Origin of the sequence: Micromonospora sp. NBC_01655, assembly GCF_026339755.1 — a bacterium.
In the GTDB taxonomy this organism is placed as follows: domain Bacteria; phylum Actinomycetota; class Actinomycetes; order Mycobacteriales; family Micromonosporaceae; genus Micromonospora.
This window is the reverse complement of record NZ_JAPEQF010000001.1, coordinates 6,816,733-7,042,246: the sequence shown is the minus strand read 5'-3', so window position 1 is coordinate 7,042,246 and position 225,514 is coordinate 6,816,733. Positions and strand designations below refer to the sequence as shown.

At 73.4% G+C, this 225,514-nt stretch carries 220 protein-coding genes, 1 tRNA gene, 6 pseudogenes and 1 riboswitch (2 of these 228 running past the window's edge); of the genes and pseudogenes, 143 read left to right on the top strand and 84 right to left on the bottom strand.

Features of this window, described 5'->3' with window-relative positions; all coding sequences use genetic code 11:
- From OOK41_RS31150 to thpR, 5 genes are all read left to right on the top strand, one after another.
- Nucleotides 1-444, top strand: partial view of an NCS2 family permease gene (locus tag OOK41_RS31150; protein ID WP_266267645.1) — the 3' portion only. It extends 1,035 nt beyond the left edge of the window; only the last 444 of its 1,479 coding nucleotides appear in the window; its start codon lies off the left edge, out of view; its stop codon occupies nt 442-444.
- 127 nt (nt 445-571) lie between these two features.
- Complete coding sequence (locus OOK41_RS31145) at nt 572-1,021, top strand: MarR family winged helix-turn-helix transcriptional regulator (RefSeq protein ID WP_207892733.1); 450 nt, start codon at nt 572-574, stop codon at nt 1,019-1,021.
- 72 nt (nt 1,022-1,093) lie between these two features.
- Nucleotides 1,094-2,374, top strand: coding sequence for an MFS transporter (locus OOK41_RS31140; protein WP_266267644.1), 1,281 nt, complete (start codon nt 1,094-1,096; stop codon nt 2,372-2,374).
- A gap of 124 nt (nt 2,375-2,498) precedes the next feature.
- Nucleotides 2,499-3,008: a hypothetical protein gene (locus OOK41_RS31135; protein ID WP_266267643.1), complete on the top strand. Its 510-nt coding sequence runs from the start codon at nt 2,499-2,501 to the stop codon at nt 3,006-3,008.
- Nucleotides 3,009-3,021: 13 nt separating this feature from the next.
- Entirely contained in the window at nt 3,022-3,600 is a 579-nt protein-coding gene (thpR, locus tag OOK41_RS31130) for an RNA 2',3'-cyclic phosphodiesterase (RefSeq protein WP_266267642.1), read from the top strand.
- Nucleotides 3,601-3,667: 67 nt separating this feature from the next.
- Here thpR and OOK41_RS31125 read toward each other — a convergent pair whose 3' ends face one another.
- From OOK41_RS31125 to OOK41_RS31110, 4 genes are all read right to left on the bottom strand, one after another.
- Nucleotides 3,668-4,654, bottom strand: a complete 987-nt coding sequence (locus OOK41_RS31125; RefSeq protein ID WP_266267641.1) for an aldo/keto reductase — start codon at nt 4,652-4,654, stop codon at nt 3,668-3,670.
- Between the two features lie 85 nt (nt 4,655-4,739).
- The gene (gene sepH, locus OOK41_RS31120; RefSeq protein ID WP_117668577.1) at nt 4,740-5,828 is read right to left on the bottom strand and encodes a septation protein SepH; all 1,089 of its coding nucleotides are present in this window, start codon (nt 5,826-5,828) and stop codon (nt 4,740-4,742) included.
- Nucleotides 5,829-6,014: 186 nt separating this feature from the next.
- The gene (gene serC / locus OOK41_RS31115) at nt 6,015-7,142 is read right to left on the bottom strand and encodes a phosphoserine transaminase (RefSeq protein ID WP_117668578.1); all 1,128 of its coding nucleotides are present in this window, start codon (nt 7,140-7,142) and stop codon (nt 6,015-6,017) included.
- Between the two features lie 332 nt (nt 7,143-7,474).
- A complete protein-coding gene (locus OOK41_RS31110; protein ID WP_117668579.1) occupies nt 7,475-8,581 on the bottom strand; it encodes a citrate synthase 2 in 1,107 nt (368 codons plus the stop codon).
- A gap of 245 nt (nt 8,582-8,826) precedes the next feature.
- On the opposite strand from OOK41_RS31110, the gene pdxH reads away from it, so the two are divergent.
- From pdxH to OOK41_RS31080, 6 genes are all read left to right on the top strand, one after another.
- Complete coding sequence (gene pdxH / locus OOK41_RS31105; RefSeq protein WP_266268056.1) at nt 8,827-9,513, top strand: pyridoxamine 5'-phosphate oxidase; 687 nt, start codon at nt 8,827-8,829, stop codon at nt 9,511-9,513.
- Entirely contained in the window at nt 9,510-10,805 is a 1,296-nt protein-coding gene (locus OOK41_RS31100; protein ID WP_266267640.1) for an MFS transporter, read from the top strand. The genes pdxH and OOK41_RS31100 overlap by 4 nt, the downstream gene beginning before the upstream one ends.
- 18 nt (nt 10,806-10,823) lie before the next feature.
- The gene (locus OOK41_RS31095; RefSeq protein ID WP_117668582.1) at nt 10,824-11,753 is read left to right on the top strand and encodes an aldose 1-epimerase family protein; all 930 of its coding nucleotides are present in this window, start codon (nt 10,824-10,826) and stop codon (nt 11,751-11,753) included.
- A 23-nt stretch (nt 11,754-11,776) separates the two neighbouring features.
- Nucleotides 11,777-12,379, top strand: a complete 603-nt coding sequence (locus OOK41_RS31090; protein ID WP_266267639.1) for a nitroreductase family protein — start codon at nt 11,777-11,779, stop codon at nt 12,377-12,379.
- A gap of 168 nt (nt 12,380-12,547) precedes the next feature.
- Nucleotides 12,548-12,853: a type II toxin-antitoxin system VapB family antitoxin gene (locus OOK41_RS31085; RefSeq protein ID WP_117668584.1), complete on the top strand. Its 306-nt coding sequence runs from the start codon at nt 12,548-12,550 to the stop codon at nt 12,851-12,853.
- Between the two features lie 45 nt (nt 12,854-12,898).
- Nucleotides 12,899-14,068, top strand: a complete 1,170-nt coding sequence (locus OOK41_RS31080) for an acyl-CoA dehydrogenase family protein (RefSeq protein WP_266267638.1) — start codon at nt 12,899-12,901, stop codon at nt 14,066-14,068.
- 134 nt (nt 14,069-14,202) lie between these two features.
- On the opposite strand, the gene OOK41_RS31075 is transcribed toward OOK41_RS31080, so the two are convergent.
- Together OOK41_RS31075 and OOK41_RS31070 are read right to left on the bottom strand one after the other, a co-directional pair.
- Entirely contained in the window at nt 14,203-14,784 is a 582-nt protein-coding gene (locus OOK41_RS31075) for an RICIN domain-containing protein (protein ID WP_266267637.1), read from the bottom strand.
- Between the two features lie 301 nt (nt 14,785-15,085).
- A complete protein-coding gene (locus OOK41_RS31070) occupies nt 15,086-15,337 on the bottom strand; it encodes a flavin reductase (RefSeq protein ID WP_266267636.1) in 252 nt (83 codons plus the stop codon).
- A gap of 414 nt (nt 15,338-15,751) precedes the next feature.
- Between OOK41_RS31070 and OOK41_RS31065 the strand changes: the two genes are divergently transcribed.
- Nucleotides 15,752-16,498: a helix-turn-helix transcriptional regulator gene (locus tag OOK41_RS31065; protein ID WP_117668588.1), complete on the top strand. Its 747-nt coding sequence runs from the start codon at nt 15,752-15,754 to the stop codon at nt 16,496-16,498.
- A complete protein-coding gene (locus OOK41_RS31060) occupies nt 16,486-16,680 on the top strand; it encodes a DUF397 domain-containing protein (protein ID WP_117668589.1) in 195 nt (64 codons plus the stop codon). The genes OOK41_RS31065 and OOK41_RS31060 overlap by 13 nt, the downstream gene beginning before the upstream one ends.
- A 73-nt stretch (nt 16,681-16,753) precedes the next feature.
- On the opposite strand, the gene OOK41_RS31055 is transcribed toward OOK41_RS31060, so the two are convergent.
- Nucleotides 16,754-17,056, bottom strand: a complete 303-nt coding sequence (locus tag OOK41_RS31055; protein WP_266267635.1) for a thioredoxin family protein — start codon at nt 17,054-17,056, stop codon at nt 16,754-16,756.
- Nucleotides 17,057-17,076: 20 nt separating this feature from the next.
- A pseudogene (locus tag OOK41_RS31050) lies at nt 17,077-17,220 on the bottom strand (IS30 family transposase); the annotation flags it as partial.
- Nucleotides 17,221-17,929: 709 nt separating this feature from the next.
- Here OOK41_RS31050 and OOK41_RS31045 point away from each other — a divergent pair.
- A complete protein-coding gene (locus OOK41_RS31045) occupies nt 17,930-18,616 on the top strand; it encodes a DUF4230 domain-containing protein (RefSeq protein WP_266267634.1) in 687 nt (228 codons plus the stop codon).
- Nucleotides 18,617-18,695: 79 nt separating this feature from the next.
- Here OOK41_RS31045 and OOK41_RS31040 read toward each other — a convergent pair whose 3' ends face one another.
- Nucleotides 18,696-18,902 carry a PspC domain-containing protein gene (locus OOK41_RS31040; RefSeq protein ID WP_117668591.1) on the bottom strand — a complete coding sequence of 69 codons (207 nt, stop codon included), beginning with the start codon at nt 18,900-18,902 and terminating at the stop codon, nt 18,696-18,698.
- Nucleotides 18,903-19,304: 402 nt separating this feature from the next.
- On the opposite strand from OOK41_RS31040, the gene OOK41_RS31035 reads away from it, so the two are divergent.
- The 8 genes from OOK41_RS31035 (at nt 19,305) to OOK41_RS31000 (ending at nt 29,969) form a co-directional block, all read left to right on the top strand.
- Nucleotides 19,305-20,675, top strand: a complete 1,371-nt coding sequence (locus OOK41_RS31035) for an L-serine ammonia-lyase (RefSeq protein WP_266267633.1) — start codon at nt 19,305-19,307, stop codon at nt 20,673-20,675.
- Between the two features lie 17 nt (nt 20,676-20,692).
- Nucleotides 20,693-21,520, top strand: a complete 828-nt coding sequence (locus tag OOK41_RS31030) for an ABC transporter permease (protein ID WP_117668593.1) — start codon at nt 20,693-20,695, stop codon at nt 21,518-21,520.
- A 45-nt stretch (nt 21,521-21,565) separates the two neighbouring features.
- Nucleotides 21,566-22,312, top strand: a complete 747-nt coding sequence (locus OOK41_RS31025; protein WP_117668594.1) for an ABC transporter ATP-binding protein — start codon at nt 21,566-21,568, stop codon at nt 22,310-22,312.
- A gap of 41 nt (nt 22,313-22,353) precedes the next feature.
- Nucleotides 22,354-24,318 (top strand): DUF5941 domain-containing protein, encoded by a 1,965-nt coding sequence (locus OOK41_RS31020; protein WP_266268054.1) that lies wholly within the window; start codon nt 22,354-22,356, stop codon nt 24,316-24,318.
- Between the two features lie 16 nt (nt 24,319-24,334).
- Nucleotides 24,335-26,530 carry a bifunctional glycosyltransferase family 2 protein/CDP-glycerol:glycerophosphate glycerophosphotransferase gene (locus OOK41_RS31015; RefSeq protein WP_266267632.1) on the top strand — a complete coding sequence of 732 codons (2,196 nt, stop codon included), beginning with the start codon at nt 24,335-24,337 and terminating at the stop codon, nt 26,528-26,530.
- 123 nt (nt 26,531-26,653) lie between these two features.
- Nucleotides 26,654-27,961 carry an ABC transporter ATP-binding protein gene (locus OOK41_RS31010; protein ID WP_266267631.1) on the top strand — a complete coding sequence of 436 codons (1,308 nt, stop codon included), beginning with the start codon at nt 26,654-26,656 and terminating at the stop codon, nt 27,959-27,961.
- A gap of 89 nt (nt 27,962-28,050) precedes the next feature.
- The gene (locus OOK41_RS31005; RefSeq protein ID WP_266267630.1) at nt 28,051-29,109 is read left to right on the top strand and encodes a hypothetical protein; all 1,059 of its coding nucleotides are present in this window, start codon (nt 28,051-28,053) and stop codon (nt 29,107-29,109) included.
- A gap of 683 nt (nt 29,110-29,792) precedes the next feature.
- Entirely contained in the window at nt 29,793-29,969 is a 177-nt protein-coding gene (locus OOK41_RS31000; RefSeq protein ID WP_266267629.1) for a hypothetical protein, read from the top strand.
- Between the two features lie 19 nt (nt 29,970-29,988).
- Here the strand turns inward: OOK41_RS31000 and OOK41_RS30995 are convergent, their stop codons facing one another.
- Nucleotides 29,989-30,324, bottom strand: coding sequence for a hypothetical protein (locus OOK41_RS30995; RefSeq protein WP_266267628.1), 336 nt, complete (start codon nt 30,322-30,324; stop codon nt 29,989-29,991).
- A 211-nt stretch (nt 30,325-30,535) separates the two neighbouring features.
- On the opposite strand from OOK41_RS30995, the gene OOK41_RS30990 reads away from it, so the two are divergent.
- From OOK41_RS30990 to OOK41_RS30970, 5 genes are all read left to right on the top strand, one after another.
- Nucleotides 30,536-31,336: a helix-turn-helix transcriptional regulator gene (locus OOK41_RS30990; protein WP_266267627.1), complete on the top strand. Its 801-nt coding sequence runs from the start codon at nt 30,536-30,538 to the stop codon at nt 31,334-31,336.
- Nucleotides 31,327-31,515: a DUF397 domain-containing protein gene (locus OOK41_RS30985; RefSeq protein ID WP_266267626.1), complete on the top strand. Its 189-nt coding sequence runs from the start codon at nt 31,327-31,329 to the stop codon at nt 31,513-31,515. The genes OOK41_RS30990 and OOK41_RS30985 overlap by 10 nt, the downstream gene beginning before the upstream one ends.
- 99 nt (nt 31,516-31,614) lie before the next feature.
- Nucleotides 31,615-32,082, top strand: a complete 468-nt coding sequence (locus OOK41_RS30980; protein ID WP_117668616.1) for a DUF4442 domain-containing protein — start codon at nt 31,615-31,617, stop codon at nt 32,080-32,082.
- Nucleotides 32,083-32,160: 78 nt separating this feature from the next.
- Nucleotides 32,161-32,913 carry a beta-phosphoglucomutase family hydrolase gene (locus OOK41_RS30975; protein WP_117668617.1) on the top strand — a complete coding sequence of 251 codons (753 nt, stop codon included), beginning with the start codon at nt 32,161-32,163 and terminating at the stop codon, nt 32,911-32,913.
- The gene (locus OOK41_RS30970) at nt 32,910-35,282 is read left to right on the top strand and encodes a glycoside hydrolase family 65 protein (RefSeq protein ID WP_266267625.1); all 2,373 of its coding nucleotides are present in this window, start codon (nt 32,910-32,912) and stop codon (nt 35,280-35,282) included. Before OOK41_RS30975 ends, OOK41_RS30970 begins: the two co-directional genes overlap by 4 nt.
- Before the next feature lie 55 nt (nt 35,283-35,337).
- Here the strand turns inward: OOK41_RS30970 and OOK41_RS30965 are convergent, their stop codons facing one another.
- From OOK41_RS30965 to OOK41_RS30955, 3 genes are all read right to left on the bottom strand, one after another.
- Complete coding sequence (locus OOK41_RS30965) at nt 35,338-35,520, bottom strand: hypothetical protein (RefSeq protein WP_117668619.1); 183 nt, start codon at nt 35,518-35,520, stop codon at nt 35,338-35,340.
- A 109-nt stretch (nt 35,521-35,629) separates the two neighbouring features.
- On the bottom strand, nt 35,630-35,977 hold the full coding sequence (gene trxA, locus OOK41_RS30960) for a thioredoxin (RefSeq protein WP_323136250.1): 348 nt from the start codon (nt 35,975-35,977) through the stop codon (nt 35,630-35,632).
- The gene (locus OOK41_RS30955; protein WP_266267624.1) at nt 35,947-36,339 is read right to left on the bottom strand and encodes a MerR family transcriptional regulator; all 393 of its coding nucleotides are present in this window, start codon (nt 36,337-36,339) and stop codon (nt 35,947-35,949) included. Before OOK41_RS30955 ends, trxA (OOK41_RS30960) begins: the two co-directional genes overlap by 31 nt.
- A 127-nt stretch (nt 36,340-36,466) precedes the next feature.
- Here OOK41_RS30955 and OOK41_RS30950 point away from each other — a divergent pair, with 127 nt between their 5' ends.
- The 4 genes from OOK41_RS30950 to OOK41_RS30935 all read left to right on the top strand — a co-directional run bounded on the left by OOK41_RS30950 (nt 36,467) and on the right by OOK41_RS30935 (nt 39,237).
- Nucleotides 36,467-37,147: a dienelactone hydrolase family protein gene (locus OOK41_RS30950; protein ID WP_266267623.1), complete on the top strand. Its 681-nt coding sequence runs from the start codon at nt 36,467-36,469 to the stop codon at nt 37,145-37,147.
- 194 nt (nt 37,148-37,341) lie between these two features.
- The gene (locus OOK41_RS30945) at nt 37,342-37,527 is read left to right on the top strand and encodes an antitoxin (protein WP_266267622.1); all 186 of its coding nucleotides are present in this window, start codon (nt 37,342-37,344) and stop codon (nt 37,525-37,527) included.
- A gap of 242 nt (nt 37,528-37,769) precedes the next feature.
- Entirely contained in the window at nt 37,770-38,972 is a 1,203-nt protein-coding gene (locus tag OOK41_RS30940; RefSeq protein WP_266267621.1) for a cytochrome P450, read from the top strand.
- Between the two features lie 16 nt (nt 38,973-38,988).
- Complete coding sequence (locus OOK41_RS30935; protein ID WP_117668624.1) at nt 38,989-39,237, top strand: ferredoxin; 249 nt, start codon at nt 38,989-38,991, stop codon at nt 39,235-39,237.
- Between the two features lie 124 nt (nt 39,238-39,361).
- Here the strand turns inward: OOK41_RS30935 and OOK41_RS30930 are convergent, their stop codons facing one another.
- The 10 genes from OOK41_RS30930 to eccB form a co-directional block, all read right to left on the bottom strand.
- Nucleotides 39,362-40,030, bottom strand: a complete 669-nt coding sequence (locus tag OOK41_RS30930) for a C39 family peptidase (RefSeq protein WP_117668625.1) — start codon at nt 40,028-40,030, stop codon at nt 39,362-39,364.
- A gap of 286 nt (nt 40,031-40,316) precedes the next feature.
- Complete coding sequence (locus tag OOK41_RS30925; RefSeq protein WP_117668626.1) at nt 40,317-40,652, bottom strand: YkvA family protein; 336 nt, start codon at nt 40,650-40,652, stop codon at nt 40,317-40,319.
- A 116-nt stretch (nt 40,653-40,768) separates the two neighbouring features.
- Nucleotides 40,769-41,710, bottom strand: coding sequence for a hypothetical protein (locus OOK41_RS30920; RefSeq protein ID WP_266267620.1), 942 nt, complete (start codon nt 41,708-41,710; stop codon nt 40,769-40,771).
- A gap of 245 nt (nt 41,711-41,955) precedes the next feature.
- The gene (locus tag OOK41_RS30915) at nt 41,956-42,375 is read right to left on the bottom strand and encodes a hypothetical protein (protein ID WP_266267619.1); all 420 of its coding nucleotides are present in this window, start codon (nt 42,373-42,375) and stop codon (nt 41,956-41,958) included.
- A gap of 179 nt (nt 42,376-42,554) precedes the next feature.
- Complete coding sequence (locus OOK41_RS30910; RefSeq protein ID WP_266267618.1) at nt 42,555-44,909, bottom strand: ABC transporter permease; 2,355 nt, start codon at nt 44,907-44,909, stop codon at nt 42,555-42,557.
- Complete coding sequence (locus OOK41_RS30905; RefSeq protein ID WP_243639594.1) at nt 44,906-45,556, bottom strand: ABC transporter ATP-binding protein; 651 nt, start codon at nt 45,554-45,556, stop codon at nt 44,906-44,908. The genes OOK41_RS30910 and OOK41_RS30905 overlap by 4 nt, the downstream gene beginning before the upstream one ends.
- Nucleotides 45,557-45,630: 74 nt before the next feature.
- Entirely contained in the window at nt 45,631-46,155 is a 525-nt protein-coding gene (locus OOK41_RS30900; RefSeq protein ID WP_117668629.1) for a PadR family transcriptional regulator, read from the bottom strand.
- Between the two features lie 107 nt (nt 46,156-46,262).
- The gene (locus tag OOK41_RS30895; protein ID WP_266267617.1) at nt 46,263-47,474 is read right to left on the bottom strand and encodes a WXG100 family type VII secretion target; all 1,212 of its coding nucleotides are present in this window, start codon (nt 47,472-47,474) and stop codon (nt 46,263-46,265) included.
- Entirely contained in the window at nt 47,467-47,835 is a 369-nt protein-coding gene (locus tag OOK41_RS30890; RefSeq protein WP_117668631.1) for a hypothetical protein, read from the bottom strand. Before OOK41_RS30890 ends, OOK41_RS30895 begins: the two co-directional genes overlap by 8 nt.
- Nucleotides 47,836-47,962: 127 nt before the next feature.
- Nucleotides 47,963-49,513, bottom strand: a complete 1,551-nt coding sequence (eccB, locus tag OOK41_RS30885; RefSeq protein WP_266267616.1) for a type VII secretion protein EccB — start codon at nt 49,511-49,513, stop codon at nt 47,963-47,965.
- A 149-nt stretch (nt 49,514-49,662) separates the two neighbouring features.
- Between eccB and OOK41_RS30880 the strand changes: the two genes are divergently transcribed.
- Nucleotides 49,663-50,859, top strand: a complete 1,197-nt coding sequence (locus OOK41_RS30880) for a type VII secretion protein EccE (RefSeq protein ID WP_266267615.1) — start codon at nt 49,663-49,665, stop codon at nt 50,857-50,859.
- Between the two features lie 133 nt (nt 50,860-50,992).
- Here the strand turns inward: OOK41_RS30880 and eccD are convergent, their stop codons facing one another.
- On the bottom strand, nt 50,993-52,390 hold the full coding sequence (gene eccD, locus OOK41_RS30875; protein WP_117668634.1) for a type VII secretion integral membrane protein EccD: 1,398 nt from the start codon (nt 52,388-52,390) through the stop codon (nt 50,993-50,995).
- 203 nt (nt 52,391-52,593) lie between these two features.
- Here eccD and eccCa point away from each other — a divergent pair, with 203 nt between their 5' ends.
- The 10 genes from eccCa (at nt 52,594) to OOK41_RS30825 (ending at nt 62,696) form a co-directional block, all read left to right on the top strand.
- Nucleotides 52,594-56,556, top strand: a complete 3,963-nt coding sequence (gene eccCa, locus OOK41_RS30870; protein ID WP_266267614.1) for a type VII secretion protein EccCa — start codon at nt 52,594-52,596, stop codon at nt 56,554-56,556.
- Nucleotides 56,557-56,622: 66 nt separating this feature from the next.
- Entirely contained in the window at nt 56,623-57,042 is a 420-nt protein-coding gene (locus tag OOK41_RS30865) for a YbaB/EbfC family nucleoid-associated protein (RefSeq protein WP_266267613.1), read from the top strand.
- Nucleotides 57,043-57,058: 16 nt separating this feature from the next.
- Nucleotides 57,059-57,352, top strand: coding sequence for a hypothetical protein (locus OOK41_RS30860; protein WP_117668637.1), 294 nt, complete (start codon nt 57,059-57,061; stop codon nt 57,350-57,352).
- A 31-nt stretch (nt 57,353-57,383) separates the two neighbouring features.
- Nucleotides 57,384-58,109: an NADH-quinone oxidoreductase subunit H gene (locus OOK41_RS30855; RefSeq protein WP_207892738.1), complete on the top strand. Its 726-nt coding sequence runs from the start codon at nt 57,384-57,386 to the stop codon at nt 58,107-58,109.
- 15 nt (nt 58,110-58,124) lie between these two features.
- The gene (locus OOK41_RS30850; protein ID WP_117668639.1) at nt 58,125-58,394 is read left to right on the top strand and encodes a hypothetical protein; all 270 of its coding nucleotides are present in this window, start codon (nt 58,125-58,127) and stop codon (nt 58,392-58,394) included.
- Nucleotides 58,395-58,617: 223 nt separating this feature from the next.
- Nucleotides 58,618-58,926, top strand: a complete 309-nt coding sequence (locus tag OOK41_RS30845; RefSeq protein ID WP_117668640.1) for a WXG100 family type VII secretion target — start codon at nt 58,618-58,620, stop codon at nt 58,924-58,926.
- 28 nt (nt 58,927-58,954) lie between these two features.
- A complete protein-coding gene (locus tag OOK41_RS30840) occupies nt 58,955-59,236 on the top strand; it encodes a WXG100 family type VII secretion target (protein WP_117668641.1) in 282 nt (93 codons plus the stop codon).
- A gap of 71 nt (nt 59,237-59,307) precedes the next feature.
- Entirely contained in the window at nt 59,308-60,792 is a 1,485-nt protein-coding gene (locus OOK41_RS30835) for a S8 family serine peptidase (RefSeq protein WP_266267612.1), read from the top strand.
- A 37-nt stretch (nt 60,793-60,829) separates the two neighbouring features.
- Entirely contained in the window at nt 60,830-61,372 is a 543-nt protein-coding gene (locus OOK41_RS30830; protein WP_117668643.1) for a hypothetical protein, read from the top strand.
- Nucleotides 61,373-61,388: 16 nt separating this feature from the next.
- A complete protein-coding gene (locus OOK41_RS30825; protein WP_128763583.1) occupies nt 61,389-62,696 on the top strand; it encodes a WXG100 family type VII secretion target in 1,308 nt (435 codons plus the stop codon).
- A 72-nt stretch (nt 62,697-62,768) separates the two neighbouring features.
- Here the strand turns inward: OOK41_RS30825 and mycP are convergent, their stop codons facing one another.
- Together mycP and OOK41_RS30815 are read right to left on the bottom strand one after the other, a co-directional pair.
- Nucleotides 62,769-64,007: a type VII secretion-associated serine protease mycosin gene (gene mycP / locus OOK41_RS30820; RefSeq protein WP_266267611.1), complete on the bottom strand. Its 1,239-nt coding sequence runs from the start codon at nt 64,005-64,007 to the stop codon at nt 62,769-62,771.
- A gap of 53 nt (nt 64,008-64,060) precedes the next feature.
- Entirely contained in the window at nt 64,061-64,390 is a 330-nt protein-coding gene (locus OOK41_RS30815; protein WP_266267610.1) for a helix-turn-helix domain-containing protein, read from the bottom strand.
- Nucleotides 64,391-64,633: 243 nt separating this feature from the next.
- Here OOK41_RS30815 and OOK41_RS30810 point away from each other — a divergent pair, with 243 nt between their 5' ends.
- A complete protein-coding gene (locus OOK41_RS30810) occupies nt 64,634-65,428 on the top strand; it encodes a carbonic anhydrase (RefSeq protein ID WP_266268051.1) in 795 nt (264 codons plus the stop codon).
- A gap of 79 nt (nt 65,429-65,507) precedes the next feature.
- On the opposite strand, the gene OOK41_RS30805 is transcribed toward OOK41_RS30810, so the two are convergent.
- Both OOK41_RS30805 and OOK41_RS30800 read right to left on the bottom strand, forming a co-directional pair.
- On the bottom strand, nt 65,508-66,530 hold the full coding sequence (locus OOK41_RS30805) for a hypothetical protein (RefSeq protein ID WP_117668647.1): 1,023 nt from the start codon (nt 66,528-66,530) through the stop codon (nt 65,508-65,510).
- Nucleotides 66,531-66,533: 3 nt separating this feature from the next.
- Nucleotides 66,534-66,665, bottom strand: a riboswitch (cyclic di-AMP (ydaO/yuaA leader).
- A 166-nt stretch (nt 66,666-66,831) separates the two neighbouring features.
- On the bottom strand, nt 66,832-68,235 hold the full coding sequence (locus tag OOK41_RS30800; protein ID WP_266267609.1) for a YibE/F family protein: 1,404 nt from the start codon (nt 68,233-68,235) through the stop codon (nt 66,832-66,834).
- A gap of 367 nt (nt 68,236-68,602) precedes the next feature.
- Here OOK41_RS30800 and OOK41_RS30795 point away from each other — a divergent pair, with 367 nt between their 5' ends.
- The 3 genes from OOK41_RS30795 to OOK41_RS30785 all read left to right on the top strand — a co-directional run bounded on the left by OOK41_RS30795 (nt 68,603) and on the right by OOK41_RS30785 (nt 72,209).
- On the top strand, nt 68,603-70,660 hold the full coding sequence (locus tag OOK41_RS30795) for a heavy metal translocating P-type ATPase (protein ID WP_266267608.1): 2,058 nt from the start codon (nt 68,603-68,605) through the stop codon (nt 70,658-70,660).
- 113 nt (nt 70,661-70,773) lie between these two features.
- Entirely contained in the window at nt 70,774-71,499 is a 726-nt protein-coding gene (locus tag OOK41_RS30790) for a hypothetical protein (RefSeq protein ID WP_266267607.1), read from the top strand.
- Nucleotides 71,500-71,603: 104 nt separating this feature from the next.
- A complete protein-coding gene (locus OOK41_RS30785) occupies nt 71,604-72,209 on the top strand; it encodes a DUF305 domain-containing protein (protein ID WP_266268049.1) in 606 nt (201 codons plus the stop codon).
- A 141-nt stretch (nt 72,210-72,350) separates the two neighbouring features.
- Here the strand turns inward: OOK41_RS30785 and OOK41_RS30780 are convergent, their stop codons facing one another.
- Nucleotides 72,351-72,653, bottom strand: coding sequence for a metal-sensitive transcriptional regulator (locus OOK41_RS30780; protein ID WP_117668654.1), 303 nt, complete (start codon nt 72,651-72,653; stop codon nt 72,351-72,353).
- A 148-nt stretch (nt 72,654-72,801) separates the two neighbouring features.
- Between OOK41_RS30780 and OOK41_RS30775 the strand changes: the two genes are divergently transcribed.
- The 5 genes from OOK41_RS30775 to OOK41_RS30755 all read left to right on the top strand — a co-directional run bounded on the left by OOK41_RS30775 (nt 72,802) and on the right by OOK41_RS30755 (nt 77,439).
- A complete protein-coding gene (locus tag OOK41_RS30775) occupies nt 72,802-73,011 on the top strand; it encodes a heavy-metal-associated domain-containing protein (protein ID WP_266267606.1) in 210 nt (69 codons plus the stop codon).
- Between the two features lie 29 nt (nt 73,012-73,040).
- On the top strand, nt 73,041-74,048 hold the full coding sequence (locus tag OOK41_RS30770) for a hypothetical protein (protein WP_117668656.1): 1,008 nt from the start codon (nt 73,041-73,043) through the stop codon (nt 74,046-74,048).
- A 13-nt stretch (nt 74,049-74,061) separates the two neighbouring features.
- Entirely contained in the window at nt 74,062-76,332 is a 2,271-nt protein-coding gene (locus tag OOK41_RS30765; protein ID WP_266267605.1) for a cation-translocating P-type ATPase, read from the top strand.
- Nucleotides 76,333-76,569: 237 nt separating this feature from the next.
- Complete coding sequence (locus OOK41_RS30760) at nt 76,570-76,743, top strand: CsbD family protein (RefSeq protein ID WP_117668658.1); 174 nt, start codon at nt 76,570-76,572, stop codon at nt 76,741-76,743.
- A gap of 186 nt (nt 76,744-76,929) precedes the next feature.
- Nucleotides 76,930-77,439, top strand: coding sequence for a hypothetical protein (locus OOK41_RS30755; RefSeq protein ID WP_266267604.1), 510 nt, complete (start codon nt 76,930-76,932; stop codon nt 77,437-77,439).
- 78 nt (nt 77,440-77,517) lie between these two features.
- Here OOK41_RS30755 and OOK41_RS30750 read toward each other — a convergent pair whose 3' ends face one another.
- Nucleotides 77,518-78,780, bottom strand: a complete 1,263-nt coding sequence (locus tag OOK41_RS30750) for a DUF2786 domain-containing protein (protein WP_266267603.1) — start codon at nt 78,778-78,780, stop codon at nt 77,518-77,520.
- Nucleotides 78,781-79,111: 331 nt separating this feature from the next.
- On the bottom strand, nt 79,112-79,558 hold the full coding sequence (locus OOK41_RS30745; RefSeq protein ID WP_117668660.1) for an ATP-binding protein: 447 nt from the start codon (nt 79,556-79,558) through the stop codon (nt 79,112-79,114).
- 239 nt (nt 79,559-79,797) lie between these two features.
- On the opposite strand from OOK41_RS30745, the gene OOK41_RS30740 reads away from it, so the two are divergent.
- Nucleotides 79,798-81,321: a glycosyltransferase family 2 protein gene (locus OOK41_RS30740; RefSeq protein WP_266267602.1), complete on the top strand. Its 1,524-nt coding sequence runs from the start codon at nt 79,798-79,800 to the stop codon at nt 81,319-81,321.
- A 63-nt stretch (nt 81,322-81,384) separates the two neighbouring features.
- On the top strand, nt 81,385-81,720 hold the full coding sequence (locus OOK41_RS30735; protein ID WP_117668662.1) for a YnfA family protein: 336 nt from the start codon (nt 81,385-81,387) through the stop codon (nt 81,718-81,720).
- A 155-nt stretch (nt 81,721-81,875) separates the two neighbouring features.
- Here OOK41_RS30735 and OOK41_RS30730 read toward each other — a convergent pair whose 3' ends face one another.
- The 5 genes from OOK41_RS30730 to OOK41_RS30710 all read right to left on the bottom strand — a co-directional run bounded on the left by OOK41_RS30730 (nt 81,876) and on the right by OOK41_RS30710 (nt 87,924).
- Entirely contained in the window at nt 81,876-83,279 is a 1,404-nt protein-coding gene (locus tag OOK41_RS30730; RefSeq protein WP_266267601.1) for an LLM class flavin-dependent oxidoreductase, read from the bottom strand.
- Nucleotides 83,280-83,362: 83 nt separating this feature from the next.
- On the bottom strand, nt 83,363-84,262 hold the full coding sequence (locus tag OOK41_RS30725) for an ABC transporter permease (protein ID WP_266267600.1): 900 nt from the start codon (nt 84,260-84,262) through the stop codon (nt 83,363-83,365).
- Nucleotides 84,259-85,305: an ABC transporter permease gene (locus OOK41_RS30720; RefSeq protein ID WP_165878113.1), complete on the bottom strand. Its 1,047-nt coding sequence runs from the start codon at nt 85,303-85,305 to the stop codon at nt 84,259-84,261. Before OOK41_RS30720 ends, OOK41_RS30725 begins: the two co-directional genes overlap by 4 nt.
- A gap of 44 nt (nt 85,306-85,349) precedes the next feature.
- Complete coding sequence (locus tag OOK41_RS30715; RefSeq protein WP_266267599.1) at nt 85,350-86,885, bottom strand: ABC transporter ATP-binding protein; 1,536 nt, start codon at nt 86,883-86,885, stop codon at nt 85,350-85,352.
- Complete coding sequence (locus OOK41_RS30710) at nt 86,869-87,924, bottom strand: BMP family ABC transporter substrate-binding protein (protein ID WP_266267598.1); 1,056 nt, start codon at nt 87,922-87,924, stop codon at nt 86,869-86,871. The genes OOK41_RS30715 and OOK41_RS30710 overlap by 17 nt, the downstream gene beginning before the upstream one ends.
- 164 nt (nt 87,925-88,088) lie before the next feature.
- On the opposite strand from OOK41_RS30710, the gene OOK41_RS30705 reads away from it, so the two are divergent.
- From OOK41_RS30705 to OOK41_RS30540, 34 genes are all read left to right on the top strand, one after another.
- The gene (locus OOK41_RS30705) at nt 88,089-88,949 is read left to right on the top strand and encodes a riboflavin kinase (RefSeq protein ID WP_266267597.1); all 861 of its coding nucleotides are present in this window, start codon (nt 88,089-88,091) and stop codon (nt 88,947-88,949) included.
- Between the two features lie 1,156 nt (nt 88,950-90,105).
- Nucleotides 90,106-91,209, top strand: coding sequence for an SUMF1/EgtB/PvdO family nonheme iron enzyme (locus OOK41_RS30700; protein WP_266267596.1), 1,104 nt, complete (start codon nt 90,106-90,108; stop codon nt 91,207-91,209).
- A complete protein-coding gene (locus OOK41_RS30695) occupies nt 91,197-93,056 on the top strand; it encodes a WD40 repeat domain-containing protein (RefSeq protein ID WP_266267595.1) in 1,860 nt (619 codons plus the stop codon). The genes OOK41_RS30700 and OOK41_RS30695 overlap by 13 nt, the downstream gene beginning before the upstream one ends.
- The gene (locus OOK41_RS30690; protein WP_266267594.1) at nt 93,050-93,730 is read left to right on the top strand and encodes a hypothetical protein; all 681 of its coding nucleotides are present in this window, start codon (nt 93,050-93,052) and stop codon (nt 93,728-93,730) included. Before OOK41_RS30695 ends, OOK41_RS30690 begins: the two co-directional genes overlap by 7 nt.
- On the top strand, nt 93,727-94,842 hold the full coding sequence (locus OOK41_RS30685; protein ID WP_266267593.1) for a pyruvate kinase: 1,116 nt from the start codon (nt 93,727-93,729) through the stop codon (nt 94,840-94,842). Before OOK41_RS30690 ends, OOK41_RS30685 begins: the two co-directional genes overlap by 4 nt.
- Nucleotides 94,839-95,567: a uridine kinase gene (gene udk / locus OOK41_RS30680; RefSeq protein ID WP_266267592.1), complete on the top strand. Its 729-nt coding sequence runs from the start codon at nt 94,839-94,841 to the stop codon at nt 95,565-95,567. Before OOK41_RS30685 ends, udk begins: the two co-directional genes overlap by 4 nt.
- Nucleotides 95,564-96,799 carry a serine hydrolase domain-containing protein gene (locus OOK41_RS30675; RefSeq protein ID WP_266267591.1) on the top strand — a complete coding sequence of 412 codons (1,236 nt, stop codon included), beginning with the start codon at nt 95,564-95,566 and terminating at the stop codon, nt 96,797-96,799. The genes udk and OOK41_RS30675 overlap by 4 nt, the downstream gene beginning before the upstream one ends.
- A 20-nt stretch (nt 96,800-96,819) precedes the next feature.
- The gene (locus tag OOK41_RS30670; RefSeq protein WP_165878116.1) at nt 96,820-97,332 is read left to right on the top strand and encodes a VOC family protein; all 513 of its coding nucleotides are present in this window, start codon (nt 96,820-96,822) and stop codon (nt 97,330-97,332) included.
- Complete coding sequence (locus tag OOK41_RS30665) at nt 97,283-98,605, top strand: bifunctional diaminohydroxyphosphoribosylaminopyrimidine deaminase/5-amino-6-(5-phosphoribosylamino)uracil reductase RibD (protein WP_266267590.1); 1,323 nt, start codon at nt 97,283-97,285, stop codon at nt 98,603-98,605. The genes OOK41_RS30670 and OOK41_RS30665 overlap by 50 nt, the downstream gene beginning before the upstream one ends.
- 11 nt (nt 98,606-98,616) lie before the next feature.
- Complete coding sequence (locus OOK41_RS30660; protein ID WP_266267589.1) at nt 98,617-99,276, top strand: hypothetical protein; 660 nt, start codon at nt 98,617-98,619, stop codon at nt 99,274-99,276.
- The gene (locus OOK41_RS30655) at nt 99,273-99,899 is read left to right on the top strand and encodes a bifunctional 2-polyprenyl-6-hydroxyphenol methylase/3-demethylubiquinol 3-O-methyltransferase UbiG (protein WP_266267588.1); all 627 of its coding nucleotides are present in this window, start codon (nt 99,273-99,275) and stop codon (nt 99,897-99,899) included. Before OOK41_RS30660 ends, OOK41_RS30655 begins: the two co-directional genes overlap by 4 nt.
- 247 nt (nt 99,900-100,146) lie before the next feature.
- Entirely contained in the window at nt 100,147-101,028 is an 882-nt protein-coding gene (locus OOK41_RS30650; RefSeq protein ID WP_266267587.1) for an ABC transporter ATP-binding protein, read from the top strand.
- A 120-nt stretch (nt 101,029-101,148) separates the two neighbouring features.
- Nucleotides 101,149-101,979 (top strand): IS5 family transposase, encoded by an 831-nt coding sequence (locus tag OOK41_RS30645; protein WP_266267586.1) that lies wholly within the window; start codon nt 101,149-101,151, stop codon nt 101,977-101,979.
- Nucleotides 101,976-102,383 carry a hypothetical protein gene (locus tag OOK41_RS30640; protein ID WP_323136249.1) on the top strand — a complete coding sequence of 136 codons (408 nt, stop codon included), beginning with the start codon at nt 101,976-101,978 and terminating at the stop codon, nt 102,381-102,383. The genes OOK41_RS30645 and OOK41_RS30640 overlap by 4 nt, the downstream gene beginning before the upstream one ends.
- Before the next feature lie 35 nt (nt 102,384-102,418).
- Nucleotides 102,419-103,156: a hypothetical protein gene (locus tag OOK41_RS30635; RefSeq protein ID WP_266267584.1), complete on the top strand. Its 738-nt coding sequence runs from the start codon at nt 102,419-102,421 to the stop codon at nt 103,154-103,156.
- Nucleotides 103,157-103,158: 2 nt separating this feature from the next.
- On the top strand, nt 103,159-103,899 hold the full coding sequence (locus OOK41_RS30630) for an ABC transporter permease (RefSeq protein ID WP_266267583.1): 741 nt from the start codon (nt 103,159-103,161) through the stop codon (nt 103,897-103,899).
- 64 nt (nt 103,900-103,963) lie between these two features.
- A complete protein-coding gene (locus tag OOK41_RS30625) occupies nt 103,964-104,122 on the top strand; it encodes a hypothetical protein (protein WP_266267582.1) in 159 nt (52 codons plus the stop codon).
- 67 nt (nt 104,123-104,189) lie between these two features.
- A complete protein-coding gene (locus tag OOK41_RS30620; protein ID WP_117668680.1) occupies nt 104,190-105,266 on the top strand; it encodes a nucleotidyltransferase domain-containing protein in 1,077 nt (358 codons plus the stop codon).
- Nucleotides 105,263-106,657: a TldD/PmbA family protein gene (locus OOK41_RS30615; RefSeq protein ID WP_266267581.1), complete on the top strand. Its 1,395-nt coding sequence runs from the start codon at nt 105,263-105,265 to the stop codon at nt 106,655-106,657. Before OOK41_RS30620 ends, OOK41_RS30615 begins: the two co-directional genes overlap by 4 nt.
- Nucleotide 106,658: 1 nt before the next feature.
- On the top strand, nt 106,659-108,029 hold the full coding sequence (locus tag OOK41_RS30610) for a metallopeptidase TldD-related protein (RefSeq protein WP_266267580.1): 1,371 nt from the start codon (nt 106,659-106,661) through the stop codon (nt 108,027-108,029).
- Nucleotides 108,030-108,102: 73 nt separating this feature from the next.
- Nucleotides 108,103-109,167, top strand: a complete 1,065-nt coding sequence (locus tag OOK41_RS30605; RefSeq protein WP_266267579.1) for a cobalamin-independent methionine synthase II family protein — start codon at nt 108,103-108,105, stop codon at nt 109,165-109,167.
- A gap of 64 nt (nt 109,168-109,231) precedes the next feature.
- Nucleotides 109,232-109,930: a pentapeptide repeat-containing protein gene (locus tag OOK41_RS30600; RefSeq protein WP_266267578.1), complete on the top strand. Its 699-nt coding sequence runs from the start codon at nt 109,232-109,234 to the stop codon at nt 109,928-109,930.
- A 179-nt stretch (nt 109,931-110,109) separates the two neighbouring features.
- On the top strand, nt 110,110-111,108 hold the full coding sequence (locus OOK41_RS30595; protein ID WP_266267577.1) for an ABC transporter substrate-binding protein: 999 nt from the start codon (nt 110,110-110,112) through the stop codon (nt 111,106-111,108).
- Nucleotides 111,109-111,168: 60 nt separating this feature from the next.
- Nucleotides 111,169-111,936, top strand: a complete 768-nt coding sequence (locus OOK41_RS30590) for an ABC transporter ATP-binding protein (protein ID WP_117668686.1) — start codon at nt 111,169-111,171, stop codon at nt 111,934-111,936.
- Nucleotides 111,933-112,733: an ABC transporter permease gene (locus OOK41_RS30585; protein ID WP_117668687.1), complete on the top strand. Its 801-nt coding sequence runs from the start codon at nt 111,933-111,935 to the stop codon at nt 112,731-112,733. Before OOK41_RS30590 ends, OOK41_RS30585 begins: the two co-directional genes overlap by 4 nt.
- Nucleotides 112,730-113,797 (top strand): Ldh family oxidoreductase, encoded by a 1,068-nt coding sequence (locus tag OOK41_RS30580; protein ID WP_266267576.1) that lies wholly within the window; start codon nt 112,730-112,732, stop codon nt 113,795-113,797. Before OOK41_RS30585 ends, OOK41_RS30580 begins: the two co-directional genes overlap by 4 nt.
- A 32-nt stretch (nt 113,798-113,829) precedes the next feature.
- On the top strand, nt 113,830-114,564 hold the full coding sequence (locus OOK41_RS30575) for an SDR family NAD(P)-dependent oxidoreductase (protein WP_266267575.1): 735 nt from the start codon (nt 113,830-113,832) through the stop codon (nt 114,562-114,564).
- Nucleotides 114,561-116,165: an FAD-dependent monooxygenase gene (locus OOK41_RS30570; RefSeq protein ID WP_266267574.1), complete on the top strand. Its 1,605-nt coding sequence runs from the start codon at nt 114,561-114,563 to the stop codon at nt 116,163-116,165. The genes OOK41_RS30575 and OOK41_RS30570 overlap by 4 nt, the downstream gene beginning before the upstream one ends.
- 29 nt (nt 116,166-116,194) lie before the next feature.
- Entirely contained in the window at nt 116,195-116,566 is a 372-nt protein-coding gene (locus tag OOK41_RS30565; protein WP_117668690.1) for a hypothetical protein, read from the top strand.
- Entirely contained in the window at nt 116,563-117,099 is a 537-nt protein-coding gene (locus OOK41_RS30560) for a cupin domain-containing protein (RefSeq protein ID WP_266267572.1), read from the top strand. Before OOK41_RS30565 ends, OOK41_RS30560 begins: the two co-directional genes overlap by 4 nt.
- A gap of 27 nt (nt 117,100-117,126) precedes the next feature.
- Nucleotides 117,127-117,537, top strand: coding sequence for a RidA family protein (locus OOK41_RS30555; protein WP_266267571.1), 411 nt, complete (start codon nt 117,127-117,129; stop codon nt 117,535-117,537).
- Nucleotides 117,537-118,418 carry a fumarylacetoacetate hydrolase family protein gene (locus tag OOK41_RS30550; RefSeq protein ID WP_117668691.1) on the top strand — a complete coding sequence of 294 codons (882 nt, stop codon included), beginning with the start codon at nt 117,537-117,539 and terminating at the stop codon, nt 118,416-118,418. Before OOK41_RS30555 ends, OOK41_RS30550 begins: the two co-directional genes overlap by 1 nt.
- Nucleotides 118,419-118,615: 197 nt before the next feature.
- A complete protein-coding gene (locus OOK41_RS30545) occupies nt 118,616-119,386 on the top strand; it encodes a GntR family transcriptional regulator (RefSeq protein ID WP_207892744.1) in 771 nt (256 codons plus the stop codon).
- A 191-nt stretch (nt 119,387-119,577) separates the two neighbouring features.
- The gene (locus tag OOK41_RS30540; protein ID WP_266267570.1) at nt 119,578-120,534 is read left to right on the top strand and encodes an amidohydrolase family protein; all 957 of its coding nucleotides are present in this window, start codon (nt 119,578-119,580) and stop codon (nt 120,532-120,534) included.
- Nucleotides 120,535-120,591: 57 nt separating this feature from the next.
- On the opposite strand, the gene OOK41_RS30535 is transcribed toward OOK41_RS30540, so the two are convergent.
- The 9 genes from OOK41_RS30535 to OOK41_RS30495 all read right to left on the bottom strand — a co-directional run bounded on the left by OOK41_RS30535 (nt 120,592) and on the right by OOK41_RS30495 (nt 134,019).
- On the bottom strand, nt 120,592-121,983 hold the full coding sequence (locus tag OOK41_RS30535) for an N-acetylmuramoyl-L-alanine amidase (protein WP_266267569.1): 1,392 nt from the start codon (nt 121,981-121,983) through the stop codon (nt 120,592-120,594).
- A 273-nt stretch (nt 121,984-122,256) separates the two neighbouring features.
- Nucleotides 122,257-123,510, bottom strand: coding sequence for a S8 family peptidase (locus tag OOK41_RS30530; protein WP_266267568.1), 1,254 nt, complete (start codon nt 123,508-123,510; stop codon nt 122,257-122,259).
- A gap of 321 nt (nt 123,511-123,831) precedes the next feature.
- Nucleotides 123,832-126,777 carry an Ig-like domain-containing protein gene (locus OOK41_RS30525; protein WP_266267567.1) on the bottom strand — a complete coding sequence of 982 codons (2,946 nt, stop codon included), beginning with the start codon at nt 126,775-126,777 and terminating at the stop codon, nt 123,832-123,834.
- Between the two features lie 672 nt (nt 126,778-127,449).
- On the bottom strand, nt 127,450-129,693 hold the full coding sequence (locus OOK41_RS30520; RefSeq protein WP_266267566.1) for a M4 family metallopeptidase: 2,244 nt from the start codon (nt 129,691-129,693) through the stop codon (nt 127,450-127,452).
- Between the two features lie 222 nt (nt 129,694-129,915).
- Nucleotides 129,916-130,476: a hypothetical protein gene (locus OOK41_RS30515; RefSeq protein ID WP_266267565.1), complete on the bottom strand. Its 561-nt coding sequence runs from the start codon at nt 130,474-130,476 to the stop codon at nt 129,916-129,918.
- Nucleotides 130,477-130,514: 38 nt separating this feature from the next.
- Nucleotides 130,515-131,837 carry a hypothetical protein gene (locus tag OOK41_RS30510; RefSeq protein ID WP_266267564.1) on the bottom strand — a complete coding sequence of 441 codons (1,323 nt, stop codon included), beginning with the start codon at nt 131,835-131,837 and terminating at the stop codon, nt 130,515-130,517.
- Complete coding sequence (locus OOK41_RS30505; protein ID WP_117668699.1) at nt 131,834-132,634, bottom strand: ATP-binding cassette domain-containing protein; 801 nt, start codon at nt 132,632-132,634, stop codon at nt 131,834-131,836. The genes OOK41_RS30510 and OOK41_RS30505 overlap by 4 nt, the downstream gene beginning before the upstream one ends.
- Before the next feature lie 36 nt (nt 132,635-132,670).
- Entirely contained in the window at nt 132,671-133,471 is an 801-nt protein-coding gene (locus OOK41_RS30500; RefSeq protein ID WP_266267563.1) for a zf-HC2 domain-containing protein, read from the bottom strand.
- A complete protein-coding gene (locus OOK41_RS30495; RefSeq protein WP_207892747.1) occupies nt 133,468-134,019 on the bottom strand; it encodes an RNA polymerase sigma factor in 552 nt (183 codons plus the stop codon). The genes OOK41_RS30500 and OOK41_RS30495 overlap by 4 nt, the downstream gene beginning before the upstream one ends.
- 207 nt (nt 134,020-134,226) lie before the next feature.
- Here OOK41_RS30495 and OOK41_RS31995 point away from each other — a divergent pair.
- The 8 genes and pseudogenes from OOK41_RS31995 to trpS form a co-directional block, all read left to right on the top strand.
- A pseudogene (locus OOK41_RS31995) lies at nt 134,227-134,363 on the top strand (IS5/IS1182 family transposase); the annotation flags it as partial.
- A 572-nt stretch (nt 134,364-134,935) separates the two neighbouring features.
- On the top strand, nt 134,936-136,804 hold the full coding sequence (locus OOK41_RS30490; RefSeq protein ID WP_117668701.1) for a RiPP maturation radical SAM C-methyltransferase: 1,869 nt from the start codon (nt 134,936-134,938) through the stop codon (nt 136,802-136,804).
- Between the two features lie 8 nt (nt 136,805-136,812).
- Nucleotides 136,813-137,529: a DUF5825 family protein gene (locus OOK41_RS30485; RefSeq protein WP_117668702.1), complete on the top strand. Its 717-nt coding sequence runs from the start codon at nt 136,813-136,815 to the stop codon at nt 137,527-137,529.
- A gap of 39 nt (nt 137,530-137,568) precedes the next feature.
- The gene (locus OOK41_RS30480; protein ID WP_266267562.1) at nt 137,569-138,282 is read left to right on the top strand and encodes a hypothetical protein; all 714 of its coding nucleotides are present in this window, start codon (nt 137,569-137,571) and stop codon (nt 138,280-138,282) included.
- Nucleotides 138,283-138,339: 57 nt separating this feature from the next.
- A complete protein-coding gene (locus OOK41_RS30475) occupies nt 138,340-138,675 on the top strand; it encodes a MoaD/ThiS family protein (protein WP_266267561.1) in 336 nt (111 codons plus the stop codon).
- Between the two features lie 8 nt (nt 138,676-138,683).
- A complete protein-coding gene (locus OOK41_RS30470; RefSeq protein WP_266267560.1) occupies nt 138,684-139,898 on the top strand; it encodes a cytochrome P450 in 1,215 nt (404 codons plus the stop codon).
- 67 nt (nt 139,899-139,965) lie between these two features.
- Complete coding sequence (locus tag OOK41_RS30465) at nt 139,966-140,919, top strand: 2-dehydropantoate 2-reductase (protein WP_266267559.1); 954 nt, start codon at nt 139,966-139,968, stop codon at nt 140,917-140,919.
- 218 nt (nt 140,920-141,137) lie between these two features.
- On the top strand, nt 141,138-142,181 hold the full coding sequence (gene trpS / locus OOK41_RS30460) for a tryptophan--tRNA ligase (RefSeq protein ID WP_323136273.1): 1,044 nt from the start codon (nt 141,138-141,140) through the stop codon (nt 142,179-142,181).
- An 84-nt stretch (nt 142,182-142,265) separates the two neighbouring features.
- On the opposite strand, the pseudogene OOK41_RS32130 reads toward trpS, so the two are convergent.
- The 3 genes and pseudogenes from OOK41_RS32130 to OOK41_RS30445 form a co-directional block, all read right to left on the bottom strand.
- Nucleotides 142,266-142,760: pseudogene (locus OOK41_RS32130) on the bottom strand (2-oxo acid dehydrogenase subunit E2); the annotation flags it as partial.
- 160 nt (nt 142,761-142,920) lie between these two features.
- Entirely contained in the window at nt 142,921-143,583 is a 663-nt protein-coding gene (locus tag OOK41_RS30450) for a response regulator transcription factor (protein WP_266267556.1), read from the bottom strand.
- A complete protein-coding gene (locus OOK41_RS30445) occupies nt 143,580-144,710 on the bottom strand; it encodes a sensor histidine kinase (RefSeq protein ID WP_266267555.1) in 1,131 nt (376 codons plus the stop codon). Before OOK41_RS30445 ends, OOK41_RS30450 begins: the two co-directional genes overlap by 4 nt.
- A 229-nt stretch (nt 144,711-144,939) precedes the next feature.
- On the opposite strand from OOK41_RS30445, the gene OOK41_RS30440 reads away from it, so the two are divergent.
- From OOK41_RS30440 to OOK41_RS30430, 3 genes are all read left to right on the top strand, one after another.
- A complete protein-coding gene (locus OOK41_RS30440; protein ID WP_266267554.1) occupies nt 144,940-145,383 on the top strand; it encodes a DUF6223 family protein in 444 nt (147 codons plus the stop codon).
- A 361-nt stretch (nt 145,384-145,744) separates the two neighbouring features.
- Nucleotides 145,745-146,251: a hypothetical protein gene (locus tag OOK41_RS30435; RefSeq protein ID WP_266267553.1), complete on the top strand. Its 507-nt coding sequence runs from the start codon at nt 145,745-145,747 to the stop codon at nt 146,249-146,251.
- Nucleotides 146,248-149,058, top strand: a complete 2,811-nt coding sequence (locus OOK41_RS30430; protein ID WP_266267552.1) for a M48 family metalloprotease — start codon at nt 146,248-146,250, stop codon at nt 149,056-149,058. Before OOK41_RS30435 ends, OOK41_RS30430 begins: the two co-directional genes overlap by 4 nt.
- Here OOK41_RS30430 and OOK41_RS30425 read toward each other — a convergent pair whose 3' ends face one another.
- Nucleotides 149,059-149,502: a hypothetical protein gene (locus OOK41_RS30425; RefSeq protein ID WP_266267551.1), complete on the bottom strand. Its 444-nt coding sequence runs from the start codon at nt 149,500-149,502 to the stop codon at nt 149,059-149,061.
- Nucleotides 149,503-149,940: 438 nt separating this feature from the next.
- On the opposite strand from OOK41_RS30425, the gene OOK41_RS30420 reads away from it, so the two are divergent.
- Together OOK41_RS30420 and OOK41_RS30415 are read left to right on the top strand one after the other, a co-directional pair.
- Nucleotides 149,941-150,555: a kinase gene (locus OOK41_RS30420; protein ID WP_266267550.1), complete on the top strand. Its 615-nt coding sequence runs from the start codon at nt 149,941-149,943 to the stop codon at nt 150,553-150,555.
- Between the two features lie 52 nt (nt 150,556-150,607).
- Nucleotides 150,608-151,177, top strand: a complete 570-nt coding sequence (locus OOK41_RS30415; protein ID WP_266267549.1) for a nucleotidyltransferase family protein — start codon at nt 150,608-150,610, stop codon at nt 151,175-151,177.
- 190 nt (nt 151,178-151,367) lie between these two features.
- Here OOK41_RS30415 and OOK41_RS30410 read toward each other — a convergent pair whose 3' ends face one another.
- Nucleotides 151,368-152,141 carry a phosphotransferase family protein gene (locus OOK41_RS30410; protein ID WP_266267548.1) on the bottom strand — a complete coding sequence of 258 codons (774 nt, stop codon included), beginning with the start codon at nt 152,139-152,141 and terminating at the stop codon, nt 151,368-151,370.
- A 445-nt stretch (nt 152,142-152,586) separates the two neighbouring features.
- On the opposite strand from OOK41_RS30410, the pseudogene OOK41_RS30405 reads away from it, so the two are divergent.
- Nucleotides 152,587-152,859: pseudogene (locus tag OOK41_RS30405) on the top strand (transposase family protein); the annotation flags it as partial.
- A gap of 354 nt (nt 152,860-153,213) precedes the next feature.
- Here OOK41_RS30405 and OOK41_RS30400 read toward each other — a convergent pair.
- Genes OOK41_RS30400 through OOK41_RS30385 form a run of 4 tightly spaced genes read right to left on the bottom strand, consistent with a single transcriptional unit; the run spans nt 153,214 to nt 161,589 of the window.
- Nucleotides 153,214-154,494 (bottom strand): TIGR02679 domain-containing protein, encoded by a 1,281-nt coding sequence (locus OOK41_RS30400; RefSeq protein WP_117668716.1) that lies wholly within the window; start codon nt 154,492-154,494, stop codon nt 153,214-153,216.
- Nucleotides 154,491-158,621, bottom strand: coding sequence for a TIGR02680 family protein (locus OOK41_RS30395; protein WP_266267547.1), 4,131 nt, complete (start codon nt 158,619-158,621; stop codon nt 154,491-154,493). Before OOK41_RS30395 ends, OOK41_RS30400 begins: the two co-directional genes overlap by 4 nt.
- Before the next feature lie 11 nt (nt 158,622-158,632).
- A complete protein-coding gene (locus tag OOK41_RS30390) occupies nt 158,633-160,024 on the bottom strand; it encodes a TIGR02678 family protein (protein ID WP_266267546.1) in 1,392 nt (463 codons plus the stop codon).
- Nucleotides 160,021-161,589 carry a TIGR02677 family protein gene (locus OOK41_RS30385; protein ID WP_117668719.1) on the bottom strand — a complete coding sequence of 523 codons (1,569 nt, stop codon included), beginning with the start codon at nt 161,587-161,589 and terminating at the stop codon, nt 160,021-160,023. The genes OOK41_RS30390 and OOK41_RS30385 overlap by 4 nt, the downstream gene beginning before the upstream one ends.
- 657 nt (nt 161,590-162,246) lie before the next feature.
- Here OOK41_RS30385 and OOK41_RS30380 point away from each other — a divergent pair.
- From OOK41_RS30380 to OOK41_RS30365, 4 genes are all read left to right on the top strand, one after another.
- Nucleotides 162,247-162,774 carry a DUF6244 family protein gene (locus OOK41_RS30380; RefSeq protein ID WP_266267545.1) on the top strand — a complete coding sequence of 176 codons (528 nt, stop codon included), beginning with the start codon at nt 162,247-162,249 and terminating at the stop codon, nt 162,772-162,774.
- Between the two features lie 185 nt (nt 162,775-162,959).
- Complete coding sequence (locus OOK41_RS30375; protein ID WP_266267544.1) at nt 162,960-163,370, top strand: hypothetical protein; 411 nt, start codon at nt 162,960-162,962, stop codon at nt 163,368-163,370.
- Between the two features lie 14 nt (nt 163,371-163,384).
- Complete coding sequence (locus OOK41_RS30370; RefSeq protein WP_266267543.1) at nt 163,385-163,840, top strand: SitI3 family protein; 456 nt, start codon at nt 163,385-163,387, stop codon at nt 163,838-163,840.
- 413 nt (nt 163,841-164,253) lie between these two features.
- Nucleotides 164,254-164,326 (top strand) — tRNA-Arg (locus OOK41_RS30365).
- A gap of 171 nt (nt 164,327-164,497) precedes the next feature.
- On the opposite strand, the gene OOK41_RS30360 is transcribed toward OOK41_RS30365, so the two are convergent.
- Nucleotides 164,498-164,692 (bottom strand): hypothetical protein, encoded by a 195-nt coding sequence (locus tag OOK41_RS30360; RefSeq protein ID WP_266267542.1) that lies wholly within the window; start codon nt 164,690-164,692, stop codon nt 164,498-164,500.
- A gap of 253 nt (nt 164,693-164,945) precedes the next feature.
- Nucleotides 164,946-165,122: a hypothetical protein gene (locus OOK41_RS30355; protein ID WP_266267541.1), complete on the bottom strand. Its 177-nt coding sequence runs from the start codon at nt 165,120-165,122 to the stop codon at nt 164,946-164,948.
- A 167-nt stretch (nt 165,123-165,289) separates the two neighbouring features.
- On the opposite strand from OOK41_RS30355, the gene OOK41_RS30350 reads away from it, so the two are divergent.
- Together OOK41_RS30350 and OOK41_RS30345 are read left to right on the top strand one after the other, a co-directional pair.
- The gene (locus tag OOK41_RS30350; protein ID WP_117668745.1) at nt 165,290-166,897 is read left to right on the top strand and encodes an amidohydrolase; all 1,608 of its coding nucleotides are present in this window, start codon (nt 165,290-165,292) and stop codon (nt 166,895-166,897) included.
- A 209-nt stretch (nt 166,898-167,106) separates the two neighbouring features.
- Complete coding sequence (locus OOK41_RS30345) at nt 167,107-167,973, top strand: AraC family transcriptional regulator (protein WP_266267540.1); 867 nt, start codon at nt 167,107-167,109, stop codon at nt 167,971-167,973.
- Nucleotides 167,974-168,027: 54 nt separating this feature from the next.
- Here the strand turns inward: OOK41_RS30345 and OOK41_RS30340 are convergent, their stop codons facing one another.
- The gene (locus OOK41_RS30340; protein WP_266267539.1) at nt 168,028-168,876 is read right to left on the bottom strand and encodes an SDR family oxidoreductase; all 849 of its coding nucleotides are present in this window, start codon (nt 168,874-168,876) and stop codon (nt 168,028-168,030) included.
- A gap of 122 nt (nt 168,877-168,998) precedes the next feature.
- Between OOK41_RS30340 and OOK41_RS30335 the strand changes: the two genes are divergently transcribed.
- Both OOK41_RS30335 and OOK41_RS30330 read left to right on the top strand, forming a co-directional pair.
- A complete protein-coding gene (locus OOK41_RS30335) occupies nt 168,999-169,352 on the top strand; it encodes a helix-turn-helix domain-containing protein (protein WP_323136248.1) in 354 nt (117 codons plus the stop codon).
- 200 nt (nt 169,353-169,552) lie between these two features.
- Nucleotides 169,553-171,325 (top strand): adenylyl cyclase, encoded by a 1,773-nt coding sequence (locus tag OOK41_RS30330; RefSeq protein ID WP_266267538.1) that lies wholly within the window; start codon nt 169,553-169,555, stop codon nt 171,323-171,325.
- Between the two features lie 113 nt (nt 171,326-171,438).
- Here OOK41_RS30330 and OOK41_RS30325 read toward each other — a convergent pair whose 3' ends face one another.
- On the bottom strand, nt 171,439-172,035 hold the full coding sequence (locus OOK41_RS30325) for a ClpP family protease (RefSeq protein ID WP_117668773.1): 597 nt from the start codon (nt 172,033-172,035) through the stop codon (nt 171,439-171,441).
- 370 nt (nt 172,036-172,405) lie between these two features.
- Nucleotides 172,406-172,639, bottom strand: a pseudogene (locus OOK41_RS30320) (helix-turn-helix domain-containing protein); the annotation flags it as partial.
- Nucleotides 172,640-172,845: 206 nt separating this feature from the next.
- Here OOK41_RS30320 and OOK41_RS30315 point away from each other — a divergent pair.
- Both OOK41_RS30315 and OOK41_RS30310 read left to right on the top strand, forming a co-directional pair.
- The gene (locus OOK41_RS30315) at nt 172,846-173,862 is read left to right on the top strand and encodes a TrkA family potassium uptake protein (RefSeq protein ID WP_117668750.1); all 1,017 of its coding nucleotides are present in this window, start codon (nt 172,846-172,848) and stop codon (nt 173,860-173,862) included.
- 363 nt (nt 173,863-174,225) lie between these two features.
- The gene (locus OOK41_RS30310; protein WP_266267537.1) at nt 174,226-176,031 is read left to right on the top strand and encodes a trypsin-like serine protease; all 1,806 of its coding nucleotides are present in this window, start codon (nt 174,226-174,228) and stop codon (nt 176,029-176,031) included.
- A 108-nt stretch (nt 176,032-176,139) separates the two neighbouring features.
- Here OOK41_RS30310 and OOK41_RS30305 read toward each other — a convergent pair whose 3' ends face one another.
- The 3 genes from OOK41_RS30305 to OOK41_RS30295 form a co-directional block, all read right to left on the bottom strand.
- A complete protein-coding gene (locus OOK41_RS30305; RefSeq protein WP_117668752.1) occupies nt 176,140-177,174 on the bottom strand; it encodes a 2-oxoacid:ferredoxin oxidoreductase subunit beta in 1,035 nt (344 codons plus the stop codon).
- Entirely contained in the window at nt 177,167-179,011 is a 1,845-nt protein-coding gene (locus OOK41_RS30300; RefSeq protein WP_117668753.1) for a 2-oxoacid:acceptor oxidoreductase subunit alpha, read from the bottom strand. Before OOK41_RS30300 ends, OOK41_RS30305 begins: the two co-directional genes overlap by 8 nt.
- 356 nt (nt 179,012-179,367) lie before the next feature.
- Complete coding sequence (locus OOK41_RS30295; protein ID WP_266267536.1) at nt 179,368-180,777, bottom strand: hypothetical protein; 1,410 nt, start codon at nt 180,775-180,777, stop codon at nt 179,368-179,370.
- Between the two features lie 139 nt (nt 180,778-180,916).
- Between OOK41_RS30295 and ndhC the strand changes: the two genes are divergently transcribed.
- Nucleotides 180,917-181,294, top strand: a complete 378-nt coding sequence (gene ndhC / locus OOK41_RS30290) for an NADH-quinone oxidoreductase subunit A (RefSeq protein ID WP_117668755.1) — start codon at nt 180,917-180,919, stop codon at nt 181,292-181,294.
- Nucleotides 181,295-181,339: 45 nt separating this feature from the next.
- Here the strand turns inward: ndhC and folP are convergent, their stop codons facing one another.
- The gene (folP, locus tag OOK41_RS30285) at nt 181,340-182,209 is read right to left on the bottom strand and encodes a dihydropteroate synthase (protein ID WP_266267535.1); all 870 of its coding nucleotides are present in this window, start codon (nt 182,207-182,209) and stop codon (nt 181,340-181,342) included.
- Nucleotides 182,210-182,376: 167 nt separating this feature from the next.
- On the opposite strand from folP, the gene OOK41_RS30280 reads away from it, so the two are divergent.
- From OOK41_RS30280 to OOK41_RS30265, 4 genes are all read left to right on the top strand, one after another.
- Nucleotides 182,377-182,994 carry a DivIVA domain-containing protein gene (locus OOK41_RS30280; protein WP_266267534.1) on the top strand — a complete coding sequence of 206 codons (618 nt, stop codon included), beginning with the start codon at nt 182,377-182,379 and terminating at the stop codon, nt 182,992-182,994.
- Nucleotides 182,991-183,488 carry an SRPBCC family protein gene (locus OOK41_RS30275; RefSeq protein WP_117668757.1) on the top strand — a complete coding sequence of 166 codons (498 nt, stop codon included), beginning with the start codon at nt 182,991-182,993 and terminating at the stop codon, nt 183,486-183,488. The genes OOK41_RS30280 and OOK41_RS30275 overlap by 4 nt, the downstream gene beginning before the upstream one ends.
- A 117-nt stretch (nt 183,489-183,605) precedes the next feature.
- A complete protein-coding gene (locus OOK41_RS30270; protein ID WP_323136247.1) occupies nt 183,606-184,187 on the top strand; it encodes a DNA-3-methyladenine glycosylase I in 582 nt (193 codons plus the stop codon).
- A 13-nt stretch (nt 184,188-184,200) separates the two neighbouring features.
- Entirely contained in the window at nt 184,201-184,902 is a 702-nt protein-coding gene (locus tag OOK41_RS30265) for a hypothetical protein (RefSeq protein WP_266267533.1), read from the top strand.
- 7 nt (nt 184,903-184,909) lie between these two features.
- On the opposite strand, the gene OOK41_RS30260 is transcribed toward OOK41_RS30265, so the two are convergent.
- The 3 genes from OOK41_RS30260 to OOK41_RS30250 all read right to left on the bottom strand — a co-directional run bounded on the left by OOK41_RS30260 (nt 184,910) and on the right by OOK41_RS30250 (nt 187,441).
- Nucleotides 184,910-185,059 (bottom strand): hypothetical protein, encoded by a 150-nt coding sequence (locus tag OOK41_RS30260; RefSeq protein WP_266267532.1) that lies wholly within the window; start codon nt 185,057-185,059, stop codon nt 184,910-184,912.
- 768 nt (nt 185,060-185,827) lie between these two features.
- Nucleotides 185,828-186,619, bottom strand: coding sequence for an enoyl-CoA hydratase/isomerase family protein (locus OOK41_RS30255; RefSeq protein WP_266267531.1), 792 nt, complete (start codon nt 186,617-186,619; stop codon nt 185,828-185,830).
- A gap of 3 nt (nt 186,620-186,622) precedes the next feature.
- Entirely contained in the window at nt 186,623-187,441 is an 819-nt protein-coding gene (locus OOK41_RS30250) for a PaaX family transcriptional regulator C-terminal domain-containing protein (protein ID WP_117668777.1), read from the bottom strand.
- 190 nt (nt 187,442-187,631) lie between these two features.
- On the opposite strand from OOK41_RS30250, the gene OOK41_RS30245 reads away from it, so the two are divergent.
- Together OOK41_RS30245 and OOK41_RS30240 are read left to right on the top strand one after the other, a co-directional pair.
- Nucleotides 187,632-187,799, top strand: a complete 168-nt coding sequence (locus OOK41_RS30245; protein ID WP_117668778.1) for a DUF3117 domain-containing protein — start codon at nt 187,632-187,634, stop codon at nt 187,797-187,799.
- Between the two features lie 142 nt (nt 187,800-187,941).
- Nucleotides 187,942-189,414, top strand: coding sequence for a M17 family metallopeptidase (locus OOK41_RS30240; protein ID WP_266267530.1), 1,473 nt, complete (start codon nt 187,942-187,944; stop codon nt 189,412-189,414).
- A 42-nt stretch (nt 189,415-189,456) separates the two neighbouring features.
- On the opposite strand, the gene OOK41_RS30235 is transcribed toward OOK41_RS30240, so the two are convergent.
- On the bottom strand, nt 189,457-190,107 hold the full coding sequence (locus tag OOK41_RS30235; protein WP_256371522.1) for an O-methyltransferase: 651 nt from the start codon (nt 190,105-190,107) through the stop codon (nt 189,457-189,459).
- Between the two features lie 258 nt (nt 190,108-190,365).
- On the opposite strand from OOK41_RS30235, the gene OOK41_RS30230 reads away from it, so the two are divergent.
- On the top strand, nt 190,366-191,700 hold the full coding sequence (locus OOK41_RS30230; RefSeq protein ID WP_117668781.1) for a S1C family serine protease: 1,335 nt from the start codon (nt 190,366-190,368) through the stop codon (nt 191,698-191,700).
- A 74-nt stretch (nt 191,701-191,774) separates the two neighbouring features.
- Nucleotides 191,775-192,209, top strand: coding sequence for a preprotein translocase subunit TatB (locus tag OOK41_RS30225; RefSeq protein WP_117668782.1), 435 nt, complete (start codon nt 191,775-191,777; stop codon nt 192,207-192,209).
- An 84-nt stretch (nt 192,210-192,293) separates the two neighbouring features.
- On the opposite strand, the gene OOK41_RS30220 is transcribed toward OOK41_RS30225, so the two are convergent.
- The 3 genes from OOK41_RS30220 to OOK41_RS30210 all read right to left on the bottom strand — a co-directional run bounded on the left by OOK41_RS30220 (nt 192,294) and on the right by OOK41_RS30210 (nt 195,560).
- On the bottom strand, nt 192,294-193,439 hold the full coding sequence (locus OOK41_RS30220; RefSeq protein WP_117668783.1) for an Mrp/NBP35 family ATP-binding protein: 1,146 nt from the start codon (nt 193,437-193,439) through the stop codon (nt 192,294-192,296).
- 167 nt (nt 193,440-193,606) lie between these two features.
- Entirely contained in the window at nt 193,607-194,281 is a 675-nt protein-coding gene (locus tag OOK41_RS30215; RefSeq protein ID WP_117668784.1) for a DUF1003 domain-containing protein, read from the bottom strand.
- Nucleotides 194,274-195,560 (bottom strand): CBS domain-containing protein, encoded by a 1,287-nt coding sequence (locus OOK41_RS30210; protein ID WP_117668785.1) that lies wholly within the window; start codon nt 195,558-195,560, stop codon nt 194,274-194,276. Before OOK41_RS30210 ends, OOK41_RS30215 begins: the two co-directional genes overlap by 8 nt.
- A gap of 33 nt (nt 195,561-195,593) precedes the next feature.
- Between OOK41_RS30210 and OOK41_RS30205 the strand changes: the two genes are divergently transcribed.
- Both OOK41_RS30205 and OOK41_RS30200 read left to right on the top strand, forming a co-directional pair.
- Nucleotides 195,594-196,463 carry a PhzF family phenazine biosynthesis protein gene (locus OOK41_RS30205; RefSeq protein WP_117668786.1) on the top strand — a complete coding sequence of 290 codons (870 nt, stop codon included), beginning with the start codon at nt 195,594-195,596 and terminating at the stop codon, nt 196,461-196,463.
- A gap of 125 nt (nt 196,464-196,588) precedes the next feature.
- Nucleotides 196,589-197,092, top strand: coding sequence for a hypothetical protein (locus OOK41_RS30200; protein ID WP_266268044.1), 504 nt, complete (start codon nt 196,589-196,591; stop codon nt 197,090-197,092).
- 66 nt (nt 197,093-197,158) lie between these two features.
- On the opposite strand, the gene OOK41_RS30195 is transcribed toward OOK41_RS30200, so the two are convergent.
- Nucleotides 197,159-197,857, bottom strand: coding sequence for an HAD family hydrolase (locus tag OOK41_RS30195; protein ID WP_266267529.1), 699 nt, complete (start codon nt 197,855-197,857; stop codon nt 197,159-197,161).
- A 108-nt stretch (nt 197,858-197,965) separates the two neighbouring features.
- Here OOK41_RS30195 and OOK41_RS30190 point away from each other — a divergent pair, with 108 nt between their 5' ends.
- Together OOK41_RS30190 and OOK41_RS30185 are read left to right on the top strand one after the other, a co-directional pair.
- Entirely contained in the window at nt 197,966-198,937 is a 972-nt protein-coding gene (locus tag OOK41_RS30190) for a DMT family transporter (RefSeq protein WP_266267528.1), read from the top strand.
- Between the two features lie 88 nt (nt 198,938-199,025).
- Entirely contained in the window at nt 199,026-201,281 is a 2,256-nt protein-coding gene (locus OOK41_RS30185) for an APC family permease (protein WP_266267527.1), read from the top strand.
- Between the two features lie 71 nt (nt 201,282-201,352).
- Here the strand turns inward: OOK41_RS30185 and OOK41_RS30180 are convergent, their stop codons facing one another.
- On the bottom strand, nt 201,353-202,180 hold the full coding sequence (locus OOK41_RS30180) for an SDR family NAD(P)-dependent oxidoreductase (RefSeq protein ID WP_117668791.1): 828 nt from the start codon (nt 202,178-202,180) through the stop codon (nt 201,353-201,355).
- A gap of 133 nt (nt 202,181-202,313) precedes the next feature.
- Here OOK41_RS30180 and OOK41_RS30175 point away from each other — a divergent pair, with 133 nt between their 5' ends.
- Nucleotides 202,314-203,270: a CoA ester lyase gene (locus tag OOK41_RS30175; RefSeq protein ID WP_266267526.1), complete on the top strand. Its 957-nt coding sequence runs from the start codon at nt 202,314-202,316 to the stop codon at nt 203,268-203,270.
- Nucleotides 203,271-203,324: 54 nt separating this feature from the next.
- On the opposite strand, the gene OOK41_RS30170 is transcribed toward OOK41_RS30175, so the two are convergent.
- Nucleotides 203,325-203,846, bottom strand: coding sequence for a DUF4190 domain-containing protein (locus OOK41_RS30170; protein ID WP_266267525.1), 522 nt, complete (start codon nt 203,844-203,846; stop codon nt 203,325-203,327).
- Nucleotides 203,847-203,963: 117 nt separating this feature from the next.
- Between OOK41_RS30170 and OOK41_RS30165 the strand changes: the two genes are divergently transcribed.
- On the top strand, nt 203,964-204,869 hold the full coding sequence (locus OOK41_RS30165) for an SDR family NAD(P)-dependent oxidoreductase (protein ID WP_266267524.1): 906 nt from the start codon (nt 203,964-203,966) through the stop codon (nt 204,867-204,869).
- 24 nt (nt 204,870-204,893) lie between these two features.
- Here OOK41_RS30165 and OOK41_RS30160 read toward each other — a convergent pair whose 3' ends face one another.
- Nucleotides 204,894-205,331, bottom strand: coding sequence for a DUF4190 domain-containing protein (locus OOK41_RS30160; RefSeq protein ID WP_266267523.1), 438 nt, complete (start codon nt 205,329-205,331; stop codon nt 204,894-204,896).
- A 176-nt stretch (nt 205,332-205,507) separates the two neighbouring features.
- Here OOK41_RS30160 and OOK41_RS30155 point away from each other — a divergent pair, with 176 nt between their 5' ends.
- Nucleotides 205,508-206,704, top strand: coding sequence for an acyl-CoA dehydrogenase family protein (locus OOK41_RS30155; RefSeq protein ID WP_266267522.1), 1,197 nt, complete (start codon nt 205,508-205,510; stop codon nt 206,702-206,704).
- Nucleotides 206,705-206,729: 25 nt separating this feature from the next.
- On the opposite strand, the gene OOK41_RS30150 is transcribed toward OOK41_RS30155, so the two are convergent.
- Complete coding sequence (locus tag OOK41_RS30150; RefSeq protein WP_266267521.1) at nt 206,730-207,137, bottom strand: CoA-binding protein; 408 nt, start codon at nt 207,135-207,137, stop codon at nt 206,730-206,732.
- A 296-nt stretch (nt 207,138-207,433) separates the two neighbouring features.
- On the opposite strand from OOK41_RS30150, the gene OOK41_RS30145 reads away from it, so the two are divergent.
- On the top strand, nt 207,434-207,853 hold the full coding sequence (locus OOK41_RS30145) for a thiol-disulfide oxidoreductase DCC family protein (RefSeq protein ID WP_117668797.1): 420 nt from the start codon (nt 207,434-207,436) through the stop codon (nt 207,851-207,853).
- Here OOK41_RS30145 and OOK41_RS30140 read toward each other — a convergent pair.
- From OOK41_RS30140 to trxA (OOK41_RS30130), 3 genes are all read right to left on the bottom strand, one after another.
- Entirely contained in the window at nt 207,817-208,755 is a 939-nt protein-coding gene (locus tag OOK41_RS30140) for an MFS transporter permease (RefSeq protein ID WP_266267520.1), read from the bottom strand. The two genes, OOK41_RS30145 and OOK41_RS30140, sit on opposite strands and share 37 nt — an antisense overlap.
- Nucleotides 208,752-209,192 (bottom strand): hypothetical protein, encoded by a 441-nt coding sequence (locus tag OOK41_RS30135; RefSeq protein WP_266267519.1) that lies wholly within the window; start codon nt 209,190-209,192, stop codon nt 208,752-208,754. Before OOK41_RS30135 ends, OOK41_RS30140 begins: the two co-directional genes overlap by 4 nt.
- 197 nt (nt 209,193-209,389) lie before the next feature.
- On the bottom strand, nt 209,390-209,752 hold the full coding sequence (gene trxA / locus OOK41_RS30130) for a thioredoxin (RefSeq protein ID WP_266267518.1): 363 nt from the start codon (nt 209,750-209,752) through the stop codon (nt 209,390-209,392).
- Between the two features lie 546 nt (nt 209,753-210,298).
- Here trxA (OOK41_RS30130) and OOK41_RS30125 point away from each other — a divergent pair.
- The 11 genes from OOK41_RS30125 to OOK41_RS30075 all read left to right on the top strand — a co-directional run bounded on the left by OOK41_RS30125 (nt 210,299) and on the right by OOK41_RS30075 (nt 218,988).
- Nucleotides 210,299-210,814 (top strand): MaoC family dehydratase, encoded by a 516-nt coding sequence (locus OOK41_RS30125; protein WP_266267517.1) that lies wholly within the window; start codon nt 210,299-210,301, stop codon nt 210,812-210,814.
- Between the two features lie 73 nt (nt 210,815-210,887).
- Nucleotides 210,888-211,424, top strand: a complete 537-nt coding sequence (locus tag OOK41_RS30120; RefSeq protein ID WP_266267516.1) for a hypothetical protein — start codon at nt 210,888-210,890, stop codon at nt 211,422-211,424.
- Between the two features lie 87 nt (nt 211,425-211,511).
- Entirely contained in the window at nt 211,512-212,135 is a 624-nt protein-coding gene (locus OOK41_RS30115; RefSeq protein ID WP_266267515.1) for an RNA methyltransferase, read from the top strand.
- A gap of 171 nt (nt 212,136-212,306) precedes the next feature.
- Complete coding sequence (locus OOK41_RS30110; protein ID WP_323136246.1) at nt 212,307-213,002, top strand: TFIIB-type zinc ribbon-containing protein; 696 nt, start codon at nt 212,307-212,309, stop codon at nt 213,000-213,002.
- Between the two features lie 116 nt (nt 213,003-213,118).
- Nucleotides 213,119-213,277 (top strand): hypothetical protein, encoded by a 159-nt coding sequence (locus OOK41_RS30105; protein WP_165878125.1) that lies wholly within the window; start codon nt 213,119-213,121, stop codon nt 213,275-213,277.
- 6 nt (nt 213,278-213,283) lie between these two features.
- Complete coding sequence (locus OOK41_RS30100; RefSeq protein ID WP_117668802.1) at nt 213,284-214,156, top strand: PH domain-containing protein; 873 nt, start codon at nt 213,284-213,286, stop codon at nt 214,154-214,156.
- A 103-nt stretch (nt 214,157-214,259) separates the two neighbouring features.
- Complete coding sequence (locus OOK41_RS30095) at nt 214,260-215,129, top strand: SigE family RNA polymerase sigma factor (protein WP_266267514.1); 870 nt, start codon at nt 214,260-214,262, stop codon at nt 215,127-215,129.
- Between the two features lie 50 nt (nt 215,130-215,179).
- Complete coding sequence (locus OOK41_RS30090) at nt 215,180-216,421, top strand: hypothetical protein (protein WP_266267513.1); 1,242 nt, start codon at nt 215,180-215,182, stop codon at nt 216,419-216,421.
- Nucleotides 216,422-216,462: 41 nt separating this feature from the next.
- The gene (locus OOK41_RS30085) at nt 216,463-217,341 is read left to right on the top strand and encodes a PHP domain-containing protein (protein ID WP_117668804.1); all 879 of its coding nucleotides are present in this window, start codon (nt 216,463-216,465) and stop codon (nt 217,339-217,341) included.
- A gap of 32 nt (nt 217,342-217,373) precedes the next feature.
- The gene (locus OOK41_RS30080) at nt 217,374-217,988 is read left to right on the top strand and encodes a MarC family protein (protein WP_117668805.1); all 615 of its coding nucleotides are present in this window, start codon (nt 217,374-217,376) and stop codon (nt 217,986-217,988) included.
- 88 nt (nt 217,989-218,076) lie between these two features.
- Nucleotides 218,077-218,988 carry a PD-(D/E)XK nuclease family protein gene (locus OOK41_RS30075; protein WP_117668806.1) on the top strand — a complete coding sequence of 304 codons (912 nt, stop codon included), beginning with the start codon at nt 218,077-218,079 and terminating at the stop codon, nt 218,986-218,988.
- Between the two features lie 58 nt (nt 218,989-219,046).
- Here OOK41_RS30075 and OOK41_RS30070 read toward each other — a convergent pair whose 3' ends face one another.
- Together OOK41_RS30070 and OOK41_RS30065 are read right to left on the bottom strand one after the other, a co-directional pair.
- On the bottom strand, nt 219,047-219,910 hold the full coding sequence (locus OOK41_RS30070; RefSeq protein WP_266267512.1) for an oxygenase MpaB family protein: 864 nt from the start codon (nt 219,908-219,910) through the stop codon (nt 219,047-219,049).
- A 43-nt stretch (nt 219,911-219,953) separates the two neighbouring features.
- Nucleotides 219,954-220,382, bottom strand: coding sequence for a Fur family transcriptional regulator (locus tag OOK41_RS30065; RefSeq protein ID WP_117668808.1), 429 nt, complete (start codon nt 220,380-220,382; stop codon nt 219,954-219,956).
- A 223-nt stretch (nt 220,383-220,605) separates the two neighbouring features.
- Here OOK41_RS30065 and OOK41_RS30060 point away from each other — a divergent pair, with 223 nt between their 5' ends.
- Complete coding sequence (locus OOK41_RS30060; RefSeq protein ID WP_117668809.1) at nt 220,606-221,088, top strand: DUF2231 domain-containing protein; 483 nt, start codon at nt 220,606-220,608, stop codon at nt 221,086-221,088.
- Between the two features lie 25 nt (nt 221,089-221,113).
- Here OOK41_RS30060 and OOK41_RS30055 read toward each other — a convergent pair whose 3' ends face one another.
- Nucleotides 221,114-221,455: a hypothetical protein gene (locus OOK41_RS30055; RefSeq protein ID WP_266267511.1), complete on the bottom strand. Its 342-nt coding sequence runs from the start codon at nt 221,453-221,455 to the stop codon at nt 221,114-221,116.
- 73 nt (nt 221,456-221,528) lie between these two features.
- On the opposite strand from OOK41_RS30055, the gene OOK41_RS30050 reads away from it, so the two are divergent.
- Complete coding sequence (locus tag OOK41_RS30050; protein WP_165878126.1) at nt 221,529-221,705, top strand: hypothetical protein; 177 nt, start codon at nt 221,529-221,531, stop codon at nt 221,703-221,705.
- A gap of 135 nt (nt 221,706-221,840) precedes the next feature.
- Here OOK41_RS30050 and OOK41_RS30045 read toward each other — a convergent pair whose 3' ends face one another.
- Nucleotides 221,841-222,362 (bottom strand): flagellar biosynthesis protein FlgA, encoded by a 522-nt coding sequence (locus tag OOK41_RS30045; protein ID WP_266267510.1) that lies wholly within the window; start codon nt 222,360-222,362, stop codon nt 221,841-221,843.
- Between the two features lie 149 nt (nt 222,363-222,511).
- Here OOK41_RS30045 and OOK41_RS30040 point away from each other — a divergent pair, with 149 nt between their 5' ends.
- Nucleotides 222,512-222,790 carry a hypothetical protein gene (locus tag OOK41_RS30040; RefSeq protein ID WP_266267509.1) on the top strand — a complete coding sequence of 93 codons (279 nt, stop codon included), beginning with the start codon at nt 222,512-222,514 and terminating at the stop codon, nt 222,788-222,790.
- A 14-nt stretch (nt 222,791-222,804) separates the two neighbouring features.
- Here OOK41_RS30040 and OOK41_RS30035 read toward each other — a convergent pair.
- Both OOK41_RS30035 and OOK41_RS30030 read right to left on the bottom strand, forming a co-directional pair.
- Nucleotides 222,805-222,945, bottom strand: a pseudogene (locus OOK41_RS30035) (FmdB family zinc ribbon protein); the annotation flags it as partial.
- A 39-nt stretch (nt 222,946-222,984) separates the two neighbouring features.
- A complete protein-coding gene (locus OOK41_RS30030) occupies nt 222,985-223,671 on the bottom strand; it encodes a 5-formyltetrahydrofolate cyclo-ligase (RefSeq protein WP_266267508.1) in 687 nt (228 codons plus the stop codon).
- An 84-nt stretch (nt 223,672-223,755) separates the two neighbouring features.
- Between OOK41_RS30030 and OOK41_RS30025 the strand changes: the two genes are divergently transcribed.
- Nucleotides 223,756-225,514, top strand: partial view of a diguanylate cyclase gene (locus OOK41_RS30025; RefSeq protein ID WP_207892754.1) — the 5' portion only. Its footprint extends 527 nt past the window's final position; 1,759 of the gene's 2,286 nt are visible here — the first part of the coding sequence; its start codon is at nt 223,756-223,758; its stop codon lies off the right edge, out of view.

Sequence of the window (225,514 nt, the reverse complement as noted above, 5' to 3'; positions counted from 1 at the left end):
GCGGCGGGTGGCGCGGCGAGCGTCTCCAGCAACACGTCGTACATCGAGAGTGCCGCCGGTGTGGCGGAGGGCGCCCGGACCGGCGTGGCCAACCTGGTCACCGGCGGACTGTTCCTGCTCGCGATGTTCCTCGCGCCGCTGTCCCTGGTGGTGCCGTTCGAGGCGGCGTCCACGGCGCTGGTGGTGGTCGGCTTCCTGATGATGACCGCGGTGCGGACCATCGACTGGACCGACTACGAGATCGCCATCCCGGCGTTCCTCACCATCGCCCTGATGCCGTTCACGTACTCGATCTCCAACGGCATCGGCGCGGGCGTCATCTCCTTCGTCGTGCTCAAGCTGGCGAAGGGTAAGGCCCGGGAGGTCCACCCCCTGCTGTACGGGGTGGCCGCGCTATTCGTGCTGTACTTCCTGCGCGGGCCGATCGAGTCCGCCGTGCTCTGACGACCCGTCGTGGTCGGCCGGGCCGGGGCATCCGAATCGGGCACCCCGGCCCTTCGGACATGAACTCCCTGGTGAGCATGGTCATATCGGATGTCCTTAGCCAGGCTTATTAGCTAGGCTAACTAACGTGACGGAGCGGACGGTGACGGCGAAACGCGTGCCACCGGCGCAGCTGGCCCCCCAGTTGCGTGATGCGATCACCCGGCTCAACCGACGGGTCCGACAGGCCCGCCCGGTGGGCGACCTGACGGTCACCCAGCTCAGCGCGCTCACCAGCCTCCGGCTGGCGGGCGCACTGACGCCCCGGGAACTGGCCGACGTCGAACGGGTGCAACCGCCGACGATGACCAAGATCGTCGGAAAGTTGGAGGAGCGCGGCCTCGTGCGGCGCACTCCCCACCCGACCGACGGTCGACAGGTCATCCTCTCGGCGACCGAGGGGGGACGGGCCGTGCTCGAACAGTTCGAGCGGGCCCGTAACGAGTGGCTGGCCCACCGGCTGGCCGAGCTCACCGAGTCCGACCGGGAGACGCTGCGGCAGGCCGCCGAGATCCTTCAGCAGCTCGCCCGCGCCTGACCTCGTCCCGCGCCACCGCGCCCGCGCCGTCCGCCGTCGATGACGCGTACGACCGAGGGAGGCGCTTTCAGGGTGCAGGCCAAGCTGAGCACGATGTTCCAGTCACTGCAGGTCCGTAACTACCGGCTCTTCGCGTCCGGGCAGCTGATCAAACTGATCGGCGTCTGGATGATGTTCATCGCCCAGGACTGGCTCGTCCTTCAGCTCTCGGACGACTCCGCCACCGCGCTCGGTGTCGTCACCGCACTCCAGTTCGCCCCGGTGCTGCTGCTCACCCTGATCTCCGGGCGGCTCGCCGACCGGTACGACAAGCGCCTGCTGCTGTTCGTCGCGAACGTGTTCTGGACGGTGCTGGCGTTCGGGATGAGCCTGCTGGTGTTCACCGGCCTGGTGGAACTCTGGCACGTCTTCGTCTTCGCCGCCCTGCTCGGCGTCTCGAACGCGGTGGAGACCCCGGTGCGGCAGGCGTTCGTCTCCGAACTCGTCGGCACCCCGCTGCTGCCCAACGCGTTGTCGCTCAACTCCGCCGTGTTCAACTCGGCCCGGATCGTCGGCCCGGCCGTGGCCGGCCTGGCCATCGCCGTCGTGGACGTCGGCCCGGTGTTCCTGTTCACCGCGGTCAGCTCGCTGGCCCCGCTGGCCAACGTGGTCCGGATGCGTCCCGCCGAGCTGTACCGCAAGGACCTGCTGCCGGTCGGCGAGCGGGACTCCGCCCGGGTGGTCGACGGGCTGCGGTACGTCGCCCGCCGCCCCGACCTGCTGCTGCCGATGGCGGTGATGTCGGTGATCGGGATGAGCCTGTTCAACTTCCAGCTCACCCTGGCCGCGCTGGCCAAGACCGTGTTCAAGACCGGGGCCGCCTCGTTCGGCCTGTTCAGCACCGCCCTGGCCGTCGGCGCGCTGGTCGGTGCGCTGGCTGGAACCGGGCGGCGCAGCCGCCCCTCGGTCTGGGTGGTGCTCGGCGCGGCGGTCGGCTGTGCCGTCTTCGGCACCCTGGTCGGGCTCGCCCCGGCGTACTGGCTGGTGGTGACGCTGCTGCTGCCCGCCGGGTTCTTCATGGTGTTCTTCGCGCAGGCCGCCAACCAGCGGGTTCAGCTCGGCACCGACGCCGCGTTCCGGGGCCGGGTCATGGCGCTGTGGGTGTTCGTCTTCCTCGGCACCAACCCGGTCGGCGCCCCGCTGATCGGGTGGGTGGCCGAGACCTTCGGCGCCGGGGCGAGCATCTGGATCGGCGGGCTGATCTCGCTGGCCACCGCGCTGCTGGCGCTCGCCTGGCAGCTACGCCGCTCGGGTGCCCGGCTGCGCCTGCGGATGCTCCCGATGCCCCGCTTCTACGTCGTCTCCCCGGAGTGACGGAAGGTCCCCTTTCGGCCGCCTCGGGCGGGCCGGGGGCCTTCCGGCGGGCGGGAAAAAATCGACTGGCCTGGATGTCAAGATTCCGGTAGCGGTCCGGAGCGCGGGGGCTTAGCGTCGATGCGTGGAGGTAGGCCGCGCAGTGCCCCTTGCCCTGGCGATCGTCGCTGTCGCGAGTCTGCCGGCCGCCTTCGCGCTGCTCTTCTGCGCCGACGAGATCATCGACCGGGTCGTCTGCGGGTACGCCGAGTGGCGTGAACGCCGCCGGGAACGCCGCACCATCGCCCGGCTGGACCGGGCCGTCGAGGCCGACTCGCTCACCCGGGACATCGACCTCACCGAGTTCGACCGGGCCGACCGCCGGTCCCTCCAGGAGATCGCCGCCGGCCTGCGCCGCTTCGCGCAGCACCGGGTCAACCCGGGTGGCCGGGCCGTGGTCTGGCACGCCGCGGTGGTCGACGCGTACGACGAGCACCTGCGGGCGGCCTGCCGGTGCCTGGGGCTCACCGAGCACCTGGGCGAGCTGGAGGGCGTCGATCGGCAGATCGAGCGGGTCCGGGTCGAGGGGATGCTGCACGCCGCCGGGCTGACCCTGCCGGCCGCCCGCGCCCCGCACCGCCAGCGGCACCACTGAACGGCGTACCAGGATGCGGTTGTTCGTCGCGGTCTACCCGCCGGCTGCGGCGGTCGCCGACCTGACCGCGCAGGTGGCCCGGCTGCGGATCGGCCGGATGGCGACGTCCGGCACCGATGTCCGGCTCGCCGACCCCGCCGACGCGCACCTCACCCTCGCCTTCCTCGGTGAGGTGGACGCGGGCCGGCTGACCGACGTGGAGAGCGCGCTCGGCATCGCCGCCGAGACGTTCCGGGGCGGCCGGGCCGGCTCACCGGTGCTACGGCTCGGCGGCGGGGGCAGCTTCGGCCAGGGCCGGTTCACGGTGCTCTGGGTGGACGTGCACGGCGAGGTCGACGCGCTCGGCGTCCTGGCCCGGCTGGTCCGGATCGGGCTGCGCCGGGGCCGGCTGCCGCACGACGAGAAGCCGTTCCGCCCGCACCTGACCATCGCCCGGCCCGGCGACCGGGTCGACGGCGCCGACGTGGCCGCCGACCGGGAGGCCCTGCACGACTACCTGGGGCCGCCGTGGCCGGCCACCGAGCTGGTGCTGGTCCGCAGTCACCAGGGCCCCCGACCGACACACGACCGGCTGGCCGCCTGGCCGATCTAGGTGCCCCGCGCCCTGCCGGCGACGGGGCGGCAGGGCACGCCGCCCCACGTCGCCGGTCAGCGGGTGGTCACCAGGCCCAGGCCTCCGGGCCCGGGCCGCCCCTGCCCACCGGCGGGAACAGCTCGTCGAGCCGGGCCAGCGCCGCCTCGTCGAGCCGCACGTCGAGCGCGCCCAGCGACCGGTCGAGCTGGTCGAGGGTGCGCGGCCCGATGATCGGGGCGGTCACCCCCGGCCGGGAGAGCAGCCAGCCGAGCGCCACGTCCGCCGGGTCGTGGCCCAGGTCGGCGCAGAACTTCTCGTACGCCTCGATCGCCGGCCGGTGCTCCGCCAGGCCCTCGGCGGCCCGGCCGCTGGTGCCCCGGGCGGCCCCGCCCTCGGCCATCTTGCGCAGCACGCCGGACAGCAGCCCGCCGTGCAGCGGCGACCAGGGGATGATGCCGAGGCCGTAATGCTGGGCGGCCGGGATCACCTCCAACTCGACGTGGCGGGTCAGCAGGTTGTAGATCGACTGTTCGGAGACGAGGCCGAGGAAGTGGCGCCGGTCCGCCGCCGCCTGCGCCTGGCCGATGTGCCAACCGGCGAAGTTGGACGATCCGACGTAGACGACCTTGCCCTGGGCGACCAGGGTCTCCATCGCCTGCCAGATCTCCTCCCACGGGGTGGCCCGGGAGACGTGGTGCATCTGGTACAGGTCGATGACGTCGGTCTGGAGCCGGCGCAGCGAGTCCTCGCAGGCCCGCACGATGTGCCGGGCCGACAGGCCCTGCTCGTTGGGCCACTCGCCCATCTTGCCGTAGACCTTGGTGGCCAGGACGACCTTCTCCCGCCGGCCGTCGCCCTGGGCGAGCCAGCGGCCGATGATCTGCTCGGTGATCCCCTCGCCGGTCTGCCAGCCGTACACGTTGGCGGTGTCGAAGAAGTTGATGCCGTGTTCCAGCGCCCGGTCCATGATGGCGAAGCTGTCCGGCTCGCTGGTCTGCGGCCCGAAGTTCATGGTGCCGAGGCAGAGCCGGCTCACCGACAGACCGGTGCGTCCCAGATTCGTGTACTCCATGCCGCCCACCCTGCCACGGTGGCACTTCGAGTGCCTCGCCGTTGGCCGGGCGGGTGCGGGGCACGCCGCCCGGCGAACGGGTGGGTCAGGAGGACTCGCGGGCCGCCGGGCCGCTGCCGAACAGGACGTCGTCCCAGCTCGGCAGCCGCTTGCGTGGCTTGCCGGAGGAGTCGGTCGCCTCGGTCCCGCCGGCCGCCGCGGCGGCCGCGCCCGTGCGGCGCGGCCGGAGCACCGCCAGCGAGGGCACGGCCGGGATCTCCTTCGGGGCGTCGGAGTCGTCGTCGAACGCCGAGCCCTGGCCGCCGCCGAGCAGGGCCGCTGCCCCGCCGCCGACCGGCCGCTGCCGGGGTGCCTCGGGCCCGGCCAGCGCCGCCGGCGTGCGCGGCTCCAGGCTGCGCCCGGACGTCGAGCCGAGCGGGCGGTCCAGCGAGGCGAGCAGGGCGTCCCGCCCCGCGCGGATCGGGTCCCGCCCCGGGCGGCCGTGTTCGCCGGCCGCCGCGGGCAGCCCGTGCCCGCCCCGGCCCGGCTCGGCGCGCGACGGGCCGGGCAGCGCGTGGCCGCCCCGCTCCGGCGCCGGCTCCTGCCCGAGGATCGGGGTGGGGCGCTCGGCGCACAGGTACTGCGCCATGTCGTCGTGCGGGGTGACGTGCTGCCGGGTCTTGTCGAGGTCCCACACCGCCTGGGCGGTGGCCTTGCCGGACGGCCAGGTGGCGATGATCCGCCAGGTGCCGTCGTCGCGGCGGTACGCGTCCCAGGAGATCTTCTCGGTGTCGATACCGTGCTGGGCCAACCGGCCGTTGACCACGTCGGCCAGCGGGGTCGGCTTGTCGGCGCCCTTCAGGCGGCTGCGCCGGGCATGCTGGGCGAGCATCGCCCGCTCCTGGAGCACGGGGCCGGCGTAGCGCAGCACCCGGTCGACCGGGACGCCCGCGATGCGGGCCACGTCCTCGGCGGACTCGCCGGAGCGGATCTTGGCCTGGATGTCGCGCGGGGACAGCGACGGCACCAGGTCGGCGGAGGACGGCACCACGGCGAGCGGTGGCGCACCCGGCTCGGCGTGCAGGGCGCCGGCGATGCGCTCGTCGATGGGCAGGGCGAGCAGGCGCCCGACCTCGTCGGCGAGCACCAGAGCCTGGCCGTCCTCGGAGAGGGCGACGAAGCGTACTGGGCGCATGAGCGTTTGCCTCCGTCCCGCTTCGCTGGCCGCACGCCACGAGTCGGCCACCCGGGCGTCTCGCACCACGGTACGCCCATCCGCCACCAGGTGGGGGATCCGACACCCGCATGTCGTGGATGAGCTGCGAAGATGATCACACTGGGTGGCCGCTGGCGTTCCGGCGACCACCCAGCGTGACGATGCCTAGAGTCGCTCGACGACGTAGTCGATCGAGGCGGTCAGCGCCTCCACGTCGGCCGGCTCGACCGCCGGGTAGAGCGCGATGCGGAGCTGGTTGCGGCCCAGCTTCCGGTACGGCTCGGTGTCGACGATCCCGTTGGCCCGCAGCGCCCTGGCGATCGCCGTCGCGTCCACCCCGTCGGCGAAGTCGACGGTGGCGACCACGTTGGAGCGCAGCGCCGGGTCGGTGACGAACGGGGTCGCCACGGCCGAGCGCTCGGCCCAGCCGTACACGATGCCGGCGCTCTCGGCCGTGCGCTTGGCCGCCCAGGCCAGCCCGCCCTGCTCGTTCATCCAGTCGGTCTGCTCGGCGGCCAGGAAGATGGTGGCCAGGGCCGGGGTGTTGTACGTCTGCTCCAGCCGCGAGTTGTCGATCGCGGTGACCAGGTCGAGGAACGCCGGAATGTACCGGCCCGACGCCTTGATCTCGCCTGCCCGCTCCAGCGCGGCCGGCGACATCAGGGCCAGCCAGAGGCCGCCGTCGGAGGCGAAGCACTTCTGCGGGGCGAAGTAGTAGACGTCGGTCTCGGTGACGTCGACGGCCAGGCCGCCGGCGGCGGAGGTGGCGTCGACCAGCAGCAGCGCACCCTCGTCGGCACCGGCCACCCGGCTGACCGGCACCGCGACGCCGGTCGACGTCTCGTTCTGCGGGAGGCCGTACGCGTCCACCCCGGCCTCGGCGACCAGCGTCGGGGCGCTGCCCGGCTCCGACTTGCGCACGGTCGGCTCGCCGAGGAACGGCGCCTGGCTGACCGACTTGGCGAACTTCGCGCCGAACTCGCCGAAGCTGGCGAACTGGGCCCGGTCCCGGATCAGGCCGAATGCCGCGACCTCCCAGAACGCCGTGGTGCCGCCGTTGCCGAGGACGACCTCGTAGCCCTCCGGCAGGGAGTAGAACTCGGCGATGCCGCGCCGCAGCCGGGCGACCTGGTCCCGGACGGTCTTCTGCCGGTGCGAGGTACCCAGGAAGCCGGTCGCCGCGTCGGCGAGGGCGGAGACGGCCGCCGGACGGACCTTGGACGGCCCGCAGCCGAACCGCCCGTCGGCGGGCTTGATGTCGTCGGGAATCCGGATGGTCGGTGCGTCAGCCACGGTTGTCGAGATCCTTCCGCATGGGCGGGGGCCGGTCTGGTGGGCGGGAGCGGACCGCCGGCCGCGTGCGCGGGCGCACGGGCGGTCGGGATCCGAGCCTGGTCCGGCGGCACTGCCGAGCCCCCATCCTCGCACCCGGGCCGCCCCGGAGACCCCGTGGTCCCGCCGCCTGGGCTGAGGCGTGTGACACATCGGCGCGGTCGACCGGCCGGCCCGCACCCGGACACGCGGAGGGGCCCCGCCGACCGGCGGGGCCCCTTCCGTGGTTGGCGCTGACGGGCTGGACGGGCGTCGCGCAACCAGGTGGTGGCGGGCGTCGGGGGACGCCCGGCTCAGACGCCGTGCGGGATGGCGTCCCAGCCCTCGACCTCCTGCGGCTTGCGGGTGCCCGGGCCGACGTAGGTGGCCGACGGGCGGACCAGCCGCTGGAGCCGCTTCTGCTCCAGGATGTGCGCGCTCCAGCCGCCCATTCGGGCGCAGGTGAACATCGAGGTGAACATGTGCGCCGGCACCTCGGCGAAGTCCAGCACCACGGCCGACCAGAACTCGACGTTGGTGGCGAGCACCCGGTCCGGGCGGCGGGCCTGGAGCTCGGCCAGGGCGGCCTTCTCCAGCGCCTCGGCGATCTCGAAGCGCGGCGCGCCCAGCTCCTTGGCGGTGCGGCGGAGCACCCGGGCGCGCGGGTCCTCGGCCCGGTAGACCCGGTGGCCGAAGCCCATCAGCCGCTCGCCCCGGTCCAGGACGCCCTTGACGTACCCCTCGGCGTCACCGCTGCGCTCGACGGCCTCCAGCATGGAGAGCACCCGGGAGGGGGCGCCGCCGTGCAGCGGGCCGGAGAGGGCGCCGATGCCGGAGGAGATGCAGGCCGCGGCGTCCGCGCCGGTGGAGGCGACGATCCGGGCGGTGAACGTGGAGGCGTTCAGGCCGTGCTCGGCGGCCGAGATGAAGTACGCGTCCACGGCCTTGACGTGCCGCGGGTCGGGCTCGCCGCGCCAGCGCTTCATGAAGCGCTCGACGATCGTCTCGGCCTTGTCGATCTCCTTCTGCGGCACGGCCGGCAGGCCCAGGCCGCGGGCGGACTGGGCGACGAAGGAGAGCGCGGTCACCGAGACCCGGGCCAGATCCTCGCGGGCCTGCTCGTCGGAGATGTCCAGTAGCTGGCTGAGCCCCCAGTACGGGGCGAGCATGGCGACGGCGGACTGCACGTCGACCCGGATGTCGCCGGAGTGCACCGGCACCGGGAACGGCTCGGCCGGCGGCAGCCCCGGCCCGAAGCGCCCGTCGACCAGCAGCGCCCAGACGTTGCCGAAGGAGACCTGGCCGATCAGATCCTCGATGTCCACGCCGCGATAGCGCAGCGAGCCCCCAGCCCTGTCCGGCTCGGCGATCTGGGTCTCGAAGGCTACGACGCCTTCCAGCCCGGGTTTGAAGTCGGCCATGTCGTTCTCTCCTGGATCTGCTCGATGCGCCCGCCCGGGCTCATCCGGCCCGGCCGGTCGAGCGCCTTAGGCGATCCTCAGGGACGTGTTCGTGACATCTTGCCTGCTGAGTAACCGACTGCGCGACCCAGTGCGACTGTGCTGCACGCCTCATCCCCGCCGGTGGACATCCGGTCGGCCTCGGTGAGACTTGGCGGTGCGGGCTGGCCTGGGGTGCGGATGCGGACGGCCCGGCGAGGGGGAGACTGACTGTGACGGGTGACACACCCGGGCCGGCGGGGATGCGTAACGAGTACGCCGCCGACCTGGGCCTTTCCGAGGCGGACCTGGCGGCCGACTGGCACAGCCAGTTCGCCCGCTGGTTCGCCGACGCGGTGGCCGCCCGGCTGCCCGAGCCGAACGCCATGGTGCTCGGCACCGCCGACGCCGCGGGCCGGCCCAGCGGGCGCACCGTCCTGCTCAAGCGGTACGACGCGGCGGGCTTCGTCCTCTTCACCAACCACGGCTCCCGCAAGGGCGTCGAGGCGCTGGCCAACCCGTATGCCAGCCTGGTCTTCCCGTGGTTCGGGATGCAGCGGCAGGTGGTGGTCGCCGGGCAGATCGAGCCGGTGGACCGGGCCGAGACCGAGGCGTACTTCGCCAGCCGGCCGCGCGGCTCCCAGCTCGGCGCCTGGGCCAGCGCCCAGTCCCGGCTGATCCCCAACCGGGCCGCGCTGGACGCCGGCCACCGGGCGGCGGCCGAGCGCTTCGCTGGGGTGGAGCCGATCCCCACTCCGCCGTACTGGGGCGGGCTGCGGGTGCGCCCGACGACGGTCGAGTTCTGGCAGGGCCGGTCCAGCCGGCTGCACGACCGGCTGCGGTTCCGCCGCACCGGACCCGCCCCGGGGACGGCCGGCGACGGGGGCTGGGTGGTGGAGCGGCTGGCCCCGTGACCGCCGTCAAGGAGACCCGGCCGCGCGGGGCGCGCCGCTGGGCGATCGACCTGCGGCCCCTCGGCGTGCCCGCGTACCGGCGGGTGTGGCTCGGCAACGGCGTGGCCATGTTCGGCTTCCAGTTCACCGCGGTCGCGGTTCCGGTGGAGATGTACGCGCTGACCGGCGGCTCGTTCTGGGTCGGCCTGCTCGGCATCGCCGGGTTCCTGCCGCTGCTGGTCTTCGGGCTGTGGGGCGGGGCGGTCGCCGACGTCCTGGACCGCCGCCGGGTGCTGCTCGTCGGCGGGGCGCTGCTCTGGGCGTCGACGCTCGCGCTGCTGGTCCAGGCCCTGCTGCGGGTGGGCAGCCCGGTGCTGCTGCTGGCCCTGGTGGCGGTGCAGTCCACCGCGTTCGCGGTCACCTCGCCGACCCGCAGCGCGATCCTGCCCCGGCTGGTGCCGACGGAGCTGGTGGCGGCGGCCAGCACGCTCAACTTCACCACCCACACCGCCACCTCGGTCTTCGGGCCGCTGGCCGCCGGCCTGATCTTCGCCGCCGGGGGCACCGGCCTCGGCCTGCCGGTGGCGTACGCGGTGGACGCCCTGCTCTTCACCGTCTCGCTGTGGGCCACCTTCCGGCTGCCGGCGCTGCCCCCGGAGCCCGACCCGGACGGCTCCGCCGCGCCGCGCCGGGCGGGGCTGGCCAGCATCGTGGACGGCTTCCGCTACCTGGCCGCGACCCCGGTGCTGCTGCTCTCCTTCGTCATCGACCTGATCGCGATGGTGCTGGCGATGCCCCGGGCGCTCTTCCCCCAGGTGGCCCAGGAACGGTTCGGCGGCGGCGCGGCGGTCGGCTGGCTCTACAGCGCGATCGCCATCGGCTCGATGCTCGGCGGGCTGACCTCCGGCTGGATCGGCCGGCTCCGCCGGCAGGGGCTGGCGCTGGTCCTCGCCGTGGTCGGCTGGGGGGTGGCCATCGCCGCCGCCGGGCTGGCCCGCCAGCTCTGGCTGGTGGTCGGGCTGCTCGCCCTGGCCGGCGCGGCCGACCTGATCAGCGCGGTGCTGCGGCAGACGATGCTGCTGGTGCACGCGCCGGACCGGATGCGCGGCCGGCTCCAGGGCGTGAACACGGTGGTCGTCGCGGGCGGGCCCCGCCTCGGCGACCTGCGCGCGGGGGCGACGGCCGCCGGGTTCGGCACCGGCGTCGCCTGGGTCGGCGGCGGCCTGGCCGCGGCGGCGCTGGCGGTGCTGCTGGTGGCGGTCTTCCCGGCCCTGCTCCGCTACCGGGCCGCCACACCGCGTACGCAGGAGTGAACGACTAAGGTCACCGGCATGCAGAACGCCGCGACCCCCCCGCCGTCAGGCGCACAGTGGACCATTTCCGCCGCCGGCCACGAGGCCGTCATCGTGGAGGTGGGCGGTGGCCTGCGGACCTATCGGCACGACGGGGTCGACTACCTCGACGGGTACGCCCTCGACGAGGTCTGCCCCGGCGGGGCCGGGCAGGTGCTGGCCCCGTGGCCGAACCGGATCCGCGACGGGCAGTACTCCTTCGGGGAGCGGTCCCTGCAGCTCACGCTGACCGAGCCGACCCGGCACAACGCCATCCACGGCCTGGTCAACTGGGTGCGGTGGCACCTGGTCGCGCAGGCCGACGACGCGGTGACGGTCGGCTACGACCTGCCGCCGCAACCCGGCTACCCGTGGGGGCTGCGGTTGCGCACCCGGTACGCCGTGGGCCCGGATGGCCTGCTCGTCGAGCACGAGGTGACCAACGTCGGCGACGGGCCCTGCCCGTTCGGCTTCTCGACGCACCCTTACCTGCGGCTGCCCGGGGTGGCGGTCGACGACATCTCGCTCAGGGTGCCCGGACGGACCCGGGTGCTGCTGGACGGGCGGCTGTTGCCGGTCGGGGCGACGCCGGTCGCCGGCACCGAGTACGACTACACCAGCCCGCGGCGGATCGGCGAGGCGGTGCTCGACGCGACGTTCGGCGAGGTGGTCCGGGACGCCGACGGCGGCTCCTCGGTGACCCTGGCCGCCCCGGACGACGCCGCCACGGTGCGGATCTGGGCGGACCGGGAGTTCGGCTGGTGGCAGGTCTTCACCGGGGACACCCTCAGCGGGGAGCGGCACCGGCGCTCGGTGGCCGTCGAGCCGATGACCTGCCCGCCGGACGCGTTCCGCTCGGGCAAGGACGTGATCACGCTGGAGCCGGGGGACACCTGGCGGGGCGCCTGGGGCATCCGCCCCGGGGCCTGACCGGCCGGGCGCGAGGGAGCGGCATGGAGTTCGCCGAGGTCGTCCGGCGGCGCCGGATGGTGCGCAACTACGACCCGGACCGCCCGGTCCCGCCCGAGGTGGTGGAGCGGCTGCTCGACCACGCGGTCCGGGCCCCGTCGGCCGGGTTCGCCCAGGGCTGGGGGTTCCTGGTGCTGGAGACGCCGGAGGACCGGGACCGGTTCTGGGCGGCGACCACCCCGGACGGCGGCGGGCGGGAACGGTGGCTGGCCGGGATGCGGCGGGCGCCGCTGATCGTCGTGCCGCACGCCAACCGTTCGGCCTATCTGGAGCGGTACGCCGAGCCGGACAAGGGGTGGGCGGACCGGTCGACCGAGCGGTGGCCGGTGCCGTACTGGCACGTCGACGCCGGCTTCGCCGCCCTGCTGATGCTGCTCACCGCGGTGGACGAGGGGTTGGGCGCGTGCTTCTTCGGCATCTCGCCGCAGCGCACCGCCGCGTACCGGCAGGCGTTCGGGGTGCCGGAGGAGTACCAGCCGATCGGGGCGCTCACCGTCGGCTATCGGGCGCCGGACCACCGGTCGCCGTCCCTGCGCCGGGGACGTCGCCCGGTCGACGAGGTGGTCCGCCGGGGCCGCTGGAGCTGACCGGTCCGCCGGGTCCGGCGGCGGCGAATGCGACATGAGGGAGTAAAACGCGGTGTGCATCGGGCGGCTACGCTGGCACGGTCATCGGTGCCGCGTCGCGCGGCGCCACACCGTGATGCGACCCCGTGCGGGTGGGTCGGCCCGGTCAGGGGAGGAGAGCGTGCCGTCGTGATCTTCAGAGCGGTCCGGGACGGGCGTCCCTACCCGGAGCACAATCTGACGCTCAAGCAGTGGGCGGAGATCCCGCCGCGTCCGCTGCGACTGGACCAGTTGATCACCACCAAGCGTGAGCTGGCGCTGGACAAGCTGCTCGCCGAGGACTCGACCTTCTACGGCGACCTGTTCCCGCACGTGGTGCAGTGGAACGGCGGGCTGTACCTGGAGGACGGGCTGCACCGCGCGTTGCGCGCCGCCCTCCAGCAGCGCAACCAGATCCACGCCCGGGTGCTGGTGCTCTCCGGCCAGGCCGACTGACGGGCGTCGGCGACGCGCGCCTGAGGGGTCGTTAGGGTGGCAGCCATGAGCCCCGTCTCGCCGTTCGACCTGCTGGACCTGGACTCCCTCCTCGACGACGAGGAGCGGCAGATCCGGGCCGTCGTGCGCCGGCTCGTCGACGACCGGGTCCGCCCGCAGGTCGCCGACTGGTACGAACAGGGCCACGTGCCGGTCCGGGAACTGGCCCGCGAGTTCGGCAGGCTCGGCCTGCTCGGCATGCACCTGACCGGGTACGGCTGCGCCGGCTCGTCGGCCGTCGCGTACGGGCTGGCCTGCCTGGAACTGGAGGCCGGCGACTCCGGCGTCCGGTCGCTGGTCTCCGTGCAGGGCTCGCTGGCCATGTACGCGATCTGGCGCTACGGCAGCGACGAGCAGAAGCGGCGCTGGCTGCCGGCGATGGCCGCGGGCGAGGCGATCGGGTGTTTCGGGCTGACCGAGCCCGACCACGGCTCCGACCCGGCGTCGATGGCCACCCGGGCCCGCCGCGACGGCGACGACTGGGTGCTGCACGGCGGCAAGATGTGGATCACCAACGCGCCGGTCGCCGACGTCGCGGTGATCTGGGCCCGCGCGGACGAGGGAGTGCGCGGTTTCGCCGTACCGATGGACATGCCCGGGGTGTCGGTGCGCGAGATCCGGCGCAAGATGTCGCTGCGCGCCTCCGTGACCGGCGAGATCGCCCTGGCCGACGTCCGGCTCCCGGCGGACGCCCTGCTGCCCGGGGCCGCCGGGCTCAAGGCCCCGCTGAGCTGCCTCACCGAGGCCCGGCACGGCATCGTCTGGGGCGCGCTCGGCGCGGCCCGCGACTGCCTGGAGACGGCCCTGTCGTACGCGACCACCCGCACCCAGTTCGGCCGGCCGCTGGCCGGGTTCCAGCTCACCCAGGCCAAGCTCGCCGACATGGCGGTCGAGTGGCAGAAGGGTGTCCTGCTGGCGCTGCACCTGGGGCGGCTCGCCGACGCCGGGAGGCTGCGCCCCGAGCAGGTCAGCGTGGGGAAGCTGAACAACGTCCGGGAGGCGCTGGCCATCGCCCGGCAGTGCCGCACCATCCTCGGCGCGAACGGGGTCTCCGGCGAGTACCCGGTCATGCGGCACGCGAACAATCTGGAGAGCGTGCTCACCTACGAGGGCACCTCGGAGATCCACCAGCTCGTCATCGGGCAGCGGCTCACCGGGCTCTCCGCGTTCGCCTGACCGCCGCGCCCGTCGCCCGGCCGGCGCACCTGCGGTGCGCGTACCGCGGCGGACGAGTGACCGGGCCTGTTCCGCGCGGACTGCCCCGACCCACTGTCGCACGGCCGAGGCAGTCGGAGGAATGGTCGGCCGCCCTACGGGAAGGCGAGGTACCAGCGCTCGTTGTGGGGGGGCGTGGTGTTGCAGGGGAATTGCAGCATTTCGGCATTGTTCGACGTGCTGGCACCGGTGATGGTGAGGCAGAGTCCGCTGTGGACGTTGCGGATTTGGTATTCCCGGTTTCCGGTTACGTCCACGAACGTCCATCGGCGTGCCGGGTTCGTGTCACAGTTGTATTGCACGATCTTCAGGTCGACTGCGGTGCCGCCCCCCTCGGGGGTCAGGCACTTTCCGCCGAGCACGTTGATGATCTGGTAGACGCTCGTGCCGGTCACGTCCACGAGCACCCAGCGGCGTGACAGGTCGGCGTCACAGTTGTACTGCACCAGGATGGCGTTGTTGGACGTGACGCCGCCGGCCGGGGTCAGGCACTTCGCGCTGTGCGAGCTGATCAGGAAGTACGGGCCGATCGGGCTGGTCGACTGGCTGGAGACATCGCTTCTCGGGACGGGTACGGCACCGGCGGGCTGAGACGGTCTCGCCATCGCGGGTGGGGCGAGGGCGGCCACCATGATGGCGACCAGTGCGGTGGATATCTTGACGACGGAACGGATCATTCTCTCTCCCTACGGGTGTGTGGCGGAGATGCTGGACGAAGGGAGTGTGACATGCGTCGATATTTGGAGTCGTGGGCTGTCGTGAAGACGACTCCGCGAAGAATGGGAAGCGGTTCTTGACCGCCACCCGGCTACTACGACGCAAGAGCCGAAGGCAAACGCGCAATGTGCCCTCAGCTTCCTCGCCCGACGCCGCTACGACGTCCTTGTGCCATGCCCCGCGACAAGAACCCCTGCCATCCCCACGCCCAACCGCGCCCGTCCCCGCCTGGCGAACCCATAGGGACACCCCCGGGCGGCGTCACCCCCGAGCGCGCGCCCAGGACAGGAACCGGTCGGTAAGGTCGATGGGCGGCGCGCCGGGCGTCAACGCCGCGAGCTGGGTGGCGGCCTCCACCTTCAGGGTGGCCAGGTAGATCAGCAGGGCCGTGCGGTTGCCCCGGTACTCGGTCAGCAGCGACAGCCGCGCCATGCCGCAGGGCCACGGGTGGCCGCAGACCCGGCACAGCCAGATCGGGCGGACCGGCAGGTGCGGGCGGGCGGCGCGGGACATCAGCGCGGGCCCCGGTGCGGAGGAATCATCGGGCCGATCAGTGGCGGGTCGTACGGGACCGGGTCCCGGGGTGGCGGGGCCGGCCTCGGCGCGGGCTTCGGATCGGCCGGCGTGGGCTCCGGCTCCGCCGCCCGGTGCGCCCGGCAGACCTGGCACACGCAGTGCCGGCCGCGCCGGGACCGGTGCCGTTTTCCTGGGTACGACATGACTTCGCCTCTCCGTCGAGATTGGAGAGGGGGCCGCCCGCTCGCCACGCGCAGGGAGGGACCGGGCGGCCCCCTCGACGAACGCGCCCGCCGGGGTCACCCCTCCACCGATCGCTCGTCCCACCATTACCCTGCTGACTGTTGCGGACCGAACACACTGCGTTGCACTATGACCTCCGGACGTTCGGAACGTTAGGGAGAACAAGGGATGAATGGGGCCGTGAAGGCCGCGATGGCGGAGACGGGCCACACGGCCGACAGCCTCGCGGCCGAGATAGGCGTGGACCCGAAGACCGCAGCCAAGTGGGCGAGCCACGGACGGATTCCGCAGACGAGACATCGCGCCAAGGTCGCGCAACTTCTCGGCAAGGACGTATTGGAGCTGTGGCCGGACGTAATGCGACGGAAGGAACCGGCATGGTTCCGCCCGTGGACCGACATCGAACGCGAGGCGGTCGGCCTGCGCTGGTATGAATCTGCCGTTCTTCCAGGGCTTCTCCAGACGGAGGCATACGCCCGGGGCGTCCTCGCGAGTGGTCCACTCGTGGCTGATGTGGACGACCACGTCGAGTCCCGCCTCCGGCGGCAGGCTGTGGTGTTCGACCGGCCGCGTCCCCCGCTGGCGATCTTCGTGATCGACGAGGCGGCGCTTCTACGTGGTCACCCCGACGTGATGGACGCACAACTCGACCACCTCGTGACCATGGCACAGCGGCCCAACGTCATGGTGCACGTGCTACCGCTGCGCGCTGGCCTACACCCGGGCCAAGCTGGGCCGTTCATCATCGCGAGCACCCCGGACGGAGAGGATGTCGGCTACCTCGATGACCAGGCCGCGGGCCGCGTCACGAATGACATTGCTCCACTCTGGGCGGTTTGGGATACCGTCAGATCGGTCTCGTTGCCGCGAGACCAGACCATCGACCTGCTGAGGGCGAGAGCATGGATGACCTGACCGGCGCGCGGTGGCGGAAGTCCACCCGTAGCAGCTCCAACGGCGGCGCGTGTGTGGAGGTCGCCGACAACCTTCCCGGCGTCGTCGGCGTACGGGACTCGAAGGATGTGACTGGCCCGGCTCTCACGTTCGTGCCGGTCGCGTGGCGCGCGTTCGTCGCACACGTCGCCAATCGGGCCTGACCCGTCGCAGGCACGAAGCGCCCGTCCCTGGGTGGATTCCGAGGGTCGTCGCAACACCTGTCTGTTGTGGGATCTACTGAGTGAGGGCTTGGACGAGCTGGTCGAGGGTGGGCGAACCCGCGAGACCTTCTGGTGTGCTGTAGACCCGGCAGCTCAGGGAGCCGACGTCGTCTGCCGTGGGGAAGGGGTCGCGGCCGTTGATGCGGATTGTGGGTGACCCGGGGAACCCCAGTTTCCGAGCCTGCTCGTCCGTCTCGACGGGGCGGAGACCCACTTGCAGGTCGAGGCGGCCCACGACCGTGAGGGCTTCCCTGAGGCGTTCTTGTGCGAGGTGCCAGTTCGGGCAGCCGGCAAAGTAGAACAGCTCGATGTTCACACGCTCATGATGCCTCGGTCTCAGGCGGGGGCTTCGAGAAGGCGAGATGGCCGCTGCGCTGGGGTCTCCCAGCCCAGGGTTTTGCGTGGTCTGCTGTTGAGTTCGGCGGCGACGGCGTCCAGGTCGTCGCGCGTGTATCGGCAGGCTTGCCCCTCTGGGAAGTACGGCCCTCGCCGAGCTGGGCAATTGCGCGGGAAGCAGCCGGCCGGCACAGGCAACAAGGACCGCGACACCCGATGACCCCGCCTGCGCGGGGAGCAGAAGCCCTCCGGCCGGGGCGAGATCCAACCAGGATTACCCCCACCGCAAGCGCGGGGGAGCAGTTCTGCACCCCCGGCCACCGAGCCGCCACCACCGGATCACCCCCGCGTGCGCGGGGAGCAGGGGCCGGCCGGGACGGCGCAGACGCGTGAGCGGGGATCACCCCCGCGTGCGCGGGGAGCAGCCACCGTCCCCACCACGAGAGGAGGAAGCCGTGGGATCACCCCCGCGTGCGCGGGGAGCAGACTTCTTGAGCTGGGGCGTTATAGATCAACTCCCCGGTTTTTCTTCACTTTGCCGCGCAAGATCGTCTCCTGGGTGGCGATGTGCTGAGCGTTTCGCGAGCCGGACACAGCGTAGGCCGGGATCGGGGCCGGCGGGTAGCTGTGTCCGCCGTCGGGACAGGTCCCCAGTCTCCGCCGCCGTGCTCCGGCTGGCCCACCTCGTCGCCGGGGCTGCTGGTGACCTGGTACGACGACCCAGGCCCGGCATGGCGGGGAGAGGTCCGTCCGAAACGCGATACGTGCAGACCGGCGGCTCGCCTCGCGGGTGTCGCACGAGAGCCGTACCGTCATCGGCAGACGATGTGTCCGATCGAGGATGGTGAGCGTGATGTCCCCTGACGGTGAGGTCGACCGGCCCGCCCCGCGGGGCCCCTCCGGGCCCGCCCGGGGGTTGCTCGTGGTGCTCGGCGCCGCGGCGCTGGCCGTGGTGGTGCTGCTCGGCACGCAGGTGGCCGGGGTCTTTCCGGACTTCCGCAACCCCTTCGCCAAGGAACAGACCGACCGCAGTCAGCCCCCGCTGCTGAAGTCGATCCAGGATCTCAGCCGCTACGTCGCGGCCGAGGGCAACTTCCAGGTCGTTGTCGATCTCCAGAACGACCGGAACAACGTCCCGGAGTTCCTGCTCAACGAGCGCACCCTCTTCGTGGGGGCGGGCAGCGTCGAGGCATACGTCGACTTCGGCAAGATCGCCGAGGGTGCGGTCGTCGTGTCGGCCGACGGGAAGTCCGTCGAGGTCAAGCTCCCCGCGCCGCAGCTCGCCCAGACCAACCTGGACATGGAGAAGAGCTACGTCGTCGCGCAGCAGCGGGGGCTGCTCAACCGGCTCAACGACCTGGTCAAGGGCGACCCGAACCGTCAGCAGCAGGTGTACAGGCTGGCCGAGGACCGGATCACCGCCGCCGCCCGGGACAGCGGCCTGACCGCCCGCGCCGAGGAGAACACCCGCAAGATGCTGGAGGGCCTGCTCCGCTCCCTCGGGTACGAGAAGGTGACCGTCACCTACACCGCGCCCTGACGGTCCCCCTCCCCGTCAGCGACGAAGCGCCCGCCCCGGCCGTCCGGGGCGGGCGCTTCCGCGCATGGTGGGTGGCGGGTCAGTAGCGGGCGGCGGCGTAGCGGTCCTCGTTCGGCATGAGCACCCACAGCACCAGGTAGACGATCACCTGGGTGCCGGGCAGCAGCAGCGACAGCAGGAACAGCAGCCGGACCAGGTTGGCGGAGGTGTTGAACCGGTTCGCCAGGCCGACGCAGACCCCGGCGAGCATGCGCCCCTCGCGGGGCCGGACCAGTTTGCGACTCATCGTCGTACTCCCACTCTGCGGCGTGCCTGCCGCCTCTGCAATCCACGGTAGGAACGGACGACCACCCCGCCCTCCGTCCCGAGGGGGATCCCGCGACTTCTGTCCCGTAGGTGCTTACCCGGGCGGCCCCGCCGCGACGCCACCCCGCCCGCCCACGCCGGACCGCGCTAATTCAGAGAAAGAGTGGCCTCGCGGTGGCGCGGACACCACTAATTCCGTGAATTTGGCGCGGCTCTTGGCGCGGCGGTGGGGCGGGGTGCGGGGAATGGAGGGGGGTTGACCTGGGCGGGTAGGCTCGCCGGTCGGGCCGTCCGTATCCGGGCGGTGGTGGTCGCCCGCCCCGACCGGGAAGGCACGACCGGGCCGGGCCCGTGCGGCGGGCACAAGGGCGAGGAAGTGCACATGATCAGCGTTTTCGACCTCTTCAGCGTGGGCATCGGGCCTTCCAGCTCGCACACCGTGGGTCCGATGCGCGCCGCCCGGACGTTCGTCGCCGGGCTCAAGGCCGACGGGCTGCTCTCCGCGACGGCCCGGGTGCGGGCCGAGCTGTTCGGCTCGCTCGGTGCCACCGGCCACGGCCACGGCAGCGACCGGGCGGTGCTGCTCGGGTTGGCGGGGGAGGCCCCGGAGGCGGTCGACACGGACACCGTCGGGCCCCGGGTGGCGCGGATCCGGGCCGAGCGGCGGCTGGGCCTGCTCGGCGTCCAGGAGATCGACTTCGACCCGGACCGGGATCTGGTGCTGCACCGACGCCGGTCGCTGCCGTACCACCCGAACGGGATGACCTTCGTCGCGTACGACGCCGCCGGGGCGGAGCTGCGGGAGCGGACGTACTACTCGGTCGGCGGCGGGTTCGTGGTCGACGAGGCGGCGGCCGGGGCGGACCGGATCGTGCCCGACACCACCCGGGTCCGGTACCCGTTCCTCACCGGGGCGGAGCTGCTGACGGTCAGCGCCGGCAACGGGCTGTCGATCAGCGAGGTGATGCTCGCCAACGAGCGGTCCTGGCGCACCGAGGGCGAGGTGCGGGCGGGGCTGCTGGAGATCTGGCGGGTGATGCGGGAGTGCGTCGAGCGGGGCTGCGAGCGCGACGGCGTGCTGCCGGGCGGGCTGAAGGTGCGGCGGCGCGCGGCGGAGCTGCGGCGCAGCCTGGAGGCGGACACCGGGGCCGCCGACCCGCTGCGGGCGCTGGACTGGGTGACGCTGTTCGCGCTCGCGGTCAACGAGGAGAACGCGGCCGGCGGCCGGGTGGTCACCGCCCCGACCAACGGCGCGGCCGGGATCATCCCGGCGGTGCTGCACTACTACACCCGGTTCGTGCCGGGGGCGTCCGACGAGGGCGTGGTCCGGTTCCTGCTGGCGGCCGGGGCGATCGGCGTGCTGTTCAAGGAGAACGCCTCGATCTCCGGGGCCGAGGTGGGCTGCCAGGGCGAGGTCGGCTCGGCCTGCTCGATGGCCGCGGCCGGGCTCGCCGAGGCTCTCGGCGGCACTCCGGAGCAGGTGGAGAACGCGGCCGAGATCGGCATGGAGCACAATCTCGGCCTCACCTGTGACCCGGTCGGTGGCCTGGTGCAGATCCCGTGCATCGAGCGGAACGCGGTGGCTAGCATCAAGGCGATCACTGCCGCCCGGCTCGCGTTGCGCGGCGACGGGGTGCACCACGTCTCGCTGGACAAGGTGATCAAGACGATGCGCGAGACCGGCGCCGACATGAAGGTCAAGTACAAGGAGACGGCGCGGGGCGGCCTGGCCGTCAACGTGATCGAGTGCTGATCCGGCGAGGAGGCGGGGTGACGTCTGGCGTCGGGGCGCTGTGGGCGCACCGCAACTCGCTGCGCATCCTCGTCCGGCGCGACCTGGCGGTGAAGTACCAGCAGTCGGTGCTGGGCTACTTCTGGTCGCTGATCGAGCCGCTCGGCATGGGGGCGATCTACTGGTTCGTCTTCGGGGTGCTCTACTCCGGCGCCACCAGCCGGCACCTCGGGCAGGCCGCCGCGTCGTACCCGCTGTTCCTGATCACCGGCATCTTCGCCTGGATGTGGACCAGTTCGGCGCTGAGCGAGGCGACCAACGCGCTGACCGGGCAGGCCCGGCTGATCACCACGATGAACGTGCCGCGTCAGGTCTTCCCGATCGGCCGGATCACCGGCCGGTTCGCCGAGTACGCCGCCGGACTGCCGATCCTGGTCGCCATCGCCGCCGGCTACGCGGCGCGCGGCGAGGTGCACCCCGGCTGGTCGGTGCTCGCCCTGCCGCTCGCCGTCGCCGTACAGGCGGTGCTGCTGGTCGGGCTGGCGCTGCTGCTGTCGGCGCTCAACGTGCTGATGCGCGACATCGAGCGGTTCATGCGGCTGGTGATCCGGCTGCTGTTCTACGCCACCCCGATCATCTACCCGCTCAGCCTGGTCCGGGAGTCCACCATGCCCGGCTGGGTGAAGGCGGCGTACGAGCTGAATCCGCTGGTCGGCATCTTCCAGCTACACCACGCGGTCTGGTACCCGGACCAGTTTCCCGACGCCCGGCTGCTGGCCACCACGATCGTGGTGAGCCTGCTGGTGCTGGTGGCCGGCTGGTGGGCGTTCCGCCGGCTCGAACCCGCCGTGCTCAAGGAGCTGTGATGACGGCGATCGAGGAGCGGTGATGACGGCGCTCAGGGAGCGGTGATGACGGAGCCGATCATCGAGGCGGACGGCCTCGGCATCCGGTTCGTCCGCAACCGGCGGCGGCAGCTCCGGCTGCGGGAGTTCTTCATCCGTCCGGGCGGCCGGTCCGCCGACGCCGGCCGGTTCTGGCCGCTGCGGGACGTGTCGTTCTCCGTCGCGGCCGGCGAGACCGTCGGGGTGGTCGGCCGCAACGGCACCGGCAAGAGCACCCTGCTGCGGCTGATCGCCGGGGTGCTGATCCCCGACGAGGGGCGGATCGGGGTCCGTGGCGACGTGGCGCCGCTGCTGGAGCTGTCCGCCGGCTTCTCCAACGACCTGACCGGGCGGGAGAACCTGTACCTCGTCGGCGGCCTGCACGGGCTGTCGTCGGGCTACCTGCGCGAACACTTCGACGAGATCGTCTCCTTCGCCGGTGAGCAGGTGGAACGGGCCATCGACACGGCGGTCCGGCACTACTCCTCGGGGATGAAGGTGCGGCTCGGATTCGCCATCATCTCGCACCTGCCGCACCCGATCCTGCTCATGGACGAGGTGACCGCGGTCGGGGACGCGGAGTTCCGCCAGAAGTGCTATGCGACGATCGACCGATTGCTGGGGGAGGGACGCACACTGGTGCTGGTGTCACACAACGAAAAGGATCTGACCCGGTTCTGCCGTCGGGGGCTGTACCTCGACGCCGGGCGGCTGACCGTCGACGGGACGATCGCCGAGGCGCTGCACGCGTACCACACCGCGGTTGCGCGGTGACGCTCGCGATCGTGCTCGCCGCCGGTTCCCCGGCCGCGGGCCTGCCGACCCGCGCCGGGGCGACGCTCGCCGACCGGCTGGCCGACCAGTGGCGCCGGGCCGGGGCGAGCCAGGTGCGGCACGCCGCCGACCTGGCCGAGCTGGCCGCCCTCGTCGACGCCGCGACCGGGCCGGTGATCGTCAGCGGGGCGGACCTGGTGGCGCACACCGCCGTACTGCGGCACCTGGCCACCAGTCCGGTCGGGCCGACGGTGGCCCTGGTGCTCACCGACCCGCCGGCCCCCGGCCGGGCCGTGGTGCGCGAGGAACGCGGTCAGGTGGTCGACGCCGGCCTGGACGGGCAGCTCGACGGCGGGGCGACCGGGGTGTTCGGCGGGGCGCTGCGGGTGGGGGCGGACGACCTGCCGGCGCTGGCCGCCGCCGCCCGGGCCGTCGTGGCGGGCGGGTCGCCGGCCGGCGCGGTCCCCGGGCCCGGCCCGGCCGGGCCCGCGGTGGACCGGCTGTTCGCCGGCCTCGCCGCGCTCGGCACGCTGACCTTCGCCCACCGGGTACGCCTGCTCGTCGCCCACCGGGTCGCCGACCCGGCCGGGCTGGCCGCCGCCGAGGCGGCCCTCGGCGCGGTCGACGAGGACCGGGCGGAGCTGCGGCTGTCGGTGAAGGAGAAGGACGACTTCTTCACCACGTTCTTCGTCAGCACCTGGTCCCCGTACGTGACGAAGGCGTGCGCCCGGCTGCGGCTGACCCCGACCGGGGTCACCGTGATCTCCGTGCTCTTCGCGGTGGCCGCCGCCGTGCTGTTCGGCGTCGGCGGCCGGCCGGCGCTGGTCACCGGCGCGGTGCTGCTCTACCTGGGCTTCATGCTGGACTGCGTGGACGGGCAGCTCGCCCGCTACACCCGGCACTTCAGCGCCTGGGGCGGCTGGCTGGACACCATGGCCGACCGGGCCAAGGAGTACGTGGTCTACGCCGGCCTCGGCTACGGCGCGACGGCCGCCGGTCACCGGTACGGCTGGGCGCTGGCCATCGCCGCGATCACGTTGCAGACCGTCCGGCACATGACCGACACCTGGTACGGGGTGCTGCACGACGAGGCGGCCCGCCGGCCGAAGACCGTCGGCGCGGGCGGCGGCGGGATCGGCGACAAGCTGAACGCCGCGTCGACCCGGGTGCAGGCCGACACGGGGTCGCTGTCGTACTGGCTGAAGCGGACGGTGGTGTTCCCGATCGGGGAGCGCTGGGCGCTGATCGCGCTGGCCGTCGCGCTGTTCGACCCGCTGGTCGCCCTAGTCGCGGTGCTGGCCTGGGGGGTGCTGGCGTTCGCGTACACGGGTGCCCTGCGTACCCTGCGGGCCCGCTGGATGTGGGTGCCGGTGCTGGACACGGTCGACGCCACCCTGCACCGCGACGACGGCCCGCTCGCGGCCCGGTTCCCGGCGCTGCGCCCGATGGGTCCGCTGACGCTGGCGGTGATCGGCGCCCTCGGCCCGGCGGCGCTGCTGGTGGCGGCCCTGTTCCGGGCGGCTGGGGACACCGACCCGGCCGGCCTGCGTTGGGCGGTGCCGGCGGCCCTGCTGGTGCTGCTGGTCGCCGGCCTGGGGGCCGGGGCGGCGCACAACGGCCCGCTGGACTGGCTGGTCCCGGCCGCGCTGCGGGCCGGCGAGTACCTGTTCGCCGTCGCGGTCGGCGTGGTCGCCGGGGTGCCGGCGTGGCTGGTCTTCGGGTACGTCTTCGTGCTCACCCTGCACCACTACGACCTCACCGCCCGGCTGGAGAAGCGGCAGGCGGCCCCGCCGCTGCACCCGTGGACGCTGGGCTGGGAGGGGCGCTCGGTGCTGCTGGCCGTCGCGGCGATCGCCGGATTCGCGACTGTTGTGATGGCTACACTCGGTGCGTACCTGTTCGTGGTTTTCGTCGGGAGCGTGGTCCTGGCCTGGGTCGTCCTGCCCGCCCGCGCCCGGCGGGCCTCGGGGGTCCCGGCGGGTGGAGGTGTCCGCCAGCCGGGCTGACGTGGGGGGCCGGCCGATGGCGCTGATCAGCTTCGTCGTACCGGCCTACCGGGTGCAGGCGTACCTGGGCGAGTGCCTCGACTCGATCCTCGGCCAGCCGTTCGACGACGTCGAGGTGATCGGCGTCGACGACCACTCGCCGGACGGCTGCGGCGACATCCTGGCCGACTACGCGGCCCGGGACCACCGGGTCCGCGCCGTCCGGCTGGCCGAGAACGTCGGCCTCGGTCCGGCCCGCAACGCCGGGCTGGACCTGGCCGGCGGCGAGTACGTCTGGTTCCTCGACGGCGACGACTGGCTGGCTCCGGACTGCCTGGCCGAGGTGGCCGCCCGGCTCCGGGACACCCGGCCGGACGTGCTGCTCGTCGACCACGTCCGGGTGGGCTGGGACGACCGCGCCACCCGCAGCGCGCTGGCCGACGTCTTCCCCGAGCCGCCCGGACCGGCCACCTTCCGGCTGCGCGAGCGGCCGGAGACGCTGCGGCTGCTGCACACCGCGTGGAACAGGCTGGTCCGCCGGGACTTCCTGGTCGACCTCGGGCTGCGCTTCGAGCCCGGCTGGTACGAGGACGTCCCGTTCAGCTACCCCGTGCTGATGGCCGCCGAGCGGATCGGGGTGCTGGACCTGGTCTGCGTCAACTACCGGCAGCGCCGGGCCGGGGCGATCACCCGGACCCGGGGGGACCGGCACTTCGAGGTGTTCGCCCAGTGGCACCGGGTGTTCCGGCTGATGGACCGGTGGGCGCCGGCCGTCGACGACCTGCGCCCGGCGGTCTTCGAGCGGATGATCTGGCACTACCTGACCGTGCTCGGCAACGGCGAGCGGATCGCTCCCGAACTGCGGCCCGCCTTCTTCGCCCAGATCACCGCCGACCACGCCCGCTTCCGACCGCCCGGGGGCCACCCGGTGCCGGCGGGGGTGGCGGGGCTCAAGCACCGGCTGGCCGCCGCCGGCCGGTGGCGGACGTTCAGCGCCCTGCGGGCCGCCAACCAGGCCCGGGAGGTCGCCGGACGGCAGGTGCGCCGGGCGGGGCCGGTGGCCCGCCGGGCCGCGCGGCTGGGCCGCGACGCGCTGCTGTACGAGTACTACCGGGCCGAGCTGACCCGGCCGCTCGACCCGACGCTGGCCGTCTACGCGGCGTACTGGTACCGCGGGTACGCCTGCAACCCGGCGGCGATCTACGAGACGGCCCGCCGGCTGGCCCCGCAGGTGCGCGGGGTGTGGGTCGTCCGGCGGGACCGGGTCGGCTCCCTCCCGCCCGGGGTGGAGTTCGTGGTGGCCGGCAGCCGCGAGTACCACCGGGCGCTGGCCCGGGCCACCTGGCTGGTCAACAACGTGAACTTTCCCGACTTCGTGCGCAAGCGGCCGGGCTCGGTGCACGTGCAGACCCACCACGGCACCCCGGTCAAGGTGATGGGGCTGGACCAGCAGCGCTATCCGGTCGGCGCGGTCGGGATGGACTTCGCGAACCTGCTGCGCCGGGTGGACCGGTGGGACTACAGCGTCTCCGCGAACAGCTTCTCCACCCAGATGTGGGAGCGGGCGTACCCGGCCGCGTACACCACCCTGGAGGTCGGGTACCCGCGCAACGACCGGCTGGCCACCGCCACCCCTGGCGAGGTGCGCGAGGTGCGCGCCCGGCTCGGCCTCGCCCCCGGCGACCGGGTGGTGCTCTACGCCCCGACCCACCGCGAGCACCTGCCCGGGTACCGCCCACCGTTCGACCCGGACCTGCTGCTCGACGCGCTCGGCCCGGCCGGGCGGCTGCTGATCCGCAGCCACTACTTCCACGACCGGGACCGGCGGCCGTGGCCGGTCGGGCCGGTGCTCGGCCCGGCCGGCGCCCGGGTACGGGACGTCAGCGACCACGACTCGGTCGAGGACCTTTATCTCGCCGCCGACGTGCTGGTCACCGACTACTCGTCGGCGATGTTCGACTACGCCGTGCTGGACCGGCCGATCGTCGTGTACGCGCCGGACTGGGCGGCGTACCGGCTGGCCCGGGGCGTCTACCTGGACCTGCTCGCCGAGCCGCCCGGTGCCGTGACCACCAGTTTCCCCGGGCTGCTCGACCTGTTCCGCTCCGGGGCGGTCGACGCCCCCGCCGCGACGGCGGCCCGGCGGCGGTTCCGGACCCGGTTCTGCGCCCTGGACGACGGCCACGCCGCCGAGCGGGTCGTCCGCCGGGTATTCCTCGGCGAACGGGGCTGAACCTGCCGGTTCCTCGTAATACGGCTGTCACGAGCCGAACATGGCACGTTTACCCGATGCGCGGATCCGATGATCCTGGTCACATTCATTCGGGGTTCGGCCGACGAGCTGGGGGAGGAGACGGTGACAACCGTCGCGCTCAAGGATGTGACCAAGGTATTTCCGGACGGAACAATCGCCGTCGACAAGATCAACCTCGACGTCAACGACGGTGAATTCATGGTCCTGCTCGGCCCGTCCGGCTGCGGGAAGTCCACCGTGCTGCGGATGGTGGCCGGGCTTGAGGACCCCAGCTCCGGAGCGGTCCTGCTCGACGGGGAACTGGCCAACGACCTGCCGCCCCGGGACCGGAAGATCGCCATGGTCTTCCAGGACTTCGCCCTCTACCCGCACATGACGGTGGGGGACAACATCGCCTTCCCGCTGCGGCTGGCCGGGGTCGAGCCGTCGCCGCGCGGCGAGCGGGTCGCCGACGTGGCCAGCGCGCTGGGCATCGGCGACGTGCTGGGCCGCAAGCCCAGCCAGCTCTCCGGCGGGCAGCGCCAGCGGGTGGCGATGGGCCGGGCCATCGTTCGCCGGCCGGGGCTCTTCCTGATGGACGAGCCGCTGTCGAACCTGGACAGCGGGCTGCGGGCGGAGCTGCGGGCGGAGATCTCCGGCCTGACCCGTGAGCTGGGCGTCAGCACCATCTACGTCACCCACGACCAGGCCGAGGCGCTGACCATGGCCGACCGGGTGGCCATCATGCGCAAGGGCGTGCTCCAGGACGTCGGCACCCCCACCCAGGTGTACGGCCGCCCGGCCACCCTCTACGTGGCCGCGTTCCTCGGCAGCCCCCGGATGAACCTGCTGGAGGCGTCGGTCTACGTCCACCTCGACCGGTACGTCGCGCTGAACATCGGCGAGCAGGCGCTCTACCTGCCCTGGACCGACATCCGCAGCCGGGCCGTCGCGCACTACCACGGCGAGCGGATCGTCGTCGGGATGCGGGCCGAGGCGCTCACCCCCGTCGGCCCGGACACCCCGGGCGACGTGCTCCGGGGCCGGATCCGCTACCTGGAGCACCACGGCCACGAGTCGCTGGCCTTCCTCGACATCGGCGCCACCGCCATCGTGGTGGACGAGATGGGCAGCCAGGCCGAGAGCACCGACGGCGGCCAGCGTGGCCGGCGCCGGTTCGGGCAGGTCATGCAGCGGCTCACCGGCCGGGGCGGCGAGGCGGAGCCCGCCCCCGACGAGACCGTCCGGGGCAACCGGACCAGCGTACTCAGCGACCCGGGCCGGCACCACCGCCGCCCGGCCGAGCTGGCGGTGCGGCTCGCGCCCTACCCGGCGGTCTCCGCAGGCCACCCGCTGTCCATCTCGGTGCGGATGGACGCGCTGCACTTCTTCGACGAGCGTGGCGACCGGATCGACGTGGGCTGGCGCTGAACCGGCGGGCGGGGTGGCGGCGGGTCGCCCCGTGCCCTACGGTCAGCGGACCTCGTCCACAGAGCACGGTGTGAGAAAGGGGTCAGCCCGTGTCGGGTGACCGTCCCAGCCCGCTCGTCATCGAGCGCATCCTGCGCGACCGGCAGGGCATCTGGCAGCAGATCGTGACCGACCGGGATCTCACCGGCCTCACCGTGCGGATGCTGGCCAGTTCCGGCATCGCCCTGGCCTGCTACGGCGCGGTGCTCGGCGCGTTCCACAGCGTGCTGATGGCGCTGACCTCGGCGGTCAAGCTGCCGCTGCTGTTCCTGGTCACCCTCGCCATCTGCCTGCCCACGCTCTACCTGTTCAACCTGGTCTTCGGGGCCCGGCTGTCGGTGCGGCAGTCGCTGGCGCTGGTGATGGTGGCGATCACCGTCACCTCGATGCTGGCCGTGGCGTTCGCGCCGATCAGCCTATTCTTCCTGATCACAGCGCCCGACTACGGCTTCTTCAAGCTGCTCAACGTCGCCATCCTGACGCTGAGCGCGGTGGTCGGGCTGCGCTTCCTGACCGGCGGCATGCAGGTGCTCAACGCCCACGGCCTGCTCGCCCCGGCCACGGCCCCCGCCCCGGCTGCCGCGCCGGCCCTCGCGCCGGCCGCCGCGCCCGCCCCGGTTGCGCCCGTTCCGGCTGCCGTGCCGGTCCCGGTCGGCGCCAACGGGGCAGCCGCCGAGGCCGCCGCCCAGCCTGCTCCCGCCGTCGAGCCCGCTCCCGCAGTTCAGCCCGCGCCCGCCGCGCCTGTCCCGGCACCGGCGGCGCCCGTCCTGCTGGCCGCCGCCCCCGCGCCCGGTCACCCCGCGCCCGGTCACCCCGCGCCCGGTCACCCCGTGCCCGGCCACCCCGGGCCGGGGCTGCTCCCCGCCGGATACCCGCCGGCGCAGTACCGCCACTGGCCCGAGCCGGCGCCCCGCCGGCCGGCTGCCGAGCGCCCGGCCAGCATGACCCTGCTGTACGTGTGGATCCTGCTGTTCGGCTTCGTCGGCACCCAGCTCGCCTGGACGCTGCGCCCGTTCTTCGGCAGCCCGGGCGAGGGGTTCGCGCTGTTCCGCAGCATCGAGGGCAACTTCTACGCCGAGATCATCCGCACCATCGGCAACCTCTTCTAGCGCCCCGTCATGCAGCCTTGAAGGGGTAATCCGGGTGCCGGATCTTGGATTCGGTGGCGAATCCGGTGGTCAGTTCGCGGTGCGCCAGGCTGGTTGGCGGTGCGTTAGGCGGCTGGCCTTCCACGTCTTGGTGGCCTGCCACGACATCCCACGTTCGTGCGGGACACAGGCGACCAGCAGGAGAGCGGCCGGCCGGGTCCTCGGTCTCCTTCGACAGCGCCACGGTCGCCCGCCGCAGCGCTTTACTGGATCCTTCTACCCACCGGCCACCACCCCCACAGCCTCATGCCCGGGGAGACAGCCTGCCTGACACGTCCTTGGCACCCACGGCGGTGGCGTGATTCGGGCGGGAGCGCTTCGGTCAGGGAGTCTGGGGGTTCCTGGTGTGGGCGCCGCTGCACAGCAGGTGTGCCTTCCGGGTGCCTATGGAGCTGAGTCGAATACGACATCAGCCACGCCCGCCGCCATCGGCGACCGCAAGCGGCGACCGCAAGCGACGCGACCCGCAGCGCCAGCAACCCGACGGGGCGGTGGGTAACCGCGAACGGTGGTGGCCCGACCGACGGTGATGACGTGAACGACTCAGCTCCATAGGCACCGCCCCCCACGTCATCGACCGCCGCCCACAGTCCCGCCTGGGTCACCGTTCCCCGTCGGTCGGGGACCGTACCCACGACCAGGCAATGGCCTTGCCCCGCGTCACCCTCCAGCCAGGCCACGGCATCGCGTGCGCCCAGGTCAGACACACCTCACCGGTCACCGCCATCGTTGACGGCGGGGGCAGCGGCTGCGGGTTGCCGGGGACCGCCGGCGACGCCCCGATCCCGTTGACTGAGCTGCGCGGCGAGCTGGGCCTGTGACAACCCCGACCCCGTCGACCTACGGCGGGTCGACGGCCGGCCGGCGGTACGGCCCCCAGGCCACGAACCGGGCGAACAGTTCGCCCGGGGCGGGTCCGCCGTCGGGATTGAGTCGGTACAGGTCCCGGACCGCCTCGTAGTACATCCCGCTCAGGTAGATCGACAGGCCGACCGGGTTGTCCGCGTAGTCCGCCTTGAGCAGCAGGCGGGCCGGCGGGCACGGCCAGGGCCGCCCGCAGGCGCGGCAGCACCACATGGGGCGCAGCGGCGTGTGCGGCTTGGCGTGCGCCGGGTGCGCCCGGGGGCGGTCCGCCTCCGGCCCGTCGCCGGGCTGTGGGAGCTGGTGGCTGATCACGCGGGCCTCCTTGGTCGGTGGGAGGGGGCCCGCCCCGCCAGGGGGAGTGGAGGGGCGGGCCCGGGCGGTCGCGCCGCGTTCCCGGGGGTGGAAGCGGCAGCGGCTCCGCTGCGTGACAGTGTGCTGATTGCGGGACTACTGTCGGAAGCCGTACCGCCCCCACCAGCCCAGCCGTCCGACTCGGCCGACGCGCGTGTGCAGAGGTGTGCAGATGAACCGGATGCCCATGTTGGAACTGTTCGCCGGAGAGCTGCGCCGCCTGCGGTCCGGCGCGGGCCTGCCGCAGGAGGCCCTCGGTGAGCGGGTGAACTACTCGGCGTCGCTGGTGGCGGCGGTCGAGCAGTGTCGCCGCCCGCCCCGGGAGGAGTTCACCCAGCGCTGCGACGAGGCGCTGCGGGCCGACGGGCTGCTGGTCCGCATCCGGGAGACGCTGGTGCGGGAGAGCCTGATGCCGTGGTTCCGCGAGTGGGTGACGATCGAGCAGGAGGCGACCGCGCTGCGCAGCTTCGAGCCGCTGGTCGTGCCTGGCCTGCTCCAGACCGAGGCGTACGCCCGCGCGCTCTACGAGGGCGCGGCCCAGTTCGTCGGCGAGGCGCTTGAGGAGCAGGTCGTCGCCAGGCTGGCCCGGCAGGCGGTGCTCGACCGGCCCGCGCCGCCGCAGCTCGTCGCGGTGCTCGACTACACCGTGCTGGAGCGCCCGGTCGGCGGCCCCGACGTGATGCGGGAGCAGTTGCGGCACCTGGTCGAGGTGGGCCGCCGGCCCCGGGTGCACCTGCACCTGGTGCCGCGCGGCATCGGCGCGTACCCGGGGCTCAACGGCGCGTTCGTGCTCGCCACCCCGCCCGACAGCGACGACGTCGGCTACCTCGACAACCAGTTGCAGGGCACCATCGTGGAGCGCACGGTGGACGTACACTCGCTGCGGCAGGTGTGGGAGTCCGTGCGGGCGGAGGCGCTGCCGCACGGGGCCACGCTCACGGCGATCTCGGAGGCGGCAGAGGCATGGACCTGACTGGCGCGGTCTGGCGCAAGAGCACCCGCAGCAGCGGCAATGGCGGCAACTGCGTAGAGGTGGCCGACAACCTCCCGGGGGCGGTCGGGGTGCGGGACAGCAAGGATCGGCGGGGGCCGGTGCTGGTGTTCGCCCCGGCGGACTGGGCGGCGTTCGTGGCCCACGCGAAGCAGCGCTGAGGGCGGCCCGTCCCGCCCGTGCCGTCGCTGGGGATGACCTCGGCGTTCGTTCGGCTGCCGGTCTTGCACCCGCAAGTTACTCGGGAGTAGCGTTCGGGCATGAGCATCGACTCTCGCCAGGTGGCGGCCGGCATGCTGGAGGCCGTGCCCTTCGCCCGTACGCTCGGCGTCGAATTCGTCGAGGTGGCCCCCGAGGCGGAGGGCGGGGTGCGGGCCGTGGTCCGGCTGCCCGACTCGCCGGCCACCCACAACCACGTCGGCGGCCCGCACGCCGGGGCGATGTTCACCCTCGGTGAGACCGCCTCCGGCGCGGCGGTGCTGGCCGCGTTCGGGCAGCTCCTCGACCGGGCCGTCCCGCTGGCGGTGCGGGCGGAGATCGCGTACCGGAAGCTGGCGACGGGGTCGGTGCTGGCCACCGCCCGGCTCGGCCGGCCGGCCTCCGAGGTGATCGCCGAGCTGGACGCCGGCCGTCGGCCGGAGTTCCCCGTCGAGGTCGAGATCAGCACCGAGGACGGCACACCGACCTCGACGATGACCGTGGTCTGGACGTTGCGCCCGAACCGCTGAGCGCGCCGCCGCCCCGGTCCCCGCGCGTCGCGGGGTGAATCCGGTTTGCCGGCTCCGGCCGGTGGATAGATTCGTACCGTGCTGGGCCTGCCTGCTCGTGTGACTGCCTGTCTCTTCGATCTGGACGGTGTGCTGACGCAGACCGCCCGGGTGCACAACGCGGCCTGGACGCAGACGTTCGACGCGTTCCTCCGGCGGCACGCGGCGGCCACCGGTGAGCCGTACCGGCCGTTCGACCCGGGGCCCGACTACAACCGGTACGTCGACGGGAAGCCCCGGGCCGACGGGGTGCGCTCCTTCCTGGCCTCCCGGGGGATCACCCTGCCCGAGGGCTCGCCCGACGACCCGCCGGAGGCGGACACCGTCAACGGGATGGGTAACCGGAAGAATGTCGTCCTGCGGGAGCGGATCCGCACCGACGGGGTCGAGACCTATCCGGGTTCGGTGACGTACCTGAAGGCGGCGGCCGACGCCGGCCTGCGCCGCGCGGTCGTCTCGGCAAGCGCCAACTGCCGGGACGTGGTCGCCGCCGCCGGGCTGGAACCGCTGCTGGAGGCCCGGGTGGACGGGGTGGTCGCCCGCGAGCAGGGGCTGCGCGGCAAGCCGCACCCGGACAGCTTCCTCGCCGGGGCGAAGCTGCTCGGGGTGGAGCCGGCGCAGGCGGCCGTCTTCGAGGACGCGTTGGCCGGCGTCGCCGCCGGCCGGGCCGGCGGGTTCGGCTACGTGATCGGCGTGGACCGGGTGGGGCAGGCCGACGAGTTGCGCGCGCACGGGGCGGACGTCGTGGTGACGGACCTCGCCGACCTGATCGACAGGGGGACACCCGCATGATCCGCGAACGCGCCTATCCGGTGGAGCCCTGGCACATCCGGGAGACCCGCCTCGACCTGGACGTGCTGGCCCAGTCCGAGTCGGTCTTCGCGCTCTCCAACGGGCACATCGGGCTGCGCGGCAACCTGGACGAGGGCGAGCCGCACGGCCTGCCCGGCACCTACCTGAACTCCTTCTACGAGCTGCGCCCGCTGCCGTACGCCGAGGCGGGCTTCGGCTTTCCCGAGTCCGGCCAGACCATCGTCAACGTCACCAACGGCAAGCTGATCCGGCTGCTCGTCGACGACGAGCCGCTCGACGTGCGGTACGGCGAACTGATCTCCCACGAGCGGGTCCTCGACCTGCGGACCGGGACCCTGCACCGGGAGTTGCACTGGCGTTCCCCGGCCGGCCGGGAGGTCAGGGTCCGCAGCACCCGGCTGGTGTCGTTCACCCAGCGGTCGGTCGCCGCGATCCACTACGAGGTGGAGGCGGTCGGCGGGCCGCTGCGGCTGATCCTCCAGTCCGAACTGGTGGCCAACGAGAACCTGCCGGCGCAGAGCCGCGACCCCCGGGTGGCGGCGGTGCTGGAGTCGCCGTTGCAGGCCGAGGAGGAGCTGACCACCCACGACGGCGGCCTGCTGATCCACCGGACCAAGGTCAGCGGGCTGCGGGTGGCCGCCGCCATGGACCACGACGTGCGCGCCCCCGAGCACACCACCGTCGCGACCGAGGGGTACGAGGACTGGGTGCGTACCACCATCGGGTGCGTGCTCAAGCCCGGCGAGACGCTGCGGGTGGTCAAGTACCTGGCGTACGGCTGGTCCAGCCGGCGGTCGCTGCCGGCGCTGCGCGACCAGGTCGGCGCGGCGCTGACCGCCGCCCGCCTGGACGGCTGGGACGGGCTGCGCCGGGAGCAGCGGGAGTACCTCGACGAGTTCTGGGACGCCGCCGACGTCCGGGTGGAGGGTGACCCGGAGGTGCAGCAGGCCGTCCGGTTTGGGCTTTTCCACGTGCTCCAGGCCGGCGCCCGGGCCGAGCGCCGGCCGATCTCCGCGAAGGGCCTGACCGGCCCCGGGTACGACGGGCACGTGTTCTGGGACACCGAGATGTTCGTGCTGCCGGTGCTGACCTACACCCAGCCCAGCGCGGTGCGGAACGCCCTGTACTGGCGGCACTCCACGCTCGGACAGGCACGCGACCGGGCCCGGACGCTGAACCTCGCCGGCGCGGCCTTCCCGTGGCGCACCATCGAGGGCCCGGAGTCGTCGGCGTACTGGCCGGCCGGCACGGCGGCGTTCCACATCGCCGCCGACGTCGCCGAAGCGCTGCGCCGGTACGTGCTGGTCACCGGCGACGAGGGGCTGGAGCGGGAGATCGGCCTGGAGTTGCTGGTCGAGACGGCCCGGCTGTGGCGCTCGCTCGGGCACCACGACCGCGACGGCCGGTTCCACATCGACGGGGTGACCGGCCCGGACGAGTACACCGCCGTGAAGAACGACAACATCTACACCAACCTGATGGCGCAGCGGAACCTGCTCACCGCCGCCGAGTGCGCGATGCGCTTCCGGGACCAGGCCATCGACCTCGGGGTGACCGAGGAGGAGGCGGCGGCCTGGCGGGACGCGGCGAACGCGATGTGCCTCCCGTACGACGCCGGGGTCGACGTGCACGAGCAGGTGGAGGGGTTCACCCGGCTCCAGGAGTGGGACTTCGAGCACACCCCGGCCGAGAAGTACCCGCTGCTGCTGCACTACCCGTACTTCGACCTGTACCGCAAGCAGGTGGTCAAGCAGGCCGACCTGGTGCTCGCCATGCACTGGCGGGGGGACGCGTTCAGCGACGAGGAGAAGCGGCGCAACTTCCTCTACTACGAGCGGCGGACGGTGCGGGACTCGTCCCTGTCGGCGTGCACCCAGGCGGTGATGGCGGCCGAGGTCGGCTACCTGGAGCTGGCACACCGGTACCTGCGCGAGGCCGCGCTGATGGACCTGCACGACCTGAACGAGAACACCCGCGACGGGGTGCACATGGCGTCCCTCGCCGGGGCGTGGATCGCCCTGGTCGCCGGGTTCGGCGGGCTGCGCGACCACGACGGGCTGCTGACGTTCGCGCCCCGGCTGCCGAGCCGGCTGGGCCGGCTGGAGTTCTCGTTGCAGTGGCGGGGCATGCGGCTGCGGGTCGACGTCCGGCCGCACCAGACCACGTACGCGCTGCGGCACAACTGCACCGACGAGGTGGTGGAGCTGCGGCACCACGGCGAGAAGGTGCGGGTCACCTGCGCCGAGCCGGTCACCGTGCCGGTGCCGCCGTTCGACCCGCCCGGCCCCGAGCCGGAGCAGCCGCCCGGCCGGGCGCCCCTGCTGCACCTGCCGGAAGACGTCAGCTAGCCGCCGGCGGCCGGTCCCCGGTCGGGCGGGCGGCGCGCCCACCCGACCGGGAGGCTCAGAACTGTCGCCCGTTGGAGGGCCGGCCGGCCGCGTCGCGCGGGGAGACCGTCCGGGGGTCGTCGGCGGTGCGGGCCTGCGCCGCCTCGTCCGCCCAGTCCCGGCCGCGTTCGGCGTCCCGTTCCCGCCGTTCGTCCCGCTCGGCGGCCTGCTGCTGGGACCTGTTCTGCTGTCGGGCCATGACGATCCTCGCGATCCGTCGGGGCGCGGCTGCGCCGGTGCTGCGGTCACCCCGGGCCTTCCCGGCCGGCCCGGGCGCAAACGACGCCGACGGAGCGACGGGCTGCCGGTCAGGGCTCCAGGTGACGGGCGAAGCTCAGCCGCAGGTGGTTCTTCGGCCGGGCCCCGACGATCGAGCCGACCACCTCGCCGCCGCGGAACATCAGCAGGGTCGGCATCGACATCACCCCGTACGCCCGGGCGGTGGCCGGGTTCTCGTCCGTGTCGACGGTGACCACCCGCAGCCGCTCCCCGAACTCCCCGGCCAACTCGGCGAGGCTCCGCGAGACCGCCAGGCAGGGCGGGCACCACTCGGCCCAGAAGTCGACCACCACCGGCCGGTCGGCGGCCAGCACCGTCTCGGCGAACGTGGCGTCGGTGACGGCGGTCAGCGGGGGACGTCCCGTTTCCTGAAGCATGTTTCCTCCCGGTGCGCGATGGCCTGGGTGAGTTGGTCGTGCAACTGCCGCCGCACCGCGCCCAGCCGGTCGAGGTAGGCGTCCACCTCGGCGAGCTTGCGGCGCAGCACGGCCACCGAGTCCGGGCAGACGTCGCCGGAGGAGTGGCCGGCCCGCAGGCAGGCCACGAACGGCCGGATGTCGTCCAGGCCGAACCCCACGGCCAGCAGGGCCCGGATCTCGTGCACCACCCGCAGCTCCGCCTCGTCGTAGACCCGGTAGCCATTGGCCGAGCGTCGGGGCCGGACCAGCCCCTGCGTCTCGTAGTACCGCAGGGTCCGGGTGCTCGTACCGGCACGTTCCGCCAGTTCGCCGATCCGCATCCGAACCTCCTCCGCCGGCCCGCCCTGCCCGCCACGCTAGACCTTGTCGCCGGTGTCAAGGCAACGGCGAATTCCGGCCGCCGGGGCGGGTAGTCAGGCGGGACGAGGAACAGGAAGGGGTGCCCAGATGGCGGCTCGTGAGGTCGGTACGACGACCAGGGGCGGCGAGGTCACGATCCCGGTGGGGGACGCCGGACTGCCGGCCGACGTGCTGGTGCCGGCCGGGGCGACCGGGGTGGTCCTCTTCGCGCACGGCAGCGGCAGCTCGCGGCACAGCCCCCGGAACACGGCCGTCGCCGGGGTGCTGCGCGAACGGGCGCTCGGCACGGTGCTGGTCGACCTGCTCACCCCGGAGGAGGACCGGGTCGACGCCCGGACGGCCGAACTGCGCTTCGACATCGGGCTGCTCGCCGACCGCCTGGCCGCGATCGTGGACTGGATGGCCGGCGATCCAGCCCTGAGCCGGCTGCCGGTGGGCCTGTTCGGGGCGAGCACCGGGGCCGCCGCCGCACTGGTGGCCGCGGCGGCCCGGCCCGAGCGGGTCCGGGCGGTGGTGTCCCGGGGCGGCCGGCCCGACCTGGCCGGCCCCGCCCTGTCCCGGGTGCAGGCCCCGACACTGCTGCTGGTGGGCGGCCTGGACGCGGAGGTGATCGGGCTGAACGAGGAGGCGGCGGCCGACCTCGGCGAGGTGGCCGAGCTGCGGGTGGTGCCCGGCGCGACCCACCTGTTCGAGGAGCCGGGCACCCTGGAGCGGGTCGCCGACGCGGCGGCGGACTGGTTCGCCGGGCATCTGCGTGCCGGGGCCTGACTCAGACGGTGGTCGGCTTTCGGCGACGTCCCTACCCGTCCGGCGACTCTCCGACACCCCACCGCCGCGCTCGGATCACGGGGGTGTCGCCTCCGGCGGGTCGGTGCCCGTCGGGGGAGCCCCGCCGGCCCGGTGCCGGTTTGCGGCCGGCGGCCCAGGGAAGGCCCTGCCAGGACCGAGTGGAGGAGGAACGCATGCGCGACTTCATGGACAAGGCGAAGGACTTCGCCGACAAGCACGACAAGCAGGTCGACCAGGGCCTCGACAAGGCAGGCGACCAGGCCGACCAGCGCACCGGGGGCAAGTACGACAAGCAGATCGACAAGGGTGTCGACATGGCCCAGCAGCGCACCGGCGAGGGCGACACCTCGCCGCGCTGACCCGACGCCGGTCGCGGCCCGCGCGCCCGCGAACAGGGCGTGCCAGGCCCGGCCGGCGGCGGGGCTGCCCGCCGCCGGCCGGTCCGCCGCGAGCCTCTCCCGGGTACGAAATCCACCCCGGTCACTGGCCGAGGATCGACCTCTCTCGCTACCATCCGCATTCGGGGCATGACTCGCCGTGGAGTCGCGCCCGGCGGTCGGACGGCCCGACGGCGGGGCCGTGGACGAGAGGAATTCATCCGGTGACCGACACATCCGAGGCGACGACCGAGCGCTATCCGTTCAGCGACCCCGACCGGCTCAATCTCGACCCGCGTTACGCCCGGCTGCGCCGCGAGGAGCCGCTGATCCGGGTGCGGCTGCCCTATGGGGAGCCGGCGTGGCTGGCCACCCGGCATACCGACGTGCGTACGGTGCTCGGCGACGCCCGCTTCAGCCGGGCCGCGGCGGTCGGCCGGGACGAGCCGCGCAACACCCCCCGCCAGATCCAGGGCGGCATCCTGTCCATGGACCCGCCCGACCACACCCGGCTACGCCGGCTCGTCGCCCGGGCCTTCACGGCGCGCCGGGTCGAGGAGCTGCGCCCGCGCACCCGGCAGATCGCCGACGAGCTGGTCGACGGCCTGCTCGCCGCCGGTCCGCCGGCCGACCTGGTGGCCCACCTGGCCACCCCGCTGCCGATCCGGGTCATCTGCGACCTGCTCGGCGTGCCGGTCACCGACCAGGACAAGTTCCACACCTGGTCGGAGGCGATCGTCTCGACCACCTCGCTGGGCGTCGAGCAGGCCGAGCGGTACATCGACAACCTGATCGCGTACATGGGCGAGCTGATCGCGCAGCGCCGCCAGGAGCCCACGGACGACCTGATCGGCGCGATGGTCCGGGCCCGCGACGCCGACGACCGGCTCAGCGAGGAGGAGGTGGTCCAGCTCGCCGCGGGGCTGCTCGCCGCCGGCCACGAGACCACCGTCACCCAGATCCCCAACTTCGTGTACGTCCTGCTGCACCACCCCGGCGAGTGGGCCCGGCTGCGGGCCGACCGGAGCCTCGTGCCGCGCGCCGTCGAGGAGCTGATGCGGTTCGTCCCGCTCGGCGCGACCGCCGCCTTCGCCCGCTACCCCAAGGAGGACGTCGAGGTCGGCGGGGTGCTGGTCCGCGCCGGTGAGCCGGTCGTCGTGTCGATCGCGTCGGCCAACCGCGACGAGACCGTCTTCCCGGACGCCGACCGACTCGACCTGGGCCGGGAGGTCAACCCTCACCTGGGCTTCGGGCACGGCGTGCACCACTGTGTCGGGGCCCAACTCGCCCGGATGGAGCTACAGGTGGTGCTGGACACCCTGCTCGACCGGCTTCCGGGACTGCGGCTGGCGGTGCCCGAGTCGGAACTGCCCTGGAAGAGCGGCCTGCTGGTACGCGGCCTGACCGCGATGCCGGTGGCCTGGTGACGGGGCGGGGGAGCAGATGAACGCGGAGGAGGAGACGACCGGTTCCGGGTGGCGGTTGCACGTGGACCCGACCCGGTGTATCGGCTCGGGAATCTGCGCCGGGACGGCACCCGAGCACTTCACGCTGGTCGACGGGCTGTCCCGTCCGTTGGCCGAACGGGTGACGCCCGCCCAGGAGGTGATCGACGCCGCCGACTCCTGCCCGATGGAGGCGATCGTGGTCTCCGACGTGGAGAGCCGTCGGCAGATCGCCCCCGGGCCCTGACCCGACGGGTACGGCGTATCGCCGGCTGCCGGTGTGCGGCGCCGGCGGGCCGCGCCCGTCAGCCCTGGCGTACGCGGAAAGGGCCGGCCCCGGGTGGGGACCGGCCCTCGTGGGTCGTGCCGGATCAGGAGCTGTAGCCGCGGCCCGCGATCCAGTTGGCCAGCTCGGCGACGTCCATCCAGTACTCCTGGACGGCCGGGTCCGCCGGGTCGGCGATCTTCACCGTGTTGCCGTCGTCCCTGTACTCCACCACGGTCAGGTAGTGGCCCGGGTAGCTGTGCTCCCGGCCCTCGGTGTCCACCGCGCCGCCGAGGATGTTGGCCACCACCGGCTCACCCGCGTCCACCGCGGCCTGCACGTCCACCCGCAGCCGCTCGACCTGTTCCTTGGACGCGACGTCCGAGCTGATCTCGGTGGTCTTGTACCTGCCGTTGGTGTACTCGTTCAGCACCCGGGTGATGTCGATGGCCGAGTCGGTGCCGTTCTCGGTCGTGCCGAGCTTGGCGGCCAGCTCGTCCTGGCTGACGGCCTTGCCCTCGGCAGACAGGGCGATCCGGGCCGACGCCGGGCCGCAGTAGTAGAAGTTCGGCTGGGCCTGGTACTCGTAGCCGGCCCGGCGCTCGCCCTTGTCGCCCTTGCCGCTCTTGTTCGTCTTGCTGGTCTTGTCGACGTGGAGCGCGCCGGTGGGCCCGGCCGGGGCCGCGTGCGCCGCCAGCGCGGGGCCGGCGACGGCGCCACCGGTCATCACCAGACCGGCGACGGACAGCATGCTCTTGCGCAGGATCGTGTTCATGTCGAAGCTCCGTTCGGGGGGATTGCCGCCTCCGGGGTCCGGAGGCGCAAGCACCAGGAAGGGGCGCTCGGCTCGTACGAGGGGTTCAACGCCCCGCCCGGCTGCCACGATTCCGGGGCGGGGGCGAGCCCGATCACGTTGATCATGGATTAACTCGGACATACGTCGCAATCGGCGCGGATGGTCGACGCGGTGTGCGGGATGTCGGGGCATCCGGTCGGGCGGAGACCGCCGTGTGCCGTACCTGGAGTTGACATGGCAGACCCGCCACGGGGCGGCGGTCGGGTCAGGGGACCGGGCGACGGGTCTCCTCGTCGTGGGGCTCCGGCTGACCGGGCAGTCGCCGCTCGGCGGCGCGGCGCTGCTGGACGAGCCGGCCCAGGTAGATCAGGGCAGCGGCGAGCACCCCGATGTCGTCCAGGTAGATCGGGTCGGGCAGCACGTCGATCGGGAAGATCGTGTAGACCAGGGCGCCCCAGAAGGCGACCTTGCCCCCCACCCCCAACGTGCCGAGCATCCTGCGGGTGCGTACCACCCGCACGGCGAGCAGCACGGCGCCGACCAGCGTCGCCGCGACGACCAGGGCGGCGATCGCCAGCAGCCACCAGTAGGGCTCGTTCATGCCGCCACGCTAGCCGAGATCACCAAGATCACGCTCGATCGCGGAAGCCGGGGCAACGGCACGGCCGTACGGCCACTGCTTCCCCGGATCCGGCGGAATGTCGCGGGCCCGGTGCGTCAGGCGGGGACGGTGGCGCGGCCCCGGGCGGCGGAACGTCCCCGGGTCACGGCGGCGCGCCCCCGGGCCACGGTCGGCAGGCCTGCGGCCACGGCCGGCAGGTCCCGGGTGACGGTCGGCAGGCCTGCGGCGACGGTCGGCAGGTCCCGGGTGACGGTCGGCACCTCGCGGGTGGTGAGCACCGGCATCTCGCGGGTCTGCTCGGCGGCCGGCGACCGTCCGTCGGTCACCCCGGGCAGCAGCGGCTGCTCCGGCTCGGCGGGCGCGGTGGCGGCGAACGCCTCCTCCCGGAGGGAGCGTGCGGCGACGACGGCCTGCTCGGCGGCCCGCCAGGCGGCCTGCTCCCGTTCCCGGGCCGCCTGCTGCCGGGTGCGCAGATGGTCCCGTACCGCGCGATGCAGCACCAGTTCCTGCTCGACCGGGTGCAGCCGGGGATCCCAACCGTTGCGGTGCGCGAAGACGTCGCTGAGCTGTTCCTCCGACAACTCCCGACGCCAGTACGCGTCCAGCGCGGCCCGGTGCAGGTAACGCTCGCGGTCGGCGTACTCGGCGGGGGTGCGCTCGGTGTGCGGCCGGGGCAGGCCGGCGGCGGCGGCCAGCCGGCGGACGGCGTCCTCCGCGACCTCGCACGCCTGCCAGACGGTCTCCACCTCCTCCTGGGCGGACAGCCACTCGGCCCGCAGCCGCTGGGCGGTGGCCGCCGCGCGCTCCGCCGCGGTCGCCACCTCCCCCGCGTAGCGGTGCCGTTCCCGGTCCTCCGCCGCCTGTTCGAGCCGGCTCGGCATGGCGGCCTCGCGGAAGCGCCCGCCGATCACGGAGCGGAACAGGTCCGGCCGGACGACCAGCGCGGTCACCGCGACGGCGGCGACGCCGAGGAGGGCCAGCCAGATCGCGGCGGCCTGGGGCACGTCGAGCAGGACTGAGGAGGTTGCGGTCTGCATGGGGAGCACCTCGGATGGGACGACGTGGACTGACGGTCATGGCCCGCCGGGCGGGCGGTGGGCCGCACGTGAACCGGTGCCGGACGGGCCCTCGCCGGCCCGTCAGCGCCGCGGGTGACGGTGGGCGTGGTCGTCAGCGGCGCGGGAGGGCGCGGCCGTCGGCGGGCTCGCGGCGAGCCGACGGGGTGCCGGGGCGGCGCGGTGCGGCGCCGCAACGGCCCGGATCGGCGCCTGCTCGGCCCGGGTCAGTGCCGGGGCGGGCCGCGCCGGACGACGGCGCCGCCGGCCGGGTCGACGGCGGGACGGTCGACCCGGCCGGTCGCCGTCGCGGTCGAAACCGGGGCGGTCGCCGAGGGCCGGGCGTTCCCGGGGGCCGGCCGGACGTGCGGGGCGGCCGGCCGGGTGCGCGACTCCGCGGCCGGGCCGGGCCCGGGGCGCAGCTCGGCTACCCGGCTGGTCACCACGGCGGGGCGGGCCAGCTCGGCGGCGGAGGCGGGGGCGGCGGCCGTCAGGGCGGATGCCCCACCGAGGCCGACCGCGAGGACCAGGGCGGTCAGCGCGAGGCGACCCAGGTCCCGGATGCGGCGCAGCGCCGCCTGCCGCGACGGGCGTGCCCCGCGCAGCGTCACCGGCCGGGAGGGGCGGGCGAACGCTACGGACTGCACGACATCAACCTATCCCCGTTCCGGTCCACCCGCAGCCTCGGCGGAGCGCCGTGGGGGTGAGTCGGGCCACCAACCGTCGCTGTGGACAGACGGGCACCGGTGGAATTCGACGGCGGATCCATCGATGGAGACGGTCTTGTCGACAGTGGCCCGCAGACCCCTCGTGCTGTCGGCCCGGCTCACTCGGCCCGCAGGCCGTCGGGGCGGGTCAGCCGCCAGAGCACCGGCAGGCTCGCGCCGGTCACCAGCAGCACCACCCCACCGCCGAGGCCGGCCCCCAGCGCGACCACCGGCCAGCTCACCGTGACCGGCGCGCCGACCATGCGCAGCAGCACCGCCCCGAGGCCCAGCCCGAACCCGACCGCGAGGCCGAGCCCGATCAGCACCGGCACCGCCGCCTGCCAGAGCACCGACCAGCCCAGCGTGCGGCGCGGGGTGCCGACGGCGACCAGCATGGCCAGCAGGCGGCGGCGCTCCCGCAGTTGCTCCAGCACGCCGACCAGCATGCTCGCCCCGAGCAGCAGCAGGGTCACCACGACGCCGACGGCCAGGCCGCGCTTGACGTTGACGAACTGCGTCGACCAGGTGACATCGGTCAGCGTGCTGACCTGGGCGCGCAGGTCCACCTCGGCGGCGGCGTTGCGGACCCGCTCCAGCGCGTCCGGGTCGCCCGGATCGACGCTGATCAGCGCCTCTGCGCTCAGCCCCGTCCACCGGGAGGCGTCGGCCGCGCCGGGGGTGACCAGCAGGCCGCCGCGTGGTCCCCAGCCCGGGTCCGGCGTCGCGGGCACCGTGCGGGTCCGGGCCGGCACCGTCCAGGGGGCCGCGTTCGAGCCCACGGTCATCCGGGTTCCGGGTCCGGGGCCGGCCCTCCCGCCGGCCGGTCCCTCGGCGAGGAAGACGTCCCCGTCCGTGCAGGAGCCGAGCCGGGCGAACTCGGCCAGCGCGGCGCAGTCGCCGATCCGCACGTGGGCGAACGGGAATGTGTCCGTGCCGGGCTTCTCCTCCCCGAACGCCACCGTGGCCAGCGTTCCCGCGCTGCGGGTGACGCCGGGGGCGGCGGCCAGCCGCGCCAGTGCGGCCCCGGGGTCGGGCAGGTCGGCGAACCAGACGTACGCCTGGGCCCGCGAGGTGTCCTGGCCGGTACGCGTCGTGAACCGGTCCTCCACCCCGGCGACCAGCATCTGCAGGCCGATGCTGCCGGCCACCGCCACGGCGACGCCGTTGACCAGGCGGGCGGAGGTGGCGCTGTCCAGTTGCAGCCGGCGCACCGCGAGCTGCCACGGCACCGGGCCACCGCGCAGCCGGCCCACCACCAGGTCGATCAGCCAGGGCAGCAGGGTGACCGTGCCGATCAGCACCAGCACCGCTCCGGCCGCCACCTGGTAGTCGTCGCTGCCGGTGGTGCGCTCGCCGACGCCGGTCAGCGGGTACAGCAGCGCCAGGCCGGCGGCCGGCAGCAGCAGCCGCCACCACAGGCGGCGGCGGACCGTCGTCCCCTGCCGGCTCACCCCGAGCGGTTCGACCACCACCCGGCGCTGGGCGACGAGCGCCACCAGCACCGCGAGCACCGGGACCGCGACCCCCACCGCCGCCACCAGCGGCAGGGACGGGCGCAGGTCCGACGCGGACACGCTGACGTCCTGAAAGGTGAGCAGCGGGGCGAGTTGGCGGCCGGCGGCGAAGAGCGCGCCGCCGACGGCGAGGCCGAGCACCGCGCCGGCCGCCGCCTCCCCGGCGGAGATCCGCCGGATCATCCCGGCGTCGGCGCCGAGCAGGCGCAGGGCGGCCAGCCGGCGGTCCCGGCGGTCGCCGCCGAAGCGGACCGCCGCGCCGACGAAGACCACGATCGGCAGCAGCAGCACCACGAAGACGACCACGACGAGGACCATCAGGACAGGCGAGAACTCCTCGCTGGGCGGCCCGCCGCCGAAGTGGTCGATCCGCTGCGCCCGGTCCGCCGTCAGGGCGTTGCTGCCCAGGTAGAAGGCCATCTCGTGCGGGCCGGTGAGACCCTGCGCCGCGATGGTGCCGGTGACCCGGGCGCCGCCGAGCCGGGGCGCGAACAGCGGGCCGTCGGGCGAGTCGAGCAGCTCCCGCAGGGCCGGGGAGACGACCACCTCACCGGCCGCCGGCAGTCGGGGCACCCCCGGCGGCAGCGGCGCGGCCGGCCCCTCGGCTCGGAGGATCCGGCCGCGCACCGGCCGCTCCCGGAAGACGGTGTCAACGGGTGCCACCAGCAGCGTGTTCGCCGCCGAGGTCAGCTCCGGTCCGTTCCCGACGTCCGCCCGGGCGTCGCCGCGCGCCGCCCTGGCGTCGAGCGCGCCCGGCACCGCCGCGGCGAGCAGCAGCATGGCCACCCCGACCCCGACCCCGAGCGCGGTCAGCACGGCCCGGGTCCACCCGTCCCGGCCGCCCGTGACGGCCATCCGCGCGCCCATCAGCAGGTCCGCCAGCGCCCCGGGCAGCCGGCCGGCCGCGCGGGGCGGCACCTCCGGTCCGGTCACGCCGTCCGGCGTCCGTGGCCCGGTCATGCCGCCGGCTCCAGGTTCCGGGTCCGGCCGTCCCGGACCACCACCTCCCGATCCGAGTACGCGGCCACCCGCGCCTCGTGGGTCACCAGCACCACGGCCGCGCCGGTCTCCCGGGCCGCCCCGGTGAGCAGGCGCATCACCCGCTCCCCGTTGAGCGAGTCGAGCGCGCCGGTCGGCTCGTCGGCGAAGACCACCCGGGGAACGGTCACCAGCGCCCGGGCCACCGCGACCCGCTGGCCCTGCCCGCCCGAGACCTCGCCGGGCCGTTTGCCGGCCACCTCGGCGACCTCCAGCCGGCCGAGCCAGTCGGTGGCCCGCCGCTCGGCCTCACGCCGGGCGACCCGCTCCAGCCGTAGCGGCAGGGCCACGTTCTCCAGGCAGGTCAGCTCGGGCACGAGCTGGCCGAACTGGAACACGAAGCCGAACTGCCCCCGGCGCAGGGCGCTGCGCTCCCGGTCGGACATGGCGGTCAGGTCCGCGCCCCGGTAGGTCACCCGGCCGGAGTCGGGCCGGACGATGCCGGCGAGGCAGTGCAGCAGGGTCGACTTGCCGGAGCCTGACGGCCCCATCACCGCCACCACCTCACCGGCCCGTACGGCAAGCGACGCCCCGACCAGCGCCGGCGTCGGGCCGAAGGCGCGGTGCAGGTCCTCGGCGACCAGCAGCTCCGTTCCGGTCGGGTCCTGCCCGGTCGTCGCCCCGCCGGGGGCGGTTGCCGCGTTCACCGCCGCACCGCCACGGCCAGCTCGTCCAGTCGGGCGGCGGTCAGCTCCAACCAGCGCAGGTCGGCTTCCAGGTGGAACAGGGCGTGGTCGCAGATGAGCTGGTCGGCGAGGTCCCCGCCGGTCTTGCGCCGGGTCAGCTCGCGCATCAGCCGCAGGTGCTCGGCGCGCTGGGTGTCCAGCAGGTCGGCGGCGGAGCGGCCGGTCAGCAGCGCCAGCACCACCTTGGTGTAGAGGGTGCTGTGCAGGTACGGCTCTGGCTTCTCCGGCTGGGACAGCCAGCGTTGCACGTCGGTCACCCCGGCCTCGGTGATGGCGTACCGCTTGCGTTCCGGGCCCTCGCCGGACTCGACCGAGTCGACCTCGACGAGGCCGTTGCGCAGCAGCCGGGACAGGGTGGCGTAGACCTGGCCGAAGTGCAGCGGGCGGGCCTGGCCGAACCGTTCGTCGTAGGCGCGTTTCAGGTCGTAGCCGTGGCGGGGGCTGGCCTCGAGGAGCCCGAGGAAGGTCTGACCGATCGACATGGCGCGACTATACACACCATGTATACGCATGATGGATAGCCAGGTCGGAGAAAGGCGCGGGGCCCTCCGGATGGAGGGCCCCGCGCCGTACGGGTGGAGAGGACGGGTCAGCTCGCCCCGAGCACCGGTGGAACGCCGGTGTCGCCGTCCCGCCAGACCATGTCGTCCTCGGTCAGCCAGGTCAACCGCTCGTCGGACTCGTCCTCGGCGGTCCGTCCGTGCCCGCCGAGCACGCCCGCCCGGCCGCCGGAGGCCCCGTTCGCGCCGACCCGGCCCACGCCCGTGGCGGCGCGGTGCTCGGCCGCCGCCAAGCCGCCGGCCGGCCGCGCCGGCGCCGTCGCCCCGCCGCGGGCCGACCCGGCCAGCGAGCCGGTACCGCCGCCGAGCACACCGCCGGCCGGTGCCCCGGTGGGCGCCCCGAAGACCAGCCCCGCCCCGGTGCCGGCCGACGCGGCGGCGGTCCCGCCGGCCAGGCCGACCGTGCCCGGCGTGCCGCCGGTCGGCAGCGCCCCGCCGAGCCCCGGATCGGCGCCGGCGAGCGACGTCCCGGCGCCCGGGTCGGTGCCCAGGCCGCCGTCGACCGTGCCGGTGCCGCCGAGCGGCGTCGACCCGGTGTGCGGCGCGGGCGCCGGGCTGTCCGGGGCGGACACCGTCTGGTGGCCGGTGGTCGGGGTGCCCTTGCCGGGGCCCGGTGCGGCTGTCGGGGTATTGGCTCCGGGGCCGGCGGACGGCGTCGTCGTGGAGGTGGTCGGGTCGACCGGCAGGTCCCGGTCCGGCTCCGGCGGGGCGACCAGCCGGCCGTACGCGGACAGGTCGTAACCGGCGGCCAGCTCGGCCACCACCTGCACCATCCGCCGGTGGGCCTTCTCCTGCTCGGCCTTGTCCTTCTGGTGTCCCATGATGCCGCCGACGATCGCGCCGGGCAGGCCGAAGGTCGCGCCGCCCTTGAGTGCCCCGGAGACCGCCTGGTCGTGGTCGTCGGTCTCGTCCGGGCTCTCCGCGTCCTTCTTCGCGGTGCGCAGGTCGGTGGCCATCAGCGTCAGCCCCTGGCGGACGTCGGCCATCCCCTCGGAGAGGGTGGTCGAGTAGTCGACGATCAGCGACAGCCGGCGCTGGAACTCCCGCCCGGCGTCCCCCGTCCAGCCGTTGGCCAGCTTGTCGAGGTCGCTCCGCAGGTCGCGGGCGAGGTCGTCGAGGGTGCCCTTCATCGAGTTCCACTTGGTGGCCAGCCCGTCGATCTGGGCCGGGTCGCCGGCCTTCACGGCGTCGTACAGCTCCTGGTGGCTGACGTGCTCGTAGCGCGCGGTGTACTCAGACACGAGGGTCCTCCTGCCTGCCCAGCGCGTCGTCGACCCCGCCGAGGGCGGCGGCGATGTCGGCGGAGTTGGCCGCGTTGCGCGCCTCGGTGGTCTTGTAGTTGGTCAGGATCGTGCCGGTCGCGCTCTGCGCGGCCCGTACCGCGTCGCGGAGCCGCTCGACCTGCTGGGCGTAGCTCAGGTGCAGGTCGGAGTAGCGCCGGGCGTTGCTGGTCGCGTCCGCGAAGGTGCCCAGCTCCGGCGGCCGGCACTGCATCTCGGTGTTGAGTTTCTTGAGCACGGCCTCGGCCTCGGTGAGCCGACCGGCCAACCGCTTGTGGAAGTCCTCTAGGGACAGTACGTCGACTGTCGTGCGCCCGGTCATGGCAGCATCCCCGTAGTCCTCGTCGATAACCGTTGGCGAGGACCAGGTTAGTGGACGGCGGCCAACCTGGGCGACCCCGGCGAGAGCGGTCCGACGCCACCGACATGGCCGGACCCGGCCACCACGGTCACCCGCCGGTGGCCGGCGCCCCGGTCGCCCCGTCCTGCGCCGGCCGGCTCGGCTCGCCGCTCGCCTCCCGGTCCGGTGTGCGGCTCGCGCCCCCGGCGGGCGGGCGACCCGCTGCCTCGGCCGGGGCGCCGCTGCTCGCGGTGCCCGGGGTGAAGTACGCGAGCGCGTCCTCCCGTTCGAGGGTGGGGCCCGTGGGCACCAGTGACAGCAGCGACGCGGGCACCGCCAGCGGGGCCACTCCGCCGTACCCGAGGGCGGTCAGCGCGTCGCCCGACCGGGTGCCCAGCGGATAGCGCACCCCCTGGGCGCTGATCAGGTAGACCGTCGAGCCCGGCGCGCCCGCGCCGCCGTCCCCGGCGCCCGGGGCGGCCTGGACCAGCACGCCCTTCCCGCCCGGCAGCAGGACCTGCTCGGCGGTGCGGACCGCGTCCCGGGCGCCCTGCCGGACCGGCGGCGCGGCGGGGCCGCTCAGCTCGGCCGGCACCCGGTCGAAGACCTCCAACGTGGTGGTGGGCGGCCCGTCCACGGCCCCCTTCCGGTAGCTGGCGCAGAGCACCGTGCGGCCCGCCTGGACCGGGTGCAGCGTCGGCAGCGTCCGCGGCGTCCCCTCCGGCTCCACCCGTTCCCGGGTCAGCAGCCGGCCGGCCTGGTCCGGGGTGATGTCGGTGACCCGCCCGCCGTCGCGCAGCAGCAGCAGGGCGGTGACCTCGCCGATCGAGGCCAGCCCCTCCCGGGTCAGCACGTAGTGCTGCTCGGCGGCCCGGAAGACGTCGCCGACCCGGGCCGCCCCGTCGCCCACGGTCAGCCGGCTGGCGTCCCCCTCGCCCTCGATGTCGGGCTCGCGGAGCACCGGACCCGCCGGCACGGCGTTGAGCAACTGCTCGCCGACGGTGACCGTGGGGGCACCGGCCATCCGCAGCGCCGCGGTCGCCGGGTCCCCGCCCGCGATCCGCAGCCGGGCGTCGCCGGTGAGCAGGTACCGCCCGCCGCCGACGGTGACCAGCACCGCCCGGTCGCCGAGCGGCACGCCGCCGGAGAGCGGCCGGTCGATCACCAGGTGGGTGGTGGAGCGGCGCGGGTCAGCCGGGTCGGGCACGTCGCAGACCGACCAGGGCAGCCCGATCAGCGACTTCCGGTCGGGCAGCGCGTCGGGGGCGCCGACGATCCCGACGGTACGCCCGCGCGGCCGGTCGGCGATCGACGCCTGCGACATGGTCCGCACCGCCGGGTCCGCCTCGTTGAGGATCAGCCGGGCCGAGGCGTAGTTCAGGGTCGGGTGCAGCAGGCCGTCCACGTAGACGTACGTCGCCCCGGTCTCCCGCTCGATCACCAGCGTGTTCGCCTCCAGCGGCGCGGCGTTGCCGGTGAGCTGGCCGTACGCGCCGACGCCGCCGAGCACCACCGCCGCGGCCACCACGCTGCCGACCACCGCGAGGCCGAGTCGCCGCATCGGCAGGTTCGTGGTCTCCGGATCGCCGGACAGCAGCGCGGAGACGATCCGGCGGGTGACGAAGCGGTACGCCTGCACCTGGTCGCGGCGGGTCCGCATGACTTACCTCCGGCGGGATGGGTCCGCGACGATCAGGTCCGAGCTCCGCCGCGGGCTTCCCTACGATAAGGGGCCGTCGGCCGGGGAACGGGACCACCGCCCGCCCCGGACCGGCTCAGGAAGCCGCCCGTCCAGAAGGGACGCCACCGATGCCGCAGGTCCAGGCGCCACCCGGTCGTACGGCCACCGGCTCGGCCGACCCGCCAGCCCTGCCGGCGCCGCCCGACCGCGCGGTCGTCCCGGCCGACCGGCGCAGCCGGGGCCGGCTCGGTCCGGTCGTCGTCGGGCAGTTCGTCGTGGCGGAGCTCGGCGCCATCGCCGTGTCCTCCGCCCTCGGCGGCCCCGGCTGGCTGGTCGGGGTCGTCGCCGCCCTCGCGGTGGCGGCGGTCGCCGCCACCTTCGCCCGTCGCGGCGGCCGTTGGTGGTACGAGGACCTGCTGCTGCGCCGCCGGCTGCGGCGTCGCCGGGACCGGGCCCGGGCCGCGGTGACCGCCGGTGGGCCGGACGAGCCCCGGCTGGCCGCCCTGGCACCGGAGCTGACCGTGACCGAGCTGACCGAGCGGGGCACCCGCCTCGGCATCGGCCAGGACGGCCAGGGCTGGTTCGCCGCCGTGGCGCTGGACCCGCGTCCCGGAGCGCCCGCCGGTTCCGTCGAGGCGGCGGTGGTGGACCGGGCGCTGGCCGTGCTGGCCGAGTTCTCGGCCCCGGTCTCCCTCGCCCAGGTCGTCTCGCACACCCTGGTCTGGTATCCGGCCCCGGGCGCTCCCCCAGCCGCCCACCGCACCGTCTGGGTGGCCGTGCGGCTGTCCGTGCGGGACGCCCGCAACGAGACGGTGACCCGGGGCGGCGGGATGCTGGGCGTGCACCGGACCGTGTCCGCCGCGGTCGGCCGGCTCGGCAAGGCGCTGCACGCCGGCGGCCTGAGCCACCGGGTCCTCGGCCGGGACGAACTGCGCGCCGCGGTCGTCTCGGCGGCCGGCATGGACCTGGCGCCCGCGCCGCAGGCGGAGACCTGGACCGGACTGCGCGGCGGCGGCTGGACCCAGCGCTGCCTGGCCCTGCGCGCCCGCCCCGGGGCTACCTGGGGTGCCCTGGTGGACGCGGTCACCGCGACCTCCGCCCCGTCCCACACGCTCGCCGCCGTGGTCCGGCCCGGCGATCGGCCGACCCCGCCGCTGCTGCGCGTCGCGGCCCCCGCCGACCACGTCGAGGCGCTGGTCAAGGTGGTCCGGGACGTCGCCCGACGGGGCGGGCTCCCGGCCCGGCCGCTGGACGGCGAGCACGGCCCCGGCGTCTACGCCACCGCCCCGGTCGCCCTGCGCGTCATCGACCACCGCGCCGAGTGAGTCCGGTACGGCCGGGTGCTCCGCCGACGGGACCGGGCGGGGCCGGTCGTTGCCCGGCGGTGGTGGGCGGGGCCGGTCGTCGCCCGGCGGTGGCGAGTGGGCCGCGTTCTGCCCGGCGGTGGCGAACGGGCCGTCAGGGGCGGAGGTTGACGATCCAGCCGTACAGGCCGCAGACCCAGACCGCGAGCGGGACCAGCGAGATGATCAGCAGGATCTCGACGATGTCCAGGAGCCGGCCCCAGACCGGCGAGATCCGCTTGCCGGCCACGGTCAGCCCGTAGATCAGGCTGATCACGGCCGCCACGACCAGGCCGCCGAGGACCACGCCGAGCCGGAGCGCCGTGGAGCCGGCGGCGAAGGTGGCCGCCGCCGCCAGGCCGAGCCCGAGGGTGCCGGCGAGGAGCACCGGGACGCGCTGGGCGCGGCCGATGAACGGCCGGGCGCGCAGCAGCGACAGCAGGGCCAACACCAGGCAGAGCAGCGTCGCCGGCAACCGGCCGTCGAGGGCGAGGACGACCTCCCCGCCCAGCACCAGCAGCGCCACCGTCCACAGCAGGCCGGTGAGGAACGCGTCGGCCCGCTCGCTGAGCCGCAGCACCCGGCGGCCGTCCACGGTCTCGGTGTCGGTCTTCAGGTCGTCCGGGCCGGTCGGGATGGACGGGACGGGCAGCCGGGCCAGCCGGTAGGACGCCATCGGCAGGGCCGGCAGGGTGGCGAACGCGACCGTGGCGACCACTGCGGCGGCGGCCGGAGCGCCGACGGAGAACGCCAGGCTCACCACCGCGCCGAGGCCCACCGCCGCGCCGACGGCGGTCGCGCCGAAGAAGAGCGGCAGCCGGTCGCCGACCGCCAGCGCCGCGACCGCGCCGAACACCACCACGGCGGTCGCCGCGAGCAGCACGTGCGGGCTGGCCAGCTCGGCCAGCGTCCGGTCACCGGCCAGCACCAGCAGGCCGCCGGTCGCGGCGTGCCCGATGCCGGCCAGCGCGAGCACCGAACCGGTCCGGCTGTCACCGGCCGCCCGGGACAGCACCGCGGCGCTGACCACCAGGGCGACCGCGACCAGCAGGGCGGCGATCGCGCCGGGAAGCTGCGGCGGGCCGGCGAACAGCGCCGCCAGCGCCCCGGCGGACAGCGCCGCCGCGGCGAAGAGCACCGAGAACGAGCGGGTGGTGCCCACCTGCCAGCTACCCGGGCGCTGGTTGGTCGCGGTGGCCACCGCGTCCACCACGTCGTCGAAGACGATCTCCGGGGCCGCCGCGGCGCGGGGGTTGAAGTAGAGCACCTCGCCGTCGCGGATGCCGAGCTGCCCGGCGGTACGGCCACCGTCGAGCGGCTGTCCGCCGAGCCGGGCGAGGCTCCAGCCGCCGTGCCGGACCCCCTCGTCGGCGAGATCCTCCCCGGCGTACCGGAGCAGGGTCGGCAGCAGGTCGGCCAGCGGCACGTCGGAGGGGAGGGCGAGATCCATCCGGGTCCGGGGCGCCACGATGGTGATCCGGCTCAGACCACCGGTCGCCGTCTTCGTCGCCACTGTGGCCTCCTCGCGCTCGCCTACGCTCCACCCCCACCGGGGCGGCACCGCCCCGTGGGTCCACGACGCCCACGGGAGATTACCTACGATGGCGGCCACGTACGATGCCCACCCGACGGCCTGCGGTCGGTCGTCGTGGCCCCCGGCCCGCACGTCGCGCCGCGCCGGTCGGCGTCCGGGCCGCTTCTGGGGAGGAGACAGCCGTGAGCACCGTGGTGTTCCGCCGGCTTCCGCGCCAACCGGGGCCCGCCCTGCCGCGCGGCGAGGTGCTGCTGGAGTCCCCGCCCGAGCTGCCCGAACAGACCCCCCGGGGGATGGGGCAGCTCCTGATGATCCTGCCGATGGTCTGCGGCGTGGGCGCGATGGCGTTCCTCTACGCCGGCCGGGGCGGCGGCATGATGACGTACGTCGCGGGCGGGCTGTTCGGCGTCTCGATGCTCGGCATGGCGATCGGGTCGCTGAGCAACGGCGGCAACGACAAGGCCGAGCTGAACGCCGAGCGCCGCGACTACATGCGCTACCTCGCCCAGATGCGCAAGCGCACCCGGCGCGCGGCCGAGCAGCAGCGGGCCGCGATGACCTGGCGGCACCCGGAGCCCGACGCGCTCTGGTCGATCGCCACCTCCCGCCGGCTCTGGGAGCGGCGGATCACCGAGGACGACTTCGGCGAGTCCCGGATCGCGGTCGGCCCGCAGCGGCTGGCGGTGGAGATCGTGCCGCCGGAGACCAAGCCGGTCGAGGACCTGGAGCCGATGAGCGCCATCGCGCTGCGCCGGTTCGTCCGGGCCCACTCCACGGTGCCGGACCTGCCCACCGCGCTGTCCCTGCGGGCGTTCTCCCGGGTGGTGCTGCGCGGCGAGCGGGAGCCCGTGCTCGACCTGGCCCGGGCGGCGCTGGGCCAGCTCGTCACCTTCCACGCCCCGGAGGACCTGGTCGTCGCGGTGGTCGCCGCCCCCGACCGGCAACCGGCCTGGGACTGGGTGAAGTGGCTGCCGCACGCCCAGCACCCCGGCCGCGCCGACGCGGCGGGCGCCCGCCGGCTGGTCTTCGCCACCCTGACCGAGGCCGAGGAGTCCCTCGCCGACGAGCTGGCCGGCCGGCCCCGGTTCGCCCCGGAGGCGAAGCCGCTGACCACCGCGCCGCACGTGGTGGTGCTGATCGACGGCGGCGAGATCGCCCCCACCTGCCACCTGACCGGGCCGAGCCTGCTCGGCACCACGGTCGTCGACCTCTCCGGCACCGTCCCCCGGGACGCCGGCCGCTGGCTGCTCTGCCTCGACGTCGGTGACGGGAGCGCGCTGGACCTCGTCCGGGGGACCTCCTCGTCGCGGCTGGGCCGGCCGGACCGGCTCAGCGCGACCGCGGCCGAGGGCCTGGCCCGGCAGATCGCCCCGTACCGGCTCTCCCAGCAGCAGGCCAGCGCCGACGAGCCGCTGGCCCGCAGCACGGAGCTGCCCGACCTGCTCGGCGTCGGCGACGCCGCCGGGGTCGACGTGCAGCAGACCTGGCGTCCGCGCAGCCAACGGGAGCGGCTGCGCATCCCGCTCGGCGTGGGCCCGGACGGCAACGTCGTCGAGCTGGACTTCAAGGAGTCCGCGCACGAGGGCATGGGCCCGCACGGCCTGGTCATCGGCGCGACCGGCTCCGGCAAGAGCGAGCTGCTGCGTACGGTGGTCGCCGCGCTCGCGGTCACCCACTCGTCGGAGGAGCTGAACTTCGTCCTGGTCGACTTCAAGGGCGGCGCGACGTTCGCCTCGCTGGACGCGCTGCCGCACACCAGCGCGGTGATCACCAACCTCTCCGACGAGCTGCCCCTGGTCGACCGGATGCGCGACGCCCTGGCCGGCGAGATGAACCGCCGCCAGGAGGTGCTGCGCGCCGCCGGCAACTACGTCTCCCGGTACGAGTACGAGAAGGCCCGGGCCGCCGGTGAGCCGCTGGACCCGATGCCGAGCCTGCTCATCATCTGCGACGAGTTCAGCGAGCTGCTCGCCGCGAAGCCGGACTTCATCGACCTGTTCGTGATGATCGGCCGGCTGGGCCGGTCGCTCGGCGTGCACCTGCTCCTGGCCAGCCAGCGGCTGGAGGAGGGCAAGCTGCGCGGCCTGGACACCCACCTGTCGTACCGGATCGGTCTGCGCACGTTCTCGGCGGTGGAGAGCCGGATCGTGCTCGGCGTGCCGGACGCGTACGAGCTGCCCAGCGCCCCCGGCCACGGGTACCTGAAGACCGACACCACCACCATGCTGCGGTTCCGGGCGGCGTACGTGTCCGGGGTGTACCGGGCGCCGGGCGACCAGGCGCGCTCGTCGCAGGCGCTGGTGCAGCGCCGGATCGTGCCGTACGGCACCGACTTCGTGCCGGTGCGCGCGCCGGAGCTGCCGGTCGAACCGGTCGCCGAGCCGGAGCAGCCGGCCGACGGCAAGGCCGTGGCGATGCTCGACGTGCTGATCGACCGGCTCGCCGGCCGGGGCCGCCCGGCCCACCAGGTCTGGCTGCCGCCGCTGTCCGAGCCGCCGAGCCTGCTTGACCTGCTCAGCCCGCTCGCCGTCGACAAGACGTACGGCCTGACCACCTCGGGCTGGCAGGGCCGGGGCCGGCTCACCGTCCCGGTCGGCGTGGTCGACCGCCCGTACGAGCAGCGGCGCGACCCGATGCTGGTGGAGCTGGCCGGCGCGGGCGGCAACGTGGTCATCGTCGGGGCCTCGCTCAGCGGCAAGAGCACCATGCTGCGCTCGATGCTCGCCTCGCTGGCACTCACCCACACCCCGCGCGAGGTGCAGCTCTTCTGCCTCGACTTCGGCGGCGGCGCGCTGCGCAGCCTGGAGGGGCTGCCGCACCTCTCCGGCGTGGCCGGCCGGCGGGACACCGAGGCGGTCCGCCGGACGGTCGCCGAGGTGGTCGGCGTGATCGACGAGCGGGAGCAGCGGTTCGCCCAGCACGGCATCGACTCGGTGGCCGCGTACCGCCGGCGCCGGGCGGCCGGCGAGTTCGCCGACGACCCGTTCGGCGACGTCTTCCTCGTGGTGGACGGCTGGAACACGCTGCGCCAGGAGTACGAGGAGCTGGAGCAGACCATCACGAACCTGGCCAACCGGGGGCTGGGTTTCGGCGTACACGTGGTGATCACGGCGGTGCGTTGGGCGGAGATCCGGATGAACATGCGGGACCTGCTCGGCACCAAGCTGGAGCTGCGGCTCGGCGACGCGGCCGAGTCGGAGATCGACCGTCGGGCGGCGCAGAACGTCCCGGAGAAGACCCCGGGGCGCGGCCTGACCCGCGACAAGCTGCACTTCCTGGCCGCGGTGTCCCGGATCGACGGCCGCCGGGACGTCGACGACCTGACCGAGGCGTCGGTCGCGCTGGCCGGACACGTGGCGCGGGCGTGGCCCGGCGCGCCGGCCCCGAAGGTCCGGCTGCTGCCGCGCCGGCTGCCACTGCACGAGCTGGTCCGGGTCGCCGACCGGTCGGCGCCCGGCCTGCCGATCGGCGTCAACGAGTCGGCGCTCGCCCCGGTGTACCTGGACCTGGTGAGCGAGCCGCACCTGACGGTCTTCGGCGACGCCGAGTGCGGCAAGACCAACCTGCTGCGGACGATCGCGAAGGGGATCGTCGAGCGGTACACCCCGGCGCAGGCGCGGCTGGTCATCGCCGACTACCGGCGCGGCCTGCTGGGCGCGGTCGAGGGCGAGCACCTGCTCGACTACGCGCCGTCCAACCAGGCCTTCGGCCAGGGGCTCGCGTCGATCCGCAGCGCCCTGTCGAACCGGCTGCCCGGGCCGGACGTGACCACCGCCCAGCTCCGCGACCGGAGCTGGTGGAAGGGGCCGGACCTCTACATCCTGGTGGACGACTACGACCTGGTCGCCTCCGGCGGCAACAACCCGCTCAGCGCGTTGCAGGAGCTGCTGCCGCAGGCCCGCGACATCGGCCTGCACCTGATCGTCACCCGCCGCGTGGGCGGCGTGGCGCGGGCGCTGTACGAGCCGGTGCTGCAACGTCTCCGCGAGCTGGACTCCCCGGGCCTGCTGATGTCCGGCAACCGGGAGGAGGGGGCGGTCTTCGGCACGCTGCGGCCGAGCCCGCAGCCGCCGGGCCGGGGCACCCTGGTGCGCCGGCGCGACGGTCAGCAGCTCATCCAGACCGCCTGGTCCGAGCCCGCCTAGGGGCGGACGGCGGGCATCCGTTCCGGTAGCGTCGGGCAGACCGTCGCTTGTGAAGAGAGGACCATCGTGAGCACCTCGCGGGGTTACGGCGGCGCCGGTGGCGCTGTGGAGAGCATGTTGCGCCAGGCGCAGGAGCAGCAGCGCCGGCTGGCCGAGTTCCAGCAGCAGCGCGCCGACCTGCGGGTTACCGGGGAGAGCCCGGACGGCCTGGTCCGGGTCACGGTGAACGGCGAGATGAAGGTCGGTGACATCGAGATCAACGCCCGGGCGATGCGGCTGGACAGCTACTCCCTCGCGGAGGCGCTCCAGGCCGCCATCGACGCGGCGTACGCGGCCTTCGGCGAGCGCCAGCAGGAGCTGCTGACCGAGATGCTCGGCGGCTCCGAGCTGGTCCGCCGGGCCCAGGAGGGCACCCTGGCCCCGGAGGACTGGTTCCGCCAGTTCGGGGTGGACCTGACCGACCCGTTCCGCGGCATGCGCCGCTGAGCTGCGAGGAGACACGGTGGCGAACAAGGTCGACGTCGACGCGATCCGCAAGGCGAGCAAGAAGCTCGACGCCCCGGACGGCCCGATCCAGTACCTGCGCAACGTGCAGGCCCTGCTGGAAAGCGTGAAGCTGCCGAGCGGTGCGCTGACCCTCTTCGGTGGCACGACCGTGGCGGCGCACAACGCCTCGGTCGACGGTCACCTCGAAAACGTGAAGACCGGCATCACGCACCTGCACAAGGCGGCCGAGCAGCTTGAGCAGACCGCCAAGAACTGGGAGAAGTCGGACCAGCCGTGGGTGGTCAAGTGACCGGCCGGGCGCCTGACAGGGGGAACAGCTGATGTCGGAGATCCTGATCGCCAACGCGTCCGGAGCGGTGACCGGCACGCACACGGTCGCCGCGGCGACGGCACCGGTGCGCGGGCTCCTCCCCGCGGCCCGGGCCAACTGGGTCTGGCTGGTGGGCGCCGGCATCCTGGGGGTGATGATCGCCTACCTCGAGACGTTCGACAACGACGAGGTCAACAAGTCCATCAAGGAGTGGGGCGACGCCGCGCGCCTGCTCGGTGGGGACCAGTTCGGCGCGGCGCTGGACCAGGTGCCGCCGTCCGACACCGAGTGGGACTTCGACGACCGGGACGCGTTCGAGCTCTTCCTCCGCAAGCTCGGGGCGGAGATCAACTCGCTGGCCGAGGCCTTCAACGCCAACAAGGACACCCTCACCTCCGCCCGGGACGCCTTCAACGACGCCGTGAACGCGCTGGTCGAGGCGCTCATCCCGATCCTGATCGCGGTGATCGCGTCGGTCGCCCTCCAGGCGTTCCCGCCCACCGCGCCCATCGCGGAGGCGATCGGGGTGGCCGGGATGACCGTGAGCGTGGCCATCCTCGCGCTGATCTTCGGGGACATCAGCGCGATGTTCACCGCCGTGATGGCGGGGTTCCAGAGCAACAACCGGTTCGCCTTCGTGTCGGACTCCCGGCCCGGCTGGGGGCCGACCGGCTCGGATCCGGACATCAAGGACATCACGATCGACTGGGTCAAGGACTCCAAGTTCTACGAGTGACCGAGAGGCGGCGACATGGCCAGAGTGGTCTTGGGGCTCTTCGTGTACTCCCTGGTGACCATCCCGGTCTTCCTCGGGCTGGCGCTGGTCGCCCAACTGGCCCAGGTGACCTGGGCCAGGCGGGCCAGCGAGGCGGTGCTCATCACGGGCGTCGCCGCGCTGATCCCGGTGGTGCTGGACCGGGCGCTGGAGAAGCCGGTGCTCTGGGCGGGCGTGGTGCTGCTGGTGGTGCTGCTGGTGGTCGGCGTGGTGATGCACGTGAAGTCGTACAGCCGGCCGTCCTGAGGGCGGGGCGCGGGCGGGTCGGATCCGCCTACGTACGGTCCGCACCGGAACGCGCGGTGGATCCCACTTGCCCAGGAACGACGGTACGAAGGCAGGGCTGCGCCGGCTGGACGGGATCGGTTACCGTCTCATCCAGAGTGTCCGTCGGTGGGGTTGTTGCCTTGCCGCGGGGGAGGGCGCGGCAGAGTTCCGCCGCCACAACGATGACGGAAGGGTGTGAAGCATGGCGTTCGAGGTCGAAGCATCGACTCTGCATACCGCGGCGAATGACGTGCGGTCCACGCGCAGCGAGGTCGACGGCGAGCTGAAGAAGCTGTGGAACGTGGTCGACGACCTGGCGATCGCCTGGAAGGGGCAGGCGTCCGGGGGCTTCCAGCAGCTCATGCAGCGCTGGAACGAGGACTCCGCCAAGCTGCTGACGGCGATGGACAACATCGCCGACCTGCTCGACCAGTCCGGTACGACCCACCAGGTCAACGACGAAGAGCAGCAGCAGATGCTGGACAAGTTCCACGCTGCTCTGAACCCGTGACCGGCAGCCAGGCGCAGAGGAGGAAATCGTGACGATCAAGGTTGACTACGCGGTCCTCGAGAGCAGCAACCAGCAGATGACTGCCATCTCGCGGACCATCGACGAGAAGCTCGACACGCTGCGGTCCATGCTGACCAAGCTCCAGTGGGAGGGCGAGGACCGCACCGCCTACCAGCAGCACCAGGCGCAGTGGGACGCCGCCGTCCGGGACATCAACAAGATCCTGAACGACATCGGTGGCGCGGTCGGCCTCGCCCGGGAGAACTACGTCACCACCGAGATGAGCAACTCCAAGGTGTGGACTAGCTGAGAGAATCGCCGGCACGGCTCCGGTCCGGCTCGACCGGACCGGAGCCGTTCTGTGTGACGGGTAGGAGAGCGATGCGTACGGGGAAGCGCCGCCGACCGCTGCTGCGGTCCGCAGCCACCATGCTGGCGCTGGTGACCGTCGCCGGCGGCGGTCTCCTGCCCGGGCCCGCGCCGGCCCGGGCCGCCGACACGGTACGCGGCCTCCAGTGGTATCTCGACGCGTTGCGGATTCCCGAGGCGCACAAGCTGACCCGGGGCGAGGGCGTCACGGTCGCCGTGGTCGACGGTGGGGTGCACGCCGCCCACCCCGACCTGCGGGGCCAGGTGCTGCGGGGCACCTCGCTGTCGAGCGAGGTGCCCGCCGACGGTCGTACCGACCCGGACCGCGAGAACGGCCACGGCACCGCGATGGCCGGCATCATCGCCGGGCGGGGCGGTGGCGCCATGCGCGAGCTGGGCATCGCCCCGGCGGCGAAGATCCTGCCGGTCGCCCTGGGGCCCGAACGGGACTGGGACCTGCCGGGCGCCATCCGCTGGGCGGCCGACGCCGGCGCGGACGTGATCAACCTGTCCGTCGGCGCCGCCGGCAGCGACCAGCGGACCACCGAGGCGGTGCGGTACGCGCTCGACAAGGGAGCGGTCCTGGTGGCCGCCGCCGGCAACCGGCGGACCGACCGCGCCGTGCCGCTGCCGGCCAACATTCCCGGCGTCCTGGCGGTCGGCGCCACCGGCAGGTCCGGCTCCCTGTGGAGCGGGTCGGTCGCCGGCCCGGAGGTGGGGCTGGCCGCGCCCGGAGAGCGGATCATCGCCCCGGCACCGCCGGCCGTCTCGCCCAACGGCTACGCCGTCTCCGACGGCACCAGCCGGGCGACCGCCGTCGTCTCCGGCGTCGCGGCGCTGGTGCGGTCCCGGTACCCGAAGCTGGACGCCGCCAACGTGGTGAACCGGCTGGTCCGCACCGCGCGCGATCAGGGGGCGCGGGGGCGCGACCCCGAGTACGGCTTCGGCTCGGTCGACGTGCTGGCCGCGCTGACCCGGTCGGTGCCCGGGGTGGCCACGAACCCGCTGCTGTCCGGTGCCTCGCCGACGCCGTCACGGGCCGCCGCCGGGGGCGACGAGGCCGGCGACGATCGTCCGGCGGTCTCCTTCGGCCTGGCCGACAATGCCCCGGTCCAGCTCGCGCTCTGCCTCGCGGCGGTGCTGCTGGCCGGCGGGGTGGCCGTGGTGCTGGTCGTGGTGAACCGACGGGCGGCCCGCCGCCGCGCCGGCCCGGCCCCGGCCGGCGGCCCGCCACCGCCCCCGGGCCCCGGACCGCCGGCCGGTCACGGGCCGTACCCGGGACCCGGGCCGGCACCCGGCGGCCCGCCGGCCGGGTACCGGCCACCACCGGGCCGCGGGCCGCACCCGTACCAGCCGCGTCCGGTCAGCCCGCCACCGGCGCCGCCGCCGTCCGGACAGCAGGGCGGGCATCCGTACGGCCCGGCGGGGCGGCCGGGTCCGCCGCCAGGCGGCGGGCCGGCCGGGGCGGCGCCCCCGGCGGACCCGCAGCCGCGTTGACACCGACACCACAGACACGGGACCAGGGGAGGGCGCCATGGGCGACGAAGACAACGATCCGGACCGGGTGAACGTCGAGTTCGCCGTCCCGATGCCGGTCAACCCGATGTTCCCCAGGGTGGGCGACATCCGGGGGATCAGCTTCGACCGGATCGGCGTGGACCAGGCCGAGACGCCGTCCGGGCTGGTCGCCGGGAAGGGCGAGAAGGGCGTCGAGACGGAGTGGGACGCCGGCAACCTCGACTCGGCCATCACCTGGCTGGAGACGCACGCCAGCTACCTCAACCGGCTGTCCTATGACATGTCCGACATCAAGGAGAAGCTCGGCGGCGACCAGGCCGTCGCCGGCAAGGGTCCGCTCGGCGGCTTCCAGTACGCCCAGCAGCTCGCCCAGCAGCACCACCAGGTGTACGGCAGCACCGAGAGCGGGCTGCGCACCCTCTCGGAGAACCTGTACACGGCGGCCGAGGCGCTGCGCACGGTCAAGCGGAACTACGAGACCGCCGAGGGGGCCAACGCCATGACGGCGCAGGAGATGCAGAAGGCCTTCAACGACGCCGCCCGCGGCGGCGACAGCTAGATCGGGGGTACGGGACGTGGGGGACAAGAGCTGGGAGACGATGGCCCGCGAGGTGCTCGTCGAGGGCCGGCCCGCCGACGTGCAGAGCGCCGCGCTGGGCTGGAAGGAACTGATCAAGAACCTCGATCAGGTCCGGGAGAGCCTGGAGACGAACGTCAAGGATCTCGGCGCGGTCTGGAAGGGCCCGGCGTACAAGTCGTTCAAGACGCACATCGAGGGGCTCGCGAAGAACGCCGAAACCATCGTCGACGACATCGACAAGCCGGGCCGGGGCAAGGTCAGCATCGTGACCACCCTGGAGACCGCCGCCAGCCAACTGGAGCAGGCGCAGAGCAAGATGCCGATCCCGGCGGCCTGCGTCGGTGACGTCATGGCGGCCCGCAACGGCGAGATCACCCTCGGGATCGGACTCTTCGAGACCCGGGTCAAGGCTGACCTGATGGGCAGCTGGCCGGTCGAGCAGCTCGGCAAGCTCGGCGACTGGGTGACCGGCTGGTTCTCCGACCAGGAGGGCGAGGCCCGGCAGGTCTACAACGAGGTGAACGACAACTTCAAGGACCGGGCCATGGAGGCCCCGAGCTCCGTGAACCCGGGGACCCGCGACGACCTCAAGCCGGACATCCCCGACCTGAAGACGGGCGGCGGTGGCGGTGGTGGCGGCGGCGGGGTGCCGAAGGTCGGCGGGATGCCGGACATCGGCGGCGCTAAGTCGCCCGACGTCGGCAACCTGCCGCAGATCGACGGCGGCAAACCCGACCTCGGGTCGACCGCCCACCCGGACCTGTCCACCCCGGGCACGGGGAACCTCCCCGGCAGCGGCTACCCGGGCACCGGCGGACCCGACGACGGCTACGGCACCGGCCTGGCCGGTGCTGGCGCACCGACCACCACGGGCCTCGGCTCGGGCAGCGGGCTGGGTGGTGGCGGCGGAGCGGGCCTGTCCGGCGGCGGCGCGGGCGGGGGCATTCCCGGCGGCGGCGCGCTCGGCAAGGCGGTCAGCCCGGGGCTGCCGCCGATGATGGGCGGCGGGGCGGCCGGCGCGGGCGGCCGGGGCGCGGGCGGTCGGCTCGGTGCCGGCAAGCCCGGCATGGGCGGCATGATGTCCCCCGGCATGGCGGGCGGCGCCGGTGGTCGGGGCGCGGGCGGCAAGGCCGGGGCCGGTCGACCGGGCGGCGCGATGGCCGGCCGGGGCGGCGCGGGCGGGATGGGTCACGGCGGGGCCGGCTACGCCGAGGAGGAGCAGCCGCGCAACACCTGGCTGGAGGAGGACGAGGACGTCTGGGGCGCGGGCGGAGACGGCGGGGCCCCCGGCATCCTCCGCTGATCCCCCGGCCCGTGTCCGACGTCGCTCACGACGGTGCCGTCCCCGCCTCGGCGCGGGCCGGCACCGTCGTGCTCACCGGGACGAGGCCGCGGAGGGTCGGCGTCCCGGGCGCCAGCCGCGCCGCCGGCCCCGGATCAGGATCGGCTTGGCGGCGAGCAGCACGCCGGCCAGCAACGCGCCCACCACGGCCACCCAGACCGCCACGGACCGTTGCCAGCCCAGCGGGTCCCGGGGTGGGGCCGGCGCGGCGAGCGCCCCGGGCGGCGGGTCGGTACGGGTGCCGAGCAGGCTGGTCACCGCCCGGTACGGGTTCACCACCCCGTACCCGACCTCGGCGTTGTGCCCGTCCGGCGGGCTGTCCGCCGTGCGGGTGAGCCGGGCGGCGACCTGTTCCGGGGCGAGGCCCGGGTACGCGGCGCGGACCAGCGCGGCGGCGCCGGAGACGTACGCGGCGGCGAAGCTGGTGCCGCCCTGCGGCTCGGCGAGGTACCCCTGCCCGCGGGGCGCCGGGCCGAGGATGTCCAGCCCCGGCGCGGCGATGTCCACGTAGTCGCCGCTGACCGAGCTGCCCACGTGGCCGCCCTGTTGGTCGACCCCGGCAACGGCGATGACCCCCGGGTACGCCGCCGGGTACGCGGGCAGGTTCTGCTGCTGCTCCTGCCGGTTGCCGGCGGCGGCCACCACGACGACCTCGTTGTCCAGGGCGTACTCGACGGCGGCGGCCAGTTCCGGGCGGGGCAGCGTGACCAGCGACAGGTTGATCACGTCGGCGCCCTCGTCGACGGCCCAGCGGATGGCCTGGGCGATCTGCGCCGGCAGGCCCTCGTCGTTGGTGCGCTTGGCGTCGGGCAGCACTCGTACGGGCAGGATGCGGGCGGCCGGGGCGATGCCGGTGAACGGCGAGCCGGTGCCCTCCCGGCCGGCGATGATTCCGGCGACGATCGTGCCGTGCCCGGCCTCGTCGCACTGGCCCTGGTGGGCGGGCAGGTTGTTGAAGTCCCGCCCGGGGCGCACCTGTCCCCGCAGCAGCGGGTGGGTGGCCGAGACGCCGGAGTCGATGACCGCCACGGTGACCCGCTCGCCGCGGGTGATCCGCCACGCCGCGGCGGGGTCCAACCGGGACAGCGCCCAGGGGGTCTCGGTGGGTGCGGGGAGCCCGCTCGGCCCGCAGGCCGGGGCCGCCGAGGCCGGGGCGGGGGGCGCGACGGCGGTGCCGAGCAGCGCCGCCGCGAGTCCACACAGGAACGCGGACCGCGCCCGCCCGGTACGCCCGATCACTGCCATCCCCCTGGCCGGGTAGCTCCCGCGCATCGGCAGAGAGTACCGTCGCGCCGCGCCGGGCGGGGACACGGGCCGTCGGCGGCTCAGGAGTCGGCGGCCCTCTCGGACCGCTCCCCCGTGAAGAGGGCGAGCAGGTCGCCGACCTGGCGGTCCGACTCGGCCGGGTGGCGGAAGTGCCCGCTCGGGTTGACCGTGTACTCGTTGCGCCGGCCCACCCGGGTACGCCGGAGGTAGCCGCCGGCCTCCAGGTCCGCCACGATCGCCTGGGCGGCCCGTTCCGTCACGCCCACCTCGTCCGCGACGTCGCGCAGCCGGGCGGTCGGGTTCCGGGCGATGGCGAGCAGCACGTGCGCGTGGTTGGTGAGGAACGTCCAGTTCCGGGTGCTCCCGCTCGCGCCAGCCGTCGTCGTCATGTCCGACATGTTATGGCGGGCGCGTCCCACCCACGGCCCTGGGCGGCCCGCGGGCGCGGTCGGGGGGCGCGGGGGCGGCCCACGTGCGCCACTTACGGGCCGCGCCCGTGCGCAAGGACTTCCCGACGTATGAAATGCGTATCACGTAACGCTTGACGTATCTTTAGCTGCGTGTGACGGTGGACGGACTGGTCGGGTGGCCGAAGGGCGAGGTGGTGGGGCATGGATCATGCGAGCAAGTCGATGGCCGGGACGGGTGTGGGGCGGGTCGCCCCGTCGCCGGCCGCTCGCCCGGGCGACCCCGGCCCGCTCGCCCCGGACCGGGCCCTCGCGGAGCTGCACGCGGGCAACCGCCGGTTCGTCACCGGGGTGCCGCGCCACCCGAACCAGGACGCCAGCCACCGGGCGGCCGTCGCCGACGGCCAGCACCCGTTCGCCGTGATCGTCGGCTGCTCCGACTCCCGGCTGGCCGCCGAGATCATCTTCGACCGGGGGCTGGGTGACCTCTTCGTGGTCCGCACCGCCGGGCACACCGTCGGCCCCGAGGTGCTGGGTAGCGTGGAGTACGCGCTGACCGTGCTGGGCACCCCGCTGGTGGTGGTGCTCGGGCACGACTCCTGCGGCGCCGTGCAGGCGGCCCGGGCGGCGGCCAGCACCGGCACCCCGCCCGTCGGCCACCTGCGGGCCGTGGTGGACGCCGTGGTGCCCAGCCTGCACCGGGCCGCCGAGCGCGGGGTCGAGGACATCGACGGGATCGTCGACATCCACATCGCGCAGACCGTCGAGGCGATGCTCGCCGACTCGCCCGTGCTGGCCGCCGAGGTCGCCGCCGGGCGGTGCGCGGTGGTCGGGATGTCGTACCGGCTCAGCGCGGGCGAGGTGCGGACGGTGGCCGCGGTGCCCGCCGGCTCCGTCCCGGCCGTCGCCGCCGCCCCGGACGCCCCGGACGCCCCGGATGCCCTGAGCGCCCCGGCGGCCCCGAACGCCCTGAGCGCCCCGGCCGCCCCGAACGCCCTGAGCGCCCCGGCCGCCGCCTGAGGCGCCCGCAGCGGCGCGACACGACGAGGGCCGCCCCGCGCTGGGATGCGGGACGGCCCTCGATCGCGTGGCGGCGTCGTCAGAGCAGCGACATGTGCACGTGGTCGGTGTGGTTGGAGGGCCCGCTGTAGGACTTCCAGCCGGTCGCCGGGAACCAGATCTGCCGGTTCCAGATGACGTAGTAGATGCCGAGCCGGTCGGCGTTGCGGATGAGGAACGCGGCGAGGTTGTTGCCGTACATCCGGGTGTCGTTGTTGTGCCAGGGAGCGAACCCGCTGTTCTGCAACGACCAGTCGCAGGCGCGGCCCTTGGGGTGCTCCCACGGCCCGCCCGGCCGGTAGCAGCCGACGAACCGGCTGAAGCCGGCCCTCTTGGTCTCCTTGTACGCGTGCAGCGTGCGCGGCGTGATGCAGCCGGAGGTGGTCGGGTCGTTCTCGCTGCACGACTCGGGACGCCAGTCGCCGTCCGAGCTCCGGCCCGGCGCGATCCTCGCGACCGGGGACGTGGCGTTGACCAGGCCACCGGTGAAGCCCTTGCCGCCGACCAGCGCGAGGGACTTCTCGGCGTCGTACTTCTTCTTCGCCATGATCGCAGTCTGTTTCTTCTGCTCGCGGATCTCGGCGTCGAGCGCGAGCTTGGCCTGCACCGCGCGCTCCTTGGCGTCGTTCACCTCGCTCAGCTTCCGCGCGTTGATCATGTTGAGCTGGTCGAGGGCGGTGGCGCGCTTGACGAACGAGTCCGGTGCGCCGCTCTCCAGCAGCACCGCCATCGGGCCGATCCGCCCGGTCCGGTACGACTGGGCGGCCATCTCGCCGACCTGCGGGGCGAGCGCCTCCAGTTCCTGCTCGGCCCGCTTCACCTCCATGGCGAGCTGGAGCTGGCGCTTCGTGGACTTGTCGAGCCTCGTCTTGGCCTGGGCGTACTCCCGGTTGGCCGCCTCGATGACGTCGGTGATCAACTGGGGCTCGTCGTCCTCCTCGTGCCCCGACGGTTTGGGGGTGGAGGGCGCGGCCAGCGCCGGGGCGGCCGGCCCGGCGAGGATCGCCAACGCGGCGAACGCGGCCACCACGGGTGTCAACCAGCGGCGCAGGGGTGCCGTCACAGTGTTCCCTTCCATCGACCGCCGACCGGGTTAGCTGACGGGTTCGGGACGGAACCGGCCCCTACCGCTCGCGCGGATGCACCCCAGGTACCTGGATCCCCGGCTCGCCTCGCGGCGATTGGGCGGCGGCACCGCAGGCGCCGCTGCGCGCCTTCGGCGGTGACCGGCAGCGAGGTTACCCGAGAGGCATCCTCGGGATCTACGTCCGGATGCCGACTAAATGCGTCATTTCGTAATCGCTGTCGGTAGTCAGTGACGCGGTTCTCAGGCGTGCCGCCACTCCCGGTCACGCTGCGAGATGTCACCATGTGCTGTCCGTGCTCCCTTCTCGGCCGGCCCACTGGGCCGGGGGGTCGGTGGGCCGGGCCGGGCCGCCGGGGAACCGGTCGTCGGGCCGCCCGCCGCTGAGCGCCTCCAGCGCGAGGTCCCGCTCCGCAGGACGCCGGTCCACACCGGGGGTACGCGAGGCCGGGACGTCCCCGTCGCCGGCCGGCCGCCCGGGTCCGGCCGCGGCGGCCCGGCCCGCCGCGGTGACCACCGCGGCCAGCCCGGTCGTCAGCGGCACGGCGGCGATCAGGCCCAGCGTGGCGACGGCGCTGCGGACGATCTCCTGCGCCATGAACTCGGTGGTCAGGATCTCGGTCACCGGGCGGGAGTCGGCGGTGAGCAGGAGCAGCAGCGGCAGCGACGCGCCCGCGTACGCCAGCACGATGGTGTTCACCGTGGACGCGATGTGCGCCCGGCCGACCCGGGTGGCCGCCCGGTAGAGCTGCAACCGGGACAGCCCCGGGTTGGCCTGCGCCAGCTCGGTCACCGTGGCCGCCTGGGTGACCGTGACGTCGTCGAGCACCCCGAGCGAGCCGATGATGATGCCGGCCAGCAACAGCCCGTGCAGGTCCACGTCGCCCCGGAACATCGACAGGGTGGTGGCGTCCTCGCTGCCGTACCCGGTCAGGTGCGTGGCGGCGGTGGCCAGGGTGCCGAGGACGCCCGTGAGCACCAGGCTGCCCAGGGTGCCGAGGACCGCGACGGAGGTCTGCGCGCTCACCCCGTGGGTCAGGTACAGCACCACGAACATGATCAGCGCCGAGCCGACGACGGCGATCAGCAGCGGCGACCCGCCGGCGCCGATCCCGGGCAGCACGAACGTCAGCAGGATGGCGAAGCTGGCGGCCAGGCCGGCCAGGGCGGCCAGCCCCCGCCAGCGGCCGAACGCGACGATCGCCAGCGCGAACACCACCGCGAGCCAGACCAGCGGGGTGCCGCGCTGGTGCTCGGCGATGTTGTAGGCGCTGGCCGTCGGGTCGGCGGGGTCGGTCAGCTCGACCAGGACGATCCGGTCGTCGACGGCGACGGTGGGCGCGCCGGGACCGGTCGGGATCGGCGTCTCGACCTGTTGCCCGGCGTCCGGCCCCTGCTCCACCCGGACGGTGGCCGTGCCGCACGGGCCGTCCTGCGCGCCCGGCCCGCCCCCGTCCTGCGGCGTCTCCGGCTGCGGCGGGCACGCCTCGGTCACCACCCGGGTCACCGTGCCGTGGTACCGGGGCACCGCCGCACTGTCGTCGCCCCGCGGGCCGCCGTCGCGGGGCCAGAGGACGACCGCCGCGATCACGGTGATCACGAAGAGCGGCACCACGGTCGCGACGAGGATCCGCCGCACCCCGGGCGGGGTGGGCGGGGCAGGTCGGGTGTGGTCGGCGCCCATCGACGGTCTCCAAACGGTGTCAGCGCGGGGCACGGGCCGGCGGCCCGGGGCGGTTCGGCAGCGGCCCGGCCGCCGGGTCGGGCACCACCCGGCGGGGTACGCGGGGCGGGCGATGCGGAATCCGGACGACCATCGCCCGAAATGGTAGCCATCCTCACCTGGGAACGCAGGTCGCGCGCCGGGCGGCCCGCCGGGAGGTGTCCCGGCGGGCCCGGGACAGTCATGATCGACTCCGTATCCCGCACACCGCGCTCTTCCCGTCGATCGAACCCCCGTTGCGCGGCATCCGGTGTCGATCGTGAGGGTATGGCGGTCGATCGTGGGGGTATGGCGGGCGCGTGGTCCGGCGAAGAGGCATGTTGGGACCATGGCCCACCACGAGCCCGCCGGGCGCGACGAGCACGCCGGCCACGTGGGGCGCGACGAGCACGCGGGGCACGACAGGCATGCCGGGCACGACCCGGAGATGTTCCGCCGCCGGTTCTGGCTCTGCCTGGCGCTGACCCTGCCGATCGTCGCCACCAGCCACATGGTGACGGGCTGGTTCGGCCACCCGGTGGAGTTCCCCGGCCGGGCGCTGGTCGGCCCGGTACTCGGCTCGGTGGTCTTCTGGTGGGGCGGCTGGCCGTTCCTCGTCGGCGCGGTCCGCGAGCTGCGCGACCGGACCCCCGGGATGATGCTGCTCATCGCGATGGCGATCACCGTCGCGTACGTCGCGTCGCTGGCCACCAGCGTCGGCGCGTTCGACCTGGACTTCTGGTGGGAGCTGGCCGCGCTGGTCACCATCATGCTGCTCGGGCACTGGCAGGAGATGAAGGCGATCGGCCAGGCCCGGGGTGCCCTCGCGGCGCTGGCCGCGTTGCTGCCCGACGACGCGGAGCGGATCCGGCCGGGCGGCGGCACCGACCAGGTCCCGGTGGCCGAACTGCGCGTCGGTGACGTGCTGCTGGTCCGGCCGGGCGGCCGGGTACCGGCCGACGGGCGGGTGGTCGACGGCGCCGCCGAGCTGGACGAGTCGATGATCACCGGGGAGTCCCGCCCGGTCGGCCGGTCGGCCGGGGACAAGGTGGTGGCCGGCACCGTGGCCACCGACTCGGCGGTCCGGGTCGAGGTGACGGCGCTGGGCGAGGAGACCACCCTGGCCGGTATCCGGCGAATGGTCGCCGAGGCGCAGGGCTCGGGCGGCCGGGCCCAGGTGCTGGCCGACCGCTCCGCGGCCTGGCTGTTCTACGTCGCCACCGCCACGGCCGTGCTGACGGTGCTGGTCTGGGCGAGCCTGGGCGACCCCGGCGAGGCGGTGGTGCGTACCGTCACCGTGCTGGTCATCGCCTGCCCGCACGCCCTCGGCCTGGCGATCCCGCTGGTCGTCGCGCTCTCCACGGCGGTCGCGGCGCGCTGCGGCATCCTGGTCCGCGACCGGCTCGCGTTGGAGCGGATGCGCACCGTCGACGCGGTGCTGTTCGACAAGACCGGCACCCTGACCCGGGGCCGGCATGCGGTCACCGGCGTGGCGGCGGCCCCCGGTGCCGGCGAGGACGAGGTGCTCCGGCTGGCCGCCGGGGTCGGGGCGGACAGCGAGCACCCACTGGCGCGGGCGATCGTCGCGGCCTCCGCCGGGCGGGGCGGGCCGGCGCACGCCACCGGCTTCCGGTCGCTGCCGGGCCGCGGCGTCCAGGCCACCATCGACGGTACGGAGTACGCCGTGGGCGGCCCGGCCCTGCTCCGCGAGCTGGGCGCGGACCCGCCCGCCGAGCTGGACCGGGCCGTCGGGCAGTGGGCCGCACAGGGTGCCGCCGTGCTGCACCTGGTCCGGCTGCCCGGCACGGTGCTGGGCGCGCTCGCCCTCGCCGACGAGGTACGCCCCGAGGCGCGGGCGGCGGTCGCCGAGCTGCGCGCCCAGGGCGTCCGGACCATCGCGATGATCACCGGGGATGCCCGTACGGTGGCCGAGGCGGTCGCCGCGGAACTCGGCTTCCGGCCCGGCGTGGACGAGGTCTTCGCCGAGGTGCTCCCCGGCGACAAGGACGGGAAGGTCGCCGAGCTCCAGCGCCGGGGGCGGACCGTGGCGATGGTCGGCGACGGGGTGAACGACGCCCCGGCGCTCGCCCGAGCCGACGTGGGCATCGCGATCGGGGCGGGCACCGACGTGGCGATCGAGTCCGCGGGTGTGGTGCTCGCCTCGTCCGATCCGCGCGGGGTCGCCGCGGTGGCCCGGCTCTCCCGGGCGTCGTACCGGAAGATGGTGCAGAACCTCGTCTGGGCCGCCGGCTACAACGTGGTCGCCCTTCCGCTGGCCGCCGGGGCCCTGGCCTGGGCAGGCGTGACCCTGAGTCCGGCGGTCGGGGCGATCCTGATGTCGGCGTCCACCATCGTGGTGGCCCTGAACGCCCAGTTGCTGCGCCGCGTGCGCCTCGCCCCCGAGTGACGGCTGGCCCGAACGCTGCGCCGGGGTACGGCGGGCCCGGGACCGGTGGGCGGCGGTGCCGTCGTGGCGGGTTCGGCGCGGACGGCCCGGCCGGGCCGGCTAGCGTGGACGGGGTGCGGACGGCGAGGGTGCTGACTGCCGGGCGGTGGGCCCGGCTCGTGCTGCTGCTCTGCACCCTGGTCGGGCTGGCCGCGATGCACACCCTCGGCCACGGCGCGCACGGCGGCGGGGGACCCGGTGCCGGGGGACACGGTGGCCACGACCGGTCCGGGCCTCCCGGCGCGCGTCCGGCAGCCTCCGCCTCCGCCACGGTCGCCTCCGGGGTGACCGACGCGATGGGCATGGCCTTCCCCGTCGCCGCCGCCAGGGGCGCGGCCCCATCCGTGACCGACGTCACGGGCGCGGCCCTGTCGGTCGGCCATGTCAGGGGCGCGGCCCCGTCGGTCGGCCATGTCAGGGGCCCGGCCCCGTCGGTCGGCCATGCCAGGGGCCCGGCCCCGTCGGGCGGCGCCGTGACGGGCGGCGCCGCGTTCCTCGTCGGCCTGACGGGGGTGGGTCCGGTGCCGGTGCCGCCCGGTGGCTGCCCGGTGGACGGGTGCCCGACGGCCTGGCTGCTGCCCGCCGACGATCCCGGTGCCGGTTCACCCGGCTGGAGCATCTGCCTGGCGGTGCTCGGCGCGCTCGCAGCCGCGCTGCTCGTCGCCGTGCTCCTGCTCACCGGGGCGCGGGCGGTGGGCCTGTCCGCTCGTCGGTCCGGCGGGGCACCCGCCGGACCGCCCGCCCCGCCGCCCCGGCCGGTCGGTCTGCGGCTGGCCGAGAGTTCGGTGTCGCGCACGTAGGACGCCCCGGCACGGGTGCCCGGCCCTGGCCGGCGACCCGTGTCACCGTCCTGCCCGCGTACGCAATCCACCGAAGGATCCAGACCGTGACCACTCGTACGATCATGCGCCGCGCCGTCCTGGCCGGCGCGGCGCTCACCGCCGCACTGGCCCTGCCCGCCTGCGGCTCCGCCGACCACTCCTCCTCCGGCCACGGCGCGCCGGCCACCGCGACCGGCGGTGCCCCGGCGAGCGGGTCGACCGCGTTCGGCGACGCCGACGTGATGTTCGCCCAGATGATGATCCCGCACCACCGGCAGGCGGTGGAGATGGCCGAACTGGCCGCCGCCCGGGCCGCCGACGCCGAGGTCAAGCGGCTCGCCACTCGGATCACGGCCGCCCAGGGGCCGGAGATCGCCACCATGACCGGCTGGCTCACCTCGTGGGGCCGCCCCGTTCCGTCCGACGGGCCCGGCATGCCGGGGATGGACCACGGCATGCCCGGGATGATGTCCGACGCGGACCTGACCAGGCTGGCGGGCGCGTCCGGGCCCGAGTTCGACCGGCAGTTCCTGGCCATGATGATCGCCCACCACGAGGGCGCGATCACCATGGCGAACGAGGAGCTGGCGAAGGGCACGAACGCCGAGGCCAGGGCGATGGCCCAGCAAATCGTCACCGCCCAGCGGGGTGAGATCGACGAGATGAACAAGATCCTCGCCAGGCTCTGACACCGGCGGACCCCGTGGTCGGGGGACGGGTCTCCCGCCCGCCCCCGACCCGGGCGCGTCCGGCGGCCACGCCCCCGAACCCGGCGACGGGGGCGGCGACGTGGCCGCCGGACGGCGGCGGGTGCGGGTGCGGGGTGGCGGTCAGCCGCGCTTCATGAGGCGGCCGACGGCGGCCATCATCTCGGTGGCCATCTCGTCGGCCCGGCCCCCGACGGCACCCTCGTGCATGCAGTGCCGGGCATGCCCGTCGAGCAGGCCGAGGGCGACCTTGTCGAGGGCGGCCTGGATCGCGGAGATCTGGGTGAGCACGTCGATGCAGTAGCGGTCCTCGTCGACCATCTTCTCGATGCCGCGGACCTGGCCCTCCACGCGGCGGAGCCGCGCGAGCAACTGGTCCTTGCTGGCGGTGTATCCCCGGGTCGGGGCGGGCGTCGGTGCGGTCATGACACCGAGAATAGCCTACCCCTGGGGGGTATGCTACGGTCCTTGGTGACGCCGATACCCCCTCCGGGTATTGGGTTTTCGGAGACGGCTGTGGTCCGCCCCACAAGTACCCCCCGGGGGTAACGTGGGCCGGGAGAGGAGAATTGCGATGGTCACCACGACGTACCAGGTGCAGGGGATGACCTGCGGGCACTGCGCCAACTCGGTCAGCACCGAGGTCGGCGCGATCGAGGGCGTCAGCGACGTCCAGGTGGAGCTGGCCTCCGGCCGGCTCACCGTCACCAGCGAGGGCCCGCTGGACACCGACACCGTGCGCGCCGCCGTCGACGAGGCCGGTTACGACCTCGTCGGCGCGTGACGCCGCCCGCACAGAAACCGAGGTACCCGATGAACACGGCGACGAAGCTGAGCGGTTTCGCCCTCGGCCTCGCGGCGGTGTTCGGCGCGGCGTACGGGGCCGGCCGGGTGGCCGGCCCCGTCACCCCGGCCGCCGAGACCCGCCACGACGCCGGTGACCCCGCCCACGGCGGCGCCGCGCCGCCCTCCGGCGGCGCGCACTCCTCCACCGACGACGCGGTGCGCCTGCCCGGCGGGCTGCTCGTGTCCGACCGGGGCTACACCCTCGCCCCGGTGGCCGCGCCGGCCGGCGAGTTCGCCTTCCGGATCACCGGTCCCGACGGTGCCCCCGTCACCCGCTACGACGTCGCGCACGACAAGCGGATGCACCTGATCGTCGCGCGGCGGGACCTCTCCGGCTTCCGGCACGTCCACCCGGAGCTCGCCCCGGACGGCACCTGGCGGGTGGCGTCCCCGCTCGGCGGCCCGGGCGTCTGGCGCGCGTTCGCCGACTTCACCCCCACCGGGGGCCCGGCGCTGACCCTCGGCGCCGACGTCACCGTGCCCGGTGCGGTCGACGCCCGCCCGCTGCCCGTCCCGGCGACCAGCGCCACGGCCGACGGGTACACCGTCACCCTGGCCGGCTCGCCGCAGCCGGGCCGCGCCACCGAGCTGACCCTGACCGTGAGCCGGGACGGCACGCCGGTCACCGACCTACAGCCCTACCTCGGCGCGTACGGGCACCTGGTGGCGCTGCGCCAGGGGGACCTGGCGTACCTGCACGTGCATCCCGAGGGCGCGCCCGGGGACGGGCGGACCCCGGCCGGGCCGGCGGTGACCTTCTCCGTCGAGTTCCCCTCGGCCGGCGCGTACCGGTTCTACCTCGACTTCCGGCACGGCGACGCGGTGCACACCGCCGAGTTCACCGTCGTGGCGGGCGTCCCCGGCGGCCCGGCCACAGCCACCCCGACCACCACCGAGAGCCCGAGCGCCACCGCCCCGACCGGCACCCCGACCGCCGGTGCCGGGCACGGGGTCCCCGGGCACGGACACGACTGACAGGAGGGCGGCGATGACCTCGCCCCCGCGGCCGTTGCAGGTCGCAGCGAACCAGATCGACCTGGCGATCGGCGGGATGACCTGCGCGTCCTGCGCCGCCCGGATCGAGAAGAAGCTCAACCGGATGGACGGCGTGACCGCCACGGTCAACTACGCCACCGAGAAGGCCACCGTCTCGTACGCCGACGGGGTCACCCCGGACGACCTGATCGCCACCGTCGAGAAGACCGGCTACACCGCCGCCCTGCCGCCCCCGCCCGCCCCGGCCGGCGCGGAGCAGGCAGCCGCCGAGCCGGTCGACGAACTGCGCGGGCTGCGTACCCGGCTGTGGGTGTCGGTCGCGCTGGCCGTGCCGGTGATCCTGCTCGCCATGGTTCCGGCCTGGCAGTTCGACTACTGGCAGTGGCTGTCGCTGACCCTGGCCGCCCCGGTCGTGTTCTACGGCGGCCTGCCGTTCCACCGGGCCGCGCTCATCAACCTGCGGCACGGCGCGGCGACCATGGACACCCTGGTCTCGCTGGGCACCCTGGCCGCGTTCGGCTGGTCGCTGTGGGCGCTGTTCCTCGGCGACGCCGGCATGCCCGGGATGACCCACCCGTTCCGCCTCGACATCACCCGCACCGACGGCGCCGGCAACATCTACCTGGAGGCCGCCGCCGGGGTGACCGCGTTCCTCCTCGCCGGCCGGTACTTCGAGGCCCGGTCCAAGCGGACCGCCGGGGCGGCGCTGCGCGCCCTGCTGGAGCTGGGCGCCAGGGACGTCGCCGTGCTGCGCGACGGCGTGGAGACCCGCCTCCCGGTGGACCAGCTCGCGGTGGGGGACCGGTTCGTGGTCCGCCCCGGCGAGAAGATCGCCACCGACGGGATGGTCGAGGAGGGCACGTCGGCGGTCGACGCCAGCATGCTCACGGGCGAGTCCGTCCCCGTCGAGGTCGGCCCCGGCGACACCGTGGTCGGCGCGACCGTGAACGCCGGCGGCCGGCTGGTGGTCGCCGCGACCCGGGTCGGCGGCGACACCCAGCTCGCCCAGATGGCGAGGCTGGTCGAGCAGGCCCAGACCGGCAAGGCGGCCGTGCAGCGGCTGGCCGACCGGATCTCCGGGGTGTTCGTCCCGATCGTGATCGCGCTGGCCGCCGGCACGCTGGGCTGGTGGCTCGGCTCCGGGGCCGGCCCCACCGCCGCGTTCACCGCCGCCGTGGCGGTGCTGATCATCGCCTGCCCGTGCGCGCTCGGCCTGGCCACGCCGACGGCGCTGCTGGTCGGCACCGGGCGGGGCGCCCAGCTCGGCATCCTGATCAAGGGCCCGGAGGTGTTGGAGTCCACCCGGCAGGTCGACACGGTAGTGCTCGACAAGACCGGCACCGTCACCACCGGCCGGATGGCCCTGGTCGACGTGCTCCCCGCCGCCGGCGGGGACGCCGCCGAGCTGTTGCGGCTGGCCGGGGCGCTGGAGGCCGCCAGCGAGCACCCGATCGCCCGGGCCGTCGCCGCCGGGGCCGCCGACGCGGGGCCGCTCGCCCCGGTGACCGGATTCGCGAACGTCGAGGGGCTCGGCGTCACCGGGACCGTCGAGGGCCACGAGGTGACCGTCGGCCGGCTGCGGCTGCTGCGGGAGCGCGGGCTCGACGTACCGGAGGGGGTCGAACGGGCGGTGACCGGCGCGGAGGCCGCCGGCCGGACGGCGGTGCTGGCCGGCTGGGACGGTCGGGCCCGGGGCGTGCTCGCGGTGGCCGACGTGGTCAGGCCGACCAGCGCGGGGGCGGTCGCCGGACTGCGCACGCTCGGCCTGACCCCGGTGCTGCTCACCGGCGACAACGCCACGGTGGCGAAGGCGGTGGCCGCCGAGGTCGGCATCGACGAGGTGACCGCCGAGGTGCTGCCCGCCGACAAGGTGGCCGTGGTGCGGCGGCTCCAGGCCGAGGGCCGGACCGTGGCGATGGTCGGCGACGGGATCAACGACGCCGCCGCCCTCGCCCAGGCCGACCTGGGCCTGGCCATGGGCACCGGCACCGACGTGGCGATCGAGGCCAGCGACCTGACGCTCGTCCGGGGCGACCTGACCGCCGCCGTGGACGCGATCCGGCTGTCCCGCCGCACCCTGGCGATCATCAAGGGCAACCTGTTCTGGGCCTTCGCCTACAACGTGGCCGCCCTGCCGCTGGCCGCCGCCGGCCTGCTCAACCCGATGATCGCGGGGGCCGCGATGGCCTTCTCCTCGGTCTTCGTGGTGGCCAACAGCCTCCGCCTGCGCCGCTTCCGGCCGGCGTACCCCACCCACCCCTGACCCGGCGACCGCGGAGTTGACGGCAGGTCCGGTCCCGGGACCGCCGGCAACTCCGCGGCCGGCCAGCCCGATCGGGCCGGCCGGCGGGACGCGGGCCGGGTCGACCGGCGGGGCCGCGGTCGTCCAGCCCCGTCACCCTGGGTGAGTTTCGCCCGGGCGAAGACGGTTGGGCGGCCGGGCGGCGGGGTACATCCAGGGCGTCGAAGAACTGGGAAACCAGAAACGCTGGAGGTTCGCATGGGTATCGACGACAAGATCGCCAACACGTCCGAGAACGCGGCCGGCAAGCTGAAGGAAGGCGCCGGGCGGGCCACCGACAACGAGCGGCTGGAGGCCGAGGGGCGCAACGACCAGGCCAGCGCCAAGCTCAAGCAGGCGGGCGAGAAGATCAAGGACGCCTTCAAGAGCTGAACAGCTCGTACCCGCGCCGGGCCGGCCCACGCCGGCCCGGCGCGCTGCGTGCCGGTGGCCGCGTACCACGGGCGGGGCCGCTGCCGGCCGGGTGGACACCCTCGTGCCGGTGGGCACGGTCCGTGACACGTCCGGCATGCTGGCACGGTCCACCACCGAACGGGGGAGAACATGTCTCGTCGTGCCGTGACCGCGCTCCGTGCCACCGCCCTGCTGACGCTGGCGGCGCTCGCCGCCGGCTGCCAGTCGGCGGAGGACGGCGCAGAGCCGGCCGCCGCGCCGGCCACCAGCGACTCGACCGTGTCGACCGGGACCGCCGTGCCGGCCACCAGCGCCGCGCCGACCCCGTCGGGGTCGCCGTCCGCCGTCACGGCAGCCAACACCGACGAGGTGTGCCGGGCGGTCGACAAGCTGATCCTCACCGGGAGCAAGAAGATCGTCGCGGACTCCGCGGACGCCACCCGGGACGAGGCGACCAACGAGGAACTCGACGCCCGGCTCAAGCGGACCCTCTCGGGCCTGGCCGACGGCGTACGCAAGCAGGCCGCCCGCGCCGAGGACCCGCAGATCGAGGCGCTGATCAGGGCCACCGCGAAGCAGCTCGACGCGGGCGCCCGATCGGCCAGCCCGGTGAAGTGGATGAGCACCACCTTCGTGAACATCCCGCCGAAGCTGGCCCGGGAGTGCCGCGCCTGACGCCCGGCGAGAACGTCGGTGTGGACCGTTCCGCGCGGGGGCGACCCGGGGCTGAACCGGCGCCAGGTGCCCGGCGGGTCAGCGGTCGGAGCGGCGGGCGGGCCGGTGGCCGGCGGGCAGCGGCCGGGACGGGCGGCCGGCCGGGTCCAGCGACGCCCGGTCGGCGGCCGACGTGCCGGAGGACCAGCCCTCCTCGTCCGAGACCGTGAGCCGCTTGCGGGTGACCCCGGGGAAGAGGTCGTCCAGCCGTTCCCGCACCGCGTCCGTGCGGGCCGCGAGCACCGGCAGCAGCCGGTCCGCCCCCTGCTCCCGGGCCGCCTCCCGGCTGGCCTCGTCGGTGGCCGAGCGCAGCCGCTCGCCGATCCGCAGCGCGAACGCGTTGAGGAACGACTCGTCGTACGCCTTCGTCCGGCGGCTGCCGCCCGTGGACCGGCGCCCGGCCCGGCCCCGCAGCATCGCGGCGGTGGCCTGCACCAGCAGCGACGTGTAGAGCAGTTCGACGGCGGCCAGGTCGGCCGGGAAGCCGAGCACGGTGGCGAACTCCAGGTCGTCGGACCAGACCGACTCGCACCGGTTCGCCGCCGCCACCTCCTGCACCAGCAGCGCCTTCGCCCCCGGGTACGGCGGCTCCGCGCCGAGCCGCACGCCGCCGGGCGCGTCGGCCCGCTCGGCGGTCGCGGCGACCAGGGCGACGTCGAGGCTGTGCCGGGTCATCAACTCCTGCGCCTTGCCGGTCAGCGCCTCCGCCTCCGCCGGGAAGGTGGTCGACTCGGCCTTGGCCAGCAGGGCCCGCACCCGGTCGAGCATCCGCGACCCGCTGCCACCGGCCGGGACGGCCGCCGCCGGGGCGGTCGTGCCAGGTGGCGGGCGGAGCACCGCGATCGGCGGCAGCCCCTCGACCAGCGCCAGCACGTCCACCGCGTCGCGCAGGGCGGCGATCCGGTCGGTGCCCTCCCGGGCCGCCCAGGACGTCAGGTACCGGCGATCGTCGTCCCACCACACGGCCGCGTCGAGGCCGGCGAGCTGGTCGTCCCACCAGCCGGGCACCGGACCGGGCTGGTCGCGGCGCTGGGCGGCGGCCAGGTCGACCGCCAGCCGCCCGGCCGGCGGGCCGAGCCGGCGGGCCGCGATCCGGGCCAGGTCCGCCGGCTGCCAGCCCCGGGGCCAGAGCCGGCCCACGCCGCGCACCAGCCGGGCCGTCAGGGCGGCGTCCACCGCTGCGGGGCCGTCCGCGACGCCCGCGCCGACCACCAACCGGTCCAGCAGCCGCTCCGCCGCGCGTACGTCGGTGCCACGCGCCGCCGCGAGGGCATCGGCGACCAACTCGTCGGCGTCCGGCACGGTGTCCTCCGTCGGTTCTGGTCCCCGGTGTTCGGCCGGCGGCTCGCGGGGCGGCCGGGTGCCGGTCCGCCCCGGGAACCGTACCGCCGGGGCGTGCCGGGCCGGGCGTGAGCGCCGCCACGCCCGCCACGCCCGCCGGGCCGCCGTCGGCTCCGTCCCGCCCCCTGGGGCGGGTACCGCGGTGGTGACGGGCGGGGCCGGCGCGGACGACCGACACCGGCCGGAAGGCCCTCCGGCCCGGCCCGCTCGTCGTCGGTCGGCTCCGCAGATCGGCTCCGGGGTGGGTCCACCCGGCGAACCCGCAGCACTGTGGCGTCGTTGGGGTGGCCGCTCAGCCGTCTGCCTGGCCCTCCCCGCGCGGGAAGGACGCCCAGATGTGCTTCGTGTCCTCCGTGGCGTACCAGCCGACCGCCAGGGAGAACGCCCGGGCGAGTTGGAGGCCGCGACCGCCGGCGCCCAGCGGGCGGATGTCGGCCAGTTCGGGCACGGTGCTCAGGTCGCGGTCGGCGACGTCGAGGATGAACACCTCCTCGCCGCGCAGCAGCCGGACCGTGGTCGGCGGCAGCCCGTGCAGCAGGGCGTTGGTGGCCAGCTCCGTGGCGACCAGCACGACCCGCTCGGGAATGCCGTCGAGCTCCTCGCCCTCGGCGAGGGCGTGCCCGGTGAGTGCCTCGTGCAGGGACGCGCGGAGATTGCGCAGCTCCGCCCCGGTGGACAGGGCCCAGCAGCGCAGCTCGGTGGCGCGGGGCGGTGGCGGCGAAGTACGCAGCGATCGCATGGTCCCGGTTTACCCTCGGCGCTCGCCGCTCACACGGCCTCCGCCGGTCCCGCCAGCAGCCTGCCACCGGTCACCCGAGCACGTCGCCGGTGATGTCGATCTTGCCGGGGCGGAGGACGTCAGAGGTGTTTTTGTGTAACGAGTCGGACACAGGAGAGACAACATGCGGTGCCTTCAACGGTCCATGATGGGCATTTGAGGCCGACCAACGATCCGCGGATCCGACGGGGAAGAAGACGATGACCGCCAGTACGAGTGCTCCGAAAGTCAGCGTCGTGGTGCCGGCGTACAACTCCGGGCCACACCTGGAGAAGCTGGTCGCCTCGCTGTTGCGCCAGTCGCTGCCGCCCGGTGAGTTCGAGGCGGTGTTCGTCGACGACGGCTCCACCGACACGACGCCCGCCCGGCTGGACGAGCTGGCCGCCGCGCACCCGCACATCCGCGTGCTGCACATCGACAACTCGGGCTGGCCGTCCCGGCCGCGCAACCTCGGCGTCGCCCACGCCCGCGGCGAGTACGTCTTCTTCGCCGATGACGACGACTGGTTCGGCGACGAGGCGTTGGAACGCCTGCACGCCCACGCCGTCGAGCACGACGCCGACATGGTGGTCGGCAAGATGGCCGGGCACGGGCGCTCGGTGCCGCGCGAGCTGTTCCGCCGGGACCGCTGCGACGCCACCCTGGCCAACTCGCCGCTGATCGACAGCCTGACCGCGCACAAGCTGTTTCGCCGGTCCTTCCTCGACGAGCACGAGATCCGGTTCCCGGAGGGGCCCCGCCGGCTGGAGGACCACGCCATGGTGACCCGGGCGATGTTCCTGTCCCGGCGCACCTGCGTGCTGGCCGACTACGTCTGCTACCACCACCTCCGGCGTGCGGACGCCGGCAACGTGACCGCCCGCAGGCTCGACCCGGCCGGGTACTACGCCAACCTCCGCGAGGCGCTGGACATCGTCGACGCGCACACCGAGCCGGGCCCGGTGCGCGACAGGCTGCACCGGCGCTGGCTGCGCAACGAGATGATCAACCGGCTGCGCGGGAAGCGACTGCTGGAGGCCCCGCCGGACTGGGCGACCCGGGTGGCGCTGGAGTGCGGGAAGGTGATCCGGGAGCGCTTCGCGCCGGGCGTCGCGGCCGGGCTGCCGCCGCTGCAACGGGCGATCGCGTCCCTCACCGCGCGGGACCGGCTGGCCGAGCTGCGCCGGCTCGCCGAGTGGGAGGCGGGGGTCCGGGTCCGAGCCCGTGTCGACGGACACCTGCTGGCCGGGTCCGCCGTCACCCTGGCCGTCACCGCCCACCTGGAGTCCGGCGACCAGCCGGTCACCCTCGCCGTCTCCGACGGGCGGCACCGGCTCGCGCTGCCCGTCGACGGCGTCGACCCCGACCTGCTCGACGTCACGGACCGGCGGTCCAAGGCCCGGCTCGACGTCGTCGTGCGGCGCAGGGACGGCGGGGAGGAGTTCTTCCTGCCGGTCGACCAGCGCGCCGAGGAGGAACCGGTCCGGTCGGCCGGGCCGGGGCGGGTGCACCTCGTGCACCACGCGACCGCCCGGCTCGACTTCGCCACCCTCAACGCCGGCCGGACCGAGGGCACCTGGATCCTGAAGGCGCGGCTCACCGAGAACGGGTGGACCGAGGACGCCCGCCTGCCGCTGAGCTTCCACTGCGCGGCCGACGGCGCGGCACCGGTCCTGCTGACCCCGGCCCGGCCGGGCCTGCGGGCCCGCCTGCGCCGGGCCGTGCAGCGCCTGCTGGGTCGCTGACCGGGCGGTTCCGGGGAGCGCGGTGCGGGGGCCGGCGAGGGTGGCTGGGGTACGGTCCGGCAGGTGACCGTCTTCCGTTCGCTGCTGTTGTTCGCCCTCGCCGCGCTCGCGGAGATCGGCGGCGCCTGGCTGGTGTGGCAGGGCTGGCGCGAACATCGCGGCCTGTGGTGGGTCGCCGCGGGCGTCATCGCCCTCGGCGCCTACGGCTTCGTGGCCACCTTCCAGCCCGACCCGAACTTCGGCCGCATCCTGGCCGCCTACGGCGGGGTGTTCGTCGCCGGCTCGCTCGCCTGGGGCGTGCTCGTCGACGGGTTCCGCCCCGACCGGTGGGACCTGACCGGCGCAGCCATCTGCCTGCTCGGCGTCGCCGTCATCATGTACGCCCCGCGCGGCGCCTGACCGGCTCGACCCGCCGCCCGCCCGGGGCGGGTGGGGCCTGGTACTCCTCGTCGGTGACGAGGTCACCCCGCTGCGACCCGCGGACCGAACCCCGGCCGGTGACCGCCAGGGCCGGGCGGGCGGGGTGCCGCGAGCCGTGGGGGCCGGGCGGCGGCTCAGCGCTCCGACCCGGAGCCGTCCAGCTTGCGGAACTGGGCGCCCGGGTGGTCGTCGCGCAACCGGCGCTGGCCCGTGCCCTGGTACCGCTCACGCAGCGTCTGCGGTGTCGCGGCATAGGGCCGGACCAGCCCACGGTCCCGCAGCACGGGGACGACCTCCCGGATGAAGTCCTCGAACGTGCCGGGGAACACCGCGTCCGCGAGCGCGTAGCCGTCCAGGCCGGTCCGGTCGGCGAAGTCGACCATCTCGTCGACCACCCGCTCGCCGGACCCGACGAACTTCGGGTGGATGCCGCCGATGCCCATGTACTCGGCCACCGCCCGCAGGGTCCAGGTGCGGCTCTTGTCGATCTGCGTGAAGGCCGCCAACGTCGACCGGCTGGCCTCGGTCTCGATGTGCACCAGCGGCTGGTCCGGGTCGAACTTCGACCAGTCGACGCCCGTCCAGGTCGAGAAGAGCACCAGGGCGGCCTCGTGGTTCGGGTAGGTCGTCAGCTCGGCGTACCGGGCCTGCGCCTCGGCGTCCGTGGCACCCGTGATCACGCTCACCGCCGTGATGAACCTGATCGAGTCCGGCGCCCGCCCGAGCTCGACGGCGCGACCCCGGATCAGGTCGATCGACCGCTTCACCGACTCGGCCGAGTGCCCGCCGAGGAAGACGACCTCGGCGTTGCGCGCGGCGAACTCCCGGCCCCTCGGCGAGGCGCCGGCCTGGTACAGCACCGGGGTCCGCTGGGGGCTGGGCTCGGACAGGTGGGCGCCCGGCACGCGGTAGTACCGGCCCACGTGGTCGATCGGGTGCACCCGGCGGGCGTCGGCGTAGACCCCCGCGGCCCGGTCGGCGACGACGGCCCTGTCCTCCCAGGAGCCCTCCCACAGCTTGTAGCAGACCTCCATGAACTCCTGGGCCCGGTCGTAGCGCTCGTCGTGCGGGACCTGCCGGTCGAGCCCGAGGTTGCGGGCCGCGCTCTCCTGGAGGCTGGTCACGATGTTCCAGGCGATCCGGCCGTTCGTGACGTGGTCCAGCGTGCTGAACTTGCGGGCGAGCTGGTACGGCTGCTCGTACGTGGTCGACACGGTCACGCCGAAGCCGACGTGCTCGGTGGCGGCTGCCATCGCCGAGACCAGCAGCAGCGGGTCCAGCAGCGGGGACTGCACGCCGTTGCGGAGGGCCGCGTCCGCGTTCCCGCCGTACACGTCCTGGTGGCCGAGCGTGTCGGCCATGAAGATCCCGTCGAAGCCGCCCCGTTCGAGTCGCTTCGCCAGCTCGATCCAGTGCTCGATCCGGGTGTACCCCGTCGAGTTGTCGTCGGGGTGGGCCCACAACCCCGAGGGGCTGACCGCGCCCAGGCCGAAGGCGTTGAGGATCAGCGGCCGGCGGGGCAGGTCCGGCATGGTCATCGGGGGCTCCTTAGTGTTGCCGGGGGTGGCTTCTCTCGGGCGGTGTCGACCGGCGGGCGGGGGCCGTCCGGCCGCCCACCGCCTCATGTGAGCCCCCGCCGGAAGGGCACGCCGAGGGCGGCGGGGCCGTGCCCACGGCGGGCGAGGACGGTCATGGTGAGCAGCGCGAGGAGGTACGGCGTGGCCAGGAGGAGCTGGGGGTTGAACTGGTACCCGAGCGCCGGCAGGGCGAGCCGCATCGCGTCGGCGGCGCCGAAGAGCAGGCAGCCGGCCAGCGTCCCGCGCAGCGTCCAGCCGCCGAAGATGACGGCGGCGAGGACGAGATAGCCGCGTCCGGCGGTCATGTTCGGGTTGAAGAGCCCGACCTCCGCGACCGCCAGGTAGCCGCCGCCGAGACCGGCGAACGCCCCGCACACCAGCACCGCCTGGCGACGTCGGCGCGGCACGTCCACGCCCGAGGCGTCGGCGGCCCGGGGACCGTCCCCGCAGGCGCGCAGCTCCAGGCCCCAGCGGGTGCGGTACCCGACCCACCACAGCGCCGGCGCCAGGCCGAGCAGCAGGTACGCGGGCCACGGCTGGTCGAACAGCGCGCCGCCCACCACCGGCAGGGCCGACAGGCCGGGGACGGTCAGGTGCGGTACGTCCACCGGCTCCGTGGGCGCCGGCAGGTAGCTGGTCAGGCCGAGGACCAGCACGTTGAGGGTCAGGCCGACGACGTTGGCATCGACGGTGAGCCGGTAGCTCATGCCCGACAGGGCGAGGGCGACGCTCAGCCCCGTCGCGGCGGCGCAGAGCAGGCCCAGCGCGGAGGAGCCGGTGGCGACGGCGCCCACGTAGCCGCCGAAGGCGGCGGCCAGCATCATTCCCTCCAGGGAGACGTTCAGCGCGCCGGCCCGCTCGGCGATCCACTCGCCCAGCGCCGCGAACAGCAGGGGGACGCTCAGCCGCAGCGCGCTGGCGAGGACGAGTTCGAGGCCCGTCACGACCGGCTCCGCCCGGGACGCCGACGCAGGCGCAGTTCGGCGAACGCCGCCGGCAGGGTCGAGGCGATGACGATCAGCGCCGTCAGCACCGACACCAGGTAACGGGGGACGCCGGTGGAGGCGAGGAAACCCGCGCCGGCGCGCAGCGCGCCGAAGAGGACGGCGACCGGCACGACGGCGGCGGGATGGTGGCGGGCGACGAGCGCCACGAGCAGCCCCTCCCACCCGAGATTGTTGGCGATGCCGCCCTGCATCCGGTGGACGTCGCCGGCGAGGACCACGCCCCCGGCCAGGCCGGCGCAGCCGCCGGAGATCAGCAGCGCGCCCCCACCGACGAGGCCGGCGCGGACGCCGGACCGGCGGGCGGCGACCGGGTTGAGCCCCAGCAGGCGCAGCCGGAAGCCCCACTGACTGCGGGCGAGCAGCACCACCGTCGCCGCGGCGATCCCGATGGCGAGCAGCGCGCCCGCGCCCACCTCGATCCCCGGGTATCGGCCCCACCGCGGCAGGTGCGCCGCGGCGGGCAGGACGGCCGACTGGGGCAGCCGGTTCTGGCCGGCCGGCGTCGCCTCCTGGAGCAGCCAGTCCCGGTTGAGCGCGAAGGAGACGAGCTGACTGGCGAGGAAGATCAGCAGCAGCGTGCCGATCACCACGTTGACCCGGCGCCAGTAGTGCAGGGCGGCGGCGACGCCGGCCCACAGGGCGCCGCCGGCCGCCGCCGCGCCGAGGGTGAGCACCGGCGCCAGCCAACCGGGGGCGGGCACGCGCAGGGCGACGAAGGCGCCGGCCAGGGCGCCGATCACCAGTTGACCCTCCTGGCCGATGTTGAACATCCCGGCCCGGGCGCATACCACCGCACCCGTCGCGACCAGCAGCAGCGCCGTCGCCTCGTCGAGCACCCGCCCCAGCGAGAGCAGATCCGCGAAGCTGCCCTGGTAGAGGGTCAGCGCGACCTCGGCGGCGGAGTGTCCGGTCAGCTCCACGAGCAGGGCGACCGCCGTCATCGTGACGGTGAAGGACGCCAGGTAGGCCAGTGGCGTCACCAGCCTGGCCGGTACGGCTGGGCGCATCCGGGCGACTCGGTCGGTCATTCCGGCCGGCCGCCCAGCAGCAGGCCCAGCCGCTGCGGATCGGCTGTGGCCTGCGTCAGCTCCCCGACGACGGCACCCCGGTGGAGGACCACGATCCGGTGGGCGAGCCGGCGGATGTCGGCGAGGTCGCTGGAGATCAGCAGCACGGCGACCCCCTGCGCGGCGAGGCCGCCGATCCGCGCGAAGACGTGCTCGACGGCGGCGGCGTCGAGCCCCCGGGTGGGCTGGGCGACGACCAGCACCGAGGCGGCGGCGCCGAGCTCGCGGGCGAGCACCACCCGCTGCTGGTTGCCGCCGGAGAGCAGCCGCAACGGGGTGTCGGGCGACGCGCCGCCGATGGCGAACTCGCGGATAGTCGCCTCCGCCCGCTGGCGCAGCCGCCCGCGGCTGACGAATCCCCACCTCGACACCGGGCCGAGATCCGTCATGGCCAGGTTCTCGGCCACGCTCATGTCGAGCACGCATCCCGAGACGTGCCGGTCCTCCGGCACGACTCCGACACCGGCGCGTTGCATGGCGCCCGGCCGGCCGGGCGGCACCGGGTTCCCGTCCACCTCGACGTTGCCCCGGTCGAGCGGCAGCAGGCTGGACAGCAGGTCGGCGAGGGCACCCTGACCGCTGCCCTCGACGCCGGCGACGCCCACGATCTCGCCGGCCCGGACCCGCAGGTCGAGGCCGCGCAGGACCGGCCGGCGCGCCTGCGTGGCCCAGGCGTCCCGGATCCGCAGCCGCACCTGTTCCCGCGGCTCGCCCGCCGGCGCGGCGACGGCGGCGGGTAGCTGGTCGCCGACCATCAGCCGGCCGAGTTCGCCGACGTCGACCTCCGCCGCGCTGCGCCGGGCCAGCACGGCGCCGTCGCGCATGACGGTCACCTCGTCGGCGGCGTGCGCCAGCTCGTCCAGGTCGTGGCTGATCAGGACGACCGCGCGGGACTCGTCGGAGACGACCCGGCGGAGCACCGACAGCAGGTGCCGCGCCTCCGGCGGCGTCAGCGTCGAGGTGGGCTCGTCGAGGATCAGCACCTGCGGCGCACGGATGAGGCACTTGACCAACTCGACCCGCTGCCGCTCGCTGGTGGTCAGCTCATCGACCCGGCGGTCCGGGTCGACGAGCAGGCCGTACCCGTCCGCCACCCGGCCGATCTCCCGGCGGGTCCAGCGGCTGTCCAGCCGCCCGCGCCCCCCGAGCGCCACGTTCTCCCACACCCGCAGCCGCCCCACGAGGCTGAAGTGCTGGTGGACCATGGCGATGCCGAGCGCGGTGGCGGTGGCCGGGTCGGTGACGGTCACGGGCCGGCCCGCGACCAGGATCCGTCCGGCGTCGGGGCGGACGAGGCCGGCGAGCATCCTCATCAGGGTGGTCTTGCCCGCCCCGTTCTGGCCCAGCAGGCCGTGGATCCTGCCGCGGAGCACCGTCATCGACACGTCGGCGCAGGCGAGCACCGGGCCGAACCGCTTGGTCAGGCCCTGGAGCTGCACCGCCGGTGCCTCGGCGCCCCGCGCCGCCCGGACCGGTCTACCGAAGCTTCGCAACCGCTGCGTCCACGTCGAGCCGGCCGCTGCCGATGTCCTTCATCACCTGGTCGAGCCGGGCCTGCTGGTCGCCCTCCGGGGCGCAGATCCGCACCGTCGGCACGGGGTCGACGCCGAGGGTCCACAGCCTCGTCGTGCCCATCTTCAGGGTGCCGTCGCGGAACTCGTCGAGGGCCGCCGCGAAGTACGTGCCAGGGCTGAAGACGACCGACACCGCGTACCGCACGGTGCTGTCGGCGCACCGGTCGGTGCCGGGCGTGAGCACCGGGACCCCGGCCAGGTTCGCCTCCCGGGCCACCGCGTCGGTGGCCCCGCCGAGGTACGGGTAGACGATCCCGACCCCCTGGGCGCGCTGCGCGACGAATGCCTCCTTGGCCTTGGCCGAGTCGTTGAAGCTGCCGGTGTAGGTGACGACGAGCTGCGCCTTCGGCAGCACGGCCCGGAGCCCGGTCTCGAAGGCGCGGGCCCCCTGCTTGGCGAAGTCGAGCTCAGGGCCGGTGATGTAGCCGGCCTTGCTGCCGCCGGAGCGTTGCAGCAGCAGCCCGGCGGCGTAGCCGGCCGCGTAGAGGGTCTGGTTGATGACGTCCTTCGACTGGGCGAAGTACTCGGTCTGGGCGATGCCGCTGCCGCTGTTGACGTACCAGTTGACCCCCTGGCAGTAGTCCTCCGGGGCAGCGGTCAGCGCGTCCTTCAGCTCGCCGGCGCCCACGGCGATCAGGTCCACCCGCTGTCGGCAGAGGTTGCGGGCCTGGGTGAGCGCGACCGCCGGGTTCACCCGGTCGATCGTGCGGACCTCCCAGCCGGCGGCGCGAGCGATCTTGTTCGCGTCGTCGACGAAGCTCTGGTAGTAGCCGCCGTCCTTGGTGTCGCCCGGGCTCAGGATGCCGACGACGACCTTGCCGTCTCCGTTGACGTCCGGTTGTCTCCGCTCGCCCGGGGCGCCGGAGCCGCCGGACGACTCGGAACCGTCGCACGCGGTGAGCAACAGGCTCATGACGGCCGCCGAGGCGATGGCCGCCCGGACTCGGGATCCTCTCAAGGCTGACTCCTGTCGTCATGGTCGATCCGGGCGGTCGTCGGGCGGGCGCCCCGCCGCTCGCCGAGCTTGGCGGGGCCGCCCCGGCAGACCGGTAAGGTGGCACGGTGCGTATCTGGCGAGGCGTCTCAGACGTACCTTCCGATGTGGGCCCGTGCGTCCTTGCCGTGAGCGACGGATCGCAGCTCGGAAGCGACCGGCTGGTGTGGAGCGCCGTCGCGGAGGCCCGTCGCCTCCGGGTGGCCTGCGTGCTGCTGCTCGTGGTGCCCTCGCCGGCCGAGGCCGCCGCCGTCGAGGACGACGGACGACTGCTCGCGGGCCTCGGCGTCGACGCGATCTGTGTGCAGCCGCTCGCCGTCGCGCCGGCAGGTGGCGGCTGGGACGAGCCGGCGGTCGCCACCCTCGTGGCGAAGTTGCCGGCGGTGGAACTGGTGCTCGACCCGGTGGCCGTGGCCGCCGGCGGGGGCGACCTGGCGGCGCTGGGCCGGCGTACCGGCGTGGCCGTGCACGCCGTCGACTCGCCCGGGCAGCGGCAGCCGGACCGGCTGTCCGTGGCCTACGTCAGGGAACGCCTGCTGGCGGGTGACGTGGCCGCGGCGGCGGAGACGCTGGGCTGCCCGCACCGGGTGGCGGGGGTGGTCGTGCACGGCGAGGGCCGGGGCAGCGGTCTCGGCTTTCCCACCGCGAACCTCGCCCTCGCCGAGCATTCGGTGGTGCCCGGCGACGGCATCTACGCGGGTTGGTTCACGGTGGTCGACAAGGGCTGGTCCGACGGGGACATGGTCGGGGGCATCTGCTACCCCGCCGCGATTTCGATCGGCCGGAACCCCACTTTCGCGGGCCGTCGGCGCACGGTTGAGCCGCACGTGCTCGGCGTGTCCGCCAACCTCTACGGCCAGACGGTGACAACCGACTTCGTCGAGCGGGTACGCGTTACCGAGCGCTTCGATTCGATCGAGGAGTTGATCGCCACCATGCAACGGGACATCGAGCGTGTTCGCTCGGTGTTGCGTGAGGCGCACTGCTAGTGCGCCAGTGCTGAGCCGGCTCGCACACGCCCAGGAATCGTCGACATCTTCAGCTCCCCTGCCCCCGCAAGACTGAAGTGCCGATCCTGCGGCAGGATGCGGAACGTAGTCAAGCGATTGCGGGAACCCGCCACCCCGCCTGGGCGCTGACCCGGCGCCCCGGTGGTGCCGAGCGGCGGAGGGCCCGCAGGTCGCGGGCCTGGTGGGAGTCCCATCCCCGGGCCGGCTGGTCGGAAAATGTGACGTGCGTCTCAGTTGACGAAGCGTCGCCGCTCGGCAGATCGAGGTTGACGATTCGCCTTTTCGGCTGGGCTGTCCGCATTCCGACCCGATTCCGCTCGCGCGTTCGACGGCTTTCCGGGGTGGCCCGGGCGGCGACTGACGACGGTGTCGCTCATCCGACCTGGATCGGGGAGGGGTGACCGCCAGGAAAACGCCGCCGGCCCTGCCGCGCGTCCGGCGTTCCGGCCATTCATGCAGGTCATACCCTGATTGCCGGGACGGATGACGACGGCCGCGAGAAGATCGTCGGGCGAACCGCCCACCCGCGGTGACGGCCGTCGAGGTCTTGTCAGCCCCCGACCCGTCGGGCACGATGGCCAGCAACGGGGAGGCGCTGTGATTGTTGTGGACGACAACGTCATTGGACGACTACGGCGGATCTGGCAAGAGAATTTCGGTGTGACCGGCATGGGTATCGGCGTAATTTCCATTTACGGCGGTCGGTGCCGATGTAATCGGCAGTCCCGCCCGGTGGACGCCTGCCTCTCGCGGTGACCGGCCGGTTCCGGCCCCAATTCGGCCCGGGACCCGGGACGGTCCTGGCGGGGCCGCCCGAGCGGGTGGGGCCGCCCGCCGGGCCGTCCAGCGACCGATGGTGCCGCGGGTCCCACCCGTACCCGGGATCGAGCTGACGGCCGGGGGCCCGCCCCTGCCGATCCCGATGGAAGCCGGCCGGGTCCCGCCCGACGGTCGGCGGGCCGGCCTGGCCCTGGACGCTGCGCAGCTTCGCCGACGCCCCATCGGAGACGGGGGTCAGGACCGTGATGCCAGAGATCGCCGGATACCCCTCGGCCTACCTGGAGGTCAAGCGGCTCCACCCGGGGCACCTCCCCACCGACGAGCCGGCGGACGCCGACGCGACGAGGGAACCGGTGTGACCGGCGGGGCCCCGGGCCCGAGCGGCGACACGGCGGCGCGCACGGCGGTCGGGCCCGCGCGGCCGACCCGCGCGACCGGTGGCGCCGGCGTCGTCGTCCACGGCGAGATCAACTCGATCTCCGACCGGGCGGCGATGGGCCTGCCCGCCCACTACGTGTCGCCGCGGTTCGAGGATCTCGGCGCGGCGGTCGACGCGCTCCGCGACCGTGGCGCGCCCGGCTGGGTCGCGGTCGTCGAGTCGGCCGGGGCGTCGCTGGAGTCGCGCCTCGCCGCGGGCCTCCTTCTCGGCATTGCCGGCGACCCGCGGATCCGCCCGCTGGACCCGGAGATGATCACAATCCCCGGCGCGACCGTGCGGCTCGGGCTCGATCCGTCGCGCGTCGACGAACTGCACGGGCGCTATTCGAGGTACGGCGTCCAGCGGAACTGGATCGAGAAGGAGTGCCCGCGGTTCGCCGCGAAGGTCGGCGCGTTCCGGATCGCGAAGTACCCGGTGACGAACGCCGAGTACGCGCTGTTCCTCGCCGACACGGAGCACACCGAACTGCCCACGTCCTGGCCGTTCGGGCGGGTGCCGGTCGGGTGTGCGAACCACCCCGTGTACACGGTGACGCCAGCGATGGCGGACGCGTACGTGCGGTGGCTCGCCGCGAGCACGGGCCGGCCGTTCCGCCTGCCCACCGAGTACGAGTGGGAGTACGCGGCGTCGGCCGGGCGCGAGCAGGACTTCCCGTGGGGGCACGACTTCCGCGACACGTGCGCCAACACGATGGACCTCGGTCTCCTGTCGACCACCGCAGTGGGCACGTTCCCCGCGGGGGCGTCGCCGTTCGGCGTCCTCGACATGGCCGGCAACGTCGAGGAGTACGTCTCGACGCACTACCACGCCTATCCGGGCGGTGAGCTCGTGGAGGACGACCTCTTCAAGGTCCTGGGCCACTACCGGATCGCCCGCGGCGGCGCGTTCAACCGCTTCAGCGACCTCGCGCGGTGCGGGCGTCGCCACGGGCCGTACCCGAAATCGCTCTACGCCATCGGACTTCGCGTGGCCGAGGACGCCTCGGCCGAGGACGGAAGGGACCCCGCGTGCAGCACATAGCCCCGATCAGCGGCGTGGCCTGCTGGAAAGACGAGTACGTCGCCACCGCGGGGTACGACAACCAGCTCATCGTGTGGGACGCCGCCACCCACCTGCCGGTCGCCCGCTCGTTCCACGACCACCTCGCCAACCAGTGCACGTTCAGCCCGTGCGGGCGGTTCCTGGCGAGCGCGAGCAGCGACCACACCGCGCGCCTGTGGCGGGTGCCGGACCTGACCCTCGCCGCGGTGTACGCCGGGCACGACGACGACGTCGAGATGGTCGCCTTCCGCGCCGACGGCGAGCGGGTCGCGACCGCGTCACGTGACCGGAGGATCCGCGTCTTCACCCGCGAGGGCGGGCTCGTGCACGTGCTCGCGGGGCACGAGGCCGACGTCATCTCCGTGCAGTGGCTCGCCGGGGGGCGGCGGCTCGTGTCGAGCAGCGACGACGGGACGGTCCGGCTGTGGGACGCGGAGGCCGGGCGCCTCGAACACGTCGTCGATCTCGGTGACTGCGAGACGGACACGGTGGTCGTGGGCCCCGACGGCCGGCTCTACGCCGGCAACGACGACGGCGAGATCGTCGTCATCGACGGCGGCGAGAAGCGCGGCGCGGTCAGGGCCCACGACGCCGGGATCAAGCGGCTCCAGTTCGACCAGGCCACGGACGCGCTGATCAGCATGAGCTACGACCGGCGGGTGAAGGTGTGGTCGGCGAGCGCGACCGAACTCCTCACGCTGGTCAGCGAGACGGCCGCCCCGCCGTCGATCTGGATGCGGTCGGCCGCCGCCGCGCCGAACGGCCGGACCGTGTTCGCGACGTTCGGCAGCACGTACGCGACGTACGACCGGGCGACCGGCGAGTGGGACGCGTCGCGGGTGGAGGACACCCAGGGGGTGAACGCGACCGCCGTGATCGACGGCGCCGTCTGGACGGTGGGCGACGCCGGCGTGGTCCGGGTCGACGGCAGGTTCGCGCGGCGGCTGCCGAGCCTGTGCAACTTCCTGCTGGAGTGGCGGGGCGACGGGCGGGGCGACGACCTCGTCCTCACCGGCGGGCAGACCGGCGAACTGTTCGACGCGCGCACCGGGGCGCTCGTGCACCGCCACCGGTCGCCGCTCAACTGCGGGGCGCTCGTCCCCGCGCCCGGCTCGCCCGCGGACGCCGGCCCGCCGGCGACCAACGCGGTGGTCGGCGCGTACACCGGCGAGGGGCTGCTGTTCGAGCGTGCCGAGGACGGGTCGCCGCGCCTCGCCCGGACGATCCCGCTCCACACGAACGCGATCAAGGGACTCGCGTGCGACGGCGAGGTGCTCTTCAGCGTGAGCGCGAACCGCGCGGCGGCGTACCACGCCGCGGACGGAACGCTCGTCGAGCGGCTCGACGGCGCGCACGACAAGATCGCCAACGCCGTGGTGGCGGTCGCGCCGGGCCTGTTCGCGTCGGTGTCGCGCGATCTGCACCTGCGGCTGTGGAGCGGCGACGGCGTTCGGCGGATCGAGTCGCCGCACCGCCACTCGATCAAGTGCGTGGCGGCCTGCCCGGTCACGTCGCTGGTCGCCACCGGCAGCTACGACGGGACGATCGTCGTCTACGACCTGGCGGCGGGCGGTTGGCTGACCCCGCACCGCCCCACCGCGGCCGGCATATCGAGCCTCGCCTGGTCCGGCGTGCCGGGGATCTTCCTCGCCTCGTCCTACGACGGGGCGGTCTACGCGAGCGGCCCCGCCGTCGACCGGGCGCGGTCCGCGTCCCGCGTCCTCCCGCCGGTCACCGGCCGGGACGGCGGCGACGAACCGCTGGCGAAGCTACGCGCCGCCGCGGGCGTCGGCCCCGGGGCGTCGGCCGGAGCGCTCCCGTGCTGATCACCTTCTCGGGGATCGACGGGTCCGGCAAGACGACGTACGCGGAGACCGTCGCGGAGGCGCTGCGCCGGCGAGGGCTCCCGGCGTTCGCGGGCCGACCGGTGTACCTCACCTGCAAGGCGGTCGAGTCGTTCTGCGAGGCGCAGTTCGGCAGCCTGACCAGCTTCGTGACGCGGCTCGATCCGCAGGTCTACCTCCACGCGCTGATGGCCGACTGGCTGGAGCACCTGACGCGGACGCTCCGGCACCACGAAGGAAAGATCATTCTTTGCGATCGCTACGTCTACGACGTCTGCGCGCAGCTCCTGCACTACCGCACCGATCCCGCCCCGGCGCTGCGGCTGCTCGGGTACTTTCCCCGGCCGGCGCTGAGCTACTTCCTCACGGTGTCGCCCGAGCAGGCGCGGGCGCGGATCGACCGGCGCGGGCAGGCGCCCCGCGATCTGGAGAGCCTGGACAACCTGATGGTGCTCGATCAGGCGTACCGCGACGTGCGGGAACTGCTCGCCTGGTCGCCGGTGGAGCGGGAGTCGACGTTCGACTTCGACACGGTGGTCGCGGAGATCCTCGCCGCGCGTGCCGACGAGCGGGCGCGGGGCTCGGCGGGCGGTCGGTACGGCGGCGGGCCGGGCGTCCCCGCCGCCGACCTCCTGCGGGTGGGAGCGGGGGAATGACCGCACCGCAGATCATCGCGACCATCGGGCACGGCAGCCACCACGACGACCTGGTACGCGCGATCGTCGACGCCGGGGCCGACGTGCTGCGGTACAACGCCGCGACGATGAAGACGCTGGACGAGACCGTGGAGCGGATCGTCGGCGCGAGGCGCGCGCTCGCGGATCGCCCGACGTCCCCCGGCCCGGCGGCGCCCCGTACCGCTGTCCCGATCATGGTGGACCTCCCGTTCCCCAGGCGGAAGCAGCGGCTGCACACGTTCCGTGGCGCGGAGCACGACGTCCCCGGGGGGAAGACGTTCCGGTTCGTCTGCCGGCACGCGCTCCAGACCGGGCCGGACCACGTGCTCGTCGAGGTGCCCACGTTCGACGGGGTCGTCACGCCGGGCGAGGTGTTCGTCATCGGCGACGGTGAGCTGGCGTTCCGGGTGACGGAGGTCGTCGACGGGGACCGCTTCGACGCCGTGGCGCTGACGAAGTGGTACCTCAGCGACGGCAAGTCGATCCACCTCGCGCGCGTGCCGACCCGGGCCGTCGACGCGGCGCGGTACGTCGCCGAGGTCGCGGCGGCGTTCGGCGGCGTCCGGCCGGAGTACCTGGCGTTCTCGTTCGTCTCCGACGCCCGCGACATGACGCAGATCCGCAGCCTGCTCGCGCCGTACGCCGCGGCACCGCACCCGCCCGCGAACGGGCCGGACGTCGAAGCCGGCTGGCGCCCGAAGCTCGTCGCCAAGATCGAGACGAGCGAGGCGGTGCGGAACATCGACGAGATCCTCGACGCGTCCGACCTGGTCCTCTTCGCCCGCGGCGACCTGGCGATCCAGGCGCCCTACGAGCTGCTCGGCATCTACCAGAAGCACGTGGTGGCACGGGCGCGGGCCCGGGACGTGCCGGTGATCATCGCGACCCAGGTGCTGGAGACGACGATGACCCGGTACGTGCCGAACCGGTCCGAGGTGCTCGACCTGACGAACCTCGTCCTCGACGGCGCCTGGGGCGTGCTGCTCGCGAAGGAGACCTCCGCGCCGGGCAACCCGGTCTATCCCGTCACGGTCGCGAAACGGATCATCGACCAGGTCGTCGCCTCCGGCCTGCCCGGGAAGCCGTCATGACGCCCCCGGCGCACGCGGCGCGCCGCGCGTGGGTGGTCGGCGTGGCCGGGCCGACCGGGTCGGGAAAGTCGCTGGTGGCGGACATTCTCGCCCGCGACCAGCCCGGCGACGCGTTCGTCGTCGGCGCCGACTGGTACTGCCGCGACCAGAGCGCCGTCCCCTGGCCGGAGCGGGCCGACGCCAACATGGACCATCCCGACGCCATCGAGGACACCCTGCTGGCCGAGCACCTCGCGGCGCTGCGCGCCGGCCGCCCGGTGGAGTCCCCGCAGTACGACTACGCCACGTTCTCCCGGCTGCCGGTGACGCGCCGGGTGCACCCGCACCGGCTGATCGTCGTCGAGGGGATCCTCGTCCTCGCGTCCGAGGTCGTGCGGCGCGAACTCGACCTGCGGATCTACGTCGACGCGCCGCTCGACCTCTGCCTGCACCGCCGACTCCTGCGCGACGAGTCCAGCCGCGGGCTCGGCGTGGCGCACACGCTGCGGCAGTACCCGCGCACGATCCGCCCCATGTTCGAGCGCTTCGTCGGGCCGTCGAAGCGCCACGCCGACGTGGTCGTGCACAACGACGGACCGCCCGAGTCGCTCCCCGACGCGATCACCGGCCTGCGGAAGCGGGTGCGCGCGATGCTGTCCGACGCCGAGGCGGACCCGGCCACCGGCCGCCCGACGGCGGCAGGCGTCCCGGTGGGGTCCGAACCCGGGCCGGGAGGCCGGCGGTGAGCGGCGGCACCGTCCACGGGACCTGCGAGCCGCGCTACGAGCGGGTCCGGTCGGTGTTCGCCGAACACTTCGAGACCGGCGTCGAGGTGGGGGCGTCCTTCGCGGTCGTGCACCGTGGGCGCACCGTCGTCGACCTCTGGGGCGGGCACGCCGACGCGGCGCGCACCCGGCCGTGGCGCGACGACACGATCGTCAACGTCTACTCGACGACGAAGGGCGTGGTCGCGCTGCTCGTGGCGCTCCTCGTCCAGGAGGGGAGGCTCGCCTACGACGCGCCGGTCGGCCGGTACTGGCCGGGGTTCGCCACGAACGGCAAGCAGGACGTCACCGTCGCGATGATCCTGTCGCACCGCGCCGGGCTGTGCGCGGTGGACCCGCCACTGCTGACCCACGACCTGTACGACTGGGCCGGGATGACCGGGATCCTCGAACGCGCCGCGCCGCTGTGGCCGCCGGGGACGAGGACCGGCTACCACGCGCGGACGTACGGGTTCCTCGCGGGCGAACTGATCCGCCGGGTCACCGGCCGCGGCGTCGGCGCCTTCCTCCGCGAGCGCCTCGCCGGCCCGCTCGACGCCGACATGTTCATCGGCGTCCCGGCGTCGGAGACCGCGCGGGTCGCCGACATCGTCGGCCCGGCGAGCCTGGTGCCCGACGACGGGCCGGGCGAGGAGACGCGTCTCGCCGAGCGGATGGGGCCGGTGCTCGCCGGGATGATGGGGACCGACGTGCGCTCCGGCGCGCAGGAGCCCCCGCCGCCCGACGTGCTCGCGATGATGGAGAGGGTCTTCACCAATCCGGTCAACCCGCCGGAGTCGGCCAACGATCCGGGCTGGCGCGCGGCGGAGATCCCCTCGTCGAACGGCCACGCGAACGCCCGCGCCCTGGCGCGGATCTACGGCGCGGTGGCCTGGGGCAGCGATGGACGGCCGCCGCTGCTCGGCCCCGCCACCGTCGCCGAGGCCACCCTCGTGGAGGGGGATCCCTTCGACGGGGTGCTCGGCTTCCCGGTGCGCTGGGGGCGCGGCTTCACCATGAACGGTGGCGAGTTCGGCCCCCGCCCGGACGCCTTCGGCCACCGCGGGATCGGCGGCTCCTTCGCCTACGTCGACCCCGCCGAGGGGATGGGCGTGGGCTACGCGATGAACCAGTGGATACCCAAGTTCGGGGACAACCCGGGAAACGATCCGCGCGCCGACCGTCTGGTCCGAGCGCTCTATGGATGTCTGTGACGAGGGAAAGGCGTCGAACAATGACCGAAGTCACTGCGAGAACGTTCGAGGTCCACGCGATCGGCGAGGTCGCCATTCGCGTCCGCGACATGGACGCGATGATCGACTTCTACCACGGCAGGATCGGGCTGCCGATCCTGCGACGCTTCGCGAACGACGTGGCCGCCCTGAAGATCGCCGATGGCGTGCACGGCCAGATCCAGACGTTGACCCTGTTCGGCCCGGGTCTCCCGCCGAACCACCCGACCGTCAGGTGGACGGGGCTCGAACCGCAGCACTCGACGCTGCACCACTTCGCGCTCACGATCGCGCCGAAGGACTACGACCAGGTGCTGCGCGACTTCGCGGCGGCGGGGATCGAGACGAACACCGCGAACCACCGGTGGAACGGCTGGCGCGGAATCTACGTGCGCGACCCCGAGGGGAACATCATGGAGCTCGTCAGTTACCACGAGGACTACGACGAGGGGAAAGAGGGGACGTATGACTTCGGAAAGCTCCACGGCGGAACGCCTGGCAAGGCTTTCGACTGACCCCGTTCCGCGCCGGGCGCCGTCGTCGAGCTTCGTCCTCGCGCCCGGCTACGGCCTCGGCGGCATCGTGGACGCGATCCTCGGCGCCGTCGACCCCTCGCCGCCGCCCGATCGGGAGGACGCCGGGGACGCGTACTGGATGCGCCGGGCGCTGCTGGCCGCGATGGCGGCCGAGGGACGCGCGAGCCCGAACCCCACCGTCGGGGCGGTGATCGTCAAGGACGGCGTCCTGATCGCCACCGGGGCGACCGAGGCGTACGGCCAGCGCCACGCCGAACGCTGCGCCATCGACAACGTCGCCGACCGTGCGCTGCTGCGCGGCGCGACGATCTACACGACGCTGGAGCCGTGCGCGCACTGGGGCAAGCAGCCGCCGTGCGCCGACCTGGTCGCGTCCTGCGGCTTCGCGCGCTGCGTCGCCGGCCTGCGGGACCCGAACCCGCGCGTCCACGGGATCGGCCTCGACCGGGTGCGCGCGGCCGGCACGGAGGTCCGCTCAGGCGTCCTGCGCAACGAGATCCTCGCCTGGCACCTGCCGTACCTCTTCCCGTACCTCCTCCCGCCGGCCGGTGGGCGACCGCTCGTCTCGGCCCTCGCTGTGGCCGGGGACGGCGCGGAGCCGCTCCTCGGCTGGGCCGACGGGTGGGAGGCGCGGGACGCCGGCCGCCGCTACCGGAGCTGGCTGCGGCGCAAGTGCGACCTCGTGGTGACCGAGCCCTCGCTCGCGTCGGTCGACCCCGTGGCCTTCGCGCGCGGGCCGTGGCGCGGCGTCGTCTGGTGGGACCTGGGCGACCGGCTCGCCGGGATGGGCGTGGCGGAGGCCCGCGAGCTCGGCGTGCGGGGCCGCGAACTCGGCGCCCCGGTGACGCTGGTCTGCACCCCCGACCGGGAGAACTCGGCGCAGCTCGACGCGTGCCTGAGGGCCGGCATCGGGCACCTCGCGCCACCGGCCGACGCCGATCCGGCGAGCTGGCTCGCGGCGGCCGGCCGGAACGGAGCGCTCGCCGCGGTGACCGGCGCGCCGCCCGCGTGGGTCCTCGTCGACGGCCACCCGCGCCTGGCGGCGGCGCTCGCGGCGGGACTCGCGGTGGACGCGGTCCACGCCCTCCACCCCGCCGACGCCCCGCCGACGTCGGGCGGGGCCGCCCCGGCCCGGCCCGCGCGGCCCTCGGCCGACCTGTCGCCGGTCGCCCGTGTCGCGGCGTCCGGCGCGCTGATCAGTGAGTACTACCTGGAGCCCCTCTCGTCGGCGCTCGACGGGACCGCGTGGTGAGGAGCGGAGACATGCAGGACTGGGAACGCCGGATCGCCGGGATCGACTGGCGCGACGCCGAGCGCGTCCACCCGGAGGCGTCCGCGGTGCTCACCGAGCTGGCGGCGGGCGGCGCGCTGGCGGAGCTGCTGGAGCAGGTGCCCGATCGGCCGGACCTCGCCGCGAGATGCGAGCACCTGAGGAGCCTGGACAAGCTCGTCCTCTTCGACGACCCGGCGAGCGGCGTCCGGCTCCGGCTGCACCTGTTCAAGGACCGGTACCTGGACCTGCCGCACAACCATCGGTGGACGTTCACGAGCTTGATGCTCCGCGGCGGATACACCCAGTACCTCTACGGCCCCTGGCACGACGAGGTGGCACCACCGCCCGACCTGAAGCCGACCTGCGTCCAGGTCGTCCAGCCGGGCGAGATCTACACCCTCGACCACACGGTCGTGCACTCGCTGGCGGCCGACTCGTCGGCGGTGACGGTCATCCTGCGCGGCCCGGTGATGAAGGAACGCGCGGTCTGGTTCGACCGTACGACCAGCGAGAGCTGGCTGCACGAGGGCGGGGCCGGCGACACCCGGATGCAGCCGATGACCGGGCCGGAGGTCGAGGACGTCGTGCGTCAGGCCCTCGCGGTCGTCCGGGGCGCGTCGGGACGGGCGCCGGCGGAAGCCCGCGCATGACGACCCGTGTCGCGCTGTGGCCGCCCGACCCGTCGCGCCCCGCCCAGTGGTGGGACGAGTTCTGGGCGCAGCGGGACCAGGACTTCGGCCCGCCGTCGGAGCGGGTCGTCGAGCTGGCCGAGGAGTTCCTGGCGGCGCGCGGGGCGGCGACCGCCGTCGACGTCGCGTCGGGCAACGGGCGGTACGCCGTACCGCTGGCGCGGATGGGGTACGCCGTCACCGCGATCGAGTACACGTCCTCCGGGGCCGCCCGGATCCGGGACGCGGCGACCGCGCAGGGGGTCCGCCTCGCCGTCGAGCAGGGCGACTTCCTCGTCCTCGGCGCGCGGCCCCGGCCGTTCGACCTGGTGCTCAGCTCCGGCCTGCTGGAGGAGGTGCCGGCCGGGGACCAGCTCCGGGCGCTGGAGGGGTACGTCCGGTGGACCGCGCCGCACGGGCGCAACATCGTGAAGTACTGCCTCGAAATCGACGGGCGGGGGCCGCTCGTGGCGGATGGTCTCGTCCCGCGCTTCTACGAACGTCTCGGGTGGGACCTCAGGCTCGTGCGCGAGAACCAGGCGATGAAGCCCTCCCGGGCCGGCATCGTCCTCCGCACGGGCACGGTGGTCGCCGACCGGCGCTGAGGCGCGGCGGCGAGCGGACGCCCGTGCCCCGGGTGGCGGGCCGCAGGTGGCCGCCGGGCATCCCGTCGCCGGCGCCCGAGCGGTTCCGGCCGCCCCGGGACGAACCACCGCACGTGCCCGGAGCCACCGATCGACCACCAGCCGACGCAATGCCTCGGCGATTAAGGACAGGGTGATGGAGAAGGATCCGGGAATCCGAACCCGAGGTCTCAGGCGTGAGTTCACCGATCGCGGTGGGAACGTCCGGGTGGCGGTCGTCGGCCTGGACCTCACCGTGGGCCGGGGTGAGGTGGTGTCGATCCTGGGACCGAACGGCGCCGGCAAGACGACCAGCGTCCGCATGCTGACCGGCCTGCTGGTGCCGACCTCCGGGGAGGCCTCCGTCGGCGGGTACGACGTGGCCCGCCACCGGCGCCGCGCCGCCCTGGCCTGCGGCGTCAGCCTGGGTGGCGACAGCGGCCTGTACCCGCGGCTGAGCGCGGCGCAGAACCTGACCTTCTTCGGCCTGATGTACGGGCTGCGCGGCCGGTCGCTCGACAGGCGGGTCAGGGAGCTGCTGTCCCTGGTGGACCTCGGTGACCGCGCCGGCGACCTGGTGGGCACGTATTCCAGGGGGATGAAGCAGCGGGTGCACCTGGCCCGGGCGCTCCTGCACGACCCGCCGGTGCTGATCCTCGACGAGCCGTCCGCCGGCCTGGACCCGCAGTCGGCCAGGTCGATGCGTGCCCTGGTCAGGAAGCTGGCCACCGACGGCCGCAGCGTCCTGCTCACCACCCACGACATGCGGGAGGCCGAGGACCTCAGCAACCTCGTGGTGCTGATGAAGGGCGGCGCGGTCCACGCCGAGGCGACGCCGGCGCAGCTTCGGGTGCGGGCCGCCGAACGGTTGGGGCACACCGTCGAGATCGTCTGGAACGACGACGTGCCGGCGCCGGACTGCCGGTCGTGTCCGGGCCTGCTGGACGTCGCGCACGACAACGGGGTGACCCGGCTGCGGGTCCGCTCCGGGGCGGAGGCCGTGCGGTGGGCGTTCGACCGGTTCGGCGCACAGGCGGCCAACGTCTCCGTCAGCTCGCCGTCGCTGGAAGAGGTGTTCCTTGAGAGGGCGGTTCGAGAATCTTCGAGTTGATCTATGCCGTGCGTCCGGTTGAGGGCCTTTGATCGGGTACGACGTTGATAGCCGAACCTCGATGCCATGGAATGTGAATCGCGGTCGTGACCTTCGGGGCCGGGCGGCGTTAGCCCGGTCATGGGTGATCGGAAGCCATACCCCAGTGATGTCACCGACGCGCAGTGGGCGCTGATCGGGCCGTTCCTGTGGGCGTGGAAGGCCAAGCGGGTCTCGGTCTCGGGGCATCAGGGGGACTACGACCTGCGGGAGATCGTGAACGCGATCCTCTACCAGAACCGGACGGGTTGTCAGTGGGCGTACCTGCCGCATGACCTGCCGCCGAAGTCGGCGACCTACTACTACTTCGCGCTGTGGCGTGACGACGGCACCGACCAGGCGATCCATGATCTGCTGCGGTGCCAGGCACGGGAGAAGGCCGGCCGTCGGGAGGATCCGACCGCGGTCGTGTTGGACAGCCAGTCGGTCCGGGCGGCGAACCATGTCCCGGCCGCCACGACTGGTAAGGACGTCGGGAAGAAGGTGTCCGGCCGCAAGCGTGGCCTGGCCGTGGACACCCTCGGTCTGATCATCGCGGTCGTGGTGACCGCCGCGTCGGTCACCGACAACGCCATCGGCATACGGCTGCTCGACCAAGTCGTCGAACACACCCCGACGGTCACCCGCGCCTGGGTCGACGCCGGCTTCAAACAGGACTTCGCGCTGCACGGCGCCGTCCTCGGGGTCGACGTCGAGGTCGTCAAACGATCCGACACCCGCCCCGGGTTCGTGCCGGTACGCAAGCGGTGGATCGTGGAACAGACCTACGGCACCCTGATGCTGCACCGCCGTCTCGTCCGCGAGTACGAGAGCCGCCCAGAATCCGCCGTGTCCCGAACATTGTGGGCGTCGATGGTGACCATCGTGCGTCGGCTGACCGGCACCAGCACGCCGTCCTGGCGGCACCGGTGAACCTCACCGTGATCCTCGACCTGATCACCGCACGCGAAGCCACCGCCGGTCACACGGCCGACCGGCTACGCGAGCAGATCACCGCCCTCACCACCGAACTCACCCGCGTCGAGGGCGAACTGGCCGCACTCACGACCACCCGCACGACCCTGCGCGCCCTCACCGCCGCCGAGTTCACCGCCGACGACCCGACGATCGCCAGCGCCCCCTACCAGCAGATCCTGGACGTCCTCACCACCGCGCCCGCCGGCATGCGCGCCAAAGCCGTCTGCATCGCACTCGACGTCGAGCCCTCACCGAACCACGTCGAGAGCACCCGAGCGAAGCTGAAACGAATGGTCCACCGCAACGTCCTGACCGAAGACGAACCCGGCGTATTCACCCTCACCTCGAAACGGACCTAAACCTTCAAACCGCCCTCTGAGATGGCGGGCCGGCCATGATGGTCAGAACGGCGCTGCGGGCCGCCGTCGACCAGCTCCGCATGCAGGGCCTGAACCCGCTGGCGCTGCTCTCCGGTGTGGCGCTGCCCTGCGTCTTCGCGTACGTCCTGCACAGCTACCGGGGCGGCCGGACCGACGCGGAACTCGCGGTCGGGGTCGCCGGCCTCGGCATCCTCGACGCCCTGGTCGTGCTGGTCACGTTGGGTTTTCTCGCCGAGAAGAGCTGGAAGACCCTGCAACCGGCGCTGGGCAGCCCGGGCGGGCTCGCGCCGATCGTCCTGGGCCGGCTGCTCGGCATGGGGGTGCAGTCCCTGCTCTCGATCCCCGGGACGCTGGTCTTCCTGGTGGCCATGTGGGGGCTGGCGCCCCGGTTCGACTGGCCCCGCTGGCTCGTCGGAACGGCGGTCCTCGCGGTCGCCACGACGTCGGTGATGGGGCTGCTCGGCTTCGTCGTGCTGCGCTTCCCGTTCTCGCCCGGGATGACCAACGGCATCGTCGGGCTGGTGCTCTCGCTGAGCGCCCTGCTGGCGCCGGTGTCCGCGCTGCCCGCCGTGCTGCGCGCCCCCGCCTGGGTCCTGCCGCAGAGCCAGGTGATGGCCTGGGTACGCGGCGGTGGCACCGGCCACCTGCTGCTCGGCTGCCTGCTGTCGGTCGTCGCCGCCGTCGCCGTCGTCGGCCTGATCCGGCTGCTGGAGCGGTCCGCGCGGCGGCAGTCCCTGTCGCTGGAGGCATGACGATGAGCGATCTGCTGCGTGGCGCCGCGCTGTCCTACCGGGCCCTGTTCACCTGGTTGAACCCGCTCGGCTACCTGAGTTCCCGGATCGTGCGGCCGATCGGGATCGCGGTCGTCTTCACCGCGACCACGTCGCACTACGGTGCCCCGCTCGGGCCCACGCTCGTCGGCACCAGCCTGCTCGCGGGCGCCCACGCCGTGATCTACGGGATGGCGCTCGCCGTCGGCAACGAGCGCAACTTCGGCACCATGCCGATCTGGCTGGCCTCCCCGCAGAACATCCTGGGCGCCGTGTGCCAGCGGGCCCTCCCGCACCTCGCCGACGGCTTCGTCAGCGGCTTCCTGACCTACCTGGTCTGCTCCGCGCTGTACCGGAACCTGCTGCTGCCCATCGACGTGTTCGCGGTCCTCCTGCTGCTCGCGCTGGTCAGCGCCTTCGGGACTGGCCTCGTGGTCGCCGGGCTCAACCTGCGCGTCCGGGACACCTTCCTGTGGCCCAACATCGCCGTGCTGGCGATGATCCTCTTCTCCGGCGTGCTGCTCGCCCCGGCCCAGCTTCCGGGCCTGCTGCGTCCCGCCGCGTCGGCGTTCCCGCTGAGCCACCTGATGTCCTCCGTACGGGCCGGTCCGGGCCTCGGCCACCTCGCCGACAGCGTGCTCGCGGAGTTGGTCACGGGGGCCTGCTGGGCCGCCGCCGGGGTCCTGGTCGTGCGGTTCGCGCTGCGTCGTCGCCCTTCGGACTGAAGCCGAGGTCCGCACCTCGATCTCCCTGCCCGCAGGCGGGGTTGCCATCGATCCCATGGGGGAGGTGAACAGCATGGAGGACATCAAGGAGTTCGGTGACGTCGAGGCGGAGGTCGCCGACCAGGTCGAGGCCGAGGCCGTGGACGCCGTCGACGTGGCCGACGTCGTGGACGTGACGGACGTGGTCGACGTGGCCGACGTCGTGGACGTGGTGGACGTGTAAGGCACAGCTCGGGGGCGCGGCCAGCCGCCGCGTCCCCGACCCCGACCCCGAGCTTCAAGGGACTGATGTGAGCTACCGCGAAGAGAAGCTGGCGAAGGCGATGTCCACCGCTCAGGAGGTCGCCCAGGAGACCCACGTCGACTCCGTCTACCTGGCGGGCAGCCTGACCGCCGGACTGGGCAGCCCGACCAGCGACGTCGACGTGTTCGTGCTGTCGTCGGGTGCTGTCGACGACGGCGCCGCCCGGCAGAGGCGCGTCGGCGACGTACGCGTCGACATCGAGGACTACTCGATCTCCTGGGTGGACGGCGCGCTGCGCAAGCTCGCCGGCTGGGACAGCTCGCGGCAGCGGCTCCGGCACGGCGCGCTGTCCGACGGGGAACTGGACTTCCTCATCCGCATGCGGGACATCGAGGTGGTGAAGACGTCGCCGGAGCTCGAACGGCTGCTGGGCGCGCTCGCCGCCGCCGAGGACCGGCTCCGGCAGATGGCGCTGTCCACCTGGGCGCTCAGGGCCAACGGGGACCTGTCCGACCTCCGGGGGGCGTGGCAGGACGGGGACCACGCGTCCGCCGGCCTGGTCGGGCAGAGCGTCATGGTCTGTGCCGGCAAGGCGGTGAGCACCGCGTCGGGGGATCTCTATCTCGGGTCCAAGTGGGTGCACCGCCAGTTGCGCCGGTCGCTGGGCGACGCCTTCCCGTGGGACCAGTTCCTCGACTGGCAGTGCGGCGCCTGGGCGCGGCCCGGCTCCGACGCGGCCTTCCGGGACTTCGTCGCCTTCCAGCAGACCCTGATGGCGGCGGCGCAACTGCTCGGCTGGAACAGCCCCGCGGTCGCCGAGTGGCCGTTCTGGGAACTGGGCAAGGGGCCGTACCGCCGCAATCCCCACTACAACACCATCCACCTGACCGAGGGCGTGCTGCTCAACAACGAGCTCCAGCGACAGGTGGTGGTGAAGCCGGACGTCGCGCTGGTCTGGGCGCTGAGCAACGGCCGCGACGAGGACGAGATCGTCGATGCGGCGGTGCACCTGTCGGCGCGGGTGTCCACCGCCGCCGAGGAGCCACTCGGCGCCCAGCGGGCCCGGGACCTGCTGGCCCTGCTCCACCAGCGCGGGCTGGTCTCCAGGGACCTGTTCCGGTGACGCTGACCACCGACGCCGACCGGCTCACGGACGAGCTGCTCGGGGTGGCCGAGCACTGGTGCGGGGAGGGCACGCGCCTCGGCGCGGAGTACGCCCAGGCGTTCGTCGAGGTCACCGCGGACATCCGGCTCGACTGCGCGGTGCGGGACGGGGCGGCCGTGGAGACCGGCTCGGTGTTGGCCCGGCGGTCCGGGGTGGGCCTGCTGCTGCGGTACCGCGACTCGTGGTGGTTCGGCTCCGCGCCGCTCGCGGAGCCGCAGGCCCTGGCCCGGCAGCTCGCGCTGGTCTGCCCGACGGGTCCACGGGTCCCGCCGGCGATCCCGCGCCTCCGGTCGGTCCCGGGTCCGCCATCCCCCTGGCCGGCGGTCGCGGATGCCGGTCTCGCCGGTCGGTGGTGCGCAGGGGCGCAGCCGGTGCGGCTGGACCTGATCCAGGACTACTTCCACCGGTACCGCGTCGTCGTGGACACCCGTGGGGTCCGGGCGGCGTCGCCGGTGTCCGGTGGCCGGCAGCGCTGCTCCGCGACCGCCGTCGGCGCGGACACGGTGGCTCGCTCGTTCACGCGGCGGAGCCGCCCGGACTGGGGGGCCGAGACCCCGGTCGGCGAGCTGGTCGAGTCCGTGGACGCGATCGCCCGGGACGCCGTCCGCCGGGCGCGGGGACTGCTCCCGGCCCGGAACCTGGGACACCGCAGGACCCCGGTCGTGCTCGCCCCGAAGGCGGGCGCGGCCCTTCTGCACGAGCTGATCGGGCACGCCGTCGAGGCCGACAACTTCGAGAAGCACACCCACCTCGTGTCGGCCATGACGGACGGGCCGCTGTGCGACGCGCCGCTCGGGCTGGTCGACGACGCCGGCGTACCCGGCGGCATCGGCAGCCTGGGCGTCGACGACGACGGCCAGCCGGGCGCCCGTACGACGCTGGTCCAGGACGGGGTCCTGGTCGGCCGGCTGACGAACCTGCTCGCGGCGTACCCGGACGCGGCCGGCTCCACGGGCAACGGCCGGCGGCAGGACTACACGAGGGCCTCGTTGCCCCGGGCCACCAACACGGTCGTCCTGCCCGGCCCCGACGGGGTGGACCGGCTCTGCGAGGTGCCGCCGGAGGGGCTGCTCTACGTGTCGGCGCTCAGCTCCGGCGAAACCGTCCCGGCGCGCGGGGACTTCTGCTTCTCCGCGGCCGAGGGCTACTACCTGACGCCGGGCGGCGGGCGGCAGCCGCTCAGGGACGTCAACCTCCACGGCGACGCCCGGGGCACGCTGCGCAGGCTCGTCGGCATCGCCGACGACGTCGAGGGCGACAACGTGACGTGCGGCAAGCAGGGGCAGTCCGTGCTCATCGGCCTGTACTCGCCGACCATGCGCTTCGACAGCACCGACTGGTGGTGCTGAGATGAGCGACGCGCCGCCGCCCGCCCTGCGCGCCGCCGGTTTGCTGTCCGGGGCGGCCCGCGCCGGCGAGGCTCTCGAAGTCCGCACGTCGCGGCTGAGCCGCCGCAAGCACCGGATCACCGCCGGCCGGGTCCGCTCCGGCGCGGCCGTCACCGGCGCGGCGCCGACGCTGGTCCGGCTGGCCCGCGCCGGCCGCGAGGTGCATCTCTGGGTGGACCACCTGTCCGCCGCGACCGCGCCGGGCACCCTCGCCGAGGCGCGCGAGATGCTCCGGTACGGGCGTCCCTACCGGGACGCGGCTGCCCTGCACCCGGAAGCCGACTGGGACGACCAGCGGTTCGTGGACCACGGGCTGCGGGATCCGGACGGGCCGCTCGCCGCGTTCTGGCGGTCCGTGCGCGAGGCGGCCGAAGCGGTCGGCGAACGGCTCGGGATCCGGGTCGCCGTCGCCGACGCGTTGATCGTCGAGGAACAGCACACCGAGGTGTTCGCCCGGTCCGACCACGCCCCACGGACCTTCTCGTTGACCCGGATCGAGGCCCGGCTGCTGGTCGAGGTCCGGCAGGGGCAGCGCCGGACCCGGCTGTGGGCGGCGCGGCGCGGCAACCGGATCGCCGAGCTACCGGTGGCCGACCTGCTGACGGAGGCCGCGCTCCGCGGCGCGGTGACGCTGGCGGCCGACGGGCGGCGCGAGCCGCGGCGGCAGGCCGGGGGCGCGCTGCTGCTCGGCCCCCGGCCGACCGCCGCCCTGCTGCGCGTGTTGGCGAACGACCTCTTCGACCGGCCCGACGCGCCCCGGCCCGCCGGGCCGCTGTGCCACGTGCTGGTCGACGACGCCCACGCCGCCGGTGGGCAGCACTCGCGGCCCTTCGACCACGAGGGCTCGCCGACCGGCCGGACCGACCTGCTGGACGGGTCGGGGCAGCCGACCCGGATGACCGTCCGAGGTGGCCTGCCGGCGGCTGCGGCCGGGGCCGCCCGGCTCACCGGCAACGCCTACGCGCCGGTCGGTCAGGCCGCGCCGATGCCGCGACCCACCAACGTGGGTCTCGCCGGCGTCGGGCCGGGCTCCGGGGAACGGGCGGCCCCGGACGGCTTCTCCGGGCTGTTCGGGTTCAACCTCAGGGGCGAGGGCACCCAGCAGATCCGCGCCGGCGACGTGATCAGGTTCCGGGTCGAGACCGCGTACCTGCGCGCCGGCGCGGTCGCGGGGCGCGGGGCGACGCTCTTCGTCGCCGGCACCGTGCGGCGACTCCTCGACGCGATCGAGGCGGTCTCGCCCGCGACGTCCTACGTCCCCTGGCGCGACCACTCGACCGCCTGCGTCTGGACGCTCTTCGCCGAGGAGGGTCGGCTCACCGACCGGCCCTGACCGGGTGCCGCCGCCGGGCACCTTCGCGGACGGATGTTGCATTGATCTACTTTCGTCTATATGTTTTCGGGGCATGGGCCTTCCTACTGAACCGATCGGCAGTATGCCCCGCGCGCCGGAACTCCTCGCCGGCCTCGCCGAGCACGCCGCAGGCCGGCTGGACCACGCCGCGCTCGACGCGCTCTACGACCGGGCGGTGCGGGACACCGTCGCCCGCTTCGAGGAACTCGGCTCCCCGGTGGTCACCGACGGGGAGCAGCGCAAACCCAGCTTCGCCACGTACCCGGTCGACGGCCTCGGCAACCTGGCCCCGGACGGGGTCGTCATCCCGTTCGCCGACGGGCACACCCGGCGGCTGCCCCGCCTGACCGGCGGGCCGTTCCGCTACGCGACCCACGCGGCGGAGTACCTGCGGACCGCGCAGCGGCACGCCAGCGTGCCGGTCAAGCAGGCGGTGATCGCGCCGTCCGCGCTGAGCCTGCTCTACCCCCAGGACGGCATCCCGGGGTACGACCGGGACGCGTTCCTCGACGACCTCGTCGACGAGGCGGAGGCGGACATCCGGGGCGCGCTCGACGCGGGCGCGCACCGGGTGCAGCTCGACTTCACCGAGGGTCGGCTCTCGGTGAAGCTCGACCCGTCCAAGGGGATCCTCGATTCGTTCGTCGCGCTCAACAACCGGGTCCTGGACCGGTTCACCCACGCCGAACGGGCCCGGATCGGGGTGCACACCTGCCCCGGCGGCGACCAGGACTCGACGCACAGCGCCGACGTCGACTACGCGGAGCTGCTGCCCAGCCTGTTCGCGCTGCACGCCGGGGTGTTCTACGTGCAGCTCGCCAGCGAGCCCGACCAGGAACGGGTGCTGCGGACGATCGCCGAGCACGTCGGCTCCGAGCAGACGGTCTTCGTCGGCGTCACCGATCCGATCGACCCGGTGGTGGAGACCCCGGAGCAGGTGCGGGACCGGGTGCTGCGGGCCGCCGAGCACATCCCGCCGGAGCGGCTCGGCACCTGCGACGACTGCGGGTTCGCGCCGTTCGGCGACGACGTGTCGACCTCGCGGGAGACCGCCTGGGCCAAGGTGCGGGCCCGGGTCGAGGGCACCGCCCTCGCCGCCGCGCGACTGGGGGTGTGACCCGGCGCTCCGGCGCCCCGGCCCGGCGGCCCCCGGGCCGCGGGGTCTCGGTTAGCGTGCGGGGATGGTGGTGCGATCGTCGCGTGGTGGTGCTGCTGGTCGGTGGCGGGCGCCGGTGCGGCCGAAGCCGCCGGTGTCGCTGGAGCTGGCCACCGTCGAGGGTGCCGTCGTCGAGGACGAGGCCACGTTCCGCCGGCTGGGCTTCTTTGACCTCGACCTGTCGGGGCGGTCGGCGGACGGGGTCGAGTTCGCGCAGTGCCGGTTCAGGGGGACGGACCTGAGCGGGGCCGGGCTGGAGGGGGCGAGGTTCACCGACTGCCTGTTCGAGAGCACGAACCTGGCGAACCTGCGGGCGGAGAAGTCGTCGCTGCTGCGGGTGCGGCTGTCGACGGTGCGGATGACGGGCGTGCAGTGGATCAACGGGTCGGTGCGGGACGTGACGGTCTCGGACTGCCGGCTGGACCTGTCGTCGTGGCGGTTCACGAACTTCTCCAGCGTGGCGTTCGAGGGGTGCAACCTGACCCGGGCGGACTTCCAGAACGCGGACCTGCGCGGGGCCCGGTTCACCGACTGCGACCTGACCGGTGCGCAGTTCTCCCAGGCGACGCTGGCGGGCACCCGGTTCGCCAACTGCGTCCTGGCCGGGATCGGCGGGGTGACGAGCATGGCCGGGGCGGTAGTGGCCCAGCAGGACCTCGCCGCCCTGTCGTACACCCTGGCCGGGGCGTTGGGCATCCGCATCGAGGACGCCGACGGCGAGTGAGACCGGCCGGAGCCGGGGTTCGGCGTCCACGCGGATCGGGGTGACCCACTGCCTGGCTTTCGTCATCCCGTCCCTCCGCAGGCCTGGCAGGGTGGCGGGCCGACCGGCGTTACCAAAACGAGGTCTTGACGGGTGGGGAAGTTTGACATTTGATAAATCCTGCCCACGCAGGAGGTCCCATGTCAGGTCGTAACCGTCTCGTCGCGGCTGTCGCCGCGGCGGCCCTCGCACTCACCGTCTCCGGCTGTGGTGGCTCGGAGAAGAGCGACTCCCCCGATGCCGCCTCCGTCACCTACCTGACCTCCTTCGGGACGTTCGGTCGGGACTCTTACGCCTATGTCGCCCTGGAGAAGGGCTACTTCAAGGAGGCCGGGCTCAACGTCACCATCAAGCCCGGCACCGGCACCGTCGACGTCATGAAGCTGATCGGGTCCGGGCAGGCCGACTACGGCACCGGCGACCTCTCCGGGGTCATCACCACGATGGCCAACGAGAAGATGCCGGTGCGCGCGGTGGCCGCCATCCACCAGAAGTCGATGGCCGGCATCGCCTCCCTGGACAAGGCGATCGACTCACCGGAGAAGCTGTCCGGCGCCAGCATCGCGGACAGCTCCGGCTCCACCAACATGATCATCTTCCCGGCGTACGCCAAGGCGGCCGGCATCGACCCGAAGTCGGTGAAGTTCGTCCCGTCCTCGCCGCAGTCGCTGCCGCAGTTGCTCGCCGCCGGCTCGGTGGACGCGATCGGCCAGTTCGCCGCCGGCAAGCCGCTGCTGGAGAAGGCGGCCGGCGGCAAGACCGTCACCATGCTGCCGTACGCGGACAAGCTGCCCGACCTGTACGGCAACGGCCTGCTGGTCTCCGCCACGAAGCTGGACAGCGACCGCGCCCAGGTCGAGAAGTTCACGGCGGCGCTGGTCAAGGGCCTGGTCTACGCGGTGGAACACCCCGACGAGGCCGCCCAGTTGCTCAAGAAGCACGACCGGACGGCCGACGAGAAGGTCGCCGCCGCCGAACTCACCGAGATGCGGCCGTACGTCCTGGTGGACGGCGGGCAGGCCGGAAAGCTCGACCGGGTGCGGGTGGAGGCGATGATCAAACTGCTCGCCGGCACCGGCACCCTCAAGTCGACCCCGAACGCCGACGACCTCGGCGTCTACGACATCGCAAAGCCGTAACTTCCTCTTCGACGGCGGTGCGCGCGGCCGGTTGCCGCGCGCACCGCGAGGGGCGAGACCATGATCGGAATTCGTAACGTTTCGCAGATCTTCCGCACCAGGGCCGGTGACGTGGAGGCCCTGCGCGACGTGTCGCTGGAGGTCGCCGACGGCGAGTTCGTGGCGATCGTCGGGCGGTCCGGCTGCGGCAAGTCCACCCTGCTGCGGCTGGTGGCGGGCCTCCAGTCGGCCACCTCCGGCGAGATAACCGTCGCCGGCACCCCGATCAACGGGCCCCGGCGGGACGTCGGCTTCATGTTCCAGCGCCCGGCGCTGCTGCCGTGGCGGTCGGTCGTCGACAACGTGCTGCTGCCGACCCAGGTGTTCAAACTGGACCAGCGGGACGCCCGGACCCGCGCGCACGAACTGCTCGACCTGGTCGGGCTGACCGGCTTCGAGAAGCGCCTGCCGCACGAGCTCTCCGGCGGCATGCAGCAGCGGGTCTCGCTGTGTCGGGCCCTCATCCAGCAGCCCCGGGTGCTGCTGATGGACGAGCCGTTCTCCGCGCTCGACGCGCTCACCCGCGCCGACCTCACGGTGGAACTCCAGCGCCTCCAGATGAAGCACGCCTCGACCGTGCTGTTCGTGACGCACTCGGTCGACGAGGCCGTGCTGCTCGCCGACCGGGTCGTCGTGCTCAGCCCGCGACCGGGCCGGCTGCGGGAGATCGTGGAGATCGGCATCGCCCGTCCCCGTTCGCTGGGACACGACGGCCACTCGGCCGAGCTCGGCGAACTGCGCGCCCGCCTGCACGACCTGCTCATGACCCCCGAGGAGGTGGCACGGTGACGGTCACCGAGGCCCGCCATGCCCGCCGCGACAAGCCGCGCGCCGACGTCCGCTGGGCCCAGCACCTTCCGCCCGTGCTCGGCGTCGTGGCCGCCGTCGCCCTGTGGTGGGCGATCACCGTCGTCTTCGAGGTGGAGAGCTTCATCCTGCCGTCCCCGGTGCAGGTGGGGCAGGCCATGGTCGAGCAGTCCGACTACCTGTGGGACAACACCCTGGTCACCCTCGCCGAGACGCTGCTGGGCTTCGGACTGGCCATCGCGGTCGGGGTGCCGCTGGCGCTGATCGTCACCGCCTCGCGGATGCTGGAGCGGACCGTCTACCCGCTGCTGCTGATGCTCAACGCCGTACCGAAGGTGGCCGTCGCGCCGCTGCTGGTGGTGTGGATGGGCTTCGGCCAGTTCCCCAAGGTCTTCCTGGTCTTCCTGGTCTGCTTCTTCCCGATCGTCATCTCCACCGCCGCCGGGCTCAGCTCCACCCCGGCCGACCTGGTCGAGCTGGGCCGGTCGCTGAAGACCAACTGGTGGCAGACGTTCCGGATGATCCGGATGCCGGCCGCCGTCCCGCAGCTCTTCGTCGGTCTCAAGCTCGCCATCACCCTCGCCGTCATCGGCGCGGTGATCGCCGAGTTCGTCGGCGCCACCGAGGGGCTGGGCTACGCGATCGTCGCCTCCGGCGCGAGCGCCGACACCGCGTTGGCCTTCGCCGCGATGATCCTGCTCGGGGTGCTCAGCGTCGTGCTGTTCTACCTGCTCGCCGCGATCGAGCGGTTCTTCGTGCCGTGGGCGGGCCGGTCATGAGCGCGCCGAACCTCCCGGTCCGGTGGCTCACCGACGCGGTCGCCTCGGTCTTCGGCGCGCTGGGCTTCTCCGAGCAGGCGGCCGGTCTGGTCGCCGGCTCCCTGGTGGACGCCGACATGCGCGGGATCGGCTCGCACGGGGTGATGCTGCTGCCGATGTACGTCGACCGGATCAGGGCAGGCTCGGTCAGCCGGTCCGAGCGGGCCGAGGTGGTCCGGGACAAGGGCGCCGTCGCGGTGCTCGACGCCGGCCACGCGCTGGGGCAGCTCACCGGTGACCAGGCGATGCGACTGGCGGTGGCGAAGGCCCAGACGTACGGCGTCGGCGTGGTCACCGTCCGCCGGGCGTTCCACTTCGGTGGGGCGTTCCGTTACGTGGACCTGGCCGCGCGCAACGGCTGTGTCGGCATCGCGGCGGCCAACACCCGCCCGCTGATGCCCGCCCCGGGCGGCGCCTCGGCGGTGGTCGGCAACAACCCGCTCGCGGTGGGCGTGCCCCGCGCGGGTGGCCGGCCGGTGATCCTCGACGTGGCGCTCTCCGAGGCCGCGCTCGGCAAGATCCGGCTGGCCGCCGATGCGGGCCGGGAGATCCCCGCGAGCTGGGCGACCGACGCCCAGGGGCGGCCCACCACCGACCCGGCCGCCGCGCTCAAGGGGCTCCTGCTGCCGTCCGGCGCCCACAAGGGATACGGTCTCGCCTTCATGGTCGACGTGCTCACCGGGGTGCTGTCCGGCGGGGCGTACGGCCGGGGGGTCCAGGGCCTCTACGCCGACGTGGCGGTGCCCAACGACTGCGCGCACTTCTTCCTCGCCCTGGACGCCGAGACGTTCGCCGAGGACGCGGAGGAGATCGCCCGCCGGGTGGACGACCTGGCCGGCCAGGTGCTCGGCTCCGCGCTGGCCCCCGGCACGGAGCAGGTCCACCTGCCCGGTGACATCGAAGCCGACCGGTACGACCGGGCGCTGCGCGAGGGCGTCGCGCTCCAGCCGTCGGTCCTCGCCGGGCTGGTGGACGTCGCCGCCGGGGTGGGCGTGCCGCTCACCGTGCCGGGCAGCGTCGGCTGAGCCGGTCGGGCCCGAGGAAGGAGGAGGAAGTCATGCAGGCCAGTTTCGACACCACCGGCGAGGTGCTCGTGGTCACCGGCGGCGCCAACGGGATCGGCGCCGCCCTCGCCCACGCGTACGCCGACGCGGGCGGCACGGCCGTGGTGTTCGACGTGACCCCCGGCCGGCCGCACCCCGCCGGGCGGGTGCAGGAACACCGGGTGGACGTGTCCGACCGGGACGCCGTGCACGCCGCGGTGACCCGGGTGCTCGCCGAGCACGGCCGGATCGACGCCCTGGTGGCCGGCGCCGCCGTGCAGCCCCGGTGCGACGTGGTCGACATGGACCCCGAGCAGTGGCGCCGCACGCTGGCGGTGAACCTGGACGGGGTCCTCTGGTGCGCGCAGGCGGTCCTGCCGGACATGATCGCCCGCCGCTCGGGCGCGATCCTGGTCTTCGCCTCGGGCCTGGCCACCGCCGGCCGGGCGCAGGCGTCGGCCTACGCGGCGAGCAAGGGAGCGCTGATCGCCTTCGCCAAGTCGCTCGCCGCCGAGGTCGCCGAGCACCGGATCCGGGTGAACACCGTCTTCCCCGGTGTGGTGGACACCCCGCAGTTCCAGCAGGCCAACCCGACCGGCGGGGAACGGGAGCACTGGGAGCGGGCCACCGGCATCGGCACGCCGGCCGACGTGGTCGGGCCGCTGATGTTCCTGCTCTCGACCGCCGCGACCATGACCGGATCCACCCTCACCCGTGACCGGGCGTACCCGAGGAGCGACGCGAAATGAGCGGCACGACCGAACAGTTGCCGGTGGGCATCGTCGGCGCCGGGCCGGTCGGCCTGGTCACCGCGCTGGGCCTGGCCCACTACGGCGTACCGGTGGTCATCTTCGAGGAGGACGAGCGGCTGTCGCTGGACACCAAGGCCGGCACCGTCCTCACCCGCACCCTGGAGGTGCTGCACCGGTACGGTGCCCTGGCCGACGTGCTGGCCGGGTCGCTGCGCATCGACGAGATCGGCGAGCTGGACCGGGCCACCAACACTCAGACGCTCAGCGTCCGCACCGGCGACCTGACCGAGGACACCCGGTTCCCGTTCGTCATCAACATCCCGCAGCACGAGCTGGAGCCGATCCTGCGCCAGCGGCTGGACGCCACCGTCCCCGGCGCGCTGCGCATGGGGCACCGGCTGCTCGACTTCGTCCAGCACCCGGATCGGGTGGACCTGCGGCTGCGTACCGCCGAGGGGGAGCGGACCGTACCGGTGCGCTACCTGCTGGCCTGCGACGGCGGCCGGTCCGTCGTCCGGGAGCAGATCGGCGCGGTGGTCGAGGGCGAGACGTACCAGGAGCGGTACATGCTGGTCGACCTGAAGGTCGACCTGGACGTGGAGAACCCGCGCGACTACCCGTACCTGGCCTACTTCGGTGACCCGAAGGAGTGGATGATCCTGGTCCGCCAGCCGCACTGCTGGCGCTTCCTCTACCCGCTGCCGGCCGGGCAGGCCGAGCCGAGCCGGGAGGAACTGGTCGACAAGGCGCGCCGGTTCATCGGGGACACCAAGACCCTGGAGATCGTCGGCACCAACATCTACAACGTCCACCAGCGGGTGGCCGACCGGTGGCAGGACGGTCGGGTCTTCCTGCTCGGCGACGCCGCGCACCTGATCACGCCCATGTGGGCGCTGGGCCTGAACACCGGGGTCCTGGACGCCTCCAACCTGCCCTGGCGGATGGCCTGGGTGCTGCGCGGCTGGGCCGAGGAGAGCCTGCTCGACGGTTACCAGGTCGAGCAGGAGCCGGTCGCCACCAAGGGCTCCGCGTCGATGGCCGCGGCGGCGCGGGCCTACATGGCCCGGCGGGCGGACGACCCGGGGGTGATGACCGCCGGCAACTGGGGCAACGCGTTCACCCGCGCCATGCTCGGGGTACGCCTCGACGTGGACGGCACGGGCGACTGGTCGATGGTCGCCGCCGGTGACGAGCCGCTGCCGGTGCTGGCCGGGGCGCGCAGCCCCGACCTGCCGCTGTTCGGCCAGTCCGGCACGGTGTACCTGCACGACCTGGCCGCCGACGCCTTCGTGGCGCTGTACTTCACCGACCCGCGCCGGGTGCCGGCGCTGCCGCCGCAGGACTCGCCCGCGCTGCGGCACTACGTGGTGAGCCGGTGGGACGCGCCGCACGACTCCGGGCTGCGGGACCGGGCGCTGTTCGATCCGGGCGACCGGGTGCGGCGCCGGTTCGGGGTCGGGAACGACACGCTGGTGCTGGTCCGCCCGGACGGGCACGTGGCGGCGATCGTCCCGTTCGACCCGGTCTCCGGCGTCGACACGGCCGCCCAGCTCTACGCCCGGGTCACCGGCTGCCCACCGCCCCGTGACCCGGCCTGACCACACCCTCGTCTGCGAAAGGGATGACAATGAGCAACTACGGTCACGCGACCGCCCCGGACGGTAGCCAGGTCGAACTCGGCGCCGTCGGTCAGCGGGTGGTCTTCGAGAACGACCAGGTTCGGGTCTGGGAGATCAGCCTGGAGCCCGGGGAGCAACAGCCCTGGCACCACCACCTCAACCCGTACCTGGTGATCGCGCTGGCGGCGGCCGACAACCGGATCGACGCGCTCGCCGGTGGCGACCCGCGGCTGGTGCACGAGGCCGTCGGCGGCGTGGTGTACCGCGAGCCGGGCGAGGTCCACATGCTCACCAACAACGGCACGACCCGCTACCACAGCCGGCTCGTCGAGCTGAAGTGCCTGGGGGAGAACCTCGCGGCCGGTCAGGGCGACCGATGAGCGACCTGCCGTCGCTCGTGCCGGCCCCGCCGGTGCCGGCCGGCGTCGACCCGCAGGAGTGGGCCAACAACCTCTCCGAGCCGTCGAACTACGGCGGCGAGGCGGCCGACCGGTCACGCGAGGAGCTGGTGGCCGCCCCGGGCGGCGTGGTGCTGGCCCGGTTCCGCGAGATCCTGCTCCAGACCGGCGAGCTGGACTGGGCGGACAAGACGCTGGCCGGCCTCTCGCACAAGGCGCTGTGGCGCAACGACGAGACCGAGGCGTCCATCTCGCTGGTCCGGTTCCGCAAGGGATCCGGCATCCCGCTGCGCCACTCGCACGCGTCCAACCAGTTCATGTTCTGCCTCAGCGGCCGGTACACCTACGTGCCCACCGGGCTGACCCTCACCCCGGGCTCCTTCTACTGGAACCCGAAGGGCAGCCTGCACGGGCCCACGCTCGCCGAAGAGGAGAGCGTCCTGCTGGAGATCTACGACGGGCCGCACTACCCGACCCAGCCGCAGTGGTACACCGATCCGGCGGACGCCCGCTAGCTCCACCCTCGGAAAGAGAAGATGACCATGCCCAAGCAGCAGATCGTTTCCCCCGAGCTGGCCGTCCCGAACGGTCACTTCGCCCAGGCCACCCAGATCAGGGCGCGGGGCCGGATGGTGTTCGTGTCCGGCATGACCGCCCGCAACCGCTCCGGTGGGGTCACCGGCGTCGGTGACATCACCGCCCAGACGCACCAGGTCTGCCAGAACCTGCGCGCCGCGATGACGGCCGCCGGCGGGTCGCTGGAGGACATCGTGCGGGTGGACGTCTACGTCCGCAACATGGAGGACTTCAACGCCATCCACGAGGTACGCCGGCAGTACTTCACCGGTGAGCCGCCGGCCTCGACGATGGTGGAGGTCGCCAAGTTCGTGAACAAGGACTACCTGATCGAGATCAACGCGATCGGCGTGATCGACGACGAGCAGGACGCCTGATGAAGCTCGCCAGTGTGCGTACCGAGGGCGGCCGACGGATCGGGGTGGTGCACGGCGACACCGTCGCCGTGCTCCCCGCCGAACTGGGCGGGCTCGACGAGGCGATCCGGGGCGGCGCGGACGCCCTGGACTCGGTCCGCGCCGCCGCGCGGCAGGTCGCGGCGGTGCCGTTGGCCGAGGTCCGGCTCGACGCGCCGCTGCGCCGGTTCAACCGGGACATCCTCTGCACGGGCTGGAACTACTGGGACCACTTCGAGGAGTCGCGCGGCAAGCGGGAGGGGCAGGATCCGGCGGAACGCCCCAAGCACCCGACCTTCTTCACCAAGGGACCGGACACGGTCGTCGGCCCGTACGACGACATCGCCTACGACCCGCAACTCTCCGCGAAGTGGGACTACGAGGCGGAGGTGGCGCTGGTCATCGGCGCGGACTGCCGTTCGGTGAGCGAGGCGGACGCGATGTCGTACGTGGCGGCGTTCTGCGTCGCCAACGACGTGTCGCAGCGCGACCTGCAACGCGCGCACGGCGGCCAGTGGCTCAAGGGTAAGAGCATCGACGCCACCATGCCGCTCGGGCCGTGGCTGACCACGGTGGACGAGGTGCCGGACCCGGCGAACCTGCGCATCCGGTGCGAGGTGAACGGCGTGGTGCTCCAGGACGCGTCGACCGCGCAGATGGCCTTCCCATTCGCCCGGATCATCGCCGAACTGAGTTGGGGGATGACCCTGCGGGCCGGCGACGTGGTGCTCACCGGAACGCCGAGCGGCATCGGGAACGCCCGCGATCCGCAGGTGTTCCTGAACGACGGCGACCTGGTGGTGACCCGGGTGGAAGGGCTCGGCGAGCTGCGCAACCGCGTGCGGCTCACGAAGCTGCACTGATTCCCGACGGGTGCGGGGCGACGCAGCGCGGCATCGCCCCGCACCATTCCACAGCGGCGAAATTGGTACCATTTCCAGGGCGCGCCGGTGCGTTTGTGGGATCACCCGAAACACCCATGAACCAGGATCATGTACCGCATGTCCCCCAGTCACGGGACGCGGACGCATCCACCAGCGGCTCTATCCGGAGGCACACCGTGGCAACAACCCGTCGTAGTACCGTCCTGAGCGACGCCAGCGATGACGGCCGGGTCGGCGCCGGTGGAGCCGATGGGCAGCACCGCACCCTCGCCGACTCGGCCACCGCGATCCTGCACGAGGCGATCCTCACCGGCCGGCTGCCGGCCGGCACCCCGCTGCGGCTCAACGAGATGGCCGACCTGCTCGGCATGAGCATGAGCCCGGTCCGGGAGTCGATCCGGCGGTTGGCCGCGATCGGCCTGGTCGAGGTGGTCCAGCACAAGGGCGCCTGGGTCATGCCGCTGACCGTCGAGGACGCGGTCGACACCCACGAGGCCCGGATCGCCATGGAGACGGCGTTGGTCGAGCGGGCGGCGACCCGGTTCACCGCCGAGGACGCCCGGCGCGCCGAGGCGGCACTCGACGAGCACATCGCCGCGTCCGCGCGCGGCGATGCCACGGCTGCCCGGCGGGCGCACACCGATTTCCACTTCACCATCTACCGGTCGGCCGGATCGCGCTGGCTGCTGCGCGGTCTGGAACCGGTCTGGGAGAACAGCGAGCGGTACCGGTTCGCCACGGTCACCCCGACCGGGCAGAACGAGGAGCGGGTCCGCGAGCACCGGGCCATCCTCGACGCGTGTGTGGCGGGGGACGTGGCGGCGGCCGTGGCCGCCGTGCAGGTCCACATCCAGCACGCGGCCGACCGGGTGATCGGCAAGATGAACACCGACGCCGCGGCGGTGCCCACGGCCCGGGAACCGGGGCACCCGAGTACCGGCAGATGACCACCGGCGTCACCGGGCCGGCACACCGCGCCGGCCGGCCCTGACGCCACCCGCCACCGGGCGGGCCGCCCACGCACCGGGCGGCCCGCCCGGTCCCCCCGGTGCCGGGGTGGACGACCACGCCAGCACCACCCCGTACCGTCGGCGCGTCCCGTCGCGACCGCGGTCGGGCCAACCGTTAAGGAACCCCCGTGCCCAGCATCGACATGCACGCCCACCTCGCCCCCGACCTGCGCCCGGCCGACCTTCCCGGGGTCGCGGTCGACGGTGACGGCGCGGCCCTGCTCGGCGGCAGGCGGGTCGGCCCGGCCGACCTCTACCACCCGGACCGGCTTGAGGGCCACCTGGACCGGGCCGGGCTGGACGAGGCGATCGTCAGCGTCCCCCCGCCCTTCTACCGCCAGGGACTGCCCGCACCGGAGGCGTCGGCGTGGGTCCGCGCGGTCAACGACGGACTGCTGGCCGTGGTCGCCGGCCGGCCCCGGCTCACCCCGCTGGCGTACCTGCCGTTCGAACACCCCGAGGTGGCGCTCGCCGAGTACGACCGGATCGCCGCCGACGACCGCTGGGCCGGGGTGGTCGGCGCCGCCGGTGGGGACGCCGGCCCGTTGGACGGCCCGGCGCTGCGCCCGTTGTGGCAGCGTCTCGACGCGGACGGACGCACCCTGCAACTGCACCCCGCGCACTCGGCGGATCCCCGGCTGGAGCCCTACTACCTGGCCAACCTGCTGGGGAACCCGGTCGAGACGACGGTGGCCGTGGCCCAGCTCGTCTTCGGTGGGGTGCTCGGCGGGTACCCGGGGATCCGGTTCGTGCTGGTGCACTGCGGCGGTTGCGTGCCGGCGGTGGTCGGGCGCTGGGAGCGCGGACACGCCACCACCCGGCCGGGCGTACCGGTGCTGTCGCCCACCCCGGCCGAGGCGGTGCGCGCGCTCTATGTCGACAACCTGGCCCACGACGCGGCGGTGGTCGACCTGGCGGTGTCCGTCTTCGGCGCCGACCGGCTGGTGCTCGGCAGCGACTGGCCGTTCCCGATGGGCTCCGCCGACCCGGCCGCCACGGTGGCCCACCGGGGCGGGGAGTACGCCCGGCAGGTGGCCACCGACAACGCGGCCCGGGCCCTGGGACGGGCCCCCGCTGGTCCGTGACGTCGGTCGGACCGGTCGTCGCACACCACCGGCCGCACCGTGCTCCCCGCTCCCCGCTCAGCAGCGAGGCACGCCCGGAATGAAGCCGTCGTGACCGGTCAGTACGAAGGCGTCGGCGACGTACTGGCCGGTGCCGATCCGGTTCCAGACGTTGGAGGTGCCGGAGGGGCCGGTGACCGTGGTGCCGGTGGTCTGGCAGTAGATCGCGACGGTGGCGCCGTCGGCGACCGAACCGACGACGGTGTACCCGGTGCCGGGGCCGGACCGGACGTTGAGGCTCGATGCCTCGGTGTTCACCGTTCCGGAGCCGACGGTGCTGGCGCCCCCGTTCACGAGCTGCATGTAGTACGTCCAGTTCCAGTTCGGCCCGGGATCGGTGTGGGTGGCGCCCGGCACCTGGCTGTGGCCGATGATGTGCGCCCGGTCCTTCGGGATGCCGTACCGATCGGCCAGGGTGCGGGTGAGCGCCGCGGACGCCCGGTACATCGAGTCGGTGTACCAGCTCGGGTTGTCGACGTATCCCTCGTGCTCGATGCCGACCGACTGGGTGTTGTAGGTCCAGTTGCCGGCGTGCCAGGCGACGTCCTTCTCACGCACCGACTGGGTGACCGCCCCGTCAGAGGAGCGGAAGGTGTAGTGCGCGCTCACCTGGGCCGCCGGGTTCTGGAACCAACTGATCGCGCTGGCGTAGGAGCCCTGCGTGGTGTGGATGACGATGTAGTTGATCCGGTAGGTGCTCGGCCGGCTCGCCACGGTGTAGTTGCTGGTGCTGGCCGGCGCCCAGGCAGCCGGCCCGTAGTCGGTGCTCATCGTGCCGAAGCCGCCGGTCCCGGCGGCCGGCACCTGGGCCAGGGCGCCACGCTGCGGCGCCACCGGCCGCCCCGCAACGGTCAGCGCGCCGTCTCGCCCTGCGGTGAATCCGGCCGTGAGCAGGCCGAAGACGGTGTCCGCGTAGAGCCGGGCGACCGTCGGATCGGCCGCCCCGCCGTAGCGGACCACCGGGCCGTACCAGTGGTTGACGTCGGCCCGTTGGGCGGCGGTGAGCCCGGCCCGGTCGGCGTACGAGCGCAGCACGGCGGCGGCGCCGGCGATGTTCGCAGCCGGGTCACCGGTGAGCGCCCGGCGGTGCAGCCCGGTGAGGGTGGCCGCCTCGTCCAGCGTGCGTACCTGTCGGTTGCTGGCCAGGTGCATGACACCGTAGCCACCGGAGGCGCTCGGCAGACCGGCGTGGCCGTCCAGCCGGGTCTCGGCGTAGCCGAGCGCGATCAGCAGATCGCGGGGCACGCCGTACCGGGTGGCGGCCGTGTCGAAGGCGCTGCCGAGCGGGTGTGCCGACACGACGGGCGTCGTCGCGCGGGTGGAGCCGGCGGCGGCCGGCCCGGTGGCCAGCAGGGCCGGGCCGCCGAGCCCGATGGCCAGCACCGTCACGGCGCCGAGCAGGCGACTCACTCGCCTTACGGGAATTCGAGGACTCACCGTCACCCCTTCCGGAGAACCAGGACTCCGGCTCTCGGAACCCTGGTCGCCGCACGATATATGACAACGAGGATCGATGGATAGATTTGCCGGTCACCTCGTCTTCTGTGATGGAAACCTTCACGACCGCCGTCCTCCCGGCCGTGGTGACCGGCGGCGGGCCGGCCCTGCGCGGCCTGCTCGCCACCTGCGTGATGTCAGGGAGTTGACCGCGCAGGGCCGGCCTCGGCAGCCTCCGGCGACGGATCAGAACGTTGGAGACAGGTAGAGGAGCCGGTTGGGCGAGCCGGCACCCGGGTTGACCACGGCCGGGTTGGCGACGCCGAACAGGAAGCTCTCCACCTGGGCCGGTGTCCACGTCGGGTAGATGCTCAGCACCCGGGCCGCCGCCCCGGCCACGTGCGGCGCGGCGTGTGAGGTGCCGCTGAACATCTGCACCGCCGTGGTCGAGCTGATCCAGGCGGACATGATGCTCACGCCGGGGGCGAAGATGTCCACGCAGGGGCCGTAGTTGGAGAAGCTGGCCCGACTGTCGTTCGACTGCGTCGCGGCAACGGTCAGCGCGGTCGGCGCCGACGCGGGTGAGAAGTTGCAGGCGTTGGTGTTCGAGTTGCCAGCGGGGACCGCCACGGTGATGCCGTCGGCGACGGCGTTGGCCACTGCGGTGTTGAGCGCGTTGTTGAAGGTGGACTGGATCCCGACGTTCGCGACGGCGGGCTGCCCCGCCTGGTGGTCGGCGACCATCCAGTTGATGCCGTTGATCAGGATCGACAGGGTGCTGGGCTGGGCGCAGTCGAACACCTTGACCGCGACCAGCACGACGTCCTTGGCCACCCCGTACGTCGTCCCGCCGACGGTGCCGGCGGTATGGGTGCCATGCCCGTTGCAGTCGTCGGCCGGCAACATGCCGTCGACCGCGTCATAGCCGTAGATCGCCTGACCGCCGAATTCCTGGTGCCCGATGTAGATCCCGGAGTCGACGATGTACGCCCTGACCCCGGTGCCCTGGCTGACGTAGCTGTAGGTGCCGCTGAGCCCCAGCGGTGCGTCGATCCGGTCCAGGTTCCATGGTGCGTTCAGTTGCGTGGTGGCCAACGTGGTCAACCGGTCCTGCTCCACGTGGGCCACCGCCGGGTCGGCAGCCAGCCGGCGGGCGACCGCCTCCGGCGCCCGCATGGAGAAGCCGTTCAGGGCGTCGCCCCAGACCTGGTCCGGGTGCACGCCGTACCGGCCGGCCAGGCCGCTGACCATGCTGGACACCGTGGACCGGCTGCCGACCGCGCTCTCCTTGAGCGTCACGATGTAGCTGCCGGGAACCGCCGTCGCACTGCCGGCGCCCAGGATCTCGCCGATCGCGCCCGACGCCGGCTCGGCGGCGGGTGCCGAAGACGCCGGACCGGCGAGCATGGTGGCGGCCAGGGTGGTGGTGGCGAGGACGGCCATGACGGCCAGCCCGGGTCGACGGGTGTGGGTGAAGATCGTCCTGTGGCGGAGTCTCATCTCTGCGCCATCCCTCTGCTCCGGCCAGTCCACCGTGCTCGTGGCCCGATGGAATGGTCTGATCGGTTTTCGGGATCGTACTGCGTCGATTGACGGGACGGCGATTGGCAGAAGACGTCCATCGATTGACGGAGCTCTTTTCGACGCAGGTCGATAGATATGGTTTCCGCGGGTATCAGGAGTTCGTATGAGGACTCGCGCTCCCGCATGACCTCCGGCGGCCCCGCCCGGGAGCGCGTCGACGGTACGAGGCCGCGGACCGATCTGCCGTGGGAGCGGAAAGCGCTGTCCCGCAGCAGATCGGTCCGCGGCCGATCGGACTCAGCTGACGGTCACGGAGACGGTCTTCGGCGGTTGTTGCAGCTGACCGTAGTTGTCGGTCCCCCGGACCGAGACGGTGTAGGCACCCGCCGGGATCACCGGTGACGTGTACGCGAAGTTCGACCCCGGGGAACCCGGGCTGGTGAGGAAGACCGAGATCCAGGGGGCGTTCGTGCTGCCGAACACGCCGGAGGCGTTCATCCCCTTGCCCGCGCTGTTGACGATCTGGACCTCCACCCGAAGCATCCCGACGTCGTCCACGGCACGTCCGGTGACCACGATCCGCGAGTCGGGGTAGACCTCGCCGTCCTGCGGGGTGAGGCTCGGTTCCAGCCGTGGGTCGAGGTCGCCCGGATACACGAGGTACCGGGCGGTGGCGCCGGAGGTCGAGCCGTCCTGCTGGCCCGCCGTGTCGACGGCCCACGCCTCGACGCTGTACTCACCCTTGGTCGGCAGGTCGATCGACAGGGCGAAGGTGCTGATCGTCGCGCCGGGCGAGGCGAGGGTGGCGTTCACCGTGGCGAAGCTCGCCGCCATGGTGCCGTTCGGCTGCACGTACCGGCCGGTGTCCAGGTCGCGCAGCGCCACCCGCACGCTCTGCACGCCCTTGTCGTCGGTCGCGGTGCCGGCCAGGTCGAGGTGCAGTTGCTCGACGTTCTGGTCGACACCGGTGAAACTCAACAGGCCGTTCGGGAAGGCGTCACCGGGCACCTGGGCGGTGACGGTGAGCCGGCCCAGGTTGGCGGTCGCCGTGCTCAGGCCCAGGTTGTCGGTGGCCCGTACCCGGAAGTCGTACACCCCGGGCGTGAGCGGCACGGTGGTGTAGGACCAGTTGTACGACGCGGCGTTCAGGTTCGTCGGTGAGACCCGGTGGTAGGCCGCGATCGAGTCGGCGCCCCACGTGCCGTCGGCGGCCAGCGCCTCGCGGGTGGTGTTGTTGCGCAGGTAGATCTCGACCGACTTGAGGGTGCCGTCGTCGCTGGCGGTCCCCGAGAACGTGATCGAGCCGCCCGGTGCGACGGTGATCGGCGCGGCGGCGGTGGGCGGCGTCATCGGCACGGGGGCGCTGACGGCCACCGTCGGCGCGGCACCCGTCGCCGAGATGATCCAGTCCCGGCTGTCGCCGCGCAGGTCGCTCTGACCGGCGGTGTCGATGGCGGTGGCCGTCATCTTCCACTCGCCCTCGGTGGGTAGGACCACCTCGACCTGCCAGGTGGTCGACAGCGCGCCGATGACGTCCGGCTCGCCGCGGAACGTGTTGTAGACCGGTGCGGCCGTCCCGTCGTCCTGGAGGTACTGGTTGTCCGACCTGCGGAACGAGTACGTCATCGCGCTGACGCCCTTGTCGTCGCTGGCGGTGCCGGTCGCGACGAAGCTCTGAGCGGCGACCAGGCCGGCGGGCGGCGAGGTGATCTTCGTCGTCGGCGGCAGGTCGTCGAAGCTGAAGGTCTCGATCTTCTTGACGGCCTTCGAGGCATCGCTCTCGCCGCTGTTGCCGAACGTCTTCGCCTGGACCTGGTATTCGCCGACGGGCAGCGACACCGGAAGGGACCACGAGGTCGAGGCGGTGTTCACCGCCGCGACCGTCGCGTTGATGCTGTTGGCGGCACCCCACGTCGTGAGGTCGTCCTGTAGGTACTTCTTGGAACCCCGGTTCTGGATCTCGATCCCGACCTTGGTGACGCCGGCCGGGGAGGTCGCCTGCCCGCCGAGCGCGAACGGCGTGTTGGCCTGCTCGACCGCCCCCTCGATGGGCGTGGCGATCGTCGTGTCGACCGGCGAGGGTGCCGGTGCCCGGGTGAGGTCGAAGAACCCGACCCGCCCCACCGGCAGGCCGCCCTTGTTGTTGCCGTCGCCACCGGCGAAGAGACCCCGCGGGGTGGCGAGGAGGGCCTTCTCCCCCTCGTACGAGCTGGAACCCGGGTTCCACTCGATCGCCGTGCCCGTGGCCGGGTCGAGCGCGCCGAGGTGGTCACGGCGGACCACCTGGTCGCCGAGACCGTAGCCGCTCAGGCCCTGGCCCGTGCCGTACCCGACGTTGTCCAGGCCGGGCCACGGGACGTTGGAGGTCGGCGACTCCTGCCAGCTGAAGTGTCCGCCGACGTACACGGCCGTCTCGGTGATGGCGACCGAGTAGATGCTGTCGAAGTGCCGGGACACCCAGATCGGCTCGACGTGGTCGGCGCCGGTCACCGGGAACGCGATCGCGGTGTCGTTGATCGGCGGCCGGTCGCCGCCCGAGCCGCTGGTGACGACGAAGTAGGAGTCGTCCGGCGCGACGTCACCGGCGAAGACCCGCTGGATGCCGCCGACGAAGGAGAGGTTGTCCTCCCACAGTCGCGTGCGCCACGGCAGGAGGGCCCTGGTGGCGGTGTCGACGAGGCCGACGCCGTAGCGGTCCTGGCCGGCGATCTGGCGACCGGTGTGCACGACCAGCAGGCTGCTGCTGTCGTGCGTCAGCTTGAGCTGCTGCACGGTGAGCATGCCGCCGACGCCGATGCCGCCGGACAGGGGCAGGTTGAACCCGCTGTCCACCGCCCCCGTGGTCGGGTTGAGCGCGGCCAGCCCGTTGCGGGTCACGCTGTTGATCTTCGTGAACTGGCCGCCCACGTACACGGCGGTGTCGCTCACGGCCAGCGCGGTCGCGCGCCCGTTCCCCTGGGCGGTGAACGCCGCGATCGGAGCGCCGGTGACCGGGTCGAGCCGCACGATCTTGCGCTTCGTCAGGCCACCGACCGTGTTGAACGAGCCGGCGACATAGAGCGACGAGCCGTCCGGCGAGGCTTCGACCGCCTCCACCGATCCGTCGAACGTCGGCCGGAAGCCGGTGTCGATCTGGCCCGTGTCGATGTTGTACGAGGCCAGCGCCGGCTGCGCGAGCGGCGTCGCGCCGACGTTGGCGATCGCGGTGAAGGAGCCGGCGATGAAGACCCGGTTGCCGATCACCTCGATGTCCGTGATCTCACCGTCGGTGATCCTCGGTACGTCATTGCGCGGCGTGCTGGGAACCAGCCCGGTGTGCCCCGGGGCCGGTTGCGTCGCGGCCGTGCGCGTCGCAGCGCCGCCGACTGTTCTCACGACGGTGCGAGCGGCGGTGCTCGCGACATCGTCGGCGGTCCCGCCCGGCACAGTGCCCGCAGCCGCCGGTTGGCCTGTCAACAGAACAGCCCCGGCAACCAGACCCGCGACGACGCGGCTCCGAACGTGCATCGAGACAACCCCCTGTAAAACGCCTGAATCGCGCCGCCGGGTCGATTCCCGGCGGCGTCCATTCCGTGGCGTGCCGGAAGCCACCGTAGGAGGTCATCGTCCTTTGTGTACTTGGGCCGGTCGGAAACCCGACCGATCGACATCCCTTCCGGCCGTACCGGCCGGCTCTGCCGTCCGTGGATCCAGACCCGCTCCACCAATCGGATCGCTGCCGGGCCGCCCAGCGGGGTCGCCGGATCCTCGCCCACCGCCTGTCGTCCTGCGGGAACGGGCGATCCCGGCGGGCCGGGTACTCGGCGATCGGGTCGAGGCCCTGTTCGGGCAGGTCGGGGGTGACGCCGGCCCGGGACTGAACGCGGAGCGGGCCACCCTGGACGACCAGGGTGGCCCGCCCTCACGGCGGTACGGTCAGAGGTTCAGGGTCCAGCCGTTGAGGTAGCCGGTGTCGAGGCTGGCCGCGTCCTGGACCCGCAACCGCCAGGTCCCGTTCGCGGTCTCCGTGGAGAGGTTCACGGTGTAGGTCTGGTCGATGTTGTCGGTGCTGCTGCCGGAGCGGTTGTGCAGCACGTACGCGCTGCCGTCAGGTGCGACGAGGCTGACCACGAGGTCACCGATGTAGGTGTGCACGATGTGCACCTCGACCTTGCTCGCGGTGGAGGGGGTCGCCGCGCAGCCGCTGATCACGATCGCGCTCTCCACCGTCGTGTTGTCGGGGATCGTCACGTCGGTCCCGTTCGTGCCGGAGCAGCCCGGCAGCCCGTTCACCGTCAGGTTCAGGGTGCTCGTGCGGGCGATCGAGGGGGAGGTGCCGACCACGGTGATCGCGGAGGAACCGCTGCCGGCCGTGGCGGAGGCACTGACCGTGAGCGTGGTCGACCCACCGGCGGTGACCGACGGCGGGTTGAACGAGACGGTCACGCCCGCCGGCAGCGGGCCGGTCGAGAAGGTCACCTGCTCGGCCGTGCCGCGGATGACCGCGGTGCTGACCGTGGCGGTGGCCGAGGCGCCCGGGTCGATCGTCAGCGCCGCCGGGGCGACCGAGACGGAGAAGTCGTTGGCGGCACAGGACTCGGAGCCAACCACGTTCACCGCGGTCCAGGCGGCCATCACCGCCTTGTACTCGGTGCTGCAGAGGCCGTACAGGTCGGTGGCGGCCGACAGGGTGTGCAGCCGCGCGGTGTTCGTCGGCTGGGCGGTGTTCACGTAGCGGGTGTTCGAGACGAAGTACACGTCCAGGGCGCGGAACCAGATCTTCTCCGCCTTCGCCCGGCCGATCCCGGTCATCGGGGCAGCGGTGCCGCAGAGCGGCGAGGTGCCGTACGCGGTGGCGCCGGTGCCCTCGGCCAGGTTGAAGAAGAAGTGGTTGGCCACGCCCGAGGAGTAGTGCACGTCGATGCCGTTGGTGCCGGTCGACCAGCAGCCGTGCGACCTGCTGTCCAGCGTCGGGTCGTACATGTAGCGCAGCGGGGTGTTGTTGCCGTTGATGTCGATCTTCTCGCCGACCTGGTAGTCGCCCGGGTCGCTCGGCGCGTTGGCGTAGAACTCGACCATGTTGCCGAAGATGTCGCTGGTGGCCTCGTTGAGGCCGCCGGACTCGCCGGAGTAGGTCAGGCCGCCGGGAACGACGTTGGCGGTGACGCCGTGGGACATCTCGTGGCCGGCCACGTCGAGCGAGACGAGCGGCTTGGCGTTGCCCGCGCCGTCGCCGTAGGTCATCTGCGCGCCGTCCCAGAAGGCGTTGACGTAGGCGTTGCCGTAGTGCACCCGCGACGGCACGCCGGTGCCGTTGCCGAAGATGCCGTTGCGGCCGTGCACGTTCTTGAAGTAGTCGAACGTCTTGGCGGCGCCGAAGTGGGCGTCGACGGCGGCGGACTGCCGGTTGGTGTTGGCGCCGGTGCCCCAGACGTTGTCGGCGTCGGTGAACGTGGTGCAGGTCGACGTGCCGTTGTTCATGTCACAGGTCGAGCCGTTGCCGCGCACCGGGTCGATCATCTGGTACGTGCTGCCGGAGAGCGTGGTGTCGACGCTGACCGCGCCGGTGTAGATGCCCGTGCCGCTGCCGGTGACCGACTCGATCTCGTCGTACGAGCCGATCAGCGCGCCGGTCAGCGCGTCGCTGATGACGTGCAGCTTCGACGGGGTCTGCCCGTCCGGCGCCCAGCCGGTGACCACGGTCTCCCAGGCCAGCCGCCCGGTCCCGCTGCTGGCGTCGACGAACAGTTCCGCCTGGCCGGTGGCGGTGACCTTGCCGGAGAACTCGGCGGTTGCCGCCTTCCGGGCCCGTTCGGCGCTGACCTTCGGGGTGGTGCCGAGACTCAGCGGGGCCGCCAGGCCGACCGAGCTGCCGGCGAAGTCGCCGTCGGCCTCGGTGCGAATGACGAAGTCCCCGCCGTAGACGCGGAGCCCGTCGTACGTGCGGGTGTAGCGGACCACGCCGCCGCCGTTCGCGTCCCGCTTGCTGCTGTGGACGGCGTACCGGTCCTTCGCCGAGGCCTTGACGGTCCGGGCGTTGTCCTTCAGTGCCGCGTCGGCGGCGGTGACCAGCGCGGGGCCCGGCGTGGGTGGCGGGGCGGCGGACGCACTCGTGGCGGTGACCACGAGACTGCTGCCGACCAGCATGGTGACGCCGGCCAGCGCAAGGGCTGATCTCAAGTTTGACCTCCCCAATCCGAGATGCATTCGCATCTATCGATGTCGAGATCATCGTCCGGCGTGGGGAGCCTGGGAAGAAGCGCGGGGGCAGTGCTCCATACCGATTCCCCCATACCGTCGCCGTATGGCCCCGCGCCGGCGTGGGGGATGTTCCGCCTCTGTCACGGAATCAACCCATTGGCAACCGGGTCGGGATCGCGCAGTTGGCGGCGGGGCGCCAGGTCATTGCTGGGCGGCTTCGGCGGGCGCGCGCGGAGCCGGCCCGGCCGCCGCGTACGCGATGAGCCCACCGAGCGCGAGCAGCCCTGCCGTCACGGCCGCAGCGGTACTCCCCGGAGGCTGCGCCTGCCACGTCAGGATTTGCCCGATCGGTTCCGACCGAGGGAACAGGATCGCGGCCAGCGTCCAGCCCAGCGGCAGGAACCACGCCCGGGCGGTGCCGATCGTCGCGGCGCCCAGGGCGGTCAGTCCGAGCAGCCCGGCCGCGTCGCGCACCACCAGCCAGGCAGGGCCGAAGCGGGCCCCGGTCGCCAGCGTGGCCAGCGGCAACACCACTACGACCAGGAACGCCACCAGCAGATGCGCGACCCGTCGCGGCGGCCAAGGCAACCCGGCCGCCCTCTCGATGGCGTCGTCGGGGCCGCCGAGCGTGGCGGTCAGGGCGGCGACCAGCAGCAGGACCGTCAGGACGACCATCAGTACGTCTACGTTGCGGCTGTCGGAGAACACGGACCACAGTGACCACATCAGCGCCGCACAGCCGCCGGCCGCGGCCAGCGCCATCGGGGCACGTCGGGAGCGCTGGTACAGCGTCAGCCACCTCATCGCGTGCTCCGGGAGAGCAGTCCGTCGCCGACCGAGCAGGTCACCGCGGCCTGGCGCAGTGCTCTGACCCGGGCGTCCGCCTCGCCGGCGGGCAGTCTTCGCAGGTCGCGCCAGAGCTGCACGGCTTCGGCGATGTCCGCGGGGTCGTAGCTGTCGTCGGCCACCGGCTCGCGTCCGATCAGCCAGTGGGCGGCTGCCAGTGTCTCCGCCAGGCTGGCGGAGTTCTCGCATCCAGGTGGGCCGGTGAACGCCCCGGACACCACGCCCGCCGGCACACCGGCCTCGTTGTCGAGGTGACCGTTGGGGCCGGCCTCGATGCGGAGCAGGACGACATCCTTGTTCCACCGCGGGTAGACGTCGGGGAAGTACGTGGTGGTGTCCTCGTGCACCCGGGTTGGCGCGTCCGGCAGCTTCGCCAGTATCGCCAGACCTTCCCGGGCCCGCGGGGCTACCTCGGACAGCAGTCCGGAATGGACCCGGCTGACGCACACCCGCGGTTCGTCCTCGGCGCACACCAGTTCCTGCGCCACCGGGTCGATCGCGTCGAGGACGAACCTGTTCTGGTGGGGCATGACCGTGATCGCCAGTGCGGCGCCGGCCACCACCGGCAGCAGCGCCGCCACGCGGATTCGCCAACCGCTGGACGCGAACAGCAGCACGGCGCAGACGGCGAGAGCGGTCAGCCAGATGGCCTGGGCGACGCTGACCCGGCCGGGCACGGTCGAGTAGGCACCCGGCTTGTTCATCTCGTAGATCGGCGAGAACACCAGGGCCAGCCATCCCTTGGGACGGGTCGCGGCGGGAATGAGCAGCAGCAGCGCCATGCCTGCCACGCCGAACGCCGGAGCGGTCGCCGGCGACGGCAGCAGGCGGCCGACCGCCAGGCCGAGCCAGGCTGCCGCGATCAGCGCCAGGCCGCCGACGGCCATGACGACGAAGACCGACACCGGCAGGTACTCGGCGGTGCCGATGATCCACAGGCCCCCGGCCAGACCCATCGCCAGGTATCCGCAGACCACCGCGACAGCCATTGCACCGAGTGTCGGTGCCGTCCGTTGCGCCACCGAGCGAGGGGTGCTGGCGAACAGTTCCGCCACGTTCGACCGGTGCTCGCGGCGTGCCTGCCAGGCGCCGGCAGCCAGCGCCAGTGGCCACAGCACCGCCAGATAGAGCCGCTGCGTCATGGCGAGCTGCATCCATCCGGTCGCGAAGCCGATCCCTTCGGCGAAGAAGAGCAGCACGACGCCGACCACCAGCAGAGTCAGGGCGGTTCCGAGCGCGGCGGAGCGGCGCAGTTCGATACCGAGAATGCGGCTCATCGGCCGGCCTCCGCCCGGTGCCGGCGCAGCAGCGCGGAATAGCCCCGCTCGGCCGCGCTGTCGCCGGCGTCGCCCTGTCCGCCCTGCGCGATGAGGTCGTTCGGGGTGCCCTGGTAGACGAGCCGACCCCCGTTGATCATGACGACGTCGGTGCACGCGGCCACCACGTCCTCGACCAGGTGGGTGGAGACCAGGACGCAGCTGTCGACGCCGACGTCGCGCAGCAGCTCCCGGAAGTCGAGGCGCTGCTCCGGGTCGAGACCGACGGTGGGCTCGTCGAGCAGCAGCACCGCCGGATCGTTGACGATCGCCTGCGCGATGCCCGCCCGGCGCAGCATGCCGCCGGACAGCGTCTTCATCCGGGCACCCGCCTTGGCCGCGAGGCCGACCCGATCGATCGCCCGCTGCACCGCGCCCGGCACCGCGGTCTTCGGCATCTCCTTGAGCCACGCCATGTACTCGACGAACTCCCGCACCGTGAAGCGCGGGTAGAACCCGAACTGCTGCGGCAGGTAGCCCAGCCCGCGACGTACCCGCCGCAGGTCGGCACGGCCGTCGACCGACTCCCCGAGCAGCGTCAGCCGCCCGCCGGCCGGTTTCACCACCGTGGCCAGCGCGCGCATCAGGGTGGTCTTGCCGGCCCCGTTCGGCCCCAGCAGGCCGTGGACGCCGGTGCCGAGGGCCAGGTCGAGCCCGTCGACGGCCAGGTGCCGCCCGGCCCGCACGCGCAGTCCCTCGGCATGGACCACCCAGGGATGGATGGTGGTGGCTGTTTCGGCCGCGCTCACCGTACGCATCATCAGTCCTTTCGAAGACGGGCGGTGCCCGACAGGTCAGTTGTGGCTGGTCAGCCGGCGGAAGTCGTCGGCCCGAGTCGCGGCCAAACCGGCCAGCGCCAGGGCGAGCAGCGCCCACACGCCGGAACTGCCCGGTTGCAGCGCCGCCGGCAACTGGGCGGTGACCACGGCCGGCACCACCACGGCAAGCGCCCAGGCAGTGCCGAGCCCGGCAGCGGCCCGGCGTACACCGACAAAGGCGCCCAGCGCGATGGTCGCCACGGTGAAGGCCACGCACGGCAGCAGCGTCAAGGCCAGGGAGACTCCGGTACGGGTACTCGCCAACGCGAGCGCCGGCACGACCACGGCGAGCACCCCAGCCGTACGTCGCAGCAGCATCGCCAATCCGGCCGCCGGCGTGCCGGCGACCAGTTCCCAGGCCGGATCGTGGCGCCGGCTCCACGCGATCGCCACCCCCGGAAGCGGCGCCACCGGAGCCAGCAGCGACACCACCGACGGAATGCTGGACTGCAGTGCGTCGAGCAGGACCGCACAGCCCAGAACCGCCACCGTCATGATGAGCCACGGCGCCGAATGCCAGACCAGCCAGCGGTTCCGGGCCGCCGACCAGCTCGGGCGGCCGGCCGGAGCCGGTCCGGCGGCGATGTCGTGGTCCACGCCGGCGGCGACCCGGGCGAGCAGGTCCCGCGAGTTGTCCGTCGTGCTGCCGGCCACCTGGGCACGGCAGTCCGCGCAGCCCTCCAGATGCACCTCGACCGACCACACCGTGACTTCGTCGAGGCTCGCCTCCCGGTCGGCGTAGCGGGCGATCACCGCGGGACTCGGATGCGTGGTCATGACAGCGCCTCCCGAAGAGCGATCCGGGCCCGCCGGGCCCGCGACTTCACCGTGTTCTCCGGGACACCCAGCAGCAGGGAGGTCTCCCGTACCGAGAGCCCGTCGAGAACCATCGCCCGCAGGACCTGCCGCGCCTCGGGCGGCAGCATAAGCAGGGCCTGTTCCAGCTCCTGGCCGACCCGCCCCGCCATGACTTCCTCCTCGGCGGTGGGGGCGACCGTCTCGGCGAGAGGTACCGCCGGTACCTGGTTCTGCCGGGCCCTCCGGCGGAACGCGTCGACGAGGCGATGGGCGGCGATGGTCCACAGCCAGCCGACCGCGCTGCCCGACGTCGCCGACCCGGCGAAGCTACCCGCAGCCCGCCAGACAGCCAGGTAGGTCTCCTGCATCACGTCGGCGACCACGTCGTCGTCGGCACACCGGCGGCGCAACCGGGCAAGCAGCCACGGCGACGTACGCCGGTACAGCTCGTCGAATGCGCGCCGATCGCCGTCGGCGGTGCGGCGCACGAGTTCGTCCTCGTCGGCCGCGTCCAGGCTTCGTCTCACCACCAGCAAGACGACACCTCCTCGCCCACGGTTTCCTCCGCCACCGTGACGTGGGTCACGTACTCCGAAGCGGCGCCCTGTCGAGGGTCCACCGATACTCGGTGCGCCTGCTCGTCCATGATCGGCTTTTCATCCCATAGATTGGGTCTGGTCCGCCTTCGTCATGTTATCGACGGACATGGCGTCCGCCCAGCCGGCGGACCTGTCGTGACCGATCGCCGCGCCTACCCGTCCGCCCTGTCCGACGCCCGCTGACACTCGCACCCCGCCTGACCGCCTGGCCTCAGGCCCGCACCGATGCCGGCGTCGGCGGTCGCACCACCACCCACGACCTGCGCGAGATCCTCGGCAGGGGAGCGCGGGGTCGCCACCGGCCACGCGTCGGTGGTCGACGTGGCATGGAACGGGCGGCGGGGCCGGCCGCCGGGCCCACTCCCGGTCGAAAGCGTCGCGGAGGACCGTGGGCAATTGTCGCTGATCAATAGCTCATCCGCCGTTGGCCGCGAATCCGCGCGATTTCCTATCAGCCTGGACCGCTTCCCGCTGCCACTGTTCCACCCCGCCGTCCCGTGCGCCGATCATGCCGTTCGGTGCGGTCGGTCCGGTCCGGCCGATCCGGTCGTACGCCGTCCAGGAACGCGGCCGGCCGGCGGAAGCGCCGACTTCGGATCCGCCGCGTGCGACCGAGCCTGAACGACCACTCAACTGTCCCTTGTATTGATCTAGCGAGCACGGTTAGCATTCCCCCTGTCGCTCACCGAGTGGGCCGAGGGTGGTGCACCCTCGCAGTTCGCCGCCGCCGAGGCGAGGGTCTTTGAAGCGAGGCCCGAGCTCTGAATTCTCGGGAGTGAAGCCGCACCTCCGATCAACCCTACGCGTCTTCCTATATCGACGACTATCTTAGGGTGGGAATTCCGTGAAACTCCTGATGGTCGCCATGCCGTGGCAGGGACTCGACACCCCGTCCAGTGCCCTGGGAATACTGGGGCCGTGCGTCCGAAGGCACGCCGCCGACTGGGCGATCGACGAGTTGTACGCCAACCTCCGGTGGGCCGAACACCTGATCCGTGAGAGCAATGGCGCGATCACGTCGACGGACTATGGGAATGTCGCGGATCAGGTCTTCCACGGTGTCGGCGACTGGGTCTTCACCCCGGCGCTGTACGACGTCGACAGCTACCAGGCCGACGAGTTCGCCGAGTTCCTCCGGCAGCGCGGCGTGGACCCCCTGGTCCCCGTCGAGATGCAGAGGTACGCCCGGGGATTCGTCCGGGGCCTCGCGGCCGAGATCGCCGCCGACCCGCCCGACGTGGTGGGGTTCACGAGCACCTTCATGCAGAACGTGCCGTCCCTCGCGCTGGCCAGGGAGCTGAAGAGGCTCGTGCCGGGCATCCGGACGGTGATCGGCGGCAGCAACTGCGACGGGCTGCAGGGCCCGGCCCTGCACCGGAACTTCGAGCAGTTCGACTTCGTGCTGAGCGGCGAGGGCGAGCGCTCCCTGCCCGCGCTGCTGAACCGCATCGCCGCGGGCGCGGGCGTCGCCGACGTCCCGGGGCTCAGCTGGCGGAACGAGGGGCGGACGGTGGTGAATCCGCCGGCCAAATCGGCGCTGCCGTTCGCCATGGTGCCCGCGCCCGATTACGACAGCTACTTCCGGGCGCTGGAAAACTCACTCTTCCAGCATTACGTCCGCCCGATGGTGGTGCTGGAGACCTCGCGCGGCTGCTGGTGGGGGGAAGTCCACCAATGCACCTTCTGCGGCCTGAACGGATCGAACATCGATTTCCGGAGCAAGGCCCCCGAACGCATCGCCGACGAGGTGGTGGGCCTGGCCGAGCGGTACCGGGTTCTCGACCTCATCATGGTGGACAACATCCTCGACATGAAGTACCTCAGCACGGCCATGCCGACGATGGCCGCGCTCGACTGCGACCTGCGAATCCATTACGAGATCAAGTCCAACATGACGCGGGAGCAGCTCAGTAGCCTGAAAAAGGCGAACGTGCTCTACGTCCAGCCCGGCATCGAGAGCCTGAGCAGTCACGTGCTGCGCCTCATGGACAAGGGCGTCAGCGCCGCGCACAACGTGCGGATGCTGCGGGACGGGCAGGATCTCGGCCTCAACGTTACGTGGAACATCCTCTACGGTTTTCCCGGCGAGACCGAGGAGGACTACCGTGGGCTGCTCAAGAAATTCGCCGCGCTCGAACACCTCCAGCCGCCGACGGGGGCCTGGCGAATAGCGTTGGAGCGGTTCAGTCCCTACTTCGAGGATCCCACCCAGGGATTCATGTTCCGCCGCCCGGCCGAGATATACGACTTCATCTACCAGGTCCCGCGCGACGAGCTGTACGACCTCGTCTACCTCTTCGACAGCCGCAGCCAGGGGATCGTGGGGCCCCTGGAGGACGAGCTGAAGCAGGGGGTCGAGGAGTGGGCCAGGGCGTACCCGGGGAGCAACCTCTCCTACTGGGCCGACGAACGCGGCCGGGTGACCATCGAGGACCGCCGGGCCAGCTGGCCCGAGGAAGTGATCGAGCTGGACGACGTCCAGAGCAACGTGTACCTCGGCATGTTCCAGGTCGCCGGCCGCGAGGGCATCCGCCGGCGCCTGGCCGAGAGCGGGCACGCCGTCGGGGAGGGCGAGATCGACCGGATGCTCCGGTACTTCGTCGATCGCGGCCTGGCCTTCGAGGACGAGGAGCGCTACGTGAGCGTCGCCCTCGACGTCGACCCGTACCGCCGGAAGCTGGTCGACGGCAGGGAGGTCGCGGCGTCACGATGAGCGCATTGATGGACATTGGTGAACTCAGGGCGCGAGCCTCGGACGGGGGGCGCGTACCGGCCGGGGCCCGGCCCGCCAGTTCGACGCTGACCCTCGGGTCCGACTGGGCCGAACTACCCGCCGCCACCGAGCTGGCGGCGCTCCTGCCCCGGGTGCCCGTCGCCGGGGTACGGCTGGCGGAGCCCGTCGACCTCTGCGCACTACCCGGGCACGCGATCGTGCGAATCATCGCGTTGCTCCGCGAGTGTTCCTCGATCGGCGCCCGGGTGACATGGTCGCTGATCCTGGGCGCGGAACAACTCGACCTGATCCCGCGGCTCGATCATCTGCCGGCCCCCGACCGGATGACCGTGCGGGGACGGGAGGCTTCGGCGGTCGGCCCGTGGCGGTCCACCGGCAACTTCGGCCTCCTCTACTTCCGCCGGGGCCCGGGATTCCTGTCCGTCGTCGATCAGCGGCCCGAATCCGGCCGCCGGGTCGTCCTGGACGACCCCGCCATGGTCGACGTCTTCGTCCGGGGCCTGGAGGGATGCGCGTGGGCCGAGGTGACCCGGAACCCGGGACACGCCGCCGCCGCGCGGGACCTGGTGGGCGACGGGCTGGTCCTGCGCCTCGGGGACCACTGCGTGACGCTTCCGGTGCACATGCGCTCGTGGCCCCTGGGCGCGGCCCTCCTGGGGGGCACCTTGGCCTCGGCCGGAAAGAAGCCGGACAACAAGACGTGAACCGTACAGCCATGACGGTGATCGGAGGTGGCAGCGCAAGTGGAAGCCAAGGAGAGCGCTCGGCCCGTGACCGCTGCCACGGGTACCGATTCGGCCGGCGGCGCGGACGGCGCCCGCCTGTTCGGCGACCTGCCGGAGGCCGCCCGGTTCGAACTCGAACCCGCCAGACGCTTCGTCGAGAACGCCGTGCAGGAGTACCAACAGTGTCTGGAGAGCCGTGACGCCGACGGCGTACCCCACCACCCGCCGCGCGCGTCGGCGCTGCTGTTCGGGCGGTCGGACGGCGCCGAGATAACGATCATCGACATCGAGTTCGTGCCGAACGTTCGCGGGAGCGACGAGAGCGTCATGGCGGAATTCGAGGGGAAGATCGCCCCGCGGTTCGGCGACGTCTACCGGAACGCGGGGCGGGGGTTCTGGTGCGACGACAAGGGCGTGCTGCGGGCCATCAAGCAGCAGTCCGCCAATGGCCTGGAACTCATGGGGTCGGTGCACTCGCACCCGAACTGGCACGAGATCGGTCCGCCGCACGAGCGGTACCAACAGCTCAGCGAGAACCCGACGCGGATGGACGAGTTCCTCTTCCGCCAGTCGTGCTGGCCGGTGAACGTGATCTGGTACATCCGCGCGAGCGGTGACGTGCTGATCCACCGGGTGGCGGGATGGCGGCCCGGGCCGCAACAGTGCGAGCCGCTGGAGATACGGATCCCGTCGGCGATCTACGACGAGATCAACGTGGAATTGCCGCCTTAGCGACGGTGCCGTGCCGAGCAGCCGGAATCAAAGGTCTCGCTAAGGAGAAAATGAGATATGCCCGACTTTCCCCCCGATGCCGGCAGGGGCCTGCCGGCGCCTGTCGTGACCGTCAAGCTACCTGCGGCCTTCCATGCGTTGACCGGCGGGCGGAGGCAGTTGTCCGTCGAGGGCGACACCATTCGCGAGGTGCTCACCGGCCTCGATCGGGCCGTTCCCGGCGTCCTTGAGCGACTCGTGGACCAGAACGGAGCCATGAAGCGCTACGTCAATGTCTACCTGAATGACAACGACATCAGGAGCCTCGACGACCTGGACACGAAGGTCGAGGAAGACGACCTCATCTGGATAATCCCGGCGGTAGCGGGTGGCAGCGCAACGGTGCGATCCTAGGAGTCACGATGTCGGACGTGTTGCCCACGGAATACTTCACCAACCCCGGGCCGACCCCGCATGCGGCAACAGCGGAACTCAGGTCCAACTGCCCCGTCCACCGGATCGACGTTCCGCCCGGCGCCGAGGCATACGCGGTCCTCGCGAACCGGGTCGTCGAGGAGGCGTTCGGCGACTCGCGCCTGTCCAAACAGGTCGAGAACCTGCCCGCCGCGTATCGGGACAAGGCCGTGACCAACAGCCTCCTGGTGGTCGGCAACCTGGGGTTCGCCGACCCGCCCAAGCACACCCGGCTGAAGAAGCCCATCAGCCGTGCGTTCCTGCCGGGCACGGTCGCCCAACTCCGCCCGCGCATCCAGGACGTCGTCGACGACCTCATCGACGCCTTTCCGGAAGGCGGCGAGATCGACCTGGTGACCGCCTTCGCGCTGCCGCTGCCGCTCATCGTCATCTGCGAGTACCTCGGGATACCGGTCGAGGACCGGCCGCTGTTCCAGCGGTGGAGCTACGTCCTCAGCCAGGATCCGTTGCAGCATGCGGAGACGGAACTGAAGGCGGCGAGCGAGGAGTTCGGGGACTACTTCACCAAGCTGGTGGCCGAGCGACGCGCCCAGCTGGGCAGTGACCTGCTGAGCGAGCTCATCAGGGCCCGGGACGCGGACGCGCTCAGCGAGCGGGAGCTGCTGTCGACGATCCTCCTTCTGATCATCGCCGGGCACAAGACGGTCGCCAACATGGTGGGGAACGGGACGCTGCTGCTGCTCCGCCATCCCGACCAGCTCGCGATGCTCCGCGCCGACCCCGCCCTGATTCCCTCGGCGATCGAGGAGATCCTGCGCTACGAGGGGTCGGCCGCCTGGGCCTCGCTGCGGGTCGCGGCGGAGGACATGCGGCTCGGCGGGGTGGACATACCCAAGGGGAGCTTCGTGCACCTGTCGCTGTCCGGCGCGGGCCACGACCCCGAGGTGTACGACGACCCGGAACGGTTCGACATCACCCGGTCACCGAACCGGCATCTGTCCTTCGGCCATGGCGCGCACTTCTGCATCGGCGCCCCGTTGGCCCGGCTCCAGGGCGAGATCGCCTTCTCCACGCTGCTGCGCCGCCTGCCGCGGCTCGAACTCGCGGTGCCGGTGAAGGAGGTCGCCTGGCTCGCCGACAGCTCGCTCAGTCGGGGCCTGGAGGCCCTCCCACTCCGGGTGCGGGAGCGGCTGCCCCGATGACGGGCCGGTGGGGCGGCGCCGCGCGGGGCAAGTGGGCTGAGCCCGAGCCGCGCCGGATCGAGGAAGCATGACGAGGGAACCGGCCGCCCGGAGCATCGCCGTGGTCGGGGCCGGCAGCGTGGGCGGCTATCTCGGTGGCCGCCTCGCCGCCGCCGGGCATGACGTGCGGTTCCTCGCCCGCGGCGAGACTCTCACCGCGCTGCGGCGAAAAGGGCTGCGCGTCACCGGCGACTCGGGTGACTGCTCCGTGCCCGAGGTGCGGGCGTCGGACGACCCGCGGGACCTCGGCGAGGTCGGCTACGTGCTGCTCTGCGTCAAGACCCCGCACCTGCCGTCGGCCGTCGACGCACTGTCCCCGATGATCGGCGCGGACACCGCCGTGGTCACCGTGCAGAACGGGGTCGAGGCGCCCGAGCAGGTCGCGGCCCGGATCGGCCGCTCCCGGGTGCTGCCCGGCACGGTCAGGGTCGTCGCCGCGACGGTCGGCCCGGGCGAGGTGCGGCACGCGGGTCCCCCCGGGGCACTGGGCTTCGCGGAGTGGGACAACAGCGCGTCCGACCGGGTGACCCGGCTGCGCGAGATGCTGCGCGAGGCCCAGGTGACAGTGCTGGAGCCGAGCGACGTCTGGGCCGCCCTCTGGGCGAAGTTCCTGTTGATCGTGCCCGTCGGCAGCCTCGGCGCCGCCACCGGCGGGGCGACCATCGGCGAACTCCGGACGCGCCCCGGCACCCGCCGGATGCTGATCGCCGGAATGCGGGAGATGTACGAGACCGGAATCGCGCTCGGAATCGCACTGCCGAAAGACGCCGTGGACACGGCGACAGGGCTCATGGATCGGCAACCGCCCGACATCACCTCCTCACTGCAACGGGACATCCTGGCGGAGCGGCCGTCCGAGCTCGATGCCTGGACCGGTGCCGCCGTCCGGCTCGCCGGCCGGGCGGGCCGGCCCGCCCCGGTGCACGAGATGCTCTACGAGTTGCTCGCCACGCGCGTTTCGCGGACGACGAAGGGGGCGTGACGGCGGTGAATCGGCGGGCGCGTCGGGGTGGCGCCGTAGCCGCTGCACGCGGGCGGCGGCGCCGTTTCGGATCGGCGGCCCTTTGGTGTCCCCTGTAGCGGGGCTCGTGTCATCATGACGGCGAGACCGACCCATCAGGAGACCTTGTGAATACCGCCGCCCCCCAGACCGAAGACCCCGGCGCCGCTGCCTCAGGTCCCTCCGCCGACGCGCTCGGGATGTCTGCCGCACAGGCCCGCAATGCGGTGCTGGAAGAGCTGATCCGCAAGGACCCCGGGCAATTCCGGGTGCTGACCGGCGACCGCCCCACGGGCCGCCTGCACCTGGGTCACTACTTCGGCACGCTGCACAACCGGGTACGTCTTCAGGGCCTCGGGGTGGAGCTGTTCGTGGTCATCGCGGACTACCAGGTCCTGACCGACCGCGACGTGGCAGACAACCTGATCGGGCACGTCGAGGAACTGGTCCTGGACTACCTGGCCATCGGGGTGGATCCGGCCCGCAGCACGATCTTCACGCACGGCGCCGTCCCCGCACTCAACCAGCTGATGCTGCCCTTCCTCAGCCTCGTCTCCGTATCCGAACTCAACCGCAATCCCACGGTCAAGGACGAGATCTCCCACTCGCGCCAGTCCAGCGTCAGCGGCCTGATGTTCACCTATCCCGTGCACCAGGCCGCCGACATTCTTTTCTGCAAGGCAAACCTGGTCCCGGTCGGCCAGGACCAGCTCCCGCATCTCGAACTCGCCCGCACCATCGCCCGTCGCTTCAACGACCGCTACGGCAACGGCAAAGCCGTATTCCCCCAGCCCGATGCCCTCCTGTCGAGCGCGCCACTCCTGCTCGGCACGGACGGCACCAAGATGAGCAAGAGCCGGAACAACGCCATCACCCTGGCCGCCGACACCGACGAGACCGCCCGCCTGATCAAGGGGGCCAAGACCGACTCCGAGCGCCACATCAGCTACGACCCGGTCACCCGCCCCGAGGTGTCCTCGCTCCTGCTGCTGGCGGCCCTCTGCCAGAACCGGACCCCGCAGCAGGTGGCCGCCGACATCGGCTCCGCGGGAGCCGCCGCCCTGAAGAAGACCGTGACCGAGTCGGTCAACGAGTATCTGGCCCCGATCAGGGCCCGCCGGGCGGGGTACGCGCAGGACCGCGCCTATCTCCGCCAGACGCTGCGTGAGGGCAACGAGCGAGCCAGGGCGGTGGCCGATGCCACCCTCGCCGAGGTGCGTGCCGCCATGAACACCTGTTACTGACGGCCGCCGGCTCGGTGAGACACCGGCGAGCGTGTATCGCATCCGGCGCCGCGCTTCCAGCGTCTCCCCGGACAGCGTGGGCTCCGGTGTCGCGGCACCGACGGCGAGGATCGCGCCTTGGGGTGGGTTGATGATCGCGGTGAAGTGCTCGACTCCGCACATGCCGAGGTTGCTGATGGTGAAGGTCCCGTCGGCCATGTCGGCCGTGTTCAGCGTCCGGTTCGCAGCCTTGTCGGTTAGCGCCCGGGTCTGCGCGGAGATCGCCGTGACCGACGTCCGGCCGGCATCGCGGATCACCGGCACCATGAGCCCGGCCGGGGAGGCGACGGCGATGCCGATGTTGACCCGCCCGTGCAGCACGGTCTGGCCACGGCCCTCGGGGGAGTAGGACGCGTTGACGCGCGCGACCGCCCGCACCATGAGGTCGTTGACTGTCACCTTGCGTCCGGCATCGCGCAGCGCGCCGTTCAGCTGCACCCGGAGCGCGAGGAGGTCCTCCAGATCGGCGGATGCAGTCACGGTGAAGGTCGGGATGGTTGTCGCACTCTCGGTGAGCCTCGTCGCGATCGCCTGTCGCACCGGATCGAACGGCACCACTGTCGGTTCGCGCCCGTCCTGCCTGGACGGTGTTGCGACACCCGCCGCAGCAGGGGCAGGTGATCCGGTCTCGGCCGGTTCGTTGGCGACCGGTGCAGGCGTCGGCTCCGATTCGAGGGTGGAACCGTGCGGGCCGCCAGTGTCAGCGGTTGCGTGGGGCTACCAGGCCGGATTCGTAGGCGAGGACCACGAGTTGGGCGCGGTCGCGGGCGTGGAGCTTGGCCATGGCCCGGTTGATGTGGGTTTTTGCGGTCAGTGGGCTGATCACCATGCGTTCGGCGATCTGGTCGTTGGACAGGCCCTGCGCGAGGAGGGCGACTGTCTCGCGTTCGCGGTTGGTCAGCCCTTCCAGTCTCGTGTCGGCGCCTGCGTGGAGCGGATCGGTGACGTACCGGTTGATCAGCTTGCGGGTGATCGAGGGTGCGAGCAGGGCGTCGCCGCGCGCGGCGACGCGGATGGCGTGCAGAAAGTCAGCTGGCACGATGTCCTTGACGAGGAATCCGGCGGCGCCGGCGCGCAGCGCGTGGAAGACGTGTTCGTCGAGGCCGTAGTTGGTCAGGATGACGACGTGCACCTGGGCCAGGGCCGGGTCTGCGGCGATGCGCCGGGTCGCCTCGATGCCGTCCATGACCGGCATCTGGATGTCGATGAGCGCGACGTCCGGCAGGTGTTCCTTGGCGAGCGCCAGGCCCTCCTTCCCGTCGGCGGCTTCGGCCACCACCTCGATGTCGTCTTCGACATCGAGGAGTGCGCGGAAGCCGCTGCGAAGGAGTGGCTGGTCGTCGACCAACAGGACACGGATCATGACGTTGGGCCCACCGGGAGTTCGGCTTGGACGGTGAAGCCGCCATCGTCGCGCGGTTCCGCGCGCAGGCGACCGCCGAGGGCGGTGACTCGTTCACGCATCCCGAGCAGCCCGACGCCGGGCATCGGGGCGGTGGCCGGCGTGGCCTTGCCGTCGTCATCGACTCGGATCGCGAGGGCGTCCGGACGGTAGTCGATCCGGACCGAGGCCGTAGCGGCGGCGGCGTGACGGGCGATGTTGGTGAGGGACTCCTGAACGATCCGGTAGGCGGTCCGGTCTACTGCCGCCGGCACGTCGTGTCGTTGTCCTTCGATCGTCAACGTCGCGTCCAGGCCGGTCATACGGGCCCGTTCCACCAGTTCCGGGAGATGGCGGAGCCCGGGCGGCGGGGACTTGCCGTCGTCGCGCAGCGCCTCCAGGGTCGCTCTCAGCTCTCGGGTCGCCTCACGGCCGGCCTCCCGGATCGCCAGCAGGGCCTCCGGTACCTGTTCACCACGCTTGTGGGCCAGGTGGACGGCTACTTCGGCCTGCACCTTGATGATCGAGATCTGGTGGGTGAGCGAATCGTGCAGCTCCCGCGCGATGTGCAGCCGCTCCTCGTCGGCGCGGCGCCGCGCGGTCTCCTCCCGGGTACGCTCGGCCTCGTCCGCCCGCCGCTCAGCCTGCCGCAGCGCTTCACCCGCGGCACCGGCGGCGACCAGCCAAGCCAGCTCGAGGACGCCCCGGGCCCGTGCGAGCGCCTCGCCCACGGGCATGTCCTGTGGCAGGGCGAGGGCCGCGAGCGGGAGAGCAGCCAGCATCAGCACAGCCGCCACGACCGTGATGTTGCGGTGACCCGCCCGCACAGCGGCGTACACCGCGAACAGGAACGCGACGGCAGGCACGTCAAAACCGACCGCCTGGTAACCCACCACGCACAGCCCGGTGACGGCCAGGACGGGAACCGGAGCCCGGCGGCGCGCAGCCAGTGCCAGGCCGCCTGCCGCCAACAGCACGTAGCCGAGTAGGTCAAGATCCGTGGCGGAGTGGTTCCGGGACACTCCGGTGACCAGCAGCGTCGCCGCTACGCAGACGGCGATGGCCCAGTCTCTGAAACCGGCCTGAACACTCGCCCGTCCTGTGTTCATGCCCGCACCCTAGCCGGAATGCTGCTGCGGGCGACTCCTGCTTGTGGATGAGTGGCTGCCTACTTCGCACGCAGTACTTGCGCGGCGCCTACGGCGTCTGCGGCAGGCGGGCGCGCCATCGGTGGCAGCGCGAATGGCGTCCGTCTGCTGGATGACCGGCGGTGCGCCCGGCGACATGATCAGGCGACATCCAACCTCAGAAACGAGACGCACGAAAGAGGAGAGGGACATGAGCTCGTCAGGAACCCTGAGATCAGTTCGACTTGTGCTCGCCGTGGCCGGAGCCGCCCTGATCGAGGGGCTCGGTCTTGCCGGACCGGCGGCCGCGCACGTCTCGGCCCAGCCGGCCGCCGCCAGTGTTTACACCATGAGCGCCGGGCGACTCGGGGCAGCCGTGGCCGCCGTGCTGGGGCTGACCGGCGTGGTCATCGGCGGGCTGGCTCTGGCCCGCCCCACCAGTCGTTTCGGCACCGGCAACGGGCGCCTCGGGGCCACCATGGCCCTGGCGGCCGGGCTGATCGGCATGGCCCTCGGCGGGGTGGTCGTGGCCACGTCCGACAGCGGCATCGGCACCGGCAACGGGCGAGGCGGGGCCTACGTGGCTCTGGTGGTCGGGCTGATCGCCATGGTCCTCGGCGCGCTGGCTCTGGCCCGCTCCCGCCGTACCGGCTGACCGGCTGAGCTGCGGTCGGTGCTCGCGCCCCCTGCTCGGCTGTCCACGACTACGCCTCTCGACGTCGCCAGCACCTCACATCGGCCGCTCAAGGCTGTACCGGGCCGGTGGAGAAGGGCCTGGAGGACGGGTCGACCCGGTCGATCCGCTGGGACCTGATCACCCAACAGTACGACTCACCTCGGCTCCCGGCGTACCCACCCGGGCGTAGCCGCCCCGAGGGACTTACGGGTGGTTCCGATGCGGCCCCGGTGGGTCCAGGGTCGGGAATGCGACCGAATCAGGCATTGTGACATTCGCGAACTTCGATCACTCTGGGTTCGGCGAGCCCGAGTTTGCGAACGTCGGGAGGGGGATCCAAATGCCTGGGATCAGAGTCCGGGACGTGGTGCGCGACGTCGTGGCCGAGGTCGCAGAGCAGGAGTTGCCCCTCGTGATAGGGCTGTCGCAGTTCAGTGAGGCCGTCGTCGTGCGCAGGCTGGCCCGGACCAAGGGCAGGCGCGAGACACTCGGGTTCGGCGTCGGCGAGGTCGTGCCGCTGGTGACCGCCGCCGTGTGGCTGGTGCTGGACCAGACCGCGCAGCAGGCGGCGGGCTTGGTCGTCACCGGCTCCCTCGGCAGGCTCCGCACATGGTGGCGACGGTTGCGGCGGCGGCCGTCCGTCGCGGTGGTCCCGCCGCTCACCCAGGAGCAGCTCCGCGAGGTACACCAGCGCGTCATCGACGTCGGGGGCCGACGGGGGTTGTCCCGCAGGCAGAGCGAGGTCGTCGCCGACGCGGTGGTGGCCCGGCTCGCGCTCGGCGCGCCCACGGGCGGCGAGGTCCGCGCGCTGGGCCCCGACGACGGTGCGGCGGGCGGCCGGGCGTGACCGCGATCGCGATCCGCCCGAGGATCGACGAGCGGACGGTCACCGCCGGCACGACGCCGAGATTCGCGCTCCTCATCGTCCTGATCGTCGTCAGCAGCGTCGACCTGATGCGTACGCTGAATTCCACCGCCGACCAGTCGTTGGCGTGGTGGGGCTGCAGGCTGGCGGCCGGGGTCGATCCCGCGCAGAAGGACCGGACCGTCATGCTCGGCGAGGTCAGTCAGGCCGACGCGTACCACGACTGCATGATCCGGTACGCCCTGCCGCCGTGGTGGCAGCCTCTCGGCTGGCCGGTGCTGCTGGCGATCGTTGCGCTGCTGGTGTTCTGGGTACTGCCGCGCTGGAAGACCCGGCGGACTGTGCCCCTGGCGGCGGTGGACCACGACGGGGAGATCTCGTGGGCGGTGGCGGAACTCGCGGCGACGATCGGGCTGCGCCGGTTCCCGCGCGTCGTCGTCGACCCGGCCGCCGCCTCCACCGGTGCGGTGGTGTTCGGCCGCGACGGCCGTTCGGTGCTGTGTCTGCACGGCGGGCTCGTGGCCTCCCGGGTGCACGATCCCGGCCGGTTCCGCGCGGTGGTGCTGCACGAGCTCGCGCACATCGACAACCGGGACATCACCATCAGCTACGCGACGATCGCGCTGTGGCGGGCGTTCCTGTTCGCCATGGTCCTGCCGTCCACCGGCATGCTGCTCGTCACCCTGCCGAACAGCCTGCGGTCGCCGTACTGGAGCACCTACGCCCCAGCCGCGACCCGCAATCTGCTCTTCGTCGTCGTGCTGTGCGCGCTGGTCTACCTGGCCCGGTCGGAGGTGCTGCGCACCCGGGAGATCTACGCCGACCTGTCCGCGGCCCGGTGGGGCGCGGATCCGGACGGCTGGCAAGCCCCCGCCGCCCCGGTCCGGGGCCGGGCACGACGCGCGCTGGACCGGTTCCGTGACCTCTGGCGGACCCACCCCTGCTGGGAGGTGCGCCGCTGGGCCCTCGCCGACCCGGAGATCCTGTTCCGGGTCGCCGCGATGCCGATGTTCCTGACCGGGGTGGCCGCGGCACTCATCAACAACCGGATCTGGATGTACGCCAAGCAGTACCGGCTGGCCGGCGGCTGGAACGACCAACTGGTCGCGTTGACGGCGGCCAGCCTGGTCGCGGGGGTGGCCGGCGTGGCGCTGTGGCGGGCGGTCGCGCACGCGCTGCTCACCGGTCGCCCGGCACCTTCCGGGGTGCGCGGCGGCGCGTGGCTGGGCGTCGGCATGGCGTTCGGGCACCTTCTCGCCGGCCAGGAGGTGATCAGCGACTGGCTACCCGAATCGCCGTACTACCTGGTGCTGGTCGTGCTGGCCGGCATGGCGTTCGCCTGGTGGACCAGCCAGTGCGCCCAGGTGTGGATCACCGCTCGGCACGGGCGGCCGGTAAGCCGCCTGCTGCTGGTCGGGCTGCCGAGTGCGGCGCTGGTGATGTCGGGGTGGTTCACCTGGTGGCACGGCGGTGGTGCGCTGCTAGCCGCCGGTTGGCCGTTCGATCCGGACCAGATCCGGGCACTGCTGGAGCGGACCGTGACCGGGCCGGCACCGGGCCACCGGAACGTCCTGACCGGCGTCGCGGCGATGATCCCCGTCGTCGCTTCCATGACCAAGGTCCCGCTCATCCTGGTCCAGGTGGCGGTGCTGTGGCTCGTGCCGCTGGCGGCCTGGGTGGCCAGGTCCTCCTCCGGCGGCGTCGCCCCGTCCGCGCCCGGCCTGCCGCCGCTACGCCTGGCGGTGCTGCCTGGCGTGCTGGGCGGGATCCTGTGCTGGGACGCGGTCGTGTGGACCCAGGCGTATTTGCATCCCCTCCGGCCCGACACCGAGCAGGGTTGGGCGCTGTACCAGATCCTGTACACCGCCTGGCTGTTCGTCGCCCTGGTCGGGCCGGCCGCGCCGGCCGCGCTGCTCGCCGGCGCGCTGAACCCGAGGCACAGACTAGTCTCCACGCTGATCGCGGCCGAGGTGGCGGTGCTGGCGGGCTTCGCCGGCATGGTCGTCCTCGTGTCGACCGACGGGTGCGTGCGGCCGCTGGCGGTGCTCGGCTCGTCCTGCGGCTCGCGGCTCCCCGCGGCCTGGTCGACGGTCGAGCTGTTGCTGACGCCGGCGCTCGTCATCGCGGCGGTGTGCGGCGGCGTCGCGGCGGTGCTCGTCGGGCTGCTGTCGCGGGTGCCGCGCCCTCGCCGGGGTCGTGCGGCGGCACCCGCGTGGTCCGCCGGCGGCACGGCGCTCCGCCGGATCGTCGTCGGCGCGCTGGTCTCCGTCGCGATGCTGGTGACGATCTCCGAAGTCGCCCTGCGCCTCCACGAGCGGGCCGCGCCGGAGAGCCAGGCCGTCTCGCGGATGCTCCCGCCCGCGCCGGCCGTCGCCGTGTCGGCGGAGACGAAGCGAATGCAGATCGCCTCTTGGGAGCGGTACGGCGGTCGCGGGCTTCTCGGCCGGTTCTCCACCGAGATGGACAAGCTCATCGCCGCCATGCAGGTGTCCATCGACACCGCGTCGAACGGCCGGGTCGACATCTCGCCGGCCCGCGCGGCGTGCGTCGCGATCGGCGGATTCGGCCGGGACGCCGAGCGGTACTTCCGGGTCCCCGACGCGGAGGGCGACGAGTCCTGGCAGAGGTACATCGCCCTGATCCGGCAGGGCAGCAGGAACTGCGTCGAGGCCGTCGACCGCGACGACCACACCCTGTTCTACGCCTCCGTCGACCAGCTCGAGGACGCGCTGCGGACCGGCATCGTCCTCATCAGGCGGTTGAACACGCTGCACCCGGGCGGGCTGTAGTCACTCGTCCGGGTAGATCTCGGCCGCGCAGACCCGCATGTAGATCTGCAAGTTGGTCCCGTACTTCTTGGTCTCCTCCAGCTGGGCGAGAGCGTTGTCGACCCTGGGCTCGCTGGCCGTGCTGAACGCGGCGATCCGGCGGTTGTTGTCCGCGATAGCTTGGATGGCGGCGGCCACCTCCCTGTCCGTCGCCTTCTTCGCCGCTGCCTCGAGGTCGGTCGCCAGCCGGCTCCACTTCGCGGGGTCGGCAGGGTCGGCGGCGTTGCTCCGGGCGAGGGCCTGCTCGGCCTCCGCGCAGCCCGCCGGTGGACCGGAATCGCCGACGGAGGCCCGGAAGATGAGGAGACCGCCGACCAGAACGGCGACGGCGACCATCGCCGCCAGCGCGATGCCGAGGACCCGTCGGGCCGGCGCGTTCGGCGACTCTGCTCGTACCGGCTCCATACGACATCCTTCCATCAAAGGACGTGGATTGATAGATGCCGGGCCAGCCTACGTCCGGGGATGCACGAGACGGCGCATGACGGTCGCGATGCCGACAACTCGGACGAGTTCGGACCGACGACGCTGACCATCTTGCCGGCCACCTCGGCCAGCGCAGCCGCCCGCACCTCCGCAGATGGCCGACGAGCGATTCCGGCGGCTCGAACAGCACGTGACGGACATGACCGGCAAGCTCGATCTGATCCTGGCTGCGGTGGGCGATCGGCGGTGGCCGCGGTCGAGCCGGGGCCACATTCTCACTGATCAGCAGGCCGGGGCCTGGCCGGTGGGTGATGTCGGAGCGAACCCAGCTGACACTCCCCACGAAGCCACCGGCCAATCCGACACCGGTCCCGCAGCCATACCGACATCGCCCGGAGGACCGCCGCCATGAACGATGTGATCCCCACCGGCAACCCCGACACGATCCTGATCTGCATCCGGGGGAACTCTGGTGCAGGCAAGAGCAGCATCGCCCGACAGTTGCGCCTTCGGCACGGCCGCGGCTGCGCCCTCGTCGAGCAGGACTACCTACGACGTGTCCTCCTGCGGGAACGGGACAAGCCCGGAGGGCTGGCACCGGCCCTCATCGAACAGACGGTTCGCATGGCCCTCGACCACGGCTACCACGTGATCCTCGAAGGGATCATGCACACCGCACGGTACCGGCGGATGCTCACGTCACTGCGCGACGCCCACCCCGGCCGGACGCTGTTCGTCTATCTCGACGTGTCCCTGCCCGAGACCCTGCGGCGGCACGAGATGCGCCCGCAGGCCACGGAGTTCACGGCGGACAACATGCGCGACTGGTACGCCCCTCATGACGTCCTCGGCTACGACGACGAGGTCGTCGTCCTGCCTGAGACCACCTCGATGGAGGAAGCCATCCTCCGCATCGCCACCACCGCCGGCCTGCCCCTGACCGGTCGCGATGACGACCTCCTTCCGGCCGTGCCCTGGCCTTCCGAAGCCCTCGCCGTCGCGGCCCGGATCACGCACCGGACCGCACGGTGACCCGAAGACGACGATGCGATGCAGTGCAGGCGGGTGGGCCTAGGGTGGGACCGTGCGGGAGGACGAGCTACGGGACCTGGTCCAGCGCAGTCCGTGGCTGATCCGGGCGCTGGGCGTCGTCCGGGACTCCGGCCTGCCGGACGCCTGGATCGGCGCCGGCGCCGTCCGCGACCTCGTCTGGGGCGAGCGGTACGGCGACGGCTTCGACCCGTCGTCGGCGCGTGACGTCGACGTCGTCTTTCTCGACCTGACGGACCTGGGCCGGGACTACGACGACCGGGCCACCCGGCGGCTAATGGTGGCCTGGCCGGATCCGCCGTGGGAGGCGAAGAACCAGGCCGCGGTGCACACCTGGTATCCGGCGAAGTTCGGCGGCGGCCCGGTGGCCCCGTTGCGCACCATCGCAGACGCGGTCGCCACCTGGCCCGAGTACGCCACCGCCGTGGCCGTACGCCTCGACGCGCACGACCAGATCGCCGTCTGCGCGCCGCACGGCCTCGACGACCTGCTCGACGGGGTGTGGCGGTGCAACCCGACCAGGGTCAGCCCGGAGATCTCCCGGCAGCGACTCGTCCGCCACCGCCCCGCCGAACGCTGGCCCGGCGTCCGCGTCGTGACCTGAGCCGGCGCTCGAAGCCCGCGGAGGGTTGCCGGCGAGGTCTGCGACCTTGGGTCTGGAGCCGTTCCTATCGCACGGCACCATTGAACTTCAGCCGCGGAAATCCTCAACGTGACTCAATCCGGCATGATCGGACGGCACCGCAGCACGCGGCAGATAGCGCCGGGCACTCGTGGCAGGCGACTCGTGCGCCTTACATCCGGGATTTCAACACATCGACTTCGCAACCTGGCGCGGCCGGGTCGAAGCCGTGTTCTACCAGCCAGCGGATCGCCAGCAGGCTTCGCAATGACCACCACGCGCGGATGACGTCGAGGTCGACGTCGGTGCCGTAGCCGGCGAGGACGTCGCCGAGGTGCTCCTCGTGCCCGAGCGTCAAGATGGCGAGGTCGTACAGGGCGTCGCCCTGGCCCGCCTCGGACCAGTCGAGAACGCCGGTGATCTCGTCGTGGTCGACGAACACATGGGCGATCTGCAGATCGCCGTGCATGAACACCGGAGTCCACGGCCGAAGCGCGGCTTCGGCAACCCGGCGGTTACGCGTGACCAGGTCGGCCGGAAGGACCCCGTTCGTGACGAGCCACTCGCATTCACCGTCGAGGCGCGACGCCAAATCGCCGAGGCGGCGACCGGGCCACGGCGGCAACGGCGCATCGTGCAGCCTCCGTGCGGCGGCGCCGGCCGCAGCCCACGCCGCCGAAGACGCGGTCGACGGCTGGCCGAGGCGGCCGAGTGCCCTCCCGGGGAGGGCGGTGAGCGCGAGCACGGGCGGCTTGCGCCACAGGATCTCCGGCGTGGGTATCGGGGCCATCGTCATCGCCTCGACCTCGACGTCGCTGCGGGTCTGATCGGCGTCGATTTTCAGGAACACGTCGCCGACGCGCAGGGTCGCGCGCTCGTGATGGGCGACGACGACCTTGACCTCTTCCACGTCGGCCAGTGTCGCGGAGATGACCACCGACGTCACCGGCTTATCGCGTGTGACTGCGCGGTCGACCGCAGCCCGCTGCGCGGTCGCGTGGCCGACTCGCTCACATCGGCGATGAACGGACGCTTGGTGGGGACGTCACAGTCGGACTCACGGTGGGTCCAAGTGACCCCCGGGTGAGCGCTCCGAGGTTCGCCCGTGGCGGCGCGTACGGTAGGTAGTCGGGCCGACTTCGGTGATCTTCGATGATGTGTGCTCTCCAGCGGATGCCAGCCCGGGTCAACCAATGCCAACGCGGGCCACTGCGGCCGACCGGCGGTCGCAAACCGGGGTTCGTGTGCTCGGGGTGTGGTCCTGGGCTGGGAGAACGGCGGTCCGGGTGACGTGGGTGAACGTGGACCACTCCCTGCCACCCCAGGTGAACCCCAGGTCGCTAAAGAACGTCTCGTAACTCGGTGGCTGGTCCATGGTGGATCATGTCGGGGTGCAGGTGATCTCGGCGGCCCGCCAGGAGTGGATCTTCCCGTTCACCAGGCTGTAGCCCGCCCAGTTCCGCAGGCTGGTCCGGCTGGTCGCCGAGCGTGGTGGAGACACGATCGCTGACGGGCGGCCGGGCCGGCAGTGGTCTCTCGACCTCGCCGACCGGGTACTGCTGGTCGCCGCGTACTGACGCACGAACCTGACGATGCGGCAGATCGGCCCGCTGTTCGGGGTGTCGCACTCCGCCGCCCACCGCCGCCAACTACGCCTGATCGACCTCGACGAGTATCGTCCCGGGCCGTTCACCCTCGACACCGACCGCCTCCCCGGATCCCGCCGTTACATGGCCCCCGAAGAATTCGTCCGCGGCGCCGTCATCGACCAGCGCACCACCGTCTACGCCCTGGGCCGCACCATCCACCACCTCCTCGACTCCCCACACGGCTGGCGCGGCTCCCGCAATCAACAACAGGTAGCCGTATCTGCGAGAGGTCGCGCATTCGATCTGCGGCAGACCTGTGTTCGGTATGCGGGGTGCCGGTGTTCGGCTTGCGGCCGTCGACCGTGGAGATCGAACTCGCCTCTCACGCGACTTGGAACCGACGCCGTAACGTAGTCGTCATCTGGATCATCACCTGGCTGCGGCCGTACGGAGGTCGGCGATGAGCCGGTCGAGCAGGCGTTCCTCCATCACCGCCCGACCCACCCGCCGCATCGACTCGCCCAGCGACTCGTCCCACCGGGTCCGGGTAGGCGTACCGAGCAGGGCCGTGCCGGTGCCGGCCGCCGGCAGGTAGTCAGATGCGGTCATCCGCCACGGGACCGCGCCTGGATACCGCTGAAGAGCCGCCGCCGTCAGCCGTACGCCGGTCCAGTCGAAGTCGTTGCGCCACCGGATCACCGCCCTCTGGGCGGCGCGCAGCAGCGTGTGGACGGCGACCGACGGCACCCCCTCGGTGCAGATCAGCGGCGGGGCCTGCGCCCCGAGCGCGGTGGTGGCCGCGCGGAGCACGGCGGGGTTCTCGCAGACGTGGATCTCGTCGCAGGCCACGGTCAACGGTGCCAGGCGCAGTTGGTGCAGGGTGACCCGGATCGGCACGCCCGCCTGGCTGGCCTCGGTCAGCCACCGCCCGACCAGACCGCCGGTGGCCGGCACGTTGAGCACCAGCACCTGGCTGGCGAGGTCGTCCGGGACCAGCCCGACCGACTCCCACAACGCCCGCTCCCGCTCGCCGTCGACCGGTAGCGTCGTCTGCTGCCAGGCGGCGACGGCACGGAGAACGAGCCCACGAAGCGGTCCTTCGGCGAGGGCCTTCGTGTCGTCCAGCACCCGGTCGGCGAAGACCGGCATCGGTTCGTCGGCTGTGGGCAGCGCGTCCAGGATTCGGACCACGTCCCCGAACGGCAGTCCGGTTCGGACGACGCGGGTGAGGGTGCCGTCGCGGCGCAGGCCGTCGAGCCATTCGGCGTACCAGGCGGTGCCGGCGTGCCGGCCGTCGTGGGCCACGGCCAGGACGGTGTCGCGGGCCACCGCCTCGCCTTTCAGCTCGGCCGGCCGGTCACGCAACGGGGCCATGGCGGTGAGCACGTCGGCCAGGCCGACTCCGTGTGCCGCCCGTAGGTGCTCGTCCACGTCGGTGAGCCGGACGCTGAGGCGGGCCGCCGCAGTGGAGCGGTGGGTGCCGGTGATGCCGATGATCACGAGACGTTCGTCGTCGGTGGGGGCGGCCAGCGTCACGGCGCCGTCGAGCCGGCCGCCGGTGCGTTCCAGGCTGCGCCGTGCGGCCCTCAGCAACCGCCGCCAGCCGGGATGCTCGACCAGGTTCGTCGACCTGCCGGTATCGCCAGGTCGGTCCGGCTGCGCGGACAACGTCTCTCGATCGGGCCGGTCCGGCTGCTGCCCGCCGGTCATTCGTCCACGAGGTCGAGTAGGACGCCGGCCCGGTCGGGTTCACCGCGACCGCCCGGGGCGCGGCGGGTCTCCGGGGAGCCGAGCGCGCGGGCCAGCGTTCCGTCGAAGTCGGCGACGTTGGTCGAGCCGTCCCAGACCAGCAGCACGGTGGACACCGTGTGGTCCACGGCGGAGTGGGACAGGTCGTAGTGGGCGGCGCCGCTGACCGCCGGGTGGGTGGCCCAGAGGTCGTAGCCGGTCATGAAGAGGTCCAGGTCGAACTGCTTCGCCAGCGCCATCAACTCACCTCGGCCGGTGTCGTCCACGCCGGCGAACGCCTCGTCGAGGCCGAGCAGCCGGGGCGCGTCCGGCCGTGCCGAGCCGAACAGCGCGTTGGCGGCGGCGAAGAGTGGCAGGTGCAGGGAGACCGACTGCTCACCGCCGGAGAGCTGGCTGTGCCGGGCCCGGGTCAGCGCCTCGGTGCCGCCACCGGGTCGGTGTAGGGTGAACGCGAACGTTCGCCACTGCCGGTAGTCGAGCACGTCGCCGAGCAGTTCCCGGTACGGCCGCTCGAGCGCTGCCGCCCGCGCCGTCTTGATCCGGGCGGCGAAGTGTCGTCGCATGGCGGTGAGCTGGGCCGGACCGAGCCGGGCCGGATCGCGTTCGAGTAGCTTGCAGACGTCGCGTTGGTCGGCGTCGAGGTCGTCGGCGAGCCGCCAGCCGACGCCGACGGTGAGCCCGGAGGACATTCGTCGGGCCCGCATCTGGCTGTCCATCGCCGCCACCAGGTCGCGGGCCTCGATGGTGCGGTGGTGGATCTGCCGGGCGAGCTGCCCGAGCAGAGCGTCTTCCAGCACCCGCTGTTCGGAGTCGGTGAGCAGTTGCTCCTGGTCGCGGCGCTCGCGGGCGATCCGGTCCGCGAAGTGCGCGACCGGGGTCAGGCCCTGTTCGTCGGCGACCCGGACCACGATCACCCCGTCGTCGGTGTCCCACTCGGGTCGGTGGTCGAGGCCGGCTGCCGGCAGTTGCGCCTGCAACTCGGTCAGCGCGGTGGTTAGCCGGGTGGCGCTCTGTTTGAGTGACGTCTCGGTGGGGCTCAACTCGCGGGTGGCGGCGAGGATCGCCTCGTGCAGGGCTGCCACCTGCGGATCCAGCTCGTCGTCCGGGGCCTGCGCCGGCCAGCGCAGGTCGGTGGGGCAGCGCAGCAGGCCCAGCAGGTCCGGCTGGGCGTACGGGCGTAGACGCTGGGCGTCGTGCTGCGCTTCGGCGACGGCGGCGGTGACGGCCTGCTCGCCCAGCTCCACCCGGGTCAGCGCGGCGACCCGCCGCTCCCGGGCGGCACCGAGCTGGGCACGGGCCTGCTCGACGGCCTGCTCCGCCTCGGTGATCCCGTCGGCGGTCCGGGCCACGTCGGCCAACACCCGCTCCGCGTCGGCGCCGACGCTGTCGCGCAGCGTCCGGTACGCCTCCGCCTTCTCCCGGTGCCGGGAACGGCCGGCGCGGGCGGCGCCCTGTGCGGCGGTGAACCGGTCGACCGCCTCGTCGTGTCGCTGCCCCGCCTGGTCCTCCTGCTCCGCAGCGCGCGCGGCGGTCGGACGCGCGCTCTCCAGGCGTACGCCGCGCTTCTCGAAGCGGTCCACCGCCTCGGCGGTGTCGTCGACGCGGTCGACCGGCAGCGACCGTTCCGCCGCCGTCCGGCGCAGGGCGGTCGCCGCGGCGGCCCGCTCGGCGAGGGTCTGGTCGAGCCGGGCGGCGGCGGACGCGCTGGCCTCCTGCCGAGCGCGCAGCGTCGCGGCCGCCTGGTCCAGCGCGCGCAGCGCCGCGTGGACCGGCGCGGGCGCCGGCAGTTGCCTGGCGGCCGTGTCCACCGCCGCCAGCAGCGCCTCGACCGACTCACGTTCGCGGTCCAGCGTGCCGAGGTCGGCGTCGATGCTCGCCAGCTGCCGGTCGCACTCGGCGACCCGGGTGGCGCGTCGGGCCGCCCGCGCGGTAGCGCCGATGTACTCGCAGGAGGCCTTGGCGAACCGGCCGACGCCGACGCCCTGGGCGTACCGGCCGTTGACCCCGACGGTCACCAGCTCGGCGTTCAACTCGGCGGCCACATCCGCCACCGCCACCGAGGCGAGCACCTCGATGATCCGCCCGGCGGGCACTTCGTCCTGTTCCTCGGCGATCAGCACGTCGGCGAGGGTGGCACCGGTCGGCCGTCGACGCGGCGGGAGCGGCAGCAGGTAGCCGTCCAGGTCGTCGCCGGCCAGCGCGGTCGCCGCGGTCTCGGGGTCCGGGTGCAGCCAGGCGTCCAGCAGCCCGGCGGCGTGCAGAGCCGCCTCGATCGCCGCCGCGTCCGCGCCGGTCACCCCGTCGGTGAAGCGGACCAGCCGCCACAGCGGCGCGCCGGGTCGGCCGGTGCGCGCCGCCGGTCGGGTCACTGGCGCGGACGGGGCGTCGTCGTGTTCGGCGGCGATCCGGTCCCGCTCGGCGGCCACCTCGGCCCGTCGGCCGGCCAGCGTGGTGCGGTGCGCCGCGAGCACCGCGAGCCGGTCCCGTCGCTGGGTCACGGCGGCGGCGGTGGCCTCCGCGTACACCTCCCGGGGAGTCTGCGCGCCCGGCTCGCCGATCGAGTCGACCGCGGCGGCCAGCGGGGTCGCCAGGTCGGAACACCCGATGTCGGCCAGCAGACCGGCGTTGGCCTGCGCCCACTGCCCGATCTGCTCTCGCAGCCGCGTGCGGGCCTGCGCCACGGCGTCCTCGGCATGCCGCTCGGCCTGCTCGGCGTCCGCGGCGGCGGCGGTGGCGCCGGCCGCGTCGGCGGCAGCCCGGGAGTGGTCCCGTTCGGCCTGGTCGTGCCGCGCCACCTGCACGCGGATGGCGCGCACGTCGTCGCGGCGCGCGGCGGCGCGGGCGGCGATCCGGGCCGCCAGGTCGCCCGGCGCGGCGTCGTCGGCGCTCCAGGTGATCCCCGCCGCCTCGGCGTCGAGCGCAAGCTCGGCGGCGAGCCGGTCGGCCGCCGCCCGCGCGTCCCGGGCCGCGACCGTCGCCCGCTCCCATTCGGTACGCCGGCGGGCCACCGTGGCCTCCTCGGCGACGACCGCGGTGTCGGCCCGCTCGGCCGCCTCGGCCAGGTCGTGCACGTGCCGTTCCAGGTCGGCGAGCTGCTCGTGGGACTGGTACGCCGCCGAGGCCTTCAGGCTGTCCAGGTGGGCGCGGAGCCGCCCGGGCTCGCCCCCGACGGCCCACAGCCGGGTGTCTGCCTCGGCCTCCGCCTCGGCCGCCGCGTCGGCCGCACGACGCGCGTCGCCCAGTGCCGCCGACTGGTCGGCGACCGCGTCGCGGCGAGCGGTCAGGGCGTCGGCCGCCGCCCGGGCGTGGGTGCGTAGATAGGTCGAGTAGACCGCCAGGAACGCGGCCGTCGCGGCGTCGGCCGCCACCAACCCCTCGAGGGTACGGGCGACCGCCTCCATGTCGTCGAACGAGCGGGCGGCCTCCACCAGCAGGTGGTCCTCGACCGGGCGCAGCCCGCGCTGCAGGGTGCGGGACAGCTCGACGGGGTTGAGATCCTTGGCCAACTGCGGCTTGCGCAGAGTCAGCACCAGATCCAGCAGTTGCTCGTAGCGGGCCGGACCGAGGCCGAACAGCCGGGCGTCGACGAGCTCCCGGTAGTCCTCCGCCGAGTCCCGCACCGCGTCGGCGCCCAACCGGTCGATCAGGTCGCGGCGGTTCAGCGGCCGGTCGTCGGCGTCCAGCAGGGAGAAGTCCACCCCCACCCGGCCGTCGACCACGAAGTGCCAGCGGGTCACCCGGTCGACGTGGCGGTGGGCCCGCAACCCGATGCCGACCGTTACGTACTGCTCACCGTCGCCGAACTCCATCCACACGTACGCGTACGTGACCTCCTGCCCCCGGTAGAGCAGGTTCGACTTCATCGTCCGGTCCTCGCTGGCGAACGGGTTCAGCCGGCGAGGCTCGATCCGTCCGTCGAGCACGAACGGGAACAGCACCTCCAGCGCCTTGGTCTTGCCGGAGCCGTTCGGCCCGCGCAGCACCAACCATCCGTCGACGAATAGGAACTCCTCGTCCCGGTAGTCCCACAGGTTGATGATCCCGGCCCGGGTAGGGGTGAACCGGCGGACGGCACGTTGCTCGATCACGATCAACTTCCTCAGAACAGGGTCTCGGTCATCGCGCGGGGCTTGACCGCGGCGACGGTGTGGCGGTAACGGCCCACCAGCGGCCGGACCAGCACCCCGCCCGGCACGGCGGTGACCGCGCCGAACCGTTCCAGCAGCGCCATCGCCTCGGCGCGCAGCCGGTCCGGGTCGGCGTGCCACTGGGCCCCGAACGCGGTCCCGTACCGCGCAAGGATCTCGCCGACGGCGGTGCGCAGAAAGCTGTCGGTGACGAACGGCAACCGGCCGGCGCCGTCGCTCTCGTCGGGGCCGCCCTCGTCCCCGGTGGTCCACGGCTCGGCCGGGCCGGTGTCGTCGAGGCGCACCAGGGTGGCCGTGGGCAGGCCGGCGTCGACCTCACCCACCAGCGACTGCTGCCGGCTGTCCCTGTCCGGCGGGGCGAGCCGCTTGACCCGGCGGCCGTCCGGGTCCACGACCCGGTCGGCCATCTCCACCGCCAGCAACACCGCGGCCTGCGCCACCGAGCCGGTGCCCGGGAACCGCTCCCCGGTGAACCCGGCGGTGTCCACCAGCAGCACCCCCTCGGCCTGGCGCTCCACCCGTAAACCGGTCAACCGGGCCACGTCAGCGGCGAGCGCCGACCCGCGCAGATGGTTGGCGACCACCGGATCGACGTCGGCGTGGTAGACGACGGGCGACTCCACCACCGCCCGCCGGGCCGCCTGGGCCGCCAGCCGGCGCTCGGCGTTGCCGCTGCTGGTCATCACCCGGCCGAGCAGCGCCGACACCGACTCGACGTGCTGCACCACCCGGGTCGGCCGGAACAGCGCGAACACCACGTCCCGTGCGACGTCGTACAACGCCTCACCGGCCCCGGGGTCACTGGCCCAGGCGGCGCTGGAGCCGTCGGCCAGCCGGAGCACGCCCCGCTCCTCCAGCCAGCCGACCGCGTCCACGAACGCCCGCCGATCCGGGCCGTGGTCCGGGTCCAGCCCCAGGCCGGTGATCCGGTTCGCGTCGCCGGCCACCGAGTCGGCCAGCTCGCTGAGGGTGATCTGGATCCCGGCGCGGCCCAGCACCGCCAGGCACAACGCCAGGTACGCGTAGCGCTGCCGGTCGAACGGCCGCCCGGTCCGGGACACCGCCGGCTGGGTGCCGTCGAGCTGGTCCTTCACCCGCACCAGCCGGGCCGTCGCACCGTGGAGCTCCAGCCGGTACCCGAACGCCTCGGCGAGATCCCGGCGCAGGGTGGCCGCGAACCGTCGCACCCGGGGCAACGCCCGCTCGTCGGGCCAGGTCGCCGTGATCAGCGGGTGACGCAGCACCAGCCGGACCGCCCGCTGGTAGTCCGCCAACTCCAACTCCGGGACGTCGACGGCGAACCGGTGCGCCGCCGGGCGCAGCGCGCCCGATTCCGCGGTCACGCCGGCACCGGCTCGGGACGGCGGACCGCGGTGTGCTGCGCGGCGGTGACGGTCAGCGCGTACCCGTCCAGATGCAGCCGGCCGTCGACGGTGCGCACCGTGGTGAACCGTCCCGGCGTCGGGGTGAGGGTCAGCCGGACGCCGTGCGCGGCGGCCGCCAGCGGCATCGCGGTCGCGCCACCGACCCGGGCGGCCAGCGCGATGTCTAGCAGGCGCAGCAGGACCTGGGTCTGCGACCCGTCCAGTCGGCCGTTGGTGACCCCCTCGGCGGCCAGCGTCGTCGCCGCTTCGGCCAACCGGCGCTCCCGGGCGAGCTGGTCGCCGCGCAGCCGGTGCCGGCGGTCGTCGACCCGGTCCAGCCGGGCCGGCCGCCCCCGACCCTGCCCTGGTGCCCGCCCGGTGGCCACCAGGGTGCGGGACAGCTCCACCGCTGGCGCCTCCCACCACGACAGCCGGCTCGCGATCACCTCCGGATCCGGGCGCGCCACCCCGACGTGGCGGGGAGCGCCGAGACCGAACACGGCGTCGAACAGGGCGTGCGCGGCCTCCTGGGTGCCGGTGTGGATGAACCACGCGGCCAGGTGCCGCAGTTGCGACTCCCGGCTCACCCCGCCACGGCGGGCCTCGGTTACCCGGCGTAGCAGGGCGAGGACGTCACCGATCGCGGCGATGGTGGCGTCCGACAACCGGTCCGCCTCGCTGAGCTGCTCCGGGCCCGGCGGCGCCAGCCAAGACCGCAGGCCCGCCCAGCGCCGCCGCCAGTCGTCCAGCCGCTGCACCGGGGTGTGAAACAGGCGCTCGTCGGCCTCGGCGGCCGCCTCGATCAGCCGATCCAGCCCGGTCGCCTCCACCTCGTGCACCGCCGCGCGCAGCCGCGGCGTGTAGCGCTGCAACTCGTCGTGGAAGTCCCGCAGGTGAGCCAGCAGCGCGTCCTTGTGGGCGAGGAACGCCTCCGGCCGCACGTCGTTGGTCCGGCCCAGGTCACCTAGCATGTGGTAGAAGCGCGCGGCCCGCTCGGCGATGTCCGCCAACGCCCGGTCCAGCCGGTTGAACTTGCGGTACACCTCCTCCGCGTCCCCGGCATCGTTGGCCGATGCGAGCGCGTTCAGGTCCGCCAGGAGGTCGGCGAAGACCAGCCGGGACAGCGTCGAGTCGTCCATGCTCGCGGACAACACCGTCTCCACCGCCCGGTGAGCCCGGTAGCCCGCCTCGGTGAACTGGTACACCGAGTGCCGGTTGCGGTACTCCGCCAACGTCGTGGCCCGGGAACCGTCCTGCCCCCGGTCGAGCACCCCCCAGTCCACCAGGGCGTCGAGCAGCCGCGGCAGCTCCAACCGGGCCGGATCCGGGCAGTCGGCGTTCGCCTCGTGCAGCGCCGCCAGCGCCGCGGCCACGTCGGAGGTGTGCAGCACGACGTGGTAGCTGGACCGCGCCGAGTCGAAGGCCCGCAGCAACCACAGGTAGGCGAACCGGTTCTCCGCCGTGACATAACCGAACAGCCGCATCCGGTCGTCCAGCCCGAAATCGTCCAGCCCGAAGGTGGGCCGGGATGGCTGCGCGGTCATCGTCTTTCCTCCCGCCGGACTCGAACAGCCACCCACCCTACCCAGCAGGCCCCCAGAACGGGCCGGAGAGTCCCACGCCTCGCAGGTGTTCCTTGGCGGCTTCCGGTTCGCGTCTGAGGTAGCCGCGGTCGAGGCGTCCGTCGTACCAGTCGGCGGCCAGCCGCCACAGGGTGGGCAGCCACCGGCATGCCGCTCTGCGACTGGTGCAGAACAGCTAGAAGCGCGAGCAGCGGCACCATCTCCACCGGCGCGTCGACGAGCCGTCCGAACATCGGGCTGTACTCAAATATCGGTATCAGCGCCGTTTCGTCCGGGCGGTGAGGGCGTCGGCTGCCGGGCACGCGGGTGGGCGGGATCATCCGGCGGATCGGCTCCCGCCGCTGCCGGCGGCCACTGCGCTTGCGATTACCCACCGAGCCTCCCGACGCGCACACCTGCACCGCCGTCCCGTCGATGCTGACATGTCGACAGCCGGACAGGACAGCGACAGACCACCAACGAGCTGGAATCTGGACCGAAAGCCATTCTCGCGGCTGCTCGCATCGCGGCGGCTGTCTGCGGTGCCGACCGCCTCGCGGTGTCTGGTGGCCTCGCGAGGAGCCCGGTAGGTTCAGGTGTCGAGCACTTCCACTTTCATCGATTGGGGATGCCGGCCACGTGTCGCAGATCGAGAAGATCACCGGTGAGCTCCGCGCGTTGATGGCCGGGGTCGAACGCGCGCAGGGGTTGGCAGCCGCCGCTGACAGTCAGGCGCAGGAGGTGGCGTTGCGGGCCGCGGGCGCGGGCTTCGTGGCCGTGGCGGCGGGTGTGGCGCGGGTGCGCAACGCGATCACGGGCATCCAGGGCGGCCTGGGAAGTCTCGCCGGTGCGATCGGTGAAGCGACGAAGGCCACCGCGGCGGTGCCGAACGAGGCCACCCCGCAGGAGACGATCGCCGGGCTGGCGCCCGTGCTGAGCGCCGTGGACGCCGGTCGTGACGCGGCGACCGGGGCCATCACCGGAGTCGGTGAGGCGCAGCAACTCGTCGCCATGGTCCTGCAGGGCGGGCAGCCCGGGCCGCTGCTGCAGGCCCTGGACAGCATCAAGCAGGTCCTGGTGCTGGTCGTTGCGCGCACCGGCGGGGCACGGCAGGCCGTCGAAGCGGCGATCGCGCAGGCCCGGCAGTTGGGGTCGTCGGGAAACTGACAGGGGCTGGCGGTCACCCATTGGCCAGCCCTACCCCTTTCGAGCACGGTGACCCGCCGTCGACACCTCATGCCGCCGGCGACACCACGTCCGCTGACGACGACCACGGCACGTCTTGGACCAGACAGCCAACCGGTGTCCCGGGCGGGACGCCGACCGGTCCGAGAACCAGAATTCCACCCCGGTTGGACGACGAAGGGCGGCGTCCGTTGGAGCTCGAGAACGAATGCGCCGATATAGTCGCCAGCAAGAGCTACCGGGTCCACCAAAACCCCACCAGGCAGGAGATCGCCGACGCCCGGCTTCGTACCGGCGACTCGGGCAACCCGAACAAAGACCCGGACTACCTGGTCGAAGGTCACGTGTTCGACTGCTATTCGCCCACTCTCGGCAAGCCGGTGCGGGGCGTGTGGAGCGAGGTCCGCGCCAAGGTCGACAAGGAGCAGACCCAACGTGTGGTGCTGAACCTGCACGACTGGCACGGAGACCTCGCGGCCCTGCGGACACAGTTCGACACCTGGCCCGTCGAGAGGCTGAAAGAACTCGTCGCGGTAACGCCGAGTGGCGCGATCGTGCAGATCGTCCGTCGAGACTGAGGAGAGGCGCAGAGATGGCTGTCGAGTTCAGGTTGACCCTGGCGGGTGACCTGCCCCTGGACCACGTGGCTGATCTCGTGGCGGTGGACGCCGCCGAGAAGCCCAGGCCGAGCGGCACCAACCCGCGGCTGTTCAGTGCTCGGCTCTACGACACCCGCGGGTACGCGCTGACCGTCTCCTCAGGGAGCCAGGGCTATTTCGATGCCGAGGCCGACGACGGTGCCCGCTGGGAGTGGGAGCCGGAGACGTACGTCGACATCGACTTCTCCATGCGGGCAGACGACGTGGTCGACAAGGGGATCCCGAACATGATGAAGGCCGTGGCCCGGGTGTTGGCCGCCCGGCAGGAGGACGCGGCGCTGGTCCAGAACGGCAACTGGCTCCTGCTGACCCGCGTCGGGGGCGAACTCCGCAGACACCGGCCTACCTGGTGGAGCCACTACGGCATAGACGACCTCATCACCCCATGAGCCAGCCGAGCGCGGGTGACCCGCTGACGAACGACGCGGCTTCGACCCGTCGTCCGTGGTCGACGTCGTCTTCCTCGACCCGACGGACCTGACCCGCGACAACGACGACCAGCCGCCGCGCAGCTGATGGCGACCTGGCCGGATCCCTCGTGGCAGGCGGCGCCCAGCCGGGGAGCGGGCAGCCCCACATGATCTTCGGTGATGTGCGCGGTGTGTGCTCTCCAGCGGATGCCAACCCGGGTGAACCGGTGCCAACGCGGGTCACCGTGGCCGACCGCCGGTCGCAAACCGGGGTTCGTGTGCTCGAGCTGTGGTCCTGGGCTGGGACAACGGAGGTTCGGGGAACGTGGGTGAACGTGGGCCACTCCCTGCCACCCCAGGTGAACCCCCAGGTCGCTAGACTAGGCGCTCGCGCCCCCGTAGCTCAGGGGATAGAGCATCGGTTTCCTAAACCGTGTGTCGCAGGTTCGAATCCTGCCGGGGGCACCTCGAAGATCAACCAGAACGCCTCCTGAACTGCGTGTACTCACTTGCATCGATGTATTGTGTGCAGTGGTATGCCGCCCGGAGCCGCCGCCTGTCGCTGTCCACGGGCTGTTCATGTCGGCCCCCGGCCGGCATCAGCCCGGAACGGCGGGCAACTTGCGGCTCGGATCGTCACGTCCGAGATTCGGTGATCGCTGCTTCGATGCGTAGCCCGATCCCTGTGGCGACGAGGAAGCCCGCGAGGATGTGCGGCTCTGTGGCCCCTGTGTCGGTCGACAGGGTGATGGCCGAGACCAGGAGGCCGGCGACAAGGACCACGTTTCCGAGCAGGCGATTCTTGGATGCGCGCCTCGAAGCAGGGTTCACCTGGCGGACGGTACCGAAGATGCGCTGTCGGCGCTGTCGGGACTTGTACCTGATCAGCGGGGTGGGACGACCGCGAGGGTGGTCGGCACATGGAGGCTGGGGGGATCGGCTGCCGCGCCGCTTCGCGGCTTGCCAGCGGGTACGAGGACCAGGCCGCGGAATGCCGGCGCCGCGCAAAGCCGCCCCGGCCGGAGGGGCCGGGGGCGGAAAGCCGTACGACGCCGGACAGTCGCGCCGAGAGCGGTGCCGAAAGCTAGGGGACGTCGAAGGGCGGCCCGTTCGGCGGCGAGCCGGTTGGCCCGGGCCTCCTCCACGACGGCAGGCGGAGGTCGTCGTACTCGGCGTACTCCCTGCCGTTGAACGTCGCCAGCGGCAGCCGGTCGACCAGGCAGCACGCCGCGATCCAGGAGTCATTCGTCGGCCGGGGCACCTCGCAACTCAGCAGAAGCGGCCAGTGGGCAGCGGATACACCTTCACGTCGGTGGATGGCCATCTGTAGGGATGTGTCGCCACCCGAGGCCCCAGTCCATCGAGCCTCGTCCGATGCCGGTACTAGCATGACTTGGCCCCTGCCCAACCGTCGAATCAGGCAGCCCAATGACCGGTACGGTTTTCGAGAACGCCCAGATCCACACGCTCGACCCCGCCCGTCCGCGCGCGGAGGCGATGCTCGTGCGCGGCGAGCGGATCGTCGCTGTCGGGACCCTCGACGAGTGCCGGGACCGCGCCGGCGGCGGGGCGCGCCGGGTCGACCTCGGCGGGATGACCGTGCTGCCCGGGCTGATCGACAGCCACATCCACTCGGCGCTGTACGTGCGCAGCCTGGAGCAGGTGGACCTGCGCGGTACGGCCAGCCTCGACGAGGCGTTGAGCCGGATCGGGCGGCACGCCGCCACGCTGTCGGCCGACGCCTGGCTCTTCGGTGGCCGTTGGGACAGCAACAAGTGGGCCCGGCCGGTGCAGCCGACGCGGGCCGACCTCGATCGGGTCTGCCCGGATCGTCCCGCCGTGCTGCCCAGCATCGACGGGCACACCACCTGGGTCAACACCGCGGCCCTGCGGCGGCTCGGCATCGACGCCCGCACCCCCGACCCAACCGGTGGGCAGATCGTCCGCGACGAGAGCGGCGAGCCGACCGGCATCCTGCGGGAGGCGGCCGGGGACGCGGCCTACGACATTCTGCGCTCTTCCGTCGCCGGGGACATGGTCGAGCAGTTGCGTACCCACCTGCCCCGGCTGCTCGCCGCCGGCCTCACCAGCGTCCACGATCTCGACGGGCAGGACTGCCGGGCCGCCTACGAGACCCTGTACGCCCGGGGCGAGCTGCCGCTGCGGGTGCACAAGTCGATCCCGTCGACGGCGTTGGACGAGGCGATCGACCTGGGCTGGGCGACCGGCGACGGGGACCGTTGGCTGCGTACCGGGCCGGTGAAGATCTTCACCGACGGGGCGCTCGGCTCGCACACCTGCCTGATGAGCGAACCGTACGACGGCGAGCCGGACAACCACGGTATCGCGGTCACCCCGGCGGAGGAGTTCGAACGACTGGTGGCGAAGGCGGCCGGGGCCGGCATCGCCGTCGCCGCGCACGCCATCGGCGACGCGGCGAACCGGATGGTGCTGCGGGCGTACGCCCGCTGGCAGGAGTCGGCGCGTACCGACCCGACCCTCACCGGGGCGGTACGGCGGCTGCGGCACCGGATCGAACACACCCAGCACCTGCGGCCGGAGGACGTGCCGCTGCTCGCCCGGCTGGGCGTGACCGCCTCGATGCAGCCGACCCACTGCACCAGCGACATCCCCCTGACCAGCAGGATGCTCGCCGGCCGGGACCTCGCCTCGTACGCCTGGCGCAGCCTGCTGGACGCCGGCGCGACGGTGGCGTTCGGCTCGGACGCCCCGGTCGAGGACCCGGACCCGTTCTACGGCATCCATGCCGCGGTGACCCGGCAGCAGCCCGACGGGACCCCGCCCGGGGGAGTGGACCCGCACGAGCGGCTCAGCCTCGACGCGGCGCTGCGCGGTTTCACCGTCGCCGGTGCGTACGCCTCCTACGAGGAGCACCTGAAGGGGCGGCTGCGGCCCGGAATGCTCGCCGACTTCATCGCGTTGCCCGCCGACCCGTACCAGGTCGAGCCGGCGGAACTGCGCGACCTCGCGGTGGCGCTCACCGTGGTCGGCGGGGTCGTGCGCTGGCAGCGCTGACCCGGCGGGCGTCGGGCCGGCCGACCGGCCGGCGCCACCGGCCGGCGCCACGCGGCCGGCGTGCCTCCGGTGCGAGCTGGACCCTCCGCCCGGACCCGGCCCGGGTCGGGACGACCCCGGTGGCACCCCGACCGGTTCGGGCACAGGATGTCGGGTCCGGCGGGGGCCGTCGTTCCTACCGTGGTGAGCGGCAGGGAAGGGAGGTCCGGGTGCTGGACCGGCTGAACGAGGCGTTGGCGTACGTCGAGCGGCATCTCGACCAACGGATCGAGGTGGGCGAGCTGGCGCGGATCGCGGTCACGTCGGAGTACCACTTCCGGCGGATGTTCTCCGCGCTGGCCGGCATCCCGCTGTCCGAGTACGTCCGGCGCCGGCGGCTCACCGTCGCCGCCGCCGAGGTGCTCGCCGGGGAGCGGACGCTGCTGGACATCGCCGTCCGGTACGGGTACGGCTCCGCGGAGGCGTTCGCCCGGGCGTTCCAGGCGGTGCACGGGGTGAGTCCCGGCGCGGCCCGGCGTACCGGCGCGGCGTTGCGGTCACAGCCCCGGATGTCCTTCCGCCTCATCGTCGAGGGGAGCAGCAGCATGCGTTACCGCGTCACCGAGAAGGAAGCGTTCCACCTGGTCGGGCGTAAGGCCCGGGTCCCGCTCGTGCACGAGGGGATGAATCCGGCCATCGTGGCGTTCGTCAGGAGCATCGACAAGGAGACGATCGCCCGGATCGAGGCCCTGTCCGACCAGGAGCCACAGGGGATCGTCAACGTAAGCGACAACATTCCGAGCGGTCGGGAGGAGGGCGTCGAGCTGGACTACTGGCACGGCGTGGTGACCGCCGCCGCCCCGCCGGAGGGCCTGGACGCCATGCCGGTGGCGGCCGGCACCTGGGCGGTCTTCGAGAGCTCGGGCGGGTTCCCGCAGGCGATCCAGTACCTGTGGCGGGACGTCTTCACCGAGTGGTTCCCGGCCAACCCGTACCGCAGTCGGCCCGGGCCGGAGCTGCTCCGGGCCCGGGTGTCGGCGGACGGCAGCCGGGCCGATGCCGAGCTGTGGATCCCGGTCGAGCGGGTTCCGGCCTGAGCCGTCGTCGCCCCGCGCGGGCCAGCAGGGCGCGGGCGGGGCGACGACGCGGGCTCAGAGCGCGGCGCGCAGCGCCTCTTCGAGGGTGGTCGGCCGCCGGCCGATCAGCTTGGCCAGGTCGTCGCCCTCGACGTGCAGCTCGCCCCGGGACAGGCCCCGGTCGCTGTCGGCGAGGACGGCGGCGAACCCCTCGGGCACGCCCGCCCCGGCCAGCACCTCGGCGAACTTCTCCTGGGGAAGGTCGGTGTAACCGACGGCGCGGCCGGTCTGTCGGGACAGCTTCTCGGCCAGCTCGGTGAGGGTGAACGCCTCCCCGCCCAGCTCGTACACCCGGTTGGTCTCTCCGCCGCCGGTGAGCACCGCGGCGGCGGCCTCGGCGAGGTCCGCGCGGGTGGCGGCGCTGACCCGCCCGTCACCGGCCGCGCCGGTCACCCCGTGTTCGAGGTACGTCGGGAGCTGGCCGGTGTAGTTCTCCAGGTACCAGCCGTTGCGCAGGATCACGTACGGCAGGCCGGCGGCGGTGATCTCCCGTTCGGTCGTCAGGTGCTCGCCGGCGAGGATCATGCCGGACCGGTCGGCGTTGGCGATGCTGGTGTACACGACCAGCCCGACGCCGGCCTCGCGGGCGGCGGCGACGACGTTGCGGTGCTGGGCCTCCCGCCGCCCGACCTCGCTGCCGGAGACGAACATCAGCTTCTCGGCCCCGGCGAACGCGGCGCGCAGCGACTCGGGGTCGGCGTAGTCCGCCCGCCGGGTGGCCACCCCGCGTGCGGCAAGAGCGGCAAGCCGGCCGGTGTCCCGGCCGAGCGCCACGATCTCCCCGGCCGGTACGCCCCGACGCAGCAGCGACTCGACGATCAGGCGGCCGAGGTGGCCGGTGGCCCCGGTGACGACGATGGACATGGTGAACTCCTCGCAGGTGTCGGACGATCCGTCGTCCGGTACCAACGGGAAGCTTTTGCCATCACTTCCCGTTGGAGAGTAGGCACCTTGGAGTAAGCCACTATCTGATGGAGAGTGTAGAGGTGGAATCGGACCTCTTCGCCCGTAACTGCGGCAGCCGGCAGGTCATCGACCGGATCGGCGACCGGTGGAGCGTGCTCGTCGTCCTCACCCTCGCCGACGGCGGGAAGCGCTTCACCGAGCTGGCCCGGCGCATCGAGGGGGTGAGCCAGAAGATGCTCACCCAGACCCTGCGCGGGCTGGAGCGGGACGGCCTGGTCACCCGCACCGCGCACGCCACCGTCCCGCCCCGGGTCGACTACGCGCTCACCGAACTGGGGCGCAGCCTGCTCGACCTGGTCTCCGGGCTGGAGGCGTGGGCGACGACCCACCTCGGTGAGGTCGAGGCCGCCCGCGCCCGCTACGACGCCCGCTGACCGGCGCCGTCCCGGTGGTCGGGCGGCCGGCGGGCCGGAGCGGCGGGCCTCGGCGGCGACCGGAACTCTGGCGCGGCCCGCCGCGAGCGGGTAGAAACATGGCATCCCCCGTTCCCTGGCGGGACGTCGGGCGGCGGTGTCAGAGAGCGCTCTCACGCCGCCGTCGGGCGGCTCGCCGGCCACCACCGACAGGCAGGCCGATGACAGCTCGCACCCGCCGCCACCTCCTGGCCCTCGCCACCACCGCCGTCTCCCTCGCCGCCGGCCTCGTCCCGGCGCCTGCCCTGGCCCACCCCGGCCACCCCGACGACCGGGACCCGGACCTCGGCCCGTACGTGCACGTCTACGACCCGTCCTCCCCGACCGCCGAGATCCAGGCCACCCTCGATGCGATCTTCGCCAGGCAGGAACGCAACGAGATGGGCGCCGACCGGCACGCGGTGCTGTTCAAGCCCGGCCGGTACGACGTCGACGCGAAGCTCGGCTACTACACCACCGTCGCCGGCCTCGGCCGCTCCCCGGACGACGTGGACATCCACGGCGCGGTCCGGGTCGTCGGCCAGCCCGACCCGAACTCCCCGGCCGGGATCTCCGCGCTGACCAACTTCTGGCGCTCGGCGGAGAACCTGTCGGTCACCCCCACCGACTGGTCGAACCAGTGGGCCGTCTCCCAGGCATCCCCGATGCGCCGCGTGCACGTCCGCGGCACCCTCTGGCTCGAACCGGGCAACGGCGGCTACTCCAGCGGCGGCTACATCGCCGACTCGAAGGTCGACGGCACCACCATCAACGGCTCCCAGCAGCAGTGGCTGACCCGGGACAGCGAGCTCGGCGGCGACTGGACCAACGGGGTCTGGAACCAGGTCTTCTCCGGCGTGACCGGGGCGCCCGCCCAGGGCTTCCCCGACCCGCCGTACACCACCCTGCCGACCAGCCCGATCACCCGGGAGAAGCCGTACCTGTTCGTCGACGGCGACGACCGGTGGCGGGTGGCCGTGCCGGGCCTGCGGCACGACACCGCCGGCACCACCTGGGCGGCCGGCGGTCAACCGACCCCCTCGCTGTCACTGCGCGACTTCTTCGTCGCCCGGTCCACCGACAGCGCCCAGCGGATCAACCGGGAGCTGGCGCGGGGGCGGCACCTGCTGCTCACCCCGGGCGTCTACCGGCTGGACCGGGCGCTGCGGGTCACCCGCCCGGGCACCGTCGTGCTCGGGCTCGGCATGCCCAGCCTCGCCCCGACCACCGGCGACGCCGCGCTGCGCGTCGCCGACGTCGACGGGGTGCGCGTCGCCGGGCTGCTGGTCGACGCCGGCCAGCGCGAGTCCGACGTGCTCGTCGAGATCGGCCGGCGCAACGGCCACCGGGACCACGCCGCAAACCCGACCTCGGTGCAGGACGTCTTCTTCCGCATCGGCGGCCCCTGGGTCGGCCGGGCCCGGACCAGCCTCGCCGTGCACAGCGACGACACCCTGCTCGACAACATCTGGGCCTGGCGCGGCGACCACGGCAACGGCATCGGCTGGACGGCGAACACCGCCGACACCGGCGTGCTGGTCACCGGCGACGACGTGACCGCGTACGGCCTGTTCGTCGAGCACTACCAGCGATACCAGACGGTGTGGAGCGGCGAGCGCGGCCGGACCGTCTTCTACCAGAGCGAGCTGCCCTACGACCCGCCGAGCCAGGCCGCCTGGACCAGCCCGACCGGTCGCGGCTGGGCGTCGTACAAGATCGCCGACTCCGTACGCCGGCACGAGGCGTGGGGGCTCGGCGTGTACTCGTACTTCAACCAGGGGGTCGACATCCGGGCGGACCGGGCGATCGAGGCGCCCCGCCGGCCGGGCGTGCGGTTCCACGACATGATCACCGTCTTCCTCGACGGCAGCGGCGGCATCGAGCGCACGGTCAACGACGTCGGCGCCCCGGTCGTCGGCTCGTTCGGCACCAGCCCGGTGATCAGCTACCCCTGACCCGGACAGGACAACCGGACGGGCGGACCGGGTGACCCGGTCCGCCCGGGCCGGACCCACCGACGCCGACCGCCCGGCGGCGGCCGCCCCCGTACCGGCCCGCCGCCGGCCCGTCACGCCGACAACTGGTCGACCCGGGTGAGCACCCGGTCGATCAGGCCGTACTCGCGGGCCTGCTCCGCGGTGAACCACCGGTCCCGGTCCCAGTCCCGCTGGATCTCGTCCAGCTCCCGCCCGCTGTGCTGGGCGATCAGCTTCTGCATGGTGCGCTTGACGTGCAGCATGTTCTCCGCCTGGATGGTGATGTCGGCGACGGTGCCGCCGAACCCGCCCGAGGGCTGGTGCATCATGATCCGCGAGTGCGGCAGCGCATACCGCTTCCCGGCCGTGCCCGCGCAGAGCAGGAACTGCCCCATCGAGCCGGCGAAGCCGAGCGCCAGGGTGGCCACGTCGTTGCGGATGTATCGCATGGTGTCGTACACGGCCATCCCGGCGCTGACCGAGCCACCCGGCGAGTTGATGTAGAGGTGGATGTCCCGCTCGCTGTCCTCGGCGGCCAACAGCAGGAGCTGCGCGCAGATCTGGTTGGCCGACTCGTCCGTGACCTCGGTGCCGACGTAGACGATCCGCTCGCGCAGCAACCGTTGGAAGACCTGATCGCCGAAGGTCGGCAGCCCGCCGTCCAGCATCCGCACGTCGTACCTGATCATGTCGACCTCCACCGCGCCGGTGGGCGACTTCGACCGCCCCGGGGACCAGCCCGTCCAGCGTGCGCCCGCCGGCGGCGGCGATCCCAGCGCTTCTGCCGCCGGCAGATCCGCCGACGGCAGAACCGGGCCGGGGCGTCGCAGCCGGGCGGTGAGGCTAGACGGCGACCGGCCGCCGCGCGCCCGTCGCAGCCCGCCCGCAGTGCGCCAGCCCGGGGGTACGCGGTCCCACGGCGAGCGGCGCCCCGGGAAGCGCCAGGTGCGCGTCGACCCCCCGCCGGTCGCCGGGGCGCTCCAGCCGGGACAGCCGGTCGCCGCACCGCGGCAGTGGCAGCGCGGCGACGGCCGCCCGGGGACCCACCGGGGTGCGCGGCTCGACCTGGCGCAGGTCGTCCCGGGCCTCCTCCAACAGGTCGGACAGGCGGATGCCGAGGGCCCGGCAGATCGCCGCGAGCACCTCCGACGACGCCTCCTTGCGGCCCCGCTCGACCTCGGACAGATAGGGCAGCGACACGCCGGCCGCCTCGGCGACCTCACGCAGGGTGCGGCCCTGTCGCGTTCTGATCCGGCGGAGCACCCCGCCGATGACCCGTCGCAGCAACGACATGCGGCCTCACTCCCGGTCGTCTCTCCGCCGACAGTCCCATCATGCCCGGTGTGGGGCATCCGGGCAGTCCCGGTCCGGCGAGCCAGCGTGGCCGGACCCGTCCCGGGGCGTGGGCGGCCTCGTCCCGGTGGCACCCCGGGGTGCGGATGCCCGCGTACCGGCTATGTTGTGCACGTGCAGGTGACGGCGGCGGAGCAGGTCCGACTGTGATCCATTTTCCCGCGCAGCGGCGGGGCCCGCTGAGCGCGCTGAGCCTGCGCCTGGCCGCCGCCCTGGGCCTGGTCCTCGCCGTGGTCGCCGCGGTCTACCTCGACCGGGACGGCTACCGCGACGTCAACGAGGACGGCCTCACCCTCCTCGACTGCTTCTACTACGCGGTGGTCTCCCTCTCCACCACCGGCTACGGCGACATCACCCCGGCCGCTCCGTCCGCGCGGCTGGTCAACGTCCTGTTCGTCACCCCGGCCCGGGTGCTGTTCCTGATCATCCTGGTCGGTACCACCCTGGAAGTCCTGACCGAGCAGTACCGGACCGGCCGGCGCCTGTCGCGGTGGAGGAGAAGCGTGAAGGACCACGTCATCATCTGCGGCTACGGCACCAAGGGCCGCAGCGCCGTCTCGGCCCTGCTGGAGAACGGCCTGGACCGGTCCCGGATCGTGGTGGTCGAGCGCAGCCCGGCCGCGCTGCGGCAGGCCACCTCGGCCGGACTCGTCGCGATCGAGGGTTCGGCGACGCGTTCGTCGGTGCTGAACGAGGCGCACGTGAAAAACGCCAAGGCGGTGATCATCGCGACCGACAGCGACGACGCGTCGGTCCTGGTGGCGCTCACCGTCCGGCAGCTCACCGCCGGCCAGGTGCGGATCATCGCCGCGGCCCGGGAGGCCGAGAACGCGCCGTTGCTCAAGCAGAGCGGCGCCCACCACGTGATCGTCTCGTCGGCCACGGCGGGCCGGCTGCTCGGACTGTCCACCTCCGCGCCGCCGCTGATCGACGTGGTGGAGGATCTGCTCACCCCGGGCCAGGGCATGGCGCTGGCCATGCGCTCGGCCGAGCGCAGCGAGGTGGGCCGCTCGCCGCGCGAGCTGGACTCCCTGGTCATCGCGCTGGTCCGCCGGGGCAAGGTGGTCACGCTCAGCGACCGGGCCGGCGCGGTGATCGAGACCGGTGACATGCTCGTGCACGTCCGCGACGACCGTCCCCAGCCGGCGAGCACACCGGGCTGACGCCGGGGCTTGATGCCGGCACCGAAGGCCGGGCGTGGGCACCGGGTCTGTGCCCCCGGCCCACGTCCGCCAGCCGATCGACCTGCGGCTACTGCGGTTTCGGCTGGCGAAGATTCATCCTGTCGGATCTTTTGTGACGGCGCGATGCTTGCTACCGTTTGGCCGCTTGGAATTGCCAATGGGCGTGGCATCCGATTGTCGCCGGCGCCCCTCGATTGGCTCAGGCACGGGGGATCCAACAGAGCGCGCGGGGTGCACACATCATGCCCCGGCCTCGTCGTCTCTCCGTCCGGTCGACGCACCGCACGTCGGCAGTTTCGAGTGCCTCGTTAATCGAACGACGGGAAGAAATTAGTGGCTGAAGTGGCAAACACCGCAGGGGTCCGGCGGCGGGCGGCGGGCATCATCGCCGGCCTCGCCCTCGGCAGCGCGGCGGTCGTCGCGCCGGGAACGGTCGTCCAGGCGGCCACCTCGAACGACGGCGTGCTCAAGTCGGCGAGCGACATCCAGGGTGAGAGCCGGACGACCTCGTCGAAGAACTTCAAGGCGGGCAAGTTCACCCCGCCCGCGCCGGGTGCCAAGGGCCCTCGGTTCCAGGCACCACTCGCCTCGCCCCGGATCATCGGCGGGGACCTGGCCAACGTGTCGAACTACAAGTACGTCGTCGGTGTCCTGACCTACGACAACTCGGGGATCGGCTGGTGCACCGGCACGGTCATCGCACCGAACAAGGTGCTGACCGCAGCGCACTGCACGGTCGACTTCGTCGGCACCGCCCGGGTGGTCGCGGGGCGCAACCAGCTCCTCGACTCGACCTGGAGCATCCCCGCCACCGGCGGCGGATACGTGGCGGAGATCGCCTCGACCTGGACCCACCAGGGCTACAACCTGGCCGACCAGATCGCCGGCACCTCCGACAAGATCCTCGACGACGTCGCGGTGCTCACGCTCAAGCAGAACCTGCCGGCCGAGTACACCCCGGTCGCCCTGAGCGCCCAGGGCGACGAGACGCCGTACGTGGCGGGGACCGTCGCCGAGATCGTCGGCTACGGCAACAACGACGAGACGACGGAACCCACCCCGGCCGACGACACCGTTCTTCGCCGGGGCACCGTCACGATGAAGACCGACCAGATCTGCGGGGCGTACGGGCACTATGACGCCAACCGGATGATCTGCGCCGGTGGCGACATGCGGCCGGACGAGTCCGTCACCGTCGACACGTGCGGTGGCGACTCGGGCGGCCCGCTGCTGGTCGCCGGGAAGCAGGTCGGCATCACCGACTGGGGCTACAACCCCTGTGGAAGCTACCCCGGCTACTACGAGCGGATCAGCTACTACGCCAACTCGATCAACGCGGACCGGACCCGCCCGTCGCTGGTGAACGGCGACTGGACCGGCGACGGCCACACCGACCTGATGGCGCGGGACACCGCCGGCAACCTGCGGCTGTACGTGGGGCGTGGGTTCTCCAACGACGGCAATGGCGGCTTCTACGCCCAGGGCAGCATCAGCTCGGGCTGGGGCAGCGCCAAGCGGGTCTTCCGGGTCTACAACTGGAACGGCGACCGGACCCCGTCCCTCATGGAGGTGACCCCGACCGGCGAGCTGTGGATCTACAACACCGACGGGAAGGGCAACGCCGCCGGCGCGGCCAAGCGGATCGGCACCGGCTGGGGCAACTTCACCGCCCTCATGGTGACGAACAACTGGCTGGGCAACAACCTCCCGAGCCTCATGGTGCGCAAGTCCAACGGCGAGCTGTGGCGCTACACCAGCAACGGCGCGGGCGGCTGGACCAACCCGGCGGGCACCCGGATCGGCACCGGCTGGAACGGGTTCAACCTGTTCCTCACCCCGGGCGCCTGGAAGGGTGACGGCAAGGAGGTCCTGATCGGCCGCACCTCGACCGGCATCCTGAAGATGTACCAGACCGACCAGGCGGGCGGCTGGACCAACCCGGCCGGCACGCAGATCGGCAGCGGCTGGGGCAACTTCAAGAACATCATCACGCCGGGCGACTGGAACGGCGACAACATGATGGACATGATGGGCGTCAACAGCAGCAACCAGATGCGCCTCTACACCACCGACGGCCGCGGCAACTGGATCGACGCCAGCGGCAAGGTCATCTCCACCGGCTGGGGCAGCTTGAACCTGGTCTTCTGACCGACCGGAGTTCCCCCGCACTGACGAAAGGGCCCGCAACCTGTGAAGGTTGCGGGCCCTTTCCGTGTCACGGTGGCGGCGCGTCGCCGGGCCGCCGTCGGCGACGGATCAGCGGATCGTCCAGGTGTCGCCGCTGGCGAGCAGGCCGGCAAGCTGCTGCTCGGGGGTCTCGGTCACCGCGGCCTTCGCCGCCGCGACCTGATCCTGCACCACGCTGTCGTAGGACGGGCGGTCGACCGAGCGGAACACGCCGATGGGGGTGTTGCGCAGGTCGAGCCCGGGCAGCCGGGACAGCGCGAACGCGTATGCCGGGTCGGTGACCGTCGCGTTGTGCACGACGATCTCCTCCGGGCGTACCGAGGCGGTCTCCCGCACCTCCAGGCCGAAGCCGCCCGGCGGGTGCACCACGCAGAACTGCCCGTCCTTGCCGAAGGTGATCGGCTGCCCGTGCTCCAGCCGGATCAGGAAGTCGTCCCGGGTGGCCGGCTCCTTGAGCTGGTCGAACGCGCCGTCGTTGAAGATGTTGCAGTTCTGGTAGATCTCCACGAACGCCGAGCCCTGGTGCTCCGCCGCGGCCCGCAGCACCGACTGGAGGTGCTTGCGGTCCGAGTCGATGGTGCGGCCGACGAAGCTGGCCTCCGCGCCCAGGGCGAGCGAGAGCGGGTTGAACGGCGCGTCCGCCGAGCCGGCCGGGGTCGACTTGGTGATCTTGCCGACCTCGGAGGTGGGCGAGTACTGCCCCTTCGTCAGGCCGTAGATCCGGTTGTTGAACAGCAGGATCTTCAGGTTGACGTTGCGGCGCAGCGCGTGGATCAGGTGGTTGCCGCCGATCGACAGCGCGTCGCCGTCGCCGGTGACCACCCAGACGGACAGGTCCGGGCGGGACACCGACAGGCCGGTGGCGATCGCCGGGGCGCGGCCGTGGATCGAGTGCATCCCGTAGGTGTTCATGTAGTACGGGAAGCGCGAGGAGCAGCCGATGCCGGAGACGAAGACCGTCCGCTCCCGGGGGATGTTCAGCTCCGGCATGAACTGCTGCACGGCGGCGAGGATCGCGTAGTCACCGCAGCCGGGGCACCAGCGCACCTCCTGGTCGGACTTGAAGTCCTTCGCGGTGAGCTTGAGGGCGACGGGCTCAGACATTCTTCAGGACCTCTTCCAGCATCGTCTCCAGCTCGGCGGCGGTGAACGGCAGGCCGCGGACCTGGTTGTAGCCGATGGCGTCGACCAGGTACCTGGCCCGGATCACGTGGGCGAGCTGGCCGAGGTTCATCTCGGGGATGACCACCCGGTCGTAGGAGCGCAGCACCTCGTCGAGGTTCGCCGGCATCGGGGCCAGGTGCCGCAGGTGCGCCTGGGCGACGGACAGGCCACGCTGGCGCAGCCCCCGGCAGGCGGCGCCGATCGGCCCGTACGTCGAGCCCCAGCCGAGCACCAGCACCCGGGCGTCGCCGTCCGGGTCCTCCACCTCGACGTCCGGCACCGGGATCGTCTCGATCCGGGCCGCCCGGGTGCGCACCATGAAGTCGTGGTTCGCCGGGTCGTACGAGATGTCGCCGGTCTTGTCGGCCTTCTCCAGGCCGCCGATCCGGTGCTCCAGCCCCGGCGTGCCGGGGATGGCCCACGGCCGGGCCAGGGTCTGCGGGTCCCGCAGGTACGGCAGGAAGGTGCCGTCCTCGCCGTTGGGCTCGGTGGCGAACTCGACCCGCAGGTCGGGCAGGGACTCCACGTCGGGCAGCAGCCACGGCTCGGAGCCGTTGGCGACGTAGTTGTCGGACAGCAGGATCACCGGAGTGCGGTAGGTCAGCGCGATCCGGGCCGCCTCGATGGCCGCGTGGAAGCAGTCCGAGGGCGACTTCGGGGCGATCACCGCGACGGGGGCCTCGCCGTGCCGGCCGTACAGGGCCATGTTGAGGTCGGCCTGCTCGGTCTTGGTCGGCATGCCCGTCGACGGCCCGGCCCGCTGCACGTCCACGATGACCAGCGGCAGCTCCAGCGCCACCGCGAGTGAGATCGTCTCGCTCTTGAGCGCCACGCCGGGGCCGCTCGTGGTGGTCACGCCGAGCGACCCGCCGTACGACGCGCCGAGCGCCGCGCCGACCGCGGCGATCTCGTCCTCGGCCTGCATGGTGACCACGCCGAACCGCTTGTGCTTGCTCAGCTCGTGCAGGATGTCCGACGCCGGGGTGATCGGGTACGCCCCGAGGAACACCGGCAGGCCGGAGCGCACGCCCGCGGCCACCAGGCCCAGCGACAGCGCGGCGTTGCCGGTTATGTTCCGGTACGTGCCCGGCAGCATCTTCGCCGGCTTCACCTCGTACCGTACCGAGAACGAGTCGGTCGTCTCGCCGAAGTTCCAGCCGGCCTTGAAGGCCGCGATGTTCGCCGCGACCAGCTCGGGACGCTTGGCGAACTTGCGCTCCAGGAAGCGCAGGGTCGACTCGTACGGCCGGGAGTACATCCAGGACAACAGGCCGAGGGCGAACATGTTCTTGGCCCGCTCGGCGTCCTTCTTGGACACCGCCTGCTCGGCGAGCGCCCCGACCGTCATCGAGGTGAGCGCGACCGGGTGCACCACGTAGCCGGCGAGGGAGTCGTCGTCCAGTGGGCTGGACTGGTATCCCACCTTGGCCAGGTTGCGCTTGGTGAACTCGTCGGTGTTGACGATGATGTCGGCGCCGCGCGGCAGGTCGGCCAGGTTGGCCTTGAGCGCGGCCGGGTTCATCGCCACCAGCACGTTCGGCGCGTCACCCGGGGTGAGGATGTCGTAGTCGGCGAAGTGCACCTGGAAACTCGACACGCCCGGCAGGGTGCCTGCGGGGGCCCGGATCTCGGCCGGGAAGTTGGGCAACGTGGAGATGTCGTTGCCCAGCTGCGCCGTCTCCGAGGTAAACCGGTCGCCGGTCAGTTGCATGCCGTCGCCGGAGTCCCCGGCGAACCGGATGACCACCCGGTCGAGTTGACGGATCTGCTTGGTCACGCCTGCACCTCGCTTCGTTCGGCGCGGTGGCGCGGGCGACTGAACATGATGGTGACCTCGCCTTGCCCGGCCACGTGACCTCCTTGACGCACCGCTGCCCCGCACCGCCGGTGGCTGGTCCGGTCGGCTGTAGTTTCCCACCCGAGAGCCTACGTCGAGTGGGGGGTCGAACTCTCCCCGTGGTCCGCCGACTGGGACCAAATTCGGGGCAATTATGCCCCGTTTGATGCCGTTTTGGCATGCCCGCCGTAATCAGGATCACCGGGCTGCCCTCTCCGCCGCCGCCGTCCGGCTGGAGACCACGGACGGGCCCGGCCCGACCGGCGGCGGCCGGGCCTGGCGGTCGGGCGGCCGGCTCAGTCCGAGGGAGCCGGCGCGCGGGCGGGGCGGGCCTGGCCGGCCAGCCGGCGGCGCAGCGCGGTGGTGGCCAGCGCCAGCGCCAGCACGACCAGCAGCACGGAGACCACGATCAGGATGACCGCGGTGCGCTGCACCGAGGTGAGGCCGCCGGCCGGGTCCGGGCCCGCGCCGGCCGCGGCCAGCACGCCCTGGGAGCCGGCCGGGGCGGGGGTGGCGATCGGGGTGGACATCGCTGCCGCCGCCGTGATCCGGAAGCTCATCTGGAGCTGCCGGGCCTGCCCGCTGCGCGGGTCGACCCGGCCGATCACGGCGCCGGCCAGCGGCGCGTCCCGCTGGGCCTCGGCGGTCGCGCTCACCGGGAGCCGGAGGGCGACGGTGCCGCCGGCGGGCACCGTGCCGACGTCGCAGCGGGTGCGGGCCTGGTCCAGCGCGGCGCAGCCGGCGGGCGGGGTCGGCACGGTCACCCCGGCGGGCAGGACCACCTCGATCCGGCCGGCGGCGTCGGCCTTGCCCGTGTTGCCCAGCCGGACGCCCAACTCGCTGGCGGCCCCGCTGATGTCGAAGGCCACCCCGCCGGCGTCCAGGGAGATGCCCGGCACCGGCGGCCCCGGCGGGAAGAGCACCGCGAAGCCCTCGTTGTCGTCGGCCGGACCGGCCACGCCGGGGGCGCTCGCGCTCACCCGGACCGCGCCGCTGAGCGGCATCCGCCGCCAGGCGGCGCCGTCGACCCGCACCCTGACCAGGGTGCTGAACCGGTCGCCGGCGGCGGTCGGCCACCCGCCGCAGTGGTACTCGCCGCCACCGGCCGCGGCGCAGCCGGGGGTGCCGGCGTCGGTCAGGCCCGCCGGGAGGGTGTACGAGAGCCGGATCAGCTCGGCCACCTCGCCGGTGTTGGTCACGGTGACCCGCAGGGTGGTCGTCGTGTCCTCCGCGTTCCAGTACGCCTCGGTCAGCGTGACGTCCTCCGTGCTGACCCGCACGCCCAACCGGCTCGGTGCCGGCCCGCCCGGGCCGGGGGCCGACGGGCGGGGCGGCGGGGCGGAGGTCGCCGGCGGCAAAGTGGTGGTGGCCGGCGCGGTGCTGGTCGGAGGCGGGTCGACGGGCCCGGCCGGCGTGGTGGCCGCCGGCCCGGTGGGCGTGGGCGCCGGGGTGGCGGTCTCCGGTGGCGGCCCCGTCGGCGGTGCCTCGGTCGGCGCCGGATCGGTCGCGGTGGGCTCGACCGGAGGCGTCTCGTCGCCGGGCTCGCCGGCCGGGTCTCCGGGCGGGTCGGCCGGCGCGGCCGGCGCGTGGGCCACGGTGGCGCCGGCGGCCCAGCCGGGCAGTGCCGCGACCCCGAACGCGAGGGACACCGCGAGCAGCGCGGCGACACGTCGATCGGCTGCCCGCCGGGCGGGGCGTACGTCCACGCGGGCCAGCTCTCTTCCGTGACCTTCAGGGCGGATTCATTATTCGGCAATACTTGCCACAGGACACCAGTCCCGCTGGGAAACAGTTCCGTAACGTGTCCGGCACGGGTTCGGGCGGGGCCCGGTAGGCTGACCCACCGTGACCGGTTACCTGGGCTCGTACGCGACGCTCGGGCTGTTGCTGCTCGCCAGCGTCGTCTTCTTCGTCGCGGCGTTCTCCGCCAACCGGGTGTTGCGTCCCGCCAGCCCGGCTGAACCCCTCGGCAAGCGGGCGAGCTACGAGTGCGGCCTCGACCCGGTGGGCGGCGACTGGGCGCAGATGCAGATCCGGTACTACGTCTACGCGTACCTGTACGTGCTGTTCGCGGTCGAGGCGGTCTTCCTCTTCCCCTGGGCGGTGGTCTTCGACCGGCCCGGCTTCGGCCTGGTCACCGTCGCCGAGATGGGCATCTTCGTGGCCGTGCTGGCGCTCGGCATCCTCTACGCCTGGCGTCGGAACATCCTGCGCTGGACCTGATCCGCCGGCCCGGCGCCGGCCCGCCCGCCCGGCGTCGGCGGGCGCTCAGGCCAGACCGCGTCGGGTGGCCGTCGGCGGCCGGTCGCCCCGGATCGACGCCACCATGTCCAGCACCCGGCGGGTGGGCAGCACCTGGTGGGCGCGGAACACCCGGGCGCCCAGCCAGGCCGACACCGCGGTCGCCGCGAGGGTGCCCTCCAGCCGCTCGGCGACCGGCAGGTCCAGCGTCTCGCCGATGAAGTCCTTGTTGGACAGGGCCACCAGCAGCGGCCAGCCCGTGCCGGACAGCTCGGCGAGCCGACGGGTGATCTCCAACGAGTGCCGGGTGTTCTTGCCGAAGTCGTGTGCCGGGTCGATGAGGATGCCGTCGGGGCGTACCCCCAGGGCGACCGCGCGCTCGGCGAGGCCGGTCACCGTCGCGACCACGTCGGCCACCACGTCGTCGAAGGCGGCCCGGTGCGGGCGGGTGCGCGGCGCGAGCCCGCCGGCGTGCGAGCAGACCAGCCCGGCCCCGGTCTCGGCGGCGACCCGGGCGAGCGCCGGGTCCGCGCCGGACCAGGTGTCGTTGAGCAGGTCGGCGCCGGCCGCGACCGCCTCCACCGCCACCTCGGCCCGCCAGGTGTCGATGGAGATCACCACGTCCGGGAAGGCGGCCCGGACCGCGGCGATGGTGTCCACCGTGCGGCGGATCTCCTCGGGCACGTCCACCTCGTCGCCGGGGCCGGCCTTCACCCCGCCGATGTCGATGATCTCCGCGCCCTCGGTGACCGCCCGCTCCACGGCACGCAGCGCGCTGTCCTGGGCGAAGGTGGCGCCCCGGTCGAAGAACGAGTCCGGGGTGCGGTTGACGATGGCCATCACCGCCAGCTCGCCCGGCGCGAACGTGCGACTTCCGAGCCGAAACGCCCCGGTCATGCTCGCCTCCCGATCTCGCCACGGCCGTGCGGCCCGGCCCGCCCTGCGACGCTAGCCGGTCGGCCGGCGTCCGGCCCGCCCGGCAGACCGCACAGATCCGCACCGATCTGTGGGAGGACCGCCCGGCGGGGTCGCTCCCGGCCCGTCCGCATGCCACGATCTCCTACATGGGTCAGGTGCTGCTCCTGTTGGTCGTCGCGCTCACGGTCGCGGCGGTGGTCTTCGGGGTGACGGTGCTGGTCACCGGTCGCGATCCCGGCCTGGCACCGGTCGAGCCGGACGGGCGGGCCGTCCCGCTGCCCGCCAGCCGGCCGCTGCGCGAGTCCGACGTGGGCGACGTCCGTTTCGACACGGCGCTGCGCGGGTACCGGATGGCCCAGGTCGACCAGGCGCTGCGCCGGGCGGCCTACGACATCGGGTACAAGTCCGAGCTGATCGGCGTGCTGGAGGCGGAGGTCACCGCGTTGCGCGAGGGACGGACCGCGGACGCCGACGCGCTGCGCCACACCCGGGAGCAGGCGGCGGTCGTCGCCGAGGCAGCCGACGCCGGTCCCGTCGACCACCCGGGTACGGACTCCGGGAAGGCCGCGTCCGCCGACGAGCCGGCCACGGGGTACGCCGACGTCGAGCCGGCCACGGTGTCCACCGACGTTGCCGAGCCGGCCACGGTGCCCGCGCGGGCCGCTGACGCCGCCGCCGCGCCGGAGGCCGCCCCGCCCGGGACCGGCGAGCCGGCGGACCCGGCGGGCGGGCGGGGACCGGCGGTCCGGTCGGAGCCGGCGTGACCGGCGGGACGGACGGCGACGGCCTGCGCCAGGCTGCCCATCCCGGCGCGGGTGAGGTCACCGCGACGGTCATCGTCAACGCCCCGGCCGAGCGGGTGTTCGCCGCCCTCGTCGCCTGGGAGCGGCAGTCCGACTGGATCCCGTTCACCACGGTCAAGGTGGTCGAGGGCGACGGCGGCGAGGGCAGCCTCGTCGAGGCGGTCACCGCGCTGGGCCCGGCGGTGCTGCGGGACAAGATGCGGGTGGTGCGGGTCGACGCGCCCTACGAGGTCGGCGTGGTGCACTGCGGCCGGCTGCTGCGCGGCCCCGGGGTGCTGCGCTGCACCCAGATCGAGGGCGGCCGGACCCAGGTGGTCTGGCACGAGTGGTTCCACCTCCCCGGCGGCACCGCCGGCCGGGTGGCCTGGCCGGTGCTCTGGCCCGGTTCCAAGGTCAGCCTCACCCAGGCGCTGAAGAAGTTCGGCCGGCTGGTCGAGCAGGGCCGCCTGCCCTGACGGCCGGCCGCCGGCGTGTCAGCCAGGTCGGTGACAACGCGGGTTCCCGGCACCCGGACACCCCCGGTACGGCGGCACGGCGGCGGGCTGTCGGCGAGCCGGTCTAGCGTGTACGCCGTGACTGACCTGGTGATCGGCGCGGACGGGCTGTCCCGTTGCGCGTGGGGGGCGAGCACCCCGGACTACGCCGCGTACCACGACCGGGAGTGGGGCCGGCCGCTGCGCGGTGACGACGAGCTCTACGAGCGGATGACCCTGGAGGCGTTCCAGTCGGGGCTGTCCTGGCTCACCATCCTGCGCAAGCGCCCCGCCTTCCGGCTGGCCTTCGACGAGTTCCGCATCGAGGCGGTGGCGGGCTACGGCGTGGCCGAGGTGACCCGGCTGCTGGCCGACGCCGGCATCGTCCGGAACCGGGCCAAGATCGAGGCGGCGATCGCCAACGCCCGGGCCGCCCTGGACCTGCCCGACGGGCTCTCCGCCCTGCTCTGGTCGTTCGCGCCGCCGCCCCGGGCCGCCCGGCCGGAGGCGTTCGCCCAGGTGCCGGCGCTGACCCCGGAGTCCACCGCGATGGCCAAGGCGCTCAAGAAGCGCGGGTTCCGGTTCGTCGGCCCGACCACGTCCTACGCGCTGATGCAGGCCACCGGGATGGTGGACGACCACCTGGCCGGTTGCCATGTCAGCGGGTCGGGGCAGGCGTGATGGGATTGCCCGTATGACCGACACCGACCGCCGAGTGAGCGGCACGATCCACGTCCGGGGCGAGGGCGGGCCGGGTGACGGCGCCTGGGCCGTGCTTCTCCCGCCCGGCCGGTACGACGCCGAGCGGCTCGTCCACCACGACACGCTGGAGCTGACCGGGCTCGACGCCGCCGGTGCTGCCCGGCCGACGGGTGCCACGCCCGCCGGGCCGACCGCCACGACCGGGCCGACCGCGCCCGTCGGGCCCCGGTTCGGCGATCCGGTGGCGGTGCTGGCCGAGGAGCCGCTGCGGCTGGTGGCACTGGGCCGGGTCGCCCGGCCCACCGTCGAGCGCCGGGAGGACCCGGACGACCCCCAGTCCGACCCCGCCTCCGGCGCGTTCGTGGTCGCGTACACCCGAAGGTCCTTCGACGACCCGGTGCCGGCCGAGGGGCTGGCCCTCGACGGGCCGGTCACCGCGCTGCCCGCCGGCACCTACCGGGAACTGGCCGAGCGGCTCGGGCCGCCGCCGGCGCGCCGCCCGTGGCTGGTCAGCCTCGACCTCCCGATCGAGGCGGCGACCCCGGCCGAGGCGGTTCGGCTGTTCTGGTCGTACGTGCGCGACCTGGGCCCCCAGGAACTGCCCGCGTTCGTCTCGCCGTCCGGCGACGAGCTGGCCATGCAGGCGTTCGTGCTCGGCGCCGAGGCCAACCAGGACCCGGAGGAGGACGACTAGTGCCCCGTCATGCAGCCTTGAAGGGGTAGTCCGGGTGCCGGATCTTGGATTCGGTGGCGAATCCGGTGGTCAGTTCGGCCTGGTCGGCGGTGCGCCAGGCTGGTTGGCGGTGCGTTAGGCGGCTGGCCTTCCACGTCTTGGTGGCCTGCCACGACATCCCACGTTCGTGCGGGACACAGGCGACCAGCAGGAGAGCGGCCGGCCGGGTCCTCGGTCTCCTTCGACAGCGCCACGGTCGCCCGCCGCAGCGCTTTACTGGATCCTTCTACCCACCGGCCACCACCCCCACAGCCTCATGCCCGGGGAGACAGCCTGCCTGACACGTCCTTGGCACCCACGGCGGTGGCGTGATTCGGGCGGGAGCGCTTCGGTCAGGGAGTCTGGGGGTTCCTGGTGTGGGCGCCGCTGCACAGCAGGTGTGCCTTCCGGGTGCCTATGGAGCTGAGTCGAATACGACATCAGCCACGCCCGCCGCCATCGGCGACCGCAAGCGGCGACCGCAAGCGACGCGACCCGCAGCGCCAGCAACCCGACGGGGCGGTGGGTAACCGCGAACGGTGGTGGCCCGACCGACGGTGATGACGTGAACGACTCAGCTCCATAGGCACCGCCCCCCACGTCATCGACCGCCGCCGCCCACGGTTCCGCCCGGGCCACCGTTCCCCGCCGGCCGGGGACCGCACCCACGACCAGGCAACGGCCCTGCCCCGCGTCACCCTCCAACCAGGCCACGGCACCGCGTACGCCCAGGTCAGACACACCTCAATCGACTACGCAAAGACCCTGCCTCAGAACCGACGGATTACCCGATCAACGTTCAAAGACACGGCACTAGCCCCGGACCCGCCGCGGATAACGAGACCTCGGACGGGCCGGCACCGCCACCAGCCGCGAGCAGGGGCGATGCACGGTGACGAGATCGCGTTCAGCGTCCCTCGAAGACCGGTTTCTGCTTGTTGACGAAGGCCATGGTGGCGGCCCGGTGGTCGACGGTGGCGCCGCAGATCGACTGGGCCTGCGCCTCGGCGGCCAGGGCGTCGGCGAGGGTGCCGGCGTCGGCGACGGAGAGCTGGCGCTTGATCGCCCCGTACGCGACGGTCGGGCCGGCGGCGAGCCGGGCGGCCAGTTCCTGCGCGGTGGGCAGCACCTGCTCGTCGTCGTCGACCAGCCGGGTCAGCAGGCCCAGCCGGTGGGCCTCCTCGGCGGGCACCGGCTCGGCGAGCATCAGCAGCTCGACGGCCTTGGCGTGGCCGACGAGCCGGGGCAGCGTCCAGGAGGCGCCGGTGTCGGCGGCGAGCCCCACGCCGGCGAAGGCCATCAGGAAGCGGGTCCTCGGCCCGCCCACGCGGAAGTCGGCCAGGAAGGCCAGCGACGCGCCGGCCCCGGCGGCCATTCCCCGGACCGCGGCGACCACCGGCTTGGGCAGGCTGGCCAGCCGGGCCGCGATCGGGTTGTAGTGGGCCCGGACGGTGGCCAGCGGGTCCGCCCCGGCCGAATCGAGCGTCTGCACGTGCTCGCGCAGGTCCTGACCCGCGCTGAACGACCCGCCCGCCCCGGCCAGCACCACCGCCCGGCAGCTACGGTCGGACTCCAGCCCGGCCAGGGCGTCCCGCAGCGCCTCCTTGACCGCCACGTCGAGCGCGTTCATCGCCGCCGGGCGGTTCAGCGTCAGGGTGACGACGGAGTCGGTGCGGTCGACGAGCAGCGGCTCGGTCACGTTCTAACGACCCTTCTGTCGGGCGGTGCGGTTCGTGGCGTCGAGGCACTGCTCGACGTACCGGTCGGCGGCCGGCCGCAGCCGGGCGGCGTGCCGGTCGAAGAAGCTGGCCGCTGCGGTGCCGGGCCAGCGCTCGGGCAGCAGCGCCGGGGGAAGTTGCGGGTCCCGGAAGAGGAAGGTACGCCACGCGTGCACGAGCCGGAACCGCGCCGCGTACGCCTCCTCGTCGTCGCTGCGCGTGGTCACCTTGGCCAGCAACGGGCGCTGCTCGGCGACGAACTGTTCGTAGGCCCGCCCGATCTCACTGAGGTCCCACGCCCGGCGGACCACCTCCACCGCCCCCCGGGTGCCGGCGGCGTGGGACGCGGTGAACCGCTCGTACCGCACGCCCGCCTCGTCGAGCAGCAGGTCGACGTCCTCCCCCGGCCGGGTGGCCACCCACGTCTGCTCGTCGAGGGTGCCGTAGCCGAGGAAGCTCAGGTTCGCGGCGAGCCGCTGCCGTTCCCGGCGGGAGGTGGCCGTCGACAGGACGAGCAGGTCGAACCGTCCGTCCCAGCCGACCCGGCCGGTCCGGTAGATCCGGGCTGCCGCCTCGTCGAGTCGGCGGGCGGCTTTTGGTGTGATCGAATATCCCGGCCCGGAGGCCAGGCGGAGCGGGTCGAGCCAGCCCTGGCGGACCATCCGGCTCACCGCCGTCCGCACCGCCGGCGGTGCGATCCCGAGCGGCGCGAGCAGCTTGACCAGGGCGGCGACCGGCGCACGGCCACCCCGGGGTCGGAGGTGGTCGCCGTACAGGTCGAAGAGTGCCGACCGTGCCTGCATGACCGCACATTGTGACAGGCCTTCTCAGGATATGCTAGATGCTGTTACATCAATGCTGCTTCGGTTTGGGTCCGGCGGTGTTCATCAGGGAAAATCGTTGGTCGGCACCGCCGCGCAGGCCGCGGTGGGTGATGGGCAAGAGGCTGTGGGGCAACCCACCGACCCTGGTGTAGGTCTGAGGGGAGACAACATGGCGGCGATGAAGCCGCGGACGGGCGACGGTCCGCTGGAAGTCACCAAGGAGGGCCGGGGCATCGTCATGCGGGTCCCGCTGGAGGGTGGTGGCCGGCTCGTCGTCGAGATGACTCCCGACGAGGCCAACGCGCTCGGCGACGCGCTGAAGTCAGCCGCCGGCTGACCGAGGAGCGGTCCGGCCGGCAGTCGTCGAGCGGACGGTCCATACAACCCTGAGCCACCGGCCCCGCCGGTGGCTCAGGGCCTTCATCTCTGGAACGGGCGACGGGCCCGTCCTTTCGATCGTTTCTGGAGGTCGTTGCAGCGTGCTGGCCATCCGTCTGGTGAGCGGACCCGAGCGGCCCGACTCCCTGGCCCTGCCCATCCGACCCGCCGGGACGGCCGAGGGCGGGGACGCCTCGGTCACGCTGCCGGCCGGCCTGCCCGCGCCCGACGACGTGCTGGCCGAGGCGGCCGCCCTCGCATCCGCGGCCCGGGCCACCGGGCGGGCCGGCGAGGTGCACGTGCACCTGCGTCCCGGGCGCGCCCCGGGCCGGCTGCTGCTGGCCGGGGTCGGCGCCGGCGACGAGGCCGGATGGCGCGCGGCGGGCGCCGCGCTGGCCCGGGCCGCGAGAGATGAGACACATCTCACGGTCGGGCTGCCGGGCGACGCCCCGGCCGAGGCGGTGCGTGGCCTCGTCGAGGGGCTGCTGCTGGCGTCCTACCGCTTCCGGCTGACCGAGGCCGGCGAACGGCCCGCCCTGGCCGGCGTCGACGTGCTGGTGACCGACCCGTCCCGGTACGCCGACGTGCTGACCGCGGCCGAGGTCACCGCGCGGATGACCCACCTGGCCCGGGACCTGACCAACACCCCGTCCTCGGTCAAGAACCCGCAGTGGTTCGCCGAGCAGGTCGAGTCGGCGGCGGCCGACCAGCCCGACCTGCATCTGCGCGTGCGGCAGCCGGACGAGCTGGCCGCGGAGGGCTTCGGCGGCATCCTCGCCGTCGGGGGCGGCTCGGCCAGTGGACCCCGCCTCGTCGAGCTGGACTGGCGTCCGGCCGGCGCGCGTACCCACGTGGTGCTGGTCGGCAAGGGGATCACCTTCGACACCGGCGGTATCTCGATCAAGCCGGTGGCGGCGATGAAGCTGATGCGCAAGGACATGGCCGGGGCCGCCGCGGTGGTCGCCGCCACCCTGGGCGCGGCGGCGCTGCGGCTGCCGGTCCGGGTCACCACCCTGGCGCCGCTGGCCGAGAACGCGGTAAGCGGGTCGGCGTTCCGCCCCGGCGACGTCGTCTCGCACTACGGCGGTGTCACCAGCGAGACCACCAACTCCGACGCCGAGGGGCGGCTGGTGCTCGCCGACGCGCTGGCGTACGCCGCCGTCGAGCTCAGGCCCGACCTGCTGCTCGACCTGGCGACCCTGACCGGCGCGAACGCGGTGGCGCTCGGCAAGCACACGGGCGCCCTCTACTCCGACAACGACGAGTTGGCCGCCGACCTGCTGGCGGCGATCGACGCGGCCGGCGAGGCGGCCTGGCGGATGCCGCTGCCGGCCGACTACGTCGAGCACCTCGGCAGCGAGGTGGCCGACCTGTACAGCGCCCCCAACCAGGGGGCCGGCTCGGTGCTGGCCGCGCTCTACCTGCGCGAGTTCACCGGCGACCTGCGGGGACGCTGGCTGCACATCGACATGTCCGCGCCGTCCTGGGCCGACGGCGACGCCGCCGAGCTGTCCCGGGGCGCCACCGGCTGGGGCGTCCGGGGCCTGCTGCGCTGGCTCGGCACCCTCGCCTGACCGCCGCGCGCCCCGCGACCGGTCGACCCGGGGCGGGGCGGTTCAGCACTTGACGGCGGCGAGCAGGCCGTGCCCGACGGGTAGCAACGCCGGCGTCCAGTGCTCGGACTCCCGGATCGCCTTGATCGTCTCCCGGGTGGTCACCGTCTCCACGTCCCGGGCGGCCGGGTCGCCGATCCGGCCGTCGGCCAGGGTGCCGTGCAGCGCGAGCACCCCGCCGGGGCGCAGCAGCCGCAGCGCCGCGTCCACGCAGGAGCTGAAGCTGGTGGCGTCGGTGTCGACGAAGACCAGGTCGTACGCGCCGTCGGCGAGCCGGGGGAGGACGTCCAGGGCCCGGCCGGTGATGATCCGGGTGCGCCCGGCGGGGAAGCCCGCCTCGGCGAAGATCCGGCGGGCGATCCGCTGGTGCTCCACCTCCACGTCGATCGTGGTGAGGACGCCGTCCGTGCGCATGCCGCGCAGCAGCCACAGCCCGCTGACCCCGGTACCGGTGCCGATCTCCACCACCGCCCGGGCGCTGCCGGCGGCGGCGAGCAGCCGCAGCGCCGCCCCCGCGCCCGGGGTGACCGCGTCGAGGCCCACCTCGCGGGCGAGGCTGCGGGCGGTCCGCAGCACGAGGTCTTCGGTGACGTACGACTCGGCGAACTGGAGCGCCTGGGTCGTCGAACTGCCGGAACTGGCGGCCGTGGCGATGGGACACCTCCGTCAGGGGCGGGTTGGCGCTATGAGCCTAGAGGCGGGGCCGAACGGGCGCAGCCGCGAGTCCGGTCCCGGACGATCACCGTGGAACGTGCCCGGACGGGAGGTTGCTGGCGAACGATCACGGACGGCAACCGCTGACTGCACTCGCGGCATTCGTGTAATCCTGGATGCGGTATCCCCCCGTCGTCGGGACCGGCCTCCCGTGCCGGTCCGCCGAAGCGGGGAGCCGGGGACGACTGGGAGGCCTACGTGACCGACGGCTGGGACTGGCGCCAGCCCGGGGGAACTCCGACGCCGGGGGGCCCGCCGGGGAGCGGGGCGACGCCGGCCGGGTCCCCTGGGGCGTCCGACGGCCCCCCGGGTGGCCCGACGAGCTCGCCCTGGTGGTCCGACGCGCTCGCCGACCCGTGGCGGGACCCGTACGCCCCCGCGGCGGTGGTCGTGCCCGGCCCGGTCGGGCCCGCCGACGCCGAGCCGGAGCCGGTCACCGACCCGGACGCGCCCGGCCGGCCGACCCTGCGCCAGTTGCTGCTGATCCCGCTGATCACCGCGCTGCTCGCCGGCACCCTCGGCGGCGCCCTCGGGTACGCCTTCGCGGTGCGCGGCGGCGTGACCGGCGGGACCGTGCTCGGTGCCGGTGCCGCCGACCCGCCCGCGCTCGCCCAGCGCCGGCCGGAGTCGCTGGCCGGGGTCGCCGAGAAGGTCCTGCCCAGCGTGGTGACGGTCCGGGTGGCCAGCCTGGGCGGCACCAGCGAGGGGTCGGGCTTCATCGTCAGCACCGACGGGCACGTGGTCACCAACGACCACGTCGTCGCCGGTGGCACCGGCAAGGCGACGGTGGTCTTCAACGACGGCAGCACCGCCGCCGCCACCGTGGTCGGCCGGGACCCGGAGTCCGATCTCGCGGTGATCAAGGTGTCCCGCGCCGGCCTGCGGCCGGTGGAGTTCGGCGACTCCGACGCGCTCGCGGTCGGCGACCCCGTGCTGGCCGTCGGCTCGCCGCTGTCGCTGGCGAACACGGTGACCGCCGGCATCGTGAGCGCCGTGGACCGGACGATGCAGGCCGGCGAGCCCGGCGGCCCCACCCGCTACTACGCGGCCATCCAGACCGACGCCGCCGTCAACCACGGCAACTCCGGCGGCCCGCTGGTGGACGGGGCGGGGCGGGTGGTCGGGGTGAACTCGACGATCAAGTCACTGGTGGCCGACGGCCAGGAGGCCGGCAACATCGGGCTCGCCTTCGCCATCCCGATCAATCAGGCGAAACGGGTCACCCAGGACATCATCGGCACCGGCAAGGCCCGGCGTACGGTGATCGGCGCCCAGGTCGGCGGGACCGGCGGGGCCAGCGGCGGCGCGGGCGGCGTACGGCTGGCGGCGGTGGAACCGGCCGGTCCGGCGGCCGGGGCCGGGCTGCGGGCGGGGGACGTCATCCTGCGGCTCAACGGCCGCCCGATGACCGACCCCACCGATCTGATCGCTCTGGTGCGGAAGTTCGCCCCGGGGTCGGTGGTGACGGTGGAGTACCGGCGTGGGTCGAACCGGCAGAACGCCTCGGTGACCCTGGCCGCAGACGCCAAGTGAGACCCGTTCACCCCCTCCCGATCGGGCGTCCGACGTGCGTAGTCTTGGCCTGACGCCGACGAGGAGGCCCAGCAGTGTTCGAGAACCTGAACTGGTGGGAGATCGGTGCGCTGTTGCTCCTGGCGCTGCTGATCTTCGGTGACCGGCTGCCCGTCGTGATCAACGACGGGCTGCGGATGGTCCGTAACCTGCGCGCCATGGCCCGCAACGCGACCGGCGACCTGAGCCGGGAGCTGGGCACCGACATCCAGCTGGAGGACCTGCACCCGAAGGCGTTCATCCGCAAGCACCTGCTCAGCGAGGAGGACGAGCAGGCGATCCGGAAGCCGTTGCAGGGCGTGTACGACAACCTGCGGGCCGACGTCACCGGCGTGCACGACGACCTGAAGAACGTGGCCGCCGCGGCGGACCTGCGGACGAAGACCCCCGGCGGTTCGGCCGCGGCCCCCACGGGCGATGCCGCGAAGACCCCCGCCCCCCGCACGGCCAGCTACGACGACGCCACCTGACCGGCCCGCCCCGGGCTGGAAGCCGAACGGGGGCGGCGCTCCGTCCGGAGCGCCGCCCCCGTTTCCGTACGACGGGTGGCCGGGTCAGCGACCGGCGGGCTTGAGGCCGAGCGGCCTGCCGAGCAGCGACTCCCGCCGCACCGCCAGCCGGTCGGCGACCCCGTCCAGGGCCTTCGCCGCCGGCGACTCCGGCTCGGCCAGCACGATCGGGTTGCCGGCGTCACCGGCCTCCCGGACCCGGGTGTCCAGCGGCACCTGACCCAGCAGCGGCACCTGGGCGCCGATCGTCCGGGTCAGCGAGTCGGCGACCGCCGCGCCTCCGCCGGAGCCGAAGACCTCCATCCGGGTGCCGTCGGGCAGCTCCAGCCACGACATGTTCTCGATCACGCCGACCACCCGCTGGTGGGTCTGCAACGCGATCGCGCCGGCCCGCTCGGCCACCTCGGCGGCGGCGGCCTGCGGGGTGGTCACCACCAGGATCTCCGCGTTCGGCAGGAGTTGGGCCAGCGAGATGGCCACGTCGCCGGTGCCCGGGGGCAGGTCCAGCAGGAGCACGTCCAGGTCGCCCCAGTAGACGTCGGCGAGGAACTGCTGCAACGCCCGGTGCAGCATCGGGCCGCGCCACACCACGGCGGCGTTGCCGGCGGTGAACATGCCGATCGAGATGACCTTCACGCCGTGCGACTGCGGCGGCATGATCATGTCCTCGACGCGGGTGGGGCGGCCGTCGGCGCCGAGCATCCGGGGCACCGAGTGCCCGTAGATGTCCGCGTCCACCACGCCCACCGAGAGGCCCCGGGCGGCCAGCGCGGCGGCCAGGTTGACGGTGACGCTGGACTTGCCCACGCCGCCCTTGCCGCTGGCCACCGCGTACACGCGGGTGCGGGAACCGGGCTGGGCGAAAGGGATCACCGGCTCTGCGGCGCCGCCGCCGCGCAGCTTCGCCTGGAGGCCCTGGCGCTGCTCGGGGCTCATCACCCCGAACTCGATCTCCACCCCGGTCACGCCGGGCACCGCGCCCACGGCGGCGGTGATGTCGGTGCGCAGCTTGTCCTTCAGCGGGCAGCCAGCCACGGTGAGCAGCAGCTCGACCCGGACCACGCCGTCGTCGCCGACCTGGGCGGAGCGGACCATGCCGAGGTCGGTGATGGGCCGGCGGATCTCCGGGTCGTCGACGGTGGCCAGGGCGGCCTGGACGGCGTCCTCGACGGTGCTGACGGGTGCTGACATGCCCGCAATGCTACGTCGGGGGCGATCCGTGCCGGCCGCTGGCGGGCCTGGTGTGAGCGAATCGATGGCCCCGACGGTCACCGCTCCGGCCCGCCGGCCCGCGGGTGGCCGCGCCCGACCTTCGCAGGCCGGAGGGGGTCCCGGGCCGGAGGGTCACGACCCGGTGGTCAGCGTTCCCGGGCCGGGCCCTCCGGGCGGCCGTCCCGGGCGAAGTCGCCGTCCAGTTCGTCGACCGGCTCGTCGAGTGGCCTCCCGGCCCCGCGAGGCTCGCCAACCGGGCCCGGCTCGCCGGTACCGCGCCGCTCGCCGGTAGCGCGGGGAGCCGGCCGGTCCTGCTGTCGGCGCTCCAGCCGCTGCCGGCGCTGCGCGGCCTCGTCCAGCTCCTCGGCCAGCCGGGCCAGCTCCGAACGCAGGAAGTCCCGGGTGGCCACCTCGCCCATCGCGATCCGTAGCGCGGCGATCTCCCGGGCCAGGTACTCCGTGTCCGCCTTCTGCATGGTCGCCCGGCGGCGGTCCTCCTCCAGCGCCACCCGGTCCCGGTCCGCCTGCCGGTTCTGCGCGAGCAGGATCAGCGGCGCCGCGTACGAGGCCTGGAGGGAGAGCACCAGGGTCAGGAACGTGAAGGTGTACGGGTCGAACTGCAGGTCGTCCGGGGCCAGGGTGTTCCAGGCGAACCAGGCGGCGATCACCAGGGTCATGTAGACGATGAACAGCGCCGTGCCCATGCTCCGGGCGATCCCCTCGGACCACCGACCGAACGCCTCCTGGTCGAACCGGGGCAGCTTCACGCCCCGGGGCTCGCGCGGCTGGTCCAGCCGCTCGGCCCGCCGCTGCTCACTCATCGGCGCCGTCCAGCGCCCCGGTCCCGACGGCCGGGAGGGTCTCGGCGTCCCGGTCCCGCCAGTCGCGCGGCAGCGAGTGGTCCAGCACGTCGTCGACCGTGACCGCGCCGACCAGCCGGTTGCTCCGGTCCACCACCGGCATGGCGACCAGGTCGTACGTCGCCATCCGGCGGGTGATCTCCGGCAGTGGGGTGGCGGGGCGCAGCGGGTCGATGTCGTTGACCACCACCCCGCCGAGCAGGTCTGCCGGCGGCTCGCGGAGCAGCCGCTGGAAGTGCACCATGCCCAGGTAACGACCGGTCGGGGTGGTCATCGGCGCGCGGGTCACGAAGACCTGCGCGGCCACCGCCGGGGAGAGCTGCTCCTCCCGGATCCGGGCGAGGGCCTCGGCGACCGTGGCGTCCGGGGGCAGGATCACCGGCTCCGAGGTCATCACGCTGCCGGCCGTGCCGGAGGTGTACTTCAGGAGCTGGCGTACCGGGTCGGCCTCGTTCGGCTCCATCAGGTCCAGCAGCACGTCCTGCTCGGGCGGGGGCAGCTCGTTGAGCAGGTCGGCGGCGTCGTCCGGGTCCATCTCCTCCAGCACGTCCGCGGCCCGTTCCCGGTCCAGCGCGGCGAGGATCTCCACCTGGTCGTGCTCGGGCAGCTCGCTGAGCACGTCGGCCAGCCGCTCGTCGTCCAGCGCCGCCGCCACCTCGTTCCGCCGGGTGTCGGGCAGGTCCTGGAGGGCGTTGGCCAGGTCGGCCGGGCGCATGTCCTCCAGCACGGCGAGCAGGTTCGCCGTGCCCCGGTTCTCGACGATGCCGCTCAGGCCACGCACCCGGTCCCACTCGACCTGCTGGAGGTGGCCCCGGCGGGTGAGCCGGCCGGTGTGCTCGCGGACGGCCACCCGGGTCAGCGACCACTCGCCGCCCCGGCTGCACTCCATCGCCACGTCGACCACCCCGCCCGGCTGGCCGCCCGGGTCGATCTGCACCCGCCGGTCCAGCAGCTCCTGGAGCACCAGCAGCTCGTTGGGGCGCTTCTCGAACCGGCGCAGGTTGAGGGTGCCGCTGCCGAGCACCACCGCGTCGGCGTCGATGGAGGTGATCCGGTTGATGGACAGGAAGATCCGCCGACGCATCGGCATCTCCGCCACCAGACCCACCACCTCGGGCGGGCGCTGGGTCGGCCGGAGCCGGGCGACCGCGTCCCGCACCCGTCCCACCTGGTCGCCGTTCGGGTCGAAGACGGCGACTCCGGCGAGACGGGCGATGTAGACCCGGTTCGGCGTGCTCACAGGCACCAGCCTAAGCGCCTACTGTTTATCAACATGTCGACCTTGGCCTACGAGATCGTGGACGTCTTCACCGACCGCCCCTTCGCCGGCAATCCGCTGGCCGTGGTGTTCGGCGCCGAAGGACTGGCCACCGAGCAGATGCAGGCGCTCGCGCTGGAGTTCAACCTGTCCGAGACAGTGTTCGTGCTGCCGCCCACGCAGGTCGGGGCCACCTACCGGGCGCGGATCTTCACCCCCACCGACGAGCTGCCGTTCGCCGGGCACCCGAGCGTCGGCGCGGCGGTGACCGCGAGCCGGCGCGGGATGTTCGGCGTGGGGCAGGTCACCCAGGAGTGCGGGGCGGGGGTGCTGCCGATCGAGGTGACCGCGACCGGCGCGACGCTGACCGGCGGCACTCCCACCCTCGGCCCCGAGCTGGACCTGGAGCCGCTGCTGGAGATGACCGGTCTCACCGCCGACGACCACGCCGGCCCGGCCCCCCGGGTGGCGGGCTGCGGGCTGGAGTTCCCGTTCCTGCCGGTGCGTCCGGACGCGGTGGCCCGCGCCCGGGTCAACGCGGCGACGGCGGAGCGGTACGGGATCGAGCACGTCAGCGTCTTCTCCTGGGAAGCCGACTCGCAAACCGCACACGCCCGGGTATTCGTGCCCGGGCACGGCGTCCCGGAGGACCCGGCGACCGGATCGGCCGCCCTCGGGCTCGGCGTCTGGCTGGTCGCCAGCGGCCTGCTCCCCGGCGACGGCCGATCCTCCTACGCCGTCCGGCAGGGCATCGAGATCAACCGAGCGTCCTACCTGGGCTGCACGGTCACGGCCGCCCACGGAGCCGCGGTCGGCGCCACGGTGACCGGAGACGTGATGGCGGTGGCCCGGGGCGAGATCGCCGTCCCGCCCTTCGTCGGTTGAGCGGTGCGCAGGGGGCCGCGTCGACGCCTGCGGCAGCGCGCGGGCCGGCGTGGCGGCGACCCGTGGTGGCGGTGCGGTCGCGCGGCCCCACGGACATGCGGGAGGATGCCGGGGTGACGGACGAGATGGACGAGCGGGTCACGACGCCCCTGGTCGACGAGGCGGTGAAGAAGGCCGCCGTCGCCTGGGTGGGCGTCCCGGGCGAGCCGGCGCGGGCGCTGTGGTGCGTACCGTTCGAGGGGTCGCTCCTGGTGGTGAGCGGCCCCGGTGAGCAGTCGGCGCCCGGCCTGGCGGAGGCCACCGAGGCGCAGGTCACCCTGCGCGGCGACCACGGCGGGCGGATCGTCGCCTGGCCGGCCCGGGTGACCCGGGTGGCGCCCGGCACCGAGGCGTGGACGGCCCTGGCCCCGACGGTGGCCGCCAAGCGGTTGAACGCCCCCGGCCCCACGGCCGACCTGGTGCGGCGGTGGGCCGCCGAGGACTGCGCCCTGGTCCGGCTGGCCCCGGCCGGCGAGCCCGCGACCGGCGACCGGCTCCCGGACTCCTCGCTCGCCGAGCCGCCCCGGCCGGCCCCGGTGGTCCGGGCCACCCGCAGGCCGTTCCGCCTGCACCGGGTCCGCCGCCGCTGAGCTTCCGGCCCATCTCGGAGCTGCCGGAGCCCGGCCGGCCCGGAGCCCGGCCGGCCGCGTGCCCGGTCAGGCCGGCACGGCGGCCGGGTCCACCAGGTCGAGGACCTCGGTCAGCGAGCGCAGCACCGGCCCGGTCCAGTCCGGCTCGGCGTCGAACACCATGTGCTCGGCCAGGTCCGGGGCGGCCAGCCGCACCGCCGTCAGGCCCACCCGCGTCGCGCCGGTGAGCTCCCGGCTGCCCCCGTCGCCGACGTACAGGCAGTCGGCCGGGGCCAACCCCAGCCGTTGGCACGCGGCCAGGTAGAGCGCCGGGTCGGGCTTGCAGCGCCCGACCTCCACGGAGAAGACCCGCACGTCGAGCAGCGGGTCGACGGCCAACTGGGGCAGGAACGCCGGCAGCTCGTGGGTGCAGTCGCTGACCAGCCCGGTGCCCAGGCCGCGGCGGCGCAGCGCCGCCAGTACGGGCACCGCCTCGTCGCGCAGCCGGGTGTCGGCCCGTACCGCCCGGTGCCGGGACAGGACCGCCGCGCGCAGCGCGCTCTCCGGCGGGCTCACCCCGGCCTGGTCGCACACCCAGCGCAGGGTCGACTCGGCGTCGCCGAACAGCCCGCTGGCGCGCTGGTAGTAGCTGCGGTCGAGCACGGCGGCGAGCGCCTCGACGGGGCAGCCGAGCAGCTCGGCGGTGGACCGGTGGGCCGCACCGCGCTGCACGGAACGGGTGAGCGTGCCGAAGAAGTCGAACAGCACCGCATGGAACTCGGGCATGGGGAGGTGCCTCCGGGCGTCGAGGGGGAGGGTCGCCAACGGAATTCCATGATCGTAACGGAGTGCTGACGTTCTGTGGTGGCCGGTGCCGTGTGAGGATTGCTTCCCGTGTCCGTACCCCCGCAGCGCCGACCGACGGTCGACGCGCCGACCGTCGGTGTCGCCGTCCTGGCCGTCGTCGCGGTCTCCTCGTCCGCGCCGCTGGTCGCCTTCGCTGCCGCGCCGGCCCTGGCGATCGCCTTCTGGCGGAACCTGCTCGCGGTCGGCGTGCTCGGCCCGTTCGTGCTGGCCCGGCGGCGGACCGAGTTCCGGGCGCTCACCGTCGGCGGGGGCCGGCGTGCGGGCTGGTACTGCGTGCTCTCCGGGATCGCGCTGGCCGCCCACTTCGCCACCTGGATGCCGAGCGTCCAGCTCACCTCGGTCGCTGCCGCCACCGCACTGGTCGCCACGCAGCCGGTCTGGCAGGGGCTGATCGCCCGGGGGCAGGGGCGGCGGCTGCCGCCGGCGGTCTGGGCCGGCATCGGGGTGGCGGTCGGCGGAGCGGTGCTCGCCTCGGGGGCCGACCTCGGCGTCTCCGGCCCGGCGTTCGCCGGTGACCTGCTCGCGCTGGCCGGGGGCATGTGCGGCGCGGTCTACACCGCCCTCGGGGAGGGGGCCCGCCGCACCGTCAGCACCACCACGTACACCACCATCTGTTACGGGGTGTGCGCGCTGGTCCTGCTGGCGGTCTGCCTGGTCGGCGGGGTGCGGCTGGGTGGCTGGGACGCCGACACCTGGCTGGCGATCCTCGCCCTGGTCGGCGGCGCCCAGCTCCTCGGCCACTCGATGTTCAACTACGCGCTGCGCCGGATCTCGGCGACCACGGTCAGCGTGCTGATCCTGCTGGAGGCGCCCGGGGCCGCCCTGATCGCCTGGGTCTGGCTCGGCCAACTCCCCCGGGCCGCCGCGCTGCCCGGGCTCGCGCTGCTGCTGGTCGGCGTGGTCGTGGTGGTGCTCGGTGGGGCGCGCGCCGGCCGCCGCACCGTCCCCACTGCGCTGCCCGCCGACGCCAGCCCGCTCGCCGAGCGCCCGCCGGCCTGACTGCGGGTACTTTCCGCGGCGAGTGTCGCGGTTCCGCCCGCCCCGGCGCACCTCTTCGGCGACAGTGCGAGGGGAGAGGGGCGGTGGGATGGGCGAGGGCGGTGGGGAGGGGACGGTTGTCACCCCGGAGGCGGAGTTCCCGGCCCTGGGGCCGGAGGAGCTGGGGTCGCTGCGGCGGATCGGGGACCGCTGGCGGGTGGCCCGGCGGGAGCAGCCGGAGCCGGCGGGCGAGCTGCCGGTGGACCCGACCCTCGGGCGGTACCGCCGGCGGCCCGCCCCGAGCCGGTTCGGCCGGCTGGCGCCGATCGAGCTGTTCCGGGTCGAGGAGCCGGACGAACTGGTCGCCACCGAGCAGGCGAACCTGCCCGGCTCCCGCCTGGGCCGCGGCCTCGTCCGGCTCCGTCGGGGGGCGCTCGGCCCGCCCCTGAACAGCGCGGCCGTGCTGTACGAGCGGATGCGCAAGCTGGTCGCCCTGCCGGTGCTCTCCTCCGACCTGCTCAGCTCGGTGGCGTACGGGCCGGAGGCGATGCTGGCCGTGCTGGTGCTGGCCGGCGGTGCCGCCCTGGGGTTGTCGTTGCCGCTGGGCGCGTTGCTGGTGCTGCTGATGGTCGCGGTCGGGGTCTCCTACCGGCAGACCATTCCGGCCTACCCGCACGGCGCCGGCTCGTACCTCGTGGCCGGCGACAACCTGGGCGCCGGGGCCGGGCTCACCGCGGCGGCCGGCCTGATGATCGACTACGTGCTGACGGTGTCGGTGTCGGTGGCGGCCGGCATCCACGCCATCACCTCGGCCCTGCCGGGGCTCACCGGGCTCACCGTCCCGCTCGGCGTGCTGGTGATCGCGGTGCTGCTCGCCGGCAACCTCCGCGGCGTCCGTACCGCCGGGAACATCTTCGTGCTCCCCACGTACGCCTTCATCGCCGCGCTGCTGGCGGTGCTCGGCGCCGGCTTCCTCCAGGCGGCCGGCCGGGGGTTCATGGCGCTGCCGGCGCCGGACGTGCCGGCGGCCGAGGGGCTGGGCCTGCTGCTGGTGCTGCGGGCGTTCTCCTCCGGGGCGGTGTCGATGACCGGCATCGAGGCGGTGTCCAACGCGATCCCGGCGTTCCGTCCGCCGGAGTGGCGCAACGCGCGCACCACCCTGAGCTGGATGGTCGCCATGCTGGTGGTCCTGTTCGCCAGCATCGTCGTGCTGATCCACCTGGACGGCCTGGTGCCCCGGTCGGGGGAGACGCTGCTGTCCCAGCTGGCCCGGACCAGCTTCCCCACCGGCCCCTGGTACGCCCTGGTGCAGGCGGCCACCGCGCTGATCCTGCTGCTGGCCGCGAACACCGCCTTCAACGACTTCCCCCGGCTGCTGTTCTTCATGGCCCGGGCCGGGCACGCCCCGCGCCGGTTCCTGCACATGGGGGACCGGCTGGCGTTCAGCAACGGCCTCGTCGCCCTCTCCGGCACGGCGGCGCTCGTCTTCGTCACCTTCGGGGGGCACACCGAGGCGCTGATCCCGCTCTACGCGGTCGGGGTGTTCCTGGCGTTCACCCTCTCCCAGGCCGGGATGGTGGTGCACTGGCGCCGCCGGCGCGGGGCGCGCTGGCGGCGTCGGCTGGCGGTCAACGCGGTCGGCACGACGCTGTCCGGGTTGGTCCTGCTGACCGCCGCGGTCGCCAAGTTCGCCGAGGGCGCCTGGGTGGTGGTCGTCGCCGTGCCGCTGCTGGTGCTGCTCTTCCACCGGGTGCAGCGGCACTACCGGCAACAGCACCGGGCGCTGGCGCTGCGCCCGCCCGGGACTGCCCCGGCGTCTGCCGGGCCGCCCCGGGGAACCGTGGCGGGCGGCGGGCCGGAGGGCGGAGCCGCACCGCAGCCGCCGGCAGGCGGTCCCTCCGCCGGCGGCGACGGGGACGGTGCGCCCCTGCCGGCCGAGGGGCAGGAGGTGCCACAGCAGATCCGGCACCTGGTGGTGGTGCCGGTGGCCCGGCTCAACCGGGCCTCGCTGCGTGCCCTCGCGTACGCGGCGTCGCTCGGGCAGCCGACCCTGGCCGTGCACCTCGCCCCGAACGAGGTGGAGGCCGACCGGTTCCGTGGGCAGTGGGAGGCGTGGGGGGACCACCTGCGGCTGGAGACGATCGTGTCGCCGTACCGGGCGGTGATCGGGCCGCTGGCCCACTACCTGGAGGCGCTGCACGCCTCCAGGGCCGACCTGGTGCTCACCGTGATCGTGCCCGAGGTGGTGCTGCGCCACCGCTGGCACCGGCCGCTGCACAGCCAGGTGGAGCGGCGGCTGCGCCGGGCGTTGCGGGAGCTGCCCGGGGTGGTGGTGACCAGCGTCCCGGTGCACCTGCCCGGGTGAGGGCGACCGGCCCGGCGGGACCGCGCACCGGTCAGCCGGCAGCCAGTCCTCGCCGGCCGGAGGACGGGGGGCTACCCGGCGGCGACGCCGACCGCCTTCGCGCTGGCCGTCCAGAGCCGGGCGGCGAGCTGCGGGTCGGCGGCCCTGCGCAGCGGGCGGCGGGGCCGCCGGTCGGCGTAGTAGCCGCCGGTCGTCAGCCTGGCCGGCTCCTGGTCGGCGAGCCAGACCAGCGTCTCGGCGCCCTTCTCGGGGCTGCGGAACGGCAGGATCCGCATGCCCAGGGCCACCAGCCGGCTGTCCGCGCCGAACCGGGTCCGCACCACGCCGGGGTGGAAGCAGTACGCGGGGATCTCCGGCCAGCGCCGGGCCGCCTCCGCGGTGAACAGGATGTTCGCCTGCTTGCTGGTGCCGTACGCGCGCATCGGCCGGTAGCCGCGCAGCGTGGCGTTGAGGTCGTCCGGGTCCAGCACGCCGCTGCGGTGCGCGGCGGAGGCGGTGACCACGAGCCGGCCGACCCGGTCCCGCAGCAGGGTGCTGAGCAGGAACGGGGCCAGGTGGTTGGCCTGCATGGACAGCTCGAACCCGTCGACCGTGGTGGCCGGGCGCAGCACGATCGCCCCGGCGTTGTTGGCCAGCACGTCGATCCGGTCGTACGCGGCGCGCAGCCGCTCCGCCAGCCCCCGCACGTCGTCGAGGACCGCGAAGTCGGCCCGGAACAACTCGGGCCGCTCACCGCTGGCGTCCCGCACCCGGTCGCCGGCCGCCTGGAGGCGGGCCGGGTCCCGGCCGACCAGTACCACCTGGTCACCGCGGCGCGCCAGGTCCACGGCGGCGGCCAGTCCGATGCCGGAGCTGGCCCCGGTCACCACCACGATCCGACGCCCAGTGAGATCTTCCACAGGTCCATTCACCCCGGTCACGGCACGAGGTTACCGTGGCGTCACAAACACCTTTGCGATCGTTAAGTCCGCCGGTGCGGCGGGCACCCGTCAGCCCGTCGGCCGGTCCGCCGACGCGGGAAGGAGCGCATCCATGGCCGCTGTCGGTCGCCCCCGCCGGTCCTGCCTCGCCGTGCCCGGTTCCAGCGTCAAGATGCTCGGCAAGGCCCAGGGCCTCCCCGCCGACCAGGTCTTCCTGGACCTGGAGGACGCGGTGGCCCCACTGGCCAAGCCGGACGCGCGCAAGAACATCGTGGCGGCGCTCAACGAGGGCGACTGGGCCGGCAAGACCCGGGTGGTCCGGGTCAACGACCTCACCACCCCGTGGACGTACCGGGACGTGATCGAGGTCGTCGAGGGGGCCGGCGCCAACCTGGACTGCGTCATGCTGCCGAAGGTGCAGGACGCCGCCCAGGTGCAGTGGCTGGACCTGACGCTCACCCAGCTTGAGAAGACCCTCGGCCTCCCGGTCGGCCGGATCGGCATCGAGGCGCAGATCGAGAACGCCGCCGGCCTGGTCAACGTCGACGCCATCGCCGCCGCGTCGCCCCGGGTGGAGACCATCATCTTCGGGCCGGCCGACTTCATGGCCTCGATCAACATGAGGTCGCTGGTGGTCGGCGCGCTCATCCCCGACTACCCGGGCGACCCGTACCACTACATCCTGATGCGCATCCTGATGGCCGCCCGGATGCACGACAAGCAGGCCATCGACGGCCCGTTCCTGCAGATCCGGGACGTCGACGCGTTCCGGGAGGTGGCCGGGCGGTCGGCCGCGCTGGGCTTCGACGGGAAGTGGGTGCTGCATCCCGGGCAGATCGACGCCGCGAACGAGGTCTACTCGCCGGCCCAGGCCGACTACGATCACGCCGAGCTGATCCTCGACGCGTACGAGCACTACACCTCGGAGGCGGGCGGCCGGCTCGGCGCGGTGATGCTCGGCGACGAGATGATCGACGAGGCGTCCCGCAAGATGGCCCTGGTGATCGCGGCCAAGGGCCGCGCGGCCGGGATGACCCGGACCTCCGGCTTCACGCCTGCGGCGGAGTGAGCCGGTGCCGCCCCGGCCCCGGGGCGGCACCCTCCCGTCGTTCCGGCCCGCGCGTCAGTAGCTGCTGCTCGTGCTGCTCGCGCTGATCGCGATGACGATCATCACGATGTAGAAGATGATCGCCAGCACTATCAGGCCGGTGAGGATCCAGCCGACGATGATGGCGGCCGTCGCCATCCCCTCGCCGCCCTCGCCGGTCTGCCGGATCTGCTTCTGCGCGACGTGGCCGAGGATCGCGCCGATCGGCGCGGTGACGCAGGACGCGAAGCCGACCAGGGCGAGCACCAGCGCCGCGATGGCCAATCCGTTGGTCTTCTGCACCGGCGGATACCCGTACCCGGGGTAGCCGCCCTGCGGGTAGCCGGCGGGTGCGTAGCCGGGCACGGCGTACGGGTCGGCCGTGGCCGGCGCGGGCTGCTCCGACTTCATCCCCGCGTACGGGTCGACCGGCGCGTACGGGTCCGTGCCCGTCGGCTGGCCGGGGATCGGCTGCCCGCTCACCGGCAGGGTGGGGTCGACCGGCGGGGTGGACGGCTGGGACCAGGGGTCGTTGCCGGGCGGCGGCGGATATGTCATCGGTTCTCTCCGTCTGTCGAGGGTGCGCGGTCAGGGTAGCCAGGCCCGCCCAGAATGGGCGTCCCCGTTACCGGGTGCCGCGTTGCCCGGCGGGGGCGCAGCGGGCAGGATCTCGGCATGGCAACAGACGCGCGGTCCGCGGACCGTTCCGGGAGCCGACCGAGGCGGGACGCGAGCCGACCGGGCCTGGCCCGACGCGGCCGGGTCACCGCCGCGACGGCCCCGGCCGACCAGGACGCCCCGGCGCCGCTGGCCGACCCGGTCACCATGCGGCTCGACGGCAGGGTCGCCCTGGTCACCGGGGCCGGCAGCCCCGACGGCATCGGGTACGCCACGGCCCGCCGGCTGGCCGACCTGGGGGCGCGGGTGGCCATCGTCTCCACCACCCGGCGCATCCACGAACGGGCCGGCGAGCTGGGGGTGACGGGGTTCGTCGCCGACCTCACCGACGAGTCGGAGGTCGGGGCGCTCGCCGACGCGGTCGCCGAGCAGCTCGGCGACGTGGAGGTGCTGGTCAACAACGCCGGTCTGGCCAGCCGGGCCAGTCCCGAGGTGCTGCGCCCGGTGGCCCAGCTCAGCTACGAGGAGTGGCACGGCGAGATCGACCGGAACCTGACCACCGCGTTCCTGTGCAGCCGCGCGTTCATCGGCGGGATGGCCGAGCGTGGCTGGGGGCGGATCGTCAACCTGGCGGCCACCGCCGGCCCGGTCAACGCCCTGCCCACCGAGGCGGCGTACGCCGCCGCGAAGGCGGGCGTGGTCGGCCTGACCCGGGCGCTGGCGATGGAGATGATCGCCGACGGCGTGACGGTGAACTCGGTGGCCCCGGGGACCATCCACACGGCCGCCTCCACGGTGGCGGAGATCCGGCAGGGGCTCGGCACCCCGGTGGGCCGTCCCGGCACCCCGGACGAGGTGGCCGCCGCGATCGTGTTCCTCTGCTCGCCCGCCGCGTCGTACATCACCGGGCAGATGCTGGTGGTGGACGGCGGCAACAGCGTGCGGGAGGCGCAGTTCCGCTGACCTGGCCCCGGGCGGCTCCGGGGGTCAGTTGTAGGAGCTGCCGCCGCCGGAGCTGCCCCAGATCGCCAGCGCGATCCAGCCGCAGCAGGCCAGCAGGCCGATCGCGGTGAAGAGGTAGCCGAGGATCAGGCCCCAGGTGGCGAGCTGGTCGCCCTCCTCGCCGGTGCGCCGGAGCTGCTGCTTGGCCACGTGCCCGAACACGATGCCGGCGGGCGGGAAGACGAACGCGAAGACCAGCGACAGCACGGCGAGGATGTTCGTGCCCCGGCCGGGCGGCGGCTGGCCGGGGTACTGCCCTGGCTGGCCGTACGGTCCGGGCTGGCCGTACTGCCCGTAACCCGGGGGCGGGCCGTACTGGCCCGGTTGCCCGTGCTGTTCGTATCCCGACGGCGGGCCGGGCTCGCCGGGCGGCGGCTCGTACGGCGACGGCGGTTGGTCCGGCTCCTGCGGTGGATAACTCATCCGGTACCTCCCGCGCACCCCTGGTGACCTGGCCCTATTGCGGGACGCTACCCGCAGCGGTGAACCTTTTCACAGCGGTTGTGTCGACTGGTCACCTTGGCCTCGCCGGCGGGGAGGCCGATACTGACCGAGCGTTCAGTTACCTATGAGTAATGCGCCGATCCCCGGAGGCTGAGATGGCCCGACTCGCCCAGACGCCCGGCCTGACCGACGTGCAGCGGTCGATCCTGGAAACCGTCCGGGAGTTCGCCGACAAGGAGATCATCCCGCACGCGCAGCGGTTGGAACACGCCGACGAGTACCCCGCCGACATCCTCGACGGGATGCGCGAGATGGGGCTGTTCGGCCTCACCATCGCCGAGGAGCACGGCGGGCTCGGCGAGTCCCTGCTGACCTACGCCCTGGTGGTCGAGGAGCTGTCCCGGGGCTGGATGTCGATCTCCGGCATCGTCAACACGCACTTCATCGTGGCGTACCTGATCTCGCAGCACGGTTCGGCGGAGCAGCGGGCCCGGCTGCTGCCGAGGATGGCGACCGGCGAGGTGCGCGGCGCGTTCTCCATGTCCGAGCCGGAGTGCGGCTCCGACGTCTCGGCGATCAGGTCCAGGGCGGTCCGCGACGGCGACAACTACGTCCTGAACGGCCAGAAGATGTGGCTGACCAACGGGGCGTACTCCTCGGTGGTCGCCACCCTGGTCAGGACCGACACCGGCGCCGACTCCGTGTACGGCAACATGAGCACCTTCCTGCTGGAGAAGGAGCCCGGCTTCGGCGAGACCGCGCCCGGCCTGACCATCCCCGGCAAGATCGACAAGATGGGCTACAAGGGCGTCGAGACCACCGAGATGGTCCTCGACGGCGTCACCGTCCCCGCCTCCGCTGTGCTCGGCGGACCGGACAAGGTCGGCCGCGGCTTCTACCAGATGATGGACGGCATCGAGGTCGGCCGGGTCAACGTCGCCGCCCGTGCCTGCGGCATCTCCATCCGCGCCTTCGAGCTGGCCGTCGCGTACGCCCAGCAGCGGAAGACCTTCGGCCAGCCCCTCGCGAAGCACCAGGCGATCGCCTTCAAGCTCGCCGAGATGGGCACGAAGATCGAGGCCGCGCACGCCCTGATGGTCAACGCGGCCCGGCTCAAGGACGCCGGCCAGCGCAACGACGTCGAGGCCGGGATGGCCAAGCTGCTCGCCTCCGAGTACTGCGCCGAGGTGGTCCAGGAGGCGTTCCGCATCCACGGCGGCTACGGCTACTCCAAGGAGTACGAGATCGAGCGGCTGATGCGGGAGGCCCCGTTCCTGCTCATCGGCGAGGGCACCTCGGAGATCCAGAAGACGATCATCTCCCGCGGCCTGCTCAAGGAGTACAAGCTCTGACCGGGCCCGGTCGGGGCGACGCCCGTCAGGCCAGTCGGGTCAGGCCGGCGGCGGCGCGCTCGACGATGAGGCAGCGGTCCTCGACGTAGTCGATCCCCGCCTCCTCGGCGATCCGCCGCGCCTGCGGCGAGACGATCCCGAGCTGCAACCAGACCGCGGGCGCGCCGATCGCCACCGCCTCGCGGACCACCCCGACCGCGTCCCGGGCCGGGCGGAACACGTCCACCAGGTCGACCGGGTGCGGGATGTCGGCCAACGACGCGTACGCCCGCTCGCCGAACAGCTCGTCGACCGTCGGGTTGACCGGGACGATCCGCCAGCCGTACCGCTGCATCTGCGCCGGCACCCGGTGCGCGGCCTTGCCGGGGTCGCGGGACGCGCCCACGACGGCGATCACGGCGGAGTCGGCGAGGAGCTGCTGGGCGGTGCGCACCCCGCGACTGTAACCGGCCGGCCGGGACGGCACAGGGCGAGCTGGTCGGCGCGGCGGAGCGGGCGGCTCGGGCAGCCGCCGGTCGTCGCCCGGCTCGGGGCGGACCTGTCGCGTCGGGCAGCGCCAGCGGCAGGGGTGGAGCCGCTGGCGCTGCCCGCTCGGGACCACCCTCGTCCGGGGGAGCGGAGAGGGTGCCCCAGCGCATGACCATCATTCGAACACGTGTGCGAACGAAGCGCAAGTGACCTGCCGGACACCCGGGCCCGGCGGCCACCCGGCCGGGGGAGGATGGAGCCATGGAGACGTCGACCTTCGTCTACGACGGCGACTGCGCGTTCTGCACCACGTGCGCCCAGTTCATCGAGCGCCGCATCCCCACCGGGGCGCGGGTGCTGCCCTGGCAGTTCGCCGATCTCGACGCGCTGGGCCTGACGCAGGCCGAGTGCGAGGAGGCCGTGCAGTGGGTCGGCGCGGACGGCCGCCGGGCCGCGGGCCCGGACGCGATCGCCAGGCTGCTCGGCGACAGCGGCCCGCGCTGGCGGGTGGCCGGCGCGGGCCTGCGGTTCCCGCCGGTCCGCGCGGTGGCCTGGCCGGCGTACCGCTGGGTGGCCCGCAACCGGCACCGGCTGCCCGGCGGCACCGCCGCGTGCTCGCTGCCGCAGGAGGCGCGGGAGCGGCTCTACGGCCCGGCCGGCCGGCCCACCACGGACGCCTGATCGGGCGCGGCTGCGGCCAGGGCGGGCGGGGCCGCCGGCGCCGGCTCCGCGCCGCCGGTCCCGTTCGGGCCGGATCGGCGGCGGCCGGCGAGCCGGCGGGCCCAGAGCACCGGGCGCACCCGCTCCAGCGGCAGGAAGCTGGCCATCGCCACCAGGTGCGGCGCGAACGAGATGGTGATCGTCGCCATGGTGACCAGGTGGAACAAGTAGAAGAAGCCGACCATGGCCAGCCGCCAGCGCTCGGGCAGCACGAAGACCACCGGGCTGAGCAACTCGAAGGCGAGGATGCCGAACTGCGCCACGAGCAGCAGGTACGGCACCCCGGCGATCAGGTCGGCCAGGTCGGTGCCGCGCCGGATGATCGCCCTGGCGAGCACAGACCCGGTGGCCCAGTCGAGCCCGCCGAACCGGAACTTGGCGAACGCGGCCAGGAAGTACGTGCAGATCACCGCGATCTGGGTGACCCGCAGCGCCCAGCCGCCGGCCTCGCTGCGGGTCGGGTCGCCGTGCCGGGCCCGCCCGGCGGTGGGGAGCACGGCGAGCGCGACGAGCAGGCCGAACCGGTCGTGGTCGACCTTGCCGTAGCTCATCGCGATGATCATCCATTGCAGGTACAGCGCGAAGACCGACCAGCCGAGCAGCCGGTGGGCGCGGCCGGTCGCGGCGAGCGCCGCGAGGACCAGCAGGACCCAGAAGATCGCGGCGACCAGGGCCGGGGTGGGGGTGGGCAGCGGGAGCGCTCGGCCGACGAGCAGCGGTTGGTACAGCTCGCCGGGCACGCTGGCCCGGGTGCGCACCCATGGGGTGAAGAACACCAGGTCGGCGGCCACGAAGAGGTAGACCAGGGTGCGGAAGGCGGCCACCCGGCCGCGCGGCACCGCCTCGGTCAGCCAGCCGGTCACCGGTCCGCCCGCCAGCTGACCACCGTCTCGTCGGCCCAGCGGCCGGTCGGCCGGCCGGCCTCGATGCCGTACCAGCGGATCACGATGCGCACCTCGACCAGCCCGGCGGCGTCGGGGTGGCGTTCGGCGTACGCGTCGGCGACCTGGCGCAGCCGGTCCGGCTCGGCGACGTACCGGCTCTGCTGGCCCTCGATCTCGGCGCGGCGGATGCCGGTGGCGTCCTGGCCCAGGTCGACCACCGCGCCGGTGCGGTCCACGCCCTCGACGCGGGTGTCCGGGGCGGGGGCGTCGGGCGGGTCGGAGGTGGAGTACATCCGGAACGGGCCGAACGGGAAGTCGTCGTCGCTGCCCCAGGCCGTGCCGGCGAGCAGCACGGCGAGGCCGAGCGCGGTCGCGCCCAGCCGGATCGCCCGGCCACGGCGGGTCAACGTCTCCATCGGGTCAGGACGATACGGGATGGAAGGCTGGCAGGGGTCCCGCCGTCGGCCGGTGGGAGCCGGCCGTACCGGTGACGTCGGGCCGCCGCGCCGACCGGCCCCGGCGGCGCCCGGCCCCGGGACGCGAGAACGGCCCGGCCCGGGACACGACGACGGGCCGGGCCCCAGGTCGGGGCCCGGCCGTCGGACGACCCGGCTCAGTGGTTGTGCTCGGCCAGCTTCTTGCGGACGTCGTCCATGTCGAGGCCCTGAACCTGCTCGATCAGGTTCTCCAGGGCCGACTCGGGCAGGGCGCCGGGCTGGGCGAAGACGATCACGCCGTCCCGGATCGCCATGATCGTCGGGATGGAGCGGATGTCGAACTTGGCGCCCAGTTCCTGCTGCGCCTCGGTGTCGACCTTGCCGAAGACGATGTCGGGGTGCTTGTCCGAGGAGCGCTCGTAGACCGGGGCGAACCGCTTGCACGGGGCGCACCACTCAGCCCAGAAGTCGACCAGGACGATGCCGTCGCTGCCCGCGACCTCGTCGAAGTTCCCCGTGGTCAGCTCAACGGTTGCCATTTGCACTCTCCGATCACCGCAGAATCACCTACGCCTCCTGAAACCAGGACGGGTCCCGACGAATTCCCGGGCGGCCGGTGCCGAAACCCCCTCGGCCGGCGGGGCGGGAGCCCAGAGTATCGATCCGCATCTGTCGTTCCCCGTGTGCGGCGCGCACATGCATGACGCATTTGCGTGACCAGCCGTGATGGGAGCGCTTCCATAGCCGTCGAAGTGGGCGGCGACCCCGCATCGACGATCTGATGTCTGACTAGCGCCGATCCGACCTGCGGAGATCGCTCCGGACCTGGTCGACAGTCACGCAGAGTGTTGTTACGAAAAGATAAATGTGACGCCGGTCTCTGTTCGTCGGGCACCGGCGTACGGCAGAATCTCTCGCATCAGAGCGTGGGCGGCGGGTGCCGGGGAGGGCCCCGCCGCTCATTGCGTCTCCCCTCGGGTTGCTGCCGGTGTGACATTTCCGCGGCCGGCCCGCCCCGGCCCTCGCCTTAACACTCGATAAGGCATGCTGGCCCGAACTCCGTCGCCGCCGTGAAGGGGACATCGATGCAGTTCGGCCGCTACTACGAGGAGTTCGAGGTCGGCGCGGTCTACCGGCACTGGCCGGGCAAGACCGTCACCGAGTACGACGACCACCTCTTCTGCCTGCTCACCATGAACCACCACCCCCTGCACCTGGACGCCCACTACGCCGAGTCGGCGAGCCAGTTCCAGCGCAACGTGGTGGTCGGCAACTACATCTACTCCCTGCTGCTCGGCATGTCCGTCCCCGACGTCAGCGGCAAGGCCATCGCGAACCTCGAGGTCGAGTCGCTGCGGCACGTGGCCCCGACCTTCCACGGCGACACCATCTACGGCGAGACCACCGTGCTGGACAAGCGCGAGTCCGGCTCGAAGCCGGACCGGGGGGTCGTCTCCGTGGAGACCCGGGGTTACAAGCAGGACGGCACCATGGTCTGCGTCTTCCGCCGCCGGGTGATGGTCCCCAAGCGGGAGTACGCGGCCGCCACCGTCGGAGCGGGCGTCGACCCGGAGCGGCCGAGCTTCCCCGAGCCGCGCTGACCCTCCCGTCCGGCACCGGGCCCCTCCCCGCCGTCTTCCGTGGGGTTGGGGCCCTTTTCCTGGTCGGAGGCTTATGCTGGCGCCGGAGGTCCCCATGAGCCACTCCGTCGCCGGAGAGCCGCCCTCTGCCGGCCGCCGCGCCGCACCGCTGACCACCGCCGTCTACTCCGCCGCCGAGTGGGACCTGCTGACCGGGCTGCCCGGCCGCGTGCTCGTGGCCGCCGCCACGCCCGCCCCCGGACGCCCACCGCGCGGCGTCGCCGCCGGGCTCGCCGGTCTGGACGCCGTGGCGGCGGGCCGCGCCTTCGACAGCGACCTGGTACGCGCCGTGGTGGCCGCCATCTACGCCCGGCACGACGGGGCGCCCGCCCCGGCCGACCAGCTCGCCGACCTGGTCAGTCTGCTGGCCGCCTGCCGGGCCGCGGCGCGGGTGCTGCGTCGCCGGGCCGACCCCGCCGACTCGGCCGCGTACCGGCAGTGGGTGCAGTCGGTGGCGGCCCGGGTCTGCCGGGCCGCCACCGACGGTGACCGGGCCCCGGCGGACCTCCCCACCGCGCCGGCCGACCGGCGCTTCCTGGACCGGCTCGGCGGGGCACTCGACCTGGGCTGAGCAGGCCCTCCGCCCGCCGGCCCGGGACCGACCCCGGGGCACCCCACGCCCGGCGGAGCGGCGGGCGGACCGTACCCTCTTCAGACCGTGACCGGTGACCAGCTCGACGTCGGCGTGGGGCCGTGGCCCGGCGACCTCCCGGACGACCCGCGGTACGACCCGGAGCTGCTCGCCGGGGGCGACCGGCGCAACGTGGTGGACCGGTACCGGTACTGGCGGCGGGAGGCCGTGGTGGCCGACCTGGACCGGCGCCGGCACGACTTCCACGTGGCCGTCGAGAACTGGCAGCACGACTTCAACATCGGCACGGTGGTCCGCAACGCCAACGCGTTCCTCGCCGCCGAGGTGCACATCGTCGGGCGGCGGCGGTGGAACCGGCGGGGCGCCATGGTGACCGACCGCTACCAGCACGTCCGGCACCACGAGACGATCCACGAGTTCGTCGCCTGGGCGGCGGGACGGGACCTGCCGGTGGTCGGCATCGACAACCTGCCCGGCTCCCGACCGCTGGAGACGACCACCCTGCCGCGCCGCTGCGTGCTGCTCTTCGGCCAGGAGGGCCCGGGGCTGTCCGACCCGGCCCGGACGGCCTGCGACCAGCTCTTCTCGATCGCCCAGTACGGCTCGACCCGGTCGGTCAACGCGGGGGTGGCCAGCGGCATCGCGATGCACGCGTGGATCCGGGCGCACGCCGGCCCACCACCCGGCTGAGCCGACGTCCCCACCGGTGCGCGTCCGGGTTCCGGCGCGGCCGTCGGTCCGGTGGCCGTCCGGTGACCCCGTGCCAGCGGCCGGGCACGGCCGGTGGAATCCCGCCGCGACGCGCCGGGGGAAACAGCCGCTCGACTTGACGGCCCCGCGATCCGGGGTGACGGTGGAAACGTGAGCGTCGCGGTGAGTTGTCCGAGGTGTGGTGGATCCGTGCGCGAGCCGGACCTGATGCACACCGAGTGGCGGTGCCCGCGCTGCGGGCCGGTGCCGCCGCTGCACGTGCCCGAGCACATCGGAGCGGAGATCGTGGCCAGCGTGGTGGACCGGGTCGCCACCGCCGCGCCCGGGGCGGAGCCGGCCACGCCGGTCTGGTGTCCCTGGCCGTTGCCGCCCGGCTGGACCCTCACCGGCGTGGCGTACGCCGGCGACGAGCGGACCGGGGTGCGGGCCACCGTGATCGCCTGCGCCGGGCCCGAGCCGCTCGGCGGCGGCCCCGCCGACCTGGTCTTCGTGGCCGAGGAGCCGGGCGTGGGCCTGGGCACCCGGTTCGCCGGGATGGCCGGGCCCGATCCGGGGCCGGAACTCGCCGAGGCGTTGAACGAACCCGGCCCCGGGCATCCGGAGCACATCGGACAGGCCAGGATCCGGGTGGCCGGCCATCCGACTCCACTGTGGCTCGTAAATTCTCCAACCGATCGAAGCGCGTACGCCGGCGAGGCTCGGGGATTGTGGCTCCATGCGATAGCCTGGCCGGCGAGTGCGGGGCATCTGCTCGCCGAGGACGTGGAGTTGCACGACCTCACGGAGTGGACGCCGTCCGAACTCGTGTATGGCGCACCGTCTCCGTACCTGCACGGGAAAGCCTGAGAAGGATCCCGTTCTGTCGGAGAACGGACGCAGAGATTCACTATACGACACCTAACTGATACTCTGGGTGCCGCTGCGGTAAATGGACCCGGCGCCGCGCGAGAGGATGGCCCGCCATGGTCAAGAAGGTCCTCACCTGGGCCGGTATCGCATTCTTGATCTTCTTTGTCGCCTACCGGCCGAACTCCGCCGCAGACGTCTTCAAGTCGATCGGTGGCGGCATCATGGACATCGCCCAGGGGTTCGGCGACTTCTTCACCAGCCTCATCGCCTAGCCGCCGATGGGAAGCCCCTCCGGTCCCCCCTTCGATCCCGACGACCCCGACCGGGGACGCCGGGAGCGAGACACGGAGCCGATTCCCCGGGTCCGGCCCGACGACGTGTCGGGTCCCCGCCCGGGTCCCTCCGACGGCCCCCCGTTCTCCGACGACGTCGGCTACGGCGACGGTCCGTTCGCGGGCGAGGGGCGCTCCGGGCGCGCCTGGGTCCGCGACCCCGAGGCCGGCTACCAGGCTCCGCAGATCTCCGAGGAGGAACTGGCCGGGCTGCGGGTCGACGCCTCCGGCATGCCGCTGGGGCCCCGGCGGGTCCTCCCGCTTGAGGACGAGCCCAGCTCACTCGTCGCCCGCTACCTCTTCCCCACCGAGCGGTACCGGGGCGAGTGGAAGCGGCACTGGATCCACCTCACCACGCCGATCCTGGTGGGCATCGCCGCGACCTTCGTCCTCGGCTACCTCTCCGGCTTCCTCGCCGGGCGGGACGTGGGCGCGCTGACCACCGTCGCGGTGCTGCTCTGGTTCGCCGTGATGGGCTGGGTCGCCTGGCGGGTCGCCGACTGGTGGTACGACCGCTTCATCCTGACCAACAAGCGGGTGATGGTCGTCAACGGCATCATCACCCGCAAGGTCGCGATGATGCCGCTGGCCCGGGTCACCGACATGAAGTACGAGCAGAGCCCGACCGGCCGCGCGCTCAACTACGGCACCTTCGTGCTGGAGTCCGCCGGCCAGGACCAGGCGCTCCGCGAGATCAAGAACCTGCCCAACCCCAACGAGCTCTACCTGCGCGTCGTCGAGGAGATGTACGAGCCGCAGGCCGTCGAGGCTCGGTTGGGCAAGGAGGCGGACGAGGCCAAGGCCGACGACGGCGCCTGAGATTTCCGTCCGAACATCGGAGGAACACGGCACCAACCGCCGTCGACCGGGGCGCCCCGGCGTGACAGCCTGCCAGCAGGGCACGGGGGTGCGGGAGGTGAGCGTGGCCGGCAGGGACCCGCTGGAGGAGGAGTTCCGTGAGTTCGTCGCGGCCCGCTCCGGGGCGCTGCTGCGCACCGCGTACCTGCTCGCCGGGGACTGGGCCACGGCCGAGGACCTGCTCCAGACGGCCCTGACCAAGACGTACCTGGCCTGCCGGCGGCTCGGCGGGATCGATGCGATCGAGCCATACGCCCGCCGGGTCATGGTCAACACCTCGACGAGCTGGTGGCGGCGGCGCTGGCACGGGGAACGGCCGACCGAGGTGCTGCCCGAGCGGGCCGGGATCGACGAGATCGAGCAGCAGCTCGACCGGGACGTGCTCTGGCGGCACCTCAGGGCGCTGCCCAGCCGGCAACGGGCGGTGCTGGTGCTGCGCTTCTACGAGGACATGTCGGAGGCGCAGACCGCCGCGCTGCTGGAGATCTCCCCGGGAACGGTGAAGAGCCAGACGTCCCGGGCGTTGGCCACCCTGCGCCGCCGGCTGGGCGAGCAGGCGGCCATCGACCTGCCCGACCTGCCCGGGTCGACGCGGTCCGTCGGCCGCGAGGCGACGACGCGTCGCCCGTCGCGGGCGGCGGGGTCCGACGCCCCCGTCCCGGGCCGCACCGCGCCGCGCCCCGGCGCGTCCCGGACGCCGCCACGCCGGCCCGCGCCGGACGCCGAGCCGGCCCGCGTTCCGGCGCCCGCCTCGTCCCGCGTTCCGGCCGAGGCCCAACGCGCTGCCGGCGCCCCGCGCCGCGGCGGCCACCCGAGGGACGCGGGACGGCTGCCCGCCCCGACCCCGCCGGCCGCCGACGCCGTCGCGGCCGACGCCCGCCCCGCCGACGCCGTCGGTGCGTCGGCCCGGGCCGTCGGCGCCGAACGGCGGTGAGCGACGTGCCGATCCCCGCTGACAACCGGACGAGGGCCCCCGGGCGTCCAATGGATGTGCCGAGAGACGAGCTGGAGCGAGCGGTCCGGGCGACCCTGTCCCGGCAGGCCGCCACGCTCCGACCTCTCGCCGTGGACCCGGCCGGCCTGGCCATCCGGCGCGCCAACCGCACCCGCCGCCGCCGCACCCTGGCCGGCGTCGCCCTCGCCGGGGCGGCCACCGTGCTGGTCAGCGCCGGCATGGCGCAGTTCGGCACGCAGGCGGGCCACCCGACCACCCCGACCGTGGTGCTCGGCGACCCGCGCGGGGCCACCGCCGCACCGGCACCCGACCCGATGGTGAGCCCGTCGGCCGGGACCGCTCGCCCGCTCCCCGGCCCGGGCGGCCCCGCCGTGGACCTGATCGTCGGCACGACCCTGCGCACCACCCAGGACGAGAGCATCCCTCTCGGGCTGGGCGCGGTCGACCGGGCCCAACGCGTCCCCGACCAGGGCGGCTGGCTGGTGGTGGGCGGGCCGACCGCGGCGGGCCGAACCCTGGTCTCAATGCGGCCGGACGGCAGCCGCCAGGCGCTCCTCGCGGGCGCGGAGGCCATCGCCGTCGCCGCCACCGGCCGGCAGGTCGCCTGGCGCGACGGGGACCGGCTCACCGTCGCCGGGATCGTCGGCGACCGTCTGGTCGCGGTCACCAGCACGGCGGCCCCCGGGCCGGCAGTCCCGGTCGGCTTCGTCGGCGACGCCGTCGTGGTGCGACTCGACCCCACCCGGCCCGGGTACGCGGTGTGGCGGCCGGCCGCGGGCGGGCTCTCCGCCGGGACCGGGGGCGACGTCCTCGCCGTGTACGGGACGCGGCCGGACGGCCGGGCGGTCGGCGTGGTCGCCACCGGTTCACCCCGCCGGCCCTGCCTGGCGCTGCTCGACCCCGCCCGGAACCTCGCCGCGACCCGTACCGCCTGCGGGCCAGTCCTCGGCGTCGACGGGTTCGGCGCGGTCTCCGCCGACGGCCGCTGGCTGCTGGTCAACGGCCGCACCGGTGCGTCGAAGGCCACCGAGACGCTCCTGGTCGACCTGGCCACCCTCGACGGGACGCCGGTGGCCCGGCGCGCCGGGCCGGCGCTGACCGGCGCGGTGGCCTGGACCCCGGCCGGGACCGCCTGGTACGTCGACGGGCGCGGCTGGCTCGTGCAGGTGCGCAGCGACCGGGTGACCGCCGGCAAGCCGGCCGACGTCGCCCCCGTGTCCGGCGTCGATCCGGGCGGCCGGCCGGTGGTCGTCACCGACGTGGCCTCCTGACCTCCCGCCGGGGCCGTGCCGGCGGCGGGTAGCGTCGGGCGATGACCCCGCACCCCGGACCGGCCGTCCGCATCGACCTGCACACCCACTCGACGGCCAGCGACGGCACCCTCACCCCGGCCGAGCTGGTCCGGGCCGCGGCCGACGCCGGACTGGACGTGCTGGCGATCACCGACCACGACACCACCTCCGGCTGGGCGCCCGCCGTGGCGGCGCTGCCCCCGGCGCTGACCCTGATCCGGGGCGCGGAGATCTCCTGCCGCTGGCACGGGGCCGAGCCGGCGGTGGCGCTGCACCTGCTGGCGTACCTCTTCGACCCGGACCACCCGGAGCTGGTCGCGGAGCTGGCCCGGGTGCGGGCCGCCCGCGAGGTACGCGGGCAGCGGATCGTCGAGCTGCTGCGCGCCGACGGCGTCGAGGTGAGCTGGCCGGAGATCCTGGCCGGGGCGGCCGGCGGGACGGTGGGCCGGCCACACATCGCCCAGGCGCTGATCCGGGCCGGGCTGGTGGCCACCACCACCGAGGCGTTCGGGCCCGGCTGGCTGGGCGAGCGCTACCGGCTACCCAAGGCGGACATCGACGTGTTCCGGGCGGTCCGGCTGGTCCGGGCGGCCGGCGGCGTGCCGGTCTTCGCCCACCCGAAGGCCAGCCGGCGGGGCCGGGTCGTGCCCGACGAACTGGTCGCCGAGCTGGCGGCGGCCGGTCTCGCCGGGTTGGAGGCCGACCACGAGGACCATTCACCCGCCGAGCGGGCGCACGTGCGGTCGCTCGCCGCCGAGCTGGGTCTGTTCGTCACCGGCTCGTCCGACTTCCACGGCACCCACAAGACCGTCCGGCTCGGCGCGTTCACCACGGCCGTCGAGGCGTACGAACGGCTCCTGGCCGAGGCCGGCGGGGTGACGCCCGTCGCTTCGACCTGATCCGCCTGCACCCGCGCGGCTACCGTGTCCGGGTGGATCTGAAGCTCTTCGGCGAGGTCTTCGTGACCCTGCTGGTCATCGTCGACCCGCCGGGCATGATGCCGATCTTCCTCGCGCTCACCGGGCCGCTGGCCGCCCGGGACCGGAACCGGGCGGCCTGGCAGGCCGTCGCGCTGGCGCTCGGGGTGATCGTGGTCTTCGCCGTGGCCGGGCAGACCCTGCTCGCCTACCTGCACGTGGACCTGCCGGCGCTCCAGGCGGCCGGCGGGCTGCTGCTGGTGCTGGTCGCCCTGGAGCTGCTCACCGGCAAGGCGGACGATCCCACCCAGCAATCCACTTCGAACATCGCCCTGGTGCCGCTGGGTACCCCGCTGCTGGCCGGGCCGGGCGCGATCGTGGCGACGATGTTGTTCGTCCAGCAGGCCGACCGGGCCACCGACTACGGCGCCATCGCGGCGGCCATCGTCGCGGTGATGCTCACCGTCTGGGTCGTGCTGCGCTTCTCCGGCGGGATCGTCAAGATCCTGCGCCCCGGCGGGATCGAGGTGCTCACCCGGATCGCCGGCCTGCTGCTCGCCGCCATCGCGGTGCAGCTCATCGCGGACGCCGTCGCCGCCTTCGTCACGCAGTACGTGAACATGGCCTGACCCGGCCCGTCGCCCGACGGCCCCGCCCTGCCTCGACCCGCCGACCGGGTCGGCGCGACCGTCGTACCGGGGTGGCAGGATCGACGGGGTGCGACGAGCCTCCTCATCCGGACGATCCACCACCGGTTCGGCCCCACGGGCCCGGTCCGGCCAGCCCGAGCAGCTCGGCTTCGACGGCATGCCGGAGCGGCTGTTCGTCTGCACGCCCAGCAAGCTCGGCGCGTACGCGGACTGCCCGCGCCGCTACCGCCACTCGTACGTCGACCGGCCGGCGCCGCCGAAGGGCCCGCCCTGGGCGCACAACTCGCTCGGCGCGAGCGTGCACACCGCCCTGAAGAACTGGTACGCGCTGCCCGCCGACCGCCGCCGCCCGGAGGCGCTGGCCGCGCTGCTCAGGGGCACCTGGGTCCGCGAGGGCTACCGCGACGACGAGCAGGAGCGGGAGGCGTACCGGCGGGCGTTGGGCTGGCTGGAGTCCTACGTGGACACCCTGGATCCGGGGGCCGACCCGGTCGGCGTCGAGCGGGTGGTGGCGGTCAAGACGGCGGTGCTGGCGTTCAACGGCCGCACCGACCGGATCGACTCCCGGCCCGGCCCGGACGGCCCGGAGCTGGTGATCGTCGACTACAAGACCGGCCGCGCCGGGACGGACGCGGACGACGCCCGTGGCTCCCAGGCGCTGGCCCTCTACGCGTACGCCGCCGAGCGGGTGTTCCGCCGGCCGTGCCGCCGGGTGGAGCTGCACCACCTGCCCACGGGCACCGTCGCGGCGCACGAGCACACCGCCGAGTCACTGGCCCGCCAGCTCACCCGCGCCGAGGAGACCGCGCGGGACATCATGGCCGCCGAGCGGGCGGTCGCCGACGGGGCCGACCCCGACGAGGCGTTCCCCACCACACCCGGGCCGCGCTGCGGCTGGTGCGACTACCGCCGCACCTGCCCCACCGGCTCGCAGACGCCGGGCAAGGAGCCCTGGGCGGCGATGGAGCGCACCGGCTGACCGGAACCGGGTTCGGGGCCGTGCCGACGTGGCCGGGGCGGGCCAGGGTCGGCGCCGGTCAGGCGGCCACGCCGGCCGCGGCGATCCGGGCCGCCCGCGCCTTCGCGGCCTGCTGCAACGGGCCCTCCCGCCAGCGGCGCGGCACCGCCGCCAGGGCGAGCCGTAGGGCGCGCACGCTCAGGTCGGCCGACAGCTCGGTGGTCGGCAGCCCCAACCCGCCGTACATCCGGCGGGCCCAGGGCGGCAGCAGCGCGAACGCGGTGCCGGCGACGCCGAGGTACGCGAACCGGGCCGGCCCGAGGTTCAGCCCGATCCGGGCCGGGAGGTTGAGCTTCCACGGGATCGGCGGCGCGGTGAGGAAGACGGCCGTCTCCGCCGCCTCCCGGGTGATCCGCAGGTCCGGCCGGATCCGCCGGTAGTACTCCGCCACCTCCGCCGCGGTGCCGGGCACGTCCGCCGGGTCCAGCCCGACCAGGGCCGCCACCCGGCGCTGCTCGGCGTAGTAGCCGTCCACCTCGGCGTCGGTCAGCCGCAGCCCGGCGCGGCGGGCGGTGCTGAGGAACGACTCCACCTCGGCCACGTGCACCCAGCGCAGCAGCTCCGGGTCGTCGACGCGGAACTCCTCCCCGGTGGCCGGGTCGGTGGCGCGCAGCCGGGCGTGCAGCCGGCGTACCCGCGCCCCGGCGGCCTCGGCCTCGGCGGTGGTGCCGTAGATGGTGGTCGCCACGTACGTGGCGGTGCGGACGAGCCGCCCCCACGAGTCGGCGCGGTAGTCGCTGTTCTGCGCCACCCCGGCCATGGCCCGGGGATGCAGCGCCTGGAGGTAGAGCGAACGCAGGCCGGCGACGATCAGGATCGGCTCCTCGTGCACCTTCCACGTGACCGATCCCGGACCGAACAGGCCGAGGTCATCGGGGTCCACCCGACCAAGGGTGCCACGCCCCGGGCCCGACCGGCGGGCGGTGTCAGTCGTCGGCGCTGCGGCGGGCCTGGCAGGCCGGGCAGAGCCCCCAGAACGTCACTTCCGCCTCCTCCACGTCGAAGCCGTGCGCGGCGTTCGGGTCCAGGCAGGGCGCCGCGCCGACCGCGCAGTCGATGTCGGCGATCTCGCCGCACCCCCGGCAGACCACGTGATGGTGGTTGTCGCCGGCCCGAGCCTCGTAGCGGGCGGGGCTGCCGGCGGGCTCGATGCGGCGGGACAGCCCGGCCCGGGACAGCGCGCCGAGGACGTCGTAGACGGCCTGGGTGGAGACGGAGTCGAGGCGTTCCCGCACCCGGCGGGTGATCTCGTCGACCTCCAGGTGGCCGCCGGCGGCGAGGACGTCCAGCACGGCGAGCCGCGGCCGGGTGACCCGCAGGCCCCTCGACCGAAGCAGCTCCTCACCACCGGACATGAGGTCAATGACAGCACGGCCCTCACCAGGCGACAAGCGACCTCCTCGACCGGGTGGCCCGGGCCACAGCCGGCCCGTGGCCCAGGCCGCAGGTCGCCGGAGCCCGGGCCACGGGCTGAACCGGGCAATCGACGCGTGCGTGTACCCGATCGTCAGCACTGCCGCGGCGTCGGATCGTCGTACGCTGGCTGCCGCGGACCACGTCCACTGCCGGAGGTGTCGGGTGTTCAGGGAGATCAACGGGCTGCCAGGCCACGTTCTGGTGATCCATGCCGCCGTGGCGTTCGTTCCGCTGCTGGCCGTGCTGGCTGCCGGGTACGGGCTGCTGCCGAGGTGGCGCCCCCGGTTCGGCTGGGCGGTGGCCGTCCTCGCGGTGGTCACCCCGATCGTCACCTGGGTGGCCACGGAGTCGGGTGAGGCGCTGGAGGAGGCGCTGCGGGAGAAGGGCTACCCGCCGCAGATCCTCGACCAGGTCCGCGAGCACGCGCAGTACGGCGAGACGCTGCTCTGGTTCACCGTCGGCCTCGCCGTGGCGGCCCTCCTCCTGCTGCTGGTGACCCGCAACGACGACCGGGTCTCCCGGCTGCCCGCCTGGGCGCCGCTGCTGCTGACCGTGGTGGTGGTCGTGCTCGGGGTGGCCTCGCTGGTCTACGTCTACCTGACCGGCGACACCGGCGCCCAGGCGGTCTGGGGCACCACCCTCTGACCGCCGGGGCGGCGAACCGGCCCGGTCAGAAGATCGCCCGGGAGCAGAGCAGGCAGACCAGGGCGACCAGCACCACCGCGGCGACCCCGCCGACGCTCCAGGTGACCCGCTGGGCGCGCTGCTCCTCCGTGTCCAACCCGGTCGTGTCCTGCGGCGGCAGGTGCCGGGGCGGGGCCACCCGCAGGCGCACCGGGGGCCGCCAACCGGGCGGCGGGGCAGTGCTGGGCGGCGGTCCGCCGTACCCGGCCGCCGGGCCGGCACCGCCGGCGCCGGCCGGTCGCACCGGGCCGGGGGCCGCGCCGCCGGGGGCGGCCGGCGGACGGCGCCAGTAGTCGTCCTCGAGGCGGTCACCGCTGGGCGTCGTCACGCCGTCCGACGCTACCAACCCCGCTGCCGCGTGGCCGACCGGACGCGGGCCGGAACCGGTAGTCTTGCCGCTCGTGAGCATCGACCCGGGGGCGCAGGCACGTGGCGACGACGACCGCGCCGTCGACCTGAGCGACGACTTCGTGGTGCTGCCCGAGCAGACGGCCGACGACACCGATCGGGGTTGGGGCGAGCGGTCCGGGGGCAACGACGACTGGCTGCTCGCCGAGCGCCCGCCGCACTGGGACTGAGCCCCGCCCGCCCGTTCGCCGCCGGCCCGCCGCCCGCCGGCCGCCGGCCGCCGCGGGCGCACCGTCTCGCCGCCGGCTGTCTCGGCCGCCGGCTGTCTCGGCGCCGGCTGTTTCGCCGTACCGTCGAGCCCGGCGTCAGCCACGGACCACGATGGCGAACCGGCTGCCCTCCGGCAGGCCCACGGCCCGCTGTGCCTGCTCGGGGCGCAGCGCCAGGTAGAGCGCCGACGAGCCGTCCGCCGCGCCGGCCCCGACCACGTCGAGCACCAGCGCGCGGGACGCCAGCAGGTCGGCCTCGCCGGCCCGGCCGTCGGCCGGCACGGCGAGCAGGTCGACCCGGGTACCGGGGCGGACCACGGCGAGCGCGGCGGGTTCGGCCAGCCGGACCGGGACGCCGACCGCCCCGTCGGGCAGCGGCAGCGCCGACGGCGGAGCCCCGGGGTCGGGCGGCGGGCCGCCGGTGGACGGCGACGAGGCCGGGCCGGGGGAGCCGGAGCCGCCCGGCGGGGAAGGGCAGCCGCTCGGGGTCTGGAGGACCGCCACGGCGAGGCCGAGGAGGGCGGCGACGAGTGCGGCGCGCAGCAGCGTCGACCGCCCCGGAAACCGGGGCCGGCGCACCGGCCGCAGTGATCCCGTGCCCGCCCCGGTGGTAGCCATCCGTTCCTCCCGCCTTCCCCGGGCGCCGTGGTGGCACCGGGGCACCCCGCCTCGCCCGGTGCCGTGGTGGTGCCGGGAGCAGCAGGTTAGGCCGGAAAGGGCAGGCCCCGCCCGGGCCGGGGCGGGGCCTGTGGACAACCGGGCCGCCTGTGGACAACCCCCACGCGGCGCGGCGGTCTGCTAGGAAGCCAGGTCAGGAGGAGCTGGAACCGCTGGCCGCCGGGGCCTTCGACGGGCCGCCCGAGGACGACGACCCGGACGAGCCCGACGTGCCGGACGACCCGTTGGACGAACTGGTCGAACTGGCCGAGCCGCCGGACGTGCTCGACGACGAGCCGGAGTCGCCGCCGGAGGACGACTCGGACTTGGCCGGCTTGCCGGCGTCACCCTTGGCCGGGTCGGACCCGGAGCGGGAGTCGGTGCGGTAGAAACCCGAGCCCTTGAAGACGACGCCGACCGAATTGAAGACCTTGCGCAGTCGCCCCGCACACGCCGGGCACTCGGTCAACGGCTCGTCAGAGAACGACTGCACCGCCTCGAGCTGCTGGCCGCACGCGGTGCAGGCGTACTGGTACGTGGGCACTTTCTCCTCCGGATCTGGCACGGCCGATTGGCACTCGACTCATTCGAGTGCCAATGGTGCGTCATCGGACCCGGGTTCGTCCAGCGGAAGTGCCGGGACCGACACGGGGCCGCCCGTCAGCGTACGCAGCCCTGCCGCAGGGGCGACCACCGCGCCGACCGGACGGTCGTGCGGCTCGACCGGAAGGTGTTCGCGCAGCTCACCGTCGTACAGCAGGGCCACCGTCAGGGCCCGGTCGCCGACCCGGGCCAGCGCCCGGTCGTACGAGCCGCCCCCGCGGCCCAGCCGCCGCCCGCGCCGGTCCACGGCCAGGGCCGGGACCACCACGAGCTGGGCGTCGGCGACCGCCGACCGGCCGAGCCGGGGGCCGGCCGGCTCCCGCAGCCCCCGCCCGGCCGCGACCAGGCAGCTGGGGCCGGTGTACGCCGCCCAGTCCAGGTCGAGGTCGTCGCACAGCACCGGCAGCAGCAGGTCGGCCCCCGGCGGCAGCGCCGGGCGCAGCGCCTCCGGCAGCTCCGCGCCGCCCGGCTCGGACCCGACCGGGACGTACGCGGTCATCCGGGTCGGGCGCAGCCGGCGGACCAGCTCGACCAGCGTGGCCCGGACCCGCGACGCCGCCTCGGCCCGGGCCGACGCGGGCAGCGCGCGGCGGCGGGCGAGCAGCTCCACCCGGGCGCTCCGCTTCGCCTCATGGGTCACTTCCGCGTCATCAGAAAAATCAGGCACGCAACACTCCTGACGCAACGTTTGTCACTCGGTCGCACTGTGTCAGCATCGCTAGCATCGGGCGCGGAACTTCCGGGGGGAGCGTTGACGCTACGCGGGCGGTTGACGGCAGCCTTCCTCGCGGTGGCGCTCGGCCCGGTCCTGCTCGGCGCGCTCTTCGTCGGCTCGACCATGGCCGCCGTCGACCGCACCCGCTCGACGGAACGGCTCGGGCTGGCCGCGGCGAGCGTGCGTACCTCGGTCGACGCCCTCTGCCAGCAGTTGCGCGCGGCGGCCGACTCGGTCGCCCTCGTCGCCGACCCGGCCGGCCGGGTCGGCGCGGCCGGGCAGGTGGTGAGCCGGGGCCTGGCCGCCGCCGTGCTGGTCACCGACGTGGCCGGCGGCGTCCTCTACACCACCCCCGGCGCTCCGGTCGGGCCGTGGCGGGACTGCTCCGCCGCCGACCCCGCCGGTGGTCCGGTCCACGCGCTGACCGCGCGGGTCGGGCTGCGCGACCGCGCCGGCGCCGACCTGGGGGCGGTCGCCGCGGCCCAGCCGGTCGACCCGGGCTTCGTGGCCCGGCTGGCGGCGGTCACCGGCGTCGCGGTTACCCTCCTCGACGACGCCGCCGGCGGCGTCGCGCACACCACCGAGGCCCCGGGGGTACGCGACGCGGTGCTCGCCGCCGCGCGGAAGGCCACCGGGGACCGGGTCGCCGGGACCCTGGACGGCCGGTACGTCCGCCGGGTGGGCCCGTCGCCGGGGCAGCCGCTGCCATTGGTGCTCTCCGTGCCCAGCGAGCAGCCCCCCGGCCGGTACGCGGCACTGGTCGGCGCGGTGGTGCTGGCCGGGCTGCTGGCGGTGGCGGTGGCCTGGCGGCTGGCCCGGGTCACCACCCGGCCGCTGGTCGAGTTGGCCGGCGCGGTGGATCGGGTGGCCCACGGCGACCTGGGCGCCCGGGTGCCGGTGCGCAGCCGCGACGAGATCGGCCGGCTGGCCGCCGCGTTCAACCGGATGACCCGGGAGACCGGCTCCTACGTGCAGGCGCTCACCAGCAGCCGGGACCAACTGCGCGGGCACCTCGCGGTGCTCGGCGACACCCTGGCCAGCACCCACGACCTGCAACGCATCCTGCGGGTGATCCTGCACAGCGCGATCGCCGCGACCGGGGCCCGGGCCGGGGCGGTGCTGCTGGTCGACGGCGGGGTGCTGGTGGGGCGGTGCGCCGAGGGTCTGGACGGGCGCTGGCCCGCCGACGGGGCGCCGCCGGACGCCGCCGACCCGGCGTGCGCCGGCACCGACGCGGCGGCGCTGCGGGTGCCGGTGGGGCGCGGAGTGGTCGGCGCGGTCGCGGCCACCGGTGAGCCGTGCCGGGGCCGCGCCGACCCGGCGGCCGAACCGACCGGGGAGCCGCGCTGCGAGACGTACGTCGCGGTGCCCTTCGCCACCCCCGGCGGCCTCGCCGACCGGGCCGGCGCGGAGCCGGGCCGCCCCGGCGGGCCGGAGCCGGCCGTGGCGCTCGGCGTGCTGGTCCTCTACGACCGGCTCGGCGGGGACGAGTTCGACGACGACGACCTGGCCACCCTGCGCACCTTCGCCAGACACGCGGCCGTGGCGGTGGACAACGTCCGGGTGCACGAGGAGGCCCAGCGGCTGTCGCTGACCGACCCGCTGACCGGGCTGTGGAACTACCGCTACCTGCGCGAGTCGATCCGCCGGGAGGTGGAGCGGGCCAGCCGGTTCGGCCGGATGCTCAGCGTCCTCGCGCTGGACCTGGACCGCTTCAAGACGGTCAACGACACCTGGGGGCACGCCGCCGGGGACGCCGTGCTCGCGGAGTTCGCCCGCCGGCTACGGAACGAGA

What these genes read in the sequence shown, in the direction of transcription:
- thpR (WP_266267642.1), top strand. Translation starts at nt 3,022, where the DNA reads ATGCGGTTGTTCGTCGCGGTCTACCCGCCGGCTGCGGCGGTCGCCGAC.
- OOK41_RS31125 (WP_266267641.1), bottom strand. Translation starts at nt 4,654, where the DNA reads ATGGAGTACACGAATCTGGGACGCACCGGTCTGTCGGTGAGCCGGCTC.
- sepH (WP_117668577.1), bottom strand. Translation starts at nt 5,828, where the DNA reads ATGCGCCCAGTACGCTTCGTCGCCCTCTCCGAGGACGGCCAGGCTCTG.
- OOK41_RS31110 (WP_117668579.1), bottom strand. Translation starts at nt 8,581, where the DNA reads ATGGCCGACTTCAAACCCGGGCTGGAAGGCGTCGTAGCCTTCGAGACC.
- OOK41_RS31095 (WP_117668582.1), top strand. Translation starts at nt 10,824, where the DNA reads ATGCAGAACGCCGCGACCCCCCCGCCGTCAGGCGCACAGTGGACCATT.
- OOK41_RS31090 (WP_266267639.1), top strand. Translation starts at nt 11,777, where the DNA reads ATGGAGTTCGCCGAGGTCGTCCGGCGGCGCCGGATGGTGCGCAACTAC.
- OOK41_RS31080 (WP_266267638.1), top strand. Translation starts at nt 12,899, where the DNA reads ATGAGCCCCGTCTCGCCGTTCGACCTGCTGGACCTGGACTCCCTCCTC.
- OOK41_RS31075 (WP_266267637.1), bottom strand. Translation starts at nt 14,784, where the DNA reads ATGATCCGTTCCGTCGTCAAGATATCCACCGCACTGGTCGCCATCATG.
- OOK41_RS31070 (WP_266267636.1), bottom strand. Translation starts at nt 15,337, where the DNA reads ATGTCCCGCGCCGCCCGCCCGCACCTGCCGGTCCGCCCGATCTGGCTG.
- OOK41_RS31065 (WP_117668588.1), top strand. Translation starts at nt 15,752, where the DNA reads ATGAATGGGGCCGTGAAGGCCGCGATGGCGGAGACGGGCCACACGGCC.
- OOK41_RS31060 (WP_117668589.1), top strand. Translation starts at nt 16,486, where the DNA reads ATGGATGACCTGACCGGCGCGCGGTGGCGGAAGTCCACCCGTAGCAGC.
- OOK41_RS31045 (WP_266267634.1), top strand. Translation starts at nt 17,930, where the DNA reads ATGTCCCCTGACGGTGAGGTCGACCGGCCCGCCCCGCGGGGCCCCTCC.
- OOK41_RS31040 (WP_117668591.1), bottom strand. Translation starts at nt 18,902, where the DNA reads ATGAGTCGCAAACTGGTCCGGCCCCGCGAGGGGCGCATGCTCGCCGGG.
- OOK41_RS31035 (WP_266267633.1), top strand. Translation starts at nt 19,305, where the DNA reads ATGATCAGCGTTTTCGACCTCTTCAGCGTGGGCATCGGGCCTTCCAGC.
- OOK41_RS31025 (WP_117668594.1), top strand. Translation starts at nt 21,566, where the DNA reads ATGACGGAGCCGATCATCGAGGCGGACGGCCTCGGCATCCGGTTCGTC.
- OOK41_RS31015 (WP_266267632.1), top strand. Translation starts at nt 24,335, where the DNA reads ATGGCGCTGATCAGCTTCGTCGTACCGGCCTACCGGGTGCAGGCGTAC.
- OOK41_RS31000 (WP_266267629.1), top strand. Translation starts at nt 29,793, where the DNA reads ATGGCCTTGCCCCGCGTCACCCTCCAGCCAGGCCACGGCATCGCGTGC.
- OOK41_RS30990 (WP_266267627.1), top strand. Translation starts at nt 30,536, where the DNA reads ATGAACCGGATGCCCATGTTGGAACTGTTCGCCGGAGAGCTGCGCCGC.
- OOK41_RS30985 (WP_266267626.1), top strand. Translation starts at nt 31,327, where the DNA reads ATGGACCTGACTGGCGCGGTCTGGCGCAAGAGCACCCGCAGCAGCGGC.
- OOK41_RS30980 (WP_117668616.1), top strand. Translation starts at nt 31,615, where the DNA reads ATGAGCATCGACTCTCGCCAGGTGGCGGCCGGCATGCTGGAGGCCGTG.
- OOK41_RS30970 (WP_266267625.1), top strand. Translation starts at nt 32,910, where the DNA reads ATGATCCGCGAACGCGCCTATCCGGTGGAGCCCTGGCACATCCGGGAG.
- OOK41_RS30965 (WP_117668619.1), bottom strand. Translation starts at nt 35,520, where the DNA reads ATGGCCCGACAGCAGAACAGGTCCCAGCAGCAGGCCGCCGAGCGGGAC.
- trxA (WP_323136250.1), bottom strand. Translation starts at nt 35,977, where the DNA reads ATGCTTCAGGAAACGGGACGTCCCCCGCTGACCGCCGTCACCGACGCC.
- OOK41_RS30955 (WP_266267624.1), bottom strand. Translation starts at nt 36,339, where the DNA reads ATGCGGATCGGCGAACTGGCGGAACGTGCCGGTACGAGCACCCGGACC.
- OOK41_RS30950 (WP_266267623.1), top strand. Translation starts at nt 36,467, where the DNA reads ATGGCGGCTCGTGAGGTCGGTACGACGACCAGGGGCGGCGAGGTCACG.
- OOK41_RS30945 (WP_266267622.1), top strand. Translation starts at nt 37,342, where the DNA reads ATGCGCGACTTCATGGACAAGGCGAAGGACTTCGCCGACAAGCACGAC.
- OOK41_RS30935 (WP_117668624.1), top strand. Translation starts at nt 38,989, where the DNA reads ATGAACGCGGAGGAGGAGACGACCGGTTCCGGGTGGCGGTTGCACGTG.
- OOK41_RS30930 (WP_117668625.1), bottom strand. Translation starts at nt 40,030, where the DNA reads ATGAACACGATCCTGCGCAAGAGCATGCTGTCCGTCGCCGGTCTGGTG.
- OOK41_RS30925 (WP_117668626.1), bottom strand. Translation starts at nt 40,652, where the DNA reads ATGAACGAGCCCTACTGGTGGCTGCTGGCGATCGCCGCCCTGGTCGTC.
- OOK41_RS30920 (WP_266267620.1), bottom strand. Translation starts at nt 41,710, where the DNA reads ATGCAGACCGCAACCTCCTCAGTCCTGCTCGACGTGCCCCAGGCCGCC.
- OOK41_RS30910 (WP_266267618.1), bottom strand. Translation starts at nt 44,909, where the DNA reads ATGACCGGGCCACGGACGCCGGACGGCGTGACCGGACCGGAGGTGCCG.
- OOK41_RS30900 (WP_117668629.1), bottom strand. Translation starts at nt 46,155, where the DNA reads ATGTCGATCGGTCAGACCTTCCTCGGGCTCCTCGAGGCCAGCCCCCGC.
- OOK41_RS30890 (WP_117668631.1), bottom strand. Translation starts at nt 47,835, where the DNA reads ATGACCGGGCGCACGACAGTCGACGTACTGTCCCTAGAGGACTTCCAC.
- eccB (WP_266267616.1), bottom strand. Translation starts at nt 49,513, where the DNA reads ATGCGGACCCGCCGCGACCAGGTGCAGGCGTACCGCTTCGTCACCCGC.
- OOK41_RS30880 (WP_266267615.1), top strand. Translation starts at nt 49,663, where the DNA reads ATGCCGCAGGTCCAGGCGCCACCCGGTCGTACGGCCACCGGCTCGGCC.
- OOK41_RS30855 (WP_207892738.1), top strand. Translation starts at nt 57,384, where the DNA reads ATGTCGGAGATCCTGATCGCCAACGCGTCCGGAGCGGTGACCGGCACG.
- OOK41_RS30850 (WP_117668639.1), top strand. Translation starts at nt 58,125, where the DNA reads ATGGCCAGAGTGGTCTTGGGGCTCTTCGTGTACTCCCTGGTGACCATC.
- OOK41_RS30845 (WP_117668640.1), top strand. Translation starts at nt 58,618, where the DNA reads ATGGCGTTCGAGGTCGAAGCATCGACTCTGCATACCGCGGCGAATGAC.
- OOK41_RS30835 (WP_266267612.1), top strand. Translation starts at nt 59,308, where the DNA reads ATGCGTACGGGGAAGCGCCGCCGACCGCTGCTGCGGTCCGCAGCCACC.
- OOK41_RS30830 (WP_117668643.1), top strand. Translation starts at nt 60,830, where the DNA reads ATGGGCGACGAAGACAACGATCCGGACCGGGTGAACGTCGAGTTCGCC.
- mycP (WP_266267611.1), bottom strand. Translation starts at nt 64,007, where the DNA reads ATGCGCGGGAGCTACCCGGCCAGGGGGATGGCAGTGATCGGGCGTACC.
- OOK41_RS30815 (WP_266267610.1), bottom strand. Translation starts at nt 64,390, where the DNA reads ATGACGACGACGGCTGGCGCGAGCGGGAGCACCCGGAACTGGACGTTC.
- OOK41_RS30810 (WP_266268051.1), top strand. Translation starts at nt 64,634, where the DNA reads ATGGCCGGGACGGGTGTGGGGCGGGTCGCCCCGTCGCCGGCCGCTCGC.
- OOK41_RS30800 (WP_266267609.1), bottom strand. Translation starts at nt 68,235, where the DNA reads ATGGGCGCCGACCACACCCGACCTGCCCCGCCCACCCCGCCCGGGGTG.
- OOK41_RS30795 (WP_266267608.1), top strand. Translation starts at nt 68,603, where the DNA reads ATGGCCCACCACGAGCCCGCCGGGCGCGACGAGCACGCCGGCCACGTG.
- OOK41_RS30785 (WP_266268049.1), top strand. Translation starts at nt 71,604, where the DNA reads ATGCGCCGCGCCGTCCTGGCCGGCGCGGCGCTCACCGCCGCACTGGCC.
- OOK41_RS30780 (WP_117668654.1), bottom strand. Translation starts at nt 72,653, where the DNA reads ATGACCGCACCGACGCCCGCCCCGACCCGGGGATACACCGCCAGCAAG.
- OOK41_RS30775 (WP_266267606.1), top strand. Translation starts at nt 72,802, where the DNA reads ATGGTCACCACGACGTACCAGGTGCAGGGGATGACCTGCGGGCACTGC.
- OOK41_RS30770 (WP_117668656.1), top strand. Translation starts at nt 73,041, where the DNA reads ATGAACACGGCGACGAAGCTGAGCGGTTTCGCCCTCGGCCTCGCGGCG.
- OOK41_RS30765 (WP_266267605.1), top strand. Translation starts at nt 74,062, where the DNA reads ATGACCTCGCCCCCGCGGCCGTTGCAGGTCGCAGCGAACCAGATCGAC.
- OOK41_RS30760 (WP_117668658.1), top strand. Translation starts at nt 76,570, where the DNA reads ATGGGTATCGACGACAAGATCGCCAACACGTCCGAGAACGCGGCCGGC.
- OOK41_RS30745 (WP_117668660.1), bottom strand. Translation starts at nt 79,558, where the DNA reads ATGCGATCGCTGCGTACTTCGCCGCCACCGCCCCGCGCCACCGAGCTG.
- OOK41_RS30740 (WP_266267602.1), top strand. Translation starts at nt 79,798, where the DNA reads ATGACCGCCAGTACGAGTGCTCCGAAAGTCAGCGTCGTGGTGCCGGCG.
- OOK41_RS30730 (WP_266267601.1), bottom strand. Translation starts at nt 83,279, where the DNA reads ATGACCATGCCGGACCTGCCCCGCCGGCCGCTGATCCTCAACGCCTTC.
- OOK41_RS30685 (WP_266267593.1), top strand. Translation starts at nt 93,727, where the DNA reads ATGACCGCACCGCAGATCATCGCGACCATCGGGCACGGCAGCCACCAC.
- udk (WP_266267592.1), top strand. Translation starts at nt 94,839, where the DNA reads ATGACGCCCCCGGCGCACGCGGCGCGCCGCGCGTGGGTGGTCGGCGTG.
- OOK41_RS30670 (WP_165878116.1), top strand. Translation starts at nt 96,820, where the DNA reads ATGACCGAAGTCACTGCGAGAACGTTCGAGGTCCACGCGATCGGCGAG.
- OOK41_RS30665 (WP_266267590.1), top strand. Translation starts at nt 97,283, where the DNA reads ATGACTTCGGAAAGCTCCACGGCGGAACGCCTGGCAAGGCTTTCGACT.
- OOK41_RS30660 (WP_266267589.1), top strand. Translation starts at nt 98,617, where the DNA reads ATGCAGGACTGGGAACGCCGGATCGCCGGGATCGACTGGCGCGACGCC.
- OOK41_RS30655 (WP_266267588.1), top strand. Translation starts at nt 99,273, where the DNA reads ATGACGACCCGTGTCGCGCTGTGGCCGCCCGACCCGTCGCGCCCCGCC.
- OOK41_RS30645 (WP_266267586.1), top strand. Translation starts at nt 101,149, where the DNA reads ATGGGTGATCGGAAGCCATACCCCAGTGATGTCACCGACGCGCAGTGG.
- OOK41_RS30635 (WP_266267584.1), top strand. Translation starts at nt 102,419, where the DNA reads ATGATGGTCAGAACGGCGCTGCGGGCCGCCGTCGACCAGCTCCGCATG.
- OOK41_RS30630 (WP_266267583.1), top strand. Translation starts at nt 103,159, where the DNA reads ATGAGCGATCTGCTGCGTGGCGCCGCGCTGTCCTACCGGGCCCTGTTC.
- OOK41_RS30610 (WP_266267580.1), top strand. Translation starts at nt 106,659, where the DNA reads ATGAGCGACGCGCCGCCGCCCGCCCTGCGCGCCGCCGGTTTGCTGTCC.
- OOK41_RS30605 (WP_266267579.1), top strand. Translation starts at nt 108,103, where the DNA reads ATGGGCCTTCCTACTGAACCGATCGGCAGTATGCCCCGCGCGCCGGAA.
- OOK41_RS30600 (WP_266267578.1), top strand. Translation starts at nt 109,232, where the DNA reads ATGGTGGTGCGATCGTCGCGTGGTGGTGCTGCTGGTCGGTGGCGGGCG.
- OOK41_RS30595 (WP_266267577.1), top strand. Translation starts at nt 110,110, where the DNA reads ATGTCAGGTCGTAACCGTCTCGTCGCGGCTGTCGCCGCGGCGGCCCTC.
- OOK41_RS30590 (WP_117668686.1), top strand. Translation starts at nt 111,169, where the DNA reads ATGATCGGAATTCGTAACGTTTCGCAGATCTTCCGCACCAGGGCCGGT.
- OOK41_RS30580 (WP_266267576.1), top strand. Translation starts at nt 112,730, where the DNA reads ATGAGCGCGCCGAACCTCCCGGTCCGGTGGCTCACCGACGCGGTCGCC.
- OOK41_RS30575 (WP_266267575.1), top strand. Translation starts at nt 113,830, where the DNA reads ATGCAGGCCAGTTTCGACACCACCGGCGAGGTGCTCGTGGTCACCGGC.
- OOK41_RS30570 (WP_266267574.1), top strand. Translation starts at nt 114,561, where the DNA reads ATGAGCGGCACGACCGAACAGTTGCCGGTGGGCATCGTCGGCGCCGGG.
- OOK41_RS30565 (WP_117668690.1), top strand. Translation starts at nt 116,195, where the DNA reads ATGAGCAACTACGGTCACGCGACCGCCCCGGACGGTAGCCAGGTCGAA.
- OOK41_RS30560 (WP_266267572.1), top strand. Translation starts at nt 116,563, where the DNA reads ATGAGCGACCTGCCGTCGCTCGTGCCGGCCCCGCCGGTGCCGGCCGGC.
- OOK41_RS30555 (WP_266267571.1), top strand. Translation starts at nt 117,127, where the DNA reads ATGCCCAAGCAGCAGATCGTTTCCCCCGAGCTGGCCGTCCCGAACGGT.
- OOK41_RS30550 (WP_117668691.1), top strand. Translation starts at nt 117,537, where the DNA reads ATGAAGCTCGCCAGTGTGCGTACCGAGGGCGGCCGACGGATCGGGGTG.
- OOK41_RS30530 (WP_266267568.1), bottom strand. Translation starts at nt 123,510, where the DNA reads ATGAGACTCCGCCACAGGACGATCTTCACCCACACCCGTCGACCCGGG.
- OOK41_RS30515 (WP_266267565.1), bottom strand. Translation starts at nt 130,476, where the DNA reads ATGGCGCTGGCCGCGGCCGGCGGCTGTGCGGCGCTGATGTGGTCACTG.
- OOK41_RS30510 (WP_266267564.1), bottom strand. Translation starts at nt 131,837, where the DNA reads ATGAGCCGCATTCTCGGTATCGAACTGCGCCGCTCCGCCGCGCTCGGA.
- OOK41_RS30505 (WP_117668699.1), bottom strand. Translation starts at nt 132,634, where the DNA reads ATGCGTACGGTGAGCGCGGCCGAAACAGCCACCACCATCCATCCCTGG.
- OOK41_RS30500 (WP_266267563.1), bottom strand. Translation starts at nt 133,471, where the DNA reads ATGACCACGCATCCGAGTCCCGCGGTGATCGCCCGCTACGCCGACCGG.
- OOK41_RS30485 (WP_117668702.1), top strand. Translation starts at nt 136,813, where the DNA reads ATGGACATTGGTGAACTCAGGGCGCGAGCCTCGGACGGGGGGCGCGTA.
- OOK41_RS30475 (WP_266267561.1), top strand. Translation starts at nt 138,340, where the DNA reads ATGCCCGACTTTCCCCCCGATGCCGGCAGGGGCCTGCCGGCGCCTGTC.
- OOK41_RS30470 (WP_266267560.1), top strand. Translation starts at nt 138,684, where the DNA reads ATGTCGGACGTGTTGCCCACGGAATACTTCACCAACCCCGGGCCGACC.
- OOK41_RS30465 (WP_266267559.1), top strand. Translation starts at nt 139,966, where the DNA reads ATGACGAGGGAACCGGCCGCCCGGAGCATCGCCGTGGTCGGGGCCGGC.
- trpS (WP_323136273.1), top strand. Translation starts at nt 141,138, where the DNA reads ATGTCTGCCGCACAGGCCCGCAATGCGGTGCTGGAAGAGCTGATCCGC.
- OOK41_RS30450 (WP_266267556.1), bottom strand. Translation starts at nt 143,583, where the DNA reads ATGATCCGTGTCCTGTTGGTCGACGACCAGCCACTCCTTCGCAGCGGC.
- OOK41_RS30445 (WP_266267555.1), bottom strand. Translation starts at nt 144,710, where the DNA reads ATGAACACAGGACGGGCGAGTGTTCAGGCCGGTTTCAGAGACTGGGCC.
- OOK41_RS30440 (WP_266267554.1), top strand. Translation starts at nt 144,940, where the DNA reads ATGAGCTCGTCAGGAACCCTGAGATCAGTTCGACTTGTGCTCGCCGTG.
- OOK41_RS30435 (WP_266267553.1), top strand. Translation starts at nt 145,745, where the DNA reads ATGCCTGGGATCAGAGTCCGGGACGTGGTGCGCGACGTCGTGGCCGAG.
- OOK41_RS30425 (WP_266267551.1), bottom strand. Translation starts at nt 149,502, where the DNA reads ATGGAGCCGGTACGAGCAGAGTCGCCGAACGCGCCGGCCCGACGGGTC.
- OOK41_RS30400 (WP_117668716.1), bottom strand. Translation starts at nt 154,494, where the DNA reads ATGACCGGCGGGCAGCAGCCGGACCGGCCCGATCGAGAGACGTTGTCC.
- OOK41_RS30385 (WP_117668719.1), bottom strand. Translation starts at nt 161,589, where the DNA reads ATGACCGCGCAGCCATCCCGGCCCACCTTCGGGCTGGACGATTTCGGG.
- OOK41_RS30370 (WP_266267543.1), top strand. Translation starts at nt 163,385, where the DNA reads ATGGCTGTCGAGTTCAGGTTGACCCTGGCGGGTGACCTGCCCCTGGAC.
- OOK41_RS30350 (WP_117668745.1), top strand. Translation starts at nt 165,290, where the DNA reads ATGACCGGTACGGTTTTCGAGAACGCCCAGATCCACACGCTCGACCCC.
- OOK41_RS30340 (WP_266267539.1), bottom strand. Translation starts at nt 168,876, where the DNA reads ATGTCCATCGTCGTCACCGGGGCCACCGGCCACCTCGGCCGCCTGATC.
- OOK41_RS30330 (WP_266267538.1), top strand. Translation starts at nt 169,553, where the DNA reads ATGACAGCTCGCACCCGCCGCCACCTCCTGGCCCTCGCCACCACCGCC.
- OOK41_RS30325 (WP_117668773.1), bottom strand. Translation starts at nt 172,035, where the DNA reads ATGATCAGGTACGACGTGCGGATGCTGGACGGCGGGCTGCCGACCTTC.
- OOK41_RS30305 (WP_117668752.1), bottom strand. Translation starts at nt 177,174, where the DNA reads ATGTCTGAGCCCGTCGCCCTCAAGCTCACCGCGAAGGACTTCAAGTCC.
- folP (WP_266267535.1), bottom strand. Translation starts at nt 182,209, where the DNA reads ATGACCGGGGCGTTTCGGCTCGGAAGTCGCACGTTCGCGCCGGGCGAG.
- OOK41_RS30280 (WP_266267534.1), top strand. Translation starts at nt 182,377, where the DNA reads ATGGGTCAGGTGCTGCTCCTGTTGGTCGTCGCGCTCACGGTCGCGGCG.
- OOK41_RS30265 (WP_266267533.1), top strand. Translation starts at nt 184,201, where the DNA reads ATGACCGACACCGACCGCCGAGTGAGCGGCACGATCCACGTCCGGGGC.
- OOK41_RS30260 (WP_266267532.1), bottom strand. Translation starts at nt 185,059, where the DNA reads ATGTCGTGGCAGGCCACCAAGACGTGGAAGGCCAGCCGCCTAACGCAC.
- OOK41_RS30250 (WP_117668777.1), bottom strand. Translation starts at nt 187,441, where the DNA reads ATGCAGGCACGGTCGGCACTCTTCGACCTGTACGGCGACCACCTCCGA.
- OOK41_RS30245 (WP_117668778.1), top strand. Translation starts at nt 187,632, where the DNA reads ATGGCGGCGATGAAGCCGCGGACGGGCGACGGTCCGCTGGAAGTCACC.
- OOK41_RS30220 (WP_117668783.1), bottom strand. Translation starts at nt 193,439, where the DNA reads ATGTCAGCACCCGTCAGCACCGTCGAGGACGCCGTCCAGGCCGCCCTG.
- OOK41_RS30215 (WP_117668784.1), bottom strand. Translation starts at nt 194,281, where the DNA reads ATGAGTGAGCAGCGGCGGGCCGAGCGGCTGGACCAGCCGCGCGAGCCC.
- OOK41_RS30205 (WP_117668786.1), top strand. Translation starts at nt 195,594, where the DNA reads ATGTCGACCTTGGCCTACGAGATCGTGGACGTCTTCACCGACCGCCCC.
- OOK41_RS30200 (WP_266268044.1), top strand. Translation starts at nt 196,589, where the DNA reads ATGGACGAGCGGGTCACGACGCCCCTGGTCGACGAGGCGGTGAAGAAG.
- OOK41_RS30195 (WP_266267529.1), bottom strand. Translation starts at nt 197,857, where the DNA reads ATGCCCGAGTTCCATGCGGTGCTGTTCGACTTCTTCGGCACGCTCACC.
- OOK41_RS30185 (WP_266267527.1), top strand. Translation starts at nt 199,026, where the DNA reads ATGGGCGAGGGCGGTGGGGAGGGGACGGTTGTCACCCCGGAGGCGGAG.
- OOK41_RS30175 (WP_266267526.1), top strand. Translation starts at nt 202,314, where the DNA reads ATGGCCGCTGTCGGTCGCCCCCGCCGGTCCTGCCTCGCCGTGCCCGGT.
- OOK41_RS30170 (WP_266267525.1), bottom strand. Translation starts at nt 203,846, where the DNA reads ATGACATATCCGCCGCCGCCCGGCAACGACCCCTGGTCCCAGCCGTCC.
- OOK41_RS30165 (WP_266267524.1), top strand. Translation starts at nt 203,964, where the DNA reads ATGGCAACAGACGCGCGGTCCGCGGACCGTTCCGGGAGCCGACCGAGG.
- OOK41_RS30160 (WP_266267523.1), bottom strand. Translation starts at nt 205,331, where the DNA reads ATGAGTTATCCACCGCAGGAGCCGGACCAACCGCCGTCGCCGTACGAG.
- OOK41_RS30155 (WP_266267522.1), top strand. Translation starts at nt 205,508, where the DNA reads ATGGCCCGACTCGCCCAGACGCCCGGCCTGACCGACGTGCAGCGGTCG.
- OOK41_RS30145 (WP_117668797.1), top strand. Translation starts at nt 207,434, where the DNA reads ATGGAGACGTCGACCTTCGTCTACGACGGCGACTGCGCGTTCTGCACC.
- OOK41_RS30135 (WP_266267519.1), bottom strand. Translation starts at nt 209,192, where the DNA reads ATGGAGACGTTGACCCGCCGTGGCCGGGCGATCCGGCTGGGCGCGACC.
- trxA (WP_266267518.1), bottom strand. Translation starts at nt 209,752, where the DNA reads ATGGCAACCGTTGAGCTGACCACGGGGAACTTCGACGAGGTCGCGGGC.
- OOK41_RS30125 (WP_266267517.1), top strand. Translation starts at nt 210,299, where the DNA reads ATGCAGTTCGGCCGCTACTACGAGGAGTTCGAGGTCGGCGCGGTCTAC.
- OOK41_RS30120 (WP_266267516.1), top strand. Translation starts at nt 210,888, where the DNA reads ATGCTGGCGCCGGAGGTCCCCATGAGCCACTCCGTCGCCGGAGAGCCG.
- OOK41_RS30105 (WP_165878125.1), top strand. Translation starts at nt 213,119, where the DNA reads ATGGTCAAGAAGGTCCTCACCTGGGCCGGTATCGCATTCTTGATCTTC.
- OOK41_RS30100 (WP_117668802.1), top strand. Translation starts at nt 213,284, where the DNA reads ATGGGAAGCCCCTCCGGTCCCCCCTTCGATCCCGACGACCCCGACCGG.
- OOK41_RS30090 (WP_266267513.1), top strand. Translation starts at nt 215,180, where the DNA reads ATGGATGTGCCGAGAGACGAGCTGGAGCGAGCGGTCCGGGCGACCCTG.
- OOK41_RS30085 (WP_117668804.1), top strand. Translation starts at nt 216,463, where the DNA reads ATGACCCCGCACCCCGGACCGGCCGTCCGCATCGACCTGCACACCCAC.
- OOK41_RS30065 (WP_117668808.1), bottom strand. Translation starts at nt 220,382, where the DNA reads ATGTCCGGTGGTGAGGAGCTGCTTCGGTCGAGGGGCCTGCGGGTCACC.
- OOK41_RS30045 (WP_266267510.1), bottom strand. Translation starts at nt 222,362, where the DNA reads ATGGCTACCACCGGGGCGGGCACGGGATCACTGCGGCCGGTGCGCCGG.